The following is a 182556-nucleotide window of genomic DNA, read 5'->3' as shown; positions in this document are numbered from 1 at the left end:
TCACCCACATCCTCGGCTGATGCAGCGTCATGAGCGGCAGTCGCCGGCCGTCTGGTCCGCCACCTGATAACGGCAGCAAGCATCTAATGATCATGGCGTTCACCTCACCCCTCGGCAGCATCCCTGGAGAGCGCTGACGGGCAGAGGGGAGCGACACTCGCCGGCGCCCACCCGCGCACCCGCCCATCCGCAGGTCAGCCGCTCCATCTGGTCGCCAGGCGCTCCAGCAGGGGGATTGCGTCCCTGAGGTCGACCGTCGTGAGGGAGACCAAGGCGGCGGCTGCGCACGCCTGCGAGGCGTTCAGGGCGATGCACCCTCCGACGGCGGCGAACAGCGGCAGGTCGGACCGGCTGTCGCCGACCGCGAAGCAGCTCGAGGCCGCCACCCCGTGAGCCGCTGCGACCGCCAAGGCCGCGTCGCGCTTGTCCTGCTCGTCCCAGTACCTGCGCACCTGGCCGGTGTACCTCCCGTCGACGACCTCGAGCACCGGCCCTCCGCTGGGCGCGAAGCCGAAGCGCCGCGCGAGGTGATCCGTCACCGCCGTCCACGCGAGGCTGGCGAGCACCGGCGTCCAGCCCCTCCGGCGGCAGTGGTCGACGACGACGTCGATCCCGTGGATGAGCGGTAGGTCGCCCAACCACTCCTCCACGAGGTCGGTCGGCAGGCCTGCGAAGCCGGCGGCGTCGATGTCGCACACCTGGTGGTTGGTCACCTCACCGCGCGCGTAGGCGGCCTCGGCCGCGACCACCGCGCTCGCGCCCCCCGTGAGCTGCGCCAGGAAGGCACCGGTCGACGGTGTGCCCGGCGCCGTCAGGGTTCCGTCGACGTCGAAGAAGACGAGCCGCTCTGGAGCGGCGCGGCCACCGGAGTCACCAGCGCTCACCACCTGTCGGGGACCGCCCCGGTGGGGTCGTGCAGGGTCCCCTCCTCGCAGCGACGCGCGAAGCTGCCGAGGGCGTGGTCGCGCAGCGCCCACCGCCCCGCCAGGTGGGCTGCCGCGGCCACCTGCAGCGGCAGCGTGGCGCGGTGCACCATCGCGCGCTGGAGCACCTCGTCGTCCTCCACGACCTCCGACACCGCGGCCACGCCGTGCGCCCCCACGAGGGGCGCCACGTCCGTGGCCGGGTCGCCGGTGCAGGCGTGGTCCCAGTCGATGAGAGCCGACGGCCGTCCGTCCGCCCACAGCAGGTTGTGGCCTCCGAAGTCCCCGTGGACCAGCCCGGGGCGCCGCGGTGGCGGCAGCTCGAGCAGCGCCGACACCGCCCGCTCGGCCAATGCGGCGCAGCCCCCCAGCAGCGAGAGGAGGTCCGGTGCGACGACGGCGGGGAAGCACGACCCGCCGCACCACGTGCGCGGGGGAGGAAGGTCCAGGTGGGTCGACGTCGCGGCGAGCTGGTCGAGCAGTGCGGCGAAGGCGTCCCGCAGCAGCGGCCACGCAGGCGCCGGCTCCGCGGCGCCGGGCAGGGCCCCGACCAGGTACCCGCACTGCTCGCCGTGCTGCACCACGTCGGACAGGGCCGGTGGGACGGCGACGCCCAGCGACACCTGCTCCACCGCGCGCAGCACGCCCACCTCCCGGGTGGCGCGAGCGAGCCCTCCGCCCCCGAGGGGCGCGCGCAGCGCGACCTCGCCCGGCAGCACCAGCACGTCGTGGAACGCGCCGTGGTGGTGCTCGGCGCGGCGCCAGTCCTGTGCCGGGAAGGCGCTCGACGCCCAGGCGCGCAGCTGCGCCAGCGAGTCACCCGGGGCGTCCACCACGGGCGGACCGTACGCCCGGCGCCGGACCCGGTCGCAGGCGTCGTCCACGATGAGTCCGGCGCCGCCACCCGGTCGTGGTGGTCGTCACCAGCACGATCCGCACCACCAGGAGGAAGCCGTGCCGCAGCTGCTGAAGGTCCAGAACTTCTCCGTCTCCGCAGACGGCTACGGCGCCGGGGAGGGGCAGAGCCTCGAGCGGCCCTTCGGGCACGCGGACCCGCGCCAGATGGCCGGCTGGATGTTCGCCACCGCCAGCTTCCCGGGCAACCCCGGCCCGGGCGGCACGCGCGGCCTCGACGACCACCTCGTCCGCGGCTTCCACCACGGCATCGGCGCCGAGATCATGGGGGCGCACAAGTTCAGCCCCCACCGCGGCCCGTGGACGGAGGCCAGCGCCCGGGAGTGGCGGGGCTGGTGGGGGGACGAGCCGCCGTTCCACACCCCGGTCTTCGTCATGACGCACCACCTGCGCCCGTCCTTCACGCTCTCGGACACCACCTTCCACTTCACCGACGCCGCCCCGGCCGAGGTGGCCGAGCAGGCGAAGGCCGCCGCGGGTGGGCTCGACGTGCGGCTCGGTGGGGGAGCGCAGAGCATCCGCGCCTTCCTGGAGGCCGACCTCGTCGACGAGCTGCACGTCGCCGTCGTCCCCCTGGAGCTGGGCGCCGGCACCCGCCTGTGGGGCGGCCCCGAGGAGCTCGACGACAGGTTCCACCGGGAGGTGGTGCCGAGCCCCAGCGGCGTGGTGCACCACCTGCTCTGGCGCCGCTGAGCCCGCGCGCGGCGGCGCCGCAGAGGACGACGGCGCGCAGTCCCGACTCCCGGCCGTGCCATTATCTAAGTGTGCGCGAAGATAAGCGGACGTGCGGACGTCTCCCCGACAGCGACTACGTCGAGCTGGCCGTCGAGGTCTTCTCGATGCTCGCCGACGCCACGCGCGTGCGGATCCTCCTGGCCCTCAAGGACGCCGGCGAGCTGTCCGTCAACCACCTCGCCGAGGTCGTCGACAGGTCGCCGGCGTCCGTGTCCCAGCACCTCGCCAAGCTGCGGCTGGCCCGCATCGTCACCACCCGCGGCGACGGCGTGCGCGTCTACTACCGGCTCGCCAACGAGCACGTGCCCCAGCTGGTGACCGACGCGATCTTCCAGGCCGAGCACGCCCTCGGCGGCACCCCGCACCACCACCACGCCGCGGAGGCGGGGGAGTGACGAGCACCCTCACCGAGGCCCGCACGTCCGACGACCCGCGCCCGGGCGGACGCGTCCTCGCGAAGCCGCCGTCGCTGCTGGCCACCGGCGCCCGCCTGCCCGAGGTGCGCTGGGCCGCCCTCGCGCTGGTCCTCTTCCTCGTCGCCTGGCCGCTGCAGCTCGCCGGCGCGCCCGCTCCGCTGTGGTGGGGCCTGTACCTGGCCTGCTACGTCGCCGGCGGCTGGGAGCCGGCGTGGGCGGGCGTCAGTGCGCTGCGGGACAAGACCCTCGACGTCGACCTGCTGATGATCGTCGCGGCCATCGCCGCCGCGAGCATCGGCCAGGTCTTCGACGGTGCACTGCTCATCGTCATCTTCGCCACCAGCGGCGCCCTGGAGGCGCTGGTCACCCAGCGCACCGCCGACTCCGTCACCAGCCTGCTCACCCTCGCGCCCGAGCGCGCCACGCTGCTGGACCGGGGCACCGACGGGCTCGGCGAGGGGCGTGAGCGCGAGGTGGACGCGGCCGACCTCGCCGTCGGCGACGTCATCCTCGTCCGCCCCGGGGAGCGCGTGGGCGGGGACGGCGTGGTGGTCGACGGCGTCAGCGAGGTCGACCAGGCCGCCGTCACCGGCGAGTCGGTGCCCGTCCGCCGCGAGGTCGGTGACGAGGTGCTCTCCGGGACCGTCAACGGCACCGGCGCGCTCACCGTCCGGCTCACCCGCGCCGCCGGCGACTCCGTCATCGCCCGCGTGGTGGCCCTCGTCAGCGAGGCGTCCCAGACCAAGGCCGTCCGCCAGCTCTTCATCGAGCGCGTCGAGCAGCGGTACTCCCTCGGCGTCGTCGTCGCGACGCTGCTGGTCTTCTGCGTGCCGCTCGCGCTCGGGCACGACTTCCAGCCCACGCTGCTGCGGGCCATCACGTTCATGATCGTGGCTTCGCCCTGCGCGGTGGTTCTCTCCACCATGCCGCCGCTGCTCGCCGCCATCGCGAACGCCGGGCGCCACGGCGTGCTCGTGAAGTCGGCCACCGTGATGGAGCGCCTCGGGCGCACGCAGGTGGTCGCCTTCGACAAGACCGGCACGCTCACGCAGGGCGCCCCCGAGGTGGTCGACGTGCTCCCTGCGCCCGGTCGCACGCCCACCGAGGTCCTGCGGCTGGCCGCGGCGGTGGAGCGCCACAGCGAGCACCCGCTCGGTCGCGCGCTCGTCCGCGCCGCCGACACCCCCGCAGAGCAGGACGACGACGAGGGCCCCCGCACCGCGGAGGACTTCCGGGCCCTTCCCGGACGCGGGGTGGAGGGCGTGCTCGACGGGCGCCGCGTGCAGGTGCTGCAGGCGCCGCCGCAGGCCGACGGGCCACGGGGCACCGTGGTCGACGTCCTCCTGGAGGGCCAGCGGCTCGGCTCGGTGGTGCTGCGCGACGCGCTGCGCCCCGACGCCGCCGACGCCGTGGCGCGCACGCAGGCCCTCACCGAGCGCGTGTCCGGCCACCCGGTGCACCTGCTCACCGGCGACAACGCCGCCACCGCCGAGGACGTCGCCGCGCGCACCGGGATCACCGCCGTGCACGCGCACCTGCTCCCCGAGGACAAGGCCGCCGTGGTGGCCGACCTCGAGCGCCGCGGGGTGCCGGTCATGGTGGTCGGCGACGGCGTCAACGACGCCCCGGCCCTGGCCGCCGCTAGCACGGGAGTGGCGATGGGCCGGCACGGGTCGGACCTGGCGCTGGAGACCGCCGACCTCGTCGTCATCCGCGACGAGCTGGCCGCCGTGCCAGCCGTCGTCGCCCTGTCCCGCCGGGCGCACCGGCTGGTGGTGGCCAACCTCGTCATCGCCGCGGCGTTCATCGTCACGCTGGTGACGTGGGACCTGGTGGGCACCCTGCCGCTGCCGCTCGCGGTGGCGGGGCACGAGGGCTCCACCGTGGTGGTGGCGCTCAACGGGCTGCGCCTGCTGCGCCGCTCCGCCTGGCAGGCCGCCTGACGCGCTCGCCGCGCCGTTGGTGACAACGGGTGACGAGTGATGACGGCCTGCGCCCTTCCGGGTGCAGGCCCGTGGGGGGACGACGCTCCTCCGACGATGATCACCAGGCTGGCCCCTCCGCCCCCTCCGCCCCTTCGAGGAGCTCCTGCCGTGCCCCTTGGCCTCTCGCTCGACCAGGTCCTCCTCCTCGCCACCGGCGGTCTGCTCGAGGTGTGCGTGCTGCTGCTCCTCGCCCTGGTGGTCGCCCGTGCGCGCGCTCGCGGCGCGGCGGCGCGGCGCCGCGAGCTGCGCGAGCAGGGACCGCCCGTGGTGGTCGGCGTGGTCGTCGACCACCGGGCCTGACCAGCGGCGGCAGCTCGCCGCCCGCCTCCGGCGAGGCGACCCCGGCCGGGCGGGCGGGGGACCACCGCGCGAGACTGCGGTGCACCTGCTGCCGCCACGGGTGCGTGACCCGAGCCAGGAGGTTGGCATGACCCACGACGCACCGCCGGACGACGTGCTGTCCACCCCCGAGCCCGCGCTGCACCGCGGTGTGGGTGACCGCCTCAACTGGCTGCGCGCCGGCGTGCTTGGCGCCAACGACGGCATCGTCTCGGTGGCGGGCATCGTGCTGGGCGTGCTGGGCGCCACCTCCGACCGCAGCGTGCTGCTCACCGCGGGCACCGCGGGCCTGGTGGCGGGAGCGCTGTCGATGGCGGTGGGCGAGTACGTCTCGGTGAGCACCCAGAAGGACACCCAGACCGCGCTGCTGGCGCTGGAGCGCCGCGAGCTGGCGGAGATGCCCCACGAGGAGCTCGCCGAGCTCGCCGCCATCTACGAGGCCAAGGGCATCCCCGCCGAGCTCGCCCGCGAGGTGGCGGTGGCCCTCACCGAGAGGGACGCGCTGCGCGCGCACGCCGAGGCCGAGCTAAACCTCGACCCCGACGAGGTGGTCAAGCCCTGGCAGGCGGCGTGGGCCTCCCTGCTGTCCTTCACGATCGGCGCGCTGCTGCCGCTGCTCGCGGCGCTCCTCATGCCCGCGCCCGCCCAGGTGCTGGCCACCGTGGTCGCGGTCCTGCTGGCGCTGGCCCTGACGGGCGCGGTGAGCGCGCGCCTCGGCGGCGCGGACTCCCGGCGGGCGGTGCTGCGCACGGTGGCCGGTGGCGCGGTGGCGATGGCCGTGACGTACGGCATCGGGTCGCTGGTGGGCACCGCCGTCTGAGGTCCGAGAAGGCGCCTGTGAGCTCGCCGAGAGGTCCTGACCTGCGGTGATCCTCACGGGGAGCGGGCTGGCGGGGACCGACCTACGATCTCTGCGGTGGTAGGTCGGGGACCACGAGCAGACCCGTCGGAGGGCGGGAGCGGTGCACCTCGGGGCAGCCGCGGGAGCCTGGACACGGACGTGTCCACGTGCCCCTGGGGACCCCGTCGGGCGCCGCGGCCCCCGTGAGCAGAGGCCCTGCCGCCCCGCTCACCGAGAGGTCCCGCGCCATGACCGCCACCCCTTCTGCCCAGCCCGCGTCCAACCCCGCGGCCGAGGGCACCGGCTACTCCACGTACGAGGACGTCCTCGAGGGGAAGTGCCCCTTCGGGGGCAGCAGGGTCGGCGGCGCGCACACGTCGTCCCCGACGCTGTCGGACTGGTACCCCGACCGGCTCCGCGTCGAGCAGCTGCACCGCGACGGCGCGGCGGCCGACCCGCTGGCCGACCTCGACTACCCGGCCGCCTTCGCCACCATCGACCTCGACGAGCTGAAGGCGGACATCACCGCCCTGCTCACCACGTCGGTGTCGTGGTGGCCCTCGGACTACGGCAACTACGCCCCGCAGATGGTCCGCATGGCGTGGCACTCGGCGGGCACCTACCGCATCGCCGACGGGCGCGGCGGTGCCGGCCAGGCCATGCAGCGGTTCGCGCCGGTGAGCAGCTGGTGGGACAACGGCAACACCGACAAGTCGCGCCGCCTGCTGTGGCCGATCAAGCAGAAGCACGGCGCTTCGCTGTCCTGGGCGGACCTCATCGTCCTCACCGGCAACTGCGCCCTGGAGGTCATGGGCTTCCCCACCATCGGCTTCGCCGGTGGCCGGCGCGACGCGTGGGAGGCCGACGACGCCACCTGGTGGGGCCCCGAGCACCTCGACATGACCGACCCCGGCTCCTACGACGACATGGTCGACCGCAGCGGCCGGTGGACCGCGGAGCCGGGTGAGCCCGGCTACGAGGTGCAGCAGCCCCTGGCCGCCTCGCACCAGTCGCTGATCTACGTCAACCCCGAGGGCCCGAACGCGGGCGGCGACCCGGCCGCCTCCGCCGTCGACATCCGCATCACCTTCGGCCGGATGGCGATGAACGACGTCGAGACCGTCGCGCTCATCGCCGGTGGCCACGCCTTCGGGAAGAGCCACGGCCAGGTCGCGGCCGACAGGATCGGCCCGCCGCCGGAGACCGCCCCCATGGAGGCGATGGGCCTGGGCTGGCACAACCCCGTGGGCTCCGGCAACGCCGAGCACACGATGACCAACGGCATCGAGGGCTCCTGGACCCCGAACCCCACGCAGTGGGACAACTCCTACCTGGAGAACCTCTTCGCCTACGAGTGGGAGCAGACCCGCAGCCCCGCCGGGGCGCTGCAGTGGACGCCGTCCGACCCCTCGGCGCCGAAGACCCCCGACGCCCACCGCGAGGGCGTCAGCCACTCGCTGATGATGATGACCAGCGACATCGCCCTCAAGGTCGACCCGGTCTACCGCGAGGTCTGCCAGCGCTTCCTCGCCGACTTCGACCTGTTCACCGACGAGTTCGCCAAGGCCTGGCACAAGCTGACCCACCGCGACATGGGACCGAAGTCGCGCTACCTGGGGCCGGACGTCGCCGCCGAGGACTTCATCTGGCAGGACCCTCTGCCCCCGCGCGAGCACCCGGTCGTCTCCGGCGCGGACGTCGACCGTCTCAAGCAGGCCGTGCGCGACACCGGGCTGCCGGTCTCCGACCTCGCCTTCACCGCCTTCTCCTCCGCGGTGACCCACCGCGAGTCCGACAAGCGGGGCGGCGCCAACGGCGCCCGCATCGCGCTGGAGCCCCAGAAGGACTGGGCGGTCAACCGCCGCACCGTGCCGGTCGTCGCCGCTCTGCGCGGCGTCGTCGAGCAGTTCAACGCCTCGGCTGCTGACGGGACCGCCCGGGTGAGCCTGGCCGACGCGATCGTGCTCGCGGGCTGCGTGGCGGTGGAGGACGCCGCCGCGGCGGCGGGGGTCACGGTGGCGGTGCCCTTCACGCCCGGCCGCGTCGACGCGACCCAGGACCAGACCGACGTCGCCCAGTTCCAGTGGCTCGCGCCGGTGGTCGACGGCTTCCGCAACTACGAGCAGCCCGACCTCGCCAGCACCACCGACGTGGCCCCCGAGCGGTTCTTCCTCGACAAGGCCGCGCTGCTCGGTCTCACCGCCCCGGAGTGGGTGGTGCTGACCGGCGGGCTGCGCGTGCTGGGCTGCAACCACGACGGGTCGTCCGACGGCGTCTTCACCGAGCGCGTGGGCGCGCTGACCACGGACTTCTTCACGACGCTCACGAGCATGGACTTCCAGTGGGCCAGGGCCGACGACACTGCCGGACGGTGCACCCGCTTCACCCTCGACGACCGCGAGACCGGCGTCCAGGTGCACACGGCGACCCGCAACGACCTCGTCTTCGGCGCCAACGCCCAGCTGCGCGCCGTCGCCGAGGTCTACGCCGCCCGTGACGGCCAGCATCGCTTCGTGCGCGACTTCGTCGCCGTCTGGGACAAGGTGATGATGGCCGACCGCTACGACGTGGACCCCTCGCACGCGCCGACCCCGCGCGTCCCGGCGGCGCTCACCGCCTGACGGCGCCTCGTGCCCGTGGTCCTCAGCGCCGTCCGCGGTCGTCAGGGGTCGTCAGCGGCGGCGGCAGCACCCGGGGCGCCCCGAGCAGGGTGGTGACCAGCACGGCCACCACGCTGCCGGCGCAGATGAGCCCGGCCAGCACGATGAGCTGGAACCGCGCCGCGTCCACCGGGCTGGCCCCGCCGAGCAGTGCGCCGATGAACGCGCCCGGCAGCGTCACCAGCCCGGTGGTGCGGGTCTGGTCCAGCACGGGCACGAGGGACTCGCGCACCGCGGCGCGCGCCACGTCGAGCACCGCCCGGCGGGGCGTCGCGCCGAGGGAGAGCCACGCCTCCACCTCGTCGCGGCGCGCCAGCAGCCCGGCCAGCAGGTGCCGTCCGGCCAGGGTGGCCGAGGTCATGGTGCCGCCCAGCACGATGCCGCCGAGCGCGACGACGTAGCGGGCGGAGAACGGCAGCACGCCGAGGGCGAAGACCACCCCGAGGACGACGACGGCCCCGGCCGTGCACGCCACCGCCACCGCGCGCCGGGCCGCGGCCGGACCCTGCAGCGGGGCGAGACGGCGCGAGGCGGTCCAGACCGCGGTGGTCAGCATCACCGCGAGCACCGCCGCGGCCAGCGCGGGAGCGTGGTCGAGCACGCCGCGCAGCACCAGGCCGATGGCGGCCAGCTGCAGCCCGCCGCGCAGCACGGCCGTCAGCGGGGCGGTTCCCCGGGGCCCCACGGCCACCCCGGCGGCGCGCAGCACCACCAGGGCCACGGCGAGCAGCGCGGCCACGCCCAGGAGCAGGCGCACCAGCTGGTCGGGGGTCACTGCCCCAGCATCGCCCGCGTGCTCCCCACCGACCGGTCGCGGGTCGGCCGCGGGTCGGCCGCGGGTCAGCCGCGGGTCAGCCGCGGGTCACCAGGCGCGTCCACGGGCCGGCGGGGACGTCGGCGTCGTCGACGAACCACCAGTCCACGACGTCGTCCTCGCCGTCGAGCTCGGAGAAGCCCAGGCACCCGTTGAGCGCCGGGCTGACGTCCATGCCCGCGCCGTTGTAGCGCCGGTTGGCCGGGCGCGCGTCGTCAGCGCCGAAGACGTAGCGGGCGTCGTCGTAGACCCCCGGGCCGGCGTCCTCGACCTGCCCGTAGCAGGTCCGCCCGTCCTTGCGCACCGCCACCCAGCGGTCCTTCATGAGCGACCTGCCGGGGTCCGCGAGCGCCGCCGCGTAGCGCGGCTCGTGCGCCCAGGGGACGACGGCGGCGCGCTGCGCGGCGGCGGAGGGGTCGTTGACGTCGTCGAAGGGCAGGTCGAGGTAGAACGGGTTCTGCCGCGGGGTCATCGCGGTGGGGAAGTAGCCGTTCGCGGCCGTCCGCCGCTCGGTGGTGCACGTGCCGTCCACCACCACGCCGTCGCACCCGCCGTAGCTGGCGAGCCAGTGGTCGTCGTAGGCGGAGAGCACCTGGCTGCCGTCAGGGGCGTCGGGGTCGAACACCTCGCCCACCCAGAACGTCGTGGCCACGATCCCGGTGTGCAGCGGGTAGCGCTGGCCGCCGGCCCGCCCCCCGGCCGTCCGGTCGGCCGAGGGGGCGGGCGAGGGGGGGCGGGACGGCGACGACGAGGCCCCTTCGATCGTCGTCGCCGTCCCTGTCGAGGTGGCTCCGGTGGTGGCCGGGGCCGGGGTGGGAGCCGGGCTGGCGCTCGGTGCCGGGGCCGGTGGCGGCGGCACCGAGCAGCTCCCCAGCGCGGCGCCCAGCACGGTGCAGGCCGTCGCGGTGCAGGCCAGCGCGGCGGCCACCAGCGCAGGGCTCGCGGCGGCCCTCACCCCTTGCCGTCGGCGCGCAGCGGCGGGACCGCCACCTGGGTGCCGGGGCGCAGGGCCTCCCCGCCGGGCAGGTACGGCTTGGCCGTGGAGTGCTGGCGCTTGGTGAGCACCGGCGGGCCGGGCGGCTGGGCCGGTCCGCCGGGCCGAGCGGACGGCCCCCCGGGCGCAGCGGTCGCGCCGGGGTCGGCGGACGGCGCCTGCCGGGCTGAGGAGCCGTCCGTCGTCGAGGTCGTCGACGTGCTGGCCGGCGGGGCCGCGGCAGCGGGACCGGTGCCCGCACGGTAGAGCGCGTAGTCGTCCGTGACGAGGGTGCCGTTGGCGATCAGCGCCAGCCCGAAGGTGACGGCCGTGGCGCCGGCGGGCACCGCCGGGGTGGTGAAGCGCGCCTGCGTCCACGTCGAGGACGCCGCGAACCACGGGCTGGACGTCCAGTAGAACCACGCCCCCGACGCGTCGCGGTAGTACAGCGCGAACTGCGAGGTGCCGGTGGAGGTGTACCAGGTGGAGACGTCGTAGGCGGCCCCCGGCGCGACGCTCGGCGCGCAGGTCTGCAGGTCGAGGGTGGGCAGCAGCTTGGCGTCGCCGCTGCTGTAGCCGGACAGCGCCAGCTGCTCGGCCCTGGAGCCGGTGCGCCCCGGGGTCGCCGACGACCAGACCGCCGTGTTGGTGCCCCACCCGCCGGGCTGGAAGCACTGCGGGAACGTCGTGGCCGCGTCGGTGGTCTCCAGGGAGTCGTTCAGCAGCGCGTTCGTGCCGGCCGCGGCCACGGGCTTGGGCGGCACCGAGGCGGCGGGGGAGTACGCGGGGTAGCTGGCGCCCTTGTACTGCCGCACCACCTGGTCGACGGTCTTCACCGACGTCTTGTTGGCGGTGGTCTTGCGGTAGCCGTCGAGCCAGGTGACGAACTGGCTGAACAGCGCCGGGGTGATGGACCTGTCGGCCGGGCAGGAGGCCGTGCCGGTGGGGGAGCACACGCGGTGGAAGGTGAGGACGACCCACCCGCCGCCGTTGTTGGCGGCGCCGGTGACGGTGCCCTGCAGGTCGGCGAGGGTCCATCGGGAGTCGACCTGGTCGGGAGCGCGCAGGTAATGCGGGTCCGCGGGCGGGAGGGTCTCGGCGCGCACGCAGCCGCCGCAGCTGAAGCGGGTGCGGGTGTCGCCCAGGCCGCGGGAGGTGGTGTACCCGCACCCGGCGGCCTGCGCCTCCACGGACGCGTTCGCGGTGGAGAACGGGTAGGCGAAGCTCGTCGGCCGGAAGCCCCAGTCCTGCAGCACCTTGCGGCCGTTGCAGATCTGCGCCTGCGCCTCGGTGGAAGCGACCTGGGTGAGGTCGGCGTGGGTGACGGTGTGCCCGCCGACCTCGTTGCCGGCGGCGGCGAAGCTGCTCAGCTGCGCCCGGGTCAGGTAGCCGCTGGCCCCGACGAAGCCGGTGGTGACGTAGAAGGTGCCGACCATGCCCTTGGAGGCCATCGTCTGCTGCGCGGTCGCCTGGTCGGCGTCGCCGTCGTCGAACGTCAGGCTCACGACCGTCGGTCCCGTGATGGCCGCCTGCGCGGCCGGGGCGGCCGCCACGGAGGCCGACAGCGAGGCGCCCAGGAGCGCGGTGACGAGCAGGGCGACCACCGCCAGCACCGGGGGACCCGTCCGGCGGGTGCTCGTGGGGCGGCGGTGTCGGTCGGTGCTCATCGTGCTTCCTCCTCGGTGAGGCGGTCGGTGCTCGGCGTCGCGGCGGGGTGGGGTGAGAGGAGCTGCGTCTCGGGGAGCGCGATGACGGCGCGGCGGGCGGGGCTGGTCCACGAGCCCGTGGACCGGGTGGTCCACGCGCGCGGCAGCGCCTGAAGCGCCACGAAGGCGTCGGTGACGCGCAGCACCCAGAACACCGGTCCGAGCCACAGGTACTGGGGGCGCCGCTCGCCGAGCGCGACGGCGCACGAGAGCAGGTAGTCGGGCAGCAGGAGGCCCACCACCACCCACGCCACGGCGCGCGTCGCGTCCACCTCGGCGGCCAGCGCGACGGCGGGCGGCCAGCCGAGCAGCGCCAGCCCCTCGGTGCCGCCGACCACCACGAGGCCCGCGGGGAGCGCCAGGAACAGGGTGCTGGCGGTGACCAGCTCGGCGAGCACCAGCCACAGCGCCACCGCGAAGACGCTGCGGCGCGGCCGGTGGCGGCGCACCGTCTGCCACAGGCCGAGCGACCACCGCTGGGTCTGCCGGACGTAGTCGTGGAAGGTGCTCGGATCCTGCGTGTACGCGCGCGCCGCGGGGGTGAAGGCGACCCGGCCCAGCCGCTGGGCGTGCAGCGCGAACGTCATGTTGAAGTCCTCGATGACCAGGCCGCGGGCGCTGACGTCGATGCGCTCCAGCGCGCGGGAGCGGTACACGCTCGCGAAGCCGGGCACGATGTGCGTGGCCGACAGGCCCCGCCAGGTCTGCCCGTACTTGAGCAGCCGCTGGGTCAGCACGTAGACGCGCTGGCGGTGCGCCACCAGCGCCGCGCCCCACCAGCCCAGCTCCTCGGGGTGCCACCGGGTCTGCGCGCACCCGGCGACGGCGGCGACGCGCGGGTCGTCCAGCAGCGGCAGCGCCACCTCGAGGTAGTGGGGGTCGAGGCGGGTGTCGGCGTCCACGACGAGCACCGCCTCGTAGCGGGAGGCCAGCGCGAACTCCCGGATGCCCAGCGCCAGCGCCTCCGCCTTGCCCACGTTCTCGGACGTCTCCAGCACGCGGGCGCCGCTGGCGCGGGCCAGCTCGGCGGTGCGGTCGGACGACCGGTCGGAGACCACGTGCACGTCGGCCGCCGGCACGAGGGCGGCCAGCGCCCGCAGGGAGTCCTCGATGACGAGCTCCTCGTCGTGCGCGGCCATGAGCACCGCCACCTGCCCCACGCGGACGCGCTGCACCGGCAGGTCCAGCGCGTCCGGCGGGCGCTGCCGGTGCAGCCGCTCGTCGCACCAGCGCAGCAGCCCGAGCAGGCCCCACAGGCTCGCGTTGGCCCCCAGCACGAGCACGACGAGGACGACGACGGCCGGGTCGAGCAGGAGGTCGGCGGGGCTCACGCCGCGCCCCCGTCCTGCGCTGCGAGGGGCGCGCAGACCAGCGCGTCGCCGCGCCGCAGCGCCTCCAGCAGCGGCCAGGTGCCGGGGTCGACGTCTCCGACGAGCCACAGGTAGACACCGCCGAGGCGCTCGCTGCGGGCCAGCGCCAGCTTGGCGGCGGTGCTGCGCCCGTCCTCGAACCACAGCTCGTGCTGACCACCGGAGGCGTCGGTGTAGGCGAGCCACGGGCTCTGCGCCTGCGCGTCCCAGCGCACGGGGGCACCGCGGTCGGCTGCGCGCACGTGCGCCTGCGCCCAGCTGGCCAGCTCGCCCCGGCGACCCTCCTGACCGGCCGGCTGGCCCTGCTGCTGGCCCTGCTGGAGCCCCTGGTGCTGGCCCTGGTGCAGGCCGGCCGGGCCAGCCCAGTCGTAGCCGTAGGTCGGCACACCCAGCACGAGGCGCTCGCGCGGCACCTGGGTGACGGCGTAGGCCACCACGCGCTGCACCCAGTCCAGCGGGGCCACGGGTCCGGCCGGGGAGGTCTCCCAGTGCCAGTCGTACGCCATGACGCGCACCTGGTCGGCGGCCCGGCCGATGGCGGCGTAGTCCTGCGCGAGGTTGCGCTGGTCGTAGCCGGCGTCGCCGTCCTTGGCGAAGACGTCGACGGCGAGCAGGCGACCGTGCGCCCGCAGCGCCGGCCCGAGCCGCGCCAGGAACGCCGAGAACGCCGTGCGGTCCGCGGCGGTCAGCTCCTCGTAGTCGACGTCGACCCCTGCGACGTCCTCGCGCAGCACGAGGTCGACCAGGGCCACCACGTGCCGGTCGCGCAGGTCCGGGTCGTGCAGCACCCGCTGGGCGAGGGCGGTGTCCCAGGAGCCGTCGCGGGTGTTGGTCACGGCCGGCAGCACGTCGACCCCCGCGCGGTGCAGGCGCGCCACCTCGGCGCGCGCGGCGACGGGGTCGAGCCCGCCGCGGAGCGCGACGCCCCCGTCGGCGGTCATCTCGTACAGCTGCGGGGAGGCGGTCGTGAAGGCCGCGGCGTGCTGGGCCACCGCCGCGCTCCCGGTGGCCGACCCCCACACCGGCAGCGACGCACCCACCACCGCCGCCGCTCGGCCGGCCGCCGCGCCCGCGCCGCCGCCCTCGCCCGGACCGCGCGCGTCGGGGCGGTCGGGCGGCGCGGCGCGCACCACGGCCAGCGCCACGAGCAGCACCAGCACGACGACGCCGGCGGCGGTGGACAGGCCGCTCACCGCGCGCCGCCCGCCGTGGTGCGGCTCACGCCAGTGCGGGCGCGGCACCGGCCCGCTGCTGCTCGCGCAGGTGCTCCGCGACGTCGTCGACGATGTCGTCGAGCCGGCGCCACGGCCGCCAGCCGATGAGGGCGGCCACCCGGTCGCAGTTGGGCACCCGGCGCTCCATGTCCTCGTAGCCGGGGCCGTAGACGGCCTCGTAGTCGAGGTGGACCACCCCGCTGCTCGACCCGGTGCGCTCGATGACGCGGCGGGCGAGCTCGTTGACGGAGACCTGCTCGGGGTTGCCGATGTTGAAGACGTGCCCGAGCGCCGCCGGCGTGGCCATGAGCCGGACGAGGGCCGGCACGACGTCCTCGACGTGGCAGAAGCAGCGCGTCTGGGTGCCCGTGCCGTGGACGGTGAGGTCGGCGCCGGCCAGCGCCTGGGCCACGAACCGGGGGACCACCATCCCGTAGCGGCCCGTCTGGCGCGGCCCGACGGTGTTGAACAGGCGGACCGTCACCGCCCGCAGGCCGCGGTGCTGCACGTGCAGCGCCACCAGCGTCTCGTCGAGGGCCTTGGCCTCCGCGTAGGACCAGCGGCTCTTCTGCGGGGACCCCAGCACGCGGTCGTCGAACTCGCGCAGCCCCTCGGTCGTGTTCTTGCCGTACACCTCGCTCGTGGAGGCCAGCAGCAGGCGCGTCCCGTGACGGGAGGCGGCGTGCACCACCGCCTCGGTGCCGTGCAGGTTGGTCTGCAGGCTCTCCAGGGTCTTCTGCTGGATGGTGAGGACGCCGACGGCGGCGGCCAGGTGGTAGACCTCGTGGGCCTCGGCCACCAGCTCGTCGACGAGGGCGGCGTCGGTGATGCTGCCCACGATGACCCGCAGGTGGCGGCGGTCGACGTGCTCGAGGTTGTCGAGGCCGCCGGTGCTGAGGTCGTCGAGGACCACCACCTCGTGGCCGTCGCGGCAGAGCCGCTCCACGAGGTGGGACCCGATGAAGCCGGCTCCGCCGGTGACCAGGGTGCGCACGGTCGTTCTCCTTCGCGTGGGGGGCTCGGGCTCGGGGGCTCAGACGACGTGCCGCTGCGGCGCGGCGGCGAAGCGGTAGGTGGCGTCCAGCACCAGGGGGTGCGCGGAGACCCACGACAGGTCCGCGCCGGGGTGGACGGTGTGCAGGAGCAGGAGGTCCCACTGCTCCTGCGGCGCGTCGGTCGCGGACGCGAGCACCCGGCCGTCGGGCAGGCGCAGCTCGGGCACGAGCGGGTCGTGGTAGGCCACCACGGCCCCGCGCTGCTCCAGCCCGCGCACGATCTCCAGCGCGGGGGTCTCGCGGACGTCGCGCACCCCCGGCTTGTAGCTGACGCCGACGACGAGCACCCGCGCCCCGGCCAGGCCGCGCCCCTGGTCGGAGAGCACCTCCACGGCGCGCGCCACCACCTCGTGCGGGCGGTGCGCGATCGACGTCATCGCCTGCTCGATGAGCGGGGTGGGCGTGCGGTGCAGGCGCATCTGCCACAGCAGGTAGTGCGGGTCGCAGGGGATGCAGTGCCCGCCGACGCCCGGTCCGGGGTAGGCGGCCAGGAACCCGTAGGGCTTGGTGGCGGCGGCGTCCGTGACCTCCACGGCGTCGAGGTCGAGGGTCCTGCAGATGCCCGCCACCTCGTTGGCCAGCGCCAGCACCACCGCGCGGAAGGTGTTCTCGTAGAGCTTGGTCATCTCCGCCGCCTCGGCGGAGCTCACCGCGTGCACCGAGCTGGTCAGCCGGCCGACGAGGTCCGCGGCGCGCCGGGTGCACTCGGCGGTGGTGCCGCCGACGACGCGCGGGGTGCGGCCCTGCTCGTGCTCGACGACGCCGGGGTCGATGCGCTCGGGGCTGAAGGCCACGTGCAGGTCGCGGCCGGCGACCAGGCCCCTGCGAGCCGCCAGCGGCGCGACGAGCAGGTCGTGCGTGGAGCCGACGTAGGTGGTGGAGGTCAGCACCAGCAGCTGGCCGGGCCGCGCCCAGTCGACCACCGCGCGGCACGCGCTCTCCAGGGGCCCGAGGTCGGGGCTGAGGTGGTCGTCCACGGGGGTGGGCACGCAGATGATGACGGCGTCGGCCTCGGCGACGGCCGTGGGGTCGTCGCCGACCGAGAAGCCGTCGGAGGCGAGTGCGGCGTGCAGGTCGAGCAGGTCGGAGGGCAGCAGGTCGACCTGGCCGCCGCGGACGGCCTCCAGGCGCCGGCGGCTCACGTCGACACCGCGGACGGCCACGCCGCTGCGGTGCAGCGCGAGGGCTGTGGGCAGGCCGACGTAGCCGAGGCCGACCACCGCCACGGAGCGCAGGCCCGGCTCGGCGTCAGCCGGCGGCGCCGGGGAGAGGAGCTCGGGCGGTGCCGCGGTCTCGGGGGGCACGGCCGAGGAGGGGGCCGCGGCGAGCTGGTGCGGGATGGTCGAGGTCACGTCTGGCTCCAGGTGTCCTGCGCCGGAGGTCCGGCGGGTCGGGAGGGTCGTGCGCAGCGCCCGGGCGGTCCGCGCGGCGGTGCCGCGGGCTGGTGCTGGGTCGGTGCAGCAGGGACGGGCAGGGGCCGGGCAGGGGACGGGCGGAGACCGCGGGGTCTCAGGCGGGGCGGGGGCCGTGTGGTCTCAGGCCGGGCGGGTGCGCCTCGTCGTCGTCGTCGTCGAGCGCTCGGGCGGCCCCGGGTGGGGCGTGCGCGCAGGCGGTCGTCATCGCGTCACGCCCCCCCGGGTCTCGAGCGCCGAGGTCACCGGCGCTGGCGAGCGCTGACGCTAGGAGCGGAGGAAGTCGTGGGCACAGAGGCCAGCAGCCCTTGCGCCGGAGGACGGCAGGGGCGTACCGCGCGCGGGGAGGGTGGGTCAGGTGCTGCTGGTCGTGAGCGGGGCCCACCACAGCAGCCGGGTCCCGCCGCCGCGGCGCGGGCGCACGTCCATCGAGCCGCCGCGGCGGGTCGCGCGCTGCTGCAGCCCCACCAGGCCGCTGCGCGCCGTCCCGGGCTCGACGCCGGCGCCGTCGTCGTCGACCTGCACCACCACGGCGTCGCCGCCGCTGACGGGGTCCTCAGCGGTCGCGTCCACGGTGACCAGCAGGTGGGGCGCCTGACCGTGCCGGACGGCGTTGCTGCAGGCCTCGCGGACCACGGCCAGCACGTCGGTGGCCAGCGCGCCGGTGACGAGGACGTCCACCGCGCCGCTGGTGCGCACCGTGGTGGAGGTGCCGGGGAGCTCCTCGGCGAGGTCGAGCAGGCGGCGCCGCAGCCCGCCGCCGGGGCCGCCGGCGACCTGCAGGCCGAAGATGGTCGTGCGGATGTCGCGCACCACCTCGTCGAGCTGGGCCACCACCCCCGACAGGCGCCCTGACAGCACCGGGTCGCGCGCCTCGTCCAGGTGCGCGGTGGCGGCCTGCAGCGACAGGCCGGCCGCGAAGAGCCGCTGGACGACGTGGTCGTGCAGGTCGTGGGCGATGCGGTCGCGGTCCTCCAGGACCGCCATCCGCTGGGCGTCGGCGTGCAGCGCGGCGTTGGCCACCGCGGTGCCCGCGACGGCGGCCAGGGCCTGCGCGACCTCCTCGTCCTCGGCCGTGAAGCGACCGCCGTCCCGGTCCGGGCGCTTCTCGGTGAGGTAGAGGTTGCCGAAGACCTGCTCCCGCACCACCACGGGCACGCCGAGGAAGCTGCGCATGGGCGGGTGGCCGGGCGGCAGGCCGACGGCGGAGGCGTCACGCGTCAGGTCGGTGATGCGCAGCGGCCGGGGGTCGTCGATGAGCCTGCCGAGCACTCCGCGCCCCTCGGGCAGGTGCCCCACGGCCGCCACCTGGGCGGGGTCCATCCCGGTGTGGACGAAGCGGGACAGGCCCCGGCCGTCGGGGGAGATGACCCCGAGCGCGCCGTAGCGGGCACCGACCAGGTCGGTGGCGGCCTCGAGCAGGTCGTGGAGCACCGCGTCGACGTCGAGGTCGCTGACGCGGACCACGGCGTCGAGGAGTCGGCGGAGCCGGGCTTCCACGGCCGCCACCCTGCCACCGGGGGGCTGCTGATCGGCAGTGCGGGACTTCAGGCCCTGGTCACGGCCGCACCGGCGGCCCTAGTGTCCGGGACGTGGGGGACAGTGGTGTTGCCGACGCGCCCGTGCGCGTCTTCCTGGTGGACGACCACGAGGTCGTCCGCCTGGGGGTGGCCGCCGTCCTCTCGACGGACCCGGGGATCACCGTGGTGGGGGGCTCCGGCACGGCCGCCGGAGCGCTGGCCCGCGTCCCCGCCCTGCGGCCCGACGTCGCCGTGGTCGACGTGCGCCTGCCCGACGGCGACGGCGTCACCCTCTGCCGCGAGCTGCGCGAGCGGGTCCCCGGGCTGCGCGTGCTGGTGCTCACCAGCTACAGCGACGACGAGGCGCTGCTCGACGCCGTCATGGCGGGAGCGTCGGGCTACCTGCTCAAGGACGTGCTGGGAGCCGACTTCGTGGCCGCGGTGCGCACGGTCGGCTCCGGCGGCACCACGCTCGACCCGCGGGCCGTCTCGATGGTGGTGGAGCGGATCCGGCGCGGTGAGCCGGCCGGTGCGCTCAGCGGGCTCAGCGAGCGGGAGCGTGAGGTGTTCGCGCTGATCGGGGAGGGCCTGAGCAACCGGCAGATCGGCGAGCGCCTGTACCTGGCCGAGAAGACGGTGAAGAACTACGTCTCGCACCTCCTGGCCAAGCTGGGCCTGGAGCGCCGCACGCAGGTGGCCGTCCTGGCGGCGGAGCTGCGCGGGGCGCCGGTGCGCACCCCCTGCTGAGTGCGGCTCACCCGCCGGCGCGCGGCGTCTGCACGAGCCGGCGCCCGCTCAGCACGCGCACCGCGACGGAAAGGTAGGTCGCCGTCGCGGACGAGACCCACGGCACGAGGCCCTCGTCGCGCAGGCGTGCCGCCAGGTGGGGGTCGTCCACGAGCTGCGCCGGTCCCACGGCGGTCACCGACCACCCCGTCCTGGACTCCTGGTCGGTGTCGTCCACCTCGAAGGCGACCACGCACCCGCGCGCCGCGGTGGCGACCTGGCCGCCCGAGGCCAGCGCCAGGACGACCGCCTCGCCCACCACGGCGTAGCTGACGGGCGCCACGGCGGGCAGCGCCCCGTCGGTGTAGACCAGGCGGCCCAGGCGGCCGGAGCGCAGCAGCGTCCAGCACTCGCCGTCGTCCAGCACCACCAGCGAGCGCCCGGAGGGCGGACGGCCCGACGACGGCTGCTGCCGGGCCGTCGGCGGACCGGTGGGCTCCATGGGCGGCAGTAGACCCCGAGGGCTCCGCCGGGCGCCAGAGGCGATCGTCCCGGGCGCTCCCGGGAGGGGGTCGGGTGCGTCCTGGGCGCTCAGGCGACCTCGAGCAGCTCCAGCAGGTCGGCGGTCCACGCCGCGAACTGCGTCAGGAGCGCCTCGTCCGCGTCGCCGAAGGGGGCGTCGAAGCCGTAGCGGAGCATCGCCGTGCAGCCCACCAGGCCCCCGTCGGAGGCGAGCACCGGCGCTCCCATCATGGCGCGCACCGCGAAGCGCTCCAGGTGGGAGGCCTGGACGGGAGCCGCGTCCGCCAGCCGGCCGCCGACGGGGATGTGGTACCGGACGGGACGGTGCTCCCGCAGCACCGGTCTCCACAGACCGCTGTCGGCCACGGCGGTCGTGCGGTGCACGACCTGCCCGATGGCCTCCCGCACCTCGGCGTCGGGGTGGTACCAGGCCACGGGCTCGAGCCGCTGCCCGTCCGCGGACAGGCGGCGCAGCGTCACCGCCTCCGCGCTCGCCAGCGCCAGCTGCTCGACGAGCTCCTGCAGCACCCGCCGCAGGCCGGTGTCCCGGGTGGAGCGCACCCTGCCCGAGAGCCAGTCCCGCACCGTCGCAGGCCCCATGCCGCACCTCCGCCGCCGGTCCTCGCCGCGACCGTACCGGCGGTGGTCCCCGACCTGCACGCCACTGCCCGCCGCGCGGGGACCCGCCGGCACCAGGTCCGTCCGGAGGCGTTGCCCTGGGCAGCCGTGGCGCGGCACTCTGCCCTCGTGGACGGCACCGGGGCTGCGTCCGGCGGGCTGAGGCTCGTCGTGCTCGGGGGGCTGCTCGCCCAGCGCGACGGTGTCGACCTGGACCTCGGCGGCCCGCGCCAGCGCTCGGTGCTCGCCCGTCTGGTCGTGGCCCGCGGCGCCGCGGTGGCCGCCGAGCAGCTGGCCGACGACGTCTGGGACGGTCGTCCGCCCCCGCGCGCTGCCGGGGCGCTGCAGTCGTACCTGTCGCGCCTGAGGCGGGCGCTGGACCCGCACCGCGCCGCTGATGCGCCGGGGGCGCTGGTGCGCACGCCAGTCGGGTACGCGCTGCGGCTGCCGGAGGAGGCCGTGGACCTCTGGTGCTTCGAGCGCCTGCTGGGCCGGGCGGCAGCGCTCCCCCTCGTGGACGCGGTGCCGGTGCTCGAGCAGGCGCTGGCGCTGCACCGGGGCCCGGCGCTGCAGGAGTGGGCGGGCGTCCGCTGGGCCGAGGCGGAGTCCGCACGGGTGCGCGAGCTGCACTCGGTGGCGCTGGAGCGGCTGCTGGCTGGCCGCCTCGAGCTGCCCGGCGGCGACCGCGCCGCGCTGCTCGTTCCGGAGCTGGAGCAGCTGGTGGCCGTCGAGCCGCTGCGGGAGGAGCGGTGGCGCCTGCTGGCCCTGGCGCTGTACCGCAGCTCGCGCCAGAGCGACGCGCTGCTGGCGCTCGGCCGGGCGCGGCGGCTGCTGCGCGAGGAGCTGGGGGTGGACCCCAGCCCGGCGCTGCGCGAGCTGGAGGCGGCGGTCCTCGCGCAGGACCCCCGGCTGGCGCCCCCGGTCGCCACCTCCGTCCCGTCGTCCGCTGTCGCAGCGGCGTCGCCGGTCGCCGCGGCGCCGCCGCCCGCAGCGGCCGCGCGGGTCGCGCTCCTCGCCGAGCGCGACGCCGAGGTGTCCCAGCTGCTCACGGCCCTCGGGGACGCCCTCGAGGCGCGCGGCGGGACGGTCCTCGTGGAGGGGCCGGCCGGCATCGGCAAGTCGCGGCTCCTGGACGAGGCGCGCAGGCTCGCAGCGGCGTCCGGCGCCGCCGTGCTGAGCGCCCGCGCCAGCGCCCTGGAGCAGGCCTTCGCCTTCGGCGTGGTGCGCCAGCTCCTGGAGCCGCAGCTGCTCGACCCCGGCGAGCGCGCCAGCCTGCTGCAGGGCCCGGCGGCCGGGGCGGCCTCCGTCTTCGGCGCCCCCCTCGACCACGACCCCCAGCAGCTCCCGCAGGCCGGTGAGGGCGCCTTCGGCGCCCTGCACGCCCTGTACTGGCTGGTCGTCTCCCTCGCCTCGCGCTCTCCGCTGGTGCTCCTCGTCGACGACCTGCAGTGGGCCGACACCTCCTCGGTGCGCTTCCTGGCGCACCTGGCCCACCGGCTCGAGGGCCTGCCCGTGCTGCTGGTCGCCGCCGTGCGCACCGGCGAGCCCGGACCGGGTGCGCCGCTGGTCGCCGAGGTCGCCGCCGGACCCAGCACCACCGTGCTGCGCCCCGCGCCGCTGAGCGCAGCGGCCGTCGCCGAGGTGGTGCGCGAGCGCCTCGGTGAGCCCGACCCCCTGTTCACGCGGGCCTGCCAGCGCAGCACCGGCGGCAACCCGCTGCTCCTGCGGCAGGTGCTGCGCGCGCTGGAGGCCGACGGCGCCCGCCCGGACCCCGCCCACGCCGACCGCGTCGTGGCGATCGGGTCACGGGCCGTGGCCGGTGTCGTGCTGCTGCGCCTGTCGCGCCTGGCGCCGGAGTGCGGGCGGCTCGCCCGCGCCGTCGCCGTCCTCGGGGACGACAGGCCCCTCGCCGCGGCGGCGGCCCTGGCCGGGCTCGAGCTGCGCGAGGCGGCCCTGGCCGCCGACGCGCTGGCCGCGGCCGAGATCCTGCGCGAGGGCCACCCCCTGGCCTTCGTGCACCCGCTGGTGCGCGAGGCGGTCTACCGGGGCGTCCCCGCCGGGGAGCGGGCGCTGGCGCACGAGGCCGCCGCACGGGCCCTGGGCTCCCACGGCGCCGACGTCGAGGAGGTGGCCGCCCACCTGCTCCTCGCACCCGCGCACGGGAGCCCCGGCTACGCCGCCGTGCTGCGCCGCGCCGCGCGGGTCGCGGCCGACCGTGGCGCGCCGGAGAGCGCGGTGGTCTACCTGGTGCGGGCCCTGGAGGAGCTGCCCGAGGGACCGGAGCGCACGGCCGCGCTGCTGGAGGTGGGCAGCCTGGAGCAGCTGACTGACGGCCCCGCCGCCATCGCGCACCTGGGCCAGGCGCTCGAGGGCGCCCGAGACCCCGCCGAGCGCGCCCGCACCGCCGTCCAGCTGGTGTTCTCCCTCGTCATGGCGGGTCCGCGGGGCCAGGCGGTGGAGGTGGCGCGCGCTGAGCGCGACGCCGTCCCCGAGGACGAGGCGGAGGAGCTGCGCGACGAGCGGCAGGCGCTGGAGGCCCTCGCGCGCATCGCCTCCTTCATGCACGGCTACGAGGCGGCGTGGTCCGGGGAGCCGCTGCCCGCACCGGTCGGCGGGGGACCCGGCGCGCGCATGCTCGCGGTGGCCGTCGCCTGGGAGCTCTACGTCACCGCGGCCGACCCGGCCCGCTGCGCGCAGCTGTGCCGCTGGGCCCTCGAGGGCGACGTGCTCACCGCCGCGGACCCCGGCCTGCTCTGGGTCGTCGCCGTGCTCGCGCTGGAGCTGCTCGGTGAGGACGTCGACGCCGTGTGGGACGCCGCCCTCGAGCGGGCCCGCGCGCAGGGGTCGGTCATCTCCGCCATGGGTGTGCTCCTCTGGCGGGGCCGCGCCCGCTGGTCCGCCGGTGACCTGCGCGAGGCCGAGCACCTGCTGACCACCCACGACGAGGTCGGGACGCGCTGGGCGCCGCGCGCCATCGGCATGACCTACGGCGAGGCCTTCCTCGTGGGGGTCGAGCTGGACCGCGGTCGCGTGCAGCGGGCGCACGAGCTGCTGGTGTCCACGCAGCACGGCGCACGGATGGGCGACGGCACGCACTTCCGCACCGAGGCCGAGGCGGCGGTGCTCCTCGCGCAGGGGCGCGCGGCCGAGGCGCTGGCGCTGCTCGCCCCGCTCGCCGAGCGGCCCCCCGTCACGGTGCCGGGCTGGTACGGCTGGCGCCCGCTGCGGGCCCGCGCGCTGCTGGCCCTCGACCGCCGCGAGGAGGCCGCCGCCGTGCTCGAGGAGGAGCTGGCCCTGGCCCGGGCGTGCGCGTCGGTGCGCTGCGAGGGGCAGGCGCTGCGGCTGCTCGCCGAGACCCGTCCCCCGTCCGACCACGTCGGGGACGACGACGAGGACGGCCGCGAGGCGCTGCTGCGCCGGGCGGTCGCCGTGCTCACCCCCAGCTCGGCCCGCCTGGAGCTGGCCCGCGCGCAGGCGGCGCTGGCCGCGGTGGTCGGGTCCCGCGACCCGCAGGAGGCTGCGGCGCTGCGCTGGTCGGCGCTCGAGCTCGCGGAGGACTGCGGCGCGGAGGCGCTGCTCGACGAGCTCCGCTCCCTCCTGGGTGCCGGCTCACCCCCTCCGGCGGGCGCCGCGCTGCCGCGCCCTCGCAGCCACCGCCGCCTGTCGTCCACCGAGCAGCGCGTGGCACAGCTGCGCGCCGAGGGGGTGGACGTCAACGGCATCGCCGCGGCGCTCTTCCTCACCCCGGCGGCCGTGCGCGGACTGCTGGAGCAGGTCAGGAAGGCGCTGCGGGTGGAGGCCGACGACGAGCTGGCCGCCGTCCTGCCGCGCTGAGCGCAGCGCCCGGCGGTCTGGCCGGGCCGGTCCCCGCACGCCGGCTGCAACGGTTCCGCAAGGCCGCTGCAACGCCCGGTCGAGAGCGTCGGGGCACCAGCCCGCCCCCCGCCCGAGGAGCCCTCCGTGACCGCCACCGCCACCGTCACCGCTGCCAGCCCTGCCGCCCCTGCTGCCCCTGCTGCCCCCGTCACCCCTGCGAGCGCTCGTGACGGTCTCGAGGTCCTGCGGGGGCTGTGCGCCGGCGCGGTGCACCTGCCCGGCGACGAGCGCTACGACGACGCCCGCCGCCCGTGGAACCTCAGCGTCGACCAGCACCCCGCCGCGGTCGTGCACCCCGCCTCCACGGAGGAGGTCGCCGCGGTGGTGCGGGCGGTGCGGTCCCTGGGGCTTCGTCTGGCGCCGCAGGGCACCGGGCACTGCGCCGGGGCGCTGGACGACCTGCGCGACGCGGTCCTGCTGCGCACCTCGGCGCTGACCGGCGTCGTCGTCGACCCGGAGGCGCTCACCGTGACGGTCGGCGCCGGCACGCTGTGGGACGAGGCCGTCACCGCCGCCGCCGCCCACGGCCTGGCGGTGCTGCACGGCTCCTCCCCGGACGTCGGGGTGGTGGGCTACTGCCTGGGCGGGGGCATCGGCTGGTACGCCCGCTCCCTGGGGATGGCCGCGCACAGCGTCGTGTCCGCCGAGGTCGTGCTGCCCGACGGGTCCGTGGTCGTCGCGGGCGACGGTGACGGCGAGGACGCCGACCTGCTGTGGGCGCTGCGCGGAGGCGGTGGCTTCGGCGTCGTCACGCGCATGACGGTGAGGGCGTTCCCCTTCGCCACCGCGGTGGCGGGCCTGCTCGTGTGGGACGCCGCGCGCGCCGAGGAGCTGCTCCCGGCGTGGGCCGCCTGGGCCGCCGACGCGCCCCGCGAGGTGACGACGTCGTTCAGGCTGCTCCGGCTGCCGCCGCTTCCGAGCGTGCCCGAGCCCTTCCGCGGGCGACACCTCGTGGTGGTCGACGGCGCGGTGCTGCCCGGCGCCGGGCTCAGCGGGCCCGAGCACGCCGCGCGCGTCCTCGCGCCGCTGCGCGCCCTGGGGCCGGAGGTCGACACCTTCGCCGAGGTCCCGGTGGCCGCGCTGACCCGCCTGCACATGGACCCCGAGGGCCCCACCCCCGCGGTGAGCCGCTCGGCGCTCGTCGACGCCTTCCCGCCGGAGGCCGCCCGCGCCTTCCTCGACGCCGCGGGACCCGGCTCGGGCACCGCGCTCCTGGCCGCCGAGGTGCGCCAGCTCGGGGGGCGCCTCGCCGACCCCTCCCCGGACGCGGCGCTGTCGCACCTGCGGGGAGCCTTCCTCGTCTTCGGCGGTGGCCTCGCGCTCGACGACGAGGTCCGGCGCGCCGGGCACGCGAGCGCGACGCGGCTGGTCGAGGCGGTGGCGCCCTGGGCCAGCGGCGCGGCCTACCCCAACTTCGTCGAGGAGCCCGCCGACGCCGCCCGGGCCCACACGCCCCGGGCCTGGCGGCGGCTGCAGGCGCTCAGGGAGCGCTACGACGCCGCCGGCCTCGTCGCCGCGGCACACCCGGTGACCCCGGCCGGGTCCTCCGCGGGCGCCGTGGACGCGCAGGCCCAGCGATGAGCGCGACCGCGGTCGGGACCGCTGCTGTCCCTGCCCCTGGGGACCGGGGGCCCGGGCTCCCCGCGCCGTGGACGGCGCGGGCGTTCGCGGCGGTGGACGCCCACCTCACCGCCGAGATGGCCACGCTCGACAGGTCCGGCACCCCCGTCGCCTGGCCGGTGGTGGTGCTGCCCGACCCGACGACGGGGCACCTGACGGTCACGACGTCCATCGGCCTGCCGGTCAAGGCGCTCAACGTCCGCCGGGACGGCAGGGTCTGCCTCCTCTTCTCCGACGCGACGGGGTCGGCCGACCCCGGCGCGCCGCAGGTGCTCGTCACGGGACGGGCGACGTGCCCCGACGTCGTCCACGCCGACCCGCGCGGGCTGGAGGAGTACTGGCGGCGGCTGTTCGTGCGCCAGCCCGCCGGGGAGTCGAACAGCGCCCGCCCGCTGCGCCGCCTCATGGGCTGGTACTACCTGCGCCTGGTCATCACGGTGGTGCCCGACACCGTGGAGGTGCGGCCCGCCCTCCCCGTCGCGTCCGCGTCCGCTCCGGTGGCGCCGGGGACCCGCCGGACGCGCTCGAGGCGCCGGCGCGGTGGCACGCCCGAGGAGCAGCTGCGCGCCGTCCTGGTCCGCGACGGCCACCGCACGGCTGTGCTGTCGTGGCCGCGTCCCGACGGGGCGCCCCGCTCGGTCCGCGTGCTCCTGCCCGAGGGACCCGCCGGCGGGGGCGCCGGAGGGGGTCTGGTCATCACCGTCCCGCAGGACGAGGACGTGCAGGAGGGTCCCGCCACACTGCTCGCCCACTCCCACGACGAGCTGCTGTGGAACCAGCGCGTCACCGGCGCCTGGGGCACCGTCCGGCGCACCGGTGACGGGTGGCGGTTCACCCCGGAGCGGCTGGCGGGGGAGTTCCCCACCTCGCCGCTGGGCGTGCTCGCCTTCGCCCGCCGGTCCCGGGCCACGGCGCAGCGCTACCTGCAGCGCCGTGGCCTTCCCCGACCGGCTGTGGCCTGGGACGAGTACGAGGCCCTCCACGCGGTCCGTCCGGCGCGTGGCCGCCGCAGCTCCCCGGCGTGGGTCGACCCCCGCGAGCACCGCGAGCCCTGGGTGCGCTGAGCACCGCGAGCCCTGGGTGCGCTGAGCACCGCGAGCCCTGGGTGCGCTGAGCACCGCGAGCCCTGGGTGCGCTGAGCACCGCTAGCCCTGGGTGCGCTGAGCACCGGAGGTCAGGGGCTGCGGCGGTCAGCCGCGCTGCTCCGCGAGGTGCCGCGCGCCGCCGTGCCCGGGCCGCCGTCGTCCTCCAGCAGCGCGGCGAGCCTGTCGAGGTCCGCCCGGACGAGCTCGGCGTCGGCGCGGAGCTCCTCCTCCGTCACGCCGGTGCGGTGGAAGAGGGTGAACACCACCTCGCTGCCGGAGTCGTTGGCGAGCACGCGCAGGGGGTTGTGCACCACGGTGCCGTCGGGCAGCGTCACGTCGTGGTCGAGGACGCCGGCCTCCAGCGGCCCCGTGAAGGCGACCTCCACCGGTCCCGCGGGCGAGTCGGTGAACCACCGCCCGTCCTCCTCGCGGATCCCGGTGGCCAGGCCGGCGGCCCAGCGGGGCAGCTGGGCGGGGTCCCCGGCGAGCGCCACCACGCGCTGCGGCGGCGCCTCGACGGACCGGCTGATGTGCAGGGCTGGCCAGACCACGCGCCGGAGCGTAGGCGCGCCTGCGCCGGGGAGGAAGCCCGCTCCGGAGGCTGATCCGGGTGGGCGGGACGTCGCCGGACGCACGCGTTCCTGACGCGCGGTGACCAGGGCGGTCCACCACGTGGCCGGGCGTCGACGACGCCTGCGTCGGGCGCACCGGCCCCCCGCGCGAGCGACTACGTTGGTGACCATGTCGACCGCAGGCCTCTCCGCGTTCACCGCGTGGTCACCCCTGCGTCCCGTCGCGCGGGCACCGCGCACCGCGGACCGCTCGCGAGACGCCCTCGCCTCCGGCAGCGCCCCCGCGGGTGCGGCGCGGTCCGGCGGGGAGCTGCACACCGTGGCCCTCGAGGACGAGCTGGTCGAGCAGGCCCGCGAGCTGGCCGCCCGCCTCCTGGCCACCGTCGACGACGACGGGCGCCGCTGGCGCCACACGCAGGCCGTGGCCGAGCGCGCCGCCGAAGGCGCGGCCGCGGTGGCTCCGGAGCAGGTGAACCTGCTGCTCGCCGCCGCGTGGCTGCACGACGTCGGCTACGCGCCGGCGCTGGTGCAGACCGGGTTCCACCCCGTCGACGGGGCGCTGCACCTGCAGCGCAGCCTCTGGCCCCCGGCTCTGGTGGGCCTGGTCGCCCACCACTCGGGAGCGCGCCTGGTGGCCGGCGTCCGCCAGCTGGGCCACCTCCTGGACCCCTTCAGCAGGCCCGGGTACTGGTCGGGCCCGGTGGCCGACGCCCTGACCTGGGCGGACCAGACCACCGCTCCGGACGGCCGGCGGGTCACCGTGCACGAGCGCATCGCCGAGGTGCTCGAGCGCCACGGTCCCACCAGCGCGCAGGTGCGCTGCCACGCCCAGCGCGGTCCGCTGCTCATCGGGGCGGTGCGGGCCACCGAGGACCGGCTGCTCCTCGCCCGCGCCGCGCGGACCAGCGCCGGCTGACGGCGACGCGCCGGGCGGAAGTTTCGGCCCGGTGAACATCCAGCGCTTCCGCAGGCGGCCGGCAGGTGGGGCCCGCACGATGCAGGTGTGACACCTGAGGGAGGCTCGCCGGTCGAGCGCGCCGACCCCCTCGCCGTCCTGCGGCGCTGGGAGGCGCAGCAGGGCCGCCGCCTGGTCGACCCCTCGCTGGCGGCCTGGGACGACCTCGACAGCGAGGCGGTGCTCAGGGCCCGCAGCGCCTGGGGCCCCGCGGTCCCCAGCGGCACGCGGTACTGGTCGCGGCGCCGCTACCTCAGCTTCGGCCCGGACGGTGCTCCGGAGCGCCTCATCGAGGTGCAGCTGCTCTCGGCCCACCAGCCGTCGCTGAGGGCGCGCCACTCCGACCTGCTGGTGGCGGGTTCGCTGGGCGAGTGCTTCTGGGTCTACGCGCTGACGAGCACGTCCGGCGGCGACGTCCACCTGCGCACGCTGCAGGACCCGGCCGGCTCGGCCTGGGACCCCGCGGCCCCGGGCGGGGCCGCCAGCGACCACGACCCGCTGTGGGTGCTGCCGCTGAGCCGGGTCAGCGCTCGCCCGGTGCTCCTGCGCGCAGCCTGACGGCTGCGTGCGCGTCCGGCGGGACGGGGTCAGGTGGTCCGGTCCTGCGCGAGCACCTGCTCGCGCAGGACGTCGGCGTGCCCGCAGTGGTGCGCCAGCTCGCGCAGCACCTGCAGGAGCACCCACCGCACGGTGCGGGGACCGGCCCGGTGCCCGGTGACGACGTCGTCCAGGCCGTGCTCCGCGAGCGCGGCGCGTGCGGTGGCGCAGGCCGCGCGGTGCGCCTCGAGCACGGAGGCGGCGGTGTCGCCGTCGTGCAGCTGGAAGCTCTCGTCGGGGGTGGTGACCAGGCCCAGGGCCGTGCGGGGCGTGCCTCCGATGCACTCCTCGAACCACACGCGCTGCATCCACGTGACGTGCGCGAGCAGCCCCAGCAGCGTGGTGGCCGAGGGGACCAGCCGCCGGCGGACCTGCTCGGCGTCGAGGCCGTCGAGCGTCGCCTCGACCGCGGAGCGGTAGTGCTCGAGGAACGCGGTGAGCTGGGTGCGCTCGTCGGCGAGCGGCACGGCGAAGGGGTCGACGGGGGGCTCGTCCGGCACCGCCCCAGGCTGGCACGGACGGTCTGCCGACGGGGGACCGGCTGGACGGCTCGCCGGTCGTCGACCTGGGGCCGCTCGAGGGACCGCGCGTCATGCGTCCGGGTCGTCCATGATCTCGCGGACCTCCTGCGCGCAGCGGCAGCCGGCGGCGATGCGCGCGGCCCACTGCAGCGCCTCGGCGCGCGTGGGCACGTCCACCACGCAGAAGCCGCCGACCATCGCCTTGCTGAACGGCTCGGCGCCGTCGGTCGTGCTCCCGTCGGTGCCCACGACGGTCGGGCGCTGGCGCCGCAGGCCGCCGCCGAACACCCACACCCCCGCCGCCTGCGCCTCGCGGACCACCGCGTGCGACGCCTCGCTGACCGCGGGCAGCTCGTCGTCGGTGATGTGGTCCATCGAGCCGTCGTCGAAGGAGATCAGGTACTTCGTCATCGGTCGTCCTCCTGGTCCGCTGCCGGTGGTGCTGTCAGGGACCGGCTGTGGACGAGGAACTCATCGCTGCGCGTGCGCCTCGGCCTCGGCTCGGGCGTCGGCGAGGGCGACCCTGCGGCGCCGGGCCAGCTCGCGCCTGAGGGCGACCGCGCCGACCACCACCAGGACGGCGAACCCCGCCCACCCGAGGAGCGCCATGAGCCCCACGGCGGAGCCGAAGCCGTCGAGCCAGGACGGGAGCGGGAACTGCGGGAGCACGGGGGGCCTCCTCGGCGCCGGGCTCTCGATCGTCCACCACCAGCACACCCGTTTCAAGAGGACGCTCCGGCGGTCCGGGTGGACGGCCACCAGCCCCGGCCACAGGCTGGGGACCATGACCTGGCAGGAGCGGCTCGGAGCCGCGGGCGTGTGGCGCGGCGTGGACGACACCGGCCCCGGACTGGCGGCGGAGGTGGAGCGGCTCGGCTACGGCACCCTCTGGCTGGGCGGGTCCCCGCCGGCGGACCTCGTGGCCGCCGAGCGGGTCCTCGAGGCCACGGACACCCTCGTCGTCGCCACCGGGATCACGAACATCTGGCAGGCCGACGCCGCTGAGCTGGCCGACGCGTTCCACCGCGTCGAGGCGCGCTTCCCCGGACGCCTGCTGCTCGGCATCGGCTCTGGCCACCGCGAGGCCACCCCGCAGCGCGTGCGCCCGCTGCAGGCGATGGGCGAGTACCTCGACGTGCTCGACGAGCGGGGTGTGCCGGTCGGCTCACGGGTGCTGTCGGCGCTGGGCCCGAAGATGCTGGCGGTGTCAGCGGAGCGCGCCGTCGGCACCCACCCCTACCTCACGGTCCCGTCGCAGACCGCGCAGATGCGCTCCGACCTCGGCGAGGGCGTGCTGGTGGCCCCGGAGCAGACCGTGGTGCTCGACGACGACCCCGGCGCCGCGCGGGCCGCCGCCCGCGACTTCCTGCACTTCTACCTGCAGCTGGACAACTACACCTCCACGATGCGCCGCGGGGGCTTCACCGAGGACGACGTCGCGCTGCCGGGCAGCGACCGCCTGGTGGACGCGGTCGTCGTCCACGGCGGCGCGGACGCCGTGGCCGCCGGCGTCCGCGCCCACCTCGACGCCGGCGCGGACCACGTCTGCGTGCAGGTGGTCCCCAGGACGGCGGACCCCGTGCCCGCGCTGCGGGCCCTCGCGAGCGCGCTCGGGCTCACGCCGCGGGGGTAGCCGCCGGGGTGGTCTGCGGAGCCGGGTGCTCCTCGGTGCCGCGGGAGCCGGTGAGCATGAGCGCACCCGCTCCCGCCAGGAGGCCGACGACGACGGCGAGCGCCGCGAACGCGATCCGCTCGCCGTGGAAGAAGGAGCTGACCAGCTCGGTGCTCCAGGTGCCCGCGGGCAGCGTCGCCGTGACGAGGGCGGCGACGAGGGTGCCGACCACGGCGGTGCCGATGCTGGTGCCGACCTCCTGCGCGGTGTCGTTGAGCGAGGCCGCCAGCGACGTGCGGTTCTCCGGCGCAGCGCTGACGAGCGCGACCGCGCAGATGGTCATCACCGTCCGCAGGCCCACGGTCATCACCACCAGGCACGCGGCGATGACGGGGTAGCCGTGGTCGACGCCGGCGGCCAGGCCCGCGAGGGACCCGGCGAGCAGCCCGGCGCCGACGAGGCAGGCCACGCGGTGTCCGAGGCGCTTCGCGAGCTGCTCCGAGACGGGTGTGGCCACGACCATCGTCACGATGACCGGCAGGTTGGCGAGGCCGGCGCGGACGGGGCTCCAGCCGTAGGCGTACTGGAAGTGCAGGACGAGCGCGAACAGCACGGCGGCCATGGCGACGGACGTGCCGACCTGGGCGACGGCCGCACCGCGGACGGTGCCGTCGCGGAAGATCTGCAGGTCGAGCATGGGCTGTGCGGTGCGGCGCTCGTGGCGGACGAAGGCGGCCAGGGCGAGCACGGCGCCGAGTGCTGACCCCGTGGTGGCGAAGGACACCCAGCCGTGCTCGACGCCGCTGGTGAGGGTGTAGCAGGCCAGGCCGATCGCGGCGGTGGACAGGAGGGCCCCGGGCAGGTCGAGGCGGTCGTGGGTGAGGTCCTCGCGGCGGTCGGCGGCCACCCCGAGGCGCACGCCGATCCAGGCGACCAGGGCGATGGGGGCGTTCACCACGAGCAGCCACTCCCAGCTGACGTGCGCCAGGGCGGTGCCGCCGAGCAGCGGCCCGAGCACGAAGCCGCTCATGCCGACGACGATCATCACGGTCATCGCGCGCATCCTCAGCGCCTCGTCGTCGAAGAGGCGGAACACCAGGGAGTTGGTGATCGGGGCCATCGCGGCGGCGGCGACGCCGAGGGCGGCGCGCAGGGCGATGAGCTCGCTCGTGGTCGTCACGAGGACCGCCGCGAGGCTGGTGGCGCCGAAGACGGCCAGGCCCACGAGGAGCACGCGGCGGCGGCCGAGGCGGTCGGCGGCGGAGCCCGCGGTGAGCAGGAGCCCGCCGAAGGTGAGCGAGTAGGCGCCGGTCACCCACTGCAGGGCCGTGGTGCTGCTGCCGAGGTCTCGCCCGATGGTGGGCAGGGCGATGGACAGCAGCGTGTTGTCGACCATCTCCACGAAGAAGGCCAGGCAGAGGGCGAGCAGGGGCACCCACGCCGCTGCCAGCGAGGTGTAGGTGCGGACGCCCGTGGTCGTCGCGGGCGTGCCGGGGGGTGCGTCGGGGGCGGTCGTGGGCGTGGTGGGGCTCATGGCGTCCCTCCTCTCGGGAGCGGTGGCACCGCTCTACCGAACGGCGTTCGGTCAACATAGAACGACGTTCGGTCCAGGTGCAAGGGTGTGGTGTGATGGCGGCATGGCGGACGCCCGGACCACCTCTCGCAGCCCCCGTGGCCCGCGGCAGCGCGCCTCCCACTCGATGGAGGCCGTGGTCTCGGAGGCGGTCGCGCTGCTCGACGAGGCGGGCGAGGGGGCGCTGACCTTCCGCGCGCTGGCCGCCCGGCTGGGTGGCGGGGTCGGCAGCATCTACTGGTACGTCTCCAGCAAGGACGAGCTGGTCGCCCGCGCCAGCGACCACGTGGTGGCCGGCGTGCTCGCCGCGACCGAGGGCTGCACCGCTGCACCGGACCCCGTCGACGACGTGCGGGCCATCGCCGTGGCCTTCTTCGACGCCCTGGCCGCACGGCCGTGGCTGGGGGCCTACTTCCTGCGCGACGTCGACCTGCAGCCCCACGCCCTGCGCCTGTTCGAGCGCCTGGGCCAGCAGGTGATGCGCCTGCACCTGCAGCCCCGGCAGACCTTCCACGCGGTCTCGGCGGTCCTCGGCTACGTCACGGGCATCGCGGCTGACCACGGCCACCGCCCTCCGGTGGAGGGGGCTGGCCGCAGCGGGGGTGCGGACGCCGCGGCCTCTCAGGACGTCCTGGCGGAGTTCGTCGCGCAGTGGCGCGCCCTCGACCCCGAGGAGTACCCCTTCGTCCAGCACGTGGTGGAGGAGTTCGCCGTCCACGACGACCGCGACCAGTTCCTCGCCGGGCTCGACCTGCTGCTCGCCGGCCTGCGGCTCCAGGCCTCCGGGCGCCCGCTGGAGGGCTAGCGGGCCAGCGCGGTCGACCTCCAGCGCCCCGGTGTCGGGGACGCCGGCACCGGTCCGGCGCCCCATCCCGTCCGCTGGCCCGTCCGCTGGCCCGTCCGCTGCCCCGGTGGACGGGGGTCTGCCGCACGCGGGACCTCCAGGCGGCCCGGGGCCCGGCCGATGATCTCCGTGTGCACCACCGACGCCTGACCGACCGACAGCGCCCGGGCCCCCAGGGACCGCCGAGCCCCACGGAGCCCTCGGGCGCCCCGGACGGCCCGGGGGTCCCGGAGCAGCGCGGGCCGTGGCGCCGGCTGCTGCCCCTCACCTGGCTGGCCGGCGCTGCGGCGCTGCTCATGGCGGCCGTGGGCCCGCTCCGCGCGCGTCTGGGTGTGCCCCCCGTCGTGGGACAGGCCGTGGTGGACCTGCTGCTCGCCGCCCTCAGCGTCGCCGTGCTGGTGCTCTTCGTGCGCCGCTCCCTGCGCACGGCGCGCTCCGGTGGTGGGCGCCGCCGCACCGTCCCGTGGGTGGTGTTCTCCGCGGCGATGGCCTTCTACGCGGCCGCGCAGGGGCGCTTCGCCGCGCTCGAGCTGCTGACGGCAGCGGACCCGCGGCGCGACCCCGGCACGATCGCCTGCTACCTGGCGGCCTCGGTGCTCGCACCGGTGGCGGTGGTGCTGGCGGTGCGCGCCGTCCACCCGTCGACGTCCCGCCTGCGCACCCTCCTGGACGGGCTGCTCGCCGGCGGCGGGCTGTTCGTGCTCAGCTGGCTGGGAGTGCTCGGGGCCGCCCTGGCCAGCGGGGACGTGCCGCTGGCCGTGGTCGTCTTCACCGCCGGCACGGTGGTGGGCGCCGTCGTCATCGTCACGGCCTCGATGGCGCTGGCCGTGCGGTGCCGCCAGACGCCCTCGGTGGTGCTCCTGGCGGCGGGCAGCGTGCTGATGGCCGTCTGCCAGGTGACCTTCCTGCTGCTGGTGCGCTCCGGCTCCTTCACGCCCGGCGGGTGGATCTCCGTGGGCTACGTCCTGGCGCTGGTCGCCTTCGTCGCCGCAGCGGTGGTGGAGGACGGCGACGGCCCCGCCCGGGCCCGTCCGCGCCTGCGCGGGCCGCTGGCGGTGCTGCCGTACCTGCCGCTGCTCGTCGCGGTGGCCGCGGTGCTCGTGGAGAGCACCCGCCGTCAGCTGGGGCTGGTGGAGCTGGCGAGCACGCTGGTGCTGACCACGGTGCTCGTGCTGCGCCAGGCGCTGGTGGTGCTGGAGAACGGCCGGCTGAACCGCGAGCTGCGGGACCGGTCGGCGGCGCTGGCGCACCTCGCCTACACCGACCAGCTCACCGGGCTGGCCAACCGCACCGCGTTCACCGGTGCGCTGCAGGAGGCCCTCGACTCCGCCGTCGACCGCGGCCGCTCGGTGGTGGTGGCGTTCTGCGACCTCGACGGCTTCAAGGCCGTCAACGACGCCTGCGGGCACGCCGCGGGCGATGCCCTGCTGGTGGCCGCGTCGCGGCGGCTGCGCGAGGCCGTGCGCTCCGGTGACGTGGTCGCGCGCCTGGGTGGGGACGAGTTCGCCGTCCTCGTCGAGGACGCCGGCCCGGCCGCCGACGGCACCCGCGCGGCGTCTGAGCTGCGCGACCGCCTCCGGTGCGCGATGTCGGTGCCGTTCACCGCTGACACCGACCGGCCCCGTGGGACCGACAGGCTCCGTGGGGCCGGCGACGCCGCGAGCGTGCTGGACCAGGTGTCCGCGAGCGTCGGGACCGTCGCGTCCAGCGACGTGGCGGCGTCTCCGAGCGGCCGCGTCGACGCGCACGACCTGCTGCGCGAGGCGGACCACCGCATGTACGCGGCCAAGCGGCGCCACCACGCCGCCCGCAGCCGCCGGGCCGAGCGGACCCGCTGACCCCGCCCGGCCCGGACGCCGGTCAGGGAGAGCCCCAGTGCAGCAGCCCGCCGGCGACGAGGGACACGACGAAGGCGATGACGCCACCGATCCGCACCTCGGGGTGGCGCGGCCGCGGCAGCCCCGGTGTCGGGCCGGCGAACAGCGCGAACAGGACCGCACCGACCGGGGTGCACCCGATCCAGAACCACGCCCACCGCGTGAGCCGCCACGTCGGCGGGACGTTGAGGACGAGGAAGAGGAGCACGAGCGCGCCGGCCAGGTGCAGCGGGCCGAGGACCTGCGGCGCCGGCAGGTACCAGCCGAGGAAGGACGCCGAGCCGGAGCGCGGGAGCTCTGATCGGTGCACCACCAGTGCCGGCTGGGCGTCGAGCAGGACGTCGGCAGCGTCGCGCTGCAGGTCGGGCGCGCCGCCGGAGCCCGTCGAGCCGTCGGAGGTGCTCGACGCGGTCACCACTGCGCGGTGCCGCGCCACGCCCTCCCGCCAGGTGACCTCCTGCTCCGCCCAGCCACCGCCGGAGGGGGGCCGTCCGGCCACGGTCACCTCGCGCACCTCACCGGAGGCGACGGCGGAGCGGACCTCGTCGAAGGTGCTGACCCGTGCACCCGCCGCCACCCCGCTGACCAGCAGCGCCACCCAGCCGACGCCGAGCACCCACCGCAGCCGGTCGGTCCAGTGCAGCGGCCGCGGGGAGGTGGGCACCTTCCAGTCCAGGCGGGTGCTCGGCGGGACCTCGACGACGACGCTCCCGGCCGTGGCGCTGCTCGCCGTCGGCGCACCGCCGTCCTCGGTCGTGCCGTCCAGCGCGGGTGGCGCCGCGCGCTGGCTCCAGCGGCCGACCGCCCAGACCACCCCGGCGGCCAGTGCGGCGACGCCCGCCCACGTGAGCCAGAAGACCGCCCGGTCCTGCGTGTGCTGGGCCATCCAGCCGCCGGGGTCGCTCGAGGCGAACGACCGCGCGACGTGCCAGGAGTTGGCCGCGGCGACCAGGCACACCACCGCTGCCAGGGCGAACGCCCACCCGACCCACGAGCCGCGCCGCTGGTCGTCAGGCTCCACGCGCGCAGGCCAGGGCCGACGGGGACCCCTCCGGATGCGATCACCGGCGCGTCCCCGGAGAGTCGCACCGGCTACGACCCAGGAAGTAGGAGGTGGCCTGTGACCACGGACGTCGAGCACGCCCTGGAGCTCATCGCCGCAGCGGTGGCGGGCATGGCGGTGCTGATCTTCCTGCTGGTGCTGGCGGAGCGCGTCGTCCTGCGCCCGCCGGCCGCGCGCGCCACCGACGAGCCCGCCGGTCAGTGCGTCAGCAGGACCTTGACGACGGCGATCAGCGACCCGGCCACCGCCAGCCCGACTGCGCTCCAGAACGCGCTGCGGGAGGGGCCTCCGGCCGCCATCCGTGCTGTCACTGACCCCGTCCCGGCGAGCCTGACCACCGGAACCAGCGCCGCCACCAGCTGAGCGACGGCACCCGCCGTCCCCTCCGAGCCCACCAGCGACGCCACCAGCAGCACCAGCGCCGGCAGCACGCCGGAGGTGACGATGGGGAGGGCATCGCGCAGCTCGGCGCGCAGGTGCAGCCTCGCCTCCTCCTGGCGGCGGCCGACGCTCTCACCGATCCGGTGGGCCACCACGTGCGCGAGGTAGGTCGTCACCATGGTCGCGAGGACGATGACGACGGCGCGCCCGCTGCGCACCGACTCCGGGGCGCAGCCCACCACGGCCGCGAGGACGAGCACGTTGCCGTACACGTAGGCGCTGACGCGGCTGCGCACGCGTTCGAGGTCGAGGTCGGCGTGGACGGGGCGCTCGGTCGACGGCACGCCCCTGATCCTTCCCGCCCCCAGCCCGTCCCTCAGCCGGTGGTGGGCAGGCGGTCAGCCGGGGTGGCTCGCGTCAGCAGTGGCAGGTGCTGTGCGTCGAGGGGATGTCAGGAGGTGGGTCCTGCCCCGCCCCGGGCTCCTGGCGGCCCGCGCCGGCTCGTCGTCGCAGTTCGGGGTCGGTGGCCAGGAGCAGCTGCTCAGCGCGCGTGGCGGCGGTGTGCTCGAGGGCCCGGCGGGGGTTGAGCAGCCAGCGCTGCAACGGGTCGATGCTGGCGGGTGGCCGCACCTGGGGCGCCCCGTCGACCATGCGCACGGCCCACACCCCGACGGTGACGAGGACGTGGTGACGCCCGCACAGGAGCACCCCGGCGTCGACGTCGGTGGGGCCGCCGGCAGCCCACTCGTGCGTGTGGTGGGCCTCCAGCCACCCGGGCGGCGCGGTGCAGCCGGGGACAACGCAGCCGCCGTCCCGGGCCAGCATCGCGCGGCGCTGGGCCCCGCTGAACAGGCGCACGCTGCGGCCCAGCGCCAGCGCGGCGGCGGTCGGTCCCTGGCAGGAGAGGGTCACGGTGTGCAGGAGCGCCGTGCATGCGAGGTGCTGGAGCTGGCTGGTGCTGAGCGTGCGGCGGGTGGTCTCGCAGGTGGCCCGCCCCGAACCGGGGACGCCGGTGAGCTGGTCGGCGGTGGCGGTGACGATGATGCGCGGCGGCTCTCCGCCGCGGGTCTCGTCGGAGGTGCGCCCCAGTCGGGCGAGCAGGCCCAGGGCGTCGGCGCGGCGCTGGGGCGCGGTCCGCTCATCGCGCACCGCGACGCCTGCGCGTCCGCGGCGGACGCCTGCAGCGCCCTGGCCGTCGGCGCCGGTGCCGGTGCCCAGAGACCCCTGCCGGCTCTGGTCGGCCGGAGGAGCGGTCACGGTGGGGTCGGGCTTGGCGTAGTGGTCGATGGCCGCCTTGAGCTCGGCCCCGGTGACGGCGTCCAGGTGGCCCCGGACGTCGACGGAGCCGTCCTCGTGGGTGGTGAGGTGCACGTAGCGCTTGTCGATGGCGTCGGGGTCGAAGCCGCGATCGGCGCGGGAGGGGTCCAGCTTCTGCGCGAGCACCTCGCAGGCGATCGCGGCCTGGGCGTGGGTCAGGCCGGGCAGCGTGGTGGCCAGCAGGTGGTCGGCCTCGGCGGCATGAGCGCGCTGGATGCGGCGGGGCAGGGAGTCCAGGGTGCGCCGGGCCAGGGAGGCGACGTCGGTGGAGATCCTCCCGGCGGCGTGCTGCTCACCGACGCGTCCCAGGCCTTCCCCCCGGACCAGAGGGGAGGCGCTGCCACCGTCGGGTGCAGCCTCCGCGCGGTCCTGGTCCGTCTCGTCGTCGGTCGGCGTGCAGGCGGCGCCCTCGGGTCCGGCTGGGTCGGGCGGTGGCACCCGCAGGGGGCCGGTCGGGGCGGTGAGGGCCCTGGCGAGGTGGGCCTCGCTGCTCGCGCGGCGGGCGTCCGCGCCCGTGTGGGTGAGGAGGAGGTCGGTGGGGGAGGTCGCCCCGACGGCGTCGAGGTCCTCGGGGGTGAAGCTGGCGGTGAGGCGCAGCAGGGTCGCGTCGAGGACGTCACGGGCGCGAGCGCTCTGGCGCAGCGCCTGCACCCGCTGGTGGACGCCCACGGAGGCCAGGTAGGAGGCGGCGGCTGCGGCGGCGTCCAGGGCGGCGCGCGCGGCGAGCAGCGCGTCGGCCAGCGGACCGGTCAGCGGCAGCGGGGGCAGCTCGGCGGCGGGCTCGCCGCCGTCGTCGTGGACCTCAGGGGTGGGCCCGGCGCCGAGGGCGCCGGGAGCCAGGGGCTCGGCGACCCACTGCTCGCCGCCGCCCAGACCGGCAGCCGCTCCGGGGTCGCCCTCGTGGGGCGTCTCGGCGGCCGTCCAGGTCATGTGGATCACGCTAGGGGTGGCCACCGACAGTCGAACGCGCGTGCAACGGCCCTGCACAGGGGGTTGATCTGTGCAACTCGAGGTTCATCCTCGTGCGCGGGTCTCACGCCGCGTGGCCGGGTGATCACCGCGGTCCGGTGCGTCCTCGCAGCCCCGGCGGGCCAGCCTCCTGCACCCCGCGCTGCGACTGCGGATACAACACCTGCATCACGCATCCGGCGGTGGAAGCGGTTGCGGACGGCGCCCGCACCTGGCGGATCCGCAGTCAGGGGCTGCCGGACGCGCCGTCACCTGTGGCAGCATCCCGGCATGGTGGCCGCGACCCCGACGGTGTGGGAGCGCTCCACGCCCGACCCCGCCCTCGTGAGCGAGGCCCTGGCGGGCAGCGAGCAGCGCGTGTTCTGGCTCGACGAGGCGCCGCCGACCCCCTCTGCCGAGCAGCTGACCTCCGGTGCCACCGCTGACCTCGTCGTGGTCGGCGGTGGCTACCTCGGCCTGTGGACCGCCGTGCTGGCGAAGCGGCGCGACCCCGGCCGCAGCGTCGTCGTCCTGGAGGCCGAGACCGTCGGGTGGGCCGCCTCGGGCCGCAACGGCGGCTTCTGCGAGGCCAGCATCACCCACGGTGAGGAGAACGGCCGCAACCGCTGGCCCTCCGAGTACGAGCAGCTGCACCGCCTGGGGCGGGAGAACCTCGACGCCCTCGCGCGCGACGTCGACGAGCTCGGCCTGGACTGCCACTTCGAGCGCACCGGCAGCCTCGCCGTCGCCGTCGAACCGCACCAGGTGCCGTGGCTGTCCGAGGGGCTGTCAGAAGGGCTCTCCGAAGGCGGGCACCACGACGTCCTCGACGCCGCAGCGACCCGCGCCGAGATCGACTCACCGATCTTCCTGGCCGGGCGGTGGGACCGGGACGACGTCGCCCTGCTCCAGCCCGCCCGCCTGGCCCGTGAGCTGGCCCGGGCCGCCCGCGAGCTGGGCGTGCGGATCTTCGAGCACTCCGCCGTCACCGCCGTCGAGAGGTCGGGCGCCAGGAGTGGGCCGCAGGTGGTCCGCACCGCCCGTGCCGCCGTCACCGCGCAGCAGGTGGTGCTGGCCACGGGGGTCTTCCCCTCGCTCCTGCGCCGAGACCGCCTCATGACCGTGCCGGTGTACGACTACGTGCTCATGACCGAGCCGCTGACGGCGGAGCAGAAGCGCGCCGTGGGCTGGGAGCACCGCCAGGGCCTGACGGACCTCGCGAACCAGTTCCACTACATCCGGCTGTCGGCCGATGACCGGGTGCTGTTCGGCGGCTACGACGCCATCCACCACGCCGGGGGCCGCGTCAGCAGCCGCTACGAGGACCGCCCCGCCAGCTACGAGCGCCTCGCCAGCCACTTCTTCACGATGTTCCCGCAGCTGGAGGACGTGCGCTTCAGCCACCGCTGGGCCGGGGCCATCGACACCTGCACCCGGTTCGCCGCCTACTACGGCACCGCCCGCGGGGGCGACCTCGCGTACGCCCGCGGGTTCACCGGCCTCGGGGTGGGGGCCACGCGCTTCGCCGCGGAGGTGCTGCTGGACCTGCTCGCCGGCACCGAGACCGAGCGCACGCAGCTGGAGGTGGTGCGGCGCAAGCCGCTGCCCTTCCCCCCGGAGCCGGCGACGGCGGTGGGCGTGGCGCTGACCAAGGCCTCGCTGGACCGCGCCGACCACCGACAGGGCCAGCGCAACCTCTTCCTCAAGGCGCTCGACGCCGCGGGCCTCGGCTTCGACTCGTGAGCCGGCTGCTGTGCGCTGACGCGCTCTCCGCTGCGCTGCCCGACGCGCTGCCAGCGGGGGAGGAGGTCGTGGCCGGCGCGCCCACCGCCCGGTACCTCGAGCTCGCCGCACCGGCGGGTGTCGAGGTCGGTCTGTGGGAGATGACGCCGGGCGCAGCGCGCGACACCGAGGCCGACGAGGTCTTCGTCGTCCTGTCCGGTCGCGCCACCGTCACCGTCAGCAGCCAGGACGACGACGAGCTGCTCGAGCTGACCGCCGGGTCCGTCGTGCGCCTGCGGGCCGGCGACCGCACGACGTGGACCGTGCACGAGCCGCTGCGCAAGCTGTACGTGCAGCTGCCCTGACGGGTCGTGGCGAGGTCGGGTCGTCAGCGCACCCGGTGGCGCAGGTGGACCGCGCCCGCTGACAGGCGCCTCTCCTCGAGCAGAGCGAGGTCCAGTCGCACGTCGAGCGGCAGCGCCCGGGTGCCGCCGCCGACCACGACGGGGTGGATGACCAGCCCGACCTCGTCCGCCAGCCCGGCGCGCAGCGCCGCCGCGGCCAGCTCGGCGCCGCCGGTGCTGAGGTCGCGGTCGGCCTGCTCCTCGCGTCGGCGCACGTCGTCGGCGTCGGGGTCGGCGACCAGCTCCGTCCGGGCCGTGTCCACGGTCGCCAGTGAGCGCGAGTGCACGACCTCGTCGGCGGCCTGCCAGGTGCGGGCGTGCTCGAGCTCGACCACAGGCCTGCCGGGCAGGTCCAGCGCCGTCACCCGGTAGCGCACCACCTCGAAGAGCCGCCGCCCGTGCAGGTGCGAGCCGAGCTGGCGCTCCTGGTCGTCGGAGAAGGCGTGGAGCTCGGAGTCGGGTCTCGTGCGAGCAGACCTCCGGCGGCGCCTGGACTCGTCGGTCGTCTGGGCAGGTGGTCGCGCTGGCCGACGGCGAGGTCCACGCGACGCTCCACGCCCCCGACCCTGCAGCGCCAGCGCGGTCCCTCGGCCCCGCCGTCGGCCGGGGGTTGACGGGCCGAGGTGACGCTGCGCACACTCGTACCACTCAGTGGATGTCTATTCCACACAGTGGAACTACGAAGGAGTAGTCGCATGAGCGTGGCTCTGCTCGGCCTCGGTGAGGCCGGAACCCTGTACGCCCGGGGCCTCGTCGAAGCGGGCGAGACCGTCACCGGGTTCGACCCCGCTGGCGTCCCGACCCCGCACGGCGTCGACCGCCGCGACTCGGTGGCCGAGGCGGTGGGTGGCGCCGACCTCGTGCTCGGTCTCACGGGGGCCCGCCACGCCCGGTCCGTGCTGGAGCAGGCGCTGCCGCACCTGCGCCCCGGGGCGGTCTTCGCCGAGATGAACTCGGCGGCCCCTCAGCTGAAGCGCGAGCTGTCAGACCTGGTGGCGCAGCGCGCGGGGGTGCTGTTCGCCGACGTCGCCGTGGTCGGGTCGGTGCCCGAGGGCGGCGCCCGGACGGCCCTGGTGCTGGCCGGCACCGGCGCGGCCGCCGCGGCGGCGCGCTTCGGGGCCCTGGGGGCGCCGGTGGAGGTGCTCGACGGTCCCGCCGGTGCGGCCGCCCAGCGCAAGCTGCTGCGCAGCGTCTTCATGAAGGGGCTCGGCGCCATCATCGTCGAGGCCCTCGCCGCCGGTGAGGCGGCCGGCGACGGCGACTGGGTGCGCGAGCAGGTCGCCGCCCAGCTCAGCGGTGGCACCGCGTGGATGGACCGGCTCGCGTCGGGCACCGTCAAGCACGGGCTGCGCCGCAGCCACGAGTGCGACGACGCTGCTGCCATGCTCCGCGACCTCGGTCTCACCGCCACCATGACCGCGGCGAGCGCCGACCTGCACCGCGGCGTCGCCCGCGACGAGCACCGACTCGAGGAGGAGCTCCTGCGCGCCTACGCCGAGGTGCCGGTCGCGAACGTCGGCGACGCGATGGGCCGCAGCGGCGTCCTGGCCGGGCGCATCCGCGCCACCTGGCCCGGCGCGCGCGTCGTCGGCCGCGCACTGCCCGTCTTCTGCCGCAAGGGCGAGAACGTCGGCATCAACCTCGCCCTCGACCGGGCGCGCCCGGGGGACGTCCTCGTCGTGGACGGCCAGGCCGACGCCGACCGCGCCCTCATGGGCGAGCTCCTCGCCGAGAAGGCGCTCTCCGCCGGCGTGCGCGGGATGGTCATCGACGGGGCCGTCCGCGACGTCGACGTCCTGCAGGAGATGGGCTTCCCCGTCTGGGCCATCGGCTCCTCGCCGGCCGGTCCCTACAAGAACGGCCCGGGCTGGGTCGGCCGCCCGGTCGGCGTCGGCGGTGTCGTCGTCAACGCCGGCGACCTGGTCGTCGGGGACGGTGACGGCGTGGCCGTGGTGCCCGCCGCCGAGGCCGAGCGCGTGCTCGCCGAGGCCCAGCGCATCCAGGCCCACGAGGAGCGCCGCCGTGCTGAGCTCTCCCAGGGGCGCCGCACCTCGCTGCACCAGACGGCGCAGGCGGTGAGGGCCTGATGCTCGCCATCTGGGCGCTCGGCGCCTACATCACCTCGATCATCGTCTGGAACGCGGTCTTCAAGCGGAACATCGGCGAGGCCATGGTCGTCGGCCTGCTCGTCACCGCGGCCTTCGCCGGCACCGGCTTCCTGCCGGTCCTCGCGCACTCCGTCACCGAGGCGATGCAGGAGCAGGTCACCTACGCGGCCATCGCCTTCGTCGTCGCCAGCCACGTCATGGGCCAGACGCCCCTGCTCATGCGGCTCATCGACATCCTCAACTCGCTGCTGGGGCGCGTGCGCGGCGGGCCCGTCTACACGAGCATCCTCGGCGGCGGCGCCTTCGCCTCCATCGCCCACATCGGCGCCGCCGTCACCGCGGCGGTCGGGTCCATCACCATCCCGTGGATGAAGCGCTCCGGGGTGTCCCCGGCGATGTCCGCCACCGTGGTGGCGGGGTGCGCGGGCATGGGCATCACGTTCCCGTTCAGCGGGACCATGTTCATCCTCATCGGCTCGGCCGGCGTGAGCCAGCTCATGGACGCCGAGGAGATCGTCGTCCCGCTGCTCGTCGCCGGCCTGTGGTGCCTGCTGTACCGCCTGGTGGCCGCCTTCGTCATCGTGCGGCGCCACGGCATCCAGGCGATGGACCCCGCCGACCTCGTGCCCGCCCGGCAGAGCATCAGCGTGGGGTGGACCTCGCTGCTGCTGCTCGCGGCCATCGCCGTGCCGCTGCTGCTGACCCTCGGTCCCACGGGCCGGGCGCTCGACGACTGGACCGGCACCGAGGTCGCCGACGCGGTGAGCCTCGTGGTGTGGATCCCCGTGCTGCTCGTCGCGCTCGTCGCCTTCCTGGGCCGGTCCGCGCTGCCGAAGCGCGCCTCCCAGTGGTGGGGCCTGCTCGGCGACAGCGCTCCCCGGGTCGGTGTCATCGGCGTCACCATCGTCGGCGCCTTCGCCGCCTCGGAGGCGCTCGCGGAGCTCGGCCTCCCCGCGCAGCTGACGAGCCTGCTGAGCCTGCTGGACGCTCCGCTGTGGATCCTCGCGATCGCGGTCGGCGTCCTCGTCGTGGCCGTCGCCATCCCCCTCACCGGCTCGGCGACCATGGCCGCGATCGGCCCGGTCGCCGTCGCCACCCTCGTGGGTGCTGGTGTGCCCGCTCCGGTGGCCGCCTCCGCGGTGCTCGTGTTCGCCTCCACCGAGGGCGCCTCACCGCCGTCCGCAGCGCCGATCTACGTGGCCAGCGGCATCGCCGGGGTCGACCCGGTCCGCACCTTCAAGCCGCTCATCGGCTACTTCTGCCTGCCGATCCTCGCGATCGGCGTGTTCATCGCCCTCGGGGTGCTGCCCGTCTGAGCCCCGTGCAGGGCCGTCCGGAACCCCTCACCCGCTCGAAGGAGAGCCGATCGTGCTTCGCGTCCTGCGTCCCCTGTTCACCCTCTTCGTCGTCCTGCTCCTCGCTGGAGGCGCCCTGCTCGTAGGGGCCCAGCTGGTCGCCCTCGTGCTCGGCCGCGGCGAGTGGCTGAGCGCCGTCAGCGACGCCGTGGGACCCCCCACCTTCATCGCGGCCAGCCTCGCGGGGCTGCTGGCCTTCGTCATGAGCTACGCCCCCGCCCGCCAGGGGGCGGCGGTGGGAGTCGGAGCCACCCCGGAGGACTGAGGCCGGGCTCCGGCTCGTCGAGCCGGCGCGGGCGGTGTGAGGGGCGCGGGTGGGGCCGCCCGTCACACCGCCCGCGCGCGTGCCTGGGCGATGGCCGCCGCGGCCCTGACCGTCTCCGCCGCCCAGGCCTGCACCTGCTCCCTGGGGTTCTGCTCCGCGGGGCCAGCGATGGACAGCGCCCCGAGCAGCTCTCCGTCCGCAGCGCGGACGGGGACGCTGAGCGCGATGATGCCGGCGGCGCGCTCCCCGAGGGAGATGTGGAACCCCCGTTCGCCCACCCCTGCCAGGTCGGCCCGCAGCGCGTCGAGGTCGAACGGCGCCCCGCTCGGGTCGGGGTGGGCCGCGGCGTGGGCCTCCAGCGCCTGCAGATCGGCGTCGTCGAGGTCGACGGCGATGGCCTTGCCGGCTCCGAGGTACAGCGGCAGGCGCCGGCCGATGGGCAGCTCGTAGCGCAGCGGCCACCTCCCGTCGACGCGGGCCACGAGCACGCGCTCGAGCCCCACGCGCTCGTACAGCGAGCAGGTCAGGCCCGTGACCGACGCCAGGTGCTGCAGGTGGTGGCGGGAGGCCTCGACGAGCGGGTCGGTGAGCAGGAAGGCGTGGGCGGCGCCGAGCACCGACGCCCCCAGCCGGAACCGCTTGACGTCGGAGGCCACGTACCCGCGCGCCTCCAGCGCCGCGAGGATGCGTGACGCCGTCGGCAGCGTCAGGCCCGTCCGCGCCGCGACGTCGCTCAGGCGCAGCGGGGCCTCGGACCGCTGCAGGCAGTCCAGCACGTCCAGGCTGCGGTCCAGGGAGCGCATCGACGAGGCGGCGTTCGCGGCGGTCTCAGGCACGGGCAGCATCATCGGGCACCTAGCGGGCGCCCCCGCCGCACGGGGACCTGGACGACCGCGCTGGACCTGCACCGGCACGGCGACGCGCGAGCGGGCCGGGGGCCCGGGCCCTCCGCCGGCAGACGGTCCCCTGCGCGGTCCCCGGAGGGGGTGTCGACGCCTGGTGGAGGCGCCACCAGACTGCCCCGGTGAGCGCCACCCCCGACGACGCGCTGCACCTGCCGCAGATCGTGCTGCAGAAGGCCGACCGGGACGGCGACGGCGGCCGCGCCTGGGCCGCTGCGCTGCCCGGGGTCCTGCGGGAGCTGTGCGGGCGGTGGTCGCTGGTGCTCGGGGAGGCGCTGCCGGGTGCCAGCGAGTCCCACGTGGTCCGGGCGCGGACCGCTGCCGGTGACGACGTCGTCCTCAAGGTCTGCGTGCCCGGTGACGACTTCACCGCCCGCGCGGACGTGCTCCGCCTGGCCGCCGGCGACGGCGTCGTGCGGCTCCTCGCCGTGGACGGGCGGCACCAGGCGCTGCTCCTCGAGGCGCTCGGTCCCGACCTCGCGGCGCAGGGCCGGGACCCGCGGGAGTCCCTGCCGGTGGTCGCCCGGCTGCTGGCCCGGCTCTGGCAGGTGCCCGCCCCCGCGTCGCTGGGCCCGCCGGTGGACAAGGCCGCTGACCTGGCCGTGCTGGTGACCTCGCTGGCCGAGGCGCTGCCGGGCACGGCGTCGCCGCGGGTGGTGCGGGCGGCGCTCGCAGGCGCAGCCCGCCGCTCGGCCGCCTTCGACCCCGGCGCGAGCCGCCTGCTGCACGGCGACGCCGCCGGCGCGAACGTCCTGCGGGTCCTCAAGCCGCGGTCGGGGGCTCCGGACGGGTACGTCCTGTGCGACCCGCAGCCCTTCGTCGCAGACCCCGCCTACGACCTGGGCGTCTCGGTGCGGGACTGGGTCGCGCCGCTGCGCGCCTCCACCGACCCGGCAGCGACCGTGCGCAGCTGGTGCCGGGTGCTGGCCGACGCCGCGGCCTGCGACGCGGAGGCCGTGTGGGACTGGGCCCTGCTCGAGCGGGTCGCCACCGGCCTGTTCGCCACGAGCCTGGGTGCACCGGAGGCCGGGCTGGCCCTGCTCGAGACCGCTGAGATGGTCATCGACGCGTAGCGGCCCCCACGCGACGCCCGCCGGCAGCGCAGAGGTGAGGTGGTGCGTCGGACCGGTGCGGGGCGGCGACGGGCTGGGAGCCGGAGCCCGGCTCAGCCAGCACCGGCTGAGCCGAGCTCGGCGCGCGTCACCGCGGCGGCCTCCAGGGCGGGCGCCGTGGTGCCTTCCAGGTGGGCCCTCACCCCGTCGGCCACCGCGGTGACGGGACGCGGCGGCAGGTAGGCCGACGCGCCGGCGCGCAGCACCCGGCCGACGGGGCCGGCGTAGTCGACGCCGAGCTCGTGGTCCTCGATCTCCGTGACCACCACGCGCGCCCGCGGGAAGCGCGCCTGCAGCACCTCCAGGAGCTGCACGCTGACGGGGTTGACCAGCAGCACGTCGGTGCTGGCAGGGGCCTCGTGCAGGTCGAGCACGAGGTAGCCGGGGCCGAAGGAGCCGGCCAGGCGCCGGCGGGCCTCGCGCGACAGGCGCATCGCGGTCGCGACGACCAGCACCCCCTCGGGCACCTCCACCTGCGGCGGGGGCAGCCGGGGCGCCTCGAGCACCTCGCCCTCGAGCACCGCCGGCCGCACGGTCAGCACCCCGAGCGCGCGCCCGCTGCGGTGCACCGGCACCTCCGCGCCAGCCAGCGCGGCCTCGACCGCCGCGCGCACGTCGGGCGGCACGGCGGACAGGTCGAGCGGGGGAGGAGTGCTGCGGAGCCCGGCCACGGAGGGCACCCTGCCAGCCGGGCGTGCCCGCAGGAGGTGCAACGCGGCGATCACCGGCGGCGTCTGACGGTGGTGGGACCGCGGCGACGACGAGGGGGTGCCCGCGTGCAGCACGTCGCGGAGCGTGTGGTGGTGGCGCTGAGCACCGTGGGGCTGCTGGCGGCGTGCAGCGCGGCGCAGCCAGCGCCAGCGGGACCCACCTCGGTGGGGTCGCCGCCTCCGTCGTCGTCCTCCGCTGAGCCGGCGGGCGCTTCGTCGCTGAGGCTGTCGGACGGGTCCGTCGTCGTCCTCGCCGGTCAGCCGCCGGAGACCGTGTCGACGCTGGGGTACGCCGGCAGGCTCGTGCTCCTCGACGGCGGGTGCTGGGGGTTCGCCGACCACGACGCCACCTACGTCCTCCTGCTGCCGCGCGGGACGCAGCCCGGGCTCGACGGCAGCAGCGTGGTCACGCCCGACGGCGTGACGCTCCGGGTGGGAGACGCCACGTTCTCCGGCGGCTACGGAGCCGGCGACGGGACCCCCCAGGACGCGGAGTGGCGCGCCGCGGCGCCCCGGTGCTTCGACGGCAGGCGCGGGTCGGCGCTGATCAGCATCGAGGTGACCGAGCCGGCCGTCAGTGCGACTCCCGGCTGACGTCCGGTCCGCTGGACCCGACGAGGAAGTCGAGGTCGGCGCCGGTGTCGGCCTGCTGCACGTGCTCGACGTAGAGCCGCTCCCACCCGCGCCGCGGTGCCGCGTACGCCGCCGCGCTGGCCGGGCTCGGGGCGCGCTGCGCGAGCTCGTCGTCGTCGACGTCGAGGTGCAGGCGGCGCTCTGCGACGTCCAGCTCCACCCAGTCACCGGTGCGCACCCGGGCCAGCGGGCCGCCTGCGGCGGCCTCCGGCGCCACGTGCAGCACCACCGTCCCGTACGCGGTGCCGCTCATGCGCCCGTCGCAGATGCGGACCACGTCGCGCACGCCCTGCTCGAGCAGCTTCGTGGGCAGCGGCATGTTCGCGACCTCGGGCATGCCCGGGTAGCCCTTCGGGCCGCACCCGCGCAGCACCATGACCGAGTCGGCGTCCACCTCGAGGTCCGGGTCGTCCACCCGCGCCCGGAAGTCCTCGATGGAGTCGAACACCACGGCCCGCCCGCGGTGGCGCAGCAGGTGCGGTGAGGCGGCGGCGGGCTTGATGATCGCGCCGTCGGGGGCGAGGTTGCCGCGCAGCACCGCGATGCCGCCCTCGGCCAGCAGCGGCGCCGAGCGAGTGCGGATGACCTCGCGGTCGAAGACCTCGGCCTCGCCCAGGTGCTCGACCAGCCGTGTGCCCAGCACCGTCAGGGCTGTCGGGTCGAGCAGGTCCTCCACCTCCCGGAGCACCGCGAGGAAGCCGCCCGCGCGGTGCAGGTCCTCCATGAGGAACCGTCCTGCGGGCTGCAGGTCCACCAGGGCGGGCACGCGGGACCCGATCGCGTCGACGTCGTCCAGGGTGAGCTCCACCCCGAGCCGCCCCGCGATGGCCAGCAGGTGGACGACGGCGTTGGTCGACCCGCCGATCGCCGCGAGCGCCACCACCGCGTTGTGGAAGGACGCCCGGGTCAGCAGCGCGCTGGGACGGCGGCCGGTCTCGACCAGCTCGACGGCGAGCACGCCGGTGGTGTGCGCGGCCTCCAGCAGGCGGCTGTCGGGGGCTGGGGTGCCGGCCGTGCCGGGCACGGTCGTCCCGAGCGCCTCGGCGAGCAGCCCCATCGTCGAGGCGGTGCCCATGGTGTTGCAGTGGCCGCGGCTGCGGATCATCGCGCGCTCGGAGTCGAGGAAGGCCGCCTGGCTCATCGTGCCGGCGCGGACCTCCTCGGACAGGCGCCAGGTGTCGGTGCCGCAGCCGAGCGGCTGCCCGCGGAAGGTGCTGGTGAGCATCGGCCCGCCGGGGACGACGACGGCCGGCAGGTCCACGCTGGCCGCGGCCATGAGCAGCGCGGGGACGGTCTTGTCGCAGCCGCCGAGCAGCACGACGCCGTCGACCGGGTTGGCCCGGAGCAGCTCCTCGGTGGCCATCGCGGCCATGTTCCGCCAGAGCATGGCGGTGGGCCGGACGTTGGTCTCGCCGAGGGAGACCACGGGCATCTCCAGCGGGATGCCACCGGCCTCGTAGACGCCGTCGCGCACCGACTGCGCCACCTCGCTCAGGTGCCGGTTGCACGGCGTGAGGTCGGAGGCGGTGTTGGCGATGGCGATCTGCGGGCGCCCCTCGAAGGCCGAGCCCGGCACGCCGCGGCGCATCCACGCCCGGTGGATGGAGGCGTTGCGGTCCGTGCCCGCGTACCAGTGCGAACTCCTGAGCTCCACGTCGAGCCCCTCCTGTCGTCCCCGCCCACGATGCTCTACTGCTCGGTGTGACGACGACGACGGGGGTGCGCGCGTGCGCGCGTTCGTGCTGACCGGTCCCGGCGAGGGCGGCGTGCAGGACCTCCCCGCGCCGGTAGCCGGACCGGGTGAGGTGGTGGTCGACGTCGAGCGGGCCGGCGTCTGCGGCACCGACGTCGAGTTCTCCACCGGCGAGATGACGTACCTCAAGACCGGTCACGCGACCTACCCCGTGGTGCTCGGCCACGAGTGGTGCGGCACGGTGGCGTCGGTCGGCCGCGGTGTCGACGAGGCGTGGCTCGGTCGGCGCGTCATGGGGGACACCATGCTCGGGTGCGGCACCTGCCGGCGCTGCCTGCGCGGCCACCAGCACGTGTGCGAGCAGCGCCAGGAGGTGGGCATCCGCGGCGGCCGGGACGGAGCGCTGGCCGAGCAGATCGCGGTGCCGGCGAGCTCCCTGCACGCGCTCCCGGACGCGGTGGACCCGGTGCTCGGCGCGCTCGTCGAGCCCGGCGGCAACGCCCTGCGGGCGGCGCAGGCCGCGGGCGTCGGACCCGGTGACCGTGCGCTGGTCATCGGGCCCGGCACCATCGGGTGCCTCGTGGCCCTCTTCCTGCGCGCGGCCGGCGCGGAGGTCCACGTGCTCGGGCTGCCGGGTGCGCCGCTGGAGTTCGCCCGCGGGCTCGGCGCCGGGGCCGTGTGGACGCGCGAGGAGCTGCCGGAGCTGCCGTTCGACGCCGTCGTCGACTGCTCCACCGGGACGGACGCGCCCGGGCTCGCGCTGTCGCTCGTGGAGCCCGGTGGACGGCTGGTCTTCATCGGCATCGCGCACGAGCCCACGCGGCTCGACACCCGCGAGCTGCTGCTCGCGGACGTCACGGCGGTCGGCGTGCTGTCGGCCTCCCCGGGGCTGGAGGAGACCGTCGCCGCGTACGCCTCGGGCGCCGTCGACCCGCGCCCCCTCGTGGCGGCGACGGTGGGGCTTGAGGACGTGCTCGACGTCCTGGCCGGTCACCGCCCGCGCGGTGCGGGACCCGGCCCGAAGGTCCACGTCCGCCCCTGACCCCACCCCGACCGCCCGTGATCATGGGCAGTCGGCCGCCTCGCAGTGTCAGGTCTCCCCGGACTGTCAGGTCGTCGAGGCCGGATCCGGCCTCCACGACCTGACGGTCCGCCCTGAGCTGGCAGTGCCCACCGGGCTCAGGGGACGACGACGACCTTGCCCGACACCTCGCCCGCCGCTGCCCGCGCGTGCAGTGCCGGCAGGTCGGCGAGCCCGACCCGCTCGGCGACGGCGATGCGCAGCTCTCCCGCGTCCACCCGGCGGACCAGCTCGGCCAGCTGACCGGCGTTGCTCCTGACGAACATGTCGACACCCCGCACCCCGCGGCCCTCGTCGCTGGGCGCGGGCATCCACACCGTGGTGTTGACGAGCCGTCCCCCGTCGCCGACCAGCCCCACGAGCACCGTCAGCTGCTGGGGCTCGACCGGAGCGAGGTTGAGCGCCAGGTCGACGGGCCCACCGACCGCCGCGGCCAGCTCGCCGGAAGACCCGAGCGAGCTCCTGTCGACCACCACGTGCGCCCCGGCCGCGCGCACCCTCTCGGCGCTGCGCGGTCCGGCGACCCCGATGACGTGCGCGCCCGCCGCCACGGCCAGCTGCACGGCGTACAGCCCGACCGCACCGCCGGCGCCGTTGACGAGCACCCGCTGCCCGCGCTGGAGGTCGCCGTGCTCGAAGAGCGCCTGCCAGGCCGTGAGCCCGGTGATCGGCAGCGCGGCCGCGTCGGCGAGGTCGACGCTGGTGGGGGCCGCGACCAGCGCGTCGGCCGGGGCGAGGGCGAACTCGGCCGACGCGCCCGCGCCGGTCATCGGGAGGAAGCCGATGACGGAGCGCCCGACGGCCACGGGGCCGCGGGCCCCGCCGTCGTCGTCCTGGTCGGCGCCGGGAGCCAGGGCGTCGACCGTGCCGGCCACGTCGATGCCCGGGGTGTGGGGGAGCGCCACGGGGATGGGGCCCTGCATGCCACCGGCGCGGATGCTCGCGTCGACGGGGTTGAAGGAGGTGGCGGCCACGCGCACGCGCACCTGGCCGGCGGCGGGGACGGGAACCGCGACGTCCTCGAGGTGCAGGACGTCGGCGTCGCCGAACTGGGAGTAGCGGACAGCCTTCATGGGTCGACCCTCGTCTCAGGAGGAGAATGTGCTACGGATTCGAAGCACTTGACGATGACAGTAGACCTGCTTCGAATCTGAAGCAAGTAGGATCGGTGCGTGCCGCAGAAGCCGCCCTCGCTCGACGCCCAGCAGCTGGGGGCGTACTTCGCGCTGATGGACGTCGCGAGCCTCCTGCGGCACGCCGTGGAGCAGCAGCTCAAGGACGCCGGCGACCTCAGCTACGTGCAGTTCCAGCTGCTCGCGCGCCTCGGGGACTCACCGAACGGCAGCCAGCGCATGACCGAGCTCGCCGACGGCGTCGTCTACAGCCGCAGCGGCCTCACCTACCAGGCGGACCTGCTCGAGAAGGCCGGACTCGTCACGCGCGCGCCCTCACCCGAGGACGAGCGCGGCACCACCGTCACGCTGACCGACGCCGGGCGCGCGCGCCTCGCCGCTGTCTTCCCCGGGCACATCGAGCTGGTGCAGCAGCTGCTGCTCGCGCCGCTGTCCGGTGACGACGACGACGACGGCGTGCGCGCGCTCGCCGAGCTGCTCGGCCCGGTGCGCGAGCACATGCGGACCGCGCCGCCGCGCTCGGCGGCCCGCCGTCGCAGGTCGTCGAGCTGACCCTTCCTGCCCGTCGGGCCGCCCGGCGCCGGACGCCTCGCCACCCGACCGCCACCGCTCGGTGTCCGGCAGCCCGGCCGCGGCGCGTCGTGGCGCACCGCCCCGTCCTGCGAGGGGTCGCCGGTCCGTCAGCGGCTGCACGGCAGGTCAGAGGGCTTCGGGGTCGGGTCCGTTGACGGCGCGGCCTCCGTCGACGGGCAGGACGGCGCCGTTGATGAACCCGGCCTCCGGGGAGAGCAGGAACGCGACCGCGGCAGCCACCTCAGCCGGCGTCCCGACGCGGCCCAGCGGGTGCAGGGCGGCTATCTGCGCGTCGACGCCGGGGTGCTCAGCGCGGTAGTCCTGGTACCGCTCAGTGGTGATCGAGCCGAGGGAGACGGCGTTGGTGCGGATGCCCTGCGGTCCGTGGTCGACGGCCACCGCGCGGGTCAGGCCTTCGACGGCAGCCTTGGCGGTGGCGTAGGGCAGCGCGCCCCGCACCGGGCGCTGGGCCTGGTGCGAGGAGACGTTGACGATGGCGCCGCCACGCTGGTGCGCCAAGTAGTGGCGGACCGCGGCCGCGCAGCCCGCCACGGCCAGGGCCAGGTTGGCGGTGATCGCGCCCAGGACCTGCTCGACAGGGGCGCTGTCCAGGGTGGCGTCGGCAAAGACGGCGGCGTTGTTCACCCACCCGGCTAGCGGGCCTAGCTGCTCGGCACGCGCGGCGGCCCGGGCAGCGACCTCGGGGTCGCTGGCGTCGCCGGTGAGCAGGTGGACGCGGTCGTGGTGCCAGGGCAGGCGGTCAGCGAGGTCGAGGGCGATGACGTGGCCGCGCCGCGCCAGGTGGGTGGCGATGGCTCGTCCGACGCCGCCGGCTGCGCCGGTGACCACGTAGCTGGGGATGCCGTCCACGAAGGGCCATCCTCGTCGCTCGACCGCGCAGACGCCGAGTGACGCCCGGGACGGTGGGATGCGGTGTCAGGGGAGCTGGGCCGCCCAGCTCACCAGCGCCTCGGCGACCTGCCAGGGCCGGTCCTCGGGCAGGAAGTGCCCCGCCGGGCCGCCGACGTCGACGACGTCCAGACCGGAGAGGTGCTCGCGGCACCAGGCGACCGTCCGGTCGGTGACGAGCACCCCCGGCGCGGCGTGCAGGAGCACCTTCGGCACCGGACTGGTCCGCAGGTGCTCGAGCGCCGCCCGCATCGCCGTCGCCACGGCGGCGGGCTCGCCACCGACAGGGACATGCCGCGCCCACGCGAGGAGCGGCCGGCGCGAGGCTGCGTCGGGGTAGGGGGTGCGGTAGGCGGCCAGCTCGTCGTCGGTGAGGGACCGCACCAGCGCCGCGGGCAGCAGGGTGCGCAGGAAGAAGTCCTCCTCGAGCACCATCCGCTCGCCGACGCCGGGGGTGCGCAGCTGCTGGAAGAGGTCGCGCCCGCCGTCGTCGAAGTCCTCCCAGCCGGCGAGCGGGCGCAGGTGGCCCTCCATGAAGGCCACCGCCCGGACCCGGTCCCGGTGCCGGCGCAGGTGGTCGAGCGCCAGCGCGACGCCCCAGTCGTGGCCGACGAGCACGACGTCGTCGAGGCCCAGCGCCTCGACGAACGCGTCGAGGTGCGCCGCGTGGTCCTCGAAGGTCCACGCGAGGTCGGGCTTGGCCGAGGCGCCCATGCCGATGAGGTCCGGCGCGACCCACCGGGTGCCGGTGTCGACCGCGGCGGCACGGGCGAGCACGTGCCGCCACAGCCACGACGACGTCGGGTTGCCGTGCAGCAGCACCACGGTGCGTGGCCCGCGACCGGCCTCCCGGTAGGCCATCGACGAGCCGAGCACCTCCACGGTGCTGCTCACCCGCTGCTCACAGGCTTCTCACCGGCGGTCCCACCGCTCCTGCAGCCACGAGACCGACCCTGCCAGCGAGCGGCGTTGGTAGTCGAGCAGCGCAGGGTCCCAGCCCGGCGCGGCGCGGAACGCCGCCTCGGTCCAGTACCCGGCGAGCACGGCCAGGTGCGCGTCGACAGCGCCGTCGTCTGCTCCCGTGGACAGCGGACTGGCGGCGAAGAGCGCCGCCGCGTCGTGGCCGTCGCCCTTGGCGGTGACGAGGAACGTCACGAGGTCCACCCACGGTGCGGCCAGGCACCCCCGGCTCCAGTCGATCGTCCACACCGCGCCCGTGTCGTCGTCGAGGAGGTAGTTGTCGGTGCGGGGGTCGAAGTGGCAGAGCACCTCACCCGAGGACGCCGCCGGCCAGGACGCCTCCAGCGAGGCGAGCTCGTCGAGGTGGTCGCGGCTCCACGCGTCGAGGTCGTCCACGACCAGCGCTCGCGCGCGCCCGGCGGCCAGATCGCCCCACACGGTGAACGCCGGCCCGACCATCCCTCGCACCGACCGCAGCGGCGCCACGGGACTCGGTGTCAGCAGCCGCGTCCGCCGCTCGATCGCGGCGACGACAGCCCCGACGCTGTGCGCCGTCCACGGCTGCGCAGCCAGGTGCGCGTGCAGCGCGTCGAACCACAGCACCACCCACGCGCCGTCGACCGCCCACCCGCGCAGCCGCGGGGTCGCGAGCCCGGCGGGCAGCAGCGCGCCGATCCGTGCTTCGGTCTCGTGGTCGTGGCGGCGCTCCGGGTCTCGCGACGCCTTGACGAAGACCTCCTCGCCGTCGTCGAGGACGACGACGCCGGCCACCTCCGACGCGTAGACCCCCGCTGCCGCCGTCACCGCCACCGGCGAGCGCCCCAGCTCCCGCCCCAGGACGGCGACCAGTGCTGCGGGCAGCTCCACGCGCGGCAGTCTCGGGGTCAGTCCTCGATGACGTCCAGGCCGTTCTCGCGCAGGCGCGCCAGCCCGTCGAGCATGCCCTGCACCACCTCGGGGGAGTGGCCCACCCAGTCCTGCACCTCGCCGACCACGCGCAGCGGGTGCAGGGTGCGGTAGGACTCCGTGGGGTTGCCCGGGAACTTCTTGTCGGTGACGTTCGGGTCGTCCTCGAACGGGCCGAGCGGCTCGACCACGTACACGTGCCCGCGGCCCTGCTCGCCCGAGAGCGCGGCCGACAGCTCAGCGCCCCAGGCCGCCGTCTCCTCCCTGGTGGTGAAGTAGACGTGCCGCAGCGCGCGCTCGCGGAAGGCCGACCGGTGGCCGGGCACCAGCTCGTCGCCGACGGCGAGCGCCGCGCGGGTGCCGTGGAAGAAGGGCCCCGTCACCTGGGCGTGGTGCTCGATCGTCACCCGCACCCGTGGCCGGGGCGCGGCGTCGTCGGCGCTCACTGGTCGCTGCTCCGCCCCGCGAGCTCGCGCGCGGCGGCGGCCTCGTCGTCGTCCATGCCCTCGTGGTCGACGGCGGCGTGCTGGCGGACCTGCTCGTCGATCCAGCGCTGGTGGCCCTCCCACGCCGACTGCTTGCTGATGCCGAGCGCCTGCCCGATCTGCGCCCAGCTCGCTCCGGCGGCCCGCGCGGTGCGGATGGTGAGCTGGCGGCCGTACCCGGCCTTGCGGACCAGCACCTCGCTGAGCGCCAGCAGCTCCAGGGCGCTGCTCGGGTCCCCGACGGCGGTGTCGACGCCGGCGGAGTCGGCGATCTCCTGGCGCCGCAGCGCGTCGTAGCGCGCGGCCGCGGTGAGCAGCGTGTGCTCGCGCTCGAGGGTGCCCGGGGTGCTCATGCCCAGCAGCCTGCCCGTCAGGCCACCCTGACGTCAACGCCCCTACCCTGGTCGTGTGGTCGACGTGCCGGAGGCGTTCGCGCGCGCGCCACGGTGGCGGCACGACCGCGCCGGCCGGGCCTGGGTGGAGGAGCTGCCCGGTCTGGTCACCGACCAGTGCCGCCGCTTGGGTCTCGTGGTCGACGGATCGCCGTGGCACGGCTCCAACGCGCTCGTCGTGCCCGTCGTCGCGGCGTCCCGGCCGCAGGAGCCGCTGGCGCTGCGCCTCGCCCCGCCGGGCGACGACGTCACCACCCCGGCTCGCGCGCTGCGGCTGTGGGCCGGGCGCGGCGCGGTGCTCCTCCACGACGTCGACGACGACCACCGGGCCCTCCTGCTCGAACGGCTGGACGGCAGTGCGACGCTGGCCGACGTGCCGCTGGTGCACGCCGTCGAGGTGCTGGCGGAGCTGGCCGTGGCGCTCGCGGTGCCCGTCCCGGCGGACCTGGTCGACGACGTCCCGAGCACCGCCTCAGCTGCCGCTGAGCTCGCCGCGTCCTTCGAGACCGACGGGGAGGCGCTGCGCCGTCCCGTCTCGCGCGTCCAGCTGGACGCGGTGATGCGCGCGGCACGGGCCAGAGCCGCGGCGCCGTGCCCCGACCTCGCCGTCGACGGTGACCTCCACCCCGAGCAGGTGCTGCGCGCGCGCCGCGCGCCGTGGCTCGTGGTCGACCCGCTGCTCCTGCGCGGGGACCTCGAGCACGACCTCGGCCGGGTGCTCTGGAGCCGCCTGGACGAGGCCGACGACGGCGAGGTGGTGGCGCTCTTCGACCGCTTCGTCGACGTCGCGGACGTGCCGCGCGAGCGCGCCCGCGATTGGGTGCTGGTGCGAGCGGCGTCCTACCTCGTGTGGGGCCTGCGGCACGGCCTCACGGAGGACCCGCCGCGCTGCCGCCGCCTCCTCGACGTCTTCAGCTGACGGGTGCCAGGTCGGTGCGCAGCACCGCGTAGAGGACGCCGTCGCGGTACCCGCCGTCGCGCCACTGCCCACCGCGCACGACGCCCTCGCGCAGCAGACCGGCCTTCTCGAGGCTGCGCTGCTCGGCGAGGTTCTCCACGTCGGTGTGCGCCTCGACCCGGTGCGCCGTGGTGTGCGCGAAGAGCAGCTCCACCAGCTGCCGCTGCGCCACGGTGCCCAGCCCACGGCTGCGGTGCGACGGGCGGAGCCAGATGCCGATCATCGGGCAGCTCGAGCCGAGGTTCGGCCCCCACCGCCGGGGCTGCCAGTGCCAGCTCACCTCACCGGCGACCTCGCCGTCGTCCGTGGTGACCGTGAGCGCGCCGTGCTCCTCGAGGTCGCACCCCGCGGGCACGGTCCGGGGCTGGGACGGGCCGAAGTCGTCGAAGGGGCTCGCGCCGCCGTTGAGCAGCGGCAGGTCTTCGAGGAGCTGCGTGCGCAGGACGACCACGCGCAGGAGTCTGCCGGGCGCTGGGCACCAGTGCTGTCGATCATGCAGGAGACCCGCACCGGTAGCGCCCGGACGCGGGTCTTCTGCAGGACCGCCGGGGGGCTCAGCGGTTGGCGGCGGCGGGCAGGCCGGAGGCTGCCAGCTCCGCGGTGACGGCGGCCAGGAGCCGCTGCACCTCCCCTGTGCTGCCGCTGGGCGGGTTCCACACCTCCACGCCCACCACCAGGTCTCCGACCCGCGCAGCGCCGCGGGTGAGGTCCAGGCCGTTGTCAGCGAAGGAGGCGACCCAGGCGTCGTCCGCACCGGTCACGCTCACCGCCGCCGGAGAGATGGGGTCGCTCGTCCACCGGCAGGCGCCTGTGTCGTCCACCGCGTCCCGGAACGCGCGGGCGCCGCTGCCGGTCGGCCACCCGGTGACCACCAGGTCGACGCTCACCTGGTCGACGTCGTTCGACTGCGGGTCCTCCGCCCAGCTCCACTGCCGTCCGGCGACCGCGTCGTCGTCGGACCCGCAGGCCTGCCCGGGGACCGTCGGCTCGAGCCGGTACTGCCCGAGGTCCATGCCCAGCCGTACCCCGGCGGGCAGCGCCGCGGAGGTCGCGGCCGCCGTGGCGACGTCGGGGATCTCGTAGGCCACCGCGAAGGCGTTCCACCCCGGGGTGTCGCGCGCCGGGAAGGTCTCGCCCGGTGCCAGCGGCACGACGGTCGGCGCCGGTCGTCCCGGGTCCGTGCCCAGTGCGGCCGTGCTGGTCGGGACGGGCGTGGCGCTGTCGGTGGGCTCCGCCGGCGGCGGCCCTGCCGTGGGAGTGGGTTCTGCCGTGGGAGTCGGCGCGGCCGTCGGCTGCACGCCCCCGAGGGATGGGCCACCGACCTGCTGGGCCGGCGGCAGCGCGCTCACCGTCACCGCGACGATCCCCGCGGCGCACGCCGCGGCGATGACGCCGGCCAGCACGGGCACCCGCGGCGAGCTCGGCACGCGCGCGGGCCGGCGCCGCGCCCCACGGCGCCGCACGGCCTCCAGGTCGAGCGGACGGGCCCCGGTCTCGCCGTCCACGCCCTGCAGCGCCGCCTGCAGCCCCGCCTCGAAGGACGACGACGGCGCAGCCGCGCGCGAGCCGGTGCCCCGCCCGTCGTCGTCGTCGCCGTCGAGGTCCTGGACGGGCTGGTCGGGCGGGACGTGGTCGTCGGTGGTCACAGGACCGCCTCCTCGCTGCTCGTGGGACGGGTGGCGCCGAGGCGGGCCCGCAGCGTGCCGAGCGCGCGGGAGGCCTGGCTCTTGACGGTGCCCTCGCTGCAGCCGAGGGCCTCGGCGACCTGGGCGACGGACTGGTCCTCGGCGTAGCGCAGCAGGACCACCGCTCGCTGTCGGGGCGGCAGGGACCGCACGGCCTCCAGCACGCGGCCGTCCTCCCCCTCGCTCACGGGAGGACCCGGCGGCGAGCGGTCGGGCAGCAGGTCCTGCACCACCTCCAGGCGCCGCCACGGCCTCCGGGCGTCCGAGACGAGCACCCGCACCAGCGTGGTGCGGGCGTAGGCGGCCGGGTTGCCGTCGGCGCGCACCCGCGGCCACGCCGACCACAGGCGCTCGAGCGCCTCCTGGACGAGGTCGTCGGCGCGGTGCGCGTCACGGCACCACGTCCGCGCCAGGCGCCGCAGGCGGGGTGCAGCGGCGGTGGCGAACGCGTCGAAGGACGCCTCCAGCTCGCCGGCCACAGCACCTCCTCGGACTCCGTGCAGCAGCGTCACAGCAGGAGTACGCGCCGCACCCCTCCTGAGGTTGCACGACGACGACGGCTGGCGCGGCGCGCTGGCGCGGGACCGCTGCGGTGCGCCACCCTCAGCCATGACCGCTGTGGATCATGCGAAGCCGGTGTCGGCGCGGCGTCCGCGCGGAGGGTGGCGCTGGACCGCCGCCGGCACGGTGGCCCTCCCCGTGCTGTGGACCGTCCTGGCCCTGGTGGTCGGGTCGTTCGGCATGCGTCCGGTGTGGGTCGCCGCGCACGTCGTCGTCCTGGGAGTGGCCGTGTGCGTGGGCCTCGGGCACCGCTGGGCCTTCGCCGCCGTGGCGGTGCTGGGGGCGGTGGTCCTCGCCGGGAGCGTGGTGGACCCGGGGATGCTCGCCGCGCTCGGCTGGGTCTTCGGGAGCCTCTACCTGGCCATCGGCCTCGCGCTCCTCGTCGCGTCTCGCCCACGCCGCCCGTGACCGCCGCACCGCCAGGTCTGGCCGCACCGCCAGGTCGCTGAGGCCCCTGACCGCGGGCGGGGGAGCTGCGGGGGTGCGAGGCTGCTGGTCCCGCCACCGCGACCTCGGGGACCACCGCTGAACACCACCCGCCCGCGCCCAGCAGGCTTCGCCGTCGCCTCAGCGGCGCTCGTGCTCAGCTTCGTCTCCGCGGGCACCCCGATCCCGCTCTACAACCTCTACCGCGCCGAGGACGGGCTGACCACGGCCGACCTCACGGTGGTCACCGCCGCCTACCTCGCCGCGGCGGCGGTGTCCCTGCTGGTGCTCGGCCGGCTGTCCGACCACCTCGGCCGCAGGAGCGTCGGCGTGGCGGCGCTGGTCAGCACCGCGCTGGGCCTCGTCGTCCTGCTCGGGGTCGACGGGGTGGCGCCGCTGGCGGTGGGGCGGCTCCTGCAGGGCCTGGCCACCGGGCTGGCGTCCAGCGCCCTCGGAGCGCTCGTCGTCGACACCGCTCCGGAGCGCCGCCGGTGGCTGGCGGCCGTGGTGACGAGCGCCGCGCCGACGCTCGGCATCCCGCTGGGCGCGCTGCTGACGGGGGTGCTCGTCGACACCGCCCCCGCCCCGCACCTGCTCAGCTACAGCACCGTGCTGGCGCTGCTCGTGGTGGTGGCCGTCGGCGTGGCGCTCGGACCGGAGACGTCAGCGCCCACCTCGCTCCGCGCGGCGCTGGGCTCGCTGCGCCCGCGCATCACCGTCCCCGCGGGGGCGGGCCGGCAGCTGGGGGCGGTGGTCGGCTTCATCCTCGCCACCTGGTCGCTCGGCGGCTTCTACCAGGCGTTCGGCCCGACCATCGCCGAGGAGCAGCTCGGCTCCAGCACCGCGCTGCTGGCCGCCGCCGTCTTCGCGTCCTTCACCGTGCTGGCCGTGGTGGGCGGCCCGCTGTCAGCCCGCTTCCGCGCCGACCTCGCGCTGCGCTGGGGCGCGCTGGTCTACCTCCTGTGCGTGGCCGGGATCCTCACCGCGCTCGCCGCCGCGGCCACCGGCCCGTTCCTCGCCGCCAGCCTGGCCGCGGGCGTCGCCCAGGGCGCGGCGCAGACCGGCGGCATGCGGGCGCTGCTGGCCCGCACCGGTCCCGCCGACCGCGCCGGCGTGCTGTCCACGGTGTTCCTGGCCAGCTACACCTGCGCCGCCGTGCCGAGCCTCGTGGCGGGCCGCCTCACGGAGACCTTGACGCTGGTGCAGATCAGCGCCGGGTACGGGGTGCTCGCGGTGGCGGGCGTCGTCGTCGTCCTGCTGGTCGCCCGCCCCGCGCGCCAGGCGTGAACCTCAGAGCTGACGGCCCAGCTGGGAGTCCAGCCAGCGCAGCTGCTCCCAGCCGGCCTGCTGGTCGGCCTCGACGAAGAGCCTGAAGTCGTGGCCCAGCGGCTCGCGCTCGTACGGGAAGTCGACGCCCTGCTGGGAGAAGAGGTCCACCACGGCCTCCACGCGGTCACCGTTGAGGTCGCCGCCGGTGAGGTGGATCTGAGGGGCCGTCGCCTCCACCCCGGGCAGGAACTCCAGGTACGACTGCGGGTCGCGGCTCATCGCGCCGTCCACCGACCACACCGCGGCGAAGCCGTCGGGGTGCTCCACCCCGAACCGGAACGCCCCGTGCCCGCCCATCGACCAGCCGACCAGCAGCCGCTGCGCCGCACCGGGCTCCACGCGGTACGTCGACTCGACGTGGGGGATGAGGTCGTCGATGAAGTGCGTGTCGTACACGCCCTCCCACCGGCCGTCCCTGTTGCTGTCCGGCGTCACGATGACGACGTCGCGCAGCGCCCCCGCCTCCACCGCCGCCCGCAGCCGCTCGGCCTCGGGCAGGAAGGTGGCGTTGGACTGGTCGCGCCCGTGCAGCGCGTACAGCACGGGGTAGCTCTTGCAGGCGGTGTAGTAGTCGGCGGGCAGGCTCACGCTGTACGGGACCGCCTCGCCGTCGGCGCCGGTCATCTCGGTGTCGAAGCGCAGGTCGCCCTGGGCCGTGCCGTCGCAGCCCGCGGTGCCGCTGGGCGACGACGACGTCGGCGGTCCGGCCACCGGCACACCGCCGACGCTGACCCGGTCCTCCCCGCGCTGCCGCAGCTCGCGGTAGGCCAGTGCCGCCGCTGCCACGAGCACCACCGCCACCGCGGCGGCGATGGCGACGACGAGCCCACGCCGCCGGCGCGGGCCTGGGGAGGACGGGGAAGCTGCCACCGGACGAGTCTGCGCCACGGAGATCGCGGTGGACACCGCCGCAGCCGCCGATCGGGCGCCCGCGCCGTTCGCGCCCCCACGGCGGGACGCTCGCGGGTGGGGCGACGGCGCATGCGCACTCCAGGGGCGTGAACGGGCCGATCTCGCCCCTGGGCTGCGCACGCGCGACGGCCGCGCTCAGCCGGTGGCGACCTCCACCTGCAGGGCTCGGACCACCTCGGCGAGCACGCCCGAGCTCAGCAGTCCCGGCCCGAGCGGACCGGCGGAGTCCTCGCCGAGCGCGGGCAGCTGCCGCAGCGCGGCCCGCACCTCGGGCGTGAGAAGGGCCACCTGCGCGGCGACCTCCAGCGCGAGCGCCCCTGTTCGCTCCTCAGCGGGAGCGGCCAGCGACACCGCCTTCGCGGCGTACGCAGCCGCGCCCAGCGCGTGCGCCCCCATGTGCGCGACACCGCTGGTCTGCCCCGCGGCGTGCGCCGCTGCCTTCGCGGCCGGAGACCGGACGGCGCTCGCGGCGCGTCCCGCCTCGAACCGGCGCCTGATCTCCCCCGCGGTGTCGAGCTCGCCCCGGCTGTACGCCCGGGTCCGGGCGACGCCGTCGCGCGGGCGGTCGTCGTCGGGGGCCTCGGCCTCGAAGAGGGGCAGCACGCGCTCGGCGCACCCGGCCGCCCACGCCGCCACGCACCGGCGGTCCACCTCGCTGAGCGCCTGCGGAGAGACCACCCCAGCAGCCTGCCACCGCACGAGCCCGCCGCACCCACCTCCAGCGGCGACGACCACAGGACGTGCCCTCAGCCGGGCAGCGGGCCGCCGCGGGCGTCGAGCAGGCTGTGCAGCACCGCGAGCTCGCTCGTCTGCGACGACACGACCGCCTGCGCCAGCTCGCGCTCAGCGGTGTCGGTCTCGGGCAGCAGCTGCAGCGCGGCCCGGGCCATCTCCACCCCGGCCTCGTGGTGGGGGATCATCAGCTGCAGGTAGAGCCGCTCGGCGTCGGTGCCCTGCGCCGCCTGCAGCTGGGCGAGCTGCTCGGCGGTGGCCATGCCGGGCATCGCGTCGACACCGCTGACCCCGGCGCCCGAGCCCGTGCCGTCCATGCCGTCCATGCCGTCCATGCCGTCCATGCCGTCCATCGAGCTCATGTCGTGACCGGCGTGCCCGCCGTCCCCGGACGCGTCGTGCCCCATCCAGGCCATCACCGGCTGCGACCCCGTCTGCGGCAGCCCCCACAGCTCCAGCCAGCCGTGCATCTGCCCGGCCTGCTGCTGCTGGGTGAGCATGATGTCGGTGGCCAGCTGGCGCACCTCGGCGTCGTCGGTGGCGCCCAGCACGGACAGCGACATCGTCACTGCCTGCCGGTGGTGCGCCTGCATGTCGCGGGCGAAGCCCGCCTCCACGGACGTGTCCGACGGCGCGGCGACGGCGCTGGCCGACGTCCCGGTCGGGCCGGCGCTGTTCACCAGCAGCACTCCGAGCACGCCCGCCGCGACCAGCGCCACGGCGGCGAAGACCGCCAGCGCCACCACCACCGGGGAGCGGTTCGACCCGTGCGCGCGCGGCCCAGCGGCGTCGTCGTCCTGCGGGAGGCCGTCAGGGGGGAGGCTCACGCGGGCGTGCCCACCCCGCCGCTGCAGGGAGCGCCCGGCTCAGGGGTCTGCGGGCCGTTGACGTACTTGCGGATGAAGACGGCCAGGCGCGGGTCGTCGGCGCTCGGCAGCTGCAGCTGCTCGCCCCAGGCGCTGGCGACCACGGGGCTGGGCACGCCCGCGTACGGGCTGAGCAGCGTGAAGTCGCTGACGGAGACGGCCTCGCGCAGCACCTCGACCTGGTCCGCGGGCAGCGACGGGTCGTAGGTGACCCACACCGCGCCGTGCTCGAGGGAGTGGACGGCGTTGCGGTCGGCCACCTGCGCCTGGTCGGTGTAGACGCCGCAGTTCTGCCAGACCTGGTCGTGGTTCCCGCCGACCGGGGGCAGCGGGTCGTAGGTGACCTCGGTGGTGACGTGCTCGCGGCCGAGGTCGCGGCCGTACTCGCCGCCGAACTCCTGCACGCCCTCGATCGGCCGCGCGGCCACCGCGGCCTCGGCCGCGTCCTTGCGCTGGTCGACCACGATGACGGTCGCCACCGCCGCCACGACGACGGCGACAGCGCCTGCCGTCAGCGCGATGACGAGCGTCCGGTGCCGCTTCTCGCGCCGCTCGGCCTCCTTGCGGGCTGCGGCGGCTCGGGCGGCGCGCTCGGCGCGGTCGATCTTCTTGGCTTCGGCCACGCTCCCGATCGTCGCACGGGGTCGGCGCGCGTCACGGCAGGTCGCCGCGCGTGCTCGCCGGTCAGGCGCCCGCCGCCCGTCCCGGCTGTGGTGGTCCTCACGGCTCGGACGGCTCCTCGAGGAGCACGAGGCCGTTCCCGTCCGGGTCCTGGAAGTGGAACATCGGCGGCACCCCCTCCCAGCGCAGCACCTCGTCGTTGTGGAGGACGACGCCGGGCGTCCCGCGCAGCCGTGCGTGCGCGCCGTCGGCGTCGGGCGTGCCCAGCCGGACGGCCATCGGCAGCGGGCTGTCCGGTGGCAGCAGGACGATGCCGACGTCCGAGCCCGGCGGCACCACCTCCACGTACCGCGCTCCGGGCATCGCTTCCACGTCGGTGCGCAGGGTGCAGCCGAGCACCTCGGTGTAGAAGCGCAGCGCGGCGTCCTGGTCGGCCACGGGGACGGCCACGCTCAGCACCCTCGTCGTCATCGCTCTGGTCACGCGGGGGAGACCGGCTGCGACGCGCGGACTCATCGGTGGTCGACGGTGCTCGACGGCGCGTGACGGCGCTTGACGGCCGAGTACTCAGTGCCGCAGAGTACCGGTACTCAGCGACGCTGAGTACTGATGGTGGGGAGGGCGATCTGGACAACCTCACCGAGATGCTCAAGGGCGTCCTCGAGGGCTGCGTGCTGCAGGTCATCGACCGCGGCGAGACCTACGGCTACGAGATCACCTCGACGCTGCAGGGGCTCGGCCTCACCGGCGTCGTCGAGGGCACCGTCTACGCGATCCTGCTGCGCCTGGAGAAGAACGGCCTGGTCAGCACCGACAAGCGGCCCAGCACCAGCGGGCCGCCGCGCAAGTTCTACGCCCTCAACGACGCCGGCCGGCAGCGCCTGGCCGCGTTCTGGAGCACGTGGGACTCCCTGTCCACCACCATCGACGACCTGCGGGAGGACCGCCGTGCGTGACCTGCTCACCAAGCTCATCGGGGAGAAGAAGGAGTGGCGCCTCATGGAGGCCCGCGCCGCGGCGCTCCCCGAGGACTACCGCGTCGTGTACGCGGAGATCAAGAAGTACGTCTTCAACCTCGCCGGCGGCGACGGCCGCTCGGTCGTCGCGCTCCTCGAGGACCTGCTCGGCCTGTTCGAGACCGGCGCCGCCGACGGCCGCCGCGCCCTGGAGGTGACCGGCGACGACGTCGCCGGCTTCTGCGACGAGCTGCTCCGCAACGCCCGCACCTACACGCAGGACTGGCGCGAGCAGCTCAACCGCACCGTCCACGAGAGGCTCAGCGGCCGCTCCTGACGGACGACGACGACGGCGGTCGTCGTCAGGCGCGGCCCCACAGCGCGAACGGCGTCGCGCCGGGCCTGAAGCCGCACGCCCCGGCGAGGGCGGCCGCGTCGCGGAAGCCGTGGGCGAGGGCGTCGGGGTGGTGCGCGTCGCTGCCGAACGCCACGGCGTCGCCGCCCGCCTCGCGCCACCAGCGCAGGACGCGGCCCTCCAGCGGCCGGCGCGTGTTGAGCTCCAGCGCCCGGCCGGAGGCGGCCAGAGCCGACAGGGCCGTGCGGACGTCGTCCTCCAGCGCGTCCCACGGCACGGGTCCGGCGGAGGCGGGCCAGGTGCGCAGCGGGTAGTCGACGTGGGCCAGCACTGCGAACGGCGCGTCGCTGGCGGCCAGGGCGGTGACCTCGGCGAGGTAGGCGCGGACCACCTCGACCGGTGGCCGCTGGAGGTAGCCGTTCCCCGTCTCGACGTGCTCGCCCTGCGCGGCGTCGGGGTGGAGGTCCGGCAGCGCGTGCACCGACCCGACCAGGCGCTCGGCACCGGTCGCGCTGACGAGGTCGGCCACGGCGGCCGGGTGCCAGTGCGGCTCGCTGAGCTCCAGTCCGGACCAGATCCGCAGGCCCGGGAAGTCGTGGCGGCAGCGCTCGACCTCGTCCAGGTACGCCTGCACCTCGAGGGGGTTGCCGAGGAAGGCGCCGTGGGCGTCGACCTGCCCTCGGTAGCGCTCGGGCAGCGGCTGGCCGTGCAGGTTCCAGCGCGTGAGGTCGACGTGCTCGGTGAACGCGAGCGCGGGCAGCCCGATCTCGACCGCGCGGGCGCAGGTGGCGTGCATGTCACCGGCCGGCGCGTCCCAGGAGAACTGGCTGTGGACGTGGCCGTCGGCGGGCAGCACCCTGCGACGCTAGCGCCCCGTCTGGTCGGGCAGGTGTGCGCGCCAGAAGGCGTCGACCCCGGCGGCCGCGCGCTCGCGGATGCGCGCGGCGGGGGGCGGCGGCTCGCCGAGCATGCCGCGGTCGAGGTCGGCGCCCATGACGAGGAAGGCGAAGTGCTCCGCGGCCAGGTCTGGGCTGGTCACGGAGAGGCGTTTGCGTGCGGCGAGGACGGTGAAGGTGCTGGAGAGGGCGACGAGCACGGCCTCGGGGGCACGGCGGCGGTAGTCGGCGAGCAGGTCGGGGAACCTCTCGCCCTCGCGCGCCAGCAGCCGGCGCAGCGGCACCACCGGGCCTGCCAGCACCGTGAGCGCCAGCTCCTCGGCCAGCTGTCCCAGTCCCGCGCGCAGGTCAGGGGCTTCCGCCAGCTCGTGGACGTGCGCGAGCAGCTGGCCGGTGAACCGCTCAGCGGTGTCGACCGAGCGCTCCAGCGCGGCGCGGAACAGCGACGGCTTGTCGGCGTAGAGGTTGAACACGGTCCGCTTGGCCAGTCCCGCCTCGACCGCCACCTGCTCGACGGTGGTCGCGTCGTAGCCGTGCGCCAGGAAGCACGTCGTGGCCGCCGCGAGGACCCGCTGGCGCGAGCGTGCGGCGCGCGGGTCCTCGGCGCGCGCGTCGCCGTCGTGAGGTGCAGCGGCCGCCACGAGCGCTCCTTCCGGGTGAGGTGCTGGGAGGAGTGTCCTGTCGGCGCTACCGTACGACCAGGTCTCTTGCACCGAACGGTGCAACACGGAGGGCGGTGGTGGTCGTGGCCGAGGGCGAGCTCGACGCGTCGGCGGCGGTGACGCGCAGCCTGCTGGGCTGGGGCGTGGTCGCAGGGCCGTTCTCCGTGGTGGTGGGCCTGGTGCTGGCGCTGACCAGGCCCGGGTTCGACCTGTCGCACCACGCGCTGTCGCTGCTCATGATCGGCGAGCACGGCTGGCTCCAGCGCACGAACCTCGTGCTGACCGCGCTCATGGTCCTGGCCGCGGCGGTGGGTGCTGGCCGTGCCCTGCGTGACGGGCGAGGGCTGGCCATCGCGACGACGACGGCGGTCTACGGCCTGGCGCTGCTCGCCAGCGCCGTCGCGCTGCCCGACCCGGTGGCGGGGTTCCCGCCCGGGTCGCCCTCAGGACCGATCAGCACGCACGGGCTGCTGCACATCGTGTTCGGTGCGATCGGGTTCCTCGCGCTCGCGGTGGGAGCGTCCGCGGACGCGCGGTGGCGCGCGTCGCTGGGGGAGCGCGGAGCCGCCCGGCGCTCGCAGCTGCTCGGGGCGGTGGTGCTGGTCGGCTTCCTGGCCGGGGCGGCGCTGGCGCAGCTCGCGGTCGGGACGCTGCTGCTGTGGGTGGCCGTGCTCGCCGGCTCCACCTGGCTGGCGCTGGCGAGCGCCCGCCTGTACGCGCACGTGCCGCATCCGCTGTACGGCCGGCGGCCCGCCGCTGCGGCTGGCTGACGTCGTCGTCACCTCGGGCGCTCTTCGCACGTGCCGCGGAGAGCGGGCCGAGGACGCCCCGCTCTCGGCACGTGTCGTGGACGGTGCGAGAGGGGGGGTCAGGCGTCCCAGCGGACGGGCGTCGTGGTGCCGCTGGCCCAGTCGGCGCGCAGCAGGCCGTAGCCGGTGCCGTCGAACAGGCGCCCGCCCTGGTCGGGCCAGGCGGACCGGTGGTGCGACTCCTTGACGAAGCCGCAGCGCTGCAGCACCGCGCGCATCACCTCGTTGTCGATGCGGGTGTTCGCCTCGATGCGCTGCAGCTCGGGGTCGCGGTCGAAGAGGTGCTGGCTCAGCCAGCGCACCGCCGCGGTGCCCAGCCCCCGACCGCGGTGGGCCTCGTCGATGCGGAGGTCGAACAGCGGCGTGCCGTCGTCGAGGTCGTCGACGCGGACCAGACCGACGCGCTCGCCGTCGGCGCGGAGCCAGTGGGTCTGGGTGTGCGGCCCGGCCCAGGAGCCGTCGGCGGCGCTGGCGAGCGCCTGGTCGCGCGTCCACCGCTCGCGGACGTGGAACGGCCAGGCCTGCCGGGTGAGGACGTCGGCGAGGTGCTCGGTGTCAGCCGGGAGGTCGAGCAGAGCCGTGGAGAAGATCACCGGCGCAGCCGAGCACGGACCTGCGGGCTCATGACCCCGCAGACCCCTCTGTGCAGAGCGGGACGTGCTGGTCGGGCAGCGGTGCTGTCGCCTCGACCGCGTCGACGGGACCCGGGCGAGGCGGTCGCGGGGCGGCGGCGAGGGCGCCCGGGGCGTCCGGGCGGCTGTCCACCGCCTTCTGCCGTCCGCGCCCCACCGGCCGAGCATGGACGGCTGCGCGCTCCGGCGTCCACCCTCGCTGGGTGGATCTGCGCCACTCCCGCACTGGCACGGGGTGGCCCCGTGCCACTCCTACTGGCACGGGGCCACCCCGTGCCAGTGCGGGACCCCGAGGTCCGAGGTCGGCAGCGGTCAGGCGGGCGTGAGGTTCCGGCGGGGGAGCGGGCTCGAGTAGACGACGCTCGTGGTGATGCCGCCGAGCGTCGCCAGCTTGCCGGTGATGCGCTCCAGGTCGCGCATGCTGCGTGCCAGCACCTTGAGGATGAAGCAGTCGTCACCGGTGACGTGGTGGGCCTCCACCACCTCGGGGAGCACCGCGAGCAGGTCGTGGAACGGCTTGTAGTTGCCCGTCGGGTACGCCAGCCGCACGAACGCCTGCACGCTGTAGCCGAGCGCCTCCGGGTCGACCACGGCCGTGTACCCGGTGATGACGCCGAGGTCGGTGAGCCGCCGCAGCCGGTCGGCGGTGGCGCTGGGGGACAGGTTCACGGCGCGGGCGAGGTCGGCGACGGTCATCCGCCCGTCCTGCTGCAGCGCCTCGACGACGCCCCTGTCGACGGCGTCCAGCAACGGCTGTGGGTTCGACGGCACGAGCGTCAGGATGCCAGCGGATCCACGGCCACAGGAGCAGACAGCCGTGGATCACCCCTGTGCGCCGGGACCGGCTCCCGCTTGCATGGACGGCATGACCAGCCAGCACGGCGCGACCTCCGCCGCCGACTTCTTCGCCGCCCGGCTCGCCCACCAGACCGACCCCGCCGACCTCGCCCGCGCCCGGGCCACCGGCGCGGCACCGCTCGTCGTCGACGTCCGCTCCGCGGCCGGGTGGGCGCAGGGCCGCATCCCCGGCGCCGTGCACGTCCCCCTGGCCGAGCTGACCGACCGCATCGGCGAGCACGCCCCCGACCTCGACGCCGAGGTCGTCGTCTACTGCTGGGGCCCCGGTTGCAACGGCAGCACGCGCGCCGGGCTCGCCCTGGCGCTCGCGGGGTACGGCCGCGTCAAGGAGCTCGTCGGGGGCTACGAGTACTGGGTCCGCGAGGGCTTCGCCGTCGTCAGCGACGCCGGCCGCAGCCGCCGGGCCCCGGACCCGCTCGCCGCGCCCGCCGGGTGACCGACGGGCACCTCGGCGCCGCCCGGCTCAGGCGGTCGTGGTGCGCGCCGTGACGACGTCGGCGAGGGTCGCGTGCAGGGAGACGATGCGGCTGACCCCGGTGACGGTGAAGAGCCGCGAGACCTGCTCGCTGGCGCCGACCACGGCCAGCCGCCCCCCGAGCGCCGTGGTCCGGCGCAGGGTGAGGAGCAGCGCTCCCAGACCCGAGGAGTCGACGAAGGGCACCGCGGCCAGGTCGACCACCACGTCCGTCCGAGCCCGCACGCCGTCGGGGCCGTCGGGGCCGTCGGGCAGCGGCAGCGCCCGGTCGGTGGCGCTGCGCAGGCGCGGGGCCGAGTAGATGTCCAGGTCGCCGACGAGCGTCATGACGCACAGCGCCCTGGTGCCGCGAGCGCGCGGGCGCACCTCCACGGACACGTCCAGCGCGGACGTCGCGCGGGCGTGCTGCTCGGGCGCGCGGGTGGGGGAGCAGCTCATGCTGAGGCCGATCCGTCAGGGCGCGTCGAGGCTGCGGGCGCGCAGGACGAGAGGTGCGGGACGGTCACCGGGGCGCATCCCCACGCACGCCGGGTCCGGTGTCGTCACGCAACGTAGCCCTCGGGCGCGGTCGCAGCAAGGCCCGGGGGACGTGGGCGGGGGACGCGCCGACGGGGCGGGGTCGGCTGGCGGGCCGGCGGGCCCTGGCCGAGCCTTGCCCTGTGGACCTGGACCTGCGTGGACGCGTCGTGCTGGTGGTCGGGGGGCGGGGGCTCATCGGCTCCGCCGTGGTGGACCGCCTGACCGAGGAGGGCGCCACCGCCGTCGTCGCCTCCCGCTCCACCGACCCCGACGACGCCGGCACGCGCCTGCGCCTCGACGCCCGCGACGACGCCTCCGCCGCTGCTGCCGTCGAAGCGGTGCTCGCCCGCCACGGCCGCCTCGACGGCCTGGTGGTGACCGCCGCTCCCAGCGCGCGGACCCTCGACCCCGACCGCAACGACGACCCGGCCCAGGTGCTGGAGGCCTTCGACGCCAAGGCCGTCGTCTTCCTGCGGCTGGCCACCGCCGCGCTGCCGGCCATGCGGGAGGCCGGCTACGGGAGAGTCGTGGGCATCAGCGGCCAGAACGCGTTCCTCACCGGCAACACCACGGGCGCGGTGCGCAACGCGGCGCTCATCGTGGCGGCGAAGAACCTCGCGGACGCCGTCGCCGGCACCGGCGTCACCGTGAACACCGTCAGCCCGGGCACCGTCACGCCCACGCCCGCCGCCGAGGTGCAGCCGGGGCGCGGTGGGGAGTCCAGCCCGGACCAGATCGCCGACCTCGTGACCTTCCTGCTGTCCCCGCGGGCCAGCGCCATCTCGGGTGAGTCCATCGCCACCGGGCACCGCGTGCGCGGGGTCGTCTCCCTCTGAAGGGCCTCGCGGGCACCCGCAGGTCGTCTTGACGGACCGGTGTCGCACCCGTCACGCTCGTGCCGCACCACCAGAACCACACGCTCCACCCGTTCCACAGGTCATGAGCGTCAGCGACAAGCCCTGGCTTGCTGACCGGCAACCCTCGCTCTGCGGCGGGGTGCCCCAGGTGACGACCCGACCGGCCCCGCACCCGCGGGGACCCGGTAAGCGCGAGGCCCCCTCGGGGGGCGGAAGACGAGGCCCGGCGATGTCCTCACTGCACCTGGCGCTCGCCCTCGGCGGCGACCCGACCACCACGGCGGCCCAGTGGTCCCAGCGCGCGCGGGAGGCGGAGGTCGGCCTGCTCGACCTGGTCACCCTCGACGTCCCCGCGGGCCCGAGCGGTGGGACCACCGGCGGGCTCGACGCCGTCCGCGCCGCCACCCGGCTCGCCGCGACCACGCGGGCCATCGGGCTGCTGCCCACCGTGCACGCCGGGGCCAGCGACCCGTGGAGCATCGCTCGGGACGTCGAGGCCCTCGACGGCGCGAGCGGCGGCCGCGCTGGCGTGCACCTGCGCGTGCCGGTGCCCGCCGACGAGAGCGGCTGGGTCCAGGCGGTCCGCCGGGGCTGGTCGCGCGGCACTGCCGGCACGGGCGGCACTGCCGGCACCGGCGGCACCGACAGCGCGGCAGGCCCGCTCGTGGCGCTGCCCGGACGCGTCGGGCGCGGGCCCCGGGCGCTGCCCGCGGACGCCGCCGACCTCGGGTTCGTCTCCCCCCGCACCACCGTCGACGCCCAGGAGCTGGTCGCGGCGGCGCGCACCGCGGGGGCGCCCCGCCACCTGCTGGGAGACCTCGTCGTCGTCCTCGACGACGACGCGAGCCGCGCCCGCGCGCGCGCCGAGAGCACCGGCGGGCGTGCGCCCGCCACGGCGCCGCAGGGCACCCGCGTGTTCTCCGGGACGCCCGCCCAGCTGGCGGACCTGGCGCTGGGGTGGCGCACCGCCGGGCTGAGCGGGCTGCGGCTGCACCCGGCCGACCCCGACCGCGACCTGCGGGGCGTCACGCGCGGCCTCGTGCCCGAGCTGCAGCGCCGCGGCGTCTTCCGCCGCTCCTACCGCGGCACGGACCTGCGCGAGCGCCTCGGGGAGCCCGCGGTCGCCGCGCGCTCGGCCCGCTCGTCGGAGCACTGCACGGCCGCCTGACGGCCGGAGCCGGAACAAGCGCGCCCCCGCTCCTGCTGACCCGCACGTGGCTGCTCCACCGGACCCGACGATGAAGCCCCTGCACCTGGCCGTCGCGCTGGACGGAGCGGGCTGGCACCCCGCCGCGTGGCGCGAGCCCACCGCACGTCCCAGCGACCTCTCCACCGCCCGGTACTGGGTCGACCTCGTCCGCGAGGCCGAGGCCGGCCTGCTCGACCTGGTGACCCTCGAGGACGCGCTGCGCGTGCAGTCGGCCGACCGCACCGACCTCGTGGTCGGCCGCCTCGACGCCGTGCTGGTCGCGGCGCGGCTCGCGCTCGTCACGCGGCACATCGGCCTCGTGCCGAGCGCCACGGCCACCCACACCGAGCCGTTCCACCTGTCCAAGGCCGTCGCCACGCTCGACCACGCCAGCCGCGGCCGGGCCGGGGTGCGCGTGCAGGTGTCCCTGCGGCCCGAGGAGGCGGCGCAGTTCGGCCGCCGCCCCGAGCTCGCGGCGCTGACCCCCGGGCAGGCGCCGGAGCCGCCGCTCGTGGAGGACGTCTTCGACGAGGGCCGCGACTGGGTCGAGGTGCTGCGGCGCCTGTGGGACTCCTGGGAGGACGACGCCGAGATCCGCGACGTCGCCACCGGCCGCTTCGTCGACGTCGCCAAGCTCCACACCGTCGACTTCACCGGCCCGCACTTCTCCGTGCGCGGTCCCTCCACCACGCAGCGCCCGCCGCAGGGCCAGCCGGTCGTGGCGGCCCTGAGCCACGTGCCCGTGGCGCACCGCTTCGTGGCGCGCGCCGCGGACCTGGGGTTCCTCACCCCTCACGACGACGACGACGCGCGCCGCCTGGTCGCCGCCGTCCGCGCCGAGCGGGAGGTCCAGCCCGCCTGGCCGGACGGTGCGGGCGACCAGCCGCTGCGCCTGCTCGGGGACGTCGTCGTCGTGCTCGACGAGCGGCCGGGGGCAGCGGCGGAGCGGCTGGCCCGCCTCGACGAGGCCGCCGGCACCCCGCTGGCGCGGACCAGTGACGCGCTGGTGTTCGCCGGCACCCCCGGCGAGCTCGCCGACCTCGCGCTGGGCTGGCAGGAGGCGGGCCTGGACGGGCTGCGGCTGCGGCCCGCCGTCCTGCCTGACGACCTGGTCGCCATCACGCGCGGCCTGGTGCCCGAGCTGCAGCGCCGCGGGGCCTTCCGCCTCGCGTACGCCGAGACCACCCTGCGCGAGCGCCTCGGCCTGCCGCGCCCCGCCAACCGCTACGCACTGGAGGCGGCTCGATGAGCAAGCGCCAGGTCCACCTCGCGGCGCACTTCCCCGGCGTCAACAACACCACCGTGTGGTCCGACCCCGCCGCGGGCAGCCACATCGACCCCGACTCCTTCGTCCGCTTCGCGCAGACCGCCGAGCGCGGGAAGCTCGACTTCATGTTCCTCGCCGAGGGGCTGCGCCTGCGCGAGCACGCCGGGCGCATCTACGACCTCGACGTGGTCGGCCGCCCCGACACCTTCACCATCCTCGCGGCGCTCGCGGGCGTCACGACGCACCTGGGCCTGACCGGCACCATCAACTCGACCTTCAACGAGCCGTACGAGGTGGCGCGCCAGTTCGCCACCCTCGACCACCTCTCCGAGGGCCGGGCGGCCTGGAACGTCGTCACCAGCTGGGACGCCTTCACGGGCGAGAACTTCCGCCGCGGCGGCTTCCTCGCCGCCGACGAGCGCTACTCCCGCGCCCGCTCGTTCCTGGACACCGCCGTCGAGCTCTTCGACTCCTGGCGCGGTGACGAGGTCGTCGCCGACAAGGCCACCGGCCAGTTCCTGCGCGCACCCGGCCCCGGCGCGTTCTCCCACCACGACGCGCACTTCGACATCGCCGGCCACACCACCGTGCCTCGCAGCCCCCAGGGGCGGCCGGTCATCTTCCAGGCCGGTGACTCCGAGGAGGGCCGCGAGTTCGCCGCCGAGCACGCCGACGCCATCTTCAGCCGCCACGCGACGCTGGAGGCGGGCCAGCCGTTCTACGCCGACGTCAAGGCGCGCCTGGCGAGGTTCGGACGCGAGCGCGACGACCTGCTCGTGCTGCCCGCCGCCACCTTCGCACTCGCCGACACCGACGCCGAGGCCGAGGAGCTGGCCCGCGAGGTGCGCCGCGCGCAGGTCAGCGGCGCCACCGCCATCGTCTTCCTCGAGCAGGTCTGGAACCGCGACCTGTCCGGCTACGACCCCGACGGGCCCCTGCCCGACGTCGACCCCGTGGTCGGCGAGGAGCTCATCAGCAAGGGCCGCGCCAGCGTGCGCATGCACCGCGACCCGCTGGCCACCGCCAAGGCGTGGCGAGAGCGCGCCGAGGCGGAGGGCCTGTCCATCCGCGAGCTGATGATCGAGCAGACCGCGCGCCAGACCTTCGTGGGCTCGCCCACCACCGTCGCCGACCAGGTCCAGCACCTCGTGGAGGCCGAGGCCGCCGACGGGTTCATCCTCGTCCCGCACATCACGCCCGCCGGCCTTGACCCGTTCGTCGACCAGGTGGTGCCGATCCTGCAGGAGCGCGGCGTGCACCGCACCGAGTACTCCGGCACCACGCTGCGCGAGCACCTCGGCCTGGCGCCCCTGCGCTCCTCCTCGGGAGCCCCCGCATGAGCACGCCGCTGGCCGTCCTGGACCTCACGCCCGTTCCCTCGGGCAGCACGGTCGCGCAGGCCCTGGCCAACAGCGCCGACCTCGCCGAGTCCGCCGAGCGGTTCGGCTACGCCCGCTACTGGGTGGCCGAGCACCACCTCAACCCCGGCGTGGTGGGCGTCTCGCCGGCCGTCGTGCTGGCGCTCGTGGCGGGCCGGACGAGCAGCATCCGCCTCGGTGCCGCGGCCCTGCAGACCGGGCACCGCACGGTGCTCAGCTGCGTGGAGGACTTCGCCCTCCTCGACGCCGTGCACCCCGGGCGCATCGACCTCGGCATCGGCAGGCCGGGAGGTCCGCCGCGCGGGCCCGACGGCTCGCTGCCGGCGCCCCCGCCGCCGCCGACGCCGGAGGAGCAGGAGGGCGCGGTGGTCGACGGGCTGCGCGTGCCCGGGCCGTTCCCGCTGGCGCCGATGCTCACGTCGGAGCGGTTCGCGGCGCTCCCGGCGCTCGTCCCCGTCCCCGGGCCTGGCGCGCCCTCCTTCGCGGACCAGGTCGACACCGTGCTCGACCTGCTCGCCGGCACCTACACGTCGCCGTCCGGGGTGCCGCTGCAGGTGCACCCCGGCACCGGTGCCGACCTGCAGCTGTGGCTCTTCGGCAGCACGGGAGGCACCACCGCCGCGGTGGCGGGGGAGCGCGGTCTGCGCTTCGGCGCCAACTACCACGTGGCCCCGCAGGGCGTCCTCGACGCCGCCCGCGCCTACCGGGCGGCCTTCCGCCCCTCCGAGGGCGCCCAGGGTCTGGCGCGGCCGCACCTGACGGTGTCCGCCGACGTCGTCGTCGCCGAGACCGACGAGGAGGCCGAGCACCTCGCCGCCGGCTACGGCCCGTGGGTGCGCTCCATCCGCACCGCCGCCGGCGCCATCCCCTACCCCAGCCCGTCCGAGGCGGCGGCGCTCACCGCCCCGGAGCGCTGGACCACCGACGACGACGCCCTGGTCCGCGACCGGCTCGCCACGCGCTTCGTGGGCTCGCCGAAGTCCGTGGTCGAGGGGCTCGAGCGGCTGCGCGACGCCACCGGCGCCGACGAGCTGCTCGTCACCACCGCCACCCACGACCACGCCGCACGGGTCCGCTCCTACGAGCTGCTCGCCGCCGAGTGGGGTGACCGGTGACCCAGGTCGCCCAGGGTCTCGACCAGCTCGACAGGTCGGTCTGGAACGCCCTGCACGGCCCCCACGCGGCGCTCGCGGTGCGCCGCGGCCGCGTGGTGACCTACCCCGACGACGTCACGCGGTTCTCCTCCCTGCCCGAGGACCCGACCCCGGCCGACTGGGACGACGCCGCGTCGCTCGTCGCCGGCGTGCGCGGCGACCGCGCGTTCCTGCTGCTCACCGGCGACGTCCCCGAGCCTCCGGCAGACTGGACGGTGCTCGTCGACCTGCCGGGCGTGCAGATGGTGGCCACCGACGCCGTGGCCTCCGCCCCGGACCCCGAGGCGGTGGTGCTGGACCTCGACGACCCGTCGGACGTCGCCGCGGCGCTCGCGCTGGTCGAGCGCACGCAGCCCGGACCGTTCTTCGAGCGGACCATGGCGATGGGCAGCTACCTCGGCATCCGCCGCGAGGGCCGGCTGGTGGCGATGGCGGGGGAGCGGCTGCACCCCCCGGGCGCGGTGGAGATCAGCGCGGTGTGCACCGACGCCGCGTGGCGCGGCCAGGGGCTGGGGACGCGGCTCGTGCACGCCGTGGCGCACGGGGTCCGCGAGCGGGGCGAGGTGCCGTTCCTGCACGCCTCCGCCTCCAACACCGGCGCGATCCGCCTCTACGAGCAGCTCGGGTTCCGGCTGCGGCGGGCCACCCGCTTCACGGCGCTGCGCCCGCCCGCCCCGCCGGGCGCCACCGCCCCGCGCTGACCGGGCCGCCCGCTCAGGAGAACCGCAGCGCCTCCTGCGGCACGTCGAGGTTCGCCCCGCCGCGGTAGCGCGTCGCCGGGTGGGTGTCCGGGAGCCGGGGCCCCCGGCCGAAGAGGGTCTCCCGCAGCGTCTGCGGCGACGCGGGCCGCTCGGCCAGCCGCCCGCGCCGGCGCAGCTCGGGGACCACGAGCTCCGCGAACCCGGTCAGGGTGTCGAAGGAGTGGTACTGGCGCAGGTTGATGCCGTCGACGCCGTCCTCGTCGAGCCAGCGCTCGATCTCGTCGGCCACCACCCGCGGCGTCCCCACCACGAAGTATCGGTCCTCGCGCTGCTCCGCCGCCGCGCGCAGCGCCTCCCCGACGGTCGTCTCCGGGGACACCCCGGGCACCGCGCTCGCGGGCAGCCCCGCCTGGTCGAGGGCGTCGACCACCCGCAGCTGCGGCGGCAGGTTCGGCAGGTCGAGGGGGTACCCGCGGTGGGCGAGGATCCCCTCCACGCTGGAGTGGCACCGGTACTCCTCCCACCGCCGCGCCGCCTCCTCCTCAGTGCGCCCGACGACGACGCCGGCCTGCACGACGAACTTCAGCTCGTCCGCGGAGCGGCCGTGCAGCGCCGCGGCGTCGCGCATCCGCTGCGCGTTGGCGCGGAAGTCGGCCGCGGTGCGCCCGCCGGTGAAGACCACCTCGGCGTGGCGCCCGGCGAACCGGGTGCCGGCGGGGGAGCCGGTCGCCTGGAAGACCACCGGCGTGCGCTGGGGCGACGGCGCGGACAGGTGCGGTCCCTGCACGCGGTAGTGCTCGCCGACGTGGTCGATGCGGCGCACCCTGGCCGGGTCGCTCCACACCCCGCCGTCCGCGTCGGCGACCACCGCGTCGTCGTCCCAGGAGCCCTCCCACAGCTTGTAGGTGACGTCGAGGAACTCGTCGGCGATCTCGTAGCGCCGGTCGTGCGGCACCTCCCCGTCCAGCCCGAAGTTGCGGGCGGCGTTGGGCAGGTAGGAGGTCACCACGTTCCAGCCGACCCGGCCCCGGGTGAGGTGGTCGAGCGTCGACATGCGCCGGGCGAAGGCGAACGGCGGCTCGTAGGTGGTGGAGAAGGTGATGCCGAACCCCAGGTGGCGGGTGACGGCCGCCATGGCGGGCACCACGAGGAGCGGGTCGTTGGAGGGGATCTGCAGGCCCTCGCGGATCGCGGTCTCCGGACCGCCGCGGAAGGTGTCGTAGGCGCCGACGACGTCGGCGAGGAAGACGGCGTGGAAGCCGCCGTCCTCGGCGAGCTGCGCCAGCTCGGTCCAGTAGTCGAGGTCGCCGAAGCGGTGGCGGTTGTTGCCGGGCAGCCGCCACAGGCCGTGGGTGATGTGGCTGACCGTGTTCATCTCGAACAGGTTGAGGACGAGCTGCTTGGGCTCCGGGGACATGCGGGCGGTCTCTCCTGGTCAGCCCTCGCCGACGGTCCACCACGACGGCAGCGGGGTGCCGTTGACGAGGTGGTCACCGAGGGCGCGGGCCTTGTAGCGGGCGGGGTTGTGGGACGCGACCGTCCTGGCGTTGCGCCAGTGCCGGTCGAGGGCCAGGTCGGTGGCCAGGGCGGAGGCCCCGCCCACCTCGAACAGGTCGGTCGCGGCGGTCAGCACCTGGGGCAGGACGACGAGCTGGGCCTGCGCCACGGCGAGGTCCGCCGCGCCGACCAGCTCCGCCACCTCGGCCTCCGGCGCGCCGTCGCGGACCGCCGCTCCGGAGGCGGTCAGCGCGGCGGCACCGAGGCGCACCGCGGCGGTCGCGGCGGTGGACCTGGCCGACAGGTCGCCCACCACCTCCTGCACCAGCGGGTCGTCCGCGGCGCTCGCGCCGCTGCCGTGGCTGAAGCGCCGGGTGCGGGCCCGCACGTAGGTCACCGCGTCGTCGACGACGGCGCGGGCGATGCCCGCGAGCACGGCCAGCAGCACCAGCTGCACGAACGCGCCGCCGTGGCCTGGGGCGCCGCGCTCGACCACGTCGTCCTCGTGGACGCGCACGCCCTCGAAGACGGTGGTGCCGCTGCCGGTGAGGCGCTGGCCGAAGCCGTCCCAGTCGTCCAGGCGGTGCACGCCGGGCGCGTCCGTGCGGACCAGGACTCCCACCGAGCTGCCACCCGGCCCGTCGGGCGACGTCACCGCCACCGACACGAGGTCGGCGAAGAGGGTGCCGGTGCTGTAGTACTTCGTGCCGTCCAGGCGCAGGCCCCGCTCGTCGCGGCTCAGCACCGCGCCCGGCGCTCCGCCGCTCGCGGCGCTCGAGCGCTCGAAGGTGGCGTTCCCGTGCACCGCGCCGTCGGCGAGCAGCGCGAGCCGGGCGCTCCGCGCCCGCGAGGGCGGGGCCAGCAGCGTCCTGTCGACGAAGGAGAAGTGCGAGCGCAGCGCCTGGGCGAGGTTGGAGTCGCGCCGCGCCAGCTCGGTGAGCAGCTCGAACAGCGCCCCGTACCCCGCGCCGTCGCCGCCGTGCTCGCGCGGCAGCGTGGTGCGGGTGAACCCGGAGGCGCGCAGGAGCTCCACCTCGGCCAGCGGCAGGCGCCGCTCGCGCTCGCGCTGCACGGCCTCCGCTCCGACCGCGGCGAGCACGCCGGCGTAGCGGTCGAGCAGCTCCCTGGCCGTCGGCGCGGCTGCCGGCGCGGCGGTCGTCGTCAACGCCCCGGCGCCTTCCAGTCGGGGAGCACGCCTTCCAGCTCCCACAGCCCCACCGCGCGGGTGCGCTGGATGGCGGGGTTGTGCGAGGCGACGGTGCGCACGTTGCGCCAGTGCCGGTCGAGCCCGGCGCTCAGCGACACCGCGGAGGCGCCGCCCACCTCGAACAGGCGCGTGGAGGCGTCGAGCACCAGCTTCGGGACCACCTCCTGCGCCTTGAAGACCTCCCGCTGCACCTCGGCCAGCCGCTCGCGACGCTCCGGAGGTGCTGCGGCGACGGCGGTGTCGACGTCGTCGGCGAGCGAGAGCACGAGCCGGCGCGCGGCCGAGGCCGCCGCGCTCAGCTCGCCGACCACCAGCTGCACCAGCGGGTCCTCGCGGGGGAGCGTCTCGCCGGCGAACCCGAAGGTGCGCCGGCGCCCCCGGACGAACGCGGCGGTGTCGTCCAGCGCGCGCTGCGCGACACCGGCCACCACCGCGAGCAGGCACAGCTGGAACACCGAGCCGAGGTGGTGCCAGCGCTCGGGCTCGTCGCCCGCGGCGCGGACCTCGGCCGGGTCCACCGGCACGGCGTCGAAGGCGGTGCTGCCGCTGCCGGTGAGCAGCTGGCCGAAGCCGTCCCAGTCGTCGGTGCTGGTCACGCCGGGGTGCGACGCGTCCACGGTGAGGGCGACGCGCTCGCCGTCGTCGTCGAGGGCGGCGACGTGGACCCAGTCCGCGTAGAGGCTGCCCGTCGTGTAGTACTTGCGGCCCGTCAGCCGGGGCGTGCCGTCGGAGCCCCGCACCAGGCGCGCCTCGAGCGTGGCGGTGGGCTGGCGCTCGGACTGCGCGTTGCCGACGAAGTCGCCGCGCACCAGGCGCGGGTACCAGCGGCGGGCACGAGCGTCGTCAGCGCTGTCGAGGCGCAGCGCCTCGACGAAGGCGACGTGCCCGCGCCACACGTGGCCCAGGCTCGCGTCGGCGGCCGACAGCCGCACCACGCGGTGGAGCACGTCGCGGAACGAGGCACCGCGCCCGCCGTGCTCGACCGGCACCGCGAGGGCGCCGAAGCCGAGGTCCCTCAGCTCCCGGAGCTGCTCGCCGAGCAGCGTGCGCGACTGCTCGCGCTGCACGACGTCCTGGCCGGCGCGGCCCAGCAGCGCCGCGAAGGAGGCCTCGTCGAAGGGAGCTGCGGCGCCGGTCGGCGCGGCGCTGAGCCGCAGCAGGACGGGAGCGCTCAATGCATCACCCTCCTCGCGAGGAGGTTGCCGCCGGCCTGCACCGCCTGCACGAGCACCACCAGCGTGACCACCACGATGACGATGACGGTGTAGTCGAAGCGCGCCCAGCCGTAGTTGAGGGCCAGGTAGCCCAGCCCGCCGCCGCCGAGGGCGCCGGCCACGGCCGTGGCGTCGAGCAGCGCCACGAGGATGTACGTGAGTCCCAGCACCACCGGTCCCAGGGCCTCGGGGACGACGACGGTGAACAGCACCCGCGCCGGGCTCGCGCCCATCGCCGTGCCCGCCTCCACCGCGCCGGGGGCCACGGCCACGAGGTTGGACTCCACCACCCGGGCGATGGCCACGCTGGCGACGATCGACAGCGGCAGCGTCTGCGGCAGCGGGCCCAGGCCCGTGCCGAAGACCAGCCGCGTCAGGCCCACCACCGCGATGGCCACGATGAGGAACGGCACCGGGCGGACGAGGTTGATGACGAAGTTGAGCACCGCGAAGACCACGCGGTTCTCCAGGATGTTGCCGGGCCGCGAGGCGTACAGCCACAGCGCGAGGAGCACGCCCAGCACCCCGGCCACCACGAACGACACGGCGGTCATCACGGCGGTGTCGGCCAGCGCCTGCCAGAAGCGGGGCAGGAAGGTCTCCAGGTCGAACTCACGCACCGACGGCCACCTCCTCGGCGACGTGCGCTGCGCGGGACGGCGCCGGGACCGGGGTCGCGCCGTCGAGGTCCACGACGGTGGCGCTCTCCCGCAGCTGGGCCACAGCCGCCTCGACGGCGGCCGGCTCCCCGAGCAGCTCCAGGGTGAGGCTGCCGAACAGCCGGTCCTGCAGCTCCTCGACGCCGCCGTAGACGACGTTGAGGTCCACGCCGGTGCGCCGGGCCACCTGCGACAGGAAGGGGTGGTCGGTCTCGCGGTCCTCCACGTGCAGCTGCACGAGGCGACCTCGGTGCACCTTGCGGATGGTGGCGAGCGCGCCCTCGTCGGGCACCGAGCGCAGCACCGACGACACGAACCGGCGGGTCACGGGGCTCTGCGGCCGGGAGAAGACGTCGTACGTGGTGCCGTCCTCCACCACCCGGCCGCCGTCCATGACGGTCACGCGGTGGGCGGTGTCGCGGACCACGTCGATCTCGTGGGTGACCAGCAGCACGGTGACGCCGTACTCCTCGTTGGTGCGCCGCAGGAGCGCGGCCACCTCGGCCGTGGTGGCCGGGTCCAGGGCGCTGGTCGCCTCGTCGGACAGGATGATCTGCGGCTCGGTGGCCAGGGCCCGGGCGATGCCGACGCGCTGCTTCTGCCCGCCGGACAGCTGGGAGGGGTAGGAGAGGGCCTTGTCGGTGAGCCCCACGAAGGCGAGCAGCTCCTCGACCCTGTCGAGCACCGCCTCCTTGCCCAGGCCCGCCAGCTTGAGCGGGTAGGCGATGTTGGCGTACACGGTGCGGGCGCTCAGCAGGTTGAACTGCTGGAAGATCATGCCCGTGCGCTGGCGGGCGGCGTAGAGCTCCTTCCCGCTCAGCGAGGAGATCTCGCGCCCCTCCACCACCACGCGCCCGCTGGTCGGGGTCTCGAGGGCGTTGACCGTGCGCAGCAGGGTCGACTTCCCCGCGCCGGAGTACCCGACGACGGCGTGGATCTGCCCCGCCTGCACCGACAGCGACACCTCGCGCAGGGCCTCCACCCGGCTCGCGCCGGTGCCGAAGACCTTCGACACCCGGTCGAACTCGATCGCGGTGCTCATGCCGCGGCGCCCTGGGCCTCGAGGTCGGCGAGGGTGTCGCGCAGCTGCTGGACGGGCACGTCGACGAGCACGGTGGTGCCGAAGTTCTCCGCCTCCAGGGCCTCCGCGACGCGCGGGTCGGCGTAGGCCTCCTGGAGCACCTCCCACGCCGGGTCGTCGGCCTTGTCGGCGGTCGTCGCCACGACGTTCACGTAGGGGAGGTTCTTCTGCGCGAGCGAGTCGTCGAGGTAGAGCGCGTCGTCCGCGGTCACGCCCTGCGACGGGTCGAAGTAGGAGGTGCCCACGACGACGGCCGACAGGCTCGGGTCGTCGAAGTTCTGCGGGATGTTCCGCGCCGGGACCTCGACGAACTGGAGGCCCTTGGGGTTGGCGGTGATGTCCTCGGTGGTCGGGAAGACGCCGGCGGCGTCGTCGACGGTGATGAGGCCGGCGGCGTCGAGGATGCCGAGCGCGCGACCGCCGTTGGACGGGTCGTCGGGGATGGCGATCCTGCCGCCGTCAGGGATCGACGCGACGTCGTCGAGCGTCGAGGAGAAGATGCCCCACTGCACGATGACGGTGGAGAACACCGGGGTGATGTCGGCGCCGTTCTCGCGGTTGAACGCCGACAGGTAGAGCACGTGCTGGAAGGCGTTGCCGTCGACGGTGCCGGCCACCAGCTCGGTGTTGGGCAGCACCCAGTCGTCGACGTTGGTCCAGGTGACGTCGAGGCCCTTCTCCGCGGCGACCTCCTTGATGGCGTCCTGGAACTGGGTGTCCTCGGCGACGGCGAGGTTGAGGCTGTAGCGCTGCGCGGGCGCTGCGCCGGTGTCCGCCGAGCCGCCGGCGGCGGCTTCCGCGGAGCTGCCGGAGCCGTTCACGGCGGCGACGACGCCGGCGACGATGCCGGCGGCGGCCAGCAGCGAGACGACGGCGGCGATGGCGCCGTTGCGGCGCCGCCTGCCGCGGGCGGCGACGGCTGCGCGCAGGTCGCTCGGCTGCTCTGGCTCCTGGTGGGAGGACGGGGAGCTGCTGTTCTCAGACATGGGTGTCCCTCGGTGCGGGCGCGCGGGAGCGCCAGGTGGGTGTTCGGGGTGGGCGGCATCGCCGGGGCGGTGCCGCTGACGGCTCCGCCCCGGTCAGGGGTGGTGGGTGTCCGTGTCTCGCTGGCTGCGGGACCCGCCTCGGGCGGGTCCCTCCGCTGCGGGGGTCGCCTCAGCGACCGCGGGGCAGCGAGCCGTCAGCGCGGCTGCGCGTCGGGCTGGTGCAGGGGCGGACCGGTCAGTCGGCCGACGGCCGACAGCGCGCCCCGAGGGCGGGCGCGCAGCAGGGGAGCCCGGACGGTGCCGGAGCGCAGGGGTGCATCACAGGAAGTGCCTCCATCGGTCCTGGCGGGAGCACCTGCCCGGAGGCTGGTTGCTGCGGCGTCGACGAGCCAGATCTCTCGGCCGCTCTGGATGGGTTGCTGGATTTCTACCGAGCGGTCGCTGGAATGTCAACGCGGCACGTCAGGGGACCGCGTGGCGCAGCTGACCCACCGGTCGGCGCGCTGCGCCAGTCGAGCGGGTGTGAGATGCCACTCAGCCGGTGGCGCTCGTCCCAGCGAGCGTGTCGGGCGCGACCTTCCTACCGTCGTGGGGTCGGCGACCGCCGGCGACCTTCGAGACGAGGAGGCGACATGTCCGCGGTGGACAAGGCGAAGAACGTGGTGCAGCAGACCGTGGGGAAGGTCGAGGAGGCGGTCGGCAGGAAGACCGACGACGCCGAGCTGACCGCGCAGGGCCAGAAGGACCAGGCGATGGGCGCCCAGCGCCAGGACGTCGAGAAGGCCAAGGACGCCTTCAAGGGCTGACCGGGCTCTCGTGGGTGCTGTGAGCACCCCCGGCGCGGCGGCCGGGTCCCTGGGCGCGGTCGCGCTCAGCGGGGCCGCCGCGCCCGTCGTGCACCAGCTGGTCGGCGCCGTCAGCTCCTCTGCGGAGCTGGCCGCGCTGGACCTGCACGAGCAGCTGGAGGTGCTGGCCGCGGTCAGCGAGCCCTGGCGGCACGCGGAGCACCGCCGCCACTCGGGGGTGCCCGAGGTGCTCGCGCAGGCCCTGGGGGGGCAGTGGCCCAGCCGCGTCCACGCGGGGCTGAGCGACCGCCGCGGCGACCCGGTCGCACCGCACCAGCTGCCGCACCTCGCCGACGACGTCACGGCCGTCCTCGACGGCGGGGGCCCGCGCCGGGAGCAGTTCGTGGCCGAGGTGGTCCGCCTGGTGCGCGAGGCCCGGCTGCGCTGAGCCCCGGGGGGCGCCGCCCCGCTCCACCCCGCCCCGGTCCGCGCCTGCGCGGCCGGGGCGTCGTGCTGCCCGCCCCGCCGCGGACCGCGGGGAGGGTGTGCGGATCTGCGCGCGCCGAGGTCCACGAGCCTCTGTAGCGTGGTCAGCCGTGCTGACGGCGCCCTCCGACGACCACGTCCTCCCCGAGACGAGTTCCGACGCCACCCAGGTGGTCCCCTCTGACGTGGCGCTGCCCGAGGGCGAGCCGCTGGCCGGCCCGTGGCGCCAGGTGCCCCTGACCGGCCTCGTGGCCCTGCTGGAGCACTCCGCCGACGTCCCCGAGGGGCGGCCGCGCGTGGTGGCCGTGGACGGGCGCGGCGGCAGCGGCAAGTCGGCCCTGGCCGACCGCCTGCTCGCGGCGGTCGAGGGCGGGGTGCTGGTGCGCACCGACGACGTCGCCTGGAACCACGGGTTCTTCGACTGGACCGAGCTCCTGGTCGACGGCGTCCTGCAGCCCGCGCGCGACGGCCAGGCCGTGAGCTTCCGCCCGCCGGCGTGGGCCGAGCACGGCCGCGAGGGGGCGCTGGAGGTGCCCGAGGGCACCCGGTGGCTGTTCCTGGAGGGCGTCGGCGCCGGTCGGCGCGAGCTCGCCGACCACGTCGACGTGGCCATCTGGGTCCAGTCCGTCCCGGCGGAGGCGGAGCGGCTCGGCATCGACAGGGACGTCGCCCTCGGCGTGAACGGCGGGCGCGAGGACGCCACCCGCTTCTGGCACGAGTGGCAGGCCGAGGAGCTGCCGTTCGTCGCGGAGCAGCGCCCGTGGGAGCGCGCCCGCATCGTCGTCGCCGGTGCGGGCCTGGCGGGGGTGCTGCGCGAGGAGGTCGTGGTGGCACCGCGCCCGGTCACCAGCCCCGCGGCGCCCGGTACCGCCGGCGAGGACGGCGGCGAGCCGGGCGAGATCACCTACGACGAGGCCCGCTACCCGGCGCGGCCGCGCCGCCTGCGCCCCCAGGCGCAGCTGGAGACCCGGCGCCGCCGCGCGCCGCACCGGCGCACCGCCGACGGCACCAACCCCGCGTACGTGGCCTGGCTCGTGCAGCAGTCGATGCTGGCCGACGCCGAGGGCCTCTCGCGGCAGCTGTCGGGCAGCCCGGCGATGTGGCGCAACCCCTACGCCCGCCCGGACGCCCGCCGCGCCGTCTCCACGGCGTCGGTGTGGTTCACCGCGTACCCCATCTCGCTCATCACGCGCGAGGGGGAGTCCTTCCTGGCGTCGGTGGCCGACGAGCGCCTGTGGAGCGCCTTCGAGGAGATCGGCATCGACGGCATCCACACCGGCCCGGTGAAGAAGGCCGGCGGCATCACCGGCTGGGAGGAGACCCCCAGCGTCGACGGGCACTTCGACAGGATCAGCACCCAGATCGACCCGCTCTTCGGCACCGAGGACGAGTTCCGCGCCGTCTGCGAGGTGGCCGACGCCCACGGCGGCTCCGTCATCGACGACATCGTCCCCGGCCACACCGGCAAGGGCGCCGACTTCCGCCTGGCCGAGATGGGCCACGGCGACTACCCCGGCGTCTACCACATGGTGGAGATCCCCCGCGAGGACTGGCACCTGCTGCCCGACGTGCCGGAGGGCCGCGACGCGGTCAACCTCGACGCCATCACCGAGGCGCGGCTGGCCGACGCCGGGTACATCATCGGCGCGCTGCAGCGCGTGATCTTCTACGCCCCGGGGGTCAAGGAGACCAACTGGAGCGCCACCGCCGAGGTCACCGGGGTGGACGGGCAGGTGCGCCGCTGGGTGTACCTGCACTACTTCAAGCAGGGCCAGCCCTCCATCAACTGGCTCGACCCGACGTTCGCGGGCATGCGCCTGGTCATCGGCGACGCCCTGCACTCCCTGGCCGAGCTGGGCACCAGCGCGCTGCGCCTGGACGCCAACGGCTTCCTGGGCGTGGAGAAGTCCGGCGAGGGCGCGCCGGCGTGGTCGGAGGGCCACCCGCTGTCGGAGGCCGCCAACCACGTCATCGCGAGCACCGTGCGCAAGGTCGGCGGGTTCACGTTCCAGGAGCTGAACCTCGGCATCGAGGACATCCGCGACACCGGCCGGGTGGGCGCGGACCTGTCCTACGACTTCGTCAACCGCCCCGCCTACCAGCACGCGCTGGTCACCGGCGACACCGAGTTCCTGCGCCTGACGCTGCGCACCTCCCTGGAGGTCGGGGTGGACCCGGCCTCCCTGGTGCACGGCATGCAGAACCACGACGAGCTCACCTACGAGCTGGTGCACTGGGCCACCGCGCACACGAACGACGAGTACGCCTTCCGCGGGCGCCCCACGACGGGCGCCGAGCTGGCCGAGGCCGTGCGCGGCGACCTCCTGCGCGGCATCACCGGTGAGGCGGCGGACTACAACCACGTCTTCACCACCAACGGCATCGCGTGCACCACCGCCTCGGTGATCGCCGCGTCCCGCGGGCACCGCACGCTGGACTCCATCGGCGACGACGACGTCGAGATGATCCGGCGGGCGCACCTGCTGCTGGCCATGTTCAACGCCTGGCAGCCCGGGGTGTTCGCCCTGTCCGGCTGGGACCTCGTGGGCGCCCTGCCGGTGCCCATCGAGCAGGTGGCGGCTCTCACCGACACCGGCGACACCCGCTGGGTGGAGCGCGGCGCCCACGACCTGCTCGACGTCGACCCCCAGGCCACCACCTCGGCCAGCGGCATGCCGCGGGCCCGGGTGCTCTACGGCTCGCTGCCCGAGCAGCTGCGCGACGAGAGGTCCTTCGCGCGGCGCCTGCAGGGGCTGCTGGCGCTGCGGGCCAAGCACGGCATCGCGACCGCCACGCAGGTGGACGTCCCGGCCGTCGCCCACCCGGGCATGCTCGTCATGGTCCACCGCCTCGACGGCGGCGACCCCACGCGCACGGCGCAGCTGCAGGTCACGGTGCTGAACTTCACCGGCGAGACCATCGAGGGCACCGTCAGGTCGAACCGCTTCACGCCGCGCATGGCCGTCCTGGACGCCCGCGACGAGGGCGAGATCGGCTGGGTGGACGACCTGCAGAGCTTCAGCGTGTGGCTCAGCCCGTACAGCGGCCTCTTCCTGCTCCTCAAGGACCCGGGCGCCCCGGAGGACGACCTGCGCCGCTCAGGCACCCACCGCTGAGGGTCCCCACCCGCACGACGACGAGGGCCGGCCGNNAGCGGCCGGCCCTCGTCGTCAGGGGCGGTGCTGGACGGTCAGGCCCGCCCGGCCACCCGCTCGCGCTCGACGGTCTGCTCGACGCGGACGTCCACGCGCTCCTCCTCGGTCGCCAGCAGCGTCCTGTGCACCAGAGCGGCGACCACGCCGCCGACCAGCGGGGCGAGGACGAACGCCCACACCTGGCCGAGCGCCTCGGGGCCGGCGAACAGCGCCGGTGCGATGGAGCGGGCGGGGTTCACCGAGGTGTTGGTCACCGGGATCGAGATGAGGTGGATCACCACGAGGGTCAGGCCGATGGCCAGCGGCGCGAGGCCGACGGCGCCCTTGGGGCCGGTGGTGCCCAGCACGACGAGCACGAACACCGCCGTCAGCACGACCTCGACCAGCAGCGCGGCGGCGAGGCCGTAGCCCTCGGGGGAGCGCTCGCCGTAGCCGTTGGTGGCGAAGGCGCCGGTGGGGTCGAACCCGGCCGCGCCGCTGGCAACCCCGTACAGGACCGCGGCGCCGGCCGCGCCGCCGACCAGCTGGGAGACCACGTAGACCGGCAGGTCGCGCCAGGGCAGGCGCCCGGCCACGGCCAGGCCGAGGGAGATCGCCGGGTTGAAGTGGCCTCCGGAGATGTGGCCGAAGGCGTAGGCGCCGGTGGTCACGGCCAGGCCGAAGGCCAGGGCGACGCCCAGCCAGCCGATGGCCACCTGCGCGCCGGTGTCGCCGGGCGCGGCGGTGGTGGCGAGCACGGCCGCGCCGCAGCCGGCGAACACCAGCCAGAACGTGCCGAGGAACTCAGCGCCGATCTTCTGCACCGTCGAGCTCATGGTGTGTCCCGTCCTCTCTGTCGATGGGGGTCTGCGGTCATGGCTGACGGCGCGGGGAGGCCCGCGCCGTCATGAGATCAAGCGTGCGCGACAGGTCGTGGGTGCGCGACCCGGGAGGCGGGTCAGCCAGCGGGCACGGCGACGTCGACCACCTCGACGTCGACCGCGGTGACCTCCAGGCCCACCAGCTCGCGCAGGGCCCGCGCGACGGCCGCGCGCACGTGGTCGGCCACCTCCGGGGCGCTCTGCCCGAGCTCGGTCACCACGGCCACCTCCACGGCAGCGTGCCGCTCGCCCACCTCCACCTCCACCCCGGGGCACCCGCCGCGTGAGGAGCCGGGGATGTGGCGGCCCACCTCCGCGAGGGCGCGCCCGGTGGGGGTGCCGAGGTCGTGCACCCCGGGCACCTCGCGGGCGGCCAGGCCGGCGAGCGTCGCGATGACGGCGTCGGTGGTGGTGGTGGCCCCGGAGGCGCGCACGGCCCGGGAGGCCGTCGCGGGCGCAGGGCCCCACGGGGGAGCCGGGTCGGCGGGAGGCGCCGAGAGCCCACCGGACGCGCTGGCGGTGCCGTGCAGCGTCGAGGTGCTCGGAGCGGAGATCTCGGTCATGATCCTCCTCGTCGCGACGGCGGCCGGGCTGGCCGCCGGGCGCCGCGACCCGGATCACCAGGCTTACACCGTAAGAAGCGCGCCGCCAGTCCAACGGCCGTGACCCGTCCGGGACCCGACGACCTGCGCTGGCGCCGCGTCGGTGACAACCTCGACGGGTGGCGATCAGCGGAGGCGACGGCGGTGCGGGCGACAGCAGCGGTGCGGGCGGTGCAGTCGACCCCGCTGCGTCGCCTTCTGCGTCGCCTTCTGCGTCGCCCGGCGCGGTGCCCGACGCCGACGTCCTCGCCGTCCAGGGCAAGGAGCCTCCCTCGGCGCGCGTGCCGCTGAGCCGCGACCGGATCCTGGCGGAGGCGCTGGCCTTCATCGACGACGAGGGCGTCGGGGCGCTGACGATGCGCCGCCTGGGGGCGCGCCTGGGCGTGGAGGCCATGTCGCTGTACCGCTACGTGCCGGGCCGGGAGGACCTGCTCGACGGGGTCGTGGACACCCTCGTCACCGAGCTCGACCGCGATGCCGACGTGCTGCGCACCCCCGAGCACGGGTGGCAGGACTTCCTGCAGCGGATGGCGCACGGCGTGCGCCGGATGGCGATCGCCCACCCCCGGGCCTTCCCCCTCATCGCCTCCACGCCCCCGGAGGCCCCGTGGCTGCGGCCCCCGCTGCGCTCGGTGCGCTGGGTGGAGACCTTCCTGTCGGGCCTCGTGGCCGAGGGCTTCGACGACGAGCAGGCCGTGGCCGTCTACCGCGCCTTCACGAGCTTCCTGCTCGGCAACCTCCTCCTGGAGGTCTCCCAGCGCGGCGGCGCCGTCGGCCCGCTCGACCTGGTGGACGAGGAGGTGCCGCCGCACGGCCTGCGCGACGCCCCCACCGTGGAGCGCCTCGCCGACCTGCTCGCCGACGACCGCGCCCTGCAGGAGTTCGAGGAGTCGCTGGAGAGCCTCATCGACAGGATCACGGTGCAGGTGGTGGGGGGCAGCGGCGCCTGACCCGTCGGTGCCCGCCGCGGGGCCCGCTCGCGGTGCCCGGCGGCGGTTCCGCGCGGCGTCCTTACGGTGTAAGAATCCTGTCGTGCTCGACCGCTCCACCGGTGACCCGACGGACCCGGGCCGGCCCCGCGAGGACGACGACGCGCGCGACCGCGAGGCGGCCGCTGCCCCGCTGGAGGCGGTCCGCGCCCTGGTCGCCGAGCTGGACCGGGCGCGTCCCGCCGGGGCGCGAGCCTCCTGGCAGGAGCTGGTGACGGCGCTCCAGGCCCGGGCCGCGGGCCTGGCCCGGAGCCGGTCGGCCACCTGGCGCCTCGCGACGGGGTCGGCCGTGCCCCTGGAGCACTGGACCGCCGGCGCCTGGGCCTCGCAGCTGCGCGCCGCGCTGGTCGCCGACGGCTTCGCCCGGCGCGCGGCGGACCAGGCCGTCGCCGTCGTCGCCCTCGACCTGCGCAGCACCTGCCCGGCGACGACCGCGGACGAGGAGCCGGGACCGCTCGAGGCCTACCCCGTGCTCTCCCGCCTGCGCGCGCAGCTGTCCGCGGAGGCCGAGGAGCCCGCCGCCTCAGCCGGCGGGCTGGTGACCCGGGTCGCGGCGCTGCGCGCCTGAGGTCGGCGCGACCGCGGGACCGCTCTGCTGGTCGTCGTCGCTGCGGTGGTCGGAGCGCTCGTCGGCGGGGGAGGCCGGGGCGTCGTGCGCTGCGTGCGCCCCGACCGCCGGGCGGTGCCCGCGCAGCGACGGGACGGGGGTCCCGTGCGAGGCCGGGCCGGTGTCGGACAGCAGCGGGCGCAGCCACTCGCGCGAGGGGTCGGTGTCGAGCAGCAGCGCCTTGACCAGCAGCGTCAGCGGGATGGCGAGCACCGCGCCGAGCGCGCCGACCACCAGGGTCCACACGAACAGCGACAGGAAGCTCAGGGCCGGTGACAGGCCCACGGCGTCGCCGACGAACTTCGGCTGGACGAAGGACTGGATCACCACGTTGAGGACGCAGTAGACGACCACCACGGCGACCGCGTCCGACGGGCCGCCGTCCAGCAGCGCCAGCAGCGCGGGCGGCACCAGGCCCAGCACGAAGCCGATGTTCGGGACGTAGTTGGTGATGAACGCCAGCAGGCCCCACAGCAGCGGCAGCGGCACCCCGATGACCCACAGGGCGGCGGCGTCGAGCACGGCCACGAGCAGGCCGAACACCGTGCCGACCACCATGTACTGCCGCGTGCTGGCGGCGAAGCCCCGCAGGGCGCGCGCCAGTCCCGGGCGCGTCGTGGCCACGGCGTCGAGCCGGCGGCCGAAGGAGCCGGCCTCGAGCACGAGGAAGAACAGCGCGGTGAGCAGGAACACCGACGCCGACACGACTCCGGTGACGCTCCCGAGCACGCTCTGGAGCGCACCGACCACGCTGTTGGGGTCGACCGCGGCCAGGGCCGACTGCAGCTGGTCGGTCGTGACGCCCAGGCGCTCCAGCAGTGCGCTGCCCTGGCCGACCAGCGCGAGGAACTCCGCCTGGTAGCTGGGCAGCAGCAGCACCAGCTGCTCGATGGAGATGACCAGGGAGGCCACGAGCGCCACGAGGATCCCGTAGCTCAGCGCGCCGACCACCAGCAGCGCCAGCCAGCCCGGTGCGCCGCGCCGCTGCAGCCAGCTGCCGGCGGGCGCCACGGTGACGACGAGCAGCACCCCCAGCAGCGCCGGGCCGACGATGCTGGAGGCCTGCTGCAGGCCAGCCGCGATGACGAACGCCCCGGCGACCCCGAGGACGACGACGACGGGTCCCGGCAGCAGGGGGCGCTGCGCTGCGGGCTGGGCGGCGTCCGGCTGGCTCACCCGGCCATCCTGGCCGCCGGGGGCCTGCGCGGGCGCGTCAGGAGCACGACGACCACTCCGACGGCCACGCCCAGCAGCGTCTCCGCGCCGCGGTCGGCGAGCAGCCCCGGCACCGGCACGGGGTGGGCCAGCTGCCCCATGAGCAGCGCCAGCGGCGTGATGACGAGCATCGCGGCGCCGTAGTGGCGCACCACGAGCAGCTCGGCGAGCACCTGCAGGAGCGCGGCCACGGCCACCGAGGCCACCGTCCCCAGCGGCAGCGCCAGCAGCACCGCCGCCACCCCCAGCCCCGCCACGGTGCCCAGCGCGCGGTGGGCGGCGCGGACCAGCTGGGAGGAGAGGGTGACCGCCGCCAAGGGGGCGACGGCGGCGACGGCGGCCCAGTAGGGGTGCTCGCTCGTGGTGAGCACCCCCAGCGCCCCGGCGACGCCGACCGCGACGGCGCACCGCACGACCTGCACCCGCCGCCGCAGCCCCGGGGACGCCCCGTGCGCGGGCCCGTGGGCGCCGCGGGTCCCCGGGGCCCGGTGCGCCGCCGGGTCCGGCGGGCGGGCGGCGGCCCTGCGACGAGCGAGCCGGCGCACCAGCGGCTCCGAGACCACGGTCAGCACGAGCGCGAACCCCGCCGTCCCCGCGGCCGTGCCGAGGGCCAGCGCCGCGGCCGCGGCCCCGCCGACGGGGACGGCGGAGCACGCCCCGACGGCGAAGACGGCGAACAGCGGCCCGGGCGGGCGCCAGGCCTGGCGGTCCGACAAGTGCGCGGCCAGCGCCGCCCAGCCCGCGGCCGCCCCCACCGCGACCCACGCCCCGGCGCCGCTGAGGGACACCGCGACCCCCGTCGCCACCGCGGCCACGAGCACCACCGCGAGCCGCAGCTGCACGCGCGGGTCGGCGGAGCCGTCCGGACGGCGGCCGTAGACGGCGGCGAAGGCCCCGAAGGTGGCGTACAGCGCCAGGTCCGTCCGTCCCAGCGCCGCGAGCAGCACCAGCGGCCCCGCCACCGAGGCGCCGGCGCGCAGCGCTGCGGGCAGGGTCCCCGACTGCGGGGAGTGCGCCAGCAGGGCCCGCAGCGCGGCCCTGGACGGGGCGCCCGTCCCCGCAGCCTCCTGCGCCGCCGTCCCCGACCCCGTCCGAGCACCCGCCACGGCCCCCATCCTCGCCGCCCGGGCCGGCGCCGGCGGACGGCGCCGGCGGACGGGGCCGCGGGCTGGCGTCGCTACGGTGAGCTGGTGACCACCCCCGACCGCGGCGCCCTGCGCGCGGTGCGGTCGGCGGTGCTGGCGCTCTTCGTGGTGGGCCTGTCCGCCACCGGCCACGCCGCCGCCGGCGGGCACCTGCCCGGTGCCGCCGCCGGCACCGGGCTGACGGCCGCGGTGGTGGTGTGCTGCGTGCTCGCCACCCGGTGGCGGCTGCCGGTGGGGGCGGCGGTGCCCCTGCTCGCAGGCAGCCAGGTGGTGCTGCACGCCGCCCTGGAGTCCCTGGCCCCCGCGCACCGGCTCGCGCCGCCCGGTCCTGGCGCCGCCGCGCTCGGCGAGCACGCCGGCCACCTGGCGCAGGCGGGCCACGCGGTCGCGACGGCGGCGTCCACGACCTCCACGACCTCCACGACCTCCATGACGTCGGTGGCGCCGGCCCTGTGGCTGGGGGGACCGTCCGCCGCCGACGCGACGATGCTCCTCGCGCACGTCGCCGTCGCGGCGGCCCTCGCGCTCGTCTACAGCCGCGGCGAGGACGCCGTGTGGGCGCTGTGCGCCTGGCTCGCTCCGCTGGCGGTCGTCGTCGCCCTGGTCGCCCTTCCCGCCGCCCCCCGGCTGCGGGCGCGGCCGGACGGTGCGCTCGCCGTCGTCGGCCGCGTGGTCCTGCGCGCCGTCCGGCGGCGCGGTCCTCCGCTGGTCGCCGCCGGCTGACCCCGCCCGGGGAGCGGCCGGCCTCGCGCCACCCTCCCCGCCGGACTCCCGGCCGCACACCCTGGAGCACCACCGTGTCCTCGACGTCCCCCACTCCCGTCCTGCCCACCCGCGCCGTGCGCGCAGGGGCCGCCGCCGCCCTCGCCGCGGGGCTGCTGCTCGTGCCCGTGGCCGCTGCCTCGGCGCACGTCCACGTCACCCCCGACACCACCGCGGCGGGCAGCTACGCGCTGCTCGACGTGCGGGTGCCCAACGAGTCGTCCACCGCCAGCACCACCCGGGTGGAGCTGGCCCTGCCCACCGACCACCCCTTCACCTACGCCGCCGTGCAGCCCGTCCCCGGGTGGACCGCGCAGGTCACCGAGGAGCCGCTGCCGGCGCCGGTGGTGGTCGACGGCACCACGCTCACCCGGGCGCCCCGCACCATCACGTGGACGGCGCAGGCCGGTGGTGGCATCGCCCCCGGCCAGTTCCAGCAGTTCCCCGTCTCGGTCGGCGCGCTGCCGGCGGCGGGCACCACCGTGCGGCTGCCCGCCACGCAGACCTACTCCGACGGCACCGTGGTCGCCTGGGACCAGCCCGTCCCCTCCGACGGCGCCGAGCCCGAGAACCCGGCCCCGGAGCTCACCACCACGGCCGCCGCCTCCACCCACTCCGCCCACGCGGACCAGGACGCCGCTGCGGCCGCCAGCGCGGCGCCCGCGACCGGCGCCGGTGGCGCCGCCGGGCCGGGCACGTGGCTCGGCGCGACCGGGGCGCTGCTCGGGGCTGCGGCCCTCGTCGTCTCCCTCGTGCGCCGCCGGCCCGCGGCGGTGACCCCGTGACCGGCCTGCCGCGCCGCGCGTCCGCGCTCCTGGCCGGTGGCCTGCTCGTGCTGCTCAGCACCGTCCTGGCGGCGCTGCCCGCCCAGGCGCACGACAGGCTCGAGTCGTCCTCACCGGCCGACGGCGCCGTGGTCGGGGTCGCACCGGCGTCGGTGGTGCTGACCTTCGACGCCCCGGTCATCGCGCTGGGGTCGAAGGTGGTGGTGACGGGGCCCGACGGGACCGTGGTGTCCACCGGCGAGCCGCAGTTCCTCGACACCACCGTCACCCAGCGGCTGGCCGGCGACCCGGCCGCCGGCCAGTACCGCGTGGAGTGGCGCGTCACCTCCTCGGACGGGCACCCGGTCTCCGGGACGTTCGCCTACACGGCCTCGGCTCCCGCCGCCGGCCCGCCGACGCCCTCGTCCACGAGCGCGTCCAGCTCGGCCCCAGCGCCGTCCGGCCCCGCAGCGGTGTCCTCGCCGGAGGCCGCACCGGTCGTGGCGTCCTCCCCGGGAGCGCCGGGCTGGCCGCTGGCGGTGGGTGCCGTCGCGGCCCTCGTCGTGGTCGCTGCCGCCGCCGCGGTCGTCGTGCGCCGCCGCCGCTGACCGCGGGGTCGCACCGCCGGGTCCTGCAGGCCGGATCGGTCCTGCGGGACCCGGCGGTGCGCCGGGGGTGGACGGCGAGGGGTGGGGTCAGTGCTCGGGGTGCAGGGGCGAGTGGCCGGCGCCCAGCTGGTGCAGCAGCTCGTGGGCGGTGTCGTCGGCGAGGTGCCACCGGCTGAGGCGGCCGTCGCGGACGCGGTCCACCAGTCCGCAGGCCCGCAGCACCGCCAGCGCCTGCGTCGTCGTGTTGGGCGCGAGCCCCGTCGCCGCCGCCAGCGACTTCACCGGTGCGCCAGGCGCCGCGTGGATCGCCACCAGCAGCTCCAGCCGCCTCGGGTCCGACAGGGCGGCGAAGCGCGCCAGCGCCCGTGGCATCACGGGGCGCGCCGCTGCGACGGCCTCGCGCGCCACGGCCTCCAGCGGTCCAGACCCCGCCACCGACCACCACCCCCGCCCTCCACGTGCGTCCACCGGGCGCACCGGCCTGCACCCGCACCCACCGCCGCCTCGTGTGTCCATGCGCACACCCGTCGCGGGGTTCCTGCCCCTAGCATCCCGGTCATGGGCACGGCCACCGCGACAGGGCGGCACCCGCTCCTCACCAGCCGCGGCCGGGCGGCCCTGCCCCTGCGCCGGAGGGCGGGCGCGGCGTTCGCCGTCGTCGTCCTCCTGCACGTGGTGGGCCTGGCGCTGCTCGCGCTGGGTGTGGTCAGCGGCACCGCGGGCGCCGTCACGGTGGGGCTCGCCGGGGTGGCCTACCTGCGCGGGCTGGTGCACGCCTTCGACTTCGACCACGTCGCGATGATCGACAACAGCACCCGCAAGTTCGTGGCCGAGGGGCGCAGCCCCGCCTCGGTGGGGCTCGCCTTCTCCCTGGGCCACTCCACCGTCGTGGTGCTCACCGGGGTCCTCGTGGTCGCCGGTGCGGGCTTCGTCCGCACCGCCCTCGACGAGTCCTCCGGGGCGGCCCGCGTGCTGGGGGTGGTCGGCGTGAGCGTCTCCGGGCTGTACCTGGTGCTGGTGGCGGTCGCCAACCTGGCGACCTTCCTGCAGGCCTGGGCGCTGCGCCGGGCGCTGCGGCGCGACCCGAGCACGCACGTCCCGGCGCACGCGCTCACCCCGCGCGGCCCGGCCGCGGTGCTGATGACGGCGCCGCTGCGCCGCATCCGCCACCCCTGGCACGTCTACGTGGTCGGGTTCCTCTTCTCGCTGGGGTTCGACACCTCCAGCCAGATCGGCGTGCTGGTGCTCACCGCGGGCGCGGCGCTCGCGGGCGCCCCGCCGGTGTCGCTGCTGTGCCTGCCGGTGCTCTTCGCCGCGGCCATGACGCTGGGTGACACGGCCAACGGCCTCATGATGCTGCGGATGTACTCCGCCGCCCAGGAGGACCCCGCCCGCAAGGTCACCTACAACCTGGTCATCACGGGCGTCGGCATCCTCTCGGGCCTCCTCGTGGGGGCGCTGGCCGGAGCGTCGCTGCTGAGCGAGCAGCTGGGCGTGACCGGCGGGGTGGTGGGCCTGCTCACCTCCCTGGACACCGAGCACGCGGGCTACGTGCTCGCGGGCTTCTTCGCGGTGGTGTTCGCGGCCTCAGCCGTGGTCTGGAAGCGTGCCCGCACGTGACGCACCCCGACGACCCCCCGCGCGGCGCCGCCCCGTTCGACGCCGTCCTCTTCGACTGCGACGGGGTCCTGGTCGACTCCGAGCCCATCACCAACGGGGTCCTCCGCGAGATGCTCGCCGAGCTCGGCTGGGCGGTCGGGCCGGAGGAGGGGCTGCGCCGCTTCGTGGGGGTGGCCGTCGCCGACCAGGCCGACCTCATCGAGGAGCGCACGGGCGTGCGCATCACCGAGGAGTGGCTGCAGGAGTTCCGCCGCCGCCGCAGCGAGCAGCTGGCGGTCCGGGTGCGGGCCGTCGACGGCGTGGCCGACGCCCTGGACGCCGTCGCCGCCGCCTACGGCCAGCGCCTGGCGTGCGCCTCCGGCGCCGACCGCGCCAAGGTGCAGCTGCAGCTGGACGTGACGGGGCTGGCCCACCACTTCGGTGACCGCGTCTTCAGCGGCATGGAGCTGCCGCGCAGCAAGCCCGCCCCCGACGTCTACCTCCAGGCGGCCGCCGCGCTCGGGGTGGACCCCCGCCGCTGCGCCGTCGTGGAGGACTCCCCGGCCGGCGTGCGCGCCGGTGTCGCCGCCGGCGCCCGCGTGCTCGGCTACTGCCCGGGCGGTCCCGCGAGCAGCACCCCGGAGGCGCTCGCCGCCGTGGGAGCCGCCGCCACCTTCGCGTCCATGCGGGAGCTGCCGGCGCTGCTCGGCGCGGTCCCCCCGGTGGCGGCGCCGGGGGTCGCCCGGGCCCGGCGGTGACCGCCGGGGTGCGCATGATGCGGTACGCCGGGCGGCGCACGGGGGCGCCGCGCCGGACGGGGGACGACCAGTTCTCCGAGACGGCGGACACAGCGGCTGCGCTGCCGCACACTGGGAGCCGTGGCGGGGCAGACCAACGAGGGCGGTGAGCGCCGGCGCGCGCTGCACGCCGAGCGCACGGGTTCTGGACGACGAGCGCCGGGCCACGCCGCCCCCGTCCCGACGGGACCTGCTCCCTCCACCGCGCCGGACCCCTTCACCACGCCGGTCGCCGGCACCCGGGCCGTCCCGCCCGCGCCCGCCGCCGCCAGCAGCGCAGCGCCGACACCCCCGCTGGGGACCCCGCTGCCCAGCCGCCGCGACCGCGCCGCCCTGCGCCGTCCCACCGCGCTCGACGAGGCCGCCGTCCGGGCCTCCGCCCGCGCCTCCGACAGCGCCGCCTGGCGCACCTCCCCGGCGCTGGAGGACCCCCGCACGGCCAGCGCCATCGCACGGCCCTCCCCGCTGACGCACGCGCTGGCCCGCACCCTCACCGAGCACCTCGACTCGCTGACCCCACCCGCCGGCCTCTCGCCCGCCCCGGGCCCGCAACCGACGCCGGCGCCGTCGGTCTACGTGCCCCGCCGCCGCCCCGCCCCGGCCGTCTCCGGGCCCCTCCCCGTGGTGACGACGACGGCCGCCGAGCCGCGGCGCGAGGCCTCATGGACCACCGAGCCCGTCGCCAGCCGGCGCTCGCTGCGCCCCGGGGTCGCCGGTCCGTCCGGGGCCGAGCCGCTCGGCCGCAGCCCGTTCGTCTCGGAGCCCGTCAGCGCCGCCCCCGGCCCGCTCCCGGCCCCCCACGGCGACGCCGAGCTGCCCCCGCCGCCGCCGGCCGCCGAGGTCGAGGCCGCCGCCCGCGCCCGCGCCGCGCGCCTGTCCACCGCACCCGTGCCGCCGCCCATGCCGGACCGCGTCACCGCCGAGCCGCAGGGCCGCACCTCCTTCCTCGTCCCGGACCTGCCGACCACCGGCCTGCCGACGGCGGGTCGGTCGGCCAGCGCGCCCGCGCCCACCACCGCCGCGACTGCCCAGACGACCGCCGCCCAGACCACCGCCGCCCCGGCGGCCCTGCGGGGCCGGGAGCAGGGCGAGCCCCGCCACGGCCGCCCCACCGGCCGCTCGGCCCGCCCCACCGGCCGCGGCGCCCGCGCGACCGGCCGCGCCGGCGCGTCCACGGGCCCCGTCGCCAGCGCCACCACCGCCTCCGGCAGCCGCACCCCCGGCAGCAGCCGCACGTCGGGGAGCACCCGTCCGCCGGCCCGCCCGGGCCCGCGCGACCGCCGCTGGCACCAGCGCCGAGCCCTCGGCCTGCCGGTGGGCCTGCTCGCGGCCGCCGTCGCGCTGGCGGCCGCCGTCGTCGTCGGGGCCTGGGCGGGTGCCCCCGGGCACGACGTGCTCACCGCCGCGATGGCGTCCGCGGACCGCGCCGCCGGTCCCAGCGCCGCCACCCCGGCCGCAGCAGCTCCCGCGGCGGCGGACCCGACCGCCGGCGCCGCGACGGAGGCCGGCGAGGAGACCGGGGAGGCCGGTGGCTCGAGCGCCGCAGCGGCCCCGGCCGCCAGCGCGGACCCGTCGAGCGCCGCGGCCTCGCCGCCCGCCTCCGCGCCCGCGGCCGCCGCCCCCGCGGCCCCGGCCAGCCCTCGCACCGCGCCGCTGGGCGACGTGACCTACGAGGTCTACGGCACCGCGAAGGACACCTACGTCGAGCTGGGCACCGAGGACTCCCGCGAGGAGCGCCAGGACCTGGGCTCCTCCTACACCAAGACCATGACCGGCTCGAAGGACTGGCCGGGCCAGTACGTCGCCGTCTCCAGCTTCGACGGCGCCGGCGGCGGCAGCGTGGGCTGCCGCATCAAGGACGCCGACGGCACCGTGCTGGCCGAGGAGGAGTCCTCCACCCCCGGGCAGCCGGCGACGTGCATCGTCGGGGCCCCGGCCGGCATCAACTAGCCCCTGGGGCGCCCGTCGCGCCGCTGCGTACGGTGGGGCGATGAGCTCCGCCGTGTCGGCCAGCGGCCGCCCCGACCCGCAGGACGAGGTCGTCAGCATCTGCCGAGACCTCCTGCGCATCGACACCACCAACCCCGGCGACGGGTCGGGTCCTGGCGAGCGCGCCGCCGCCGAGCTGGTGGCGGAGCTCCTGGCGGAGGTGGGGCTGGAGCCGCAGCTCTTCGAGAGCGAGCCCGGCCGCGCGAGCGTCGTGGTCAGGGTCGAGGGAGACCCGGCCGGCACGGCGGAGCGCGGAGCGCTGCTCCTGCACGGGCACCTCGACGTCGTCCCCGCCCGCGCGGACGACTGGAGCGTGCACCCCTTCTCCGGGGAGGTCACCACCGAGACCACGGACGACCCGGAGACCCCCGAGCAGGAGTTCCTCTGGGGCCGCGGCGCGGTGGACATGAAGGACATGGACGCGATGCTCCTCGCGGTGGTGCGCGACCTCGTGCGCCGCGGCGAGAGGCCCCCGCGCGACCTCGTGCTGGCGTTCATGGCCGACGAGGAGGCCGGCGGCGTCAAGGGCGCCCACTGGCTGGTCGACCACCACGCGGGCCTGTTCGAGGGCGTCACCGCGGCGGTCAGCGAGGTCGGCGGCTTCTCCACCACCATCGGCACGGGGTCGAGCGCGCAGCGGACCTACCTGCTGCAGACCGCCGAGAAGGGCATCGCCTGGCTGCGCCTGGTGGCGCACGGCCGCGCCGGCCACGGCAGCCAGGTCAACACCGACAACGCCGTCACCCGGCTCTGCGAGGCGGTGGCCCGGATCGGCTCCCACCCCTGGCCGGTGGAGGTCACGCCCACGGTGCGAGCCTTCCTGGACGGCGTCACCGACATCACCGGCGTGGAGTTCGACCCCGCCGACCCCAGCGCCCTGCTGGACCAGCTCGGGACGACGGCGCGGTGGGTCGGCGCGACCCTGAGGGACACGGCCAACCCGACGCTGCTGGAGGCCGGGTACAAGCACAACGTCATCCCCGGCACGGCCACCGCGCTCCTCGACTGCCGCTTCCTGCCCGGCCACGAGGAGCGGCTCGTGGAGACCGTCAGGGAGCTGGCCGGCGAGGGGGTGGAGGTGCAGGACGTGCACCGCGACGTGGCGCTGGAGACCGACTTCGCGGTGCCCCTGGTGGACCGCATGGTCGAGGCGCTGCACGCGGAGGACCCCGGCGCGCGGGTGCTGCCCTACTGCCTGTCGGGCGGCACGGACAACAAGTCCTTCAGCCAGCTCGGCATCCCCGGGTACGGGTTCGCGCCGCTGCGGCTGCCCGCGGGCCTGGACTTCGCGGGCCTGTTCCACGGCGTCGACGAGCGCGTGCCGCTCGACGCGCTGCGCTTCGGCACGCGCGTGCTGCAGCGCTTCGTGGCCAGCGCCTGACCACGACGAGCCCTCGGGGCGCGGGTCCGCTCAGCTGGGGCGGGCCACCCTGACGATGCGCCGCCGCAGCTGCACCTGGCGCCGCCCGCCCAGGTAGAGGCGCACCCGCGCGAGCTCCCAGTGGCCGTGCTCGGCCGCCTCGGTGATGAGCCGGCGCGCCTCCCCGCGGGAGGTGTCGCGCGACATGGTGATCGTGCGGTACTCGTACTCGACGTCGGACCGGCCGGGGCGGCGGCCGCTGGTGCGGGGCGAGGGGATCTGCTCCATCAGCGTCCATGATGCCCACCCGCTACCGTTCGGGCCATGGCGACCGATCCGCGCGCGGCCCTCGACCGACTCGTCGCTGCGCTGGAGGCCCACCTGGCAGCCGCCCAGCGGCGCCACGGTGACGACGACCCCGCGGTCGAGGCGGCCTACACCGCCCTGGCCGACGCGTTCGAGGTGTACGAGGAGTCCCTCTACACCGCGTACGAGGAGGTCACCCCCTTCGAGCTCTTCGACGAGGACGACGAGGACGAGGACGACCTCGACGAGGACGACGAGGACGACGACCTCGACGACGACGCCCCCGAGGACGGCGCCGACGACCTCGGCGGCAGCACCGGCCCGGGAGCCGGCGGTCGCCCCAGCCGGCGCTGAGCCGGCCGGGGCGCCTCAGCCGGCGCTGTGCCGGTCCGGGCGCCTCAGCCGGCGCTGAGCTCGTCGAGCACCGCGCGGATCTCCGCGGGGAGCTCGAGCTCGGCGGCCGACAGGCTCCCCAGCAGCTGGCCCGGCGTGCGGGCGCCCACCACGGCGCTGGCCACGCCGGGGTGGTCCCGCACCCACGCGAGGGCGACCTCCAGGGGTGCCGCCCCGAGCCCGTCGGCGGCGGTGGCCACGGCCTGCGCCACCCGGCGCGACCCCGCCCCCAGGTAGGGCTGCACCCAGGCGGCCAGGTGCTCGGACGCCGCGCGAGAGTCCGACGGGGTGCTCGTGCGGTACTTGCCCGTGAGCACCCCGCGGCCCAGCGGCGCCCAGGCGAGCACGCCGAGGCCGTGGTGCGCGGCGGCGGGCAGCACGTCCGCGTGGTCGCCGGCGAGCACGCTGAGCTCCACCCCCGCGGCCACGAGCGGCTGGCCCGCCGCGCGCGCCGCGGCGGCCGCCGTCGCCAGCTGCCAGCCCGAGTGGTCGCCGACCCCGCCGTAGCGGGCCCTGCCGCTGCTCACGGCACGGACCAGGGCCGCGGCGACCTCCTCCGGCGGGGTGCGCCCGTCCCAGGCGTGCACCATCCACACGTCCACGTGGTCGGTGCCCAGCCGCGCCAGGGAGGCGTCCAGACCGGCCAGCAGCGCGCGGGCCGAGGTGTCCGGTCCCGGGCGGCGGGCGCGGCCCGACTTGGTCACCAGCACCACCTCGTCGCGCGGGACGACGTCCCCCAGGAGCTCGCCGAGCAGCTGCTCGGCGGCCCCGCCGCCGTAGACGTCGGCGGTGTCGACGAGGGTGCCTCCGGCCTCGACGAACGGCACCAGCAGGTCCCGCGCCTCGTGGGCGTCGGTCACGCCGTCGCTGCCCCAGCCCATGGTGCCCAGACCGAGCGCCGAGACGCGCAGCCCCGACCTTCCGACGGTGCGCTGCTCCACCGCGGCAACGTAGCGTCACCGCCGTCGCACCGGTCGGAGGGCCCGACCGAGCACCCCCTAGGGTCGGCGCGCATGAGGCTGGCGCTGTCGCTGGGGTACTTCGGCTCCGACCGCCCCCTGGCCGACCAGGCCGCCGGTGCGCTGGCCCTGGCGCAGCGCGCCGAGCAGCACGGCTTCGCCTCGGTGTGGGCCAGCGAGGCGTACGGCTCCGACGCGGTGAGCGTGCTGGCCTGGCTGGCCGGGCAGACCCGCACCATCGGGCTGGGCAGCGCGGTGCTGCAGCTCCCGGCCCGCAGCGCCGCGGCCACGGCCATGACCGCCGCCACCCTCGACGGGATCTCCGGCGGTCGGTTCAGCCTGGGTCTGGGCGTGTCCGGCCCGCAGGTCTCCGAGGGCTGGCACGGGGTGGCGTTCGCCCAGCCGCTGGCGCGCACCCGCGCCTACCTGGCCGACGTGCGCCGCGCCCTGGCCCGCGAGCCCGGGCTGCACGGCGCCTCCCGGCTGCGGCTGTCCCTGCCGGCCCCGCGCCCCGACCTGCCGCTGCTGCTGGCCGCCGTGGGCCCGAAGAACGTGGAGCTGGCGGGGGAGCTGGCCGACGGCTGGCTGCCGGCGTTCCTGGTGCCCGAGGCCGCCGGCGAGCAGCTGGAGGCGCTGGCGCGCGGACGCGCGCGCTGCGAGCTGCCCGGCGGCCCGGACCGGCCCGTCGACGTCGTCGCCACCGTCACCGCCATGGTGGTGCCGGAGGGCGCCGACCTCGACGACCCGGCCGTCGCGGCCCCGCTGCGCGCGCACACGGCGCTGTACCTGGGCGGCATGGGCAGCCGCGAGAAGAACGTCTACGCCGAGCAGGCCGCTCGCCTGGGCCACGGCGCCGCCGCAGCGGCGGTCCAGGACGCCTACCTGTCCGGTGACCGCGCCCGCGCGGCGGCCCTGGTGCCCACCGAGCTGCTGCGCGCGGCGTGCCTGCTGGGCACCCCGGAGCAGCTGCGCGAGCGGCTGGCCGCCTACGGGGCGGCCGGCGTCGGCACCGTGGCGGTGGCCCCGATGGCCCCCAAGGCGGCCGAGCGGCTGGACCTCCTCGACGCGCTGGCCCCTACAGCCACCCCGACCGCTTGAACGCCCGCCACAGCACCAGGCACACCAGCGCCATGAGGCCGAGCGCGTACGGGTAGCCGTAGTGCCACCTCAGCTCGGGGATCACGTCGAAGTTCATGCCGTAGATCCCGGCGATGAGCGTGGGCACCAGCGCCATCGCCGCCCACGCGGAGATCTTGCGCGAGTCCGCGTTCTGCTGCACCGACACCTGCGCCAGGTGCACGTTGAGGATGTCCGTCAGGGAGCGCTCGTAGCCCGCCACGCGCTCCTCCGTGCGCGTGAGGTGGTCGAGCACGTCGGCGAAGAAGGGCCTCAGCCGCTTGGTCACCCCCGTGACCTCCCCGCGCGCCAGCGAGGCGACCGGCTCCACCAGCGGCGCCACCGCCCGGCGGGCCTCGGAGACCTCCCGCTTGAGGCGGTAGATCTCCGCCGCGTCGACGTCTCCGGGGGCGCGCCCGCCGCTCGCGGTGAACACCCGGCGCTCGAGCTCGTCGAGGTCGTCGCCCAGCTCGTCGGCCACCACCACGAAGTGGTCGACCACGGCGTCCAGCACCCCGTGCAGCGCCCCCATGGCGCTGGCCCGCAGCGGACCCGGCGCGCCGTCCAGCCCGTAGCGAACGCCCTTCAGCGGCGTGTGGCCGCCGCGGCGCACGCTCACCACGTAGTGCGGTCCCACGAACATCGTCAGCTCGCGGGTCTCCACGCTGGAGGTGGCGTCGTCGTACTCCAGGGGCCGCAGCACCACGAGCAGGGTGTCGTCGTCGTAGCGGTCCACCTTGGGCCGCTGGCCGCCGTGCACCGCGTCCTCGACGGCGAGGGGGTGCAGGTGCAGCTGGTGGGCCAGGCGCTGCAGCTCGGCGGGGTCGGGCTCGTCCATGCCGATCCACACGAAGCCCTCGCCGCCGTCGCGGCAGCTGCTCAGCGCCTGCGGCCAGTCGTCCACCTGGTGGTGGCCCTCGGCGTCCCACACCCACGTCCCCACGATCACGGCCACCATCCTCGCCGGGGCGGTTCAAGGTCGGCACCCGACGTGCCGATGAGCAGGCGTGGCCCCCGTGCGGGAGAGGTGCGGCAGCCGCGGCGGACGCAGCACCGTCGCGGCGCTCGGTGCTGCCGCCGTGCTGGCGCTCACCGCCGCCTGCGTCCCGCTCGGCCCCTTCGGGGGTCCGACGGACGCCGCCACGCCCGACCGGCCGCTGTCGACGGCGGCGACCGACCCCGGCCAGGCGTCCGTGCTCGGCTCCGGCGTGCCGGAGCCGGAGCCCACCACGCCGTTCCCGGCACCGGCCACCATCGCCGACCCGTACTGGAACCTCACCCCGCCCCCGGTCGTCACCGCGACCCCCACCCCCACGGCCACCGCCAGCGGGACGCCGGGGTGCGACCTGCGCACCCGCCGCACGGTGCCCTTCCAGGCCGTCGGCGCGCCCGGGCAGGCCACGCTCAGCTGGTACAGCCACGGCGGCGGCTCGCTGCGGGGCTGGAGGGTGGCGGTGGTGCCGCAGCAGCTGGTCAGCGGCGACCAGCCGCCCCTGCGCTGGCAGGACGTCGCCGCGCCTGACGGCTGCGTCCTGGTCTCCACCACCATCACCGGGCTGGCCAGCGGCCAGACCTACTCCTTCTGGCTCCACGCGCAGATCGCCACGCCCCTCGACCCCGGCGGCACCCTGGAGATGGTGGGGCGCACGACCCCCCTCGTGGTCCCCTGAGCCGGGCGGAGCCCGGGTGGCGGACGCGCTGACGTAGCGTTCCGGCGTGCCCGTCCTCCTGCTGGTCCGCCACGGCCGCACCGCCGCCAACACCGGAGGCGTGCTGGCCGGGCGCACCCCCGGCGTCACCCTCGACGACACCGGCCGCGCCCAGGTCTCCGCGCTCGCGCAGCGGCTGGCCCCGCTGCCGCTGGTGCGCGTGGTCTCCTCCCCGCTGCAGCGCTGCCAGGAGACGGCGGCCGCGCTGCTGGACGTGGCCGGGCCCGACGGGGCCCCGCGGCCGGAGCTGGTCACCGACGAGGGCCTGTCGGAGTGCGACTACGGCGACTGGACCGGTCGGCCCATCGCCGAGCTGACCAAGGAGCCGCTGTGGGGCGCCGTGCAGGCCCACCCCAGCTCGGTGGTCTTCCCCGGTGGGGAGTCGATGCGCCAGATGCAGCAGCGCGCCCTCGACGTGGTCCGCCGCACCGACGCCGAGGTGGCCGCCGCGCACGGGCCCGACGCCGTGTGGGCGGCGGTCAGCCACGGCGACGTCATCAAGGCCGTGCTCGCGGACGCCCTCGGGGTGCACCTGGACGGCTTCCAGCGCATCGTCGTCGACCCGGCGTCGGTCTCGGTGGTGCGGTACACGCCGCTGCGCCCCTTCGCGGTGCGCACCAACGACACCGGAGGCGACGTGTCCACCCTCCTGCCCCCTCCGCCGAAGGCCGACGCCGAGGACCAGCCGTCTGCGCCGTCGTCGTCCCCCTCCTCCGACGCCGTCATCGGTGGTGGCGCCGGGGGCGGGCGCTGAGCGGGAGGTAGGTTCGCCGTCATGCCCCGGCAGGTCTTCGACTTCGACCCCCCGGAGCGGTTCGTGGCCGGCACCACGGGCCCCCCGGGAGCGCGCACCTTCTTCCTGCAGGCCCGCTCCGGCACCGCGCTGACGTCGGTGGCGCTGGAGAAGGCCCAGGTCTCCGCCCTCGCCGAGCGCGTGGAAGAGCTCCTGGACGAGGTGGTGCGCCGCAGCGGGGGAGCGGCCCCGGTGCCCGCGGTCACCCCCGCCGACGCCCGCGACGACGCCCCGCTGGACACCCCCATCGAGGAGGAGTTCCGCGTCGGCACCATGACCCTCGCGTGGGACGGCGAGCGCCAGCTGGTGGTCATCGAGTGCTTCGAGGTCGGCGACGACGACGGCGGCGAGGCGGCCCTCGGCGGCTCCGCCGAGGAGGACCCGCGCTCCCTGCTGCGGGTCAGCCTGACCGGCGCGAGCGCCCGCGCGTTCTGCAGCCGGGCGCTGGCCGTGGTGGCGGCCGGCAGGCCCCCGTGCCCGTTCTGCGGGGACCCGCTCGACCCGGCCGGGCACGTGTGCCCGCGCGCCAACGGGTACCGCCGCTGAGCAGCGACCAGCCGGACCGCGTCCCCGCGGACCCGCAGGAGGTCCTCGAGCTCCTGGGGACCGGCGAGCTGGAGGTCACCGGCCGCGTCCTCGGCGCCTCCAACACCACCCTGCTCGCCCGGGCCAGCTCGGGGGAGCGGTCCCTGGCGTGCGTCTACAAGCCCGTCGCGGGCGAGGCCCCGCTGTGGGACTTCCCCGACGGCACCCTCGCCGGGCGCGAGGTCGCGGCGGCGCTCGTCTCCGAGGCCGCCGGGTGGGGCGTGGTCCCGCCGACCGTGCTGCGGGAGGGCGAGTTCGGCCTCGGGTCGGTGCAGGCGTGGGTGGGCCCCGGGCCCGACATCGCCGGCGAGAGCGCCCCCGAGCCGGGCGCGGGCGTCATCGACGTCGTCCAGCCCTCGCGGGTGCCGCGGGGCTGGCTCACCGTGGTGCAGGGCGAGGGCTACCGCGGGGAGGCCGTCTCGCTCGTGCACGCCGACGACCCGGCCCTGGCGCGCATGGCGGCCTTCGACGCCGTGGTCAACAACGCCGACCGCAAGGGCGGCCACGTGCTGCGCGGCCTGGACGGCGGCGTCCGCGGCGTCGACCACGGCCTGACCTTCCACTCCGACCCCAAGCTGCGGACCGTGCTGTGGGGGTGGGCCGGGAAGCCCTTCCCCGACGACGTCGTGGCGCTGCTGGAGGCCACGGCCGCAGCGCTCGACGGCGAGCTGGCGGAGGTCCTGTCCACCCTGCTCACCGACGACGAGCTGCTGGCCGCGGAGCTGCGCGTGGAGCGGCTCCTCCAGCGGCGGCGCTTCCCGAAGCCGCCGCCGGGCGGCCGGGCGCTGCCCTGGCCGCCCTTCTGACGAGCGCCCCCCTCGGCGCTGGGTAGGGTCGCGGGCGATGCACCCCTGGTCAGCCCCCGCCGTCCCCCAGCTCCCCGGCAGGGGGGGCCCCGTGCGCGTGCACGACACCTCCACCGGTGAGCTGCAGGTCGCCGCGCCCGGCCCGAAGGCCCGCCTCTACGTCTGCGGCATCACCCCGTACGACGCGACGCACCTCGGCCACGCGGCCACCTACCTGGCCTTCGACCTGCTGCAGCGGGCCTGGCGCGACTCCGGCCTGCAGGTGCGGTACGCCCAGAACGTCACCGACGTCGACGACCCGCTGCTGGAGCGGGCCACCCGCGACGGCGTGGACTGGCGCGAGCTGGCGGCCTCCCAGGTGGACCTGTTCGCCTCCGACATGGAGGCCCTGCGGGTGCTGCCGCCCGACGCGTGGGTGGGTGCCGTGGAGGCCATCCCGAGGATCGCCGCCACCGTCCGCGCCATGCTGGCCCGGGGCGCCGCGTACACCCTCGCCCCGGAGGAGGGGTGCGAGCACGGGGACGTCTACGCCGACCTCTCCGCGGACCCCGGCTTCGGCGCCGTCGCGCACCTGGCCCGCGAGCAGATGCTGGCGCTGTCCGCCGAGCGCGGGGGAGACCCGCAGCGCCCCGGCAAGCGCGACCCGCTCGACCCGCTGCTGTGGCGCGCCGCCCGCGAGGGCGAGCCCCACTGGGACGGCGGCACCCTGGGGGCCGGGCGTCCCGGCTGGCACGTGGAGTGCACCGTCATCGCCGCCGACGACCTCGGCTCCGGCTTCGACGTGCAGGGCGGTGGCTCCGACCTCGCCTTCCCCCACCACGAGATGAGCGCCAGCCACGGCGCGGTGCTGTACGGCCCGCCCTTCGCCGGCGTGTACGCGCACGCCGGCATGGTCGGCCTCGACGGCGAGAAGATGAGCAAGTCCAAGGGCAACCTCGTGCTCGTCTCCCGGCTGCGCGCCGCCGGGGTGGAGCCCGCCGCGGTGCGCCTGGCGGTCCTCGCCCACCACTACCGCTCGGACTGGTCCTGGACGCAGGCCGGCCTCGACGACGCCGCGGAGCGCCTCGTGCGGTGGCGCGCCGCGGTGGCCGTCGGCGGCGACTCCGAGCAGGACGCCGTCCTGGCGGACCTGCGCGCCCGCCTCGCCGACGACCTCGACGCCCCGGGCGCCCTCGCCGTCCTCGACGCCTGGGCCTCCACCGCGCTGGCGGCCCCCGGCGGCGCGGAGTCGGGCCAGCGGGCGGACCTGGTGGCTGACGCCGTCGACGCCCTGCTCGGCATCGCCCTCTGATGCTCTGACACCGCGCGTGCGGAGAACAGGNNCCTGTTCTCCGCACGCGCGGGCCAGCTCGGTCAGCAGCCGCGGCACCTCCAGCAGCACGGCGACGTGCCCGGCTCCGTCGACGCGGACCAGTCGCGCACCGGGCACCGCGGACGCCAGCGACTCGCCGTGCGCGGGGGGCACCACGAGGTCGTCGCGCCCGTGCGCCAGGACCACCGGCACCCCCGCCAGGAGCGCCAGGTCGACGCCCCACGGCGCGACGAGCGCGAGGTCGTCGTCGACCTGCCCGTCCGGCACGCCCGGAGAGCCGTCGGCGCGCGGAGCGGCAGCCGCGCTCGCAGCCTGCGCGTCGTCACCGACGGCGCCCCAGGGTCCCTCCAGGGCCGCCCAGTCCGAGGCGGTGAACTGCGCCGGGTCGAACTCCTCGACCAGCGCCAGCCGCTCGCGCGCCTCCCGGCCGGCCGCCGCAGCGCGCAGCGCAGCCGGGAAGGCCATCCCGCGGAACCACGCGTCGTCGTCCTGAGCGCCCTCCAGGAGCGTCCGCGGCGCCGGGCTGGCCAGGGCCAGCACGCCCACCACCCGCGGCTCGAGGGCCGCTGCGGCCAGGGCGTGCGGGCCCCCGCCGGAGTAGCCGACCACCACCGCGCGCGAGGCGCCGAGGCGGTCCAGTGCTGCGGCGGCGTCGGCGGCGCCGTCGGCCACCACCCGCCCGGGCCGGCGCTCCCGACCGGCGTACCCGGGGCGCGGCCAGGACGCCACGGGCAGGCCCGCGGCGTCGCAGGCCGCGCGCAGCGGGGCCGGGACGGCCCCCGTGGAGGGGGAGCCGCCGCACCACAGCACCGCGTCGACGCCCACGGCCGGGCCTCAGCCGCCGGTCAGCCCGTCCTTGCCCTCGTCGGGCCGTCGGCGCAGGTACCGCTCGAACTCCCGCGCGATGGCCTCCCCGGAGGCCTCGGGGAGGTCTGCGGTGTCCTTGGCCTCCTCGAGCTGGCGGACGTACTCGCCGATCTCGGCGTCCTCGCCGGCCAGCTCGTCCACGCCGTGCTCCCAGGCGCGGGCGTCGTCGGTGAGGTCGCCCAGGGGCACCGGCTCGCCGAGGACCTCCTCGATGCGGCCCAGCAGCGCCAGCACCGCCTTGGGGGAGGGCGACTGGCCCACGTAGTGCGGCACGGCCGCCCACAGGCTCAGCGACGGCAGTCCGGCGCTGGCGGCGGCCTCGGAGACCACGCCGACGATGCCGGTGGGGCCCTCGTAGGTCGACCGCTCGAGCGAGAGGCGGCGCAGCAGGTCGTCGTCGTCGGTGGTGGAGGAGATGGGGATCGGGCGGGTGTGGGGGACGTCGGCGAGCAGCGCGCCCATGGTGATCACCGTCTCGACGCCGAGGGCGCGGGCGTGCTCGAGCAGCTCGCCGGTGTAGCGGCGCCAGCGCATCGACGGCTCGATGCCGTGCACGAGCACCACGGTGCGGCCGCTGGCCGGCGCGGTGGCCGCGAAGATCCGCGTGGTGGGCCAGGTGATGGTGCGCCGGCCGTCGTCGTCGAGGCTCACCTGCGGCCGGTTGACCTGGAAGTCGTGGTACTCCTCGGGGTCGAGCTCCGCGACCTGCTCCGCGCCCCAGACGCGGCGCAGGTGGTCGAGCGCGCCGCTGGCGGCCTCGCCCGCGTCGTTCCAGCCCTCGAACGCCGCGAGCATCACCGGCTCGGCGAGCGGGTGCTCCTCAGGTGCCACGTCTGCCTCCCGTCAGCGCCCCCGTCTGCAGGGCGCCACGCGGCCAGCCTAGGCGGGGGGTGGGTCCGAGGGCGGAGGCGGCGGGCGGCGCGCTCACCCGCCAGGACGACGCCGCGACGCCCACCCGGCCCTAGCGTGGCCGGGTGATGGAGCGGGACCCCCGTCGCCCCGGAGGGGTGCGCGGCCGCGTCGACGCCTCCGAGGCGTGGGTGAGGACCCACCCCGTGGTGGTCGACGCGGCCCTCTTCTGCCCCCTCGCGCTGCTGCTCGCGGCGATCTTCGCCTCCGGCGCATCGCCCTGGCAGGCGCTGGCCGCGCTGCTGCAGGTGGGCGTGCTCGCGCTGCGACGCGCACGGCCGGTGGTCACCGCCGTCGTCGTCGACGCGGTCGCCGCGGCCCACCTGCTCACCGGTCTGGCGGCCGGCAGCTCGGGCGAGGCGCTGCTGGTCTCCCCGTCCGACGCGGCGGTGCTGGTGGCGCTCTACTCCGTGGCGGCGCACGGGCCCCGGTGGGCCCGCTACTGGGGCCTGGTCGTGGCGCTGGCCGGGGCCCTCGGGCTCGGGGTGGCGCTGGGCCGGGCGTCGGGGGACGTCGGCGAGGCCCTCGTGGTGGTGGTCGCGGTGACGGTGACCGCGGGGGTGCTGGCGCTGCTGGCGTGGACCCTGGGGCAGTGGCGCCGCACGCGCCTGGCGCACGTGCGCACGCTGGAGGAGCGCGCCCGCGGCGTGGAGACCGAGCGCGAGCAGCTGCAGGCGCTGGCCGCCGCCGCCGAGCGCGCGCGGATCGCCCGGGAGATGCACGACGTCGTCGCCCACTCCCTGTCGGTGGTGATCGCCCAGGCCGACGGCGGGCGGTACGCCGCCGCGGCCGACCCCGCCGCCGCGGTGCGCGCCCTGGAGTCCGTGGCCGCCACCGGCCGGGCGGCGCTCACCGACATGCGCCGGCTCCTCGGGGTGCTCCGGGAGGACGGCGGCGCCGTCTTCGAGCCGCAGCCGGGCGTCGAGGACGTGCCCGCTCTGGTCGCCTCCGTGCGGGCCAGCGGGCTGCCGGTGGCCCTGGTGACCACCGGGGAGGCGCGCCAGCTGCCCGCCGGGGCGGGCCTGGCGGTCTACCGCGTGGTCCAGGAGGGCCTGACGAACGTGCTCAAGCACGGCGGGCCGTCGGCCCGGGCGACCGTGCGGCTGCACTGGGGGCCCGGGCGGCTGGAGGCGCACGTCGAGGACGACGGCCGCGGGGCGTCGGCCACCGTCGACGGCGAGGCGCGCGGCGACGGCGTCGGGCGCGGCCTGGCCGGGATGGCGGAGCGGATGGCGCTGTACGGGGGGACCGCTCACGCCGGCCCCCGCAGCGGCGGCGGGTTCGCGGTGCAGGCGGTCCTGCCCGTGCCCTCCTCGGGGCGGAGCCCGGCACCGACGGGGGGTCAGCCGTCGGTATGACGCCGGCGCCGCAGCGGGGGCCCGGGCGCCGATGCGCCGCGGCGCCCGAGGCGCCCATGCTCGACGCATGACCTCGACAGCACCCGCCGCGCCGCCCGCCGGCACGCCGGCGGCCACGGCCGTGGGCCTCACCAAGACCTACGGGCGCGGCCCGGCCGCCGTGCACGCGCTGCGGGGCGTGGACGTCAGCTTCGGGCGGGGCGCCTTCACCGCGATCATGGGCCCGTCGGGCTCGGGCAAGTCCACGCTGCTGCACCTGCTCGCGGGCCTCGACACGGCCACGTCCGGCCGGGTGCTGCTCGGGGAGACCGACCTCACCGAGCTCGGCGACACGGCCCTGACGCTGCTGCGCCGCCAGCGGCTCGGCTTCGTCTTCCAGCAGTTCAACCTCCTGCCGGTGCTCACCGCCGAGCAGAACATCACCCTGCCCCTCGAGCTGGGCGGTCGAGGCGGTGCCAGGCTCGACCGGGAGTGGATGGCGGACCTCGTGGACGTCCTGGGCCTGCGCGAGCGCCTCTCGCACCGGCCCAGCGAGCTGTCCGGCGGCCAGCAGCAGCGCGTGGCCATCGCCCGCGCCCTCATCACCAAGCCCGAGCTGGTGCTCGCCGACGAGCCCACCGGCAACCTCGACTCCCGCTCCGGTGCCGAGGTGCTCGAGTTCCTGCGCCGCAGCGTGCGCGAGCTCGGCCGCACCGTCGTCATGGTCACCCACGACGCGGTGGCGGCCTCCTACGCCGACCGCGTGGTGCTCCTCGCCGACGGCCGGCTCGCCGGGGAGGTCACCGACCCCACCCCCGAGGCCGTCGCGTCCGCCCTCGACGCCCTGCGCACGTCCCTGCCGCCGGCCGGTGGCGCCACGACCACCGGCCAGCTGCGCGCCGTGTCGTCAGCGTCCGGCACCTTCGGCGTCCCGTCCCCCTCCGCGGGGCTGTGATGCTGCGCCTCACGCTGCGCCAGGCCCGCTCGACAGCGGGCCGCCTGCTGCTCGCCGGCGTGGCCGTGGCCCTCGGCACCGGCTTCGTCGCCGCCGTCCTGCTCACGTCGGCGCTGTTCACGCGCACCGTCGCCGCCACCGTCGCCGCCCAGTACACCGGTGCCGACGTCGTGGTGCGCACCAACGGCGCTCCCCTCTCCGAGAGCCAGGTGGCGGACCTGCGCGGCGTGCCGGGCGTCGGCGCTGCAGAGGGGCGCGTCGACGCCGGTGTCCAGCTGGTGGGCGCTGCCGGCACCGAGTACACCGCGCTGCGCAGCACGTCCTCCGCCCCCGAGCTCGCCGGGGCGGACCGGGACCAGCTGCTGTCCGGCGCGCTCCCCGCGGCACCCGGCCAGGTGGCCGTGGCAAGGTCCACCGCCGAGCGCCTCGGCGTGCAGGTCGGCGGATCGCTCGCGGTGCGGACCCAGCCGTCGACCACGGCCGACGCGGGCGCCACCGAGGCCGGCGGCGCGCCCGACCCGGTCGACGTCCCGGTCGAGGTGGTCGGTCTGCTCGACGACGACGCCGGCGGTCTGTTCGGTGCGGTCAGCGCGACGCTGGCCACCCCGGCCGACGCCCTCAACTGGTCGGCCGACGCCCACGGAGACCTGTCCGCTGGCGCTCCGACCACCGGGTACACGACAGCCCTGGTGATCGACACCGCCGGCAGCGACCCCGAGCAGGTCCGCGACGCGGTGGCGCAGCGGCTGGAGGACGCGGGGCTGGTGGCCCAGACCGGCGACTGGGACCCCTCCCAGGGGTGGACGGGCGACGCACCGCCGGCCGACGTCCTCACCGTGCAGCAGGTCGTCGACAGGTCCGTGGACGACGCCCTCGGGGGCACCCGCATCCTCACCGGGGTGGTGCTGGCGTTCGCCGCCGTCGCCCTCGTCGTGGCCACCACGGTGATCACCAACACCTTCTCCGTGCTCGTCGCGCAGCGCACCCGGCAGCTCGCGCTGCTGCGCTGCGTGGGCGCCACGAAGGGCCAGGTGCGGCGCGGCGTGCTCGCAGAAGCCGCGGTGCTGGGCGTGGTCGCCTCGGTGGTCGGGGTGCTCGCGGGCACCGCGCTGTCAGTCGCCGCCGCGCAGGTCCTGGCGCGCCACGCCGCTGGCGTCCCCGTGCCCGACGGCGTCGTGCTCACCACGTCCGCCGTCCTGGCGCCGCTGGCTGTCGGGACCCTGGCCACGGTGCTCGCGGCGTGGGTGCCCGCGCGCGCCGCCACCCGCGTCTCCCCGCTCGAGGCGCTGCGCCCGCTGAACGCGCCCGACCTGCGCCTCCGCGCCTCGCGGGTGCGCCTGGTCTCCGCCCTGCTGCTCCTGCTCGGCGGGGGGACTCTCCTCGTGGTGGGGGTGCTGTTCGCCACCGGGTCCTTCAACGAGCTCCTCGGCCTGCAGGGGACCGGGCAGGAGGTCACCTCGTGGGGCGTCGCTGCGGCGGTGCTGGGCGGCACGGCGTCCTTCACAGGGGTGCTGCTGGGAGCGGTCTTCCTGGTCCCGCGGACGGTCTCCCTGGTCGGGCTCCTGGTGGCCCGCGCCGGTGGCGCCCCCTCGCGCCTGGCCGCGCTCAACGCCGTTCGCAACCCCCGCAGGACGGCCTCCACGGCGGGTGCGCTGCTCATCGGCACCACGCTCGTCGCCCTCATGGTGGTGGGGGCGGCGACCACCAGCCGCACGCTGTCCGCAGCCCTCGACCGCCAGTTCCCGGTCGACGTCACGGTGAGCGCCGTCCCGGACTACACCGCCGACGGTCGCGCGCTGCCCTCGGACCTCGACCCCGCCCTGGTGAGCGCCGCGCGCGCGGTGCCGGGAGTCGGGGCGACCGCGCTGCTGACCACCGGCGAGGTGACCACGCACGGGGGGCCGGGCGCCAGCCCGGACGGTGCGACCTTCGACCTCGAGGTGGTCTCTGCGCCGCGCGAGGACCTCGAGGGGGTGCTGGTCCGCCCCGCGGACGTCGCCCCGCTCGCGCCGGGCACCGCCGTGCTGTCCCGGGAGACAGCGCAACGGGTCGGGGTCCGCGACGGCGGCGAGCTCCTCCTCACCGCGGTGTCCGCGGTCTGGGCGGACGACGGCACCGTGGGCGCGGACGGCTCCGGCTCGCCGGGGGCCGCTCAGCCGGCGCCGCCCGAGCTCGAGGTCCGGGTGGCTGTCACCGACCTCGGTGGTCGGCAGGTGGTCCTCGCCCCGGAGGACGCCGCGGCCCTGCAGCTGACGGCCACGCAGGACGGCGGGCTGCGCGACCTGTGGCTGCGGACCGACCCCGGAGCGGACCCGGTGGAGGTGGCCGGGGCGGTCCAGAGCGCCGTCGGCGACGCCACCGGACCCGGTGCCGTCTCGACCGCGGGGGACGCCTACGCCTCAGCGGTGTCCGTGAGCGGGCTCGCGGCCGAGCGGGCCGGCTACCAGCGCGTCATCGACACGATGCTGCTCGTGGTGGTCGGCCTGCTCGCCGTCGCCGTCGTCATCGCCCTCGTGGGGGTGGCCAACACCCTCAGCCTGTCCGTGATCGAGAGGACCCGCGAGAACGCCGTGCTGCGAGCCCTGGGGCTGACCCGGGGGCAGCTGCGGCGGATGCTGGCGCTCGAGGGAGCCCTGGTGGCGGGCGTCGGCGGCCTGCTCGGCGTGGTGCTGGGATCGCTGTACGGCTGGGCCGGGGCGGCCTCGCTCCTCGGCGGCGTCGCCGCCGCGGGCGGAGACGCCGTCTGGACGCCGTCGGTGCCGTGGGCTCGCCTCGGGCTGCTGCTCGCCGTCGCCGTCGTCGCGGGTCTGCTGGCCTCGGTGCTGCCCGCGCGGCGGGCCGTGCGCACGCCGCCGGTCGCCGCACTGGCCGACCAGTGACCAGCGCTAGGTTCGACGCCGTGGCACCAGGAGACGACGTCATCAGGGTCCTCCTCGTCGACGACCAGCAGCTGCTGCGCGCCGGCTTCCGCATGGTCATCGACTCCCAGCCCGACCTGCAGGTGGTGGGGGAGGCCGGGGACGGCGAGCAGGCCGTCTCGATGGCCCGCGCGGTCACACCGGACGTGGTGCTCATGGACGTGCGGATGCCCCGGGTCGACGGCATCGAGGCCACCGCCCGCATCACCGCGTCGCTGCCGGCCTCCAAGGTGGTGGTGCTGACCACCTTCGACATCGACGAGTACGCGCTCGCGGCGATCCGCGCGGGCGCCAGCGGCTTCCTCCTCAAGGACGCCCCGCCGGAGGAGCTGCTGGCCGCCGTGCGCACCGTGCACGCCGGAGACGCCGTCATCGCACCCTCCACCACGCGGCGCCTCCTCGAGCACGTGGCCCCGCTGCTGGCCGCCGAAGGAGCCGTCGACGGCGGGGAGACCACCGCCCTCGACGCCCTCACCGACCGGGAGCGGGAGGTGCTGGTGCTCATGGCCCGCGGCCGGTCCAACACCGAGATCGCCGGCGACCTCCACGTCGCCGAGGCCACGGTCAAGACGCACGTGGGCCGGGTGCTCGCCAAGCTCGGCGCCCGCGACCGCGTCCAGGCCGTGGTCACCGCCTACGAGACGGGCCTGGTCCGGCCCGGCGGGTAGCGTCGCCGCACGTGAGCGACGCCCCCCTCGACACCAGCGCCCGCCCCGCCGGCGCCCACCCTCTGCCGCAGGCGGTGCTGTGGGACATGGACGGCACCCTCGTCGACACCGAGCCGTACTGGTTCGAGGCCGAGTTCGCCCTGGTCGCGGAGCACGGAGGGTCGTGGTCGGAGGACCAGGCCCGCTCGCTGGTCGGCTCGGACCTGCGCGAGTCCGCCCGCCGGCTGCGCACCGAGGGCGGGGTCGACCTGGTCATCGACGAGGTCGTCGCCGCGCTCCTGCGCCGCGTGGTGGAGCAGTTCCGCGCCGACGTGCCCTGGCGCCCCGGGGCCCGCGAGCTGCTCACCGCCGTCCGCCAGGCCGGTGTCCCCTGCGCCCTGGTGACCATGTCCTGGAGGGTGCTCGCCGACGAGCTGGTCGCCCTCCTGCCCGAGGGCACCTTCGCCGCCGTGGTCACCGGGGACGCCGTGAAGCGCGGCAAGCCCGCCCCCGACCCCTACCTCGAGGCCGCCCGCCGCCTCGGCGTCGACCCCGCCCGCTGCGTGGCCCTGGAGGACTCCACCACCGGCGTCACCAGCGCGCTCGCGGCCGGCGTCCCGACCGTCGGCGTCCCGTGCGTCGTGGAGCTGGAGGCCCGGCCCGGTCTGGTGCGCGTCGCCTCCCTGGAGGGGCGCGACCTCACGTGGCTGGCGGCGGTGACCGCCGGTGCCGCGCCCGACGAGGGCGCCTCGGCGCCGCTGCACCGCTGACGGCGCGGCGGCCGGCGGGTGGCGAGCGCGTGACCGGATCGTGACCTCTCAGTCGCACCCCAGGGTGTTCGCAGGTCCATCGACGGCCTAACGTGCTCGGCGCCGCTGATTCAGCACCGTTGACGCGGCCCGACCGTCGACGCTCGAGGAGATCCCTGTGCGAGCCACCCGCCCTGCACGTCACCGTGCACCGCGCCTGCTGGGAGCGGCAGCCGCCGTCCTGGCCACCGCCGTCGCCCTGACCGGCTGCGCGCAGAGCCAGCGCGACACGTCCAGCAGCGACGGTTCGTCCGGCTCCGGCTCCGGGGGCGGCACGTTCGTCTTCGCGGCCTCCTCCGACCCGGTCATGCTCGACCCGGCGTTCGCCTCGGACGGCGAGACCTTCCGCGTGGCGCGGCAGATCTTCGAGGGCCTGGTGGGCACGCAGCCCGGCACCGCTGACCCCGCCCCGCTGCTGGCGGAGAAGTGGACCGGCAGCGCTGACGGCCTGACCTGGACCTTCGACCTCAAGCAGGGCGTGAAGTTCTCCGACGGCACCGACTTCAACGGCGAGGCGGTCTGCGCCAACTTCGACCGCTGGTACAACTGGTCGGGCGTCAACCAGTCCGGGAACATCAGCTACTACTACGGCTCGATCTTCAAGGGCTTCAAGACCAGCGACGACCCGGCCAAGCAGGGCGGCATCTACGGCGGCTGCACCGCGCCGTCCGCGAACCAGGCCGTGGTCACCCTGACCCAGCCGTTCGCCGGCTTCGTCCAGGCGCTGTCCCTGCCGGCCTTCTCCATGCAGAGCCCCACGGCGATGCAGGAGTACGACGCCGACAACACCGGCGGCACCGAGGACGACCCGCGCTTCTCCTCCTACGCCACCGAGCACCCCACGGGCACCGGGCCCTTCGTCCTGGACTCCTGGGACCGCGGCCAGCAGGTCACGCTGAAGCCGAACGAGAGCTACTGGGGCGACAAGCCCAAGGTCGACGAGGTCATCATCCGGACCATCGCCGACGGCAACGCCCGCCTGCAGGCGCTGCAGGCCGGTGACATCGACGGCTACGACCTCGTGGCGCCCGGTGACATCGAGGGCCTGAAGTCCGGTGGGTTCCAGGTGGTGAACCGCCCGGCGTTCAACATCCTCTACCTGGGCTTCAACCAGGCGGACCCGGCGCTGGCCGACGTCCGCGTGCGCCAGGCGATCTCCTACGCGATCGACAAGAACGCGGTCATCAGCCAGTCGCTGCCCGAGGGCAGCGAGCCGGCGATCGAGTTCATCCCCGACACGGTGGCGGGCTACAACCCCGACGTCACGACCTACGACTACGACCCGGAGCGGGCCAAGCAGCTGCTCGCCGAGGCCGGCCAGTCGAACCTGACGATCGACTTCAACTACCCGACCGACGTCTCCCGCCCGTACATGCCGAGCCCGGAGGCCACCTTCACGGCCATCCAGAGCCAGCTGCAGGCCGTCGGCATCACCGTCAACCCGGTGGCGAACAAGTGGAGCCCGGACTACCTGGACAAGATCCAGGGCGGCTCCGACCACGGCATCCACCTGCTGGGCTGGACCGGCGACTACAACGACCCGGACAACTTCCTCGGCGTCTTCTTCGGCCAGAAGTCCAACGAGTGGGGCTTCGACAACGCCGAGCTGTTCCAGGCGCTGACCGCCGCCCGCGGTCTGCCGACCCGCGACGAGCAGGTCCCGGCGTACCAGCAGATCAACGAGCAGATCGCGCAGTTCGTCCCGGGCGTGCCGATCTCCTCGCCGGTGCCGTCGCTGGCCTTCGCCTCCACGGTCCAGGGCTACCAGCCCTCGCCGGTCCAGGACGAGGTCTGGAACACCATCACCCTGTCCGAGAGCTGAGTGCTCCGGTTCGTCGTCCGGCGCCTGCTGCTGCTGGTGCCGGTGCTGGCGGGGCTCGTGGTCCTGCTCTTCGCATGGCTGCGGGCCCTGCCCGGCGACCCGGCCCGCGCGCTGCTCGGTCAGCGCGCGACGCCGGAGTCGATCGCGCAGGTCAACGCCGCGTACGGCTTCGACCAGCCGCTCCCGGTGCAGTTCGTCACCTACGTGGGGCGGCTGCTCCGGGGCGACCTGGGCTCCTCGAGCTCGTCGGGGGAGCCGGTGCTCGACTCCTTCCTGTCGCGCTTCCCCGCGACCATCGAGCTGAGCGTCGCGGCGCTGCTCTTCGCCGTCGTCCTCGGCATCCCGCTGGGGTACGCGGCGGCGCGGCGCGCCGGCGGCGCGCTGGACACGCTCATGGTGGGCGGCTCGCTGCTCGGCGTGACGATCCCGGTGTTCTTCCTGGCGTACCTGCTGAAGATCGTGTTCTCGCAGTGGCTGCCGTGGCTGCCGACGTCGGGCCGCCAGGACCCGCGCATCGACGCCACGCACGTCACGGGGTTCTACGTGCTCGACGGGATCCTCACGCGGGAGTGGGACGCCAGCTGGGACGCGATCGTCCACCTGGTGCTGCCGGGCATCGCGCTGGGCACCATCCCGCTGGCGATCATCGTGCGCATCACCCGCGCCTCCGTGCTGGAGGTGCTCGGGGAGGACCACGTGCGCACCGCCCGGGCCAAGGGCCTGCCGCGCGCGCTCATCAGCCGCCGGCACGTGCTGCGCAACGCGCTGCTGCCGGTGGTCACCACCATCGGCCTGCAGACGGGCCTGCTGTTCTCCGGGGCGGTGCTCACCGAGTCGGTGTTCGCCTTCAACGGCATCGGCAGCTACCTCTTCCAGGCCATCAGCCAGCTCGACTACGCCGTCCTGCAGGGGTTCATCCTGTTCATCGCCCTGACGTACGCCCTGGTCAACCTGGTCGTGGACGTCCTCTACGGGGTCATCGACCCCCGCGTCAGGCTCTCGTGAGGCACCCATGACCCAGATCTCGGAAGCGTTGGAGCCGACCACGCCGACCGGTGCCCCCGACCCGGACGCGGTCGGCAGCGGCGGGCTGTGGCACAGCGCGTGGCGCCGCCTGCGGCGCAACCCCACCGCCATCGCCGGCGCCGTCATCGTGCTGGCCTTCCTGCTCGTGGCGCTCTTCGCGCCGCTCATCGCGCCCGGCACCCCCGGCGTGCCCCTGCCGAACAGCGGCGTCACGCCGTCCTCGGTGCCGGGCCCGTCGCCGGGCCACCCGCTCGGGCTGGACAGCCCCGGCACCGACCTGCTCACCCAGCTGGTCTTCGGCGCGCGGCAGTCGCTGGTCATCGGCGTGGTCTCCACCGCGCTGGGCCTGGCCGGTGGCGCCGTGCTCGGCGTGCTGGCCGGCGGCATCGGCGGGTGGGTCGACACGGTGGTGATGCGGCTGGTCGACATCCTGCTGTCGATCCCGTCGCTGCTGCTGGCCGTCAGCGTGGCGGCCGTCCTCGGGCAGCGGCCGATCTCGGTGATGATCGCGATCGCCGCGGCGCAGGTGCCGATCTTCGCGCGGCTGCTGCGCGGCTCGATGCTGGCCCAGCGCGGGTCCGACTACGTGCTGGCCGTGCACTCCCTGGGGGTGCGCCGCCGCACGGTGGTCATGAGCCACCTGCTGCCCAACTCGCTGGGGCCGGTCATCGTGCAGGCCACCCTCACGCTGGCGACGGCGATCATCGAGGTGGCGGCCCTGAGCTACCTCGGACTGGGGGCCTCCAACCCCTCCACGGCGGAGTGGGGGCGCATGCTCGTCAACGCGCAGTCGCGCCTGGCCACCGACCCGCACCTGGCGATCTGGCCGGGTGCCTGCATCGCCGTCACCGCGCTCGGCTTCACCCTCCTCGGAGAGGCCCTGCGAGAGGCGCTCGACCCCAAGGGACGCAAGTAGTGGCACTGCTCGAGGTCAGGGACCTCTCCGTGGCGTTCCCCGGCGGGTCCGGGCGCGGCTCGTCGTCGTCCAAGGCCGTCGACGGCGTCTCCTTCGACGTGGAGGCCGGCCGGGTGGCCGGGCTCGTCGGGGAGTCCGGGTCCGGCAAGTCCGTGACCTCGCTGGCGGTGATGGGACTGCTGCCCAAGACCGCGCAGGTCTCCGGCACGGCGGTCTTCGACGGACGCGACCTGCTGTCGCTGCCCGAGAGGGACCTGGAGGGCGTGCGGGGCCGCGACGTCGCGATGGTCTTCCAGGACCCGATGACCTCGCTCAACCCGGTGGTCACGGTCGGCACGCAGATCACCGAGGTGCTGCGCCGCCACACGGGGGCCTCGCGGAAGGCGGCCCGCGACGAGGCCGGCGAGCTGCTGGCGCGCGTGGGCATCCCCGCGCCGGTGCGGCGGCTGCGGGAGTACCCCCACCAGCTCTCCGGCGGCATGCGCCAGCGCGCCATGATCGCCATCGCGCTCGCCTGCAACCCCAAGCTGCTCATCGCCGACGAGCCGACCACGGCGCTCGACGTCACCATCCAGGCGCAGGTGCTGGAGCTCATGGGAGACCTCGTGCGCGAGCGCGGCACGGCGATGCTGCTCATCACCCACGACCTGGGCGTGGTGGCGGGCCTGTGCGACACCGTGACGGTCATGTACTCGGGCCGCGTGGTGGAGCGGGCGGGGCGGCACGAGCTCTTCGCCAGGCCCCGCCACCGCTACACCTCGGGGCTGCTCGCGTCCGTGCCGCGCCTCGACGCGCCGCGCGGCCAGCGGCTGCAGCCGATCCCCGGCACGCCGCGCGACGTCATCGGGTGGACCGACGGGTGCGCCTTCGCGCCCCGGTGCACCGCCGCCTCCGGCGACTGCCGCGTGCCCGACCTGCCCCTGGAGCAGGACGACGACGCACCGGCCGCGGCTGGGCAGCACCTGCTGCGCTGCGCGCACCCGGTCCCGACCGCCCACCCCGAGGAGCGCAGCGCATGAGCACCCCGCAGGACGCTCCCCGGCCTGACGACGTGCTGCTGTCCGCGCGCGGCGTCGCCGTGCACTACCCGGGCCGCGGCGGGCTGCTGCGCCGGGCCGGGTCGCCCATCAAGGCGGTGGACGGCGTCGACCTCGACGTGCGCCGCGGGGAGACCTACGGCCTCGTGGGGGAGTCCGGCTGCGGCAAGTCGACGCTCGGCCGGGCGCTGCTGCGCCTGACCGAGCCGACGGCGGGGACCGTCACGCTGGACGGCACCGACCTGCGCTCGCTGGGCACCGAGGCGCTGCGCCGCGAGCGGCGCCGCATGCAGATGGTCTTCCAGGACCCGATGGCGAGCCTCGACCCGCGCATGGACGTCGAGGCGGCCGTCGCCGAGCCGCTGCGCGCCCACGGCCTCTTCCCCGGCAAGGGCGAGCGCGGCAGGCGCGTGCGCGAGCTGCTGGGGATGGTGGGCCTGCCCGCGTCGGCGGCCACCCGCTACCCGCACGAGTTCTCCGGCGGGCAGCGCCAGCGCATCGGCATCGCGCGGGCGCTGGCCGCGGAGCCGTCGCTCGTCGTCGCCGACGAACCGGTGAGCGCCCTGGACGTGTCCGTGCAGGCGCAGGTGCTCAACCTGCTCGAGGACCTGCAGGAGGCCCTCGGGCTGACCTACCTGGTCATCGCGCACGACCTCGCGGTGGTGCGGCACTCCAGCGACCGGGTGGGCGTGATGTACCTCGGCGGGATCGTGGAGGAGGCCGACTCCGACGACCTCTACGCCCAGCCCCTGCACCCCTACACGCTCTCGCTGATGTCGGCGGTGCCGGTGCCGGACCCGACCGTGGAGGACTCCCGGGAGCGGATCCTGCTCACCGGCGACCTGCCCAGCCCGGCCGACCCGCCCTCGGGGTGCCGCTTCCACACCCGCTGCCCGTTCGTGCAGCCGACGCGGTGCGCCGACGAGCGGCCGCAGCTGCGCGAGCTGGGGATGCCCGCCGTCGGCGGCCCCGCGGTGCAGGCGCCGGCTGGGGGGACCCCGCACCGGGTGGCCTGCCACTGGGCCGAGGCGATCCGCGACGGGCAGCTGCAGCCCTCGAAGGCCTCCCACGACCCCGCGGCGGTGGAGCCGGTCTAGCCGACCGGCTCTAGCTGGCCGGCTTCACCACGTCGACCACCGCGTACACGCCGTCCTGGGGAATGCTGATGGTCGTCCGGTCGAGCGGCAGCCCGGCGCGGCGGACCAGGTCGACGAGCTCCTGGACGCTGCGGGGGACGAGCAGCGGCCACCCGATGGCCCGCTGGTTGAAGTGGAGCTCGCGCCGGTCGGAGAGCATGTTGGCGACCACGAGCGACCCGCCCGGCCGCAAGAGGCGGAACGCCTCGCGCAGCAGGCGCACGCAGGACGGGTCGCGGAAGTACTCGAAGATGCCCAGGGCCTCGACCAGGTCAACGCTGCCCGCCCCGACCTCGCCGAGGAGGGTGGACCGGACGAGCAGGTCCCGGACGAGGTCGCGCTGCAGCAGATCGACGTCCTCGCCGCGGGCGAGGCCCTGCTCGGCGACCATGCGCTCGGCGAGCGCGAGGGCGTCCGGGTCGATGTCGACGAGCGTCAGGTGGGGTCGGAGGGAGAGTCCCTCGACGCTGGACATCGCGTCCAGCACGGGGACCGCGGCACCGCTGGCGAGGCTGACCCAGCGGGGCCGGGCGTCGTGGCGCCCCCGGCTGGCGTCCCGTCGTGCGACCTCCTGGAGGACGACCGCTCGGGTCCGCACCCCGATGGAGTCCAGGGCGTCGCGGTAGATGGCGACGGAGGTGTCGTCCAGGGCGGCGCCCGAGGGGAGGTGACTGATGCCGGGGCGCTGGACGGGCAGCAGTGCTCCGGCACCGGGGACGAGCCGGACGCGCCACTCGCGCATGGTCGGGGAGGCGTAGAAGAACTCCGACGCGGGGTTGCTCAGGACGAGCTGCCCGTCGCGGACGACGGGGGCCTCCCACTCGGGGTGGGCGCGCAGGAGGGCGTCGTGGGCGGCGAACTCGGCCTGGAGCGTGGTGCGCGTCGGTGAGGACGTGTGCGCGTCGTCGACGACGAGCCGGCGGTGCCGCACTCCGTCGACGCGGTCCACGACGTCCACCGAGAGCTCGACGCGCCCGCGGCGCTGGTGCGGCAGGAGCAGCCGCTGTCCCGGAGGGGACACCGGGCGCCGCAGCGAGGTCTGCTGGGGCACGAGCTCACCCAGCGAAGGGTCGACAACCACGGGTCCGCCTTCCGCGCGCGGTCAGGACGTGCGGTGGCGCCTCGTGGCACCCACCGTCCTGATCGTCCCTTCCGCGAGGGACGTCACGGTGCAGGACACGCCGCAGGAGAGCCGTCCCGGCGGGGTGACCCACTCTGCGTGCTCGGGCGATCGCCAGCAGTCAAGGCCTCAGGACGGGCTGACGACGCGCTCCTGAGATGCGGGAACGTCCTGGAGGACGGCGCGCGGCCTGCCGTAGTACCACCCCTGGACGGCGTGGCAGCCGTTCGCGAGCAGCCACTCGGCCTGCACCTGCGTCTCCACGCCCTCGGCCACCACGCGCAGGCCGAGCGCCTGCGCCATGGCCAGGATGGCCCTCACGAGCGGCGCCTCCGCGTCAGAGGAGCAGATGTCGTCCGTGAAGCTCTTGTCGATCTTGAGGATGTCGACGCCGGATCGCCGCAGCCGGTCGAGGCTGGAGTAGCCGACGCCGAAGTCGTCCATCGCGGTGCGGACGCCGAGCTGGCGGATCTGGTGGAGGTTGTTCACCAGGTGGAGCGACTCGATGTCGTAGTGGCTCTCCACGAGTTCCAGGACGAGCCTCTCCGGCGGCAGCCCAGCGTCGGCCAGGGCGCTGCGCACCGTCCGCCAGTACGTCGGCTCCTGCAGCTCGCGGCCCGAGGCGTTGACCGTCACGTACGGCAGCTGGCCGTCCTGGGGCACCCACGACGCGGCTGCGGTGCAGGCGGTGCGCAGCACCCACTCGCCGAGCTCGATGATGGCGCCCGACCGCTCGGCGTCAGGGAGGAACTCGATCGGCGGCACGAGGCCGCCCTGCGGGTCACGCCAGCGCACGAGCGCCTCCGCGGCGACGGTGGCACCGGATCGCGGGTCGACGATCGGCTGGAAGTGGACGACGAACTCGCCGCGCAGGAGCCCTTCGTGCACCTCTCTCCCGTCGGGTCCAGCGCCCGTGTGCTCGTGCGTCCTGGCTCGTCCGTCGCGCTTCGCGGTGTACACAGCGGACTCCGCCCGTGCGGTGAGCATGGACGCCGACTCGCCGGGCTCGTGCTGGGCGAGGCCCGCGGAGCAGGTGACGCCCACGGGCAGGGCGGCGTGCAGGCGAGCGACGACCTCCGCGGCCCGCGCACTCGTCGTCTGCGGCATCACCAGGCCGAACTCGTCCGCTCCCAGCCTCCCGAGGGTCACGTGCTCGGGGAGGACCGAGGCCCACGCCTGGGCCGCCTCCTGCAGCAGACGATCGCCAGCAGCCCGCCCGTGCACGTCGTTCCAGGCCTTGAAGTGGTCGATGTCGATCAGGGCGTAGGTGAGGGAGCGGCTGGATCCGCTGGACGCGATCCCTTCGTACAGCGCCCTCTCGAGGCCGCGCCGGTTGGCGAGGGAGGTCAGCTGGTCCTCCTCCGCGCGCTGCAGCGCGTGGGCCATCCAGCCGACCACCGCGCCGAGGAGGGAGGCGACCGCCCAGACGACGACCTGCTCCGCGACGCCCACTCCGGACTCGAGGGAGAGCGCGGGGGCACCGATGGCGATGGTCACCACGAGGTGCGCTGCGGCTGACCGGGGAGGGAGGAGCATGAAGGCGTACCCGGGCGCGAGGCAGTAGACCGCCGCGTAGGCGACCGCACTGGCACCGCCGCCCGACGACAGCAGAGCCGTGGTGATCAGGAGCACCCCACCTGCTGTGGTGATGTGGGGGAGCAGCCTGGTGGAGCGCCCCCTCAGGAGGATCATGCCGATCCCGCTGAGCACGGCGATCCAGTTGACGACCCTGACGACGAGGACGTCGCGCTCAGCGGAGGCGCTGGGCATGTAGGTGCTGAGGATGACCGCCAGCCCAGTGGCGATGAAGAGGGAGCCGCTGAGCCAGGCCACCGCCGGACGGGCTGTCACCACGGAGCGCTGACGCGGCTTCCAGCGGAGGCCCTCGACAGCGGCCGCGAGGGCGGGGCGACGGGGGGCGGGGACCGAGCGCGTCATGCTGCGCAGGCGCGAGGGCGCGGGGTGGCCGCCGCCGGCGGGCGCCTCGTCCGCCGGTCGGGGCGCGCCGGGATAGCCCCCGGGGAAGGGCGTGCGCCTGCTCACGACCTCCAGATCGGCCGTTGCCCTAGATCACTGCACCTCCGACGCCCGTCCGGAGCAGGGGGTCACCCGATCGCTGGAGCCTCCGGCTCACCCGCCGGGCGGGCGGTGAGGGCCACCGGGAGCGGCGGGGGAGTGCCCCCGAAGGCGGGGCACAGCGCCTGGTGGGCGCACCAGCCGCAGAGCTTGCTCGTGCGCGGGCGCCAGTCGCCGGTCTCCCGGGCCTTCTCGATGGCCGCGGACAGCGCTTCGAGCTTGCGCTCGGTGGCGAGCAGGTCGGCCTCGGTGGGCTGCAGCCGCAGCACGACGCCGTCGCCGAGGTAGACCAGCTGCAGCAGCGCCGGGACCACACCCTTGAGGCGCCAGACCGCCAGGGCGTAGAAGCGCATCTGGAACAGCGCCTTGCCCTCGAAGCCCTCGCCGGGGGAGCGGCCGGTCTTGTAGTCGACCACGCGCACCATGCCGTTGGGGGCGACGTCGACCCGGTCGATGATCCCGCGCAGCAGCAGCCCGGAGTCCAGCTCGGTCTCCACCTTCAGCTCGCGCTCGGCGGGCTCCAGCCGGGTCGGGTCCTCCAGCGTGAACCAGGTGCGGACCAGCGCCGCCGCGGACTCCAGCCAGGTGCGCTCGGCCTCGGAGCCGTCGAAGAGCGTGGCCACGTCGGGCTCGTCCACCTGCAGCTGCTCCCACCGGCCGGGCAGCAGCGCCTGCGCGGCCTCCGGGGTCCGCTCCGCGGCCGGAAGGTCGAAGAGGTGCTCCAGGGCCGAGTGCACCAGCGTGCCGCGCACCGCGGCCGCCGACGGCGGCTCGGGCAGCTTGTCGACGGTGCGGAACCGGTAAAGCAGCGGGCACTGCTGGAAGTCGCCGGCGCGCGACGGCGAGAGCGAGCGGCGGCTCACCGGCGGCGCTGCCGCCTCAGCCTGCTCGGCGACCTCGGTGGCGGGGGAAGCGGACACGACGACCACGGTAGGCGCCACCACCGACAGCCCCGGTGCGTCGACCGCGGACCTGTGGATCCGGCGGCGTCCGCGCGGCCCCGTACCCTGGCGCCGTGGCTGGGGCGACGTCCGAGCGCTCCGAGGGGCTGGTCCTGGGGCGCCTGTTCGGCGTGCCCGTGGTGCTGGCGCGGTCGTGGTTCGTCATCGCCGTCGTCATCACCCTGCTCTTCCAGAGCTCGGTGGCCTACGCGGCCCCCGGCCTCGGGGTGGTCGCCTCCTACGCGGTCTCCTTCGCCTACGCGGTGCTGCTGGGCGTCTCGGTGCTGGTCCACGAGCTGGCGCACGCCCTCGTCGCGCGCAGCGTGGGCCTGCCGGCCACCCGCGTCGTCCTGACGCTGTGGGGCGGCCACACCCAGTTCGAGCAGGACATGCCCTCGCCCTGGCGCAGCTTCGCCGTCGCCGTCGTCGGTCCGCTGGCCAACGGGCTGCTCGCGGTGCTGGCCTACCTGCCGCTGCAGTCCCAGGCCCTGCCGCCGCTGGCGTCGCTGCTGCTCACCGCCACCGTCCTCACCAACGCCTTCGTGGCGGTGTTCAACGTGCTGCCCGGCCTGCCGCTGGACGGCGGCCGCCTCCTGGAGGCGGTCGTCTGGCGCGCCACCGGAGACCGCGACCGCGGCACCGTCGCCGCCGGGTGGACCGGGCGCGTCCTGGCCGTGGCCGTCCCCGTGGTCGCCCTCGGCTGGCCCCTGCTGCACGGCGGGCGCCCCGACCTCATCACCGTGGTGTGGGCGGGCGCCGTCGGCGCGGTGCTGTGGACGGGAGCCGGTGCGGCGCTCGCCGGTCCCGCCGTCCGCCGGCGCCTGCCCCGGGCCCGCGCGCGCGACCTCGCCCACCCCGCGGTCGCCGTGCCCGCCGCCGCGTCCCTGGCCGACGCGCTGGCGGCCTCCGCCGCGGCCCCGGGCGCCCGCGTGGTGCTCACCGCGCCGGACGGCCGCCCCGAGGGCCTGCTGGACCCCGCCGCTGCCGCGCAGGTCCCTCCTGAGCGCCGCACCGCGGTGCCCGCCACCGCGGCCGCCAGGGCCCTGCTGCCCGGCACCGCGCTGCCCGAGCACCTCGTGGGCCCCGACCTCATCCGGGCCATGTCCGGGCAGTCGAGCGAGGAGTGGGTCCTCGTCGACCCGGCCGGTCGCGTGGTGGGGCTGCTGCTGGCCCGCGACGTCACCGCCGCGGTCCTCGGCCCGCGCGCCGCGCGCCGCTGAGGCCCGCCGCCCCGCACCACCAGAAGACCCCGTCCCAGACCTCCAGCACTGAGGAGTGATCGAGCCGTGAGCACCGGCTCCGCGCTGCGGCGCGGCCCGTTCCGGGTGGGTGACCGGGTGCAGCTGACCGACCCCCGCGGTCGCCTGCACACCATCACCCTGGCGCCCGGCGCCACCTTCCACACCCACCGCGGCCACCTGCGCCACGAGCAGCTCGTCGGGCAGCCGGACGGCTCGGTGGTGGTGAGCACCTCCGGCCACGAGTACCTGGCCCTGCGCCCGCTGCTGGCCGACCACGTGCTGTCCATGCCGCGCGGCGCGGCGGTGGTGTACCCCAAGGACGCCGGGCAGATCGTCGCCATGGCCGACGTCTTCCCCGGCGCGCGCGTGGTCGAGGCCGGCGTCGGGTCGGGTGCGCTGTCGATGTCGCTGCTCAGGGCGGTGGGGGACGACGGGCACGTGCACTCCTACGAGCGCCGCGCCGACTTCGCCGACATCGCCCGCGGCAACGTCGAGGGCTTCTTCGGCGGCCCCCACCCCGCCTGGCGCGTGACGGTCGGCGACCTGGCCGAGGCCCTGGTGGACCCCGAGGACGGCGAGGAGCCGGGCAGCGTGGACCGGGTGGTGCTCGACATGCTCGCCCCCTGGGAGTGCCTGGAGTCCGTGGCGACCGTGCTCGCCCCCGGCGGGGTGCTCATCGCCTACGTCGCCACCGCCACGCAGCTGTCGCGCCTCGCGGAGGACCTGCGGGGCGCCGGCTGCTGGACCGAGCCCAGCGCGTGGGAGTCCCTCGTGCGGGGCTGGCACCTCGAGGGCCTGTCGGTGCGCCCGGAGCACCGGATGGTCGGCCACACGGGCTTCCTCATGACCAGCCGCCGCCTCGCGCCGGGCACCACGGCCCCCCAGCGCCGCCGCCGCCCCGCACCGGGCGCCAGCGACGAGACCGGGACGCTGGTCTCCCCGTGGGCCGAGGAGGAGTTCGACGACGCCTCCCTCGGCGTGCGGGGCACCTCGGACAAGAAGCTGCGGCGCTCGGCGCGGGACGCCGCCCGGATCGCCGACGCCGCGTCGTCCTCGGTGTCGTCCTCGGTGTCGTCCTCGGTGTCGTCCTCGGCGTCGGGAGAGTCGCCTTCGTCACAGCCGGGTGACGGTCCTGTTGCGGGCGAGGGGATCTCACCGCGCGACGTCTGAGCCGGGAGTTATCGTCGAGCACGGACTCGACTCCGGCCCGCCCCGTGCGGGTCGTGCGGAGGTGTGCCATGTCAGACGCGAGCTCAGGGCCCTTTGAGACCACGGAGCACCACGAGCCCCCTGCCCAGCGGCGGGCGGCGGACGGCCTGCGCGAGGAGGTGGGTGCCCTGCGACGGCGCCTGGCCGAGACCCCTGCCCGCACCCGGGCGCTGGAGGAGCGGGCGGCGGAGCTGGAGCGGCAGCTCTCGGCGTCCACGTCCCAGAACGACAGGCTCGTGCGCACCCTCACCGAGGCGCGCGCCCGGCTGGTGGAGCTCAAGGGCGAGGTGGAGCGCCTGGCGCAGCCGCCGTCCGGCTACGCCACCTTCCTCGAGCTCCACGAGGACGGCTCGGCCGACGTCGTGCAGGCCGGCCGCAAGGTGCGCGTGGCGGTCAGCCCCGCCGTCGACGCCGCCGCGCTCGGCCACGGCCAGGAGGTGCTCCTCAACGAGTCCCTCAACGTGGTGCGCGCGGGCGGGTACGACCGCATCGGCGAGGTGGTGACCCTCAAGGAGGTCCTCGACGGCGGCCGGGCGCTGGTGACGGCGCAGGCCGACGAGGAGCGCGTGGTGCGCCTCGCGGCACCGCTGCAGGCGGCCAAGCTGCGCGTCGGCGACGCGCTCAACCTCGACCCGCGCAGCTCGGTGGTGTTCGAGAAGGTCCCCAAGGCCGAGGTCGAGGAGCTCCTCCTGGAGGAGGTCCCCGACATCGAGTACACCGACATCGGTGGCCTCTCCGGGCAGATCGAGGCCATCCGCGACGCGGTGGAGCTGCCGTTCGCCCACCCCGAGCTCTTCCGGGAGCACGGGCTGAAGGCGCCCAAGGGGATCCTGCTGTACGGCCCGCCCGGCTGCGGCAAGACGCTCATCGCCAAGGCGGTGGCGCGCTCGCTGAGCAAGCAGGCCGCCGAGCGCCAGGGCAAGACGGAGGTGCGCAGCTACTTCCTCAACATCAAGGGCCCGGAGCTGCTCAACAAGTACGTCGGCGAGACCGAGCGGCACATCCGCCTGATCTTCGCCCGCGCCCGGGAGAAGGCCTCCGAGGGCACGCCCGTCATCGTCTTCTTCGACGAGATGGAGTCGCTGTTCCGGACCCGCGGGTCCGGCGTCTCCTCCGACACCGAGACGACGATCGTGCCGCAGCTGCTGGCCGAGATCGACGGCGTGGAGCGGCTCGACAACGTCATCGTCATCGGGGCCTCCAACCGCGAGGACATGATCGACCCGGCCATCCTGCGCCCGGGCCGCCTGGACGTGAAGATCAAGATCGAGCGTCCGGACGCCCAGGCCGCGCACGACGTGTTCGCCAAGTACCTGACGCCCGACCTGCCGCTGCACGCCGACGACCTGGCCGCCAACGGCGGGTCCCCGACGGCCACGGCCACCGCGATGATCGAGCGGACCGTGGAGCGGATGTACGCGGAGTCCGAGGAGAACCAGTTCCTCGAGGTCACCTACGCCAACGGTGACAAGGAGGTCCTGTACTTCAAGGACTTCAACTCCGGCGCGATGATCCAGAACATCGTCGACAGGGCCAAGAAGTCCGCCATCAAGGACCTCCTCACCACCGGTCAGCGCGGCATCCGGATCGAGCACCTGCTCGACGCCTGCGTGGACGAGTTCAAGGAGAACGAGGACCTGCCCAACACCACCAACCCCGACGACTGGGCACGGATCTCGGGCAAGAAGGGCGAGCGGATCACCTACATCCGCACGATCATCCAGGGCAAGAAGGGCGCCGAGCCCGGCCGCAGCATCGACACCGTCAACGGCACGGGGCAGTACCTCTAGTCCTGGCCGCTAGTCCTGGCCGCGAGGCCCGTGCCCGCTGGCCCGCCCGCTCCCGAGCAGGCGGGCCAGCGGCCCGGCCAGCAGGCGCCACCCGAGCAGGAAGACCGCCAGGACGACGGCGCTGACGACGACGAAGCTCCCCGCGCTGCCCTGGCCCGAGGCCAGCCGCAGCAGGTGCCCGCCGACCAGCGTCCCCGCCCAGACCACGAGGCCCGCGGGGACCACGGCCAGTGGCCGCCAGCCCCGGCGCCCTCCGAGCGCGCGCACCAGCAGCCACCCGGCGGCCAGCCCGGCCAGGAAGGGCCAGGCCGTGTGAGCCAGTCCCGCCAGGGCGTCGGCCTCGCCGTGCGAGCGCCGTCCGACGGCGGCGAAGACCAGGACGAGGGCGGCGTCGACGACGAGCGCCGCCACCAGGGCCCGGGCGCTCGTCGGCGTCCGCCTCCTCGGCGCCGTCGTCGCCGTCCTGGGAGCAGGGGCTGCCGCGCGCCGGGTCACGGCCCGAGCCTAGGCTGGCGGCGATGAGCGTGCGCCGGGTCGTGGGTGTCGAGACCGAGTACGGCGTCTCGGCGCCGGGCCACCCCGAGCACGACCCCGTGCTGCTGTCCAGCCAGGTGGTGGCCAGCTACGCCGCCCCCCTGGTCTCCGGCCGGCGCAGCGGCCCCCGGTGGGACTACGAGGACGAGGCGCCCCTGCGCGACGCCCGCGGCTACGAGGTCCCGCGCAGCGCCGCGCACTCCAGCCAGCTCACCGACGCCCCCGGCCGGCGCGACGTGGGCGACGGAGCCGGCGTGGGGACCGAGGACCCGGCCAGCGCCAACGTCGTCCTCACCAACGGCGCGCGCCTCTACGTGGACCACGCCCACCCCGAGTACTCCTCCCCGGAGGTCACCGGACCGCTGGCCGCCGTCCGGTGGGACCGGGCCGGCGAGCTGGTCATGCGCCGCGCGGCGGCGCGGGTGGCGGCCTCCCCGGGCCTGGACCCGGTGAACCTGTACAAGAACAACACCGACGGCAAGGGCGCCTCCTACGGCACCCACGAGAACTACCTCATGGCCCGCACCACCCCGTTCGGGGCGGTCGTGCGGGGCCTGGTGCCGTTCTTCGTCAGCCGCCAGGTCGTCTGCGGTGCCGGCCGCGTGGGGCTGGGCCAGCGCGGGGAGGAGGCGGGCTTCCAGCTGTCCCAGCGCGCCGACTACTTCGAGACCGAGGTCGGCCTGGAGACCACCCTCAAGCGGCCGATCATCAACACCCGCGACGAGCCGCACGCCACGGCCGACCGCTACCGCCGCCTGCACGTGATCGTCGGTGACGCCAACCTCTGCGACGTCGCCACCTACCTCAAGCTGGGGACGACGGCCTTGGTGCTCGACATGGTCGAGGCCGGCACCGCCCCGGACCTCGTGGTCTCCGCGCCCGTCTCGGAGCTGCACGCCGTCAGCCACGACCCGTCGCTGCGGCACAGGGTGCGCCTCGCCGACGGCAGCCAGCTCACCGCCGTGCAGCTGCAGTGGCGCTACCTGGAGGCCGCCCGCGCCCACGTCGAGTCCCGCGGCGGGGGCCCCGACGAGGCCGCGCGCGCCGAGACCGCCGACGTGCTGGACCGCTGGGAGCGGGTGCTCACCGACCTGGAGGCAGACCCGTTCCGCCTGGCCGGGCAGCTCGACTGGGTGGCCAAGCTGCGCCTGCTGCAGGGCTTCCGCGACCGCGACGGCCTGGCGTGGGACTCGCCCCGCCTCGCGCTCATCGACCTGCAGTACGCCGACGTCAACCCCGCCAAGGGCCTGCACGCCCGGCTGCGGGCGCGCGGCGCGGTGGAGGAGCTCGTCACCGACGCCGAGGCGGAGGCCGCCAGCACCGAGCCCCCCGAGGACACCCGCGCGTGGTTCCGCGGGCAGTGCCTGTCGCGGTACTCCCGCGACGTGGCGGCGGCCAGCTGGGACTCGGTGATCTTCGACGTGCCCGGCCGCGGTGCCCTGCAGCGGGTGCCGATGCTGGAGCCGCTGCGCGGCACCCGGGCCGGCACCGAGGCGCTGCTCGACCGCTGCCCGGACGCGGCCGCGCTGGTGGACGCCCTCTCGGGGCGGTGACCCGGCGCTGACGGGCCGGGCGCTCCTCAGCCCTTCTTGAGCTCCCGCTCGAGGTTCGCCACCAGCTCGCCGGTGACCCGCTTGAGGCCCAGCGGCGCGAAGGTCCGCTCGAAGAAGCCCCCCACCCCGCTGGCGCCGTCCCACGTGGTGGTCGAGCTCACCGTGCAGGCGTTCACGCCGGTGGGCGCCACGGACCAGCGGGTCACCATCGACGAGCGGGTGTCGGCCTCGACGAGGGTGCCGTCGGCCTCCTCGCTGACCCGGACCAGCTGCTCCCGCACGCGCTTCTTCGTGGCCTGGAAGCGCCAGCCGACCTCGGTGCCCGCGCCGGTCCCGCCGGCCTCCACGCGGTACTGGCTGTAGGCCGCGGGCATCGCCGCGCGGCGCGCCCCGGTGTAGTCGGCCAGGGCGGCGCGCAGCTGGTGGGCGGGGACGGCGGCGGGGTGCTCGCTGGACGCGGTGACGCGGGGGCTCATGGCCCCAGTCTCCCGGACCGGTGCTCGCGGGGGATCAGCCCGCCAGCGCGCCGGTGGGCACCGGGCCGCCGCGCCACGGGGCGGGGCCGGTGATGTCGCGCAGGGCCAGCCCGTTGACCTCGTACACGTCGGCGTCGTCCAGCCGGTCGTCGGCCCGGTCGTCGTCGTCATCGTCCTCGTCGTCACGGACCTGGAGGGTGACCTGCTGGCCGACCAGCCCGTCGAGCTCGGCGGCGAAGGGCTCGGCGGTGCCGTCGCGGTCGTAGTCCTGCAGGACGGGAGCGGCGACGACCCACTCCGACGGGCCGAAGTCCACCTCGACGCCGTTGACGGTGAAGTCGTCGTAGCGGTCTGCCGGGTCGTCGCGGTCGTCGTCGGAGTCGTCGTCGGAGTCGTCGACGTCGCGCTCCAGCACGCCCTGCACGGTCTGCAGCGCCGAGACCGCCGCGGCGCTGCCGGCGGCCGACGGTCCCGCCGACGGCGAGGACGCGCTCGGGCTCGCCGACGCCTCGCTCGCGCTCGACGCGGGGGAGAGGCCGTCGACGGCGACGGCGCCGACCGTGCGGGAGTCCTCGCTGCCGCACGCGGTGAGCGCGGCGGCGCCGAGCAGGCCGGCGGCGACGAGGGTGAAGGTGCGCTGGCGGGTCATGGTGTCCTCCTGGGTCGAGCTGAGCTGCTGACGACTCCGAGGTTTCCCGGCGGGTGTGGCGCCGACCTGTCGTGCGCCTGACGGTTCTGTCATCTTCGCGCCAGGTGGCCGTCGTGATCGCCCGGCAGGATGGCGGCGTGGCGGTTCTGGTGGTCGAGGACGAGGCGGGCATCACGGCGTTCCTGCGTCGGGGGCTGGAGTCCGCGGGGTTCACCGTGCTCAGCGAGTCCGGGGGGAGGGCGGGCGCCCAGGCGGCGCTGCGCGAGGACGTCGAGCTGGTGGTGCTCGACCTCGGCCTGCCCGACCTGCCGGGGGAGCAGGTGCTCGCGCGCATCCGCGCCTCCCGGCCCGCCCTGCCGGTCATCGTGCTCACCGCCAAGGACGCCGTCTCCGACCGGGTGGCCAACCTCGAGGCCGGCGCCGACGACTACGTGGTCAAGCCCTTCAGCTTCACCGAGCTGCTCGCCCGGGTGCGGGCGCGGCTGCGCCAGCCGGCCCAGCCCTCCTCCGTGGTGCTGTCCGCCGGCGGCCTCACCCTGGACGTCCGCACCCGACGGGTGCGCGTCCAGGGCCCCTCCGCCGACGACGCGGGCGCCGGCCGCGAGGTGGCCCTCTCCTCGCGGGAGTTCGCGCTGCTGGAGACCCTGCTGCGCCACCCCGGGCAGGTGCTCTCGCAGGTGCAGCTGCTCGACAGGGTGTGGGGCTACGACTTCGACGGCGCCAGCAACGTGGTGGAGACCTGCGTGCGCCACGTGCGCCGCAAGGTGGGCGCCGAGCGCATCGAGACCGTCCGCGGAGCCGGCTACCGGCTGGTGTCGTGAGCCAGAGGTCCGTGCGACAGCCGGGGCGCCGGACGGCTGCCCTCCACGTGCGGCTCACGGCGATCGCGCTCGCCGTGATGGCCGCCACGCTCGCCGTCGCCGCGCTGACCACGGCCGAGCTCGTGCGCGTGGGTGACCGGAACTCGCTGGACCAGCTGCTGACCGACGAGCTGGCCGACCTGCGCACCGACCTGCCCCGGCTGGTGAGGGAGCAGGCCGGCACCGACGGCCAGGTGTCGGCCGACGAGGCGCGAACAGCCGCCAACGCCTACCTGGGCACGCACGACGGCAGCGCCCGCCACCTCCTGGTGATCGACGTGGAGGGCCGGCGGCAGTTCACCCGGTCCGGCCCCGCCCCGCTGGTGGACCTGCTCAACCGCGGGGACCTCCCCACCGGCCAGGCGGGCCGCCTCGTGACCGTGCCGTCCCTGCGGGGTGAGGTCCGCGTGCTCAACACCCCCGTCGAGGTCGGCGGTCAGCAGGTGGCGACGGCGCTGCTGGTGGGCAGCCTCGAGCCGGGCCGCGCGCAGGCCGCGGACGTCCTGCAGCGCATCGCGATCGCCGGGGGGATCGGCCTCCTGGTGGGGGGCGCGGTGCTCGTCGTCGCCGTCCGCAGGGCCACCGCGCCCCTGCGCCACCTCGCGCACGCCGCCCGCGACGTCGACCTCGCCGCCCTGCCCGACGGCCCGCCCCAGCTCCCCGGCGCCGACCGCGGCGACGAGGTGGGTGTGGTCGCCCACGAGGTGGAGCGCATGCTCGCCCGCATCAGCCGCGACGAGGCGCTGCGCCGCCAGCTCCTCGCCGCCGTCTCCCACGAGCTCCGCACGCCGCTCGCCGTCGCCCAGGGCCACCTGGAGGTCTTCGAGCTCACCTCCCGGCACGGCCCCGACAGCGGCCAGGACGACGGGGGCGCCGCCCAGACGGCCGCGGTGCTGCGCCGCGAGCTGGACCGGCTGGCGCGCATCGTCGACGACCTCACCGCCGTCACCCGCGGCGGCAGCGCTGACGCCGCGGCCGCCGAGGCCGTCTTCGTGCCCGACCTGCTCACGGCCGTCGCGGAGCGCTCGCGGGGACTGGGGCTGACGGGCGTCGAGGTGCAGGGCGAGCGGGAGGCGCCGGGCGCCGTCGTCGTCGGCGACGAGGACCGGATGGTGCAGGCGCTGCTCAACCTCGTGCTCAACGCCCGCACGCACACCCCCGCGGGCACCCGCGTCCGCGTGGCAGCGCGGCTGCGGGAGGACGGCTGGGTGGTGCTGGAGGTCAGCGACGACGGCCCGGGGATGGCGCCGGCGGTCGCCGACGTCGCCTTCGAGCCCTTCGTGACCACGCGCTCCAGCGGCGACACCCGCGGCTCGGGCCTGGGTCTGTCGGTGGTGAGGTCCGTGACCCAGGCTCAGGGGGGCACCGTGGACCTGCGGACGGGTCCCGGCGGGACGACGGTGTCGCTGGCCTTCCCCGCGGCGGACTGACCGCCCTCAGCCGAGGCCGGCGTCGCTGCCGGCGCTGCGGACGTCCGCGGCCAGCGCCGCGAGGCCGGGGAGCAGGTCGGCGGCGTCCAGCCAGGGCTCGTCGAGCTCGGAGTCCGGGTCCTCCAGGGCGCGGGAGAGCGCGGCGCGGACGGCGGGCTCGGCGCGGGCGTCCCCGCGCCGGGCCAGCCCGAGCGCGGCCAGGCCGCCGGTCTCCCCGGGGGCGCCCAGGCGCGCGGCCAGCGCCTCGGCCACCTCGGGCGCGCCGGCGGCGCCGGTGGGCTCGAGCTGCTCGGCCAGCGCGAAGACGGCCTGCTCGGCGACGTCCTCGTCCTCGTCGCGGGTCGCGCCGACCAGGGCGTTGACGGCGCGGTGGCCGGCGTCGCCGTCGAGGGTGCTCGCGTCGGCCCCGAGGGCCAGGGGCAGGCAGGCGACGGCCTGCCAGCGCACGTCGGCGTCGTCGTCGGAGAGCAGGACGACGAGGACGTCGAGCGCGGCGGGGGAGGTCCCGGCGGAGCCCAGGGCCTTGGCGGCGGCCCAGCGCAGGTCGGCGTCGTCGCTGGTGGCGGCCTGCGCCGCCTGGTCGGCCACCTGCTGCCGGGCGCGCTCGCGGGCCTGGACGGGGAGGGGGGAGGCGGGACCGGCGAGCACGGCGGACAGCTCCAGGCCGACCTGGCGCACGACGGGCTCCGGGCTGGCCCACCAGGCGGCGGCGTCGTCGAGGGCCCCGGCGCGGCGCGCGTGCGCGGCCAGCGCGGCGGGGAACGCCGCGCCCGTGCCCTCGCGGGCCTCCAGGAGCGCCCCGGGGAGCTCCGGCGGGACCTGCGCTGCGGGGTCGGGCTGCTCGGGCACGGCGTCGATGCTGCCAGGTGGCGCGGGATCGGCTGGGTGCCGGTCGCGGTCCGGGCGCTCCCGCCTACGATCGGGAGAGCCCGACCGGGCCCCCGCGCGGGGCACCGGCCAGCCGAGAGTGACCTGAGGGGGCAGCGGTGCCAGGACAGGAGCAGCAGCGTCCGTCGCGGCGCGACAAGGACGAGGTCGAGCACGAGGTCGAGCCGCTGCCGCGCTCGGGCGCCCAGACCGAGGACTCGACCGCCACCGACGACGTCGACGCCCTCCTCGACGAGATCGACGACGTGCTCGAGTCCAACGCGGAGCAGTTCGTCCGCCAGTACACCCAGAAGGGCGGCCAGTGACGGCAGCCCCTCTGCCCTCGGCGTTCACCACGCCCGGCAGCTCCTCGTTCACGGACTTCCTCGGCGCCCACGCGCCCGAGCTGCTGCCCGGCCGCCGGGCGCTCCAGCAGCCCGGGGCCTCGGGTGAGCAGCTGGCGCCGCACGGCACGACCATCGTCTCGCTGACCTTCCCCGGCGGCGTGGTCATGGCAGGCGACCGGCGCGCCACGGCGGGGTCGATGATCGCCAGCCGCGACATCGAGAAGGTGTTCCCCGCGGACGCGTGGAGCTGCGTCGGCATCGCCGGGTCCGCGGGGCTCGCGGTGGAGCTGGTGCGCCTGTTCCAGGTGGAGCTCGAGCACTACGAGAAGATCGAGGGCGCGCTGCTCAGCCTGGACGGCAAGGCCAACCGCCTCGCCACGATGGTCCGCGGCAACCTGGGCCTGGCCATGCAGGGCCTGGCCGTGGTGCCGCTGTTCGCCGGGTACGACCTGGCCCGCCAGACCGGCCGCATCTTCAGCTACGACGTCACCGGCGGCCGCTACGAGGAGCACGAGCACCACGCGGTGGGCTCCGGCTCGCTGTTCGCCCGGGGCGCCCTCAAGAAGCTCTGGCGCCCGGGCCTGGACACCGACGGCGCCGTCCGGGTGGCCGTGGAGGCCCTCTACGACGCCGCCGACGACGACTCCGCCACCGGCGGTCCCGACGTCGTGCGCCGCATCTGGCCCGTCGTCGCCGTCGTGACCGCCGAGGGCTACGTGCGCGTCGGTGAGGACGAGCTCGGCCGGGTCGCCGCCGCCGTCATCGCCGACCGCACGGCCGAGCAGGAGGGCCGCCGCCGATGAGCATGCCGTTCTACGTCAGCCCCGAGCAGCTCATCCGGGACAAGGCCGACTACGCCCGCAAGGGCATCGCCCGCGGCCGGTCCGTGGTGGTGGCCGAGTACGCCGGCGGCATCGCCTTCGTGGCGGAGAACCCGTCGAAGGCGCTGCACAAGGTGAGCGAGATCTACGACCGGATCGGCTTCGCCGCGGTCGGCAAGTACAACGAGTTCGAGAACCTCCGCGTGGCCGGCGTGCGCTACGCCGACCTGCGCGGGTACTCCTACGACCGCGCCGACGTCACCGCCCGCGGCCTGGCCAACGCCTACGCGCAGTCCCTCGGGGCGGTGTTCACCAGCGAGCCCAAGCCGCTGGAGGTCGAGGTGGTGGTGGCGCAGGTCGGCCCGCAGCCGGGCACCGACCAGCTGTACCGCCTCACCTACGACGGCTCCGTGGCCGAAGAGCACGGCGTGGTCATCATCGGCGGCCAGACCGAGGCCGTGGTCGGGCCGCTGCGCGAGGGCTGGCGCGCCGACCTCGACCTGCCCGGCGTGCTGGCGCTGGCGCTGCGGGCGCTCTCGCCCGACCCGGCCGGTGGTCCGGCGCGCACGCTGACCGCCGACCAGCTCGAGGTCGCGGTGCTGGAGCGCGACCGCCCCCGGCGCACCTTCCGCCGCCTCGAGGGCGCCGTGCTGCAGGCCGTCATCGACGGACGGGCGGGTGGTGACACCCCCGGGCCGGTATCGGCGGCCGAGGTCGCCGCGGCCCGGACGCCGCCCGCGGCGGGCCACTCCGGCCTGCCGTCGGACACGGTCGACCTGCCGCCCGCCGACTGACCACCCCCTCCTCGACGACCCGGACGACGACGGTGGGTGGCTGGCGGCTGCGCCCGGCGCGCGCGGGCGACGCCGGCGAGGTGCTGGTGGTCTCGCTGGCGGCGTTCGTCAGCGAGGCCCAGCGCTACGGCGACCCGCTGCTGCCGCCCCTGCGCGAGAGCGTCGCCGACGTGCGCACCGCCATCGAGGACGCGGCCCAGCGCGTGGTGGTCGCCGAGGCCGGTGCCTGGTCGGACTGGAAGCCGGACCGGCTGCTCGGGTCCGTGCGGGTGCGCCTGGCCCACGACCTCCCGTCGGCGGGGGACGGGCAGGACGACGGCGGGGGTCCGCTCGTCGGGCACGTCGGCAGGCTCGTCGTCGTCCCGGACGCGCAGGGGCGCGGGCTGGGCAAGGCCCTCCTCCGCGCCGCCGAGGACGAGGCCCGCCGGGCCGGTGCGGTCCGCCTGGAGCTGTTCACCGGGGCGGAGTCCGAGGGCTCCATCTCGCTCTACCAGCGCGCCGGCTACCGCCTCAGCGACAGGCCCGGGGACGCCGACCGCGTCGACGACCGCGGCGTCCGCCTCGCGGTGCTGGTGAAGGCGCTGGACTGACTCGACCGGTCAGAAGCTCGGCTCGTCGGGGAACGTCACGCAGACGCCTCGGACACGTCCCTGATGATACCGACAGGCGTTCGAGCGAGCAACATCAACACCGCTGTGACCTGGTGAGACGACTCTTCGAGATGGTGCTCGGGGAGGCCTCGGGGGGACGGTGGCGGCCAGCACCGACGACGGCCCGCTGCGCGCCCCGCCTCCGCGCCACCGCGCAGCCGACGTACTGTGGCGATCGTGGACCGCCGGATCCTGGGTCTGGAGACCGAGTACGGGGTCACCTGCGCCGCGGACGGCCAGCGCCGCCTGTCCGCCGACGAGGTCGCCCGCTACCTCTTCCGCAAGGTCGTCTCGTGGGGGCGGTCGTCCAACGTCTTCCTCCGCAACGGCGCCCGCCTCTACCTCGACGTGGGCTCCCACCCGGAGTACGCCACCCCCGAGTGCGACGACGTGCGCCAGCTCGTCATCCACGACCGCGCGGGCGAGCGGATCCTCGAGGGCCTCACCGTGGACGCCGAGCGCCGCCTCGCCGAGGAGGGCATCGGGGGAGAGGTGTTCCTCTTCAAGAACAACACCGACTCCGCCGGCAACTCCTACGGCTGCCACGAGAACTACCTCGTGCCCCGTGCCGGGGAGTTCTCCCGACTGGCCGACGTCCTGATCCCCTTCCTCGTGACGCGCCAGGTGCTCGTGGGCGCCGGCAAGGTGCTCCAGACCCCCCGGGGCGCCGTCTACTGCCTCTCCCAGCGCGCCGACCACATCTGGGAGGGCGTCTCCAGCGCCACCACGCGCAGCCGGCCCATCATCAACACCCGCGACGAGCCCCACGCCGACGCCGACAGGTTCCGCCGCCTCCACGTCATCGTGGGCGACTCCAACATGTCCGAGACCACGACGATGCTCAAGACCGGTGCCGTCGACATCGTCCTGCGGATGCTGGAGAGCGGCGTCGCCGTGCGCGACCTCTCGCTGGAGAACCCGATCCGGGCCATCCGCGAGGTGAGCCACGACACCACCGGGCGCCGGCTGCTCAAGCTCGCCAACGGCGGCGAGGCCAGCGCCCTGGAGGTCCAGGAGGAGTACCTCGAGCGCGCGAAGACCTTCATCGACGAGGAGGGCACCCGCAACAGCACCGACAAGCGCGTGCTCGACCTGTGGGAGCGCGGCCTGCGGGCCGTCCGCGAGGGCGACCTGTCCCTGGTGGACAGGGAGCTGGACTGGGTCATCAAGCTCAAGCTCGTCGAGCGCTACCAGGCCCGCCACGGCCTGTCGCTGTCCGACGCCCGCGTCGCCCGCCTCGACCTCGCCTACCACGACGTCTCCCGCACCCGCGGCCTGTACAACCTCCTCGCCGCCCGCGGCATGGTCGAGCGCGTCAGCAGCGACATCGAGGTCTTCGAGGCCACCAGCGTGCCCCCGCAGACCACCCGCGCCCGCCTGCGCGGGGACTTCGTGCGGACCGCCCAGGAGAAGCGCCGCGACTTCACCGTCGACTGGGTGCACCTCAAGCTCAACGACCAGTCGCAGCGCACCGTGCTCTGCAAGGACCCCTTCCGCTCCGTGGACGAGCGGGTGGAGCGCCTCATCGCCAGCATGTGAGCCCGCGCGCGCCGGGAGCACCCAGGTCCGTCGCGTAGCGTGCTGGGGTGATCGCCGCTCGTCGTCGTCCTGCTCTCCTGGTGCCCCTGGTGGCCGCCGTGCTCGCGCTCGCGGGCTGCTCCGGCGGCTCCGGCGACGACGACGGCGCAGCCGCTCCCTCCACCGGCGCCAGCAGCGGTGCCAGCAGCGCCGCGGCGACCGCCGACCTCACCCAGGTCAGCGTCACCCCCCCTGCGGCGGGTGCCACCGGGAAGGACGCCGTCCCGACCGTCACGGTGCCGGCCGGCTTCAGCACCGGCACCACCACCTCGCGGGTGCTCGCGGAGGGCAACGGGGACGCCGCGGCGGAGGGCGAGGTGCTCAGCGTCGAGTTCGTCGGGGTCAACGGCCGGGACGGCAAGGCCTTCGGGTCCAGCACGTGGACCGGGCAGCCCACGCAGTTCGTGCTGGGCCCGGGCGTGATCCCCGGCTTCACCACCGCCCTGGAGGGCGTCAAGGCCGGTACCCAGCTGCTGGTGGCCGTCGCCCCCGCCGACGGCTACGGGCCGCAGGGCGGCCTGCAGCAGGCGGGCATCGGCGCCACCGACACCCTCGTGTACCTCATCGACGTCAAGGGGGTCGCGCCCGGCTGGGCCACCGGCACCCCCGTCGACCCCTCGACGTTCCCGGCGGGCCTGCCGCAGGTCACCGTGGACCAGCAGACGCACGTGCCGGCGATCACGGTCGACACGCAGGCCGCGCCCCCGACGTCGCTGGTCAAGCAGGTCCTCGTGACCGGCGGCGGTGAGCCGGTGCAGAAGGGGCAGAACCTCACCATGCAGTACACCGGCGTGACGTGGTCGACCGGGAAGGAGTTCGACTCCTCGTGGAGCCGGGGCACCCCGTTCGACTTCACCCTCGGCGACGGCAAGGTCATCGCCGGCTGGGACCAGGGCCTGGAGGGCGTCCCGGTGGGCAGCCAGGTCATGCTCGTCATCCCCCCGGACCTCGGCTACGGGGACCAGTCCCCGAGCGAGGACATCCCGGCGGGCTCGACGCTGGTGTTCGTCGTCGACGTCCTGGCTGCGCAGTAGTCAGCGCGCCCCGGCAGAGTGGACCCCATGAGCAACGCATCCCGTCCCGAGGTCGACCCGCCCGAGGGTCCCGCCCCCACCGAGCTCGTCATCACCGACATCACCGTCGGCGACGGCCCCGAGGCCACGCCCGGCTCCACCGTCACCACCCACTACGTGGGCGTCACCCACTCCACCGGCGAGCAGTTCGACGCCTCCTGGGACCGCGGTGAGCCGCTGAGCTTCCGCGTGGGCGTCGGCCAGGTCATCAAGGGCTGGGACCAGGGCCTGCTCGGCATGCGCGTCGGCGGCCGCCGCCGCCTGGAGATCCCCTCGGACCAGGCGTACGGCAAGCGCGGCGCCGGTGGCGTCATCGGCCCGGACGAGGCCCTCGTCTTCGTGGTCGACCTCGTCGGCGTCCGCTGAGACCCAGCACCACCTGACGCTCCCCTCACGCCCGCACGACGCGGGTGTGAGGGGAGTTTTCACGGGACGTCACACAGCGGCGCTGATCCGCAACACGGCCTGCCTACGTTCGCGGTCATGTCGCAGGACACCCGCGCCACGCGCGCCGCAGCGCCCGACCGCCTCGAGGTGGTCACCTCTCCCGGTGGTGCGAGGACCAGCACCGTCGGCACCCTGGACGCCCCCCGCCGCGGGCGCTGGGTCGACGTCTGGAACCCCGAGGACCACGCCCAGTGGGAGGGCGGCGGCCGCGCCGTCGCCCGCCGGAACCTGTGGTGGTCCATCGCCGCCGAGTTCCTCGGCTTCACCGTCTGGCAGCTGTGGTCGATCGCCACCCCGGTGCTCATCGCCGCGGGCTACCCGATCACCACCGACCAGGCCCTGTGGCTCGTCTCGGTGCCCGTGCTCGTGGGCGCCACCATGCGCTTCCCCTACTCGTTCGCCGTCGCGAAGTTCGGCGGGCGCAACTGGACGATCGTCTCGGCGCTGCTGCTCATCGTCCCGTGCCTCGGCCTCGTGTACGTGGCCACCAACCCCGGCACCCCGTTCTGGCTGATGCTGACCATCGCCGCGACCGCCGGCTTCGGCGGCGGCAACTTCGCCTCCTCCATGAGCAACATCTCCTTCTTCTTCCCCGAGAAGGAGAAGGGCGCCGCCCTCGGCCTCAACGCGGCCGGCGGCAACATCGGCGTGGCCGTCATCCAGTTCGTCACGCCGTTCCTCGTCGTGGCCGGCGTCGCCGCCAGCACCGCCCGCCCGGCCTACATCCTCATCCCGCTGATCCTCGTCGCCGCCTTCGGCGCCTGGCGGTTCATGGACAACCTCTCCCAGGCCAAGGCCGACGGCGAGGCGTGGAAGCTCGCGGCGCGCACCCGCCACACCTGGATCGTCTCGCTGCTGTACATCGGCACCTTCGGCTCCTTCATCGGCTACGCCGCGGCCTTCCCGCTGCTGCTCAAGACGCAGTTCCCGGACGTCAACCTCGGCATCGCCTTCCTCGGCGCGCTCATCGGCTCCCTCGCCCGCCCCTACGGCGGCAAGCTCGCCGACCGCCTCGGAGGTGCCCGGATCAGCATCGCCGCCTACGCCGTCCTGGCCCTGGGCGCGGCCGGCGCCGTGCTCGCGCTGCAGCTGAAGAGCCTGCCGCTGTTCTTCGGGGCGTTCATGGTCCTGTTCGTGGCCAGCGGCATCGGCAACGGCTCCACCTACCGCATGATCCCGGCGATCTTCCGCGGGAAGACGGCGATGGACGACGTCGACGGGCTGGTCCGCGCCAAGCGCATCGCCTCCGCCTGCATCGGCATCTCGGCCGGCATCGGCGCCTACGGCGGCTTCCTGGTCAACCGCGGCTTCGCCACCTCGACCGCCCAGTTCGGATCGCTGCAGCCGGCCCTGTGGAGCTTCGTCGCCTTCTACGTGCTCTGCATCGCGGTGACGTGGGCGGTCTACGCCCGCAAGGGCGCCCTCGGCCTGAGCGAGCGGATCTGAGCTTGGTCCTCCTCTCCACGCCCGTCGTCCGGGCCGGCGCTGGTGCGGGGTCCGCCCCCGCCCAGCCGCCGGTCCGGACGACGACGCGCACGCACTGCCCCTACTGCTCCCTGCAGTGCGGGATCCTCCTCACGGCCGGGGGGCGGCCCGCCGCCCTCGAGCCCGACCCGGACTTCCCCACCAACCGCGGCGGCCTGTGCTCCAAGGGCTGGACCGCCCACGAGCTGCTCGACCACCCCGACCGGCTGCTCGCCCCGCTGGTCCGCGCGGTGCCCGGTGACCGCACCTCCCCGCTCGTCCCCGCGACCTGGGACGAGGCCCTGGACCGCGTCACCGCGGCCATCACCGCGACGCAGGCCCAGCACGGCCGTGACGGCGTCGGCGTCTTCGGCGGCGGGGGCCTGACCAACGAGAAGGCCTACGCGCTGGGCAAGTTCGCCCGGGTCGCGCTGCGCACCAGCGCCATCGACTACAACGGCCGGTTCTGCATGAGCAGCGCGGCCGGAGCCATGAACCGCGTCTTCGGCGTCGACCGGGGGCTGCCGTTCCCGCTGGCCGACCTCGCCGAGGCCGACGCGATCATGATTACCGGCGGCAACCCTGCCGCGACCATGCCCCCGGCGATGCAGCACTTCGACGCCGCCCGCTCCCGCGGTGCCTCGCTCGTCGTGGTCGACCCGCGCCGCACCCCGACCGCCGCGGCCGCCGCCGCGCAGGGCGTGCACCTGGCGCCGGTGCCCGGCACCGACCTCCCGCTCCTGCTCGGCATGCTCCACGTGGCCGTCCGCGACTCACTTGTGGACCAGCACTACGTCGACACGCGCACCACCGGCTTCGACGCCGCCGCCGCGGCCGCGGCCCAGTGGTGGCCCGACCGCGTGGAGCGCACCACCGGGGTGCCTGAGGGCGACCTGCGCCGCGCCGTGCGCCTGCTGGCCGACGCAGCGCGGCGCGGCGGGACCTACGTGCTCTCCGGGCGAGGCGCCGAGCAGCACGCGAACGGCACCGACACCGTGCTGGCCCAGGCCAACCTCGCGCTGGCCCTCGGGCTCCCCGGGCGCCCGGGCTCGGGGTTCGGCACCGTCACGGGGCAGGGCAACGGCCAGGGCGGCCGCGAGCACGGCCTCAAGGCCGACCAGCTGCCCGGCTACCGCTCCATCACCGACCCCGCCGCCCGCGCCCACGTGGCCGGCGTCTGGGGCGTGCACCCCGACGTGCTGCCCGGCCCGGGCCGCTCCGCCTACGAGATGCTCGACGCGATGGGGGGCGGCGATTCCGGCACCGAGCCCGGCGTGCGCACCCTGCTCCTGCTGGCCTCGAACCCCGTGGTCTCCGCCCCGGACGCCGAGCGCGTGCGCCGCCGGCTCGCGGCGCTGGACCACCTCGTCGTCGTCGACTTCTTCCTGTCCGAGACCGCGCGCCTGGCCGACGTCGTCCTGCCCACCGCCCAGTGGGCCGAGGAGGCCGGCACCATGACCAACGTCGAGGGCCGCGTCCTCCTGCGGCGGCGGGCGCTGGCGCCCCCGCCCGGCGTCCACGACGACCTCGAGCTGCTCAACGCCCTGGCCCACCGCCTCGACCTGCCGGAGGGCCTGGACGCCGACACCGCGTTCCCCACCGACCCGGAGACCGTCTTCACCGAGCTGCGCCGCGCCAGCGCGGGAGGGCGCGCCGACTACTCCGGCATCACCTACGACCGCCTGGAGGCCGAGCAGGGCGTCTTCTGGCCCTGCCCCGACGTCGCGGGAGAGGGGGAGGACGACGACGCGGGCCGTGTCCACCCCGGAACCCCGCGGCTGTTCGCCGAGTCCTTCCCCACCCACGACGGGCGCGCCCAGTGCGCCGTGGTCCGGTACACCCCGCGCGCCGAGCGCACCTCGGCAGCGGAGTACCCGTACGTGCTGACCACGGGCCGGACCATGGCGCAGTACCAGTCGGGCACGCAGACCCGCCGGGTGCGCCAGCTGGTCATGGCCGACCCCGACGCGCGCGCCGAGCTGCACCCCGACCTCGCCCGCTCCCACGGCGTGGCCGACGGCGACCTCGTGCGGCTCACCACCCGCCGCGGCACCGCCCTCTTCCGCGCCCGGGTCACCCGCGACGTGGTCACCGGGACCGTGTTCGTGCCCTTCCACTGGGGCGGGATGAGCGTGGCCAACGCCCTCACCGACACCCGCCTGGACCCGGTGAGCCGGATGCCGGAGTTCAAGGCGTGCGCCGTGCGCCTGGAGCGCCACGACGGAGACCCAGAAGCAGACCTGACCCGCGACCCGATCCGCCCGACGTCTGGAGAACCCCGATGAGCTCGACCTTCCGCTTCCTGCAGGGCGTCTTCCCCGTCACCGGTGACGGCCTCGACAAGCACGCCCTGCTCGACGAGTCGCTCACCTACACCGTGCCGGAGGGCCGCCGCGCCCAGGTCCTGTACTTCCGCGGCGGCAACGCCAGCGACGAGCTGCTCATCGTCGTCCTCGTGCGCGACGGGGTGCCGATGCGCTGGTTCCCGGTCGGCGCCAAGGGGGACGTCCACGTGCCGCTGCGCGTGGTGGAGGACGTCGAGCCCGGCGAGGTGCTGGAGCTGCACGTGGCGGCGCCGGCGGGGCTCGTGGCGAGCGTCGTCGTCGATCTCGGGCTCGTCGAGGTCTGAGGAGGGTCCTGATGCACATGAAGCAGAAGCGCCACCTGGTGCTGGTGGGCAACGGCATGGCCGGCGCCCGGCTGCTCGAGGAGCTGCTCGAGCGCGGCGCCTCCGAGTCGTTCCAGATCACCGTCTTCGGCGACGAGCCGTACGGCAACTACAACCGGATCATGCTGTCGCACGTCCTGGCGGGCGAGGACGGCGAGGAGTCGATCTACCTCAACGAGATCGGCTGGTACGCCGAGAACGGCATCGACCTGCGCTCGGGGGTCCGCGTCGTCGACGTCGACCTGCCCGCCCGGGAGGTCGTCGACGCCACCGGTGCCCGCACCGGCTACGACGTGCTGGTCATCGCCACCGGCTCCTCCCCGCACTTCCCGCCGATGGACGGGCTGCGCCGCGAGGACGGCTCCCTGCTGCCGGGCGTCTCGGGCTTCCGGAGCCTGGACGAGACCCGCGCGATGCTCGAGGAGGCCCGGTCGGGCGAGCACGAGCGCGCCGTGGTCATCGGCGGTGGCCTGCTGGGGCTGGAGGCGGCCAAGGGGCTGCAGAACCACGGCCTGGACGTCACCGTCATCCACTCCCCGGCGCACCTCATGAACCAGCAGATCGACGCCGACGCCGGCGCCGTGCTGCGGCGCTCCATCGAGGGGGCCGGCATCTCCGTGGTGACCGGCGCCCGCACCACGGGGCTGACCGCCTGCACCGAGAAGGGCCGGGTGTCCGGGGTCACCCTCAAGGACGGCCGCACCTTCCCGGCCGACATGGTGGTGGTCACCGCCGGCATCCGCCCCAACACCGACGTCGGCGTGCGCGCCGGGCTGGTGGTCGAGCGCGGGATCGTCGTCGACGACCAGATGCTCTGCGTGGAGCAGCCCGTGGGGTCGCAGGTGTACGCCCTGGGGGAGTGCGCCCAGCACCGCGGGGAGACCTACGGCCTGGTGGCGCCGCTGTGGGAGCAGGCCACCGTGCTGGCCGACGTGCTCACCGGCGCCGACCCGGACGCGGCCTACCACGGGTCGAGGACGTCGACCAAGCTCAAGGTGGCCGGCGTCGACGTCGCCTCCATCGGCCAGTCCGGTCCGGAGCACCCCGACGACGAGCACGTCGTGTTCTCCGACGTGCGCCGCGGGCTGTACCAGTCGGTGTTGGTGCGCGACGGGCGCCTGGTCGGCGCCACCCTGCTGGGTGACACGCGCAAGTCGGCGGCGCTGCAGCAGGTCTTCGACCGGGGCCTGCCGCTGCCCGAGCAGCGCGTGGAGCTGCTCTTCGACCTGGGCGACACCGCCGAGGGCTCGGTCGAGGACCTCGCGGACGACGCGCAGGTCTGCAACTGCAACGGTGTCACCAAGGGCGACATCTGCGGCGCGGTGGCGGACGGCTGCACCAGCGTGAAGGGCGTCATGGACGCCACCCGGGCCGGCAAGGGCTGCGGCTCCTGCAAGGAGGTCGTCAGCAAGGTCGTCGAGCACGCCGTCGCCGCCGGCGGTGGCGCGCTCACCGAGGACCCGTCGGTCCACTGGTACGTGCCCGGCGTGCCGCTGCGCAAGGACGAGCTCGTCGCGGCGATCCGCGAGCAGCACCTCACCTCGGTCTCGGCGGTCTTCGCGGCCCTCGCGCCCGGCGGCGCCGAGGACGCGAAGTCGAAGATGGGCCTCACCTCGCTGCTGCGGACCCTGTGGCCCACGGAGTTCGTCGACGAGCGCGACGCCCGGTACATCAACGACCGCGTCCACGCGAACATCCAGCGCGACGGCACCTTCAGCGTGGTCCCGCAGATGAAGGGCGGCGTCACGACCCCCGAGCAGCTGCGCAAGATCGCCGACGTCGCCGAGAAGTACGGCGTCGGCATGCTCAAGGTCACCGGCGGCCAGCGCATCGACATGCTGGGCGTCAAGAAGGAGGACCTGCCCAAGGTCTGGGCGGACCTCGACATGCCGTCCGGGTACGCCTACGGCAAGTCGATGCGCACGGTGAAGACGTGCGTCGGCACCGACTTCTGCCGCTTCGGCCTGGGAGACTCCACCGCCCTCGGCATCGCCATCGAGGAGCGCTTCCAGGGCATCGAGACCCCCGCCAAGCTCAAGCTCGGCGTGGTCGGCTGCCCCCGCAACTGCGCCGAGGCCTACGTCAAGGACGTCGGCGTCGTCGCCATCGGGGGCGGCAAGTGGGAGGTGTACGTCGGCGGTGCTGCTGGGGCGTCCGTCCGCAAGGGCGACCTCCTCGCCACGGTCGACTCCCCGGAGGCCGTCATCCAGCTCACCGGCCGGTTCATCCAGTTCTACCGGACCTGGGGAAACTGGCTGGAGCGCACGTACGACTTCGTGCCCCGGCTGTCGGTGGAGCGGCTGCGGCTCGTGCTCGTGGAGGACTCCGACGGGATGTGCGAGCAGGTGGACGCCGAGATCGACGCCGCCTGCGCCGCCTACCGCGACCCGTGGAAGGAGCGCGACGCCCCGGACGCGCCCGGCCGCTTCTCCGCACCGGCCCTGCCCCTGCTGCCGCTGCCCGTGGTGCCCAGCCGCCCCATGGGCGCCCCCGGCGGCACGCCGCGCGAGCAGCTCCCCGTCGAGATCGTCATGCCGAACGAGGAGGCACTCATGGCTGGAGCGCAGCAGTGACCGCCACGACCGCCACGACCGCCCCGACCGCCCCGACGGCGGCGGCGCCGGGCGTGCGGGTCGCGGCGCTCGCGGAGGTCCCGCCGGGGGAGGGGCGCGCCTACGTGGTCGACTCCACCACCGGCCCCGCGCAGGTGGCGGTCTTCCACCACCGCGACGGCCGCGTCTCCGCCGTCGACGCGGTGTGCCCCCACTCCGGGGGGCCGCTGGCCGACGGGCAGATCGACTCCTGCGTGGTGGTCTGCCCGCTGCACCTCAACACCTGGGACCTGCGCACGGGTGAGTCGACGTCCGGGCAGGCCCCGGTGCGCGTGCACGGCGTCGCCGTCATCGACACCCCCGACGGCCCCCAGGTGCACGTGACCCCCGCCTGACCCCCTCACCCGTCCGTGATCACGGGTGGTCGACCCGCCCATGATCACGGACGGGAGGGGCTCTCAAGATCGGGGGAGCGCTGAGAGGCGGGTCGCAACGGACCGCAACACGGCGCAACACCCGCGTCACACACCGCGGGCACCCTGATCGCCATGAGCCCGACCTACCCGCTGCACCTCGACCTGGAGGGCCGTCGCGCCGTCGTCGTCGGGGGCGGCCCGGTGGCCGCCCGCCGCGCCCGCGGCCTCCTCGAGGCCGGCGCGGACGTCCTGCTCGTCGCCCCGCAGGCGTGCGAGGAGGTCACCGCCCTCGACGACGCCGGCGAGATCACCTGGCGCCGCGGCAGGTTCTGCGCCGCCGACCTCGACGGCGCCTGGCTCGTCCACACCGCCACCGGCGTCCCGCGCACCGACGACGCCGTCGCCGCCGAGGCCTCCGCCCGCCGCCTCTGGTGCGTCCGCGCCGACGACGCGACGCGCTCGCGGGCCTGGACCCCCGCCGTCGTCCGCCACGACGACGTCGTCGTCTCCGTCACCGCCGGGGGAGACCCCCGCCGCGCCGCCGCCGTCCGCGACGGCGTCCGCCTCGGTCTCACCTCCGGCGCCCTGCCCCTGCGCCGCCGCCGCCCCAGCACGGGCCTGGGCCGCGTCACCCTCGTCGGCGGCGGCCCCGGCGACGCCTCCCTCATCACCCTCGCCGGCCGGCGGGCGCTCGCGGAGGCCGACGTCGTCGTCGTCGACAGGCTCGCCCCGCGCGACCTGCTGGCGGAGCTGGACGCCGACGTGGAGGTGGTCGACGTCGGCAAGGCCCCCGACCACCACCCCGTCCCGCAGCGCGAGATCGAGCGCGTGCTCGTCGACCGCGCCCTGCGGGGCCTGCGCGTGGTGCGCCTCAAGGGCGGCGACGGGTACGTGTTCGGCCGCGGCGGCGAGGAGCTCGCCGCCTGCCGCGCCGCCGGCGTCCGCTGCGACGTGGTGCCCGGCATCACCAGCGCCCTCGCCGTCCCCGCCGCCGCGGGCATCCCCGTCACCCACCGCGGCGTGGCCCGCTCGGTGACCGTCATGACCGGCCACGACGCCCTCGGCGGCGACGAGCTGCTCGACCTCGCCGCCCAGACCCGCCGCGGAGGCACCCTCGTGGTGCTCATGGGCGTCTCCCGGCTCGCCGAGCTGGCCGACGGGCTGGTGGCGCACGGGGCGGACCCCCAGCTGCCGGTCGCGGTGGTCGAGAGCGGCTGCACCCCGCAGCAGAGGACGACGACGGCGACCCTCGCCGACGCCGCGGCCGTGGCCCGGCGCCGCGGCGTGCAGGCCCCCGCCGTGCTCGTCATCGGCGCCGTGGCGGCCATGGCGCACCCCAGCGGCGACCGGGAGGCGCGCGCGGCGGCAGGTGCCCGCCCCGCCAGCGCCCCGCAGTGACCCGCGACCAGCCCCGCGCGGCGCCCGGCAGGCGCCGGCGGCTGCGAGGATCGGACCGATGACCAGCACCACCGGCCGACCAGCAGCCGGCCCAGCAGCCGGCCCAGCAGCCGGCCCGGCAGCCGGCCCGGCAGCCGGCCCAGCAGCCGGCCCGGCAGCCGGTGCGGCAGCCGGTGCGGCGGGCGGCCCCGGCTCGTGCTCCGAGCTCGACCCGACCCAGCTGCTCGGCGCCACCATCGGCGTGACCAGCCACCGCCGCTCCGACGAGCTCATCGCCACCTTCACCCGCCGCGGCGGCGAGGTGGTGCACGCGCCGACGATGCGCATCGTCCCCATCACCGAGGACGCCGACCTCGTCGCCGACACCCGCGCCGCCATCGCCGACCCCCCTGACGTGCTGGTGGTCACCACCGCCATCGGCCTGCGCGGCTGGATCTCCGCCGCCGAGGCCCACGGCCTGGACGAGGCCCTCGTCGAGGCCCTCGCGGGCACCGAGGTGCTCGCGCGCGGCCCCAAGGCCCGGGGAGCCGTGCGCGCCGCCGGGCTGTCCGAGGCCTGGACGGCGGCCAGCGAGCAGACCGCCGAGGCCGTCGAGCACCTCCTCGCCCAGGGGGTCGCGGGGCGGTCGGTGCTCGTGCAGCTGCACGGCGCCGCCGGCCTGGAGGACCTCGAGCCGCTGCGGGCGGCGGGCGCCGACGTGCGCACCGTGGCCGTCTACCGCTGGGAGCCCCCGGAGGACCCGGGCGCGGTCGACCGGCTCGTCGACGCCCTGGCCGCCCGGAGCCTGGACGCGGTGACCTTCACCTCCGCCCCCGGGGCGGTGGCGCTCCTGGAGGCCGCCGAGCGGCGCGGCCGCCTGCCCGAGGTGCTGGGCGCCATGAGCGGGAGCTCCCCGCCCGTCGTGTGCTGCGCCGTCGGCGACGTCACCGCCGCACCCCTGCGCGAGCGGGGCGTGGACCCCCTCGTGCCCGAGCGCTGGCGCCTGGGGGCCCTCATGCGCTGCCTGTCCTCCCACCTCGCCGAGAACCCCCGGGCCAGGGTGGCCACCCCGGCGGGTGAGCTGGTGCTGCGGGCGCGCTCCGCCGTGCTGGGCGGCCGCGTCCTCGACCTGGCGCCGGGGCCGCTGGCGCTGCTCGCCCGCCTGGCCGCCGAGCCGGGGCGCGTGGTCTCCCGGGCGGAGCTGCTCAGCGAGCTGCCGGCCGCCACGGACGGGCACGCCGTGGAGGTGGCGGTCGCACGGCTGCGGGCCGCGCTGCCCCGGGCCTCGGCGGGGGGCTCCGTGGTGCGGACGGTGGTCAAGCGCGGCTACGCCCTGGAGGTCTCGTGAGCGAGCAGCCGGTCCTCGTGGCCGTCTCGCACGGCACCCGCTCGGCCACCGGCCGGCGGACCATCGCCCAGCTGCGGCTGGCGGTGGCCGCCGCGCGCCCCGGCACGGAGGTCGTCGCCGCCCACGTCGACGTGCAGAAGCCCGCCCTGGACGCCGTCGTCGCGCGCCTCGCCGTCGCCGGACGGGCCTGCGTCGTCGTCCCGCTGCTGCTGTCCACCGGCTACCACGTGCGCTCCGACGTGGCGTCCGCCGTGAGGGCGGCCCGCCGCGCCGGCGGCGCGGCCGTGGCCGCGGCGGCCCTCGGGCCGGACACCGCGCTGGTGGACGTGCTGTGCGACCGCCTCGCGGCGGCGGGCGCCCGCGACGACGACGCGGTGGTGCTCGCCGCCGCCGGCTCGCTGGCGCCGCAGGCGGTGGCCGACGTCGAGCGGGTGCTGGCGTCCCTGTCCGCGCGCCGCGACGGACCCGTCGTGGCGGGGTACGCCAGCGCCCAGGAGCCGACGGTCCCGCAGGCCTGCGCCGCGCTGCGGGAGGCGCACCCCACCCGGCGGGTGGCGGTGGTGCCGTACCTGCTCGCGCCCGGGGTGTTCTCCCAGCGCCTGGACGCGCTGCTCGACGGCTCCGGCGCAGCGGCCCCTGCCGACGTCGTCGCGAAGACCCTGTGCGCCGACGGCGACGTCGACCCGCGCCTGGCCGCCCTGGCGCTGCGCCGCTACGACGAGGCCCTGGAGGGCCTGCGCCAGGAGCCGGAGCGGGTCGGACCGCTGGCGGGCGCCGGGCTCGGCTGAGGGCTGCCCGGGTGGGCGAGCCCGCACGGGAGGCGCCCGCGGGGTAGCCTCCCCGCCGTGGCAGCAGCCTCGGGGGACCGCCGGACCGAGCGCCTCCTGAACCTCGTCATCGCCCTGCTGTCCACCCGCACCTGGCTCACCAAGGAGCAGATCCGCAGAGCGGTGCCGCAGTACGAGGACTGCGCCAGCACCGACGCGTTCGACAGGATGTTCGAGCGCGACAAGGAGGAGCTGCGCGAGCTCGGCGTCCCCCTGGTCACCGGCTCCGCCTCCGCCTGGTTCGACGACGAGCAGGGCTACAAGGTCGACCGGGACGCCTACGCCCTGCCCGCCGTCTCCTTCACGCCCGCTGAGCTGGCCGTGCTCTCGCTGGCCGCGCGGGTGTGGGCGCAGGCCAGCCTCGCCGGCCCGGCGGCCCGCGCCGTCACCAAGCTGCGCGCCCTCGGGGTGGACGTCGACGAGCAGTCCCTCGTGGGCGTCGAGCCGCGCGTCCGCACCGCCGAACCGGCGTTCGAGCCCCTGTACGCCGCCGCCCGCGACCGCCAGCGCGTCACCTTCACCTACCGCCGCCCCGGCGCCGCCGAGCCCTCCCGGCGCAGCGTGCAGCCCTGGCAGGTCACCTCCTGGCGCGGCCACTGGTACCTGGTCGCCCACGACCTCGACCGCGCCGCCCCGCGCGTGTTCCGCCTGTCCCGCATCGAGGGCACCGTGCGGCGCACCGGCCCCGCCGGCGCCTACGACGTCCCCGACGACGTCGACGGGCGCGCCATGATCGCCGCCGCCCAGGCCGGCCGGGAGTCCGCGCCTCGCACCGCCCGCCTCCGCCTCGCCCCCGGCGCCGCCGGCCAGCTGCGCCTGCGCGCCGGCGTCCCCGCTGCCGACGCCGGCCGCGAGGTGGTCGCCGAGGTGGAGTTCACCGACGCCGAGGAGCTCGCCGCCACCGTGGCCGCCGCCGCCCCCCACGCCGTGGTCCTGGGCCCCGACGACGTCCGCGACGCCGTCCTGCGGCGCCTGCGCGGCGTCCTCGCCGCCCACGGCGGCACCCGGTGACCACCCACCAGTCCGCCGGCCGGCAGCCCGGCCGCCGGTCCCGGCCCCCCGTGCAGGTCTCCGCCGCCGACAGGCTCTCCCGCCTGCTCGCCATGGTCCCCTGGGTGCTCGAGCACCAGGGCGCACCGCTGGAGGAGGTCGCGCAGCGCTTCGCCATCACCACCGACCAGCTGGTGAAGGACCTCGAGCTCCTCTTCGTCTGCGGCACCCCCGGCCACCTCCCCGACGACCTCATCGAGGCCGACTGGGAGGGCGGGCGCCTCCACATCGGCAACGCCGACGCCATCGCCCGCCCGCTGCGCCTCGGCATCGACGAGGCCCTGGCCCTCATCACCGGCCTGCGCACCCTCCTCGACGTCCCCGGCTTCTCGGCCGGCGAGGAGGACCGCGAGGCCCTGAACGGCGCCCTGGCCAAGCTCACCGAGGCCGCCGGCGAGGCCGCCCACGCCTCCCGCGCGCTCGCGGTGGACCTCACCGGCGGCTCCGGGGGCCAGGGCGCGCTGGCCCGCGAGGCGGTGCCGTCGGGGGAGGAGGCCGCCGCGGAGGTGCTCGCCACCCTGCGCGAGGCGCTGCGCCACCCCGCCGGGCGCCGCCGCCTGCGGCTGCACTACCTCGTCCCCAGCCGCGACGAGACCACCGAGCGCGACGTCGACCCGATGCGCCTGCTCACCGTCGACGGGCGCTGGTACCTCGAGGGCTGGTGCCACCGCGCGGGCGGCGTCCGCCTCTTCCGCGTGGACCGGGTGGTCACCGCGGCCGTCCTGGACGCCGACGGCACCCCGCCGCCGGAGGCCGTGGCCCGCGACGTCGACGAGTCGCTGTTCACCCCCGGCGAGGACGACCTCGTCGTCACCCTCGAGCTGGCGGGGTCCGCCCGCTGGGTGGCCGAGCGGGTGCCGCTGGAGTCCAGCGAGGAGCTCGACGACGACGGCCTGCGGGTGGTCCTGCGCACCCCGGACGACCGCTGGCTGCGCCGGCTCCTGCTCCCGCTGGGCGGCGCCGCCGTCGTCGTCGACCCCCCGGAGGTGGCCCAGGGCCTGGCCGAGGCCGCGGCCGCCGCGCTGGCCGCGCACGGGGCACCGGGGCAGGGGGCACCGGGGCAGGGGGTCCCCCCACCGGCCGACGCCCGGTCGGAGCATCCGGGCGCCTGAACCGTCAAGGGCGTCCGGGGCGGGCCCGATCAGGTGTGTAGCCCCGAGGAGCCGGGGCGTGCGCCTGACGGAAGGACCCGCCCCCATGACCACCATCAAGGCCTCCTGCCCCACCTGCGGCGACGTCGAGCTGACCCCGCCCCAGGTGCGCCTCGTGGTGTGCACGGTCCCGGCGTGGAGCTTCTACGCGTTCCACTGCCCCGAGTGCGCCGACGAGGTGCGCAAGCACGCCACCGACGAGGTGGCCCGCCTGCTGACCACCGGCGGCGTGCCCGCCGAGCACTGGGCCGTGCCGGCCGAGGCGCTCGAGGAGCACACCGGCTCCACCATCAGCTGGGACGACGTCCTCGACTTCACCCTGGCCCTGGAGAGCACCGACGTGGTGGCCGCCGCCACCACCCGCCTGCGCCACCCGGCCTGAGGCCCCCCGCCGGGCGGCAGCGCTCCGCCGCCCGCGACCCGCTCGAGACCCACCACTAGCCTGCTGCGATGGGCTGGTGGTGGGTCGCGGTGTACCTGGGGCTGGGTCTGGCCGGGCTCGTCGTGCTGGGCCTGCTGGCCTGGGGCGTGGTCAAGAAGGGCTTCTCGGTGCTCGGCGCCGTGGGGGAGGCCTCCGCCCGCGCCGGTGAGCTCATGGCGCAGGTCGAGCGCCTGCCCGCCCAGAAGCCGGCGCACTCCGTCATGGACGACCCGTACGCCCTGCGCGCCCAGCGCCGCCGCGAGCAGGCGAAGCTGCGCAAGCGGCGCGCGCGGCGCGTGGCCGCCCAGCGCGAGGCCCGTCGCGAGCAGCTGCGCCTGCGCAGGGCCGTGGGCTGACCCGTCCGGCCAGACGTTCGGCTGACTCCCAGGCGGGAACCGGCTGACCCGCGCCACCCCGGGGTTACAGTTGCCCGAACCCACACCGGAGGTGGAACGTGCGCGCGATCTTCGACAACCCTGCGCTGCTGATCGTCCTGATCCTGCTCGTCGTGCTGCTCTTCGGCGCGAAGCGCCTGCCCGACGCGGCCCGCAGCATCGGCCGCTCCATGCGCATCTTCAAGTCCGAGGTCAAGGAGATGAAGACCGACGACGAGCGCCGCGGGCCGAGCTCCTCCGCCTCCGACCACGAGGGCACCCCCTCGCGCCCCCTCGAGGGCCGCGTCGTCGACGAGCAGCGCCGCGACCAGCCGACGCAGGGCCCCACCTCGTCGTACGACCAGCAGCGCCACACCGCCTGAGCGGCCCGCTCACCGGCACCCTGACGACCCGCTGACCGGAGGCTGACCCGCGTGGCCACCGAGACCCCACCGCGCCCGGCGCGGCGCGGCAAGGACCCCGAGGGGCGCATGCCGCTGCGCGAGCACCTCGTCGAGCTGCGCAAGCGCGTCGTCATCGCCGGCATCGCGGTGCTCCTGGGCGCCGTCGGCGGGTGGTTCCTCTACGACCCGGTCCTGAACTACATCACCGAGCCGATCCAGCGGCTGCAGGACCAGGGCCAGGACATCGCCATCAACTTCGTCGGGGTCGGCACGGCCTTCGACCTGAAGATCAAGATGTCGGTGTGGATCGGCGTGATCATCTCCTCGCCGGTGTGGATCTACGAGCTCTGGGCCTTCATCACCCCCGGGCTCACCAAGAAGGAGAAGCGCTACGCGCTCGGGTTCGTGGCGGCAGCGGTGCCGCTGTTCCTGGCGGGCGTGTGGCTGTCCACCCTCTTCATCCCCAACGTGGTCACCTTCTTCACCGCGTTCACCCCGACCGACGGGGCCAACTACATCGCAGCCGACGTCTACCTGGGCTTCGTCATGCGCACGGTGCTGGCGTTCGGCGCCGCCTTCCTGCTGCCCGTGGTGCTGGTCGGCCTCAACCTGGCGGGCCTGGTCTCCGGCAAGGCGGTGCTCAAGGCCTGGCGGTGGGTCACGGTGGTCTGCTTCACCTTCGCCGCGATCGCCACCCCGACGCCGGACATCCTGGCGATGTTCATGCTGGCCACCCCGATGCTGCTGCTCTTCGCCGTCGCGATCGCGATCTGCATGGTCAACGACAAGCGCCGGGCCAAGGGCGACCCGCAGTACGCGGGCCTGTCCGACGACGAGGCCAGCGCGCTCTGACCCGCCGCGCCCCGGGCGGTGCCGCCCGGGGCGCATAGGCTCGGTGCATGGCAGTGCCGTCGTCCTCGCCTTCCTCACCGGCGGAGCGGTTCGCCGCAGCGAAGGCCCGCGCCCAGCGGGAGCGCAAGCTCCAGGCCAGCGAGCTGGGCAGGTTCCGCGAGGCCGTCGGCTTCGACCTGGACGGCTTCCAGCTGAGGGCCTGCGAGGCCCTGGAGGCCGGCCGGGGCGTGCTGGTGGCGGCGCCCACCGGCGCCGGCAAGACGGTGGTGGGTGAGTTCGCCGTCCACCTGGCGCTGGCCTCGGGGCGCAAGGCCTTCTACACCACGCCCATCAAGGCCCTGAGCAACCAGAAGCACGCCGAGCTGGCCGAGAGGTTCGGCTCCGAGCAGGTCGGCCTGCTCACCGGCGACACCTCCGTCAACGGCGACGCCCCCGTGGTCGTCATGACCACCGAGGTGCTGCGCAACATGCTGTACGCGGGCTCCCCGGCGCTGGACGGGCTCGCGCACGTGGTCATGGACGAGGTGCACTACCTCGCCGACCGTTCCCGCGGCGCGGTGTGGGAGGAGGTGATCATCCACCTCCCCGACGACGTGCTGATCACCTCGCTGAGCGCCACCGTCAGCAACGCCGAGGAGTTCGGCGACTGGCTGGCCACCGTGCGCGGCGCGGTGGACGTGGTGGTCTCCGAGCACCGCCCGGTGCCGCTGTGGCAGCACGTCATGGTGGGCACGCGGGTGGTGGACCTCTTCACCGAGCGCGAGGCGGGCCACAGCGGGGGGCGTCCGGTCCCGAGCCGTCGCGGCACGGCGCCGGCCGAGCCCAGCACGCAGCTGGAGGTCAACCCCGAGCTGGTGCGGATGTCCCGCGAGGACGTGCACCGCGGAGGCGGCCCCGGCGGGCGCGGTGGGCGCGCCCACCCCGGGCGCCGGCCTCCGCGCGGCGGGCAGCGGTCCCCGGCGGTGCGGGCCCGCGTGCACGCCGCCTCCCGTGCGGAGGTGCTGGCCGAGCTGGAGGAGGCGCACCTGCTGCCCGCCATCCTCTTCGTCTTCTCCCGCAACGGGTGCGACGCCGCCGTGCGCCAGTGCGTGTCCGCGGGGGTGCGCCTGACCACGGACGCCGAGCGGCGCGAGATCCGCGCCGTGGTGGAGGAGCGGTGCGCCGCCCTGCCCGACGTCGACCTCGCCGTGCTGGGCTACTGGGACTGGCTCGACGGGCTCTCGCGCGGCGTGGCCGCCCACCACGCGGGCATGCTGCCCACCTTCAAGGAGGTGGTCGAGGACCTCTTCGCCCGCGGCCTGGTCAAGGCCGTGTTCGCCACCGAGACCCTGGCCCTCGGCATCAACATGCCCGCCCGCTGCGTGGTCATCGAGAAGCTCGTGAAGTTCAACGGCGAGTCCCACGTCGACGTGACCCCGGGGGAGTACACCCAGCTGACCGGGCGTGCGGGGCGGCGCGGCATCGACGTGGAGGGCCACGCGGTGGTGCTGTGGCAGCCCGGCCTGGACGCCGAGGGCGTCGCCGGCCTGGCCTCCACCCGCACCTACCCGCTGCGCTCCAGCTTCCGGCCGACCTACAACATGGCCGTCAACCTCGTGGCGCAGGTGGGCCGCGCCCGGGCGCGCGAGGTGCTGGAGACGTCCTTCGCCCAGTTCCAGGCGGACCGCGGCGTGGTGGGCCTGGCCCGCCAGGCGCGCACCCAGTCCGAGGGGCTGGCGGGCTACGCCGAGGCCATGACGTGCCACCTGGGCGACTTCTCCGAGTACGCCGCCCTGCGCCGCCGCATCGGCGAGCTCGAGGGTGAGGGAGCGCGCCGCCGCCGTCGCGGCCCGGTGGAGGAGCTGTCGCTGCGCGGCGCGGAGGCGCGCCAGAAGGGCGGTGTGACCGACCAGCGGCGTCCTCTGCGCGACGACCAGGTGGCCGCCGAGGTGAACCGGCTGCGCCGCCAGATGCGCCAGCACCCCTGCCACGGCTGCCCCGACCGCGAGGACCACGCCCGCTGGGCCGAGCGCTGGGAGCGCCTGCGCAAGGAGCACGAGGGGGTGCTGGCGCGCATCGAGTCCCGCACCGGCACCATCGCGCGGACCTTCGACAGGGTCTGCGACCTCCTCGTGGAGCTGGGCTACCTCGAGCCCACCGGGCCGCAGCAGGACGGCGAGGAGCGTCCCGGCGAGCTGCCCGGCGAGCTCCGCGTCACCCCGGCGGGGCAGGTGCTGCGACGGGTCTACGCCGAGAAGGACCTCCTCGTGGCCGAGTGCCTGCGCTCGGGGGCGTGGGCCGCGCTGGACGCCGCCGGGCTCGCCACGGTGCTGTCCACCATCGTCTACGAGGCCCGCCGCGAGGAGGGCCCGCCGGCGGCGCACACCCCGGGTGGTCACGCGGTCTCCCAGGCCCTGTCCGCCACGGTGCGCGCGTGGTCGCAGCTGTCCGACGCCGAGGAGGCCCACCACCTGCGGGCCACCGGCGAGCCCGACCTGGGCCTGGTGTGGCCGGTGCACCGCTGGTGCCGCGGGGCCTCCCTGGACGCCGTGCTCGACGCGGCGCGGGGCCCGGTGGACCTGGCCGCGGGCGACTTCGTGCGGTGGGCGCGGCAGCTGCTCGACCTCCTCGACCAGGTGGTCGTGGTGGCCTCCCGGGCCGGGACGGACGAGGACGACGCCCTGGCCCGCACGGCGCGCCAGGCCATCGGGCTCGTCGACAGGGGCGTCGTGACCTACTCGGCCGGCTCGGCGGCCCGCACTGCCTGAGCGAGCCTCGACCAGGTGCTGACCCCCGGCTGACCAGCGACGACGGTCGACCCTCACCCTCTGCAAGAGCCTCAACCCTCGCTCGAGGGTTGAGGTTCTTGCTGAGGTTGTGGAGCGGGATCAGCGGGTGAGGGCGGCCACGAGGCGCTCGGCGGGAGAGCGGGCGCCCCAGCGCTCGGCCAGCGCTGTCACGGCGGCCTCGTCGAGACGGCTCGAGGTGCTGTCGAGGTCGGGGGTCGGCACGTCGGCGGCGTCGACGCCCGCGGTGTCGTCCCCGAACGGCTCGACCGCCTCCCCGTCGCGCAGCACCCGGACCACGCGCGGCGCGACGTCGAGGTAGTCGGCGGCCTCGGCCAGGCGCCGGCGCTGGGCCGGCGTGACCGAGCTGTCGCCGTCCAGGGCGGCCTGGAGCACGCCGAGCAGGTCGCCGTGGCGGCGCAGGAGGGTCGCTGCGGTCTTCTCCCCGATGCCGGCCACGCCCGGCAGGCCGTCGCTGGGGTCGCCGCGCAGCACCGCGAGGTCGGCGTAGGCGTCGCCGGGGTGCTGCGGCGGCAGGTCGTACCGCTCGGCCAGGGCCGCGCCGTCGACCACCTCGGCGTTGCCCACGCCCTTGCCGATCCACACCACGCGCACGCCCGCGCCGCCGTGGGCGTGGTCGTCGACGAGCTGCAGCAGGTCGCGGTCGCCGCTGACCACGTCGACACCCCGGACGGCGGTGCTCCCCGTCCGGGTGGCGAGGACGCCGGCCACGTCGTCGGCCTCGCACGCCGGTGCCCCGACGCGAGGGACGCCGAGCGCGGCGAGCAGCCCGGCGATGGCGTCGGCCTGGGCGGGCAGGTGCTCGGGCACCTCCTCGCCGCTGGCCCCCGAGCCGTCGGTCGCGACGCGGTGGGCCTTGTAGGAGCCGATCCGGGCCACGCGCCAGGCCGGGCGCCAGTCGTCGTCCCAGCAGGCGACGACGGCGCGGGGGCGGAACCTGTCGACCAGCGCGGCCGTCATGTCGAGGAACCCGCGCACCGCGCCGGACGGGGTGCCGTCGGGAGCTGTCACCGAGGAGGGGATGGCGTAGAAGGCGCGGAAGTAGAGGGTCGCGGCGTCCAGCAGCAGGACGCGCTGGCCCTGCTCGGCGGCGGGGTCGGGGTCGGGCACGGCCGTCAGCGTAGGGGGAGGCCTCGCCGTATGTGATAACAGAATCGGGCGGGGGCGGCCGGACCTCCCAGCGGTCGGCGGCAGAATGAGGCGGTGAGCGACACCACCGCCGTCGGCGCGGCGCCCGCCCGCGTCCTCTACCGCGGCGGCAGCGTCTACTCCCCGGCCGACCCCTTCGCCACCGCCGTCCTCGTGGAGGGGGCCACGGTCGCGTGGGTGGGCTCCGACGAGGCCGCCGACGCCCAGGCCGCCCGCGCCCGCGCCGACGGCCAGCCGCTGGCCGTGGTCGACCTTGACGGCGCCCTGGTCACCCCCGCCTTCGTGGACGCCCACGTCCACACCACCGAGACCGGCCTGGCGATGGCCGGCGTGGACCTCACCGGCGCCCGCAGCGCCGCCGACGTCCTCGACGCCGTGGCCCGCGCGGCCGCCGAGCACCCCGGAGAGCCGGTCCTCGGCCACGGCTGGGACGAGGCCGGCTGGCCCGGAGGGCGCCTGCCGACCGCCGCCGAGCTGGAGCGCGCCGCCGGCGCCGGCGTCGAGGTCTACCTGGCCCGCGTGGACGTGCACTCCGCCCTGGTCTCCCCGGCCCTGGCCGCCCGCGCCGGACTGCCGGAGGCGGGCAGGGTCGAGCGCGAGGCGCACCACGCCGCGCGAGACGCCGCACAGCGCCACCTCCGCGACGACCCGACCCGCCGCTGCCGGCTGCAGCGCAGGGCCCTGGGGGCCGCGGCGGCGGTGGGGATCGGCAGCGTCCACGAGTGCTCGGCTCCCCACGTCGGGTCGCCCGAGGACCTGCGCGACCTCGTGGCCCTCTCCCGGGGCGACCAGGACGACGACGGCTCGAGCGCGCTGCCGGAGGTGCTCGCGCTGTGGGGCGAGCTGGTGGCCGACCGCGCCTCGGCCGAGGCCCTCGTCGCGCAGCTGGACCTGCCCGCCGGGGCCCTGCTGGGGTTCGGCGGTGACCTGTGCGTGGACGGCGCCCTCGGCTCGCGCACGGCCCTGCTGCGCGAGCCCTACGCCGACCAGCCGGGATCGCGCGGCCACGGCTACCTCGACGCCGGCGCCCTGCGCGACCACGTGCTCGCCTGCACCCGCGCGGGCCTGCAGGCCGGGGTCCACGCCATCGGCGACGCCGGCGTCGACGTGGCCCTGGAGGCCTTCAGCGCCGCCGCCGAGGTGCTGGCCGCCGAGGGGGCGCCGCCGCTGGCGGCCTCCCGCCACCGCATCGAGCACGCCGTGGCCGTGGACGCCGCCGGCATCGCCACGATGGCGCGCCTGGGGCTGGTGGCCAGCGTCCAGCCCGCCTTCGACGCGACCTGGGGCGGCCCGGACGGCGTGTACGCCGCCCGCCTCGGCCGTGAGCGGGTGCTGGGCCTGCACCCCTTCGGCCCGCTGGCCGCGGCCGGCGTGCCGCTGGCCCTGGGCTCGGACAGCCCCGTGACCCCCTTCGCCCCGTGGGAGGCCGTCCGCGCGGCGGCGTTCCCGCACGTGCGCGAGCACGCCGTCTCCGCCCGGGCGGCCTTCCTGGCCTCCACCCGGGGTGGCTGGCGCGCCGCCCGCCGTGACGGCGAGGGCGCCCTGGTGCCCGGTGGCGCGGCCACGCTGGCGGTCTGGGAGCCCTCCGACCTCGTGGTGCAGGCCCCCGACGACAGGTTCCAGGCGTGGAGCACCGACGCGCGCTCCGGCACCCCCGGACTGCCCGACCTCACGCCCGGCACGCCCGCACCCCGCTGTCTGCGCACCCTGGTGCGCGGGCGCACCGCCCACGACGCGGGCGTGCTCGCATGACCCGGCCCGTCCCCCCGCCAGCCCCCGCGCTGCGGGCCCGCTGGGCGGTGCCGGTGGCCGTCGGCGCGGGACTGCTGCTCTACCTGGCCTTCCCCGGGCACGACCTGTGGTGGGGCGCCCCCCTCGGCGTCGGTGCGCTGCTGACCGCGGTGACCGGCCGCCGGACGTGGCGGGCGGCGGGTCTGGGCCTGCTCACCGGCCTGGCCTTCTACCTGCCCCTGGTCTCCTGGTCGGGCATCTACCTCGGCCTCATCGCGTGGATCCCGCTGTCGGTGGCGTGCGCGCTGTCGGTGGCCCTCGCGGGGGCGCTCATGGCCTGGACCTCCCGCCTGCGCTGGCCCGTCGCCGTCGGGCCCTCCCGTCCCGTGGTCACCGCCCTCCTGCGCGCGGTGGGAGCGGCCGGGGCGTGGACCGCGGTGGAGGCCGGCTTCGCCCGCTGGCCCTTCGGCGGGTTCGGCTGGGGCCGCCTCGCCTTCAGCCAGGCCGACGCCCCGACCCTCGGCCTGGCGGCCCTCGGCGGGGCGCCGCTGGTCTCCTTCGCCGTGGCGCTGGCCGGTGCGCTGCTCGCCCAGGCCCTGCTGCACCTGCCCGCCGGGTCGGCGCGGGGCGCCGAGGCAGCGGCGCGCGCGCGGCGGGCCCCCGCTGCCGTCGTCCCCGTCACCGCGGTGGTGGCCGCGCTGGCCGTGACCGCGGCCGGGGCGCTGGTGCCCCGCCCCACCGCCGCGCAGGACGGCGACCTGTCGGTGGCGGCCGTGCAGGGGAACGTGCCGCGCGCCGGGCTGGAGTTCAACGCCCAGCGCCGTGCCGTGCTGGACAACCACGTCCAGGGCACCCTCCAGCTGGCCCAGCGCGTGCGCGACGGGCAGGCCCCGGCCCCCCAGCTGGTGGTGTGGCCGGAGAACTCCTCCGACATCGACCCGCTGCGCAACGCCGACGCCTACGCCGAGATCCAGGCCGCCGCCGACGCCGTGGAGGCGCCGATCGTGCTCGGGGCGGTGCTGCTCGGCGACGAGCCCGGCACCGTGCGCAACACCTCCCTGGTGTGGGAGCCGGAGGGCACCGCGCGCGAGGGGCTGGACGGCGACGGCGGGGTGGTCGGGGCCTACGACAAGCGCCACCCGGTGCCGTTCGCGGAGTACATCCCCTACAAGTCCTTCTTCCGGCTCATCACCTCGAAGGTCGACCTCGTGGTGGCGCAGTTCGTCCCGGGGGACCGGGTGGGGCGCCTGGACGCCGGGGGCGCGAGGCTGGGCGTGATGATCTGCTTCGAGGTGGTCGAGGACGGCCTCGTCGACGACACCGTCGACGACGGCGCCGACCTGCTCGTGGTCCAGACCAACAACGCCACGTTCGGGTACTCCGACGAGAACGTCCAGCAGCTGGCCATGTCCCGGCTGCGGGCGGTGGAGCACGGCCGCGCCGTCGTCCACGTCTCCACGGTGGGCACCAGCGCGCTGGTGATGCCCGACGGCGCCCTGGTCGACCCCACGCAGCTCTACACCCCGGCCGTCATCTCCGGCCAGGTGCCGCTGCGCACGTCCCTGACGGTGGCCGACCGGGTCCGCCAGGCCGGGGTGCCGGTGGAGGCGCTGCTGTCGCTGCTCGGGCTGCTGGCGGCGGCCGGCGGGCTGCTGCTCGGCCGCCGCGGCGTCCGCCGGGCGGGTGGGGGCCACCCCGGCGGCCACGACGGCCCTGGCGGCCCTGGCGGCCGTGACGGCGACGGTCCCGTCCCGGCGCCCGTCCGCCGCGAACCCGTCGCGTGAGCGCGCCGGAGCGGGTGCTGGTGATCACCCCGACGTACAACGAGCTGGAGTCGCTGCCGGTGACGCTGGCGCGCCTGCGGGCGGCGGTGCCGTGGGCGGACGTGCTCGTCGTCGACGACGGCAGCCCGGACGGCACCGGCGCCCTCGCCGACGGCCTGGCCGCCTCCGACGAGCGCGTGCACGTGCTGCACCGACCGCGCAAGAGCGGGCTGGGAGGGGCGTACACGGCCGGCTTCACCTGGGGCCTGCGCCGCGGGTACGACGTGCTGGTGGAGATGGACGCCGACGGGTCCCACGCCCCCGAGCAGCTGGCCTCGCTGCTGGCGGCGGTCGGGGTGCGCCAGGCGGTGGGCGGCGCGGGGCCGGCCGGGCCGCTCGGCGGCGCCGACCTGGCGCTGGGCTCGCGGTGGGTGCCCGGCGGGCGGGTCGTGGACTGGCCGCTGACCCGCCAGGTCCTCTCCCGCGGGGGCAACACCTGGGCGCGGTGGGCCATGGGGGTGCCCCTGCGCGACGCCACCGGCGGCTTCCGCGCCTACCGGGCCCGCGCGCTGCAGGCCGTCGACCTGCCCTCGGTGCGCTCGGAGGGGTACTGCTACCAGCTCGACCTGGCCGCCCGCGTGGTCCGCGCCGGCCTGACGGTGGTGGAGGTCCCCATCACGTTCACCGAGCGCGCCGCCGGGGCGAGCAAGATGAGCCGCGCCATCGTCGTCGAGGCGCTGTGGCGCACCACGCTGTGGGGGGCGCGCCGACGCGCCGACCAGCTGCTCGCCCTCACCGGCCGGACACGGCGACGGGCCGGCCTCCCCCGGTAGGGGGAGGTCCGGCCCGTTCCCAGGGGACCCGCGGGGTCGAGGCCCTCACCCGGGTCCGCGCGCCGCGGCGACCTGGAGGCCCTGGGAAGAGGCCCCCGGCGCACGACGCGCGGGGCGGCGGCGCAGCGTCAGGCGCTGCGCCGCTGGTGCAGGGTGCCGTTGCGCAGCTTGGTGAGGCGCTCCTCGAGCAGCACCTCCAGGTCGGCCACGGAGCGGCGCTCCAGCAGCATGTCCCAGTGGGTGCGGGCCGGCTTGGTGGGCTTGACCTCGGGGGCCTGGCCGTCGCGCAGCAGCGCCTCGGCGCCGCAGCGGCACTCCCACACGGCCGGGACGTCGGCCTCGGCGGCGAACGGCAGCTGCGTCACGTGCCCCTGGGGGCACTCGTAGACGGCGAGCTGGCGCGGCGCCAGCTCGACGCCCTCCTCGCTCTCCATGCTCGAACCACCCAGGCGCGTCCCGCGCAGGCTCCTGTCACTCATGCTGTCCTCCACTCGCTGTCCACGCCGGTGGGCCCCCGGCGTCGGCGCCGCAGGGCGCCAGGGTCGTCGCGGGGGCCGGGCATCACGACCACTGGGCTGTGCGCTCGGCCCCCCACCGCGCCAGCCGGTATGCCTGTCACAACGGGCCACTACCCCGTTCTGTTCCCTTCTGTCGCGAACGATCCGACGCTGGGTGTGATGTCGGTGACACCCTGTTCCCGTGCCTCCTGCGGACCCCGTGCCGACGCCCCTCGTTCGTGACAGCCGCGCCCCCGGACTGCTCCGCACCGCGCTCCGGGCCGGGCCGGTGCTCCTGGACGGCGGCCTGTCCACCGAGCTGGAGGCCCGCGGTCACGACGTCTCCTCCGACCTGTGGTCGGCCCGGCTCCTGCTGGACGCGCCGGCCGACGTCGTCGCCGTCCACGCGGACTTCGCCGCCGCCGGCGCGCAGGTGCTCACCACCGCCAGCTACCAGGCCACCCTTCCCGGACTGCGCGCCGCCGGCCTGGACCGCACCGCCGCCGAGCGCGTCATCACCTCCTCGGTGCACCTGGCCCGCGAGGGACTGACCGCCGCGGGGCGACCCGGCTGGGTGGCCGGGTCGGTCGGGCCCTACGGCGCCTTCCTGGCGGGCGGGCAGGAGTACACCGGCGACTACCTCGCCCCCGGCGGCGGGCCCGGCGCGGTGGGGCGGCGTGCGCTGCGCGACCACCACCGACCCCACCTGGAGCTGCTGGCCGCCGCCGGCGCGGACGTGCTGGCCTGCGAGACCGTGCCCGGTGCCGCCGAGGTCGAGGCGCTGCTGGTGGAGCTGGAGGCGCTCGCGGTGCCGGCGTGGGTGTCGGTGAGCGCGGTGGTCGACGACGCCGGGGCGGCCCGCACCCGGCGGGGGGAGCCGCTCGGCCCGGTGCTCGCGGCGGCGGCGTCGGTGGGGTGCGTGCTGGCCGTGGGCGTCAACTGCCTCGAGCCGGCGTCGGTGCTGGCGGCGCTGCATCAGGCGGCGGAGGTGGTGCCGGCGCCCGCTGCGGGAGGGGCGGTGCTGGCGGCCTACCCCAACAGCGGGGAGGTGTGGGACGGCGCCGCCCGGACCTGGACGGGCGCGCGGGACGGGGACGCCGCCGTGACCGGCGTGGCGGACTGGGTGTCCGCCGGCGCCCGCCTGGTGGGCGGCTGCTGCCGGGTGCGCCCCCACCACACCGCGGCGGCCGCCGCCGCCCTGGCCGCCCTGCGCTGACCGACCGCCACCCCGTGACGGCCAGCTCGGGCCAGGACGAGCCGGGTCAGGTGGGCTCGGTGACCGGCTGCTCGGGGACGCGCTGGGCGTCGGCGCGACCGCGCGCCACGTCCACGCGCAGCAGGAGGACCCCGCCGACCACGAAGAACACCACCAGCGAGGCGATCGCCGGCCGGTAGGAGCCGGTCAGCTGGAACACCAGCCCGAACACCAGCGTCCCCAGCCAGCTCGTGCCGCGCTCGGCGGACTGGTACAGCCCGAACCACTCCGCCTCCCGCCCGGCCGGCACCAGCTGGCTGAACACCGACCGCGACAGCGCCTGGGTGCCGCCCAGCACCAGCCCGATGGCCGCGGCCAGCGCCAGGAACAGGCCGAACTCGCCCGCCGGGATGAGCATCCCGGCCACCACCACGGCCACCCACACCACCAGGCTGCCCAGGATCGTGGCCTTCGCCGAGGTCCGCTGCGCGAGCCACCCGGCCGCCAGCGCCCCCAGCAGCGCCACCACCTGCACCAGCAGGATGGCCACCACCAGCTGGGAGGACGCGAACCCCAGCTGCTGCTGGCCGTAGATGCTCGCCGCCGCGATCACCGTCTGCACGCCGTCGTTGAAGAACAGGTAGGCGACGAGGAACAGCAGGGTCTGCGGGAACGCGGGCGCCCCCCTCAGGGTGCGCACCAGCTGCCCCAGGGAGCCGGCGACGACGCGCGCGGTGCTCGTCGGGGGCTCGCCCTCGCGACCGGGCAGGACGACGACGGCGGGCTGCCCGTCCAGGCGGCGCAGACCCAGGTGCGGCACCAGCGTGAACGCGCCCCACCACAGCCCGGCGCTCAGCAGCGAGACCCGCACGGCCGAGCCCTCGTCCAGCCCGAGGGCCCCCGCCTGCGCGAGCAGCACCAGGTTGGCCGCCAGCAGGACCGCCCCTCCGGCGTACCCCACCGCCCACCCGCGGCTGGAGACCCGGTCGCGCTCCTCGGGGCCCGCCAGGCGCACCAGCAGGGCGTCGTAGACCACCAGCGAGGCCCCCAGGCACAGGCTGGCCACCAGCTGCAGCACCGCTCCCAGCACCCACCGGTCCCCGGCGACGAAGACCATGCTGGCCGCGGCCGCCGCACCCACCCAGGCGAAGCCCGTCATGAGGCGCCGCGGGGAGCGCGACCTGTCGGCCACCGCGCCGACCGCCGGCAGCACCACCGCGGACAGCAGGGTCGCGAAGGTCACCACGTACAGCGCCAGCGAGCCCGGGGCCACGGGGACCCCCAGCACGCTGAGCGGCACCGGGCAGCTGCTCGCGCCGTCGCGCACCACCTCCCCGGCCCCGCCCGGGCACGCCGCCGCCTCGGCGACCGCCGTCAGGTACGGCGAGAACAGCACCGTCGCCGTGGTCGTGACGTAGGCGGAGTTGGCCCAGTCGTAGACGTACCAGGCGCGACGGGCGCGCCCCCGCTGCTGCGGTGTCAGGCCGGCGGCCACCTGCGCGCTCACGGGCGCCCTCCCTCGTCGTCGTCGCCCTCGTCGTCGTCGCCCTCGTCGTCGTCGCCCTCGTCGTCGTCGCCCTCGTCGTCGGCCTCGTCGTCGCGCTGGTCCTGCGGCGGCCAGGCCCCGCGCTCGCGGAGGACCTCGCGCGCGGCGGCGGCGTCGTCGGTGACCACCCCGTCCACCCCCATGTCGAACAGGTGTCGCATCTCGGTGGGGTCGTCCACCGTCCACACGTGCACCACCAGGCCCGCCGAGTGCGCCGCGTCGACCAGCGCCGGCGTGACGAGGTGCACGTCGTGCCCGGCCAGGCGCGAGGTGAGCGGCACCTGCAGCGCGTCGGCGCCCACCAGCGCCCGCAGCGCCCGTCCGCGCAGGCCCAGGCGGGCCCCGGCCAGGAAGCGCGCCACGCCACCGGTGCCCGCCGAGCTGGTCACCGCCACCCCGCGGCTCGCCAGGCCCGCCACCACCGCGCGCCGCCGGGCGTCGGAGAAGGAGGCCACGCACACCCTGCGGGCGTCCCGGGGGCGCGCGGCCAGCAGCTCCACCAGCGGGACGACGGCCGCGAGCTCCTTGACGTCCACGTTGAGGCGGACGGCCGGCTGCGCGTCGGGCCAGGCGTCCAGCAGGTCCACCAGGCGCACCGGGGCGTGCTGCGCCGCCGCCCCGCTCGCGTCCCGCAGCCGGAGCCCGGACACCTGGTCCCACGTCAGCGCCGACAGCGGGCCCGCGCCGTCAGTGGTGCGGTCCAGGGTGGGGTCGTGCAGGGCCACCAGGACGCCGTCAGCGGTGACGTGCACGTCGGTCTCGAGCACCCGGTGCCCCAGGGCGACCGCGTCGGCGAAGGCGGCCAGGGAGTTCTCCGGGTGCGCCGCGCCGCCGCGGTGCGCCAGCGCCACCGGGCCGCCGAGCCCCAGGAAGGAGCGCCTCGGGCTCGTCGTCGGGCCGGTCACCGGGGAAGTGTGGCGCAGTCGCCGGCGCCCGCCGACGCCGCTGCTCCTCCTCGGGGTGTCGAGCGGGTGGACCATCGCCCGCTGTGCATCACCTGTGGTGTGATGTCCGGCGTGGATAAGTCCGGCGGTGATGCTTCGGTGGTCGCTGTCATCGGTGACCTCGTCGGCTCCCGGCGCGCCGCCGACCGCGCAGCCCTCCAGCGCAGCCTCGTCGCGGTCCTGCACGACGTCAACAGCCTCGTGCCCGCCCTGCAGCCCCTGGAACCCACGATCGGGGACGAGTTCCAGGCCACCTACCCCGACCTCGGCTCGGCCTGCCTGGCCGCGCTGCTCGTCCGCCTCGCGCTGCTCGACACCGGCGCCGACGTCCGCGCGGGCCTGGGGGCCGGCACCACCACCGTCGTCGACCCCGCCGCCACCCCGCCCGTCCTGGACGGCCCCGCCTGGTGGGCCGCCCGCCGCGCCGTCGAGACCGCCGAGCGCCTGGCCGCCTCCCCGCGCTCGCGCAGCGCCCGCACCTGGTTCGTCGACCGCAGCGCCCCGGTCCCCGGGGACGACGCGCGCCACCACGACCACGACCACGACGACGACGAGCACGGCGACGTCTCCGCCGCCGCCGGCGCCAACGCCTTCCTGGCCGTGCGCGACGACGTCATCGCCCGGATGAGCCCGCGCGCCCGGCGCCTGCTGGCCCACCAGCTGCGCGGGCACCCCCAGCAGGTGGTCGCCCAGGCCGAGGGGGTCACCCAGCCCGCCGTCAGCCAGGCCCTGGCCCGCTCGGGGGCGCTCGCGGTGTGGCGCGGCCAGCAGCTGCTGGCCCAGCACCGCCTCGCCTCCCAGGTGCGCGCGGACCTGGCGCCCGCACGGCGGGGGGACGGCTGATGCTCCTGCTGACCGCCCTGTGGACCGGGCTCGCCGTCGCCGACCTGGTCCGCTGGACCCCCGAGCGGACCAGCTCGCGGCGCCGCGCGGTGGCCCTGGCCTGCGCCGCGCTCGCCGGAGCCCTCCTCGCCGTCCTCGCCCTCGGGGTGCCGGGAGCCGGCGGCCCCCCGGTGCTCGCCGTCCCCGTCGCCGCCCTCGTCCTGGCGGCGGCGGGCAGCACCGCGGCGTGGGTGGCGCTCAGCGAGCTGCCCGCCTCCCCGCGCGCCCCCTCGGCGGCCGTCACCGCGCTGGCGGCGCTCGCCCTGCTGCACGCGCTCGCCCTCGCCGCCGGTCCCCTCCTGCCCGCCCTGGACGCCTCGGGCCCGCTGGGGCGCTGGTGGGCGGCGCTCGCGGGCGCCGGCCTGCCGGGCCTGGACGGCGTCGGCCTCGGACGCGCGCTGCTGGCCGTGGTGGGCGCGGCGCTGCTGCTGGGCACCGCGAACCGCGTCGTGAGGCTGGTGCTCGTGGCCAGCGGCACCCCGCCGACCGCCGGGGAGGCGGCGCTGCGCGGCGGGCGGCTCCTCGGGCCGCTCGAACGCGTGTTCCTGCTGGGGCTGGCCCTGGGGGGCGACCTCACCGCCGCCGCGGCCGTCATCGCCGCCAAGGGGCTCCTGCGCCTGCCCGAGGTGCGCACCGCCAGCCGCCTCGCCCTGGCCGGGGAGCCGGCTGGCGGGGCCGCCGGCCGACCGGTGCGGGGCGCCGACGTGGTCACCGAGTACTTCCTGGTCGGCACCTTCAGCAGCTGGCTGCTCGCGCTCGCCGTCGCCGGGGTCGTCGCCCTCGCCGGGCCCTGACGCCCCTGCGCCGCGCACCGGGCCCGCCCCCGCCTCCCTACGATGCTCGTCGTGATGTCGCAGGAGCTCCCGGACCAGCCACCGGCCAGCAGCGGGGGACCCGTCGGCCCCGTGGACTCCTCGCAGGTCCCGCGCTTCGCCGGGCCGGCCACCTTCGCCCGGCTGCCCCGCGCCGACGAGGTCGGACGCGCCGACGTCGCCGTCGTCGGGGTGCCGTTCGACTCCGGGGTGTCCTACCGCCCCGGCGCCCGCTTCGGCCCCGCCGCCGTGCGCGAGGCCTCCCGCCTGCTGCGCCCCCACCACCCGGGCCTGGACCTCGACCCGTTCGCGGCGGCGCAGGTGGTCGACGCCGGCGACGTCGTCGCCAACCCCTTCTCCATCGAACAGGCGATCGAACAGGTGGAGGCCGGCGCGGACGAGCTCTCCGGCGCCGGCGCCCGCCTGGTCACCATCGGCGGGGACCACACCATCGCCCTGCCCCTGCTGCGCTCCGTCGCCCGCCGCCACGGACCGGTCGCGCTGGTCCACTTCGACGCCCACCTGGACACCTGGGACACCTACTTCGGCGCCCCGTACACCCACGGCACCCCCTTCCGCCGCGCCGTGGAGGAGGGCCTTCTCGAGCCGGGCGCCCTCACCCACGTCGGCACCCGCGGCCCCCTGTACGGCCGCTCGGACCTCACCGACGACGCCCGCCTCGGCTTCGGCCTGGTCACCAGCGCCGACGTCATGCGCCGCGGCGTCGACGAGGTGGTGGACGGCCTGCGCTCGCGGATCGGCGACCGCCCGCTCTACCTCAGCATCGACATCGACGTCCTCGACCCCGCCCACGCGCCCGGCACCGGCACCCCCGAGGCCGGCGGCATGACCAGCCGGGAGCTGCTCGAGGTGCTGCGCGGCCTGGCCGGGCTGCAGCTGGTCGGAGCCGACGTCGTCGAGGTCGCCCCCGCCTACGACCACGCCCAGATGACGGCCGTCGCCGCCAGCCACGTCGCCTACGACCTGGTCTCCCTCATGGCCCTGTCACCCCTGCACGGCGCCTCGGAGCAGACGGACGGAGCCCAGCAGTGACCTCCGCGACCGGTGAGGGGGTGCTCGGCACCCTCGCCCACCCGGAGGTGACCATGCTCACCCCCGACTTCCCCTTCGAGCACGACAGGTGGCTGGCCCACCCCGCCGGCCTGGGGTCCGTGCCCCGCGAGGCCCGCGGCGCCAGCGTCGTCGTCGTCGGCGCCGGCATCTCCGGCCTGGTCGCCGCCTACGAGCTCGCCCGCCTCGGGGTGCGCCCCGTCGTCCACGAGGCCGACCAGATCGGCGGGCGCCTGCGCTCGGTGCCGTTCCCCGGAGGCGTCGACGGCGTCCTCGCCGAGCTCGGCGGCATGCGCTTCCCCACCTCGGGGCGGTCCTTCTTCCACTACGCCGACGCCGTCGGCACCCGGACCACGCCGTTCCCCAACCCGCTGACCCCGACGGCCGGCTCCACCGTCATCGACCTGGGCGGCCAGGTCCACTACGCCGAGACCGCCGCCGACCTGCCGCCCTTCTTCACCGAGGTCGCCCGCGCCTGGGCCAGCGCCCTGGCCGAGATCGGCCTCCCGGACCTCCAGCACGCCATCGCCACCCGCGACCTGCCGCGGGTCAAGGCGCTGTGGGACCCCCTCGTGCGCGCCCGCGACGAGCAGAGCTTCTACGGCTTCGTCGCCGCCTCCGCCGCCTTCCGCGCCCTGCCCTACGCCCACCGCGAGGCCTTCGGCCAGGTGGGGTTCGGCACCGGGGGCTGGGACACCGACTTCCCCAACTCCATCCTGGAGATCCTGCGGGTCATCGCCACCAACGCCGACGAGGACCACCAGCGCGTCCTCGGCGGGGTCCAGCAGGTCCCGCTGCGCCTGTGGGCCCGCCCCCTGCCCGACGGGCCCTTCGCCGGCCGGAGCCTGCGCGACCTCCACGGCGGAGCACCCCGCCCCGGCGTCTCCGCCCTGCACCGCGCCCCCGGCTCCGCCGGCGCCGTCGGACCCGTCGTCGTCACCGACCGGTGGGGGCAGTCGCACGCCCACGACGCCGTCGTCGTCACCTGCCAGTCCTGGCTGCTGTCCGCCCGCATCTCCACCGAGGAGTCCCTGTTCGACCACCCCACGTGGATGGCCATGGACAGGTCCCACTACGCCCAGTCCTCCAAGACCTTCGTCATGGTCGACAGGCCCTTCTGGCGCGACCGGCACCCGGACACGGGCCGTCGCGTCATGTCCACCACCCTCACCGACCGCATGACCCGCGCCACCTACCTCCTGGACGGCGAAGGAGGGGGGGACGACGAGCCGGCCACCATCTGCCTGAGCTACACCTGGAACGACGACGCCCTCAAGTGGCTCGCCCTGTCCACCGACGAACGCGTCCGCCTCATGGTCCGCTCCCTGGGGGAGGTCTACCCCGGCGTCGACATCGCCAGCCACATCATCGGCGAGCCCGTCACCGTCTCCTGGGAGTCCGACCCCCACTTCATGGGCGCCTTCCGCGGAGCCCTGCCCGGCCACTACCGCTACCAGCGGCGCCTGTTCACCCACTTCACCCGGGACGACCTGCCCCCGGCGCAGCAGGGCCTCTTCCTGGCCGGCGACGACATCTCGTTCACCCCCGGATGGGCCGACGGCGCCGTCACCACCGCCCTCAACGCCGTCTGGGGAGTCGTGCGCCACCTGGGGGGCGCCGCGCACCCGGACAACCCCGGCCCCGGCGACGCCTTCGACGACCTGGCCCCGGTCGACCTCGACGCCGCCGACCCCGGCACCAGCAGCCCGTCCAGCAGCCCGTCCAGCAGCCCGTCCAGCAGCGCAGCCGACAGGGGATGAGGAACCCCTACCGCGAGGTCCTGCGCACCCCCGGAGCCCCCGCCTTCGTCACCGCAGGGCTCCTCGCCCGCCTGCCCATCTCCATGTACGGCCTCGTCTACGTCTTCCTCGTCGAGGAGGCCACCGGCTCCTACGGCGCCGCGGGAGCCGTCGCCGCTGCCGCCTCCGTCGCCTCCGCCCTCGGCGCACCCGTCCTGTCCCGCCTCGTCGACCGCCTCGGCCAGGCACGCGTCGCCGTCCCCGCGCTCGCGGTCCACACCGCCGGCATCCTCGGGGTGCTCGCCGCCGCCCACACCGGCGCCCACGCCCTGGTCATCGGCCTCGCCGCCGCGCTCGCGGGCGCCACCTTCACCAGCTGGGGCTCCCTCGTGCGCGCCCGCTGGGCCTGGGCCCTGCGCGACCCCGCCGACGCCCCCCGCCTGCACCCCGCCTTCTCCCTGGAGTCCGTCCTCGACGAGGTCACCTTCACCGTCGGCCCGCCCCTGGCCACCGTCCTCGCCGTCGCCGTCTCCCCCTCGGCCGCCCTGGCCACCGCGCTCGCGGCGACCGTCGCCGGCGGCACGGCGCTGGTGGTCCAGCGCGGGACCGAGCCGCCTTCGGAGCGGTCCAGGGCCGTCGAGCGCGGGACCGCGACGCCGCTGCCGACGACGCCGACGCCGACGACGACGACGACGACGACGACGACGACGAGCGCGGCCGGCTCCGGCGGCGTGCGCGCTGCGGCCCGCAGGGCTGTCGCGGGGGCGGTCGGGGTCATGGAGCACGCCGGGATGCGGGCCCTCGCGACGGCGTTCGTGGCCACCGGCGTGGTCTTCGGCTCCGTCGAGGTGATCGCGGTGGCCTTCACCGCCGAGCGCGGGGCTCCGGCTGCCGCCGGCGTGGTGCTGGCGCTGTACTCCGTCGGGAGCCTGCTGGCGGGCCTGGTGTTCGGGGCGGTCACGTGGCGGGGGAGCCTGCCGCGGCGGTTCCGCCTGGGGGCGGTGGGCATGGCCGTGCTCATCGCGCCGGTGGCCACCTCGGGGACGATCCCGGCGCTGGCCGCGACCCTGTTCCTGTCCGGCATCGCCATCTCCCCGACGCTGATCTCCGGCAACGCGCTGGTCGCCCAGCTCGTCGCGCCGCGCCAGCTCACCGAGGGGCTGGCCTGGGTGGGCACCTCCCTCGGGCTGGGGGTCTCCCTGGGCGCCGCCGTGGCGGGGCGGATCATCGACGGCCCCGGGCCCCAGCCGGCGCTGCTGCTGCCGGTGGCGGCCGCGGTGGCGGCCGCGGTCGTCGTCGTCGCCTGCTCCCGCGTGCTGGGCGTCCGTCCGCGCGGCGCGCAGCCCGACGCGGCCTGAGACCCGCCGCGCGGACCCCCGGCGGCGCTCCGCCTCAGGCGGCGCTGACCCGGGGGGCGCTGGGCGCCGCGGCGCGGACGGCCTCGAGGCGCGCAGCCAGCGCCGCTGCGTCCTCGCCGGGGGCGGGCACGGCCACCACCTGGGCGAGCGCGCCCAGCGGCGCGGCCCGCACCAGCCCCGGCCGGCCCAGGGCGCCCGGGGCGACGACGGCGACGCTCCGCTCCGCGCGCGCCACCGCGGCGGCCACCAGCGCCGCGGCCGCCGAGGTGGGGGCCCAGGCCCCGCGGGCGTCCAGCCCGGTGGGGGTCAGGACGGCGACGTCGAGGTGCAGGTCCTCCAGCGCCGCCAGCGCCGAGGGGCCCACGAGGTCGGTGCCGGCCGGCTCCGCCTCCCCGCCGAGCACCACCAGGCGCACCCCCGGCGCTCCGGCCAGGACGGTGGCCGGGGCCAGGGCGGTGACGGCCACGGTCACGGGCGTCGCGGGGGAGCGGCCCGCCAGCCGCACCACGTGGTGGGCCAGGGCGAGCGCACCGGTGCCGCCGGTGAGCAGGACCGCCGTGCCGGGGGAGAGGTCCCCGAGCGCCGCGTGCGCGGCGCGCACCCACGGGTCGTCGACCGGCGCCTGCTGCGCGGAGACCCCGGGGCGACCAGAGGTGGGGGACGGGGGCAGGTCCCACCCGGGAGGGGCCTCGGCCGGGTCGTCCTGCTGGGCCCTGGCGTGGGAGGCCGGTGCGGGGCGGGCGGGCGCCGGCGGAGGGGCCGCGGGAGCGGACGTCGGCTGCGGGGCGGGTGGGTCGGCGTGCGCCGCGGGGAACCCCGCCGGGAACGCCCCAGCCCAGGATGCGATAACGGAACCGAGTGATGCTGGGGCCCTGGACAGGTCGAAGCCGGGGGAGGGGAGCTCCTCGGGCTCTGGCGACCCACCCGCACCGATCTCGCCGTGGGAGCCGTCGCTCCGGTCGGGCCCACCGCCGGCGGCACCGGCAGCCGTCGCCCGAGCCGGCGGCTCGGTCTCGGGCTTCGGCGCGCGGGCCGCCGGCCGCGGAGCCTGAGCGGGGGCGGCGGCTTCCGGCGACGCCAGGCTCACGGCGCCGCCGCGCACGCGGCGCAGGCGACCGGCTGCGGTCAGCGCGTCGAGGTCGCGACGGATCGTCATCTCCGAGACCTCGAAGTGCGACGCCAGGTCACCGAGCCCGACGCGCCCGTCGGTGTCGACCCAGCGTGTGATCTCGTCCCACCGCTCTCCACTCACAACGCACAGCCAACCACGTGACTCACACGGAGGCAGGTATCCTGTCCGGATTGTGAGTTTTCGGTGATCTGTGAGGTCACAGCGTGTGAGATTAGGGGACGCCCGTGATGTTCGATGTGAGCACCGGTGCTGCGTGAGGAAGGTGGTGGTTTCGCACGCGAGCCGGTGTGCGAGACCACCACCTCACGGTGTGAGAAGCGCCGCGATGGTGGCGATCACCGGGACGGAGAGCGCTGTCGTCGCGAAGATGGCGTCGCGGGAGACGACCACCCCGCGGTCGTAGCGGGTGGCGTGCACGAAGATGTTCTGCGCCGTGGGCAGGGCCGCCAGCACGGTCACCGCCAGCAGCGGTGCACCCTCCATGCCGAGGGCGAAGCGGCCCACGAGGTAGGCCGTCGCCGGCATGACCACCACCTTCAGGGCGGTGATGACCGTGAGCTCCGCGGCGCCGCCGCCGGTCCCGGGGCGAGGGCCGAGGCGCAGGGAGATGCCGTAGGCGATGAGCATGGCCGGCACCGCCATCCCGGCGACCAGCTCGAGCGGGTCGGCCAGCAGGGACGGGACCCTGGCACCCGTCAGGGACAGGGCCAGCCCGACGAGCGACCCCACGGTCAGCGGCGTGCTCAGCGGGCGCAGCAGCACCGAGCGCAGGGGCGGCCGCCGTTCGGAGACGCCGACGTCGAGCAGCACCAGCGCCAGGGGCTGGAGCACGAGCAGCTGGAGCAGCCAGGTGGGAGCCACCAGGGCGGCGTCGCCCAGGACGTAGGCGGCGATCGGCAGGCCGAGGTTGCCGGCGTTGACGTAGGCGGCCGAGAGGGCACCGACGGTGGTGCGTGCCAGGTCGTGGCGGAAGGCCAGCCGCGAGGCCAGCACGTACAGACCGGCCGTCACGGCGAAGGCCGCCGCACTGGCCACCAGGTTGGCCGAGAGCACCTGGTGGACGTCCGCGCCGGCCAGGGTGACGACCATGAGCGCGGGGGAGGCGACGTAGAAGGCCAGCCGGGACAGCACCCTCTGCGCCTCCAGGTCCAGCACGCGCAGCTGGGCGAGCAGCGTCCCCAGGGCGATGAGGGCGATGATCGTCGCGAAGCCCGCCAGCACGCCACCCACGCTCCGATCTTGGCCTACCCGGTCCTCCAACAGCAGTCGGCAGCTGCTGTCACGCCACCCATGCCTGATAACAGAATCGAGCGCCGAGACGACGCATGCCGCAGGGGAGCGCCGCCGGTCGGCCCGTGCGCGGGCGCTGCCGCCGCCAGGGTCGGCCCGAGCCGACTGGAGGTGCCCGACACGGACATCGGTGCCCGTGAGCAGCGATGCACGCTGATGCCTGGAGGGCGACGGCCTGAACGGAATGACGGGCGACGAGCTGCGTGCGGCGCGCAGATCACCCGCGGCGCGGGCCACCACCCTCGGGGCTGGCGGGCGGCGTCGAGGCGGCGGGGACTCGACCAGGCTTCACGGGGCACGCGGATCCACGACCCACAGATCCGCAGTGCTCCGAGGCCTTCGACCCGGGGGTCGCGGGCGGCTGCGCGGCTTCTCGATGATGACCGTTCCGCGGGAGGTCACGACGTCGCCAGGACGGCGGGGGTGGGCTCCTCGAGCGCCGCTCCCCTGCACCGTCCCGTTGCGCCGATAATCGACGTTATGTCAGAGGGTCTGGAGAAGGGGCAGGTCAAACGCTCCCCGACAGGGGGCGACGTCCTCTCTCACCAATCCTCACCGACCTTCATCGGCGGAGTCGCAGGTCCTGCAGGCACGTCAGCGAGACGCTCAGGTCGCCTCTCCAGGCGACGCCGTGCTCCTCCAGCACCGCCATGGACCGCAGCAGCGCCTCGGCCCTGGCGTCCTCGTCCGCCTCGACGGCTGAGGCGGCGTCCACGGTCAGCAGGTGGCGCACGGTGAAGCGCGTCAGCGTGGGCCCGTAGGTCCAGCACCCGTCCTCGGTGAACGCCGAGGAGAAGACGTCGTGCTCGCCCTGGGTGGCCAGCAGCCGTTCGCGCAGCTCGCCCTCAGGGCGGACGAACTGACCGACGACCTCGGTGCGGTACGTGCGTGTGGCCACAGCGCCTCAGTGTGGGCCATCCTGGAGCGGTGTCTGGCGAAGGAGCCGGCGGCACGGACCCCGGCAGTGCGACGGCTGCAGCCGAACGGACAGGACGCGCCTTCGTGCGGGCGCTGGCGGACAAGGACGCCGCGGCGCTGGCCCGGCTGCTGGCTGACGACGTCGACTTCTACGGCATGACCCCCGCACGCCTGTGGCGCGCCCGAGGTGCCCGGCAGGCGATCGACGAGGTGCTCCTGGTGTGGTTCGAGCCCGACGACGTGGTGCAGGAGGTGGTCTCGGTGGAGCACGGTGACGCCGGCGGGCGCCCGCGCGTGGACTACCGGCTCCTGGTGCGCAACGGGGCCGGCCTGCACCTGGTCGAGCAGCGCGCCTACTTCGACCTCGTCGACCTCGTCGACGACGGTGACGACGGTGACGATGACGACGCCCGTGGCACCTCCTGGCGCATCGGCCGCATGAACGCTGTCTGTGCGGGGTTCCGCCTCCTGTCGTCCTGAGCGGTCGAGGCGCTCGACTCCCCCGGCGACCCAGCCCTGACAGGCGGGCCGTTCCTGCTCGTCGCCAGGTCGCCCGCCTGTTCGTCCTGCTCCCCTGTCGATTCGGCAGGTCGTCCCACCAACCTGATAACGGAACCATGCCAGAACCCTCACCTACCGCCCGACCGGACCCGGCAGTACCTCCAGGCCAGACCGAAGCCCGAACGCGGTTCGCGGGACCCCGGGGTTCTCTGGGCTGGACCGGGGACGAAGGGGTGGACTTGGTTCCGTTATCAAGTGCCGTAGGATGCTGTTCGTGACCCAGGACGACGCCGCTGCCCCGGCCCCGCGCCCCACCGCCCTGAGCCGCCTGGTCGAGGGCTACCTGGCCACCCTGGGAGCCGCCAGCCCCTCCACCCAGCGCCAGCGCACCTGGGCCCTGCGCGAGCTGCTCGCCCACGCCCCCTCCTCCCCCGCAGCCGCACTCGCCCCCGATCCCGTGCGCGCCTGGCTGGACCTCGCCGCCACCGCCGACCCGCCCGCCTCCCTGCCGGGCCTGCGCGCCCGCGCCAGCGCCGTGCGAGCCCTCACGCAGCACGCGGAGACCACCGGCGCCGTCCCGGTGGGCACCGCCGCCGC

General features: G+C 76.0%; 177 protein-coding genes, 1 pseudogene and 2 riboswitches. Of the genes and pseudogenes, 105 read left to right on the top strand and 73 right to left on the bottom strand.

Annotated features, from left to right (window positions below; all coding sequences use genetic code 11):
* Positions 1–194 precede the first annotated feature (194 nt).
* Together FHN55_RS01095 and FHN55_RS01090 are read right to left on the bottom strand one after the other, a co-directional pair.
* On the bottom strand, positions 195–884 hold the full coding sequence (locus FHN55_RS01095; RefSeq protein ID WP_139709903.1) for an HAD family phosphatase: 690 nt from the start codon (positions 882–884) through the stop codon (positions 195–197).
* Positions 881–1759, bottom strand: coding sequence for a phosphotransferase family protein (locus tag FHN55_RS01090; RefSeq protein ID WP_180357555.1), 879 nt, complete (start codon positions 1757–1759; stop codon positions 881–883). Before FHN55_RS01090 ends, FHN55_RS01095 begins: the two co-directional genes overlap by 4 nt.
* Positions 1760–1877: 118 nt before the next feature.
* On the opposite strand from FHN55_RS01090, the gene FHN55_RS01085 reads away from it, so the two are divergent.
* The 6 genes from FHN55_RS01085 (at position 1878) to katG (ending at position 8775) form a co-directional block, all read left to right on the top strand.
* The gene (locus tag FHN55_RS01085) at positions 1878–2531 is read left to right on the top strand and encodes a dihydrofolate reductase family protein (RefSeq protein ID WP_139709899.1); all 654 of its coding nucleotides are present in this window, start codon (positions 1878–1880) and stop codon (positions 2529–2531) included.
* Between the two features lie 71 nt (positions 2532–2602).
* Positions 2603–2968, top strand: a complete 366-nt coding sequence (locus FHN55_RS01080) for a metalloregulator ArsR/SmtB family transcription factor (protein ID WP_306821775.1) — start codon at positions 2603–2605, stop codon at positions 2966–2968.
* Positions 2965–4932, top strand: coding sequence for a heavy metal translocating P-type ATPase (locus FHN55_RS01075; protein ID WP_139709897.1), 1968 nt, complete (start codon positions 2965–2967; stop codon positions 4930–4932). The genes FHN55_RS01080 and FHN55_RS01075 overlap by 4 nt, the downstream gene beginning before the upstream one ends.
* Before the next feature lie 150 nt (positions 4933–5082).
* The gene (locus FHN55_RS01070) at positions 5083–5274 is read left to right on the top strand and encodes a hypothetical protein (protein WP_139709895.1); all 192 of its coding nucleotides are present in this window, start codon (positions 5083–5085) and stop codon (positions 5272–5274) included.
* 127 nt (positions 5275–5401) lie between these two features.
* Positions 5402–6133 (top strand): VIT family protein, encoded by a 732-nt coding sequence (locus tag FHN55_RS01065; RefSeq protein ID WP_139709893.1) that lies wholly within the window; start codon positions 5402–5404, stop codon positions 6131–6133.
* Positions 6134–6402: 269 nt separating this feature from the next.
* The gene (gene katG / locus FHN55_RS01060; RefSeq protein ID WP_139709891.1) at positions 6403–8775 is read left to right on the top strand and encodes a catalase/peroxidase HPI; all 2373 of its coding nucleotides are present in this window, start codon (positions 6403–6405) and stop codon (positions 8773–8775) included.
* A gap of 22 nt (positions 8776–8797) precedes the next feature.
* Here the strand turns inward: katG and FHN55_RS01055 are convergent, their stop codons facing one another.
* The 8 genes from FHN55_RS01055 to FHN55_RS01020 form a co-directional block, all read right to left on the bottom strand.
* On the bottom strand, positions 8798–9589 hold the full coding sequence (locus FHN55_RS01055) for an ABC transporter permease (protein WP_218974231.1): 792 nt from the start codon (positions 9587–9589) through the stop codon (positions 8798–8800).
* Between the two features lie 76 nt (positions 9590–9665).
* The gene (locus FHN55_RS01050; protein WP_139709889.1) at positions 9666–10583 is read right to left on the bottom strand and encodes a hypothetical protein; all 918 of its coding nucleotides are present in this window, start codon (positions 10581–10583) and stop codon (positions 9666–9668) included.
* On the bottom strand, positions 10580–12268 hold the full coding sequence (locus FHN55_RS01045) for a polysaccharide deacetylase family protein (RefSeq protein WP_139709887.1): 1689 nt from the start codon (positions 12266–12268) through the stop codon (positions 10580–10582). The genes FHN55_RS01050 and FHN55_RS01045 overlap by 4 nt, the downstream gene beginning before the upstream one ends.
* A complete protein-coding gene (locus FHN55_RS01040) occupies positions 12265–13638 on the bottom strand; it encodes a glycosyltransferase family 2 protein (protein ID WP_218974230.1) in 1374 nt (457 codons plus the stop codon). The genes FHN55_RS01045 and FHN55_RS01040 overlap by 4 nt, the downstream gene beginning before the upstream one ends.
* Positions 13635–14918, bottom strand: a complete 1284-nt coding sequence (locus tag FHN55_RS01035) for a glycosyl hydrolase family 18 protein (RefSeq protein ID WP_139709885.1) — start codon at positions 14916–14918, stop codon at positions 13635–13637. Before FHN55_RS01035 ends, FHN55_RS01040 begins: the two co-directional genes overlap by 4 nt.
* Positions 14896–15885, bottom strand: coding sequence for an NAD-dependent epimerase/dehydratase family protein (locus FHN55_RS01030; protein ID WP_139709883.1), 990 nt, complete (start codon positions 15883–15885; stop codon positions 14896–14898). Before FHN55_RS01030 ends, FHN55_RS01035 begins: the two co-directional genes overlap by 23 nt.
* A 39-nt stretch (positions 15886–15924) precedes the next feature.
* A complete protein-coding gene (locus FHN55_RS01025; protein WP_257570599.1) occupies positions 15925–17298 on the bottom strand; it encodes a nucleotide sugar dehydrogenase in 1374 nt (457 codons plus the stop codon).
* A 414-nt stretch (positions 17299–17712) separates the two neighbouring features.
* Positions 17713–18858, bottom strand: a complete 1146-nt coding sequence (locus tag FHN55_RS01020; protein ID WP_139709881.1) for a GAF domain-containing sensor histidine kinase — start codon at positions 18856–18858, stop codon at positions 17713–17715.
* 92 nt (positions 18859–18950) lie between these two features.
* On the opposite strand from FHN55_RS01020, the gene FHN55_RS01015 reads away from it, so the two are divergent.
* A complete protein-coding gene (locus FHN55_RS01015; protein ID WP_139709880.1) occupies positions 18951–19625 on the top strand; it encodes a response regulator transcription factor in 675 nt (224 codons plus the stop codon).
* A 7-nt stretch (positions 19626–19632) separates the two neighbouring features.
* On the opposite strand, the gene FHN55_RS01010 is transcribed toward FHN55_RS01015, so the two are convergent.
* Both FHN55_RS01010 and FHN55_RS22455 read right to left on the bottom strand, forming a co-directional pair.
* Positions 19633–20106, bottom strand: a complete 474-nt coding sequence (locus tag FHN55_RS01010) for a pyridoxamine 5'-phosphate oxidase family protein (protein ID WP_139709878.1) — start codon at positions 20104–20106, stop codon at positions 19633–19635.
* Between the two features lie 89 nt (positions 20107–20195).
* A complete protein-coding gene (locus FHN55_RS22455) occupies positions 20196–20726 on the bottom strand; it encodes a GAF domain-containing protein (RefSeq protein WP_180357554.1) in 531 nt (176 codons plus the stop codon).
* Positions 20727–20873: 147 nt separating this feature from the next.
* On the opposite strand from FHN55_RS22455, the gene FHN55_RS01005 reads away from it, so the two are divergent.
* The 3 genes from FHN55_RS01005 to FHN55_RS00995 all read left to right on the top strand — a co-directional run bounded on the left by FHN55_RS01005 (position 20874) and on the right by FHN55_RS00995 (position 27304).
* Complete coding sequence (locus FHN55_RS01005; protein ID WP_180357553.1) at positions 20874–24578, top strand: BTAD domain-containing putative transcriptional regulator; 3705 nt, start codon at positions 20874–20876, stop codon at positions 24576–24578.
* Positions 24579–24704: 126 nt separating this feature from the next.
* Positions 24705–26201, top strand: a complete 1497-nt coding sequence (locus FHN55_RS01000) for an FAD-binding oxidoreductase (protein WP_139709875.1) — start codon at positions 24705–24707, stop codon at positions 26199–26201.
* Positions 26198–27304: a pyridoxamine 5'-phosphate oxidase family protein gene (locus tag FHN55_RS00995; protein ID WP_139709873.1), complete on the top strand. Its 1107-nt coding sequence runs from the start codon at positions 26198–26200 to the stop codon at positions 27302–27304. The genes FHN55_RS01000 and FHN55_RS00995 overlap by 4 nt, the downstream gene beginning before the upstream one ends.
* A 110-nt stretch (positions 27305–27414) precedes the next feature.
* Here the strand turns inward: FHN55_RS00995 and FHN55_RS00990 are convergent, their stop codons facing one another.
* Positions 27415–27876 carry an SRPBCC family protein gene (locus FHN55_RS00990; protein ID WP_218974229.1) on the bottom strand — a complete coding sequence of 154 codons (462 nt, stop codon included), beginning with the start codon at positions 27874–27876 and terminating at the stop codon, positions 27415–27417.
* A gap of 190 nt (positions 27877–28066) precedes the next feature.
* Here FHN55_RS00990 and FHN55_RS00985 point away from each other — a divergent pair, with 190 nt between their 5' ends.
* Together FHN55_RS00985 and FHN55_RS00980 are read left to right on the top strand one after the other, a co-directional pair.
* On the top strand, positions 28067–28813 hold the full coding sequence (locus tag FHN55_RS00985) for an HD domain-containing protein (RefSeq protein ID WP_139709871.1): 747 nt from the start codon (positions 28067–28069) through the stop codon (positions 28811–28813).
* 87 nt (positions 28814–28900) lie between these two features.
* On the top strand, positions 28901–29410 hold the full coding sequence (locus FHN55_RS00980; protein WP_139709869.1) for a hypothetical protein: 510 nt from the start codon (positions 28901–28903) through the stop codon (positions 29408–29410).
* A gap of 29 nt (positions 29411–29439) precedes the next feature.
* Here FHN55_RS00980 and FHN55_RS00975 read toward each other — a convergent pair whose 3' ends face one another.
* The 3 genes from FHN55_RS00975 to FHN55_RS00965 all read right to left on the bottom strand — a co-directional run bounded on the left by FHN55_RS00975 (position 29440) and on the right by FHN55_RS00965 (position 30639).
* Positions 29440–29949: a DinB family protein gene (locus tag FHN55_RS00975; RefSeq protein WP_139709867.1), complete on the bottom strand. Its 510-nt coding sequence runs from the start codon at positions 29947–29949 to the stop codon at positions 29440–29442.
* Between the two features lie 90 nt (positions 29950–30039).
* Positions 30040–30381 (bottom strand): YciI family protein, encoded by a 342-nt coding sequence (locus FHN55_RS00970; protein WP_139709865.1) that lies wholly within the window; start codon positions 30379–30381, stop codon positions 30040–30042.
* A 60-nt stretch (positions 30382–30441) separates the two neighbouring features.
* Positions 30442–30639, bottom strand: coding sequence for a hypothetical protein (locus FHN55_RS00965; RefSeq protein WP_139709863.1), 198 nt, complete (start codon positions 30637–30639; stop codon positions 30442–30444).
* Between the two features lie 115 nt (positions 30640–30754).
* Between FHN55_RS00965 and FHN55_RS00960 the strand changes: the two genes are divergently transcribed.
* On the top strand, positions 30755–31603 hold the full coding sequence (locus FHN55_RS00960) for an LLM class F420-dependent oxidoreductase (RefSeq protein ID WP_139709861.1): 849 nt from the start codon (positions 30755–30757) through the stop codon (positions 31601–31603).
* On the opposite strand, the gene FHN55_RS00955 is transcribed toward FHN55_RS00960, so the two are convergent.
* Positions 31587–33116, bottom strand: a complete 1530-nt coding sequence (locus tag FHN55_RS00955; protein WP_139709860.1) for an MFS transporter — start codon at positions 33114–33116, stop codon at positions 31587–31589. The genes FHN55_RS00960 and FHN55_RS00955 overlap by 17 nt on opposite strands.
* Positions 33117–33282: 166 nt before the next feature.
* Between FHN55_RS00955 and FHN55_RS00950 the strand changes: the two genes are divergently transcribed.
* Positions 33283–33960 carry a TetR/AcrR family transcriptional regulator gene (locus FHN55_RS00950; RefSeq protein ID WP_218974237.1) on the top strand — a complete coding sequence of 226 codons (678 nt, stop codon included), beginning with the start codon at positions 33283–33285 and terminating at the stop codon, positions 33958–33960.
* Positions 33961–34130: 170 nt separating this feature from the next.
* Positions 34131–35837 (top strand): GGDEF domain-containing protein, encoded by a 1707-nt coding sequence (locus FHN55_RS24040; protein ID WP_139709856.1) that lies wholly within the window; start codon positions 34131–34133, stop codon positions 35835–35837.
* A gap of 22 nt (positions 35838–35859) precedes the next feature.
* Here FHN55_RS24040 and FHN55_RS00940 read toward each other — a convergent pair whose 3' ends face one another.
* The 3 genes from FHN55_RS00940 to FHN55_RS00930 form a co-directional block, all read right to left on the bottom strand.
* Complete coding sequence (locus FHN55_RS00940; RefSeq protein ID WP_139709854.1) at positions 35860–36897, bottom strand: hypothetical protein; 1038 nt, start codon at positions 36895–36897, stop codon at positions 35860–35862.
* 239 nt (positions 36898–37136) lie between these two features.
* Positions 37137–37664, bottom strand: coding sequence for a hypothetical protein (locus tag FHN55_RS00935; RefSeq protein ID WP_139709852.1), 528 nt, complete (start codon positions 37662–37664; stop codon positions 37137–37139).
* 73 nt (positions 37665–37737) lie between these two features.
* Entirely contained in the window at positions 37738–39567 is a 1830-nt protein-coding gene (locus FHN55_RS00930) for an HNH endonuclease signature motif containing protein (RefSeq protein ID WP_139709850.1), read from the bottom strand.
* Between the two features lie 309 nt (positions 39568–39876).
* Between FHN55_RS00930 and FHN55_RS00925 the strand changes: the two genes are divergently transcribed.
* Entirely contained in the window at positions 39877–41328 is a 1452-nt protein-coding gene (locus FHN55_RS00925; protein WP_139709848.1) for an FAD-binding oxidoreductase, read from the top strand.
* Complete coding sequence (locus FHN55_RS00920) at positions 41325–41672, top strand: cupin domain-containing protein (RefSeq protein WP_257570598.1); 348 nt, start codon at positions 41325–41327, stop codon at positions 41670–41672. The genes FHN55_RS00925 and FHN55_RS00920 overlap by 4 nt, the downstream gene beginning before the upstream one ends.
* A 23-nt stretch (positions 41673–41695) precedes the next feature.
* Here the strand turns inward: FHN55_RS00920 and FHN55_RS00915 are convergent, their stop codons facing one another.
* Positions 41696–42091, bottom strand: a complete 396-nt coding sequence (locus FHN55_RS00915; RefSeq protein ID WP_180357552.1) for a dihydrofolate reductase family protein — start codon at positions 42089–42091, stop codon at positions 41696–41698.
* Positions 42092–42406: 315 nt separating this feature from the next.
* On the opposite strand from FHN55_RS00915, the gene FHN55_RS00910 reads away from it, so the two are divergent.
* Genes FHN55_RS00910 through FHN55_RS00900 form a run of 3 tightly spaced genes read left to right on the top strand, consistent with a single transcriptional unit; the run spans position 42407 to position 45439 of the window.
* On the top strand, positions 42407–43798 hold the full coding sequence (locus tag FHN55_RS00910; protein WP_139709844.1) for an NAD(P)-binding domain-containing protein: 1392 nt from the start codon (positions 42407–42409) through the stop codon (positions 43796–43798).
* Positions 43798–45135, top strand: a complete 1338-nt coding sequence (locus FHN55_RS00905) for a TRAP transporter large permease subunit (protein WP_139709842.1) — start codon at positions 43798–43800, stop codon at positions 45133–45135. The genes FHN55_RS00910 and FHN55_RS00905 overlap by 1 nt, the downstream gene beginning before the upstream one ends.
* Positions 45136–45187: 52 nt before the next feature.
* Entirely contained in the window at positions 45188–45439 is a 252-nt protein-coding gene (locus FHN55_RS00900) for a hypothetical protein (protein WP_139709840.1), read from the top strand.
* Positions 45440–45501: 62 nt separating this feature from the next.
* On the opposite strand, the gene FHN55_RS00895 is transcribed toward FHN55_RS00900, so the two are convergent.
* Positions 45502–46275, bottom strand: a complete 774-nt coding sequence (locus FHN55_RS00895; RefSeq protein ID WP_180357551.1) for an IclR family transcriptional regulator — start codon at positions 46273–46275, stop codon at positions 45502–45504.
* Positions 46276–46463: 188 nt separating this feature from the next.
* On the opposite strand from FHN55_RS00895, the gene FHN55_RS00890 reads away from it, so the two are divergent.
* Complete coding sequence (locus FHN55_RS00890) at positions 46464–47414, top strand: aminoglycoside phosphotransferase family protein (RefSeq protein WP_180357550.1); 951 nt, start codon at positions 46464–46466, stop codon at positions 47412–47414.
* A 92-nt stretch (positions 47415–47506) separates the two neighbouring features.
* On the opposite strand, the gene FHN55_RS00885 is transcribed toward FHN55_RS00890, so the two are convergent.
* Positions 47507–48124 (bottom strand): hypothetical protein, encoded by a 618-nt coding sequence (locus FHN55_RS00885; RefSeq protein ID WP_139709834.1) that lies wholly within the window; start codon positions 48122–48124, stop codon positions 47507–47509.
* A gap of 105 nt (positions 48125–48229) precedes the next feature.
* Here FHN55_RS00885 and FHN55_RS00880 point away from each other — a divergent pair, with 105 nt between their 5' ends.
* Positions 48230–48757, top strand: a complete 528-nt coding sequence (locus tag FHN55_RS00880) for a hypothetical protein (RefSeq protein WP_139709832.1) — start codon at positions 48230–48232, stop codon at positions 48755–48757.
* Here the strand turns inward: FHN55_RS00880 and FHN55_RS00875 are convergent.
* Positions 48738–50450, bottom strand: coding sequence for an IlvD/Edd family dehydratase (locus FHN55_RS00875; RefSeq protein WP_139709831.1), 1713 nt, complete (start codon positions 50448–50450; stop codon positions 48738–48740). The genes FHN55_RS00880 and FHN55_RS00875 overlap by 20 nt on opposite strands.
* Positions 50451–50523: 73 nt before the next feature.
* Here FHN55_RS00875 and FHN55_RS00870 point away from each other — a divergent pair, with 73 nt between their 5' ends.
* A complete protein-coding gene (locus FHN55_RS00870) occupies positions 50524–51531 on the top strand; it encodes a zinc-binding dehydrogenase (RefSeq protein WP_257570597.1) in 1008 nt (335 codons plus the stop codon).
* A 137-nt stretch (positions 51532–51668) separates the two neighbouring features.
* Here FHN55_RS00870 and FHN55_RS00865 read toward each other — a convergent pair whose 3' ends face one another.
* Positions 51669–52643 (bottom strand): NADP-dependent oxidoreductase, encoded by a 975-nt coding sequence (locus tag FHN55_RS00865; RefSeq protein WP_139709826.1) that lies wholly within the window; start codon positions 52641–52643, stop codon positions 51669–51671.
* 99 nt (positions 52644–52742) lie between these two features.
* Here FHN55_RS00865 and FHN55_RS00860 point away from each other — a divergent pair, with 99 nt between their 5' ends.
* Positions 52743–53255, top strand: coding sequence for a MarR family winged helix-turn-helix transcriptional regulator (locus FHN55_RS00860; RefSeq protein ID WP_139709825.1), 513 nt, complete (start codon positions 52743–52745; stop codon positions 53253–53255).
* Positions 53256–53402: 147 nt separating this feature from the next.
* Here the strand turns inward: FHN55_RS00860 and FHN55_RS00855 are convergent, their stop codons facing one another.
* From FHN55_RS00855 to FHN55_RS00835, 5 genes are all read right to left on the bottom strand, one after another.
* Entirely contained in the window at positions 53403–54146 is a 744-nt protein-coding gene (locus tag FHN55_RS00855; protein ID WP_139709823.1) for an SDR family NAD(P)-dependent oxidoreductase, read from the bottom strand.
* 66 nt (positions 54147–54212) lie between these two features.
* Entirely contained in the window at positions 54213–55079 is an 867-nt protein-coding gene (locus FHN55_RS00850) for a haloalkane dehalogenase (RefSeq protein ID WP_257570596.1), read from the bottom strand.
* Between the two features lie 18 nt (positions 55080–55097).
* Entirely contained in the window at positions 55098–56012 is a 915-nt protein-coding gene (locus tag FHN55_RS00845; protein WP_139709820.1) for a phosphotransferase, read from the bottom strand.
* 17 nt (positions 56013–56029) lie between these two features.
* Positions 56030–56464: an NAD(+)--rifampin ADP-ribosyltransferase gene (arr, locus tag FHN55_RS00840; protein ID WP_139709954.1), complete on the bottom strand. Its 435-nt coding sequence runs from the start codon at positions 56462–56464 to the stop codon at positions 56030–56032.
* Between the two features lie 29 nt (positions 56465–56493).
* Positions 56494–56889 carry a hypothetical protein gene (locus tag FHN55_RS00835; protein WP_139709819.1) on the bottom strand — a complete coding sequence of 132 codons (396 nt, stop codon included), beginning with the start codon at positions 56887–56889 and terminating at the stop codon, positions 56494–56496.
* Positions 56890–56944: 55 nt separating this feature from the next.
* On the opposite strand from FHN55_RS00835, the gene FHN55_RS00830 reads away from it, so the two are divergent.
* Positions 56945–57847: an aminoglycoside phosphotransferase family protein gene (locus FHN55_RS00830; protein WP_139709817.1), complete on the top strand. Its 903-nt coding sequence runs from the start codon at positions 56945–56947 to the stop codon at positions 57845–57847.
* On the opposite strand, the gene FHN55_RS00825 is transcribed toward FHN55_RS00830, so the two are convergent.
* The 3 genes from FHN55_RS00825 to FHN55_RS00815 form a co-directional block, all read right to left on the bottom strand.
* On the bottom strand, positions 57840–58337 hold the full coding sequence (locus tag FHN55_RS00825; protein ID WP_139709815.1) for a GNAT family N-acetyltransferase: 498 nt from the start codon (positions 58335–58337) through the stop codon (positions 57840–57842). The genes FHN55_RS00830 and FHN55_RS00825 overlap by 8 nt on opposite strands.
* A 103-nt stretch (positions 58338–58440) precedes the next feature.
* A complete protein-coding gene (locus tag FHN55_RS22450) occupies positions 58441–59532 on the bottom strand; it encodes a hypothetical protein (RefSeq protein WP_180357549.1) in 1092 nt (363 codons plus the stop codon).
* A complete protein-coding gene (locus FHN55_RS00815) occupies positions 59529–60050 on the bottom strand; it encodes a SigE family RNA polymerase sigma factor (RefSeq protein ID WP_139709813.1) in 522 nt (173 codons plus the stop codon). The genes FHN55_RS22450 and FHN55_RS00815 overlap by 4 nt, the downstream gene beginning before the upstream one ends.
* 130 nt (positions 60051–60180) lie before the next feature.
* On the opposite strand from FHN55_RS00815, the gene FHN55_RS00810 reads away from it, so the two are divergent.
* Positions 60181–60540, top strand: a complete 360-nt coding sequence (locus FHN55_RS00810; protein ID WP_139709812.1) for a hypothetical protein — start codon at positions 60181–60183, stop codon at positions 60538–60540.
* Between the two features lie 171 nt (positions 60541–60711).
* Positions 60712–61845 carry an MFS transporter gene (locus FHN55_RS00805; protein WP_139709810.1) on the top strand — a complete coding sequence of 378 codons (1134 nt, stop codon included), beginning with the start codon at positions 60712–60714 and terminating at the stop codon, positions 61843–61845.
* 3 nt (positions 61846–61848) lie between these two features.
* Here FHN55_RS00805 and FHN55_RS00800 read toward each other — a convergent pair whose 3' ends face one another.
* The 5 genes from FHN55_RS00800 to FHN55_RS00780 all read right to left on the bottom strand — a co-directional run bounded on the left by FHN55_RS00800 (position 61849) and on the right by FHN55_RS00780 (position 65468).
* Positions 61849–62757, bottom strand: coding sequence for an esterase family protein (locus FHN55_RS00800; RefSeq protein WP_139709808.1), 909 nt, complete (start codon positions 62755–62757; stop codon positions 61849–61851).
* Between the two features lie 177 nt (positions 62758–62934).
* A complete protein-coding gene (locus tag FHN55_RS00795; protein WP_139709806.1) occupies positions 62935–63477 on the bottom strand; it encodes a putative immunity protein in 543 nt (180 codons plus the stop codon).
* A 68-nt stretch (positions 63478–63545) separates the two neighbouring features.
* Positions 63546–64358 (bottom strand): DUF305 domain-containing protein, encoded by an 813-nt coding sequence (locus FHN55_RS00790; protein ID WP_257570593.1) that lies wholly within the window; start codon positions 64356–64358, stop codon positions 63546–63548.
* On the bottom strand, positions 64355–65020 hold the full coding sequence (locus FHN55_RS00785) for a DUF3105 domain-containing protein (protein WP_180357547.1): 666 nt from the start codon (positions 65018–65020) through the stop codon (positions 64355–64357). The genes FHN55_RS00790 and FHN55_RS00785 overlap by 4 nt, the downstream gene beginning before the upstream one ends.
* A gap of 97 nt (positions 65021–65117) precedes the next feature.
* Positions 65118–65468: a VOC family protein gene (locus tag FHN55_RS00780; RefSeq protein WP_218974228.1), complete on the bottom strand. Its 351-nt coding sequence runs from the start codon at positions 65466–65468 to the stop codon at positions 65118–65120.
* A 176-nt stretch (positions 65469–65644) separates the two neighbouring features.
* Here FHN55_RS00780 and FHN55_RS00775 point away from each other — a divergent pair, with 176 nt between their 5' ends.
* Together FHN55_RS00775 and FHN55_RS00770 are read left to right on the top strand one after the other, a co-directional pair.
* Positions 65645–65974 (top strand): PadR family transcriptional regulator, encoded by a 330-nt coding sequence (locus tag FHN55_RS00775; RefSeq protein ID WP_218974233.1) that lies wholly within the window; start codon positions 65645–65647, stop codon positions 65972–65974.
* Positions 65967–66311, top strand: coding sequence for a DUF1048 domain-containing protein (locus FHN55_RS00770; protein WP_139709800.1), 345 nt, complete (start codon positions 65967–65969; stop codon positions 66309–66311). The genes FHN55_RS00775 and FHN55_RS00770 overlap by 8 nt, the downstream gene beginning before the upstream one ends.
* A gap of 25 nt (positions 66312–66336) precedes the next feature.
* Here the strand turns inward: FHN55_RS00770 and FHN55_RS00765 are convergent, their stop codons facing one another.
* Positions 66337–67185 carry a PHP domain-containing protein gene (locus FHN55_RS00765; RefSeq protein ID WP_139709799.1) on the bottom strand — a complete coding sequence of 283 codons (849 nt, stop codon included), beginning with the start codon at positions 67183–67185 and terminating at the stop codon, positions 66337–66339.
* 9 nt (positions 67186–67194) lie between these two features.
* Complete coding sequence (locus FHN55_RS00760) at positions 67195–67866, bottom strand: TetR/AcrR family transcriptional regulator (protein WP_139709797.1); 672 nt, start codon at positions 67864–67866, stop codon at positions 67195–67197.
* 104 nt (positions 67867–67970) lie between these two features.
* Between FHN55_RS00760 and FHN55_RS00755 the strand changes: the two genes are divergently transcribed.
* Positions 67971–68657 carry a DUF998 domain-containing protein gene (locus tag FHN55_RS00755; protein WP_218974227.1) on the top strand — a complete coding sequence of 229 codons (687 nt, stop codon included), beginning with the start codon at positions 67971–67973 and terminating at the stop codon, positions 68655–68657.
* A 98-nt stretch (positions 68658–68755) separates the two neighbouring features.
* On the opposite strand, the gene FHN55_RS00750 is transcribed toward FHN55_RS00755, so the two are convergent.
* Together FHN55_RS00750 and FHN55_RS00745 are read right to left on the bottom strand one after the other, a co-directional pair.
* Positions 68756–69289 carry a GNAT family N-acetyltransferase gene (locus tag FHN55_RS00750; protein WP_218974226.1) on the bottom strand — a complete coding sequence of 178 codons (534 nt, stop codon included), beginning with the start codon at positions 69287–69289 and terminating at the stop codon, positions 68756–68758.
* A 351-nt stretch (positions 69290–69640) separates the two neighbouring features.
* On the bottom strand, positions 69641–70099 hold the full coding sequence (locus FHN55_RS00745) for an Lrp/AsnC family transcriptional regulator (protein ID WP_139709792.1): 459 nt from the start codon (positions 70097–70099) through the stop codon (positions 69641–69643).
* Between the two features lie 94 nt (positions 70100–70193).
* On the opposite strand from FHN55_RS00745, the gene FHN55_RS00740 reads away from it, so the two are divergent.
* Complete coding sequence (locus FHN55_RS00740) at positions 70194–70622, top strand: rhodanese-like domain-containing protein (RefSeq protein ID WP_139709791.1); 429 nt, start codon at positions 70194–70196, stop codon at positions 70620–70622.
* A gap of 27 nt (positions 70623–70649) precedes the next feature.
* Here FHN55_RS00740 and FHN55_RS00735 read toward each other — a convergent pair whose 3' ends face one another.
* Positions 70650–71099 carry an STAS domain-containing protein gene (locus FHN55_RS00735; protein WP_139709789.1) on the bottom strand — a complete coding sequence of 150 codons (450 nt, stop codon included), beginning with the start codon at positions 71097–71099 and terminating at the stop codon, positions 70650–70652.
* A 221-nt stretch (positions 71100–71320) separates the two neighbouring features.
* On the opposite strand from FHN55_RS00735, the gene FHN55_RS00730 reads away from it, so the two are divergent.
* From FHN55_RS00730 to FHN55_RS00705, 6 genes are all read left to right on the top strand, one after another.
* Positions 71321–72016, top strand: coding sequence for an SDR family NAD(P)-dependent oxidoreductase (locus FHN55_RS00730; RefSeq protein WP_139709787.1), 696 nt, complete (start codon positions 71321–71323; stop codon positions 72014–72016).
* Between the two features lie 99 nt (positions 72017–72115).
* Positions 72116–72235: riboswitch (SAM riboswitch) on the top strand.
* A 31-nt stretch (positions 72236–72266) separates the two neighbouring features.
* Positions 72267–73205 (top strand): hypothetical protein, encoded by a 939-nt coding sequence (locus FHN55_RS22445; protein ID WP_180357546.1) that lies wholly within the window; start codon positions 72267–72269, stop codon positions 73203–73205.
* A 70-nt stretch (positions 73206–73275) separates the two neighbouring features.
* Positions 73276–74475: an LLM class flavin-dependent oxidoreductase gene (locus tag FHN55_RS00720; RefSeq protein WP_139709785.1), complete on the top strand. Its 1200-nt coding sequence runs from the start codon at positions 73276–73278 to the stop codon at positions 74473–74475.
* Positions 74472–75833: an NtaA/DmoA family FMN-dependent monooxygenase gene (locus FHN55_RS00715; protein ID WP_139709783.1), complete on the top strand. Its 1362-nt coding sequence runs from the start codon at positions 74472–74474 to the stop codon at positions 75831–75833. Before FHN55_RS00720 ends, FHN55_RS00715 begins: the two co-directional genes overlap by 4 nt.
* Complete coding sequence (locus tag FHN55_RS00710) at positions 75830–76987, top strand: LLM class flavin-dependent oxidoreductase (protein WP_139709781.1); 1158 nt, start codon at positions 75830–75832, stop codon at positions 76985–76987. Before FHN55_RS00715 ends, FHN55_RS00710 begins: the two co-directional genes overlap by 4 nt.
* Positions 76984–77727 carry a GNAT family N-acetyltransferase gene (locus tag FHN55_RS00705; protein ID WP_139709780.1) on the top strand — a complete coding sequence of 248 codons (744 nt, stop codon included), beginning with the start codon at positions 76984–76986 and terminating at the stop codon, positions 77725–77727. The genes FHN55_RS00710 and FHN55_RS00705 overlap by 4 nt, the downstream gene beginning before the upstream one ends.
* 13 nt (positions 77728–77740) lie before the next feature.
* Here the strand turns inward: FHN55_RS00705 and FHN55_RS00700 are convergent, their stop codons facing one another.
* Genes FHN55_RS00700 through FHN55_RS00675 form a run of 6 tightly spaced genes read right to left on the bottom strand, consistent with a single transcriptional unit; the run spans position 77741 to position 84371 of the window.
* Positions 77741–79144 (bottom strand): NtaA/DmoA family FMN-dependent monooxygenase, encoded by a 1404-nt coding sequence (locus tag FHN55_RS00700; protein WP_139709777.1) that lies wholly within the window; start codon positions 79142–79144, stop codon positions 77741–77743.
* A gap of 18 nt (positions 79145–79162) precedes the next feature.
* Positions 79163–80389, bottom strand: coding sequence for an acyl-CoA dehydrogenase family protein (locus FHN55_RS00695; protein ID WP_139709775.1), 1227 nt, complete (start codon positions 80387–80389; stop codon positions 79163–79165).
* The gene (locus FHN55_RS00690; protein ID WP_218974225.1) at positions 80386–81606 is read right to left on the bottom strand and encodes an acyl-CoA dehydrogenase family protein; all 1221 of its coding nucleotides are present in this window, start codon (positions 81604–81606) and stop codon (positions 80386–80388) included. Before FHN55_RS00690 ends, FHN55_RS00695 begins: the two co-directional genes overlap by 4 nt.
* Positions 81603–82265 carry a methionine ABC transporter permease gene (locus tag FHN55_RS00685; RefSeq protein ID WP_218974224.1) on the bottom strand — a complete coding sequence of 221 codons (663 nt, stop codon included), beginning with the start codon at positions 82263–82265 and terminating at the stop codon, positions 81603–81605. The genes FHN55_RS00690 and FHN55_RS00685 overlap by 4 nt, the downstream gene beginning before the upstream one ends.
* Positions 82258–83346, bottom strand: coding sequence for a methionine ABC transporter ATP-binding protein (locus tag FHN55_RS00680; RefSeq protein ID WP_139709773.1), 1089 nt, complete (start codon positions 83344–83346; stop codon positions 82258–82260). The genes FHN55_RS00685 and FHN55_RS00680 overlap by 8 nt, the downstream gene beginning before the upstream one ends.
* Positions 83343–84371: a MetQ/NlpA family ABC transporter substrate-binding protein gene (locus tag FHN55_RS00675; protein ID WP_139709771.1), complete on the bottom strand. Its 1029-nt coding sequence runs from the start codon at positions 84369–84371 to the stop codon at positions 83343–83345. The genes FHN55_RS00680 and FHN55_RS00675 overlap by 4 nt, the downstream gene beginning before the upstream one ends.
* Positions 84372–84701: 330 nt before the next feature.
* Positions 84702–84789: riboswitch (SAM riboswitch) on the bottom strand.
* 214 nt (positions 84790–85003) lie between these two features.
* Between FHN55_RS00675 and FHN55_RS00670 the strand changes: the two genes are divergently transcribed.
* From FHN55_RS00670 to treS, 3 genes are all read left to right on the top strand, one after another.
* The gene (locus FHN55_RS00670; protein ID WP_139709769.1) at positions 85004–85177 is read left to right on the top strand and encodes a CsbD family protein; all 174 of its coding nucleotides are present in this window, start codon (positions 85004–85006) and stop codon (positions 85175–85177) included.
* A 19-nt stretch (positions 85178–85196) separates the two neighbouring features.
* Positions 85197–85604 carry a hypothetical protein gene (locus tag FHN55_RS00665; RefSeq protein WP_139709767.1) on the top strand — a complete coding sequence of 136 codons (408 nt, stop codon included), beginning with the start codon at positions 85197–85199 and terminating at the stop codon, positions 85602–85604.
* A 148-nt stretch (positions 85605–85752) separates the two neighbouring features.
* The gene (gene treS, locus FHN55_RS00660; RefSeq protein ID WP_218974223.1) at positions 85753–88758 is read left to right on the top strand and encodes a maltose alpha-D-glucosyltransferase; all 3006 of its coding nucleotides are present in this window, start codon (positions 85753–85755) and stop codon (positions 88756–88758) included.
* Positions 88759–88832: 74 nt separating this feature from the next.
* On the opposite strand, the gene aqpZ is transcribed toward treS, so the two are convergent.
* Both aqpZ and FHN55_RS00650 read right to left on the bottom strand, forming a co-directional pair.
* A complete protein-coding gene (gene aqpZ, locus FHN55_RS00655) occupies positions 88833–89612 on the bottom strand; it encodes an aquaporin Z (RefSeq protein WP_139709765.1) in 780 nt (259 codons plus the stop codon).
* 122 nt (positions 89613–89734) lie between these two features.
* Entirely contained in the window at positions 89735–90220 is a 486-nt protein-coding gene (locus tag FHN55_RS00650) for an Asp23/Gls24 family envelope stress response protein (RefSeq protein WP_139709763.1), read from the bottom strand.
* 158 nt (positions 90221–90378) lie between these two features.
* Between FHN55_RS00650 and FHN55_RS00645 the strand changes: the two genes are divergently transcribed.
* Positions 90379–91209: a TetR/AcrR family transcriptional regulator C-terminal domain-containing protein gene (locus FHN55_RS00645; RefSeq protein WP_218974222.1), complete on the top strand. Its 831-nt coding sequence runs from the start codon at positions 90379–90381 to the stop codon at positions 91207–91209.
* A gap of 82 nt (positions 91210–91291) precedes the next feature.
* Positions 91292–91816, top strand: a complete 525-nt coding sequence (locus FHN55_RS00640; RefSeq protein WP_139709761.1) for a hypothetical protein — start codon at positions 91292–91294, stop codon at positions 91814–91816.
* Here the strand turns inward: FHN55_RS00640 and FHN55_RS00635 are convergent.
* Both FHN55_RS00635 and FHN55_RS00630 read right to left on the bottom strand, forming a co-directional pair.
* A complete protein-coding gene (locus FHN55_RS00635; protein ID WP_139709759.1) occupies positions 91772–93031 on the bottom strand; it encodes an AI-2E family transporter in 1260 nt (419 codons plus the stop codon). The two genes, FHN55_RS00640 and FHN55_RS00635, sit on opposite strands and share 45 nt — an antisense overlap.
* On the bottom strand, positions 93028–94176 hold the full coding sequence (locus FHN55_RS00630; RefSeq protein ID WP_180357545.1) for an FUSC family protein: 1149 nt from the start codon (positions 94174–94176) through the stop codon (positions 93028–93030). The genes FHN55_RS00635 and FHN55_RS00630 overlap by 4 nt, the downstream gene beginning before the upstream one ends.
* Before the next feature lie 84 nt (positions 94177–94260).
* Here FHN55_RS00630 and FHN55_RS00625 point away from each other — a divergent pair, with 84 nt between their 5' ends.
* The 3 genes from FHN55_RS00625 (at position 94261) to FHN55_RS00615 (ending at position 96349) form a co-directional block, all read left to right on the top strand.
* Positions 94261–94938 carry a hypothetical protein gene (locus FHN55_RS00625; protein ID WP_139709755.1) on the top strand — a complete coding sequence of 226 codons (678 nt, stop codon included), beginning with the start codon at positions 94261–94263 and terminating at the stop codon, positions 94936–94938.
* A gap of 74 nt (positions 94939–95012) precedes the next feature.
* Entirely contained in the window at positions 95013–95762 is a 750-nt protein-coding gene (locus FHN55_RS00620; protein WP_218974221.1) for a YcnI family protein, read from the top strand.
* Positions 95759–96349, top strand: coding sequence for a copper resistance CopC family protein (locus FHN55_RS00615; RefSeq protein ID WP_180357544.1), 591 nt, complete (start codon positions 95759–95761; stop codon positions 96347–96349). The genes FHN55_RS00620 and FHN55_RS00615 overlap by 4 nt, the downstream gene beginning before the upstream one ends.
* 87 nt (positions 96350–96436) lie before the next feature.
* Here the strand turns inward: FHN55_RS00615 and FHN55_RS00610 are convergent, their stop codons facing one another.
* Positions 96437–96784, bottom strand: a complete 348-nt coding sequence (locus FHN55_RS00610) for a helix-turn-helix transcriptional regulator (RefSeq protein WP_218974220.1) — start codon at positions 96782–96784, stop codon at positions 96437–96439.
* A gap of 123 nt (positions 96785–96907) precedes the next feature.
* Between FHN55_RS00610 and FHN55_RS00605 the strand changes: the two genes are divergently transcribed.
* The 4 genes from FHN55_RS00605 to FHN55_RS00585 all read left to right on the top strand — a co-directional run bounded on the left by FHN55_RS00605 (position 96908) and on the right by FHN55_RS00585 (position 102115).
* Positions 96908–97969 (top strand): HoxN/HupN/NixA family nickel/cobalt transporter, encoded by a 1062-nt coding sequence (locus tag FHN55_RS00605; protein WP_139709749.1) that lies wholly within the window; start codon positions 96908–96910, stop codon positions 97967–97969.
* The gene (locus FHN55_RS00600; RefSeq protein ID WP_139709748.1) at positions 97966–98706 is read left to right on the top strand and encodes an HAD family phosphatase; all 741 of its coding nucleotides are present in this window, start codon (positions 97966–97968) and stop codon (positions 98704–98706) included. The genes FHN55_RS00605 and FHN55_RS00600 overlap by 4 nt, the downstream gene beginning before the upstream one ends.
* A gap of 120 nt (positions 98707–98826) precedes the next feature.
* Complete coding sequence (locus FHN55_RS22440; protein WP_180357543.1) at positions 98827–100695, top strand: hypothetical protein; 1869 nt, start codon at positions 98827–98829, stop codon at positions 100693–100695.
* Between the two features lie 40 nt (positions 100696–100735).
* The gene (locus FHN55_RS00585; RefSeq protein WP_139709742.1) at positions 100736–102115 is read left to right on the top strand and encodes a M20/M25/M40 family metallo-hydrolase; all 1380 of its coding nucleotides are present in this window, start codon (positions 100736–100738) and stop codon (positions 102113–102115) included.
* 30 nt (positions 102116–102145) lie between these two features.
* Here FHN55_RS00585 and FHN55_RS00580 read toward each other — a convergent pair whose 3' ends face one another.
* On the bottom strand, positions 102146–102382 hold the full coding sequence (locus tag FHN55_RS00580) for a DUF5703 family protein (RefSeq protein WP_139709740.1): 237 nt from the start codon (positions 102380–102382) through the stop codon (positions 102146–102148).
* A 36-nt stretch (positions 102383–102418) separates the two neighbouring features.
* Between FHN55_RS00580 and FHN55_RS00575 the strand changes: the two genes are divergently transcribed.
* Positions 102419–102754, top strand: coding sequence for a hypothetical protein (locus FHN55_RS00575; RefSeq protein WP_139709738.1), 336 nt, complete (start codon positions 102419–102421; stop codon positions 102752–102754).
* 44 nt (positions 102755–102798) lie between these two features.
* On the opposite strand, the gene FHN55_RS00570 is transcribed toward FHN55_RS00575, so the two are convergent.
* Complete coding sequence (locus tag FHN55_RS00570) at positions 102799–103734, bottom strand: aldo/keto reductase (RefSeq protein ID WP_139709736.1); 936 nt, start codon at positions 103732–103734, stop codon at positions 102799–102801.
* Positions 103735–103806: 72 nt separating this feature from the next.
* On the opposite strand from FHN55_RS00570, the gene FHN55_RS00565 reads away from it, so the two are divergent.
* Positions 103807–104850 (top strand): LLM class flavin-dependent oxidoreductase, encoded by a 1044-nt coding sequence (locus tag FHN55_RS00565; RefSeq protein WP_139709734.1) that lies wholly within the window; start codon positions 103807–103809, stop codon positions 104848–104850.
* On the opposite strand, the gene FHN55_RS00560 is transcribed toward FHN55_RS00565, so the two are convergent.
* Positions 104828–105826: a magnesium and cobalt transport protein CorA gene (locus tag FHN55_RS00560; protein WP_139709732.1), complete on the bottom strand. Its 999-nt coding sequence runs from the start codon at positions 105824–105826 to the stop codon at positions 104828–104830. The two genes, FHN55_RS00565 and FHN55_RS00560, sit on opposite strands and share 23 nt — an antisense overlap.
* 49 nt (positions 105827–105875) lie before the next feature.
* Here FHN55_RS00560 and FHN55_RS00555 point away from each other — a divergent pair, with 49 nt between their 5' ends.
* Genes FHN55_RS00555 through mshC form a run of 5 tightly spaced genes read left to right on the top strand, consistent with a single transcriptional unit; the run spans position 105876 to position 110052 of the window.
* A complete protein-coding gene (locus FHN55_RS00555; protein WP_139709730.1) occupies positions 105876–106538 on the top strand; it encodes a fibronectin type III domain-containing protein in 663 nt (220 codons plus the stop codon).
* 46 nt (positions 106539–106584) lie between these two features.
* On the top strand, positions 106585–107331 hold the full coding sequence (locus FHN55_RS00550; protein WP_139709728.1) for a histidine phosphatase family protein: 747 nt from the start codon (positions 106585–106587) through the stop codon (positions 107329–107331).
* A gap of 21 nt (positions 107332–107352) precedes the next feature.
* Complete coding sequence (locus FHN55_RS00545; RefSeq protein ID WP_139709726.1) at positions 107353–107916, top strand: DUF3090 domain-containing protein; 564 nt, start codon at positions 107353–107355, stop codon at positions 107914–107916.
* Complete coding sequence (locus FHN55_RS00540; protein ID WP_257570591.1) at positions 107886–108761, top strand: SCO1664 family protein; 876 nt, start codon at positions 107886–107888, stop codon at positions 108759–108761. The genes FHN55_RS00545 and FHN55_RS00540 overlap by 31 nt, the downstream gene beginning before the upstream one ends.
* Before the next feature lie 37 nt (positions 108762–108798).
* Entirely contained in the window at positions 108799–110052 is a 1254-nt protein-coding gene (gene mshC, locus FHN55_RS00535) for a cysteine--1-D-myo-inosityl 2-amino-2-deoxy-alpha-D-glucopyranoside ligase (protein WP_139709725.1), read from the top strand.
* A gap of 32 nt (positions 110053–110084) precedes the next feature.
* Here mshC and FHN55_RS24210 read toward each other — a convergent pair.
* Both FHN55_RS24210 and FHN55_RS00525 read right to left on the bottom strand, forming a co-directional pair.
* Positions 110085–110802: alpha/beta fold hydrolase (locus FHN55_RS24210; RefSeq protein ID WP_373995685.1), on the bottom strand; the 718-nt coding region annotated here is incomplete at its 3' end.
* A 105-nt stretch (positions 110803–110907) separates the two neighbouring features.
* Positions 110908–111771, bottom strand: coding sequence for a PAC2 family protein (locus FHN55_RS00525; RefSeq protein ID WP_306821774.1), 864 nt, complete (start codon positions 111769–111771; stop codon positions 110908–110910).
* A gap of 146 nt (positions 111772–111917) precedes the next feature.
* On the opposite strand from FHN55_RS00525, the gene FHN55_RS00520 reads away from it, so the two are divergent.
* The 10 genes from FHN55_RS00520 to FHN55_RS00475 all read left to right on the top strand — a co-directional run bounded on the left by FHN55_RS00520 (position 111918) and on the right by FHN55_RS00475 (position 124413).
* Positions 111918–113207: a sensor histidine kinase gene (locus tag FHN55_RS00520; protein WP_139709932.1), complete on the top strand. Its 1290-nt coding sequence runs from the start codon at positions 111918–111920 to the stop codon at positions 113205–113207.
* A gap of 67 nt (positions 113208–113274) precedes the next feature.
* On the top strand, positions 113275–114141 hold the full coding sequence (locus FHN55_RS00515; protein WP_139709722.1) for an ABC transporter ATP-binding protein: 867 nt from the start codon (positions 113275–113277) through the stop codon (positions 114139–114141).
* Complete coding sequence (locus FHN55_RS00510; protein WP_139709720.1) at positions 114141–117020, top strand: FtsX-like permease family protein; 2880 nt, start codon at positions 114141–114143, stop codon at positions 117018–117020. Before FHN55_RS00515 ends, FHN55_RS00510 begins: the two co-directional genes overlap by 1 nt.
* Before the next feature lie 20 nt (positions 117021–117040).
* Positions 117041–117727 (top strand): response regulator transcription factor, encoded by a 687-nt coding sequence (locus FHN55_RS00505; protein WP_257570590.1) that lies wholly within the window; start codon positions 117041–117043, stop codon positions 117725–117727.
* 11 nt (positions 117728–117738) lie between these two features.
* Positions 117739–118476 (top strand): HAD family phosphatase, encoded by a 738-nt coding sequence (locus tag FHN55_RS00500; protein WP_218974218.1) that lies wholly within the window; start codon positions 117739–117741, stop codon positions 118474–118476.
* Positions 118477–118633: 157 nt separating this feature from the next.
* Entirely contained in the window at positions 118634–120337 is a 1704-nt protein-coding gene (locus FHN55_RS00495; RefSeq protein WP_139709719.1) for an ABC transporter substrate-binding protein, read from the top strand.
* Entirely contained in the window at positions 120338–121342 is a 1005-nt protein-coding gene (locus FHN55_RS00490; RefSeq protein WP_139709716.1) for an ABC transporter permease, read from the top strand.
* Between the two features lie 7 nt (positions 121343–121349).
* Positions 121350–122279 carry an ABC transporter permease gene (locus tag FHN55_RS00485; protein WP_139709714.1) on the top strand — a complete coding sequence of 310 codons (930 nt, stop codon included), beginning with the start codon at positions 121350–121352 and terminating at the stop codon, positions 122277–122279.
* Entirely contained in the window at positions 122279–123298 is a 1020-nt protein-coding gene (locus FHN55_RS00480; RefSeq protein WP_139709711.1) for an ABC transporter ATP-binding protein, read from the top strand. Before FHN55_RS00485 ends, FHN55_RS00480 begins: the two co-directional genes overlap by 1 nt.
* The gene (locus tag FHN55_RS00475) at positions 123295–124413 is read left to right on the top strand and encodes an ABC transporter ATP-binding protein (RefSeq protein WP_139709709.1); all 1119 of its coding nucleotides are present in this window, start codon (positions 123295–123297) and stop codon (positions 124411–124413) included. Before FHN55_RS00480 ends, FHN55_RS00475 begins: the two co-directional genes overlap by 4 nt.
* Positions 124414–124423: 10 nt before the next feature.
* On the opposite strand, the gene FHN55_RS00470 is transcribed toward FHN55_RS00475, so the two are convergent.
* The 3 genes from FHN55_RS00470 to FHN55_RS00460 form a co-directional block, all read right to left on the bottom strand.
* Positions 124424–125503 (bottom strand): class I SAM-dependent methyltransferase, encoded by a 1080-nt coding sequence (locus FHN55_RS00470; RefSeq protein ID WP_139709707.1) that lies wholly within the window; start codon positions 125501–125503, stop codon positions 124424–124426.
* Between the two features lie 198 nt (positions 125504–125701).
* The gene (locus FHN55_RS00465; protein WP_139709705.1) at positions 125702–127615 is read right to left on the bottom strand and encodes a bifunctional diguanylate cyclase/phosphodiesterase; all 1914 of its coding nucleotides are present in this window, start codon (positions 127613–127615) and stop codon (positions 125702–125704) included.
* 62 nt (positions 127616–127677) lie between these two features.
* Positions 127678–128577, bottom strand: a complete 900-nt coding sequence (locus FHN55_RS00460) for a RecB family exonuclease (RefSeq protein WP_373995684.1) — start codon at positions 128575–128577, stop codon at positions 127678–127680.
* Positions 128578–128663: 86 nt separating this feature from the next.
* Between FHN55_RS00460 and FHN55_RS00455 the strand changes: the two genes are divergently transcribed.
* The 3 genes and pseudogenes from FHN55_RS00455 (at position 128664) to arc (ending at position 132829) form a co-directional block, all read left to right on the top strand.
* Positions 128664–129809: a site-2 protease family protein gene (locus FHN55_RS00455; protein ID WP_139709701.1), complete on the top strand. Its 1146-nt coding sequence runs from the start codon at positions 128664–128666 to the stop codon at positions 129807–129809.
* A 66-nt stretch (positions 129810–129875) separates the two neighbouring features.
* A pseudogene (locus FHN55_RS00450) lies at positions 129876–130751 on the top strand (tRNA (adenine-N1)-methyltransferase); the annotation flags it as partial.
* Between the two features lie 317 nt (positions 130752–131068).
* Positions 131069–132829: a proteasome ATPase gene (arc, locus tag FHN55_RS00445; RefSeq protein WP_139709699.1), complete on the top strand. Its 1761-nt coding sequence runs from the start codon at positions 131069–131071 to the stop codon at positions 132827–132829.
* Between the two features lie 9 nt (positions 132830–132838).
* On the opposite strand, the gene FHN55_RS00440 is transcribed toward arc, so the two are convergent.
* Entirely contained in the window at positions 132839–133324 is a 486-nt protein-coding gene (locus FHN55_RS00440; RefSeq protein ID WP_218974216.1) for a DUF3054 domain-containing protein, read from the bottom strand.
* 23 nt (positions 133325–133347) lie between these two features.
* Between FHN55_RS00440 and dop the strand changes: the two genes are divergently transcribed.
* Entirely contained in the window at positions 133348–134916 is a 1569-nt protein-coding gene (dop, locus tag FHN55_RS00435; RefSeq protein WP_139709696.1) for a depupylase/deamidase Dop, read from the top strand.
* 26 nt (positions 134917–134942) lie between these two features.
* Here the strand turns inward: dop and FHN55_RS00430 are convergent, their stop codons facing one another.
* On the bottom strand, positions 134943–135392 hold the full coding sequence (locus FHN55_RS00430) for an SRPBCC family protein (RefSeq protein WP_139709694.1): 450 nt from the start codon (positions 135390–135392) through the stop codon (positions 134943–134945).
* Between the two features lie 34 nt (positions 135393–135426).
* Positions 135427–136041, bottom strand: coding sequence for a hypothetical protein (locus FHN55_RS00425; RefSeq protein WP_139709692.1), 615 nt, complete (start codon positions 136039–136041; stop codon positions 135427–135429).
* Between the two features lie 137 nt (positions 136042–136178).
* Between FHN55_RS00425 and FHN55_RS00420 the strand changes: the two genes are divergently transcribed.
* A complete protein-coding gene (locus tag FHN55_RS00420) occupies positions 136179–136862 on the top strand; it encodes a response regulator transcription factor (protein ID WP_139709691.1) in 684 nt (227 codons plus the stop codon).
* Positions 136859–138331, top strand: coding sequence for a HAMP domain-containing sensor histidine kinase (locus FHN55_RS00415; RefSeq protein WP_139709689.1), 1473 nt, complete (start codon positions 136859–136861; stop codon positions 138329–138331). Before FHN55_RS00420 ends, FHN55_RS00415 begins: the two co-directional genes overlap by 4 nt.
* A gap of 6 nt (positions 138332–138337) precedes the next feature.
* Here the strand turns inward: FHN55_RS00415 and FHN55_RS00410 are convergent, their stop codons facing one another.
* On the bottom strand, positions 138338–139180 hold the full coding sequence (locus FHN55_RS00410) for a HEAT repeat domain-containing protein (protein ID WP_180357542.1): 843 nt from the start codon (positions 139178–139180) through the stop codon (positions 138338–138340).
* Positions 139181–139317: 137 nt separating this feature from the next.
* Here FHN55_RS00410 and FHN55_RS22435 point away from each other — a divergent pair, with 137 nt between their 5' ends.
* From FHN55_RS22435 to FHN55_RS00305, 22 genes are all read left to right on the top strand, one after another.
* Positions 139318–139524 carry a ubiquitin-like protein Pup gene (locus FHN55_RS22435; protein ID WP_180357541.1) on the top strand — a complete coding sequence of 69 codons (207 nt, stop codon included), beginning with the start codon at positions 139318–139320 and terminating at the stop codon, positions 139522–139524.
* On the top strand, positions 139521–140348 hold the full coding sequence (gene prcB / locus FHN55_RS00405) for a proteasome subunit beta (protein WP_139709684.1): 828 nt from the start codon (positions 139521–139523) through the stop codon (positions 140346–140348). The genes FHN55_RS22435 and prcB overlap by 4 nt, the downstream gene beginning before the upstream one ends.
* Complete coding sequence (gene prcA / locus FHN55_RS00400; protein WP_139709682.1) at positions 140345–141160, top strand: proteasome subunit alpha; 816 nt, start codon at positions 140345–140347, stop codon at positions 141158–141160. The genes prcB and prcA overlap by 4 nt, the downstream gene beginning before the upstream one ends.
* Positions 141161–141192: 32 nt before the next feature.
* Positions 141193–141750, top strand: coding sequence for a GNAT family N-acetyltransferase (locus FHN55_RS00395; protein WP_139709680.1), 558 nt, complete (start codon positions 141193–141195; stop codon positions 141748–141750).
* Positions 141751–141987: 237 nt separating this feature from the next.
* Complete coding sequence (pafA, locus tag FHN55_RS00390; RefSeq protein ID WP_139709678.1) at positions 141988–143349, top strand: Pup--protein ligase; 1362 nt, start codon at positions 141988–141990, stop codon at positions 143347–143349.
* 47 nt (positions 143350–143396) lie between these two features.
* The gene (locus FHN55_RS00385) at positions 143397–144422 is read left to right on the top strand and encodes an FKBP-type peptidyl-prolyl cis-trans isomerase (protein WP_139709676.1); all 1026 of its coding nucleotides are present in this window, start codon (positions 143397–143399) and stop codon (positions 144420–144422) included.
* Positions 144423–144449: 27 nt separating this feature from the next.
* The gene (locus FHN55_RS00380; RefSeq protein WP_139709674.1) at positions 144450–144827 is read left to right on the top strand and encodes an FKBP-type peptidyl-prolyl cis-trans isomerase; all 378 of its coding nucleotides are present in this window, start codon (positions 144450–144452) and stop codon (positions 144825–144827) included.
* 117 nt (positions 144828–144944) lie between these two features.
* Positions 144945–146354, top strand: coding sequence for an MFS transporter (locus FHN55_RS00375; RefSeq protein WP_139709672.1), 1410 nt, complete (start codon positions 144945–144947; stop codon positions 146352–146354).
* Positions 146355–146356: 2 nt separating this feature from the next.
* The gene (locus FHN55_RS00370; protein ID WP_218974215.1) at positions 146357–148657 is read left to right on the top strand and encodes a molybdopterin oxidoreductase family protein; all 2301 of its coding nucleotides are present in this window, start codon (positions 146357–146359) and stop codon (positions 148655–148657) included.
* Positions 148654–149001: a molybdopterin oxidoreductase gene (locus tag FHN55_RS00365; RefSeq protein WP_139709670.1), complete on the top strand. Its 348-nt coding sequence runs from the start codon at positions 148654–148656 to the stop codon at positions 148999–149001. The genes FHN55_RS00370 and FHN55_RS00365 overlap by 4 nt, the downstream gene beginning before the upstream one ends.
* Positions 149002–149012: 11 nt before the next feature.
* Positions 149013–151613 (top strand): nitrite reductase large subunit NirB, encoded by a 2601-nt coding sequence (gene nirB / locus FHN55_RS00360; RefSeq protein ID WP_139709668.1) that lies wholly within the window; start codon positions 149013–149015, stop codon positions 151611–151613.
* The gene (locus FHN55_RS00355) at positions 151610–151987 is read left to right on the top strand and encodes a Rieske 2Fe-2S domain-containing protein (RefSeq protein WP_218974214.1); all 378 of its coding nucleotides are present in this window, start codon (positions 151610–151612) and stop codon (positions 151985–151987) included. The genes nirB and FHN55_RS00355 overlap by 4 nt, the downstream gene beginning before the upstream one ends.
* Positions 151988–152140: 153 nt before the next feature.
* Entirely contained in the window at positions 152141–153406 is a 1266-nt protein-coding gene (gene cobA, locus FHN55_RS00350) for a uroporphyrinogen-III C-methyltransferase (protein ID WP_139709666.1), read from the top strand.
* A 58-nt stretch (positions 153407–153464) separates the two neighbouring features.
* Complete coding sequence (locus FHN55_RS00345; RefSeq protein WP_139709663.1) at positions 153465–154733, top strand: uroporphyrinogen-III synthase; 1269 nt, start codon at positions 153465–153467, stop codon at positions 154731–154733.
* Positions 154730–155521: a sirohydrochlorin chelatase gene (locus FHN55_RS00340; protein WP_139709661.1), complete on the top strand. Its 792-nt coding sequence runs from the start codon at positions 154730–154732 to the stop codon at positions 155519–155521. Before FHN55_RS00345 ends, FHN55_RS00340 begins: the two co-directional genes overlap by 4 nt.
* A gap of 57 nt (positions 155522–155578) precedes the next feature.
* A complete protein-coding gene (locus FHN55_RS00335) occupies positions 155579–156571 on the top strand; it encodes a YafY family protein (protein ID WP_139709659.1) in 993 nt (330 codons plus the stop codon).
* Positions 156568–157722: a YafY family protein gene (locus tag FHN55_RS00330; protein WP_218974213.1), complete on the top strand. Its 1155-nt coding sequence runs from the start codon at positions 156568–156570 to the stop codon at positions 157720–157722. Before FHN55_RS00335 ends, FHN55_RS00330 begins: the two co-directional genes overlap by 4 nt.
* 58 nt (positions 157723–157780) lie before the next feature.
* Positions 157781–158143 carry a hypothetical protein gene (locus FHN55_RS00325; RefSeq protein ID WP_218974212.1) on the top strand — a complete coding sequence of 121 codons (363 nt, stop codon included), beginning with the start codon at positions 157781–157783 and terminating at the stop codon, positions 158141–158143.
* A 68-nt stretch (positions 158144–158211) separates the two neighbouring features.
* Positions 158212–158538, top strand: coding sequence for a hypothetical protein (locus tag FHN55_RS00320; protein WP_139709656.1), 327 nt, complete (start codon positions 158212–158214; stop codon positions 158536–158538).
* A gap of 98 nt (positions 158539–158636) precedes the next feature.
* Entirely contained in the window at positions 158637–158939 is a 303-nt protein-coding gene (gene tatA / locus FHN55_RS00315; protein ID WP_257570588.1) for a Sec-independent protein translocase subunit TatA, read from the top strand.
* 51 nt (positions 158940–158990) lie between these two features.
* Positions 158991–159812, top strand: a complete 822-nt coding sequence (gene tatC, locus FHN55_RS00310; RefSeq protein ID WP_218974211.1) for a twin-arginine translocase subunit TatC — start codon at positions 158991–158993, stop codon at positions 159810–159812.
* 47 nt (positions 159813–159859) lie between these two features.
* Complete coding sequence (locus FHN55_RS00305) at positions 159860–162559, top strand: RNA helicase (RefSeq protein WP_139709654.1); 2700 nt, start codon at positions 159860–159862, stop codon at positions 162557–162559.
* Between the two features lie 120 nt (positions 162560–162679).
* Here FHN55_RS00305 and FHN55_RS00300 read toward each other — a convergent pair whose 3' ends face one another.
* Positions 162680–163708 carry a 5'-3' exonuclease gene (locus tag FHN55_RS00300; protein ID WP_139709651.1) on the bottom strand — a complete coding sequence of 343 codons (1029 nt, stop codon included), beginning with the start codon at positions 163706–163708 and terminating at the stop codon, positions 162680–162682.
* A gap of 93 nt (positions 163709–163801) precedes the next feature.
* On the opposite strand from FHN55_RS00300, the gene FHN55_RS00295 reads away from it, so the two are divergent.
* Genes FHN55_RS00295 through FHN55_RS00285 form a run of 3 tightly spaced genes read left to right on the top strand, consistent with a single transcriptional unit; the run spans position 163802 to position 168074 of the window.
* Positions 163802–165499, top strand: coding sequence for an amidohydrolase (locus FHN55_RS00295; protein WP_139709649.1), 1698 nt, complete (start codon positions 163802–163804; stop codon positions 165497–165499).
* On the top strand, positions 165496–167262 hold the full coding sequence (gene lnt / locus FHN55_RS00290) for an apolipoprotein N-acyltransferase (protein ID WP_139709647.1): 1767 nt from the start codon (positions 165496–165498) through the stop codon (positions 167260–167262). Before FHN55_RS00295 ends, lnt begins: the two co-directional genes overlap by 4 nt.
* Positions 167259–168074, top strand: a complete 816-nt coding sequence (locus tag FHN55_RS00285; protein WP_139709645.1) for a polyprenol monophosphomannose synthase — start codon at positions 167259–167261, stop codon at positions 168072–168074. The genes lnt and FHN55_RS00285 overlap by 4 nt, the downstream gene beginning before the upstream one ends.
* A gap of 128 nt (positions 168075–168202) precedes the next feature.
* On the opposite strand, the gene FHN55_RS00280 is transcribed toward FHN55_RS00285, so the two are convergent.
* Entirely contained in the window at positions 168203–168553 is a 351-nt protein-coding gene (locus tag FHN55_RS00280; protein WP_139709643.1) for an RNA polymerase-binding protein RbpA, read from the bottom strand.
* A gap of 220 nt (positions 168554–168773) precedes the next feature.
* Between FHN55_RS00280 and mmuM the strand changes: the two genes are divergently transcribed.
* Positions 168774–169787, top strand: coding sequence for a homocysteine S-methyltransferase (mmuM, locus tag FHN55_RS00275; protein WP_306821773.1), 1014 nt, complete (start codon positions 168774–168776; stop codon positions 169785–169787).
* A 46-nt stretch (positions 169788–169833) separates the two neighbouring features.
* Here the strand turns inward: mmuM and FHN55_RS00270 are convergent, their stop codons facing one another.
* Together FHN55_RS00270 and FHN55_RS00265 are read right to left on the bottom strand one after the other, a co-directional pair.
* A complete protein-coding gene (locus FHN55_RS00270) occupies positions 169834–171273 on the bottom strand; it encodes an MFS transporter (protein ID WP_139709641.1) in 1440 nt (479 codons plus the stop codon).
* A complete protein-coding gene (locus FHN55_RS00265) occupies positions 171270–172217 on the bottom strand; it encodes a glycerophosphodiester phosphodiesterase family protein (protein ID WP_257570587.1) in 948 nt (315 codons plus the stop codon). The genes FHN55_RS00270 and FHN55_RS00265 overlap by 4 nt, the downstream gene beginning before the upstream one ends.
* 138 nt (positions 172218–172355) lie before the next feature.
* On the opposite strand from FHN55_RS00265, the gene FHN55_RS00260 reads away from it, so the two are divergent.
* Genes FHN55_RS00260 through FHN55_RS00240 form a run of 5 tightly spaced genes read left to right on the top strand, consistent with a single transcriptional unit; the run spans position 172356 to position 178118 of the window.
* Complete coding sequence (locus FHN55_RS00260; RefSeq protein WP_180357540.1) at positions 172356–173099, top strand: SatD family protein; 744 nt, start codon at positions 172356–172358, stop codon at positions 173097–173099.
* A complete protein-coding gene (locus FHN55_RS00255) occupies positions 173099–173932 on the top strand; it encodes a hypothetical protein (protein WP_139709634.1) in 834 nt (277 codons plus the stop codon). The genes FHN55_RS00260 and FHN55_RS00255 overlap by 1 nt, the downstream gene beginning before the upstream one ends.
* Positions 173933–173986: 54 nt before the next feature.
* Positions 173987–175003, top strand: a complete 1017-nt coding sequence (speB, locus tag FHN55_RS00250) for an agmatinase (protein WP_139709908.1) — start codon at positions 173987–173989, stop codon at positions 175001–175003.
* Positions 175000–176781 (top strand): flavin monoamine oxidase family protein, encoded by a 1782-nt coding sequence (locus FHN55_RS00245; protein WP_373995683.1) that lies wholly within the window; start codon positions 175000–175002, stop codon positions 176779–176781. The genes speB and FHN55_RS00245 overlap by 4 nt, the downstream gene beginning before the upstream one ends.
* Positions 176778–178118, top strand: a complete 1341-nt coding sequence (locus FHN55_RS00240) for an MFS transporter (protein ID WP_139709632.1) — start codon at positions 176778–176780, stop codon at positions 178116–178118. Before FHN55_RS00245 ends, FHN55_RS00240 begins: the two co-directional genes overlap by 4 nt.
* Positions 178119–178152: 34 nt before the next feature.
* Here FHN55_RS00240 and FHN55_RS22430 read toward each other — a convergent pair whose 3' ends face one another.
* From FHN55_RS22430 to FHN55_RS00225, 3 genes are all read right to left on the bottom strand, one after another.
* Positions 178153–179370 (bottom strand): DeoR family transcriptional regulator, encoded by a 1218-nt coding sequence (locus FHN55_RS22430; RefSeq protein WP_180357539.1) that lies wholly within the window; start codon positions 179368–179370, stop codon positions 178153–178155.
* Between the two features lie 183 nt (positions 179371–179553).
* Positions 179554–180480, bottom strand: coding sequence for an AEC family transporter (locus tag FHN55_RS00230; RefSeq protein WP_139709630.1), 927 nt, complete (start codon positions 180478–180480; stop codon positions 179554–179556).
* A gap of 622 nt (positions 180481–181102) precedes the next feature.
* The gene (locus FHN55_RS00225; RefSeq protein WP_139709628.1) at positions 181103–181438 is read right to left on the bottom strand and encodes a DUF6204 family protein; all 336 of its coding nucleotides are present in this window, start codon (positions 181436–181438) and stop codon (positions 181103–181105) included.
* 29 nt (positions 181439–181467) lie between these two features.
* Here FHN55_RS00225 and FHN55_RS00220 point away from each other — a divergent pair, with 29 nt between their 5' ends.
* Together FHN55_RS00220 and FHN55_RS00215 are read left to right on the top strand one after the other, a co-directional pair.
* Positions 181468–181938, top strand: a complete 471-nt coding sequence (locus FHN55_RS00220; protein WP_139709626.1) for a hypothetical protein — start codon at positions 181468–181470, stop codon at positions 181936–181938.
* A gap of 295 nt (positions 181939–182233) precedes the next feature.
* Positions 182234–182556: hypothetical protein (locus tag FHN55_RS00215; RefSeq protein WP_218974210.1), on the top strand; the 323-nt coding region annotated here is incomplete at its 3' end.

Source organism: Streptomyces sp. NP160, assembly GCF_006335115.1.
In the GTDB taxonomy this organism is placed as follows: Bacteria; Actinomycetota; Actinomycetes; order Actinomycetales; family Quadrisphaeraceae; genus Quadrisphaera.
This window is presented reverse-complemented; position numbering and strand designations above follow the sequence as displayed.

What these genes read in the sequence shown, in the direction of transcription:
- FHN55_RS00930 (WP_139709850.1), bottom strand. Translation starts at nt 39,567, where the DNA reads ATGACCTGGACGGCCGCCGAGACGCCCCACGAGGGCGACCCCGGAGCG.
- FHN55_RS22445 (WP_180357546.1), top strand. Translation starts at nt 72,267, where the DNA reads ATGTCCTCACTGCACCTGGCGCTCGCCCTCGGCGGCGACCCGACCACC.
- FHN55_RS00670 (WP_139709769.1), top strand. Translation starts at nt 85,004, where the DNA reads ATGTCCGCGGTGGACAAGGCGAAGAACGTGGTGCAGCAGACCGTGGGG.
- FHN55_RS00710 (WP_139709781.1), top strand. Translation starts at nt 75,830, where the DNA reads ATGAGCACGCCGCTGGCCGTCCTGGACCTCACGCCCGTTCCCTCGGGC.
- FHN55_RS00650 (WP_139709763.1), bottom strand. Translation starts at nt 90,220, where the DNA reads ATGACCGAGATCTCCGCTCCGAGCACCTCGACGCTGCACGGCACCGCC.
- FHN55_RS00605 (WP_139709749.1), top strand. Translation starts at nt 96,908, where the DNA reads ATGGGCACGGCCACCGCGACAGGGCGGCACCCGCTCCTCACCAGCCGC.
- FHN55_RS00910 (WP_139709844.1), top strand. Translation starts at nt 42,407, where the DNA reads ATGAGCGTGGCTCTGCTCGGCCTCGGTGAGGCCGGAACCCTGTACGCC.
- arc (WP_139709699.1), top strand. Translation starts at nt 131,069, where the DNA reads ATGTCAGACGCGAGCTCAGGGCCCTTTGAGACCACGGAGCACCACGAG.
- FHN55_RS00280 (WP_139709643.1), bottom strand. Translation starts at nt 168,553, where the DNA reads ATGAGTGACAGGAGCCTGCGCGGGACGCGCCTGGGTGGTTCGAGCATG.
- FHN55_RS00320 (WP_139709656.1), top strand. Translation starts at nt 158,212, where the DNA reads ATGGGCTGGTGGTGGGTCGCGGTGTACCTGGGGCTGGGTCTGGCCGGG.
- FHN55_RS00305 (WP_139709654.1), top strand. Translation starts at nt 159,860, where the DNA reads ATGGCAGTGCCGTCGTCCTCGCCTTCCTCACCGGCGGAGCGGTTCGCC.
- dop (WP_139709696.1), top strand. Translation starts at nt 133,348, where the DNA reads ATGAGCGTGCGCCGGGTCGTGGGTGTCGAGACCGAGTACGGCGTCTCG.
- FHN55_RS00345 (WP_139709663.1), top strand. Translation starts at nt 153,465, where the DNA reads ATGACCAGCACCACCGGCCGACCAGCAGCCGGCCCAGCAGCCGGCCCA.
- FHN55_RS00675 (WP_139709771.1), bottom strand. Translation starts at nt 84,371, where the DNA reads ATGTCTGAGAACAGCAGCTCCCCGTCCTCCCACCAGGAGCCAGAGCAG.
- FHN55_RS00515 (WP_139709722.1), top strand. Translation starts at nt 113,275, where the DNA reads ATGACCTCGACAGCACCCGCCGCGCCGCCCGCCGGCACGCCGGCGGCC.
- FHN55_RS00960 (WP_139709861.1), top strand. Translation starts at nt 30,755, where the DNA reads ATGACCTGGCAGGAGCGGCTCGGAGCCGCGGGCGTGTGGCGCGGCGTG.
- FHN55_RS00720 (WP_139709785.1), top strand. Translation starts at nt 73,276, where the DNA reads ATGAAGCCCCTGCACCTGGCCGTCGCGCTGGACGGAGCGGGCTGGCAC.
- FHN55_RS00950 (WP_218974237.1), top strand. Translation starts at nt 33,283, where the DNA reads ATGGAGGCCGTGGTCTCGGAGGCGGTCGCGCTGCTCGACGAGGCGGGC.
- FHN55_RS00835 (WP_139709819.1), bottom strand. Translation starts at nt 56,889, where the DNA reads ATGAGCACCCCGGGCACCCTCGAGCGCGAGCACACGCTGCTCACCGCG.
- FHN55_RS00810 (WP_139709812.1), top strand. Translation starts at nt 60,181, where the DNA reads ATGACCGCTGTGGATCATGCGAAGCCGGTGTCGGCGCGGCGTCCGCGC.
- FHN55_RS00970 (WP_139709865.1), bottom strand. Translation starts at nt 30,381, where the DNA reads ATGACGAAGTACCTGATCTCCTTCGACGACGGCTCGATGGACCACATC.
- FHN55_RS00380 (WP_139709674.1), top strand. Translation starts at nt 144,450, where the DNA reads ATGAGCAACGCATCCCGTCCCGAGGTCGACCCGCCCGAGGGTCCCGCC.
- FHN55_RS00560 (WP_139709732.1), bottom strand. Translation starts at nt 105,826, where the DNA reads ATGGTGGCCGTGATCGTGGGGACGTGGGTGTGGGACGCCGAGGGCCAC.
- FHN55_RS00580 (WP_139709740.1), bottom strand. Translation starts at nt 102,382, where the DNA reads ATGGAGCAGATCCCCTCGCCCCGCACCAGCGGCCGCCGCCCCGGCCGG.
- FHN55_RS22455 (WP_180357554.1), bottom strand. Translation starts at nt 20,726, where the DNA reads ATGGGGCCTGCGACGGTGCGGGACTGGCTCTCGGGCAGGGTGCGCTCC.
- FHN55_RS00995 (WP_139709873.1), top strand. Translation starts at nt 26,198, where the DNA reads ATGAGCGCGACCGCGGTCGGGACCGCTGCTGTCCCTGCCCCTGGGGAC.
- FHN55_RS00585 (WP_139709742.1), top strand. Translation starts at nt 100,736, where the DNA reads ATGAGCTCCGCCGTGTCGGCCAGCGGCCGCCCCGACCCGCAGGACGAG.
- speB (WP_139709908.1), top strand. Translation starts at nt 173,987, where the DNA reads ATGTCGCAGGAGCTCCCGGACCAGCCACCGGCCAGCAGCGGGGGACCC.
- mshC (WP_139709725.1), top strand. Translation starts at nt 108,799, where the DNA reads ATGCACCCCTGGTCAGCCCCCGCCGTCCCCCAGCTCCCCGGCAGGGGG.
- FHN55_RS00520 (WP_139709932.1), top strand. Translation starts at nt 111,918, where the DNA reads ATGGAGCGGGACCCCCGTCGCCCCGGAGGGGTGCGCGGCCGCGTCGAC.
- katG (WP_139709891.1), top strand. Translation starts at nt 6,403, where the DNA reads ATGACCGCCACCCCTTCTGCCCAGCCCGCGTCCAACCCCGCGGCCGAG.
- FHN55_RS00255 (WP_139709634.1), top strand. Translation starts at nt 173,099, where the DNA reads ATGCTCCTGCTGACCGCCCTGTGGACCGGGCTCGCCGTCGCCGACCTG.
- FHN55_RS00700 (WP_139709777.1), bottom strand. Translation starts at nt 79,144, where the DNA reads ATGTCCCCGGAGCCCAAGCAGCTCGTCCTCAACCTGTTCGAGATGAAC.
- FHN55_RS00740 (WP_139709791.1), top strand. Translation starts at nt 70,194, where the DNA reads ATGACCAGCCAGCACGGCGCGACCTCCGCCGCCGACTTCTTCGCCGCC.
- FHN55_RS00985 (WP_139709871.1), top strand. Translation starts at nt 28,067, where the DNA reads ATGTCGACCGCAGGCCTCTCCGCGTTCACCGCGTGGTCACCCCTGCGT.
- FHN55_RS00510 (WP_139709720.1), top strand. Translation starts at nt 114,141, where the DNA reads ATGCTGCGCCTCACGCTGCGCCAGGCCCGCTCGACAGCGGGCCGCCTG.
- FHN55_RS00485 (WP_139709714.1), top strand. Translation starts at nt 121,350, where the DNA reads ATGACCCAGATCTCGGAAGCGTTGGAGCCGACCACGCCGACCGGTGCC.
- FHN55_RS00575 (WP_139709738.1), top strand. Translation starts at nt 102,419, where the DNA reads ATGGCGACCGATCCGCGCGCGGCCCTCGACCGACTCGTCGCTGCGCTG.
- FHN55_RS00735 (WP_139709789.1), bottom strand. Translation starts at nt 71,099, where the DNA reads ATGAGCTGCTCCCCCACCCGCGCGCCCGAGCAGCACGCCCGCGCGACG.
- FHN55_RS00715 (WP_139709783.1), top strand. Translation starts at nt 74,472, where the DNA reads ATGAGCAAGCGCCAGGTCCACCTCGCGGCGCACTTCCCCGGCGTCAAC.
- FHN55_RS00865 (WP_139709826.1), bottom strand. Translation starts at nt 52,643, where the DNA reads ATGAAGGCTGTCCGCTACTCCCAGTTCGGCGACGCCGACGTCCTGCAC.
- FHN55_RS00240 (WP_139709632.1), top strand. Translation starts at nt 176,778, where the DNA reads ATGAGGAACCCCTACCGCGAGGTCCTGCGCACCCCCGGAGCCCCCGCC.
- aqpZ (WP_139709765.1), bottom strand. Translation starts at nt 89,612, where the DNA reads ATGAGCTCGACGGTGCAGAAGATCGGCGCTGAGTTCCTCGGCACGTTC.
- FHN55_RS01010 (WP_139709878.1), bottom strand. Translation starts at nt 20,106, where the DNA reads ATGGAGCCCACCGGTCCGCCGACGGCCCGGCAGCAGCCGTCGTCGGGC.
- FHN55_RS01045 (WP_139709887.1), bottom strand. Translation starts at nt 12,268, where the DNA reads ATGAGCACCGACCGACACCGCCGCCCCACGAGCACCCGCCGGACGGGT.
- FHN55_RS00425 (WP_139709692.1), bottom strand. Translation starts at nt 136,041, where the DNA reads ATGACCCGCCAGCGCACCTTCACCCTCGTCGCCGCCGGCCTGCTCGGC.
- prcA (WP_139709682.1), top strand. Translation starts at nt 140,345, where the DNA reads ATGAGCATGCCGTTCTACGTCAGCCCCGAGCAGCTCATCCGGGACAAG.
- FHN55_RS00375 (WP_139709672.1), top strand. Translation starts at nt 144,945, where the DNA reads ATGTCGCAGGACACCCGCGCCACGCGCGCCGCAGCGCCCGACCGCCTC.
- FHN55_RS00475 (WP_139709709.1), top strand. Translation starts at nt 123,295, where the DNA reads ATGAGCACCCCGCAGGACGCTCCCCGGCCTGACGACGTGCTGCTGTCC.
- nirB (WP_139709668.1), top strand. Translation starts at nt 149,013, where the DNA reads ATGCACATGAAGCAGAAGCGCCACCTGGTGCTGGTGGGCAACGGCATG.
- lnt (WP_139709647.1), top strand. Translation starts at nt 165,496, where the DNA reads ATGACCCGGCCCGTCCCCCCGCCAGCCCCCGCGCTGCGGGCCCGCTGG.
- FHN55_RS00925 (WP_139709848.1), top strand. Translation starts at nt 39,877, where the DNA reads ATGGTGGCCGCGACCCCGACGGTGTGGGAGCGCTCCACGCCCGACCCC.
- FHN55_RS00680 (WP_139709773.1), bottom strand. Translation starts at nt 83,346, where the DNA reads ATGAGCACCGCGATCGAGTTCGACCGGGTGTCGAAGGTCTTCGGCACC.
- FHN55_RS00905 (WP_139709842.1), top strand. Translation starts at nt 43,798, where the DNA reads ATGCTCGCCATCTGGGCGCTCGGCGCCTACATCACCTCGATCATCGTC.
- FHN55_RS00545 (WP_139709726.1), top strand. Translation starts at nt 107,353, where the DNA reads ATGCCCCGGCAGGTCTTCGACTTCGACCCCCCGGAGCGGTTCGTGGCC.
- FHN55_RS00365 (WP_139709670.1), top strand. Translation starts at nt 148,654, where the DNA reads ATGAGCTCGACCTTCCGCTTCCTGCAGGGCGTCTTCCCCGTCACCGGT.
- FHN55_RS00955 (WP_139709860.1), bottom strand. Translation starts at nt 33,116, where the DNA reads ATGAGCCCCACCACGCCCACGACCGCCCCCGACGCACCCCCCGGCACG.
- FHN55_RS00430 (WP_139709694.1), bottom strand. Translation starts at nt 135,392, where the DNA reads ATGAGCCCCCGCGTCACCGCGTCCAGCGAGCACCCCGCCGCCGTCCCC.
- FHN55_RS01065 (WP_139709893.1), top strand. Translation starts at nt 5,402, where the DNA reads ATGACCCACGACGCACCGCCGGACGACGTGCTGTCCACCCCCGAGCCC.
- FHN55_RS00565 (WP_139709734.1), top strand. Translation starts at nt 103,807, where the DNA reads ATGAGGCTGGCGCTGTCGCTGGGGTACTTCGGCTCCGACCGCCCCCTG.
- cobA (WP_139709666.1), top strand. Translation starts at nt 152,141, where the DNA reads ATGAGCCCGACCTACCCGCTGCACCTCGACCTGGAGGGCCGTCGCGCC.